A 230,686-nucleotide genomic window follows, 5' to 3' on the forward strand; every position below is an offset into this window, starting at 1 on the left:
GATGAAACCCATGTCGAGCATACGGTCAGCTTCGTCAAGCACCAGGATCTCGACCGTGGACAGGTCGAGGAAGCCTTGTTGCTGCAGATCGAGCAGACGGCCGGGCGTGGCGACCAGCACATCTACACCCTTTTTGATGCGGTCGATCTGCGGGTTCATGCCGACACCGCCAAAAATGACGGTGGATTTGATGTCGAGGTGGGTGGCGTAGAGACGCACGTTCTCTTCGACCTGGGCCGCCAGCTCCCGGGTGGGCGCCATGATCAAAGCGCGAATGGCCTTGTTGCCCCATTTGTTGCGGCTGCCTTCGGATTCGGTCAGGCGCTGCAGCATGGGCAGCGTGAAAGCGGCCGTTTTACCGGTTCCCGTCTGTGCGCCTGCCAGCAAATCGTTGCCTTGTAGCACGAGTGGAATAGCCTGGGCTTGGATGGGGGTAGGCGTGTCGTAGCCTTGCTCGCGCACAGCCTGCAGAATGGCTGGTGCCAGATTCAGTTCTTCAAAGTTCATTGGATCAGATGCGTCCAACCTGGACGCTGGGTATCGGCCATGTCTAAGCAATTTTTTGGAATAATTGCCGCCAGTCAGATAGGCAGATGGGTTCAAAGAGGGAGCCCGGAACTGTGTCCATCGTCCCCAGCATTAGCGCTGAAGTCCTAGGCAACTGGAGCCTTTGACTGCGGGTATTGTCGCATGCACCGATAATCCCCGGGTAGCCGCGATCAAAAATCGCATATTTTTTTACTGATTTACCAAAAGAACACATGGCTCAATACGTTTTTTCGATGAACAACGTCACCAAGACGGTTCCTCCGAAGCGACAGATTCTGAAGGGCATTTCTCTGAGCTTTTTCCCGGGCGCCAAGATTGGTGTGCTGGGTCTGAATGGCTCGGGAAAGTCCAGCTTGCTCAAGATCATGGCGGGCGTCGACAAGGAGTACGAAGGCGAAGCCATTCCAATGGCGGGTCTGTCGATCGGCTACCTGCCGCAAGAGCCCCAGCTCAACCCTGAGCACACGGTGCGCCAGGCGGTGGAAGAGGCGATGGCCGAGGTGAACAACGCCAAGGCACGCCTGGAAGAGGTGTACGCCGCCTATGCGGAAGAGGATGCCGACTTCGATGCGCTGGCTGCCGAACAAGGCCAGCTCGAAGCGGTCATCGCTGCAGCGGGCACCGACTCCGAGCACCAACTGGAGATTGCCGCTGACGCCTTGCGCCTGCCCGCCTGGGATGCCATCGTCGGCCAGCTCTCCGGTGGTGAAAAGCGGCGCGTGGCGCTGTGCAAGCTGCTGCTGTCCAAGCCCGACATGCTGCTGCTTGACGAGCCCACCAACCACTTGGACGCCGAATCGGTGGACTGGCTCGAGCAGTTCCTGCACCGCTTCACCGGCACCGTGGTGGCGATCACCCACGATCGCTACTTCCTGGACAACGCGGCCGAGTGGATTCTGGAACTCGACCGTGGCCATGGCATTCCCTACAAGGGCAACTACTCCGACTGGCTGCTGCAAAAGGGCAACCGCCTGGAGGCCGAGCAGAAGGGCGAAGAAGCCCGTGCCAAGGCCCTGAAGAAGGAACTGGAATGGGTGCGCCAGAACTCCAAGGGTCGCCAGGCCAAGTCCAAGGCGCGTATTGCCCGCTTTGAGGAACTGAGCGACTTCGAATACCAGCAACGCAACGAAACCCAGGAAATCTTCATTCCTGTGGCCGAGCGTCTGGGTAGCCGCGTGATCGAGTTCAAGAATGTCTCCAAGGCTTTTGGCGATCGTCTGTTGATCGACAACCTGAACATGAACATTCCGGCGGGCGCCATTGTCGGCATCATCGGCCCCAACGGCGCGGGTAAATCCACGCTGTTCAAGCTGATTGCCGGCAAGGAACAACCTGATTCGGGCGAGGTCGAGATCGGCCAGACCGTGAAGATGGCCTTTGTGGACCAGCACCGCGATGCGCTGGCCAACGACAAGACCGTGTGGGAAGACATCTCCGGCGGTCTGGACATCATCAACGTGGGCAAGTTCCAGATGGCCTCGCGTGCCTATGCGGGCCGCTTCAACTTCAACGGCCAGGACCAGCAAAAGAAGGTCGGCAACCTCTCCGGTGGTGAGCGTGGCCGTCTGCACTTGGCCAAGACCTTGATCCTGGGCGGCAACGTGCTGCTGCTCGATGAGCCATCGAACGATCTGGACGTGGAAACCCTGCGTGCACTGGAAGACGCATTGCTCGAATATGCGGGTACAGTGATGGTCATTTCCCACGATCGCTGGTTCCTGGACCGCATTGCGACCCACATCCTGGCGGCAGAAGGGGATAGCCAATGGGTATTTTTTGATGGAAACTATCAGGAATACGAGGCAGATAAGAAGAAGCGGTTGGGAGAAGAAGGGGCAGCGCCCAAGCGGATGCGCTACAAAGCCCTGAAGTAACCCACACCGTACGCCCGTCGCTTTATTGAAGCGGCGGGCGTTTTAACTGGGAGAGGTGAGACGTGGAGCAACGGGCTGTAACAGTTTTTGATACCTGTCTGGAGCAGGCATTGCAGGAGGCGGAGCCTTTGATGGCCGCCATGGGCAATGCGGCTTTGGCGTCTTTGAGCGCGCAATTGTCGTCTTGCAGCAACGCTGAAGATCAACAATTGTTGCTGCATGCGCAATTCCAACTGGCCAGCAAAAAAGCGCAGTTGCCGCTGGCCTATGCGCTGCGCTTGCGGCAGGCGGTGTTTGCCATTGCCAACGGCAAGCGTGAGGACTACCACGCGCTGATGAGCAGCCAGGCCCAGGCCGATGAACTGCTGGACGAACGCTACGCAATGCGCGCCCAGATTGAATGGGGCCGCATGCAAATCAACCTGCTGCAGCAGACCGAGCAAAGCCTGACAGGCCTGGAGCGCGTCTACCGCCCCTTGCGCAAGATCACCCGCTATTGGCGCAACGGCAACCCTTTGCACCACACCGTCTACCTGGACAGCCTGCAGGCCACCCTCAGCGATGTGGAAATAGCCGCTAATGCGACCGCGCTGTTTCTGCCCGACATGGTGGGTGTCATGGCCGACCACCTGCAGACCAGCTACCAGCGCATCATGACCTTGGCGATGAACAGCTATGCCGAGCTGTTGGCCAAGGCAGAGCTCAAGCGCCGCGTCGCCAAAGACAACACCCGCAGCTTTGTGCAGCGGACCAAGACCCTGTTCGACATCCCGGCGCATTGCCCGGTTGGTGCCGTCCGAGCCTACAAAACCTTGATTCCGGTGATGGAGCGCATGGCAGCCGAGGATGCCTCGTTCTGGACCGATGACGCCCACCCAGCGCGGGTGCTGGTGCAGACCATCGTCGACAAGGCGACGGTGCTCAAGGAAGAGGGGCGAGCATTGTCGGATCCCCAGTTCCCCCAACTGGTCACCGAATCCGTCGAGACCCTGTCTGCCTTGCCCCAGCCCCGCGCTGAGGATTTTGCCCAGGCCCTGAGCCGCTTTGGTGTCCACCTCAAGCCCCGGCTGTCATCAGCGCTGCAGGATGTCGATGATTCCGGTTACTCCAGCTCCATGCTCTTGGAGAGCCAATGGGGTGCTTCCGGCCTGATCAGCATCAGCCCCGAATCCGATTGGGGCCAGCTCGCACAGATGCAGGCCGCTGCCGAGCGCGAGCCCGTCGCAGAAGCCGTGCCGCAGCCCCAGCACAAGCAGCCCTTGATCGCTCCGGTATCTGCGCCGCAGACCCCTGGCGAAAGCACAGTAGCTGCGCCCAGCCTGGAGCAAATGGAGGCCGATGTCATGCTGCTGCTGGCCACCAGCCTGCACAGCTTTGACGTCGATCCCGCGCTGCTCGCGGCGCTGACGGGTGGCTGGCCCAAGGTCTTGCTGCGCGCGGCCGAGCGCTCGGGCATGGATTCATCGCATTTCCGCGCCTACCAGGAAGCCGTCGGCGACGTGCTGGCGCTCGCCGGGGCCCATGCCAACGCGGGCACGCACAACGATGCGGACATGCTGATCCCTTCGCTGCTGACGCGGCTGAAGTCGGGCCTGACCAGCATCGGTTGGATGCCTGAACGCATAGCGCCCGTGCTGACCGCTGTGGCCCAGATGGCGCCCAGTGCGTTGGTGGAGCTGCAGCTGGTGCAGGAAGAGGGGCGCCATGCGGTGCCAGCGGTGGCAGGTACCGCGCCCGCGTCGTCTGGCGCTGCCTTGGGCCTGTTGTCCGCAGCAGCGCCGTCTGCCTGGGGTGTCTTGCCGGAGGCGTCCGACGCAATGGGGGATGACGAACCCGCGATCATCGTCACTGGCTCCATGCTCGATGCCCCCAAGCCCGACAGCGTGGGGCTCTGGATTGGCGGCAAGCGCTTGGAGGCTGGCGTTTGGTTGGAGTTTTTGGGCCAGGGCGGTTGGGTGCCCAAGCAGCTGAGCTGGACCAATGCCCGCTCGACCATGTTCCTGTTTGTGGCCAGTGGCGGGGCGAGCCAATCGATCACGCGTCGCATGCTGGAGAAGCTGGCACAGGACCGCGCCGTGCGCCCGGTTTAGGGCGCCGCTTCAGAGGGGATTGGCACCTGGAGCCGCGGTGCCGTGGCACAATCCGGCGCTTGGCAGGCCACAAAGGCCCGCCGGGGCTGCAGCCGCACCAGGCTGCAGCCACCATAAGCCAACCGCCTGGATGTGCTCAGCGTCCAGGTGCCAAGGAGACACCATGAGCCCATCTACGCGCAGCCGCATCGCGGCCGCATGCCTGCCCACGCGCCGCAACGTTTTGGCCGCCAGCCTGCTGGGTGCTGCCGCATTGCTGCCATTCGCCTCCCAGGCCGCCGATCCCAAAAAATACCCCGAGCGCGCTGTGCGTGTGGTCGTCGGCTTTTCCGCAGGCGGCACCACCGATGTGGTGGCACGCATCATGGCCAAGGAGCTGACGGCCGAGCTGGGCCAGTCTTTTGTCGTGGACAACAAGCCAGGTGCTGGCAGCAATATCGCCACCGAGCAGGTCGCCCGGGCCGATAACGACGGCTACACCTTGCTGTTTGTGGCCGTCACCAGCGCCATCAACCAGACCCTGTACCCCAAGGTGCGCTTTGACCTGGAAAAGGACTTTGCGCCCGTCGCGCTGGGCGCCAAGGTGCCCAATGTGCTGGTGGTCAACCCCAATGTGCCGGTCAACAGCGTGCAAGAGCTGATTGCCTACGCCAAGGCCAACCCGGACAAGGTGTCCTACGCGTCCTCGGGCAGTGGCACCTCGATCCACATGGCCGGTGAGCTGTTCAAGATGCGCACGGGCTTGAAGACCCAGCACATCCCCTACAAGGGCAGCTCGCCTGCACTCACCGACCTGATGGGCGGCCAGGTGCAGTTCATGTTCGACAACATGCCCTCTGCCTGGCCGCATGCCAAGGCGGGCAAGCTCAAGGCGCTGGCGGTGACCACCACCAAGCGCTCGCCCACCGCGCCCGATCTGCCGACGATGGAAGAAAGCGGCATCAAACCCTTTGATGTCTCGTCCTGGTTTGGTCTGATCGCGCCGGCCGGCACGCCGCCCGAAGTGGTGCAAAAGCTCAATGCCGCGATGAACCGCGCCTTTGACAAGCCCCAGGTCAAGGAAGCCTACGAAAAGCTGGGCGCCGTGGCCGAGAAGAACACCCCCGAGCAGTTTGGCGCCTTCATCAAGTCCGAAGTCGCTGGCTGGGCGCCGGTGGTCAAGTCTTCAGGCGCCACGGTGGATTGAGGCCGGCCGCTTTTTGCACCGCACAGGCAGCTTCGGCTGCCTTTTTCTTGCCTGCTCTCGCCCTGGCGGCCCCCGTGGGCCGTGGGCTGCGTTACAGTCAAACGCTGGCATGACCCGCGCATTTCTCTCCTCCTGATGCAATCCTCCTCCTCCCACGCGATGACCCCCGGCCTGATGGTGATCCACAGCAACCATCCGGAGGCGCTGCGCGACCTGGTGGTGGCCTGGATGCAGCGCTACCCGCTGAGGCCGTTGGAGAGCGAAACCATTCTGGTGCAGAGCAATGGCATTGCGCAGTGGCTCAAGCTGTCGATGGCGCAGCCGGTGGCCGAGGGTGGTTGCGGCATAACGGCGGCGGTCGATGTGCAGCTGCCGGCGCAGTTTTTGTGGCAGGCCTACCGAGCCGTGCTCGGCAAGCAGGATGTGCCCGAGATATCGCCGCTGGACAAGCAGCCGCTGACCTGGCGGCTGATGCGCCTGCTGCCCGACCTGCTGACCCAGCCCGCCTTTGCCGCGCTGCAGCGTTTTTTGGCTGAGGACCATGACCAGCGCCGGCGCTATCAGCTGGCCGAGCGCATTGCCGATTTGTTTGACCAGTACCAGGTTTACCGAGCCGACTGGCTGCAGGACTGGGCCCAGGGTCGCGACCTGCTGCGCAGCGCGCGGGGCGATGCCCAACCGCTGGATGCGGAGCAGCAGTGGCAGGCGATGCTCTGGCGTGCATTGCTGGGTGATGTGGGCGCCACTGGCATGGACACCAGCCGCGCAGCAGTCCACCAGCGCTTTGTGCAGTTCTGGCAGCAGCCCCAGCCCCGGACCGAGCCTCACCTACCCAGCCAGGGCCTGCCACGCCGCATTGTGGTGTTTGGCATCTCATCGATGCCTGCGCAGACCTTGCAGGCGCTGGCCGCCATGTCGCGTAGCGCGCAGGTGCTGCTCTGTGTACACAACCCCTGCCGCCACCATTGGTCGGACATCGTCGCCGACAAGGATTTGCTGCGCCACCAGTACCGCCGCCAGCAGCGCAAGGGCAGCATGCAGGGCTTGGTCCACGACGACGACCTGCACCAGCATGCCCACCCGCTGCTGGCCGCCTGGGGCAAGCAGGGGCGCGACTATATCCACCTGATTGATGAATTCGACCAGCCAGACCGCTACGCCGCGTTGCTCAGCCCGGTCAATGGCGGGCGGATTGACCTGTTTGGCGAGGCCGAGCCTACGCACATGCTCGCCCAACTGCAGGACGACATTCTGGATTTGCGGCCGCTGGCCGAAAGCCGTGCCCTGTGGCCAGCGGTAGACCCGGCCGGCGATGGTTCCATCCGCTTCCACACCGCCCACAGCCCGCAGCGTGAGGTAGAAGTGCTGCACGACCAACTGCTGGCGCGGCTGGGTGCAGACCCCAGTCTGAGGCCCCGCGACATCATCGTGATGGTGCCCGACATCCAGGTCTACGCCCCGCACATCGATGCGGTGTTTGGCCGCACGGCACGTGCGGACCCGCGCTTTATTCCTTACACCCTGGCCGACCAGAGCCAGCGCGGCCGCGAACCCATGCTGGTGGCGCTGGAGCTGGTCCTGGCTCTGCCCGACAGCCGCTTTGCGGTGAGCGAGGTGCTGGACCTGCTGGCCGTCGATGCCGTGCGGCAGCGTTTTGGCATTGAACAGGAGGACCTCTCCCTGCTGCACCGCTGGATTGAAGGCGCAGGCGTGCGCTGGGGGCTGGATGCGGCGCAGCGTGGCCGCATTGGCCTGGCGCAGGCGGGCGAGACCAACAGCTGGCGCTTTGGCCTGCGACGCATGTTGCTGGGCTTTGCAGTGGGCCGGGGCGAGGCGCTGGACGATATCCAGCCCTATGACGAGATAGGTGGCCTGGATGCCGCCGCGCTGGGCGGCCTGGCGGCCTTGCTGCGTGCATTGGAACAGGCATGTGCACTGCTGGCCGAGGAGGCCGCACCATCTGCCTGGGTGGAACGCGCCCGCCAGGTGCTGGACCTGCTGTTTGACCCGCAAGAAGAACGCGAGAAGCTGCTGCAGATGCAGCTGCTGCAAGGGCTGGAGCGCTGGCTGGGCCAGTGCCAGGCGGCAGCATTTGATGCGCCGGTGCCGCTGTCGGTGGCACGTGAGGCCTGGTTGGCGGGCATGGATGCCAGCAGCCTGAACCAGCGCTTCATGGCTGGTGCCGTCAGCTTTTGCAGCCTGATGCCTATGCGGGCGATTCCGTTTCGAGTGGTCTGCCTCTTGGGCATGAACGACGGCGCCTACCCGCGCCCGGTGTCGGTGCTGGATTTTGACCTGATGCGCCAGCAGTACCGGCCCGGTGACCGCTCGCGCCGCGATGACGACCGCTATTTGCTGCTGGAGGCCGTGCTGTCGGCCCGCGAGCAGCTCTACATCAGCTGGGTGGGGCGCAGCATCCGCGACAGCACGGCGCGCCCGCCATCGGTGTTGATCGGCCAGCTGCGCGACCATCTGGCCCAGGGCTGGCGCCTGGCGGGCCACGATGCGGATTCGGGTGCTGATGCCCTGCTGCAGGCGCTGACGCAGGAGCACCCGCTGCAGCCTTTCAGCCCGCGCTATTTTGCGCAGGCGCCTTCGCAGGGTGACAGCGATGGCCTCTACACCTATGCGCAGGAATGGCATGGTGTGCATGGGGATGGCATCGGCGCGCAGGCAGGCGTGCTGGAGGACAGTTTGGAGCCCTTGCCGGAGATGGCGCTGGATGCAGCACTGAGCCTGCGCCAACTGCAGGACTTTGCGCAAAAGCCGGTGGCGGCGTTCTTTCGCCAGCGGCTGCGGGTGTTTTTTGCAGACGAGGACCTGACCGGCCAAGACGAGGAAATGTTTGCCCCCGATGGCCTGCAGGCCTGGGCGCTGCAGGCGAGCTTGCTCGAAGCGATGGAGCCCTGGGTGCGCGACAACCCCGCAGGCGCTGCCGATGCGCCTGCGCTGCGCAGGCAACTGGATACTGTGGCCCAGCGCCTGCGCCTGGAAGGCCGGCTGCCGCTGCGCGCCTTTGCCGATTGCGCGCTGGAGCCCGCCTGTGATGCGGTGCAGCGCACGCTGCAGGTCTATGCGGCGGCACTGCGCTACTGGCCGGTGGCGACCAGCGATGCGCTGGAGCTGCGCTACAGCGATGCGCAGGGCATGACAGTCACCGACTGGCTGCGCGGCCTGCGCTGGACCGACAGCACCAACCTACCGCGTGCCGCCAAAATCAGCCTGTCCGCCGGGCGCCTGCATGCGGGCGACCAGCTGCGCCAGGACCGGCTGGTGCGGGCCTGGGTGGAGCACCTGGCCTGGCACAGCGCCGGTCAGGCGATCAGCACCGTGGTATGTACCGAGTCGGGCATTGCCGTCTTTGCGCCTTTGCCCGCAAGCGAGGCCACTGCCGCTTGGCGCCAGTTGCTGGCGCTGTGGCAGCAGGGCATGCGTGCACCCTTGCCCGCCGCCGTGCGCACCTCCATCGCCAGCCTGGCGCCCAAGAGCAGCGCCGGCCAGTTGGCCATGCTGTATGACGACAGCTACCGGGGCCATGGTGAGCTGCAGCGCTCGGCCGAGCTGGCCCGCACATTCCCCGATTTTGAACAGCTGCTGGCCGCAGGCCTGCTGGACGTGGCGCAACAACTGTATGGCGACATGCTGGCGCATGTACAGCTGGTCAACGCCCAGCACCCGCAAGGCCTGGCGCGTTTTGCCCAGGGTGACGAGGAGGGCCAGTGATGAGCGCCATGCCGCCCGGCCAGTCGCCCGCATCTTCTGCCACCCTGCCGCTGGAGCCCCTGCGTTTTCCGCTCTGGGGCAGCCGCCTCATCGAGGCCAGCGCCGGTACCGGCAAAACCTATACGATTGCGGCGCTGTACCTGCGGCTGGTGCTGCAGCACGGCGGCGAGCAGGCCTTTGGCCGGCCGCTGGCACCGCCCGATATTCTGGTGGTCACCTTTACCGATGCGGCCACACAGGAGCTGCGCGACCGCATTCGCCATCGACTGTCGGAAGCGGCCCAGCTGTTTGCCCGCGACGCGGACGATCTTCAGAGCCAAGCGGGCACTGATCCGCTGCTGCTGGCGCTGCGCGCCGACTACCCGGCCAGCCGGTGGCCGGGCTGCGCTCGCTTGCTGCATGAGGCCGCCAACTGGATGGACGAGGCGGCAGTCTCCACCATCCACAGCTGGTGCTACCGCATGCTGCGCGAGCACGCTTTTGACAGCGGCAGCCTGTTCCAGCAAACCTTGATCACCGACCAGAGTGAGCTGCTGACCCAGGTGGTGCAGGACTACTGGCGCCGCCAGTTCTACGATCTGCCTGCGCCATCGCTGCGCAGCCTGCTGCAGATCGTGGCCAGCCCCCAGGCCTTGCAAGCGGCCATTGCGCCGATGCTGAGCCGCCAGGATGCCGACTGGCACTACGAGGGCGAGGCCTTGGCCGATGCGGAGCAGGTGGACCCTGAGGCCTTGCTGGCCCAGGCCAGCGAAGCCGCGCTGCGCCACCAGGCGCTGGAGGACACTGCGCGCACGCTGTGGCAGCAAAACCGGCCCGAGCTGGAGCAGCTGCTGAACGCGCTGCTGCCTGGATTGAATGGCGTGGTCTACCCTAAGAAAGACGAGCCCGGCGTATTCGCAGCCTGGCTGGAGGCCTTGGCCGCCTGGAGCACGGGCGCAGCAGCCCCCGCCAAGATCCGGGCCTTCAGCCAATCAGGCATCAAGGCCAAAAAAGGCGTAGCCGTGCCCGCGCATGCGGCCTTTGCCGCCATCGATGCCTGGCTGGAGGCGGTCGCGCAAGATGCGCAGCTGTCCACGCCGCACAAGCCCTTGCTGCTGCGCCACGCCAGCGCCCATGTACAGCGGGCGCTGGCAGACGAAAAACAGCGACGCGCCGAGCTGGGCTTTGATGACCTGCTCCAGCGGCTGGATGCGGCCCTGCATGCGCCGGGCGGTGAGGCCTTGGCACAGCGCATTCGCAGCCAGTTTCCGGTCGCGATGATCGATGAGTTCCAGGACACCGATCCTCTGCAGTACCGCATTTTTGACCGCATCTACCGCATCGCAGACAACGACTCCGCGCAGGGCCTGTTCATGATTGGCGACCCCAAGCAGGCAATTTATGCGTTTCGCGGTGCTGACATCTACACCTACCTGCAGGCCCGTGGGGCGACCGAGGGGCGGCATTATTCGCTAGGCACCAACTACCGCTCGACCCAGGCGGTGGTGCAGGCCATCAACCACTGTTTTGGGCAGGCCGAGCGCCATCCCCGGGCGGCTTTCCGGTTCCGGCAGGACGAAGCACGCAACCCCGTGCCCTTTGTGGCGGTCGATGCCAATGGCCGCAAAGATGCGCTGTTCGTCGATGGCAGTGCCAGCGCCGCGATGACCTTGTGGACGCTGCAGGCTGGCGCGGATGACGCGGCGGGTTCTGAAGCTGGGGACGCGGCAGCCGCCGCCAAATCCGCCCGAACCGGTGTGCCCGAGTCCGCTTACCGCCAGCGCATGGCCCAGGCAGCCGCCAGCCAGATAACGCACTGGCTCAACGCCGCCCGCAGCGGGCAAGCGGGCTTTGGCAGCGCTGCCGATGCGCTGGACCGCCCACTGCGACCGGCCGATATCGCCATCCTGGTGCGGGGCCGTGCCGAGGCCGAGCTGGTGCGCAATGCGCTCAAGGACCGGGGCCTGGCCAGTGTCTACCTCTCGGACCGCGACTCTGTCTTTCAGGCCGCAGAGGCAGCTGACATGCTGCGCTGGTTGCGGGCCGTGAATGCGCCGGGCAACGATGGTCTGCTGCGCGTGGCACTGGCCACTGGTGCGATGGACTGGTCCTGGCAGGAGCTGGAGCGGCTCAACCATGACGAGCAGCATTGGGAGCAACTGGCGCTGCGCACGCGCGCGCTCCAGCAGCTGTGGCAGAAAAAAGGTGTTCTGCCGATGCTGCGCCAGTGGCTGGTGGATTTTGACCTGCCCGCACGCTGGCTGGCCCAGCCCGGTGGCGAACGGCGCCTGACCAATGTGCTGCACCTGGCTGAATGGCTGCAGCGTGCCTCGACCGAGGTGGAGGGCGCGCAGGCGCTGATCCGGCGTTTGGCCGAGCAGATGGCGCAACCCGAGGGCGAGGAAGAGATCTTGCGGCTGGAGAGCGATGCCGACCTGATCAAAGTGGTCACCATCCACAAATCCAAGGGCCTGGAATACCCGCTGGTGTTGCTGCCCTTCATCAGCAGCTGGCGCGATTTTGACGGCAAGAGCCGGGGCTATGCGCAGTACCACGATGCCGTCTCGGGCCGTTTGGTGGTGGAACTGAGCAACCAGGATGCCGATGCCATCAGCGCCCACAACGACGAGCGGCTGAGCGAGGACATGCGCCTGCTCTACGTGGCACTGACCCGTGCCCAGTACGCGCTGTGGTTGGGGGTGGCGCCGCTGGCCAAGGGCATGAGCCGGGCGGGCAGTCTGGAGAAAAGCGCGGTGGGCTATCTGTTGGCAGGCGGGCAAAAGCTGCCTGACCTGGCGCTGCATGGCTATCTGCAAGACTTTGCCCAGGGCTGCGCGCATATCGCGGTGCAGCCGGTGCCCGAGGCCGACTTGCAGCGCTACCAGCCCGAGCGCCCGCCGCTGGTCTACCCCGCGCGCTTCCCCCGGCGCCAGGCCGACGAGCACTGGTGGATTGCCAGCTTCTCGGCGCTGACCGAACGGCTGGGCCATTCCACACCAAATCCGAGCCTGTGGACGGAAGAGCCGTTGGTGGCTGCAGAACCGGAAACCGCCCAGCAGGACCAGTACCTGGAGCCACAGCAGCGTCTGCCCGATACGGCAGCGCCCGGGCAGCCGCAGCCCGGCAGCCTGCATGCCTTCCCCAAAGGCCCCGATGCCGGTAACTTTTTGCACGGCCTGTTGGAGTGGTGCGCGCAAGAGGGCTTTGCCACCGTGCTCAGCAAGCCGGCGGCATTGGATGGCATCATCGCCTACCGCTGCCAGCTGCGGGGCTGGGCCGACTGGGCCGGGCCCTTGCAAGGCTTTGTGCGGCAATGGCTGCAGACACCGCTGGTGCTGCAGGGCAAGGCGGACGGACCCGTCGAGGCAGCGGCAGCACTGCAGTCGCTGGGCGATTACCAGGTCGAGATGGAGTTCTGGCTGTCGATCAGCCGGGCCTCCACCGCTCAGCTCGATGCGCTGGTGCAGCAGCATGTGCTGCCTGGCCAGGCCAGGCCTGCGCTGCTGGGCAACCAGCTCCATGGCATGCTCAAGGGCTATATGGATCTGGTGTTTGAGCAGGGCGGCCGCTACTACGTGATGGACTACAAATCCAACTGGCTGGGGACCGACAGCGCGGCCTACACCCCAGAGACCATGGCCGATGCCGTGCTGCAGCACCGTTATGACCTGCAATATGTGCTGTACAGCTATGCGCTGCACCGTTTGCTGCAGCAGCGCTTGCCGGGCTATGACTACGAGCGCGATGTGGGCGGCGTGCAGTATTGGTTCCTGCGGGGCGTGGATGCGGAGCACCATGGCCTCTATACCGACAAACCTCCGCGCGCACTGATGGATGCGCTCGATGCGCTGTTTGCGCAATGATGATGAATGCAATGACGACAGAACCCCAGGACGGCATGCCCCTACAGCCATCTGCAGCCACCGTGCCCGCAGTGACGGACAGTGCGACGGCCAGCCTCTTGCATACGGTGGAGCGCTGGACGGCCCATGGCTGGCTGCGCAGCCTGGACCAGGCGCTGGTGCTTTTTTTGCATGGTCTCGATCCCTCGGCCCCGCCGCTGGTGTTGCTGGCTGCCGCGCTGGCCAGCCACCAATTGGGCCGCGGCCATGTCTGCCTGGATCTGCAGGCCACCTTGGACAACAGCCGCTTTGCACTGTCGCTGCCGCCAGATACTGCCCCCCAAGGCAGTGGCGCGACAGAGGCCACGCCCTTGCCATTGCCCAGCGAGATGCTGGCCCAGGTCAGTCTGCTGCAGTGGCAATCGCTGCTGCAGACCAGTGCCTTGGTGGCGGCACCAGGCACGCTCAGCAAAGGCGGTACGCCGCTGGTTTTGCAGGGCGATCGCCTCTATCTGCGCCGCTACTGGCAGTATGAGCAGGATGTGGCGCAGGCCATCGGCCAGCGCATTGCCGCCAGCCAGCATCTTCGCCAGGGGCGCAGTGCTGCGCAAGATACGCAGTTGCGCCAGGCACTCGATCGGCTGTTTCCCGCAGCCAGCAGCGCTGACCACGGCCCGGATTGGCAAAAAATGGCCTGTGCGATGGCGGCATCCAGCGCCTTTTCCATCATCACCGGCGGCCCGGGCACCGGCAAGACCACGACGGTGGTCAAGCTGTTGGCCTTGTTGCAGAGCATGGCCTTGCAGCAGCAGGGGCGGCCGCTGCGGATCTGCCTGGCTGCGCCCACAGGCAAGGCGGCAGCCCGCCTGTCTGAATCGATTGTGCAGGCCTTGCAGCGCCTCGATGATGCGCAGCTGCCAGCGGTGCCGCTGGAAACGGGCAGTGGCGAAGCGCGCAGTCTGAAACCGCTGATCCCTGCCGAGGCCCAGACCCTGCACCGGCTACTGGGCAGCCGGCCCGACAGCCGGCATTTTCGCCATGATGCCCAGCACCCGCTGGCGCTGGATGTGCTGGTGGTCGATGAGGCCTCGATGGTCGATCTGGAGATGATGGCAGCACTGCTGTCGGCTTTGCCGCCGCAGGCCAGGCTGGTGCTGCTGGGCGACAAGGACCAGCTCGCTTCGGTCGAGGCCGGGGCGGTGCTGGGTGAGCTGTGCGCCCAGTCCGAGCGGGGCCTGTACTGGCATGAAACGGCGCAGTGGCTGCAGCAGGTGACGGGCGAGCAGGTGCCGGCCGAGCTGCAGGATATCGCCGGCAAACCGCTGGACCAGGCGGTGGCCATGCTGCGGGTCAGCCACCGCTTCCATGCCGACAGCGGCATTGGCCAGCTCGCAGCGGTGGTGAACGCCGGGCGGCGCAAGGCCATCAAACCGCTGCTGAAGGCGGGCTATCCGGATCTGGCTGCCTATCCCGTGCCTGATCTAACGCATTCCTCTTTGGCGCAACTGGTGCTGGAGGGCGGAGGCAAACGCTTTGTAGACAGCGCTGCCAAGCGCGAGGCCGGGCCCCAGGGCTATGGCTACTATCTGCAGGTCTTGCGCGAGATGCCGCCCAACCCCAGCCCCGAAGCCTTGAACCAGTGGGCGCAGCGTTTGCTGCGCGCCCATGGCGCGTTTCAGGTGCTGTGCGCGCTGCGCAGCGGCCCCTGGGGCGTGGAGGGGCTCAATGAGCGCATTGCCCAGCTGCTGGCCCACCGCGAGCTGATCGCGCAAAGCAGTGGCTGGTATGCCGGACGTCCGGTGCTGGTCACGCGCAATGACTACAGCCTCAAGCTGATGAATGGCGATATTGGTATCACCGTGCAAATGCCGGCAAGCCAAGCGCCTGAGGCCGGAGGGATGGGCATGGCCCAGGGTGCTCTGCGGGTGGTGTTTGCCACCAGCGAAGGCCTGCGCTGGGTGCTGCCCAGCCGCCTGCAATCGGTAGAGACTGTGTATGCGATGACCATCCACAAATCCCAGGGTTCGGAGTTCAGCCATGCGGCCGTCGTGTTGCCGCCCAACCTGTCGCCCATCATGACGCGGGAACTGGTCTACACCGGCCTGACCCGCGCCAAGCACTGGTTGACCGTCGTGGCAGGTGGCAGCAGCAATTTCCTGGTGCTGGAAGAAGCGACCGAACGCCAGGTTCGGCGATCCAGCGGTTTGCGCCAGGGTGAGCTTTGAAATCCGGAGGTAAGGGGGTACGAGCGCAGGCAGGGTTTGCCGAAGCAGGGCCAGGCTGCAGATGCGGCCGCTGGGCTTGAGATAGGGCCATGCAGCGCTGAGGTGGCCGCAAGCGTTTCATCGAAAATATGCGTGGCTGTGCGAAAAGATCGTTGGCTGGCCAAAACGACCCTGGAGCTGAACGGGCCCCAAGAGTCGCCCCACGATGAAACAATCGCTTTTGCGCGGGCGATTGGCGTATTTGGATGCGCAATGGCCCTGGCAGCGGCGATGGGCGGATCATAGCATTGAATGAGAATAATTATCAATATCAATTTTGAATAAAACTGCTTGCTTTGCCGTTTTATGTAAGTTTTTGTTTTTAGTTGATTTTTCTTGACCTTTCAGCGGAAAACCAGGGTGCACTGTTGAAAGAAATTTGGTAACTTCGCAGGATCGATAAAAAAGATTGTGGGAGTTCCAGCCATGACAGGTACCAGTTACAGCTTCAAATCCAGTGCACTGGCCGTGCTGGCGCTCACGGCATCGGCCTGGGCGCAGGCGGTGTGCTACACCGTGTATGACGCCAAGAACGAAGTCATTTACCGCAGTGCAGAGCCGCCTGTCGACATGTCCAAGCCACTGCACCAAACTGCCGGCGAGCTTCCCAGCGGCAGCCGCGTTGTATTCACCCCCAACAACACGGTCTGTGTCACCGAGGTGCACAGCCTGCCGGGTGCCAAGAAGCTGACGTCCAGCAGCGCCAACATGGTCACCGACCAACTGAAGCTGGGCAGCATGATCTTCGCGCAGTAAGCACCTGATCCATACGCCAAAGGGCAGCTTTTTTGCTGCCCTTTGCGTTGGTGTTTGTATTTTGGAATGAACCGTATGCCAACGGCTTGACGCCAGTAGCGCACCTTTATGTCTTCGACCCCCAGCGAGTGGCTGGACGGTTAACCCCAGAAAGCGTCTTCCGCGCCCTGGTCTTCGGAGAAAAGCCAGACTTCCCGGATGCGACCGTTTTCGATGCGCAGCACATCGATGCCCGACATCGCCATCGCGGCACCCGCTTTTTCGGCGCAGAAGTGCAGCGGCGTAGAAACCAGATCACCTTGGGCCATTAATGGGCCAACGGCATCGATGCGAAAACTGCCCCCGCTGCGTTGCATGAACTGGCCCAGCAGTGCGAAGACAGCGGCCTTGCCCTGGTGCAGCCCCGACAGCGTTCCCTTCCCTGGCTGGTGCCATTCGATATCGTCACTGAAAGCGGCGCCGACGGCTTCCAGATCGCCCCGTGCGGCCGCATCGAAATAAGCGCGTACGATTTCCATGTTGTGAGCTGTGTTCATCATCTTCCTTGTTGATTGTCTGCAAACTGGCCAGAAAGCTGTTTATGTGCAGATGCATAAAAATGATGAGCTTAAAAGCAATGATTAATTGATGCAATAAGGCACTTGAATGTGATATAGGAACCAAAAAGTGACCAACGACAACCGCCACCCTGCCTGGAATCCCTATTTGGCGACTTGCCCCACGCGGCAGGTGCTGGACTGCGTAACCGACAAATGGACGGTGCTGGTGCTGGGCCTGCTGCGCTCAGGGCCGTGGCGGTTTGGGCAATTGCGCCAGGGCATTGAGGGCGTATCCCAAAAGATGCTGACCCAAACCCTCAGGGCACTGGAGCGTGACGGTATCGTGAGCCGCGAAGTATTTGCCAGCTCACCTCCCAAGGTGGAGTACAGCCTGACACCGCTGGGCCAGTCGCTGGCAGCAACGCTGGACGAACTGCGGCTGTGGGCCGAACAGCACATGGATGCGGTGTTGCGCCATCGCAGCAGCTATGACGCGGCAGCTATGCGGCACGAGCCGGTACCGGTGAACCGGGCCGGTGCCGCACGCTAGCCGGAACCCGTTCCCACCCGCGCTAAGCCTGGGCATGCGTATTTTTTGAGGCCAAGTGCGCCAAATTGCCGTAGGTTGGTCGCAGGCCATTGCCCAGCCTGCGAAAATGCCGGGATGAGCGAAGCGCAGACCCCACAGAATATCCCCGAATCCCCCGAATCCCCCGACGCCGCCGAGGCGGCCCAGTTCCCCGCAGATGCCCTGAAGATCGTGTCCATGGACATGGACGCGCAAGGCGTGGCGCGCCGTGCCGATGGCAAGGTGGTCTTTGTCGATGGCGCCTTGCCCACCGAATGGGTGAGCGCCAAGACCCGGCGCAAGAAAAACAACTGGGAGCAGGCTGACCTGCTGCAGATCCACCGCGAGTCCTCGCAGCGGGTGCAGCCGGGTTGCCCCAACTTCGGCTTGCATGCCGGTGCCTGCGGTGGCTGCAAGATGCAGCATTTGCATGTGGGTGCGCAAATTGCCACCAAGCAGCGCGTGCTGGAGGACAACCTCTGGCACCTGGGCAAGGTGGTGCCCGAGACGGTGATGCGCCCCATTGAGGGCCCCAGCTGGGGCTACCGCTTCCGCTCGCGGCTGTCGGTGCGCTATGTCGCCAAGAAGGGCAAGGTGCTGGTCGGCTTCCATGAACGCAAGAGCCGCTACATCGCCGATATGGAAACCTGCAAGATCTTGCCGCCCCATGTCGATGCCTTGCTGATGCCGATGCGCGCGCTGATCGGCAGCCTGGACGCCCGCGAGACCTGCCCGCAGATCGAAGTGGCCTGTGGCGACCATGTCACCGCCCTGGTGCTGCGCCATCTGGAGCCTTTGAGCGACGCCGATCTGCAGCGCCTGCGCGATTTTGCTGCCGCCCACCAGGTGCAATGGTGGCTGCAGCCCAAGGGGCCGGACACCGTGCACCTGATGGATGGCATCGGCGAGCAGCTGTCCTATGCGCTGCCGGATTTCGGCATCACCATGCCGTTCAAGCCCACCGACTTCACCCAGGTCAACCCGCACATCAACCAGGTGCTGGTGACGCGCTCGCTGCGCTTGCTGGATGCCAAGAAGACCGAGCGCGTGATCGACTGGTTCTGCGGCCTGGGCAACTTCACCTTGCCGATTGGCACGATGGCCGGTGAGGTGCTGGGCATCGAGGGTTCGGAGACCCTGGTGCAGCGCTCGCACGAGAACTATGCCGCCAACAATGCCATCCGCCCCGAAGGCAGTGCGCTGGCGCCTACCCGCTTTGTGGCCCGCAACCTGTTCGAAATGACGCCCGAGATGCTGATCGCCGATGGCCAGGCCGACAAATGGCTGGTCGATCCACCGCGCGAAGGTGCTTTTGCGCTGTCCACGGCGCTGGCCGACATCCACAAGGCCCGCCACCAGATCCCTGATACGGCGCCACTGCCTGACAGCGCTAAAGATTGGACTCCGCCCAAGCGCATTGTCTATGTGAGTTGCAATCCGGCAACCCTGGCGCGCGACGCCAGCCTGCTGGTTCACCAGGCGGGCTACCGCTGTGTGGCTGCGGGCGTCGTCAACATGTTCCCGCATACGGCCCACGTCGAGAGCATGGCGGTGTTTGAATGGGATGGCCATGCGCCCTTGGTCAGGGCCGAGGCAGTGGTGGCAGATGTGGCGTCCGAAGACGCGGCAGCCTGAAGTGCGCCGTGGATTACCGCGATTTTTGGCATAAATGCTGTGATGTCAGCGATGAATTAGCGTGCTGGAATGCCGTTATGCTGGCAGGCTGAACAACCGGGTTTCCCGAAATTTTCCAAGGAGTCACCATGAAAACCAAAGCAGTGCTGGAGTTGGCCGACGTCAAGGCGGTGTTGAATGCGGCAGAGGCCGAAGCGGTCAAGAACCAGTGGGTCGTAAGCATTGCCGTGGTCGATGACGGCGGTAATCTGCTGGGCATGATCCGCCGCGACGGCGCGGCCCCCGTGTCGGCCCACATCTGCGTGTCCAAGGCACGTACCTCGGCGCTGGGCCGCCGCGAGAGCAAGGGCTTTGAGGACATGATCAATGGTGGCCGCACCGCATTCCTCAGCGCGCCGCTGATCGACGGCATGCTCGAAGGTGGCGTGCCGATCATGAAGGACGGTGAATGCCTGGGCGCCGTGGGTGTCAGCGGTGTCAAGGCACCAGAAGATGCACAGATCGCCAAGGCGGGCATTGCAGCCCTGGGCCTGTAAGCGCAGCCCAGATTATGGGCAGAGGGCGTGAAGCCACAAATGACGAAGCGGCCATGGGCCGCTTTTTTACGCGCCAATGAATGGCTTGGGCGTCAGACCAGCGCTGGCGTAGGTGCCTGCATAAAGCCTGTTGTTGGCTCCGCGCTGCCATCGTCAAGCACCAGCACCCGCTCGGGCCAGCGCAGCGCTGCCAGTTTGAAGTCTTGTTCAGGCGGTTGACCGGCGAGCCGGGCCGTCCAGCGCGCACCCACGGAAAAGTCCACGCAAAACACATTGCCCCGCTGGCCGTGCCAGGCATGCGGGTGGATATCGGCGAACAGATCCTGGTCGCCTTTGCCCAGTACCGAGCGGTCAAGCTCATGGATGCGGCGCCAGTAGTGGCCGACGATGACGGGCGTACTGTCCGCATAGGCATCCCACCAGGCAACGCGCTCGACAAAGCGCCATTTGCCGCCGGCATAAAAGGGCTCGGTGCCACGGCGCTCCACACCGCAGCTCAGCACCTTCAGGGGGTTGTACTGGGATTTGTTCAGCTCGCTGTCGGCGTGTGCGGGCATGAAGGGCGGGCAATGGGCGCCATCTTCCAGATGGAAGGGCCAGGCCTGGTTTTCGGCGTTCAGCCGGGCGGGAATGCCCAAGGTCTTGGCATGCAGATAGGCTTCTTGCTCCAGCCGGTCATAGTCTTCGGCGACATGGCCGGGCCGCAGCGCGCGGGCCTGGTTGATCTTGTCGTCGATCCAGGCGGCATGGACGATGCGCAGGTCCGGGCGCTCCAGCGCCAGAGGTAGCTGGCGCAAAAAGGGCAGCATCTCGTCGTCAAAGGCCTGGTCGGCGCGCGCATAGGGGGCATATTTGGGGTTGTCGGCCTCAATGCGTTCGTCGAAGTACCAGCCGGAGCCGTCCTTGGCATCTTCGCGCAGCAGATTGATTTCATGGTTGCCGATCACTGCGTAGGCATTGCCGGCTTCCACCCAGCGGCGCACCAAGGCCAGCACGCCGGGGCTGTCGGGACCCCGATCACAGAAATCGCCGACAAACACCAGTTTGCGGCCTGTCGGGTGGTCGCCAAGGTCGTCATAGCCCAGATGCCGCACCAGCGCTTGCAGTGCCTGGCGCTCGCCGTGCACATCGCCGATGACATCCAACGGGCCGGCGGGCAAAGCTTGTACCAGGCTCATCGTCACAGTATTCCGTCTTGTTGCGGTAACCGGTGCTTGGTCCGGCGCGCCGCAGATTGCTATTGGATGAAATCCATTTTGCATCAATTTGCTGCGCTGCACCAGCGTGGTGCCTTGGGTGCGGAGCCTGTCCTACTTCGTGCTTTTAGCCTTCCCTACGCCGGTAGCAGACAAACGCAAAGGGCAGGCCGTTGCTGCTGGTGTGGGTCTCACGCGAGACTTCCTGCCACTGGCCATCCAGAACCGGCGCATGGGCATCGCCGTCAAAATCCTGGTCGATCTCGGTGACCCAGACCTCGTCTGCCAGGTCCAGCGATTGGGCATAGATCTGCGCGCCACCAATCACCCAGACCGGCTGGCCCAATGCCTGGGCCGTGGCCAGCGCCTGCGGCAGATCGGCCGCGACATGGACCTTTTCACTGGCGGGACTAGGCTGCCAGCCGCTCTGGCGGGTGACGACCACATTGTCGCGGCCTGGCAGCGGGCGAAAGCGCGGTGGCAGCGAATCCCAGGTCTTGCGGCCCATGACGACCGTGCCTCCGGCGGTCTTTTGCTTGAAGAAGGCCATGTCTTCGGGCAGGTGCCAGGGCAGTTGGTTGTCTCGGCCAATCACGCCGTTACGGGCACGGGCAAAGATCAGATGGATAGGGGCTTGGGTCATGGCTTGGGGGCTGCCCAGCGCGCAATGCCGCGCCGGCAGGCTTGGTAGATGGGGTGTTCGATGGCGTGGAAGTACAGGGCCGACAGGGCGACCAGGACCGCCAACACCAGCAGCAGGCTGACTGAGCGGTGGGGAATCTCGACCGCCATCGAGTTGATGAAACGCTGCACGAGCTGGAACACCAGCAGGTGCAGCAGATAAATGGCGAAGGAGTAATCGCCCAGTTTGGCGAGCAGCCGCCAGGCCGGATGTTGGGGTTGCGGCATCAGCAAGGCCGCAGCGACGAGCGCGGTGGTTGCCGCGCCCACCAGCAGGGCGCGTTCCGGCCAGTGGTAGAAACCGACAATGCCGGGGGCATACAAGGTGGCACTGACGCTGTAGTACACCGCAGCAGCGCAGAGCAGAGCGCTGGCCAGCAGCCAGGCATACCAGCGCTGTTGCGGGCGGCGTTGCAGCCAGCGGTACATAAAGTAGCCGGCAAAGAACTCCAGCACCAGCGGCGCCGCATAGAACCAGATCAGCGGCGTGGTCTGCGCGAACATGTCTGGTCGGTAGCGGCCGGTGGCGGCGTAGTACAGCACCAGCACCACCATGGTGGCGCCCCATGCCGCCAGTGCCCGGTCGCGCCAGGGCTTGGGCAAGAGCAGGCTGGCGCCGATCAGCAGGTAGAAATACAGCTCAAATACCAGCGTCCAGGTCACCGCATTGATGTGGAGGCTGAAATTGGCCGGGTAAAGCAAAGCGGACGACAGCAGGTTTACATCGGGAGGCATGGCGCCCAGCGCCTGCAAACCGACGACGTACAGCAGCATCGCCGGCCACCAGCCGGTGTAGATGCGGGAAAAGCGGGTGGCAACAAACTGGGCGGAGGGGCGAAAGCCGCTGGGGGTATTCGTCGTGGCGAGCGCCATGATGACGCCGCTGATGACAAAGAAGATGTCGACACCGACAAAGCCGCCCTCGGCAATGGCGCGCAGCGGGGCGGGGAGTTCGGGGAAGAAGCTATAGGTCCGCGCATGGTAAAGCGCCACCCACAGGGCGGCAGCAAAACGCAGGATCTGGATGGACTGGATCATGGCACGGTAGTGGGCGCAGGCGGTCAATGCCGGGCAAGCGCTGCAGCGGGCGCAGCGATGTGCATCCGCTGGCAGTGCCTGTCACTCGCGTGCCGGGTGGGCGGTGTCCGCTCAGCGGAACAGCACGCCCGCTTCGTCCGGGTGCCAGGCAGGGTATTTTTCCATCACCTGCTCGAACAGTGCCGAGTCGGTCAGACGCAGCAGCCAGGCTTGCAGGTGGGGCCAGGGGTGATTCTGCCATGCGGCTTCGTCGATGCCGGCGAACTGGCGCACAAAGGGGCGGATGGCCATGTCGGCCAGGCTCGGGTCGCGGCCGTACAGATAGCCGGACGTCGACAGCTGCCGGTTCAGCGCGGCCAGAAAGGCCTGGGCCGTGGCTGCTGCGGCAACGGCGTCTTCTTGCGGATAGCGGCTGGGGTATTTGCAGCGGTCCAAAGCGGGTTTGAATTCGCTGTCATGGCGGGCAATCAGCGCCTGCATCTCGTCCAGGCTGCCGGCCGTGGGCCTCAGCCACTGGTCCGGGTCATTCTGGCGCAGTGCCCAAAGCATGATCTCCAGGCTCTCTTCCAGCACGGTGCCATCGGCCAACACCAGCACCGGCACGCTGGCCTTGGGCGATGCATCCAGCAGCGCCTGGGGCTTGTCTTTGAGGACGACCTCGCGCAACTGGCAGGCAATGCCGGCATAGGCCAGCGCCAGGCGGGCGCGCATCGCGTAGGGGCAGCGGCGGAAGGAGTACAGCACCGGCAGGCCCTGCAAGGCCTCTTGCTGCGCAGCCACTTTTTGCTGGCGCGATTGCTGCGAGCTTGCCTGGGTATGGCCCAGGTGGGTGTCGCCGCGCTCTTGCGCCAGATCCATCTGGCGCTGGCGTTCTGCCAGCGATTGCAGTTGCTCTGGCGTGCGGCTGCCATGGCAGTAGGGGCAGGCGACGCCGCGCACATAGTGGGCATGGGCCAGCTCGTCCGCGCCCAGCGGCATGCGGCAGCTGCGGCAGAGCTGGTGCGGGCCGCGCACCAGGCCATGGCCGACCGAGACACGCTCGTCAAACACAAAGCAGTCGCCCCACCACATCGATTCGTCCGCATCCACTGTTTCCAGGTACTTGAGGATGCCGCCTTCGAGGTGGTACACATCCTCAAAGCCCTGGGTCTTCATGTAGGCGGTGGATTTTTCGCAGCGGATGCCACCGGTGCAGAACATGGCCACTTTTTGCTTGCCATGCAGCGCGCCGCCGGGCTGGGATTGCTCGGCCACCCATTGCGGAAACTCGGTAAAGCTCTTGGTGTGCGGGTTGACCGCGCCTTCAAAGCTGCCAATGCCCACCTCGTAGTCATTGCGGGTGTCGACCAGCACGACATCGGGCTGGCTGATCAGCGCATTCCAGTCCTCGGGCTTCACATACTGGCCGGCGTTGAGCGCCGGGTTCAGTGCCGGCACGCCCAAGGTCACGATCTCTTGCTTGAGCCGCACACGCATGCGGTAGAAAGGGTTGTGGTCGGCATGGGCCTCTTTATGTACGAGGTTGGCCAGGCGCGGATCGCGCTTCAGCCAGTCCAGAACCGCCTGCACATCGCCGGGCGGTCCAGCAATCGTGCCGTTGATACCTTCATGGGCCAGCAGCAGCAAGCCCTTGACCTGGTGCTGGTCACACAGCGCCTGCAGTGGCTGCTGCCACTGGGCAAACTCCGGCAGGTCGATGAACTGGTAAAGCGCGGCGGTGAGGTAGGGCTGGGACATGGAGGAGATCTGCGGAAAATGCCAGGCACAGCGGCCGCATTTTTCGGGTGTTGGATAGGAAAAGCGGTGTGGAATAGGGCTGGGCCTTGCCATCCCGCATCCAGGGATGGTGGCATGTGCTGGCTGGCAAGGAGCCAGCGGCTGCATGACAAGGGCGGGCGGCAGTCCAACGGCTGAGCATCGTACTGTATCTGAATCGCCCATTACTAGACTTGGATCAGCAAAATGGCCGAGCGTGGAAGCGTAAAAAAGCCCGGCAGTGCCGGGCTGGCTGGTGAGCAGCACTTGCGTGCTTACTTGGGGCTCAGGCCCGTGATGTCGTAGAAGTTGATTTTGCCGCCGCCTTCAAAGACACGGTCGCCGGGGTTGATGCCTGCAGGGCAGGCGCCTAGGTACTCGCCCTTGATGTTGCGGGTGGTCTCCACTGTGCTGCCGTTGGGCATCTGCTGCTTGGTCACCGACAGCACATGGAAGTTGTGCTGGAAGTCACCGCTGATCTTGCGGCTGCTCTCAATGCGCTGCTCGGTTTGGCCGACCTTGCAGTTGGAGCTGAACTGCCAGCCATTGCTGTCCTTCAAGCTGCTGGTCTTGCACTGCTGCACATCGTATTTGGCTTTTTGCAGTTCGCGCGTCTTGTAGAAGGTGTCCTTGTCCATGCAATCCTGGAACTGCACCGTCTGGCCATTCTGGTCGGTAGAGCTGACTTGCCAGTGGCCCGACTTGGGGCGGGGCAGGTCTTCGATATCGCCGGTGGTGGCGCAGCCTGCTGCCAGCAAGGCGGCAGCGACAGCGGACAGGGAGGCGAGGTAGCGGGATGAAAGCATGGATGTCCTCTCGGTGGTTGTCATTCTGCGCAGCGGCAGAGTGTTGTTTTACAAGAACGCGTTGTTACTTTACATCCTAGGCGGGGCGCTGCTTACAAATTGTCTGACAAGGGCCGGGCCGCGTGTAGGAGAGAACCCAGCTGGCGCTTTTTACAGCGATGCCGCGCTAGCCACCGTGCGGTGCTTGCCCGCATTGCTCCAGCAGCCAGTGCTCGAAGGTCTGCATCGCCAACGTGGGGCTGCGTGATTTCAGCTGGGTGAGCCAATAGCTGCCGGTGTCCAAGGTTTGCGTCAACGGCGCCACCAGGCGGCCCGCTTGCAGGTCGCGAGAGAACAGGCGCAAAGGCAACAGCGCCACGCCCAGGCCCTGGGCCGCTGCCTCCGCCAAGGTCAACGATGAATCAAAAACAGTGCCGCGCAGGCTGGGGCAGGCTTGCTGGGTATGGGCAAACCACTGCTCCCATTCGCCGGTGCGGTAGGAGCGCAGCAAGGTTTCATGCGCCAGGTCGGCGGGTTGCTGGATTCGGGCGGCGATGGCTGGCGCGCACATCGGTGTTAGCGGCGCCTGCAGCAGCTGCCGGGCCGCCGTGCCATGCCAGGCGCCATCGCCAAAGCGGATCGCGCAATCCCAGCCCTCGCCCGCCAGGTCCACCCGGTTGTTGTGGGTGAACAGGCGCAGATCGACAAAGGCATGGGCCTCCTGGAAGGCGCGCAGCCGGGGCAGCAGCCAGCCCACCGCAAAGGTGCCTACTACCCCGACGGACAGCACCTCATGCGGCCGCTTGTCTTGCACTTGCGCCAAGGCCCGCGACAGGTTGCCAAAGGCCTGGGCCACCACCGGCACCAGCGCCTGGCCTTCGTCGGTCAGGGCCAGGCCGCGGGGTAAACGGCGAAACAGCGGCTTTCCCAGTTGCTCTTCCAGCTGCCGAATGTGCTGGCTGATGGCGGCCTGGGTCACATGCAGTTCAAGCGCCGCTCGGGTCAGGTTGAGGTGGCGTGCGGCGGCATCAAAAGCGCGCAGGGCGTTCAAAGGCAGGTGCATAAGCTATAAGTTTTTCTTTTGTTTTTTCCAGGATTTCATCGTTGGTCAAAGCCCGAGGATCTGGGTAAATTTACGCCTGTTCTTTGCATATCCACGAATTTTAAGGAATGAAAGCCATGTACAGAAGAAAGTTTTTCTTGACTATGGGTGCGGCCAGCATGATCGCCACCTCATCGCGCGCCTGGGCCGCTGCGCCATCGGCAGACCCCCAGGCCGAGCGCCAGTTTGCCAAGGCGATGAAGACGCTGGAGCGATCGGTGGGCGGTCGCTTGGGGGTGTCGCTGCTCAATATCATGACGGGCCAGGCGCTGGGCTGGCGACAGGAGGAGCGCTTTCCGATGTGCAGCACCTTCAAGATGCTGCTGGCGGGCCAGGTGCTGTCCCGGGTGGATGCGGGCCAGGAACGGTTGGATGCGTCGGTGACGTTCGGCCGTTCCGCTTTGGTGGAGTACTCGCCGGTGACCGAGAAGTTTGCCGGCAAGGCCCCCATGACGGTCGATGCACTCTGCGACGCGATCGTCACGATCAGCGACAACGGTGCCGCTAACCTGCTGCTGGAAAGGGTGGGTGGCCCGGCAGGATTCAGCGCCTATATGCGCAGCCTGGGCGATGCAGTCACACGCCTGGACCGCATCGAGCCAGCGATGAGCGAATCCAAGCCCGGCGATGTACGCGATACGACCAGCCCATTGGCGATGCTGACCAGCATGCGTGCGCTGACCCTGGGCAAGGCGCTGAGCCCCGCCAGCCGGGAGAAGTTGCTGGGCTGGATGCTGGCCAATACCACCGGTGATAACTGCTTGCGCGCAGGCGCCAAAGGCTGGAAGGTGGCTGACAAGACCGGCTCGGGCCCCGGCACGCGCAATGATGTGGGTCTGCTCTGGGCGCCAGGTGCTGCGACGCCGATCTTGGTGACCAGCTATCTGACTGAATGCAAGCCCGAGCCCAAGGCGCGTGATGCGGCGCTGGCCCAGGTGGCCGCCGAGGTGGTCAAGCTCTGGGGCTAAAAGGCCCGTCCCAAGTTGAACTGCCCCTTGTCAGGGGCAGTTTTGCGTGGGGCTTCAAGGCCGAACGATCACAGGTACTTGACCAGCACCTGGCTCTTGCGGCTCCAGTTGTACTTGGCCTTGCGCTGCTCGGGCAGCCATTCCGGGTCCACCGGCTGAAAGCCACGTTTGAGGAACCAGTGCATGGTGCGGGTGGTCAGCACAAAAATGCTCTTCAGCCCGGTGGCCCTGGCCCGCTGCTCGATGCGCTTGAGCAGTTTTTCGCCATCGCCCGTGCCCTGGCTTTGCGGCGATACGGTGACGGCGGCCATCTCGGCCGTGCCTGCCTCCGGGTAGGGGTAGAGCGCGGCGCAGCCAAAGATCACGCCATCGTGCTCGATGATAGTGTAGGCGGAGATATCGCGCTCGATCTCGGTACGGCTGCGTTTGACCAGGGTGCCGTCTTTCTCAAACGGCTCGATCAGCTGCAAAATGCCGCCGACATCATCGGGCTTGGCCTCGCGCAGCTCTTCCAGGCGCTCATCGATCACCATGGTGCCGATGCCGTCGTGGACATAGACTTCGAGCAGCAGCGCGCCATCGGTGGCAAACGGCAGAATGTGGCTGCGCTCCACGCCTTCCTTGCAGGCCTTCACACAGTGCTGCAGGTAGAAGCCGACGTCCGTCGGCAAGGTGGCGGGCGGCAACTGGGCCAGCAGTTTTTGCGCCACGTCCAGCGGCAGCTCGGTGTCCACCGGGTTGTCTTCGCCTTCGGCTTCGAGCGGGTTCAGGCGGATGCCGGCCACTTCGGTCAAAAACATCAGCTTGTCGGCCTTCAGCTCAATCGCGACGCGCGTGGCCACTTCTTCCATGCTCAGGTTGAAGGCCTCGCCGGTGGGCGAGAAGCCAAATGGCGAGACCAGCACCATCGCGCCCATGTCCAAGGTGCGGTGGATACCGCCCACATCGACCTTGCGCACCAGGCCCGAGTGCATGAAATCCACGCCGTCGACAATGCCAACAGGGCGGGCGGTGACGAAGTTGCCGGAGATCACGCGCACGGTGGCGCCGGCCATCGGGGTGTTGGGCAGGCCCTGGCTAAAAGCGGCCTCAATCTCAAAGCGCAGCTGGCCGGCGGCCTCTTGCGCGCAATCCAGCGCGACCGAATCGGTCACCCGGATGCCATGCGAGTAGCGCGGTGCATGGCCTTTGGCGGCCAACTGCTCATTCACCTGGGGTCGGAAACCATGGACCAGCACGATCTTCACGCCCAGCGCCTGGATCAAGGCCAGATCCTGGGCAATCGATTGCAGCTTGCCTGCGGCAATCGCCTCACCTGTCACGCCCACTACAAAGGTCTGGTTGCGAAACTTATGGATATAAGGTGCCACCGAACGGAACCAGGGCACAAAGGTGAAATTGAATACAGCGGACATGGGGGGTGGGGGTGGGGTATTTCCTAGAAGCACGCCAGATCGGCGGTTTGCGGCTGCCGCTATTGTTATACAAACATGGCGCCGCTGCATGCAGTTGGCTGCAGATTTGCCCTTGTAGCCATGGGAAAAATCCATCAGTGGCCGCCTGGCCATTTTTGCTGGCACAAAGTGGTGGTTTCGCAATCACAAACGGCGCAGGTGTGGGCAAACGGCGGCGCGGGGCCGATGATGGCGGTTTTGCCAAATAAGAGCCAGGAGACAAGCATGACCACCATCAACCGCCGCCAGATGCTGGCACTGGGCGCCGCGCCGCTGGCCGCCGGGCTGCCGCTGCTGCATTCGGGAGCTGCGCACGCGGCTGACTATCCCAACAAGCAGGTGAAGTTCATCGTTCCCTTCCCGCCCGGCGGGCCGGTCGATACCACGGCGCGCGCGTTTGCGCAGCCGCTGGGCCAGCTCTGGGGCCAGGCCACCTTTATCGACAACCGCGCGGGCGGTGGCGGCATCATTGGCGCCGAGATGGCGTCGCGCCAACCGGCCGATGGCTACAGCCTGTTTGTCGGCGCGATCCACCATTCGGTCAACCCCTCGCTCCACCCCAAGCTGAGTTATGACATCCAGAAGGACTTTGTGCCGGTCAGCTTTGCAGCGATGTTCCCGGTGTTCCTGGTGGTCAACCCCAGCGTGCCGGCCAAGAATGTCCAGGAGCTGATTGCGCTCGCCAAAAAGCCGGGCAGCAACCTGGCCTTTGCCTCGTCGGGCAATGGCGGCGGCACCCACCTGGCGGGCGAGCTGTTCAATATGCATGCGGGCACCAAGCTGCTGCACATTCCCTACAAGGGCAGCGCCCCGGCCATGACCGATGTGCTGGGCGGCCAGGTGGCGATGATGTTCAGCGATGCGCCTACTGCCATTGGCCATATCAAGAGCGGCAAGGTGCGGGTGCTGGGCGTTGCCAGCCCCAAGCGCTCGGCCTTGATGCCCGAGGTGCCGACCATTGCCGAGCAGGGCCTGGCCGGCTACGAGGCCTATTCCTGGGCGGCCTTGTTTGCGCCTGCTGGCACGCCCAAGGAGATTGTTGCCAAGGTCAATGCCGATTTCAACCAGGTAATGCGCGCGCAGGAAGTGCGTCAGCGCTTGTATGTCGCCGGCGCTGAGGCCGACCCCGGCACGCCCGAAGAGATGGCACAGCGCCTGCAGGCCGAGATCGACAAATGGGCACGGGTGGTGAAGGCCGCGCAGATCCGCATCGATTAAGCGAAACGGCCGCGTCCTGCCAGGCCGTGCACAATGGGGGCATTTTGTATTTGCAGACCGCCCCTATGGACCTGATTTCTGGCAGCACCGACTCCCATTTCCAACCCGTGGCGCTGGAAAAAGCCTACCGCCTGCTCAACCACGGGCCTACGGTGCTGGTGTCCGCCGCGCATGCCGGCGAGCGCAATGTGATGGCCGCCGCTTGGGCCTGCGCGCTGGACTTTACGCCGCCCAAGGTGACGGTGGTGCTGGACAAGGCCACCCGCACCCGCGCGCTGGTGGAGGCCAGCGGCCGCTTTGCGCTGCAGCTGCCCACTGTACCCATCGCCGCCTTGACGGTGGAGCTGGGCAGCATCAGCGCGCTGCAGCAGCCGGGAAAGCTGGCCGAATCCGGTGTGCAGCTGTTTGATGCACCGGGTCAACAAACACCTCTGGTAGCTGGCTGCGCCGCCTGGCTGGAATGCCGGCTGGTGCCCGAGCCCCACAACCAGCAAAGCTATGACCTGTTCATTGGCGAGGTCACCGGGGCCTGGGCCGACGACCGGGTGTTCCGCGACGGCCACTGGCATTTTGAAACCGCCCCGCAGGCGCTGCGCACCTTGCACTATGTGGCAGGCGGCCATTTCTATGCGATTGGGGAGGCCATAGATGTACCCACACCCAAGGCTTGATGGCGTTCCTGCCGCCTATGGCGCCCACCTTGGCGCTGGGTGGCAATGATGTTTCCGATCCTTCTCGCCATCATTGCGCTCGGCCTGGCCCTGCTGGGCTGGCGCGTGCTGCGCAAACGCCGGCAACTGCGTTTTTTGCAGCAGTACCGCTTTGATACGCCCTACCGCAAGGCGCTGTGGCGAGATTACCCGCAGCTGAACAACGCCAGCCTGGCGCAAGCCGAAGAGGCGCTGCGCCAGTTTTTCATCATGCACTGGCTGGCGCCGGGTGCGCAGCTGCAGATGCCATCGCGCCTGGCCGATGCGCTCTGGCACGCCTTTATTCTGGATACCCGGCGCTACCAGCAGTTTTGCCAGCAGGCCTTTGGGCATATGTTCCACCACCTGCCTGCGCAAGCATCCAGCGGTGAAGGTTCGCAGAACCAGGCCGCACATATGCAGCCGAGCTGGAATGCGGCGATGCACACCCGGCGTTATATGGTGGGGGCGCTGTTGGGCGGCATCCCGCTGCTGTTTGCGCTGGATGCGGCTGCCGAGATCGACGGCGGTTGGCTCTACCCGCCCGAGTTGCTGGGCCAATGGGCTGCGGCATTTGCGCAGGCCAGCGCCGGGGCCAGCACCAGCGGCGACAGTACGTCCAGCGGTACCAGCAGCAGCGACAACAGCAGCCACCGAGACGACAGCGGCAGCCATGGCCATAGCCATGATGCGGATGGCGCAAGCAGCAGTGCGGACAGCGGCAGTGGCGCATCCAGTTGCAGCGGCAGCAGTTGCAGTGGTAGCAGCTGCGGGGGCGGCGGCAGCAGCGATTGAGGGCCAAAGCCTGCGCGGGGCCAAGGCGTTGTTGCAGCCTCACAACCGCTGGCTGCCCGCTGCGGGGATAATGCTGCCCCTATGTCGCTCAAGATTACGTTTCCCGAATCCCTGCCAGTTTCCGCCCGCCGTGATGAAATCATGGAGGCCATGGACCGCCACCAGGTCATCATCGTCTGCGGCGAGACCGGATCGGGCAAAACCACCCAGCTGCCCAAGATTGCGTTGGCCCTGGGCCGGGGCAAGGCCAATGCCACCCCGAATGAAAAAGGCGAGGTGCGCGGCCACCTGATCGGCCACACGCAGCCCCGCCGGATTGCAGCCAGCAGCGTAGCCAAACGCATTGCCGAAGAGCTGCAGACGCCGCTGGGCGATGTAGTGGGCTACAAGGTGCGTTTTCAGGATCGGCTGTCCAAGGACGCCTCCGTCAAGCTGATGACCGACGGTATCTTGCTGGCCGAGACGCAGACCGACCCGCTGCTCAAGCAGTACGACACGCTGATCATTGACGAGGCCCATGAGCGCAGCCTCAATATCGACTTTTTGCTGGGCTACCTGCGCCAGCTGCTGCCCAAGCGGCCGGATCTGAAGGTGGTGGTCACCTCGGCCACCATTGATGCCGACCGCTTTGCCAGGCACTTTGCCGGCCCCGAAGGCCCGGCCCCGGTGATCATGGTTTCGGGCCGCACTTTCCCGGTGGAGATGCGCTACCGCCCGTTTGAAGACGCCAAGGACTACGACCTCAACGATGCGATTGCCGATGGCGTTGATGAGCTGTGGTCGGGCGCCGCTGGCGGCGACATTCTGATTTTTCTGCCGGGCGAGCGTGAGATCCGCGAGGCGGCCGACCATCTGCGCAAGCACCTGCAGCATTCGCCGGTGCTGCGCAATGCCGAGGTGCTGCCCTTGTTCTCGCGCCTGTCGCAGGCCGAGCAGGACCGCATCTTTGAAGGCCATACCGGCCGGCGCATTGTGCTGGCCACCAATGTGGCCGAGACCTCGCTCACGGTGCCGGGCATCCGCTATGTGATCGATACCGGCACGGCCCGGGTCAAGCGCTATTCCTTCCGCAGCAAGGTCGAGCAGTTGCTGGTCGAGCCGGTCAGCCAGGCAGCGGCCAACCAGCGTGCTGGCCGCTGCGGCCGCGTGGCCAACGGCATCTGCATTCGCCTCTATGACGAGGCCGATTTCCAGTCGCGCAGCCCCTTTACCGATCCAGAAATCCTGCGCTCGTCCTTGGCCGGCGTCATCCTGCGCATGAAGTCGCTGCACCTGGGCGATGTGGTGAACTTCCCGTTTCTGGAAGCGCCCTCTGGCCGCGCCATTGCCGATGGCTACCAGCTCTTGGCGGAGCTGGGTGCGGTGGATGAGCAGGGCGTTTTGTTGCCAATGGGCCAGGCCTTGTCACGCCTGCCGCTCGATCCGCGTGTGGCGCGCATGATTGTTGAGGCCCGCGAGCGCGGCGCACTGGCCGAGGTGCTGGTGATTGCCTCGGCGCTGAGCGTGCAGAATGTGCGCGACCGGCCGCTGGAAGCCCAGCAGCAGGCCGACCAGCAGCATGCCAAGTTTGACGACGAGAAGAGCGAGTTCAGCGGCTACCTGCGGTTGTGGAAATGGCTGCAGGATGCGCGCGGTGGCAAGGTGGTGGCGAAGACCCGCAAGGACATGGCCTTGCAGTCGGCGCCCGCCAAGGGCTTGGCGACCGGCCGCAATGCCTCCTTTTTGCCGGTGGCCCAGCGCAGCACCGGTGCCACCGCGGCCATTGATACCGCCGCGCCGCTGGCCGCCTTTACGCCGCAGGACAGCGTGGTGGACGATGCCAGCCACAAGCTGAGCAACCGCCAGTGGGAGCAGCTGCTGCGCCAGAACTTTATCAATATCCGCCGGGTGCGCGAGTGGCGCGATATCCATTCGCAGCTGCTGACGGTGGTGAAGGAGCAGCGCTGGCCAATGAATGTGGAGCCCGCCGGCTATGAGGCGGTACACCTGTCCATGCTCTCGGGCCTGCTGGGCAATATCGGCTTCAAGACCGAGGAGGGCGAGGGCTACCTGGGTGCGCGCGGCATCCGTTTCCATCCGCACCCCGGCGCGCATTTGTCCAAAAAACCCGGCCGCTGGATTGTGGCGGCCGAGCTGGTCGAGACCTCACGCCTTTACGGCCGGGGCATTGCCGCCATTGAGCCGCAGTGGCTGGAGCAAGTGGGCGCGCATCTGCTGCGCAAGCAATTGCTCGATCCGCACTGGGAGAAAAAGCAGGGCGAGGTAGCGGCTTACGAGCGCGCCACCTTGTATGGCCTGGTGGTCTACAGCCAGCGCCGCATCAGCTACGGCAAGATCGACCCGCAGGGCGCGCGCGATATCTTTATCCGCCAGGCGCTGGTCGAGGGCGACTGGGAGACGCGTCTGCCATTTTTGCAGGCCAACCAGAAGCTGATTGCCAAGGTCGAGGAGCTGGAGCACAAAAGCCGCCGCCAGGACGTGCTGGTGGACGATGCGCTGATCTATGCGTTCTACGACCAGCAGATTCCGCAAGACATTTGCACCGGCCGGGCGCTGGAGCGCTGGGTCAAGGACGAGAGCGCGCACAACCCCGATCTGCTGCGCCTGTCGCGCGACGAGTTGATGCGCCATGAGGCGGCTGGCATCACCACGGCGGCGTTCCCCAAAATCATCAAGATGGGCGGCGTGGATTGCACGGCCACCTATTTGCACCAGCCCGGTGACCCGCGCGATGGCGTGACCGTGAATGTGCCGCTGTTTGTGCTCAACCAGGTGAGCGAGGAGCGCGCCGAATGGCTGGTGCCGGGCATGCTCAAGGACAAGATCCAGGCCTTGCTCAAAAGCCTGCCCCAGCGCCCGCGCAGCCGCTTTGTGCCGCTGGCCGAGAATGCCCAGCGCCTGACCGAGCTGCTGGGCAGTGCCGAGCGCTTTGGCGCCGGCAGCCTGGTGGAGGCGCTGCTCAAGCAGACGCGCGATGAGACCTCGCTGGACATCAAGCGGGCCGACTTCAAGCTCGACATGCTCAGCCCGCACCTGTTCATGAACTTCCGCATCACCGACGAGCATGGCCGCCAGCTGGGCCAGGGCCGCAACCTGGGTGCCTTGAAGGCCCAGTGGGGCGCGAAGGCGCGGGGCGCCTTCCAGGCGCTGGCGGGGCTGAAACTGGCGCCGGAGTTAGAGGCCTTTGAGACGCCAGCACCGCAGGCCACCGCGCCCAGCAAGGCCAGCGGCAAGGCAGCAGCAGCCGGCAGCCCTGCAGCCCCGAGCAAAAGCAAAACCCCCGCCCATGCGGCCGACCAGCGCTGGACCGATTGGGGCTTTGGCGCCTTGCCCGAGCTGATGGAGATCAAGCAAGGCAACCAGACCTTGATCGGTTTTCCGGCGTTGATCGACCATGGCACGGGGGTGGGGATCGAGGTGTTTGACGAGCCCGAGGTGGCAGCGAGCCGCCACGCGCTGGGCCTGCGGCGCCTGTTTGCGCTGCAGATCCGCGATGCGCTCAAGTACCTGGAAAAGAACATTCCCGATCTGCAGAAGATGGCGGTGGGCTATATGCCGCTGGGCACACAGGAAGAGCTGCGCGAGCAGATCATCAATGTGGCGATTGACCGGGCTTTTCTGCAAGACCCGCTGCCCGCCGATGCTGAGCAGTTCAAGCAGCGGGTGCAGGACGGGCGCGGGCGCCTGACCTTGATCGCCAACGAGGTTGCGCGCATGGCCAGCAGCGTGCTGCAGGAGTACATGGCGGCCGTGCGCAAGATCAAGGACACCAAGAATGCGCCGGAGGCAACGGCCGATGCCCAGCAGCAGCTGCAAAAACTGGTGCCCAAGAACTTTATCGCCATCGCGCCCTGGGCCCAGCTGGGCCACTATGCGCGCTATTTGAAGGCGATCACCGCGCGCCTCGACAAGTACCGGGCCGACCCCGCGCGCGATGCCACCAAGCTCAAAGAGCTGCAGCCGCTGGAGCAGCGCTACTGGCGCCTGGTCGCAGAGCGCAAAGGCCAGGTCGATGCGCGCATGCAGGAGTACCGCTGGATGCTGGAAGAGCTAAGGGTGAGCTTTTTCGCGCAGGAACTGCGCACGCCTTACCCGGTCAGCAGCAAGCGGCTGGATAAGGTTTGGCAGCAGCTTCAACAGTAAGGACTACGTAACGACCGGCCATGCTGCCTTGCGCAACATGGCCGGTTTTTCGTCGTCAGACCAGACGCTCCACCACCTCGTCCACCGTCAGCACATCGCCAAAGAACAGCATCCAGTTGTTCAAGCTGTGTACATGCTCATAGGGCGTGACGGCGGCGAGCGCGTCGTCCACCATGATGGTGGCGTAGTCCAGCATCATCGCGTCGCGCGCGGTCGATTCGCAGCAGACATTGGTGACGGTGCCGCCGATCAGCACGGTGAGCAGGCCATGGGCCTTGAGGACGGCATCCAGGTCCGAAGCGCCGGGGGCCAACGCGCTGTAGCAGCGCTTGACGACCGTGAGATCGCCCGACTGCACATCAAGCGCTGGCGGCATCGCAAAGCCGGCGTGGCCGCTGCCCAGCTCCAGCAACCGGCGCGCACTGCGCTCGGGGGTCAGCATATGGCGGTGGTGGTGGGACCAGAACTGGTCGGCGCCATCGGCGCTGGTCTTGATCCATATGACCTTGCCGCCTTTGGCACGCATCGCGGCGGCCAGCTGGTTGACCTTGTCAAAGATGGCGCGGGCGGGCGCGCATTCGCCTTGGTAGCCCGGCTGGGTGTAGTAGTTCTGCAGGTCCACGATGACAAAGGCAGTCGTGGCGGCGTCGAGCGTGTCATAGGGGTGCAGCACGCCTTGGCGGGCCAGCACGCGTTCTTCAATCCAGGGTTCAAACTGCATGGGGGTGTCGTTTCTTGTAATGGGGGCGTGAACAGGGCTCAGGCGTAGCGGTGCTGCACGCTTCTCTCCAGGCGGGTAACGGCCATGTACATGACCGCGGACAGCAGGGCCAGCACGACGATGGAGGCCATCACCACATTGAGCTTGAACACCTGGCTGCCATTGACAATCAAAAAGCCCAGACCGGCGCTGGAGGACTGGAACTCCCCGACGATCACGCCGATCAGCGACAGGCCGATGTTCATCTTGATCGCGGCAATCACCGCTGGCACGCTGCCCGGAAACACCACGTACTTCATCACCTGGAACTTGCTGGCGCCCAGGGTGGTGGCCAGCTTGATCTTGTTGGGGTCAATCGCCTGAAAGCCCTCGTAGACCACCATGATGGTGATGAACAGCGAGATGGCGACGGCCATGCCGTAAACCGAGTTTTCCGAGCCCAGCCAGATGTAGAAGATGGGCACAAAGGCGATCTTGGGCATGGCATTGGCGATCACGAGGAAGGGATCGAGCACCTTCTTCAAAAAGCTGCTCCACCACAGCATGGCGGCCATGCCAATGCCCAGCAGCATGCTGATGACAAAGCCGATCACCGTGGCTTTGAAGGTGACCCAGGTATGGCCCAGCAGGTCGCCTGTCCGTGCTAGATCAACCAAGGTGGGCAGCACGGCAGAGGGGTAGCTGGTGAGCATGGGGTTGAGAATGTGGCTGCGGGCCAGCAGTTCCCAGACCAGCAGGAACGCCAGCAAAAGGCCTGCCCGGCTCAGCGCCACCAGGCGTTTGCGGCGCTGGATTTGGGCCAGCCATTGGCGGTATTCCGGGCTGCGGGTATCGGGGGTGGCCGGGGCGGCCGTGGTTGAGGAGTTCATCACGCTGCTCATGCTTAGCCTTCCACGTGGGCATCGATCTCATCCCACAGCACGTTGAAATAGTCGTTGAATTCGGGGCAGCCTCGCGCCTCAAAAGGCGTGGGCCGCTTGCCGCCTTGCGACGGAAAGGCCATGTGGTGCACCGATTTGATGCGGCCTGGGCGGCGCGAGAGCACGATGACGCGGTCGGTCATCGCAATCGCCTCGCCAATGTCATGGGTGACCAGGATCACCGATTTGCCCTCATCGCGCAGCACATCGACCACCTCATCGGCAATCGACAAGCGGGTTTGCGAATCGAGCGCGGAGAAGGGCTCATCCAGCAGCACCACATCCGGGTTGGTGACCAGGGTGCGGGCCAGCGCCACACGCTGGCGCATGCCGCCCGACAATTGGCGCGGGTAGTGGTGCAGGTAGTCGCCCATGCCGCATTTGTGCAAAAGCTGGGTGGCGCGCTTTTCAGCGGCGGCCAGGTCCTTGTTCTGGATCTGCGCGCCCAGCAAGGTGTTCTCAAGGATGGTGCGCCACTCAAACAGGTAGTCCTGCTGCAGCATGTAGCCAATGCGCGGGTTGGGGCCGACGATGGTTTGGCCATCGACCAGCACCGTGCCGCTGGAGGGTGGCAAGATGCCCGCCAGAATCGACAGCAGGGTGCTTTTGCCGCAGCCCGACTGGCCGATCAGGCTGATAAACTCGCCGGCCTTGACCGAGAGGTTGATGTTTTGCAGCGCCTGGGTTTCGCCCTGGGGCGTGAAGTAGCGCAGCGAGACATTGTCGACATGGACGCGGTAGGGGTGGTTCATGTGGCGCTCCTTATTTCTGCGCCAGGTTCTGCACCAGGCCCATATCAACAAAGCGGGCGTAGTCGACTTTCTTGCCCGCCTCCAGCACGCCGCCTTGCACCAGCATGTCCTGGAGCTGGTCCATCGCTTGCTTTTCCACCATCGGCGTTTTCTTCCACAGCTGCAGTTGCTGGTAGCGCTCAATGGCGCTGACGAGCTCGGCCTTGCTCAGGCCCGTGAAATAGCTGCCCACCAGATCGGCCAGCTCAGCCGCCGGTGCAGCGGCGGTGTACTGTTGGGCCTTGGCTACCGCCTGGGTCCAGGCTTGCACAGCGGCGCGGTTTTTTTTCAGGTAGGCGTCTGTCGTGGTGAACACGGTGTAGTCGACCATGCCCACTTCTTTGCCTACGGCGCCCAAGGTGAAGGCCTTGCCTTGTTTCTCCAGGCTGCTGGCCTCGGGCTCCAGAAAGGTGGCGTAGTCGTTCTGACCCGCCAGCCAGGCGCCGGTGCGCGCTGCTGGGCCGATGTTGCTGACCAGGGTCACGTCTTTTTTCGGGTCCAGGCCCTTTTTGCGCAGGGCCGCTTCCAGAAAGATGTCGGGGTTGGAGCCGGGGCGGAAGGACATGATCTTGCTGCCCTTGAGCTGCTTCCAGTCAAAGTTGGGCTCGGGCTTGCGGCCCATTAGCAAGAAGCCATCGGTGGCGGTGAGCCCGGCAAACACCACGGGCTTTATCGGCGATTCGCTGTTGGCGACATAGATAGAGGCCTCGGGTCCAATCAGCACAATATCGGCGCTGCCCGAGAGCAGGGCGGCCATGCCTTTGTCGGTGCCCTGCGAGGTTTTCATGCTCATCTCTATGCCGGCGTCCTTGAACATCCCTTTCTGGATGCCCACATACATGGGAACATAGAGCACGGAACGCACCACCTCCTCATAACGTACCTTGTGCGGGGTCTGCGCCTGGGCTTGGGACACCGGCATCCAGGCCAGCACCAAGGCGGCGGTGAGGGCAGCACGGCGGCGAAACATGAACTTCATAAACCCACTCCTTGTATACAGAAAATACCAATACACGTATAAAAATAGACTTACGCTACAAAAATCCCCATATTTTTAATCAATCTAGCGATACAAAACTGGAATATGTATTCAGTATCCAATTTATTGCCGATGCATTGGATCGGTGTTAACCATCAGCCTGGAGCAAGGGGAATGGGTGTATGGCTCGGGGCGATGGCTGCCAGTGCCAGTGGGTACCCTTGGACATGTTGAGGGCGCTATGGCGCCGCTCCGCTCTGCGAGCAGCCTTCTGGTCCCGGCCTTTGACGCCAGAGGAATGGGCGATGCTGACGCGCTACTTTGCGGAAGTGCCGCACCCTGCCTGGAGGCGCATGCGGCTGCATTTGCGCCGGCTGGGCGATACGCGGCGGGCCCTGTCGTTCAATGGCGGGTTTTTGTCGATGCCGGCTCGCTGCTTTTCAGGCGCGGACCCCCGGCAGTGTTTGCGCCTGGATGAGCCGCTGATTGCAGGATGGTTGGCGCATGAGGCTTTTCACCATTGGCAGCGGCTGCAAGGCCGGGCGGTGACCCGCGAGGCGCTGCTACTGCAGTGGCGCTTTTGGCGCCATGGCATCAATCCCTATGCCTATACGCTCGCCGCATCGCCAGCGGCCTTGCTGGCCCAGTTCCGGCAGGCCCAGGTGGAGCAGCAGGCGCAGATGTGGCAGGACGCGGTAATGGCCGATATCGCCTGGCGCCAGGCAGCGCCGGGTGCTGAGCAGGCGCAGCTTGCAGCGGCCGCCCAGCGCTGGCACGTGGTGCTGCACCGGGTGCAGATGCAAGGCAGGGCACAGCCGGGCTCGCCGGTCCCCTAAGCGACGGGGCTGAGCCCGGGCCGCTGGGCATACTGGCCTGGACCTCGCTTTGAATGTCCGGGACCCGCTATGAATCCTGCTGCAGACCTGCCTGCATCCGCCGCTCTTTTCGCCACATCACCCCAATGGCCAGGCCGCGTGCCCCGGCGCCTGACCTTGCCGGCCACCTCGGTCTGGGACAACCTGGCCATCAACGCCCGGCGCTATCCGGACCATGCGGCGCTGGTGTTTTTTGACCAGACCATCAGCTATAGCCAGATGTGTGCACAGACCGAGCGCCTGGCCGCGCACTTGTACCAGCAGGGCGTGCGCAAGGGCGACCGTGTCATCTTGCTGATGCAGAACTGCCCGCAGCTGGTGCTGGCGCATTACGCCATCCTGCGTGCGAATGCGGTGGTGGTGCCCGTCAACCCGATGAACACTGCCGCCGAGCTGGCCCACTACATCAGCGATGCCGATGCGCGCCTGGCTATCACCACGGCCGATTTGGCGGCTGCGCTGTGCGAGGCCAGTGCCAGCCTGCCGGCAGCCCAGCAACTGGCGCACCTGGTCATCAGCCTCCTGTCGGATACCATGCCCGCCGATGCGGCGGCGCAGCCGGATTTTCCGCCTGCCTGGGCGCCGTGGCTGCTGGGTGCCCAGCCCTTGCCGGGCGCTGCGCTGCTGGGCACCACCACCGTCAGCCGCTGGCTGGATGCCGTCGCCTGCGCAGCCGAGCCACCCGCGTTGGATGTCTCCGCTAGCGATATGGCCATCCTGCCGTACACCAGCGGCACCACCGGCCTGCCCAAGGGCTGCATCCATGCGCACAGCCATGTGCAGCATGCGGCGATGGCGGGCGTACTCTGGGGCCGTCAAAGCACGGAGAGCGTGAATCTGGTCGTGGCGCCGATGTTCCATATCACCGGCATGGTGTCGATCATGCATGTGCTGGTTTGCGCCGGCGCTACCTTGGTGATCATGCCGCGCTGGGACCGGCAACTGGCGGCTGCGCTGATGGCGCGCTGGCGGGTAACGCACTGGGCCAATATTCCGACCATGGTGGTGGATCTGTTGGCGAGCCCGAAGCTGGCGCAGATGGACACCCGCAGCCTCGTCTACATGGGCGGTGGGGGCGCGGCCATGCCGCAGTCGGTGGCGCAAAGGGTCAAGGAGGTCTGGGGGCTGGACTATATCGAAGGCTATGGCATGACGGAGACCTGTGGCGCCTCCCATGCCAACCCCTATGAGCACCCCAAGCAGCAATGCCTGGGCCTGCCGCATATTGGCATGCAGTCACTGGTGATCGATACCGAGACTTGGCTGCCGGTACCCGATGGCGAGGTCGGCGAGATTGTGGTGCAGGGCCCGCAGGTGCTGCAAGGCTACTGGAAGCAGCCTGCCGCCACCGCTGCCAGCTTTGTCGAAGTGGCCGGTCAGCGATTTTTCCGCACCGGGGATTTGGGCTACCGCGATGCCTATGGCTATTTCTTTTTGACCGACCGCTTGAAGCGCATGATCAATGCCAGCGGCTACAAGGTCTGGCCGGCCGAGGTCGAGAGCCTTATGTACCGCCACCCCGCGATTCTGGAGGCCTGCGTGATTGCCGCCAAGGATGACTACCGGGGCGAAACCGTCAAGGCGGTGGTGGTGCTGCGCCAGGGCCAGCAGGGCCTCGTCAGCGCGCAGGACATCATCGACTGGTGCCGCGAGCACATGGCGGTGTACAAGGCGCCGCGTGTGGTGCAGCTGGTGGAACAGTTGCCCAAAAGCGGCAGCGGCAAGGTGATGTGGCGCTTGCTGCAGGAGAAGGAACAGTAGGCAGTTTGTTGAGAGCGATCAGGCAGCGCTACAGACTGCCTGCTTTTTCAACCACCAGAATCCGCGCCTCGCCCTGCGGGTGGGCCACATGCTCGCAGCCCACGCCGGCGTAGAAGATATCGCCAGCGTTGAGTTGGGCCTGCTTCTCCTCGCCTGCTTCTCGCCAGTGCATCACGACGGTGCCCTGCATCACCGCAAACACTTCTTCGCCGTCGTTGACATGCCAGATGTAGGGCTGGTCCGTCCAGTGCAGGCGGACGCTGGTGCCATTCATCTGGGCAATGTCCTGGGCGCCCCAAGGGCGCTCAGCGGTAAAGTCTTGGCTGCGGATGATGCGTTGCATGGGTCTCAGCACAGGCCGTTTAAGCGGTGGCGTTCAGCTCCTGGCTGATCGCCTCGATCTGCTCAGACAGCTCCAGCCAGCGCTCTTCGAGCTGCTCGATCTCGCCATTGGCGGCGCTCAGCTGCTTGCCGGCTTCGACAATGTCGGTGCTGGACAGGCCCGCGGTGGCGAGCTTGGCTTCCAGCGCATCGCGCTGCGCGTTGAGCTGGGGCAGCTTCTTGTCGATTTGCTCCAGCTCTTTCTTGAAGGGCTTGGTCTTGTCGGCCAGTTGCTGGCGGGCCAGTGCTGCAAGGCGTCGCGCTTCCTTGGGGTCACCCAGCGGTTCTGTCTTGGCGGGGGCAGGCGCTGGCACGGGTGCTGCAACCGGGGCGGCCACCGGCGCGGCAACGGGTGCTGGTGCGGGCGCCGCATCCTTGCTGCGCGATTGCAGATCGGCTTGGCGCGCTTCTTCGCGCAGGCGCTTGGATTCGTCCAGCAGGTAGCGCTGGTAGTCGTCCAGGTCGCCATCGAAGGGGCCGACCTGGCCCCGGCCGACCATCCAGAAGTCCTCGCAGACGGCGCGCAGCAGATGGCGGTCATGGCTGACCAGCATGACGGTGCCGTCAAAGTCGTTCAAGGCCATGGCCAGCGCTTCACGGGTCGCCAGATCCAAGTGGTTGGTAGGCTCATCGAGCAGCAGCAGGTTGGGGCGCTGCCAGACGATCATGGCCAGCACCAGGCGGGCTTTTTCTCCACCGCTCATGCTGCCCACGGCCTGCTTGACCATGTCGCCGCTGAAGTTGAAGGTGCCCAGGAAGCTGCGCAAGTCCTGCTCGCGCCCGCTATTGCCTTCGCTGCCCATTTCGCGGGCCAGGCGGATCATGTGCTCCAGCGGGTTCTCGCTGGGGCGAAGCACGTCCAGCTCCTGCTGCGCAAAGTAGCCGATGTTGAGGCCCTTGCCCTCCGTCACGGTACCGGCCAGCGCCTTCATTTCGCGGGCAATGGTCTTCACCAGGGTCGATTTGCCCTGGCCGTTGGCACCCAGAATGCCGATGCGCTGGCCTGCCAGCACCGAGCGGTTGACCGCTTGCAAGATGGTGGTCTGTTCGCCGTCCTCGTTCTGGTAGCCAAAAGCGGCATCGCTGATGGCCAGCATCGGGTTGGGCAGGTTGGCCGGTTCCTTGAACTCGAAGGTGAAATCAGCTTCGGCCAGTACGGGTGCAATCTTTTCCATGCGGTCCAGCTGCTTGACCCGGCTTTGTGCCTGCTTGGCCTTGCTGGCCTTGGCCTTGAAGCGGTCAATGAACTTCTGCAGGTGGGCCATCTTCTCTTGCTGCTTGGCAAAGCTGGCCTGTTGCAGTTCCAGCTGCTGGGCGCGCAGTTCTTCAAAGCGGCTGTAGTTGCCGCCGTAGCGCGTCAGCTGGCCGGTCTGGATTTGCAGGGTGACATTGGTCACCGCATCGAGAAATTCGCGGTCGTGGCTGATGGTGATCAGCGTGCCGGGGTAGCGCTTGAGCCAGGCTTCGAGCCAGACCAGGGCGTCCAAGTCCAAGTGGTTGGTCGGTTCGTCGAGCAGCAGCAGGTCGCTCGGGCACATCAGTGCGCGGGCCAGCTGCAGGCGCATGCGCCAACCGCCCGAGAAGCTGTTGACCGGATGCTCCAGCTCTTGCACCTTGAAGCCCAGGCCCAAAATCAGCGCCTGCGCGCGAGGCACGGCATCGTGGGCACCTGCATCGGCCAGATCGGCATAGGCCTGGGCGAGGGCCATGCCATCGCCCGACAGCTCAGCCGCTTCCAGCTGGGCCTGCACCTCGACCAGGCGGGTATCGCCTTCCAGCACAAACTGGGTGGCCGATTCATCGGTTTCGGGCATGTGCTGGGACACCTGGCCCATGCGCCACTGGGTGGGGATGTGGAAATCGCCACCGTCTTCCATCAGCGAGCCGTTCAGCAGCGCAAACAAGGTCGACTTGCCCGCGCCGTTGCGGCCGACCAGGCCCACGGATTCGCCCGGATTGATGGTGGTGGTGACGCCGTCAAGCAGCACTTTGGTGCCGCGGCGCAGGGTAATGTTTTTCAGCGTAATCATGAATGGGCTCGATTATCGCCGCCTTGGGCTTGGCCCAGGGCCCTGGGGGGCATAGCGGGCTGTGCCAGACGAGCGCAAACGGGCGCGCTGGCCGACCGTGTTGGCAGTCAAAGGGTGCTTGAGGCTAGGTAGGTCAAGGCCTTGTGCGGTTGTAGGCGGGACTTGTCGTTGAAATCAGTCACATGCTAAGCCTATCCAAGCGGCCAGTGCAGGGCCATACTGCAAGGCGTGGCAAGCGGGTTTTCTGCCATGGCCATCACAAGGACCGTGCGATGACAACAGCCTCAGCAATGCAAGGGCGGCCTGCGGCAGACGAGGGCGCCGATGCCGTCAAGCCAGCCAAGGGTCACTGGCAGCTGGACGATATTGCCTATGCGCAGATCGACCATGCGGCGATCGCGGACGACGAGGACATGTTCTACCTGCTGATGAGCGCGTCCTTTGTCGAGACGGGATCAGATACCTATGCCACCAACCTGGGCGCGCACTATGCGCAGTACCCGGACATCCAGCAGTGGCTGGAAGACCGCTGGGAGCATGAGGAACTTCAACACGGTGCATCGCTGCGCCGCTATGTAGAGACGGTATGGCCCCGCTTTGAATGGCAAAAAGCCTATGACGGCTTTTTTGCCGAGTACGCGCTGCTGTGTACCCAAGAAGCGCTGCTGCCCGATCCGCGCCTAGAGATGGTGGCGCGCTGTGTGGTGGAGACGGGGACCACCGCTTACTACCACACCTTGCGAGAACTCAGCAAAGAGCCGGTGCTCACCGGGCTGCTGGGCAACATCCGCAATGACGAGGTGGGCCATTTCAAGCATTTTTTGGGCTATTTCAAAGGCCTACAGGCGCAAGACCCAGTTGGGCGGCTGCGCATTGCCAGCGCGCTCTACAGCCGCTTGAAGGAGCTGCGCGAGAGTGATTCGGATGTCGCGCTGCGCCATGTGTTTGCGCACAAGGGCGATCTGTTCAGCGACCGGCAGCGCAGCTTTGACGATGTGGCCCAGCGCATCTACCACCTGATCAGCTCGGGCCTGCCAGCCCAGCTAGCCGTGCAGATGCTGCTCAAACCGCTCTTGCTACCGCCCCGTATCGAATCCTGCCTGCACCGGCCCATCAGCCGGCTGGCCTGCCGAATGCTGGCTTATTGAGGCTGGCGGAGCGCCGACTCAGAGCTGCGTGGGTTGCTCTTGCGACCAGTGCATCAGCGCTTCACGGGTCAGCAGCAGCACCTGCTCATCGCCCGCGCTGGTGTCCATCCAGAACACCGGCAAGCCAGGGAAGGCGGCTTCAAAGTATTCGCGCTCGTTGCCGATCTCCAACACCAGCACGCCGTCTTCGTTCAAGCGCTGGGGCAGCGCCAGAATCAGCCCACGCACAAAATCCATGCCATCCTGGCCGCCGGCCAGAGCCAATGCGGGCTCGGCCTGGTATTCGGGCGGCAGGCTGGCCATGCTCTGGGCATTCACATACGGGGGGTTGCAGAGGATTAAATCCCAGGGGCCGCGCGCCTGCGCCATGCCATCGGATTCGACCAGCTGCACGCGGTCCTGCAAGCCGTGCTGGTCCACATTGATGCGGGCGACAGCCAGCGCATCGGCCGACAGATCGGCTCCGGTCACTTGCACATCCGGGTAGGCCATCGCTGCCAGGCAGGCCAGGCTGCCGTTGCCCGTGCACAGGTCCAGCACTTGGCGGGTCTTGTCGCTCAGCCAATCGTCGATACTGCCGTCGGCCAGCAGCTCGGCAATCAGGCTGCGCGGCACGATGGAGCGCTCGTCGATGTAGAAGGGCACGCCTTGCAGCCAGGCCTGTTGCGTCAGGTAGGCAGCAGGCTTGCGGCTGCGGATGCGCTCGGCAATCAGCTGCTCCAGCTTGCTGCGCTGCTCGTCGCTGACCGCTTGGCTGGCGACGGAGTCCGCGCTGTCGGGGCTGGTGTCGCTGTCTACCGGCAGGCCCAGCGACCACAGCACCAGCCAGCTGGCTTCGTCCTGGGCATTGGTCGTTCCATGGCCAAAATGCACGCCAGCAGCGCTCAGGGCAGCTGCGCTGTCATCAATCAGGGTGCGGATGGTGGTCATGGCTCAACTCAGGCAAAAATCAAAGACCGCCATTGTAGGCCTTCCAAGGCATTCAACCGATGCTGCTTACGGGTGCGCCAGCCAAGGGCGGCATATGGCGCAGTCAGCGCGCCAGGTTTTCAAGCACGCGGCGGTAGATGTTCTTCAGCGGCTCGATATCGGCCACGGCCACGCATTCGTCGATCTTGTGGATGGTGGCGTTCGACGGGCCGATCTCGATGACTTCCGGGCAGATGTCGGCCACAAAGCGGCCGTCGCTGGTGCCGCCGGTGGTCGACAAGGTGGTTTCCAGGCCCACTTCGTCGCGGATGGCCTGCTGCACGGCAGTGACCAGCACGCCAGGTGTGGTCAGGAAGGGCTTGCCGCCCAGGGTCCATTTCAGGTCGTATTCGAGCGCGTGGCGCTCCAGGGTGGACTTGACGCGGACCTTGAGGTTCTCGGCGGTTGATTCGGTGCTGAAGCGGAAGTTGAAATCCACCACCATCTGGCCGGGAATCACATTGCCGGCACCGGTGCCCGCATGGATATTGCTCATCTGGAAGCTGGTGGGTGGGAAGAACGCATTGCCCTCGTCCCACACGGTGTTGGCCAGGTCGCCCAGGGCGCCCAGGGCCTGGTGAATCGGGTTGCGGGCCAGCTGGGGGTAGGCGATATGGCCTTGCACGCCATGGATGGTGAGCTTGCCAGTCAGGCTGCCGCGCCGGCCGTTCTTGACCATGTCGCCCAATTTCTGCACAGCCGTGGGCTCGCCCACCAGGCAGTAGTCCAGCACCTGGCCGCGCTGGCGCAGCGCTTCGACGACGACGGCGGTGCCATCGACGCTCGGGCCTTCTTCATCGCTGGTGAGCAAGAGGGCAATATCCAAGGGCGCTGCGGCGTTCTGGGCCACAAACTCTTCGGCCGCCACCACAAAGGCGGCGATGGAGGTCTTCATGTCGCTGGCACCCCGGCCATAGAGCTTGCCATCGCGGTGCGAGGGGGTGAAGGGGTGGGAGTTCCACTGCTCCATCGGGCCGGTGGGCACCACATCGGTGTGGCCGACAAAAACGACCGTCTTCGCACCGGCCACACCGCTGCGGCGCAAGGCCCAGAGGTTGCTGACGCGGAAGCTCTCGGGGCCGCTGTCCATGCGTTCACAGGCAAAACCCAGGGGCTGCAGCAGGTCGGACACCATGTCCAGACAACCTTCGTCGTTGGGCGTCACGGAGGGGCGGGCGATGAGTTGCTCGGTCAGTTGCAGGGTGCGGGACATATCGGCGGTACGGTAGGGCGGGGGGATAAGCAAGCATGCGGCCCGCAGGCCGCATTCAGCGCAAAGAATCAGGGAGCGGGGGTATTGCCCAAGGGGCAACGGCCGCTATCTTACTCTTGGTTCACATCGAGCACGATTTCCGTGAACGAGGCCGCATCGTCCAGCTCAGGCTTGGCAGCGACCTGGGCCTTGGCGGCATTGGCGGCGAGCTGGAAGTCATTTTGCAGGCGCCACATCAGGTTGGTTGGCGAGTCGGCATTGGCCAGCCCTTCCTCGCGGCTGATCTTGCCCGTGTGGATCAACTCGGCCAGCGCACCTTCAAAGGTGACCGAGCCTTCAGCCATGGATTTTTCCATCGCCTCGCGCACGGCGGAGAAGTTGCCTTGCTCGATCATCTCGCCGACCAGCTTGGTGTTGAGCATGACCTCGGTGGCGGCCGTGCGTTTGCCCGACACGGTTTTGACCAGGCGCTGCGAGATGACGGCGCGCATGGCGGAGGCCAGGTCGCCCAGCATGGTGGGGCGTACTTCGACGGGGTAGAAGCTCAGGATCCGGTTGAGCGCATGGTAGCTGTTGTTGCCGTGCAGGGTGGCCAGGCAGAGGTGGCCAGACTGCGCATAGGCAATGGCGGCCGACATGGTCTCGCGGTCGCGGATTTCGCCGATCATGATCACATCGGGCGCCTGGCGCAAGGCGTTCTTCAGGGCTGTTTGCAAGGAGGTGGTATCGCTGCCCACCTCGCGCTGGTTGACGATGGAGCGGCGGTTCGTGAACTGGTATTCGATCGGGTCTTCCACTGTCAGGATGTGGCCGCTTTGCTGGGCGTTGCGGTGGTCGATCATCGCCGCCAGCGAGGTGCTCTTGCCCGAGCCGGTGGCGCCCACAAACAGCACCAGGCCGCGCCGGGCCATGATCAGATCCTTAAAAATCTCGGGCAGACCCAGCTGTTCCAGGCTGGGAATCTCCTGGGGCACAAAACGGATCACCACCGCGCAGCTGCCACGCTGGTGCATGGCACTGACCCGGAAGCGACCCACCCCTTCAAGCGGCACACCGATGTTCAGCTCACCGGTTTCATCGAGCTCTTCGATGCGCTCGGGCGGCACAATCTCGGCTAGCAGGCTGCGGGGCGCATCGGGCGTCAGGGTCTGGTTGTTCAGAGGGATACACTCGCCCTGAATCTTGACAAGTGCCGGCGCATTGGCGGACAGATAGACATCCGAGGCTTTGTTGTCCGCCATCAGGCGCAAGATTCGCTCCATGGTTCCCATGTCGTTTCCCTCCAGTAATTTGTGCTGAGATTGTAGGCTTAGCGAGGCGCTGAATAATAGATGTTGTGCAAGTGCCGCAACCAAACCGCATGGGAGCGTGGCCACAAAAAAGCCCTGCAGCGCAAAGCTTGCAGGGCCTGTGGATCGCCTAGGCGGCGGATCAGTCGCGCAGCAGGTCGTTGATGCTGGTCTTGGCGCGGGTCTCGGGCGTCACTTGCTTGACGATCACGGCGCAGTACAGGCTGTGGCTGCCGTCCTTGGCAGGCATGGAGCCGCTCACCACCACCGAGCCCGAAGGCACGCGGCCGTAGCTGATCTCGCCGGTCATGCGGTTGTAGATCTTGGTGGACTGGCTGATGTACACGCCCATCGAGATGACCGAGTTTTCTTCAACGATCACGCCTTCGACGATTTCGGAGCGGGCGCCGATGAAGCAGTTGTCTTCAATGATCGTGGGGTTGGCTTGCAGCGGCTCGAGCACGCCGCCCAGGCCCACGCCGCCGGAGAGGTGGACGTTCTTGCCCACTTGCGCGCAGGAGCCCACGGTGGCCCAGGTGTCGACCATGGTGCCTTCGCCCACATAGGCGCCGATGTTGACGTAAGAAGGCATCAGGATGGCGCCCTTGGCCACATAGCTGCCGCGGCGTGCCACGGCAGGCGGCACCACGCGCACGCCTGTGGCGGCGATATCGGCTTCGGACATGCCGGCGTACTTGGTCGGCACCTTGTCGTAGAAGTTCAGGTCACCGGCTTGCACCAGCGCGTTGTCCTTCAGGCGGAACGACAGCAGCACGGCCTTCTTGATCCACTGGTGGACGGTCCACTGGCCCACGCTTTCACGGGTGGCCACGCGCAGCTCGCCCTGGTCCAGGGCATTGATCACATGGTCGACTGCATCGACGATTTCTTTGGGGGCAGTGGCGGACGACAAGGTCGTGCGGGCTTCCCAGGCGGATTCGATGATGGTTTGCAGTTGTTGCGTCATGGTTTAGGCTTTTTTCCAGGATTGAATAAATTGGGCGATGCGCTGTGCGGCTTCCAGGCATTCGGCGGTTTGTGCCACCAAGGCCATGCGGATGCGGCCAGCGCCGGGATTGCTGCCATTGAAGTCACGGGCCAGATAGCTGCCTGGCAGAACCGTGACATTGTATTGGGCATAGAGTTCGCGTGCGAACTCGGTGTCGGACAAGCCCATGTGCGCGGGCACGCCGGCCCAGAGGTAGAAGCTGGCGTCGGGCAGCTGCACATCCATCACCGCCGACAGCACCGGCGTGACTTCGGCAAACTTGCGGCGGTACTGCTCGCGGTTGTCTTCGACATGGCGCTCATCGCCCCAGGCGGCAATGCTGGCCGCCTGCACCGGCGGGCTCATCGCGCCGCCCTGGTAGGTGCGGTAGAGCGTAAAGGCTTTGATCAGCTCGGCATCACCGGCGACAAAACCGCTGCGCAGGCCGGGCACATTGCTGCGCTTGGACAGGCTGGTGAAGGACACCAGGCGGCGGAAATCGCTGCGGCCCAGCTGCGCGGCTGCCTGCATGCCGCCCAGCGGTGGCTCGTCGCGGAAGTAGATTTCGCTGTAGCACTCGTCGGATGCAATGACAAAGCTATAGCGGTCGGACAGCTCGAACAGTTTCTTCCACTCATCCAGCGGCATCACCGCGCCGGTGGGATTGCCGGGCGAGCAGACAAAGATCAGCTGCGTGCGCTGCCAGATGTCCTCGGGCACGCTGGCCCAGTCCACCGCAAAGTTCTTGCTGGCGATGCTGGGCACGTAGTAAGGCGTGGCGCCTGCCAGCAGGGCCGCGCCTTCGTAGATTTGGTAGAAGGGGTTGGGGCAGAGTACGACGGGGTCGGGTCGGCTGCTGTCCACCACCGTTTGGGTGAAGGCAAACAGCGCCTCACGGCTGCCGTTGACGGGCAAGGTGTGCTTATGGCCATCCACCTGCAGACCGTAGCGGGTCGATAGCCATTTGGCAAAGGCCTCGCGCAGCGCGGGCGTGCCCGCCGTGGCCGGGTAGACCGCCAAGCCGGCCAGGCTGCCCGAGAGCGCTTGCTCGATAAAGGCGGGGGTGGGGTGGCGGGGCTCACCAATACCCAGGCTGATCGGCGTCTGGTCTGCGGGCGGCGTGACACCGGCAAACAACTGGCGCAGGCGCTCAAACGGGTAGGGCTGCAGTTTCTGAAGCAAGGGGTTCATAAGCCAGCCATTATGGTGCAGCGGCGCCGGATTTTTTGCACGGCGCTGTCATGCCCGGTAGGGGCTTGGCGGCCTTTGCGGGCCGACAGCCGCAGCCCCGCCATTAAGACGAGCGATTGCCGCCTTGTTGCTGCTGGGCTTTGGCCAAAATGGCGGCCAGAATTGCCTTTTTGTCGGTGGCGGCCGGGGCTGCCAGCTGGACCTTGCTGGCGGCGGTATTTTGCAATGCGGCTGCGCTGACGGCGGCGGCCTGGGCTGTTTGTGCCGTGGTGGCTGCCGTGGCCGCGCTCGCATCCGCCGCGGTGTCTGCCGGGCTGAGGTCCAGCGGGCCGTGGGCACGCTCCAGCCGCTGCTGGTGCTTGCGATAGCGCAAGCGGGCGTCATCAGCCTGCGCGGGGCTCCATGCGGCCCAGCCAGTGGCATCGCCGCTGGCATTGTCCAGCTCAATGCAATCGACCGGACAGACCGGCAGGCACAGCTCGCAGCCGGTACAGGCCTCGGCAATGATGCTGTGCATGCGCTTGTTGGCGCCCAAAATCGCGTCGGTGGGACAGGCCTTGATGCACAGGGTGCAGCCGATGCACCAGTTCTCATCGATACGGGCGACGACGCGCACGGCTTCGAGGCCGTTGTCGGGGTTCAGCGGCAACGCGGGCAGGCCGGTGATGGCTGCCAGCCGCGCTACACCTTCCTGGCCGCCGGGCGGGCATTGGTTGATCGCTGCCTCGCGCCGGGCAATGGCCTGGGCATAGTGGCGGCAGTCGGGGTAGCCGCAGCGCGTGCACTGGGTCTGCGGCAAGGCCGCATCAATGGCGCCAATGAAAACAGCCAGCGCTGAGGCTGGCTGGTTGCTGGTTGGGAGGTTATCGGTCACACCGTGTGCAAAGTATTCTGCTTGGAAGTGGCCGATTTTACGCTGCCTGGACGTTCTTCCACCCGGTTGTTGGCAAGGATGAAATCCTTGAGCATCGGGTAGACCATGGTGCGCCAGCGCTTGCCGCTGAAGATGCCATAGTGGCCGGCACCCTTGACTTCGAAGTGGCGGGTATCCACTTGTTTGAGGCCGGTACACAGGTCGTGGGCCGCCTGGGTTTGGCCGGAGCCGGAAATGTCATCGAGCTCGCCTTCCACCGTCAGCAGCGCGCTGTGGCGGATGTCCTGCGGTTTGACCAGCTCCAGATTGCCTTCAGGAGAGCGCACTTCCCAGGTGCCCTTGACCAGTGCAAAGTCCTGGAACACGGTCTTGATGGTTTCCAGGTAATAAGCGGCATCCATGTCGAGCACGGCGTTGTACTCGTCGTAGAACTTGCGGTGGTGCTCGGCGCTGTCTTCATTGCCCTTGAGCAGGTCCTTGAAGTAGTCGTAGTGGCTCGTCGCATGGCGGTCCGGGTTCATGCTGACAAAACCCATGTGCTGCAAAAAGCCCGGGTACACCAAGCGGCCGGCACCAGGGAAGTTGCCGGGTACCGGGTGAATCACATTCGATTCGAACCACTGGAGATCGTGGGTGGTGGCGAGGTTGTTGACCGCAGTGGGCGACTTGCTGGCGTCGATCGGGCCGCCCATCATCGTCATCGACAAGGGGGTCTTCTCACCCCGGCTGGCCATCAGCGACACGGCTGCGAGCACCGGCACCGTGGGCTGGCAGACGCTCACCACATGGCAGTTGCCATAAATACCCTGGATGTGGCGGATGAACTCCTGCACATAGTTGACGTAGTCGTCCAGGTGGAAGATGCCCTCGCTTTGCGGCACCAGGCGCGCATTGGTCCAGTCGGTGATGTAGACCTTGTGGTCCGTCAGCATGGTGCGAACGGTCTCGCGCAGCAAGGTGGCGTAGTGGCCCGACAGGGGGGCCACCACCAGCACCACGGGCTGCTGCTTCATGGAGGCGAGGCTGGTCTGGTCATCCGAGAAGCGCTTGAAGCGGCGCAGCTCGCAAAAGGGCTTGGTCAGCTCGATGCGCTCATGGATGGCGATCTCATGGCCGTTGGCCTCGACAGAGTTGATGTCGAAGGCCGGCTTTTCATAGTCCTTGCCCAGGCGGTAGAACAGGTCAAAGCCCGCAGAGGCGCGCTGCGCCGTGCTGGTCTGGCTGACAGGCCAGAGTGGGTTGCTCAACATCTTCGATGTGGCGTGGGCATATTCTGCAAAGGGCTCCATCAGGGCCCGCTGGGTTTCATACAGTTGGTACAGCATCAAAACTCCGTGAATGTTGCGTTGCAATATAGCAGCAGCCTGTGTCAAAAAGCATGGTCGTGCATGCTCGTAAACACGGGGAGAGGTCCGAAAACCGTGTTCTGCGCCTTCGTCTGCGCTGTGCTAACCCCGCCTGGCAGCCGCATGGCCGCTGCAATGCGGCAGTTGGCCGGACGTTTTTACAAAGATTGACTTTAGCTAATGGCCGAGGGCCTTGCTAGAGTATTTTTCTGGCGACCTGCATGGATGCCATCGGCGAGACCCAAGGGGCTGATCCGCGCATGGCAGCGCTGTGTTGCTCAATCTTCGCTGGTGCTGTTGGCCGGCTGACGCTGCAGCCATTCTTCAAAGGCCTCACGGGCGGAGTTGCGCAGTGTTTTGCGAAAGCGCTGCTTGTCCTCCAGATAGAGGCAGTGGCGCATCACCGTGAAAGGGTTGAAGCTACTCGACGGGTAGCGGTGCTGGAAATCGGCTTTGTAATGGCGCACTGTGGTGACGTGCTTTTGCACCACGGCAAACAGCCAGCCTGCGTGGCGCACCGCAAAGTCATGCAGCAGCTCATCGAGGAAGAACTCCACCTTTTGCGGATCGAACTCGTAGCCGGGAAAGTGCTTGTGGCCAAAGGCAACAAAGCTGAAGGCATCGAGCGGCTCATTGTCTGCCTCTCCCAATGCGCCCTCAGCCTCGTCTTCGGCGCGCGAGAGCGCCAGTGCCTGGCTGGTTTCATTGCGGATCTGCAAAAATTCGCGGTCGGCCAACTCGAACAGCGCCGACAGAATATTGATGCGGCGCTTGAGGTTGGTCGGGATGGACTTCTTGTACTTGATCTTGTGGTCCAGCTCGCTCCAGGAGTCCTGGATGATGGTGCGGATCTGCAGCTCGAAGGCCTGGTCGGCATAGGCATGGTGCTCGGTCAGCTGCGATTGCTGCTGGTTGAGCCGCAGATCCATGTGGATGCCCTTGTAGCCGAACTCGGACTCGGAGTCCTCCATCGGCGAGGTCTTGTCCGTGATGTCGATCACATCGAAGTACTCGCGCACCCGGGACATGATGGCCGGTGGCTCATCCTCATACAGGCAGACCACGCGCACGCCGATCAGGTCGGTGATGTAATCCTGGATGGCATAGTCTTCCGAATGGTCCTCGACAAAGTTGCGGTACTTGCGCTTGAATTTGCGCACGCATTCGTCGGCCGTTTTCACCCGGCATTCGAACTTGGCGATGTTGACGCCTTCGAGGTTGCTCAAGATCGCATGGATCAGCGCGTTATAAGAAGCCGCCGCTGCCTTGAGGGTGGGCAACTGGGCGGCATAGAAATCCAGGAACTCCTGTTTGCGGGATTCAAAATCGCGAGAGGGCATGGCGTAGGGCAGCAGGGTAGAGGGGCGGGCGCAACGCCCGCCAATGACAAGAAATTACTTGGCGCTATTGTCCACCTCGGCGGAGTCGCTGATGTGGGCTTGGGGCGCAAAAAGATCCCAAACGGCGATGAACAGCGCCGCAATCAGTGGACCGATGACAAAACCCGTCAAACCAAACAGGGACAGGCCGCCCAGGGTCGATATCAAGATCAGGTAGTCGGGCATCTTGGTGTCCTTGCCCACCAGCAGCGGGCGCAGCACGTTGTCGACCATGCCCATGATGCCTGCACCGTAGCCCGTCAGAATGAGGCCTTCGGTGGTGGAGCCGGTGGCAAAGTAATAAATGGCAACCGGACCCCAGACGATGGCGGCGCCCACGGCGGGCAGCAGCGACAGAAAAGCCATCACCACGCCCCAGAGCAGCGACGCCTCGATGCCCAAAATCCAGAAGATGATGCCGCCCAAGGCGCCCTGGGTGGCAGCGACCGCCAGATTGCCTTTGACGGTGGCGCGCACCACGGTGATGAACTTGGCGCCCAGCTTGCGTTTGTGGGAATCGTCGAGCGGGGTGGCGGCCAAAATCTTGCGGATCAAGGTCTTGCCATCGCGCAGGAAGAAGAACAACAGGTAGAGCATGATGCAGAAGCTCACCAGAAAGCCCATGGTGTTCTGGCCAATGGCCAATACCTTGGTCGCCACATACTGGCTGGCCTGCACGGAGATACCGGAAATCTTTTCCTGGATCACCCGGGGATCGTTCAGGTTGAAGCGGGTGAGCAGGTCCAACACCCACTGCGGCATGGCGTTGTAGATCTGCTGGAAGTACTGGCCAAAGTTCATCTCACCCGAGTGCACGCTCTCGTAGATGGTGGCGGCTTCCTTGGCCAGCGAAATCGACAGCAGGATCAGCGGCAGGATGACCAGCACCAGGCAAAGCATCAGCGTAATCAGGGCCGCAATAGTCGGGTATTTGGGGAGGCGGACCAGGATTTTTTTGTGTAGAGGCGTAAACACAACAGCGAAGATCACCGCCCAGAAAACGGCCCCCTGGAAGGGGAAAAGCACGGCAAAAAAGGCAATGCTGACGCCTATTAGCAGCAAGATGAATGCTTTGTCGTGGAGGGGATGGTTGTTGAACATCGAGCGCTAGGGTGTAAATGGATAGCGCAAATGTATCTGAGTCCTGCGCAAAGCCACGTAAGCGCGATCCGACGTCTGCAGGCTCAGGGCCATCCAAGGACAACCCTAGGCGGAAGTGGCACAATGCTGGTTGTACGGCCCTTCCCAGCCACAGTCGCATCCGCCAATCGGTTCAGCCGTGTCGCGGAAGGTTGTTTATATGCACCAGCTAATGCTTTCCAGAGGAAAGCGGAGGTCAGCGGAGAAAATGAGCGATACGAATTCTGTGTATCAAGCCTATCAAGGCAACACGTATCTTTTCGGCGGCAATGCCCCCTATGTCGAAGAGATGTATGAAAACTATCTGGATAACCCAGGCAGCGTACCAGACACCTGGCGCGCTTACTTTGATGCACTGCAAAACGTCCCCGCATTGGACGGCAGCAATTCCAAGGATGTCCCTCATCTCCCGGTTGTCAATGCGTTCGCCGAACGTGCCAAGCAAGGTGGCACCAAGGTCGTTGTCGCGTCTGGCGCTGACTCCGAGCTGGGCCGCAAGCGCACCGCCGTTCAGCAGCTGATTGCTGCTTACCGCAATGTGGGCGCACGCTGGGCTGATCTCGATCCCTTGAAGCGCCAAGAGCGCCCAGAGATTCCAGAACTGGATCCGGCTTTCTACGGCTTCGCTGATGCCGACCAGGAAACCGTGTTCAACACCAGCAACACGTTCTTCGGCAAGGAATCGATGCCGTTGCGTGAGCTGCTCAATGCACTGCGCGAAACCTACTGCGGCACCCTGGGTGCCGAGTACATGTACGCCTCCGAGCAGAACCAAAAGCGCTGGTGGCAGCAAAAGCTGGAAACCATCCGCAGCAAGCCTGCCTTCAATGCCGATCAGAAAAAGCGCATCCTCGATCGCCTGACCGCAGCCGAAGGCCTGGAGCGTTTCCTGCATACCAAGTATGTGGGCCAAAAGCGCTTCTCGCTGGAAGGTGGCGAGTCCTTCATCGTGGCGATGGACCAGTTGATCAATGCCGCTGGCGTGACCGGCGTGCAGGAAATCGTCATCGGCATGGCCCACCGTGGCCGTCTGAACGTGCTGGTCAACACCCTGGGCAAGATGCCCAAGGACCTGTTTGCCGAGTTCGACCACACCGCCCCTGAAGAGCTGACCGCTGGTGACGTGAAGTACCACCAGGGCTTCAGCTCCGATGTGTCGACTGTTGGCGGCCCGGTGCACCTGTCGCTGGCCTTCAATCCCTCGCACTTGGAGATCGTCAATCCCGTGGTCGAAGGCTCGGTGCGCTCGCGCATGGACCGCCGCAACGACCCGCAAGGCAAGCAAGTGCTGCCCGTGCTGGTACACGGTGACGCAGCCTTCGCCGGCCAGGGTGTGAACCAGGAAACGCTGGCACTGTCCGAAACCCGTGGCTACACCACCGGCGGCACCGTGCACATCATCATCAACAACCAGATTGGTTTCACGACCTCGGATCCGCGCGATCTGCGTTCGACCACGTATTGCACCGACATCGTCAAGATGATCGATTCGCCGGTGCTGCACGTCAATGGCGATGATCCTGAAGCAGTGGCCCTGGCCATGCAGATGGCACTGGACTTCCGCATGGAGTTCGCCAAAGACATCGTGGTGGACATCATCTGCTACCGCAAGTTGGGCCACAACGAGCAGGACACCCCTGCGCTGACCCAGCCGCTGATGTACAAGAAGATTGCCCAGCACCCTGGCACTCGCAAGCTCTACGCCGACAAGCTGGCCACGCAAGGCCTGGGCGAGACCCTGGGTGATGACATGGCCAAGGCCTACCGCGCTGCGATGGATGCGGGCAAGCACACGGTTGATCCGGTGCTGACCAACTTCAAGAGCCAGTACGCGGTCGATTGGAGCCCCTTCTTGAACAAGAAGTGGACCGACGTGGCGGACACGGCGATCCCTGTTGCCGAGTGGAAGCGTCTGGCCGAGCGCGTGACGACCCTGCCGGAATCGGTCAACCCGCACCAGCTGGTCAAGAAGGTGTATGACGACCGCGCAGCGATGGGCCGTGGCGACATCAACGTGGACTGGGGCATGGGTGAAACCATGGCCTACGCTTCGCTGGTGGCCTCCGGTTACCCGATCCGCCTGTCTGGTGAAGACAGCGGCCGCGGCACCTTCACCCACCGCCACTCGGTCGTGCACGACCAAAAGCGTGAGAAGTGGGACGAGGGCACCTACATCCCTCTGCAGAACGTGGCCGACAACCAGGCTCCGTTCACCGTGATCGACTCCATCCTGTCCGAAGAGGCAGTGCTGGGCTTTGAATACGGCTACGCCTCCAACGATCCCAACACCCTGGTGATCTGGGAAGCGCAGTTCGGCGACTTCGCCAACGGCGCGCAGGTGGTGATCGACCAGTTCATCGCCTCCGGCGAAGTGAAGTGGGGCCGTGTCAATGGCCTGACCTTGATGCTGCCACACGGCTACGAAGGCCAAGGCCCTGAGCACAGCTCGGCACGCCTGGAACGTTTCATGCAGCTGTCGGCTGACCAGAACATGCAAGTGACCCAGCCGACCACGGCTGCGCAGATCTTCCATTTGCTGCGTCGCCAGATGGTGCGTCCGCTGCGCAAGCCGCTGATCATCATGACGCCCAAGTCGCTGCTGCGTAACAAGGACGCCACCTCGCCGGTGTCGGAATTCACCTCCGGTGGCTTCCAGACCGTGATTGGCGAGCGCGATGAGGCGATTGTTGCCAATGCCGACAAGGTCAAGCGCGTGATCGCTTGCTCGGGCAAGGTCTATTACGACTTGGTCAAGAAGCGCACCGAAGAAGGCAGCACCGACGTGGCCATCATCCGTGTCGAGCAGCTCTATCCGTTCCCGCACAAGGTGTTCGCTGCTGAACTGAAGAAGTACAGCAACGCCAAGGACATCGTGTGGTGCCAGGACGAGCCGCAAAACCAGGGTGCCTGGTTCTTTGTGCAGCACTACATCCACGAGAACATGATCGACGGTCAGAAGCTGGGCTACTCCGGCCGCGCACCATCGGCATCGCCTGCAGTGGGTTATTCGCACCTGCACCAAGAGCAGCAAAAGGCGCTGGTCGAAGGCGCATTCGCCAAGCTCAAGGGCTTTGTGCTGACCAAGTAAGCACGACCTCAGCATTTAACGAATACAGAAAGAATTGATATGGCCATCGTAGAAGTCAAAGTCCCCCAGCTGTCCGAGTCGATCGCTGAAGCCACCATGCTGACCTGGAAGAAGAAGGCCGGCGAAGCTGTTGCTGTCGACGAAATCCTGATCGAGATCGAAACCGACAAGGTCGTGCTCGAAGTGCCAGCCCCCGCTGCTGGCGTGCTGACCGAGATCGTGCAAGGCGACGGCGCCACTGTGATCGCTGAGCAGCTGATCGCCAAGATCGATACCGAAGCCGTGGCTGGTGCCGCTGCAGCCCCCGCTGCCGCAGCACCTGCACCCGCCGCTGCCGCTCCAGCCCCTGCTGCTGCACCCGCAGCCGCTGGTGGCAACAAGGGCGATGTGGCCATGCCTGCTGCTGCCAAGCTGCTGGCTGACAACAACCTAGCAGTCGGCGCTGTGGCCGGATCCGGCAAGGACGGCCGCGTCACCAAGGGTGATGTGCTGGCCGCTGTGGCTGGTGGCGTCAAGTCCACCGCTGCGGCGATCCCCACCGGCGCACCTACCAAGTCGCTGCCGCAAGTGGCATCGCCTGCCGCTGCCCAAGATCTGGGCGAGCGCCCAGAGCAACGCGTGCCGATGAGCCGTCTGCGTGCCCGTATCGCCGAGCGTCTGCTGCAATCGCAGTCGACCAACGCGATCCTGACCACGTTCAACGAAGTGAACATGGCGCCCGTGATGGCCCTGCGCAAGAAGTTCCAGGACGACTTCACCAAGGAACACGGCGTGAAGCTGGGCTTCATGTCCTTCTTCGTAAAGGCGGCTGTGCACGCCTTGAAGAAGTACCCCGTGCTGAACGCTTCGGTCGATGGCAGCGACATCATCTACCACGGCTACTTCGACATCGGTATCGCCGTGGGCTCGCCACGCGGTCTGGTGGTGCCCATCCTGCGCAATGCAGACCAGATGAGCTTCGCCGACATCGAGAAGAAAATTGCTGAATTCGGCAAGAAGGCGGCAGACGGCAAGCTGGGCATCGAAGACATGACCGGCGGCACCTTCTCCATCTCCAACGGTGGTACCTTCGGCTCGATGATGTCTACCCCCATCATCAACCCACCCCAATCGGCCATCCTGGGCGTTCACGCCACCAAGGACCGCGCCGTGGTTGAAAACGGCCAAGTCGTGGTGCGTCCGATGAACTACTTCGCGATGTCCTACGACCACCGCATCATCGACGGCCGCGAAGCCGTGCTGGGCCTGGTGGCGATGAAGGATGCGCTGGAAGATCCATCGCGTCTGCTGTTCGACCTGTAATCAGGTAGCCGGGCAGTGATGCTACGCGCCTTGGTTGCTGCGGCCTCTGCGTTGGTGCTGGGTGCCTGCGGCACCATGCCCCGTCCTGCTGCGCAGGATGTGGCAGCCCAGAGCTGGAGCGGTGATTACCGCTTCCAGTGGGCGGCGGGCACGCAGGCCGCACGACGCGGAATCCCCGCACCGGCACAGGTTCGCATTCGCCCCATCACCTCTGCCAAGGAGGTGCCAGGCGCAAAGGCGGACGGAAATGGCCCGCAATGGGCCATTTCCTTTGTTGGCGAGCCCGGTGCGCCGCTGCCGCTCATCCCTTTCAAGGCCAAGGGCTATGAAGAGATGGGCTGGGCGGCGATGCGTGCGGGCGGCAAGATCGCATGTCTGGAGTCCGGCTCCTTCATGTTTGTCTGCCGCACGCATCCTGGCACGACCTTGTCGTTCGGTCGGCAGAACGACGAACAACTGACCTCCAAAACGGGCCTCTTCGGTGTGGCATTGCACCAGGGCAGTTTTGAACTAACACCATTGGATTAATCATGAGCAAGCAATTTGATGTCGTCGTGATCGGCGGCGGCCCCGGCGGCTATGTGGCTGCCATCCGTGCAGCCCAGCTGGGCATGCAAGTGGCATGTATCGACGAGTGGAAGAACGCCGCTGGCGGCCCGGCACTGGGCGGCACCTGCACCAACGTGGGTTGCATCCCCTCGAAGGCGCTGCTGCAGTCGTCCGAGCATTTCGAGCATGCCAACCTGCACTTTGCAGACCACGGCATCTCCACCGGCAAGGTGAGCATGGATGTGGCCAAGATGATTGCCCGCAAGGACACTGTCGTCAAGCAGAACAACGACGGTATCCAGTACCTGTTCAAGAAGAACAAGATCACTTTCTTCCACGGCCGTGGCTCCTTCGTGAAGGCCGTTGATGGCGGTTACGAAATCAAGGTCGCTGGCAAGGAAGAAGAGTCCATCACCGGCAAGCAGATCATTGTGGCCACCGGCTCCAATGCCCGCGCACTGCCTGGCACGCCATTCGATGAAGAGCGCATTCTGTCGAACGACGGCGCCCTGCGCCTGGGCGCTGCGCCCAAGAAGCTGGCCCTCATCGGCGCTGGCGTGATCGGCCTGGAAATGGGTTCGGTCTGGCGCCGTCTGGGCACCGAAGTGACGGTGCTCGAAGGCATGGACAAGTTCCTGTCCGCTGTGGACGACCAAATCGCCAAGGAAGCCAAGAAGTCTTTCGACAAGCAAGGTCTGAAGATCGAGCTGGGCGTGAAGGTTGGCGAGATCAAGGCCGACAAGAAGGGCGTGCAGATCAGCTACACCAATGCCAAGGGTGAAGCCCAGCAGCTGGATGTGGACCGCCTGATCGTGTCCATCGGCCGCGTGGCCAACACCATCGGCCTGGCTGCCGAAGCCGTGGGCCTGGCCCTGGACGAGCGCGGTGCCATCGTCGTGGACGAAAACTGCAAGACCAACCTGCCCGGCGTCTGGGCGGTGGGCGATGTGGTGCGTGGCCCGATGCTGGCCCACAAGGCCGAGGAAGAGGGCGTTGCCGTCGCTGAGCGCATTGCCGGTCAACACGGCCATGTGAACTTTGCGACCATCCCTTGGGTGATTTACACCAGCCCCGAGATCGCATGGGTGGGCCGCACCGAGCAGCAGCTCAAGGCTGACGGCGTGGCTTACAAGGCGGGCACTTTCCCGTTCCTGGCCAACGGCCGCGCACGTGCGCTGGGCGACACGACCGGTATGGTCAAGTTCCTGGCCGATGCCAAGACCGACGAAATCCTGGGCGTTCACATGGTCGGCCCGATGGTCTCGGAGCTGATCTCGGAAGCCGTGGTGGCCATGGAGTTCAAGGCTTCGAGCGAAGACATCGCCCGTATCTGCCACGCCCACCCATCCTTGTCGGAAGCGACCAAGGAAGCGGCCCTGGCCGTGGACAAGCGCACCTTGAATTTCTGATCCTGAAGTTTTAGGCGAAAATAGCCTCTGGTGCAGATCGGTTCTGCGCCAGAGGCTATGTCATTTAGAAGGCCGTAAACAGGTTCTTATAGCAACAAGAGATTGAGACACCCATGGGTACAGCGGTAAGAGATGCATACGAGGCCGAACTCAAGGCCAAGGGTTTTCAAAGTGATCCGGCACAGATGCGTGCGGTGGACGCCTTGCAGCGCTGTGCCGACGAGTGGGAGGTGTACAAGAACAAGCGTTCCAACCCGCTCAAGAAGCTGATCAACCACCCCGATATCCCCAAAGGCGTGTACATGTACGGCGGGGTGGGGCGCGGCAAGAGCTTCATCATGGATTGCTTTTTCAATGCCGTGCCACTGCGCCGCAAGGTGCGCCTGCATTTCCATGAGTTCATGCGCGAGGTGCAGCGCGAGCTGACCTTGCTCAAAGGCACGCAGGACCCGCTCGATGTGCTGGGCGCCAAGATCGCCAAAAAATACAAGCTGATCTGCTTTGATGAGTTCCATGTGGCGGACATCACCGATGCGATGATCCTCTACCGCCTGCTGCTGGCCCTGTTCAACAACGGCGTGGGCTTTGTCACCACCTCCAATTTCACACCCGATGGCCTCTACCCCGATGGCCTGCACCGCGACCGCATCCTGCCGGCGATTGACCTGCTCAACGAACGCATGGATGTGATCAACGTCGACAACGGTACCGACTACCGCCGCCGTGCGCTGGAGCTGGCCCAGCTCTACCACACGCCGCTGGGGCCCGAGGCCGATGCGGCGATGGAGCAGACCTTTGCGACACTCGCCGAGGTGCCCGATGAAAAGCCGGTGTTCAAGATCGAATCGCGTGAGCTCAAGCCGCGCCGCCGTGCTGGCGGTGTGATCTGGTTTGATTTCCATGAGCTTTGCGTCAACCCGCGCTCGCAAAACGACTACCTGGAGCTGGCCACCCAGTTCCACACCGTACTGCTGTCCAATGTGCCGCAGATGTTTGTCAACATGGCCTCGCCTGCGCGCCGCTTCACCTGGCTGATCGATGTGCTCTACGACCGCCGGGTCAAGCTGATCTTGTCGGCCGCCGTGCCTCCCGAGCAGCTCTACACCGAGGGGCCGCTGTCCCATGAGTTTCCGCGCACCGTCTCGCGCCTCAACGAGATGCAGTCGCAGGAGTATTTGTCGCTGGAGCGACGCGTGGTTGATACCGCGCTGACTTGAGAGAAGAGAGGGTTTTATGCCTCGTTTGAACACCCTGACCCTGGCGCTGCTGCTGGCCGCTGGTGGCCTGGCCCAGGCCGCCACCAGCAAGGCCACGACCGCGCAAGATCGCACACAGGCCCGCGCACACATCGCCTCCGAGCGCAAGGACAGCGAAGCGCGCCTGGCCAACAACGAAAAGATCTGCTACCAGCACTTTGCGGTTACCGACTGCCTGCAGAAAGTGCGCCGCCAGTACAACACCGAAGAGCGCGCACTGCGCCAGCGCGAGCTGGCCATCAACGCGCAAGAGCGGGACGAGAAAACTGCCAACCAGCGTGATTCCCGTGCCTCCAAGCAAAATGATTTTGAGCGCAAGCACCCGCCGCTTGATGGCGGTGCCTTGAGCCAGCCTGATCTGGAGCAGCGCCAAAAAGAGCACGATGAACAGGCCGCCCAGCGCAGCAGCCATGGCCCCAAGCGCAATGCCGAGGGCATGGCCGAGCAGCAGCAGCGCCGCGAGCAGGATGCCGCGCACCGTGCTACCAGCCAGGCTGGCAAGGTTGACAGCAAGCAGCGCACGCAGCAGCGGCACAACGAAGAGCGCGCCGACAACATCAGCGCGGCACAAGAGGAATTTGACGCCAAGCAAGAGGCGGCGCAGCGCCGCCTGGAAGCCCATGACAAGCGCATGAAGGAGCAAGAGGGCAAGCGCAAGGCTGCGCCTTTGCCCGTTCCCCAATAAACAGCGGCTAGCTGCGGGTAGCTGTGCTGTGCCATGCGCCCTTGGTGCTAGGCAATGCGGCCCCCTCTGGATAACACCAAACCCTATAATGGAAGATTCGCGCCCGCACCGCTTCAGGGGAAGCCGGGCAGGCGCCACCACTGCCTGACACCATGAGTACACCCACTTTTTCCGTCGCTGAGATCCGCAAGACCTTCCTGGACTTTTTTGCGTCCAAGGGGCACACCATTGTTCCGTCCAGCCCGCTGGTTCCCGGCAACGACCCGACGCTGATGTTCACCAACTCCGGCATGGTGCAGTTCAAGGATGTGTTCCTGGGCACCGACAAGCGCCCCTACACCCGGGCGACGAGCGTGCAGACCTGCCTGCGCGCGGGCGGCAAGCACAACGACTTGGAAAACGTGGGCTACACCGCGCGCCACCATACCTTCTTCGAAATGCTGGGCAACTGGTCCTTTGGCGACTACTTCAAGCGCGAATCGCTGAAGTGGGCCTGGGAGTTGCTGACCGAGGTCTACAAGCTGCCGGCAGAGAAGCTGCTGGCGACCGTCTACGAAGAAGACGACGAAGCCTACGACATCTGGACCAAGGAAATCGGTCTGCCCCCGGAGCGCGTGATCCGCATCGGCGACAACAAGGGTGGCCGCTATAAGAGCGACAACTTCTGGATGATGGCCGACACCGGCCCTTGCGGCCCCTGCTCCGAGATCTTCTACGACCACGGCCCGCACATTGCCGGTGGCCCTCCAGGCTCGCCCGATGAAGATGGTGACCGTTTCATCGAGATCTGGAACAACGTGTTCATGCAGTTCGACATGGCCGAAGACGGCTCGGTCAAGCCGCTGCCAGCCCCTTGCGTGGATACCGGCATGGGCCTGGAGCGCCTGGCCGCCATCTTGCAGCATGTGCACAGCAACTACGAAATCGACCTGTTCCAGGCCCTCATCAAGGGCGCTGGACGCGAGACGCATATCGAAGATCTGGAAACCCCTTCGCTGAAGGTGATCGCCGACCACATCCGCGCCACCGCCTTCCTGGTGGCCGATGGCGTGATCCCGTCGAACGAAGGTCGCGGCTATGTGCAGCGCCGCATCATCCGCCGCGCGATTCGCCACGGCTACAAGCTCGGCCAGAAGACCCCCTTCTTCCACAAGCTGGTCAAGGATCTGGTTGCCGTGATGGGCGATGCCTACCCCAAGATCCGCGAGCAAGAGGCGCGTATCACCGAGGTGCTGAAGGTCGAGGAGGAGCGCTTCTTCGAGACCCTCGCCAATGGCATGGAGATTCTGGACAGCGCGCTGGCCGGTGGTGCCCAGGGGCTGCCCGGTGATGTGGCCTTCAAGCTGCACGACACCTATGGCTTCCCGCTCGACCTGTCCAACGACGTGGCGCGCGAGCGCGGCCTGAGCGTGGACGAGGCCGGCTTCCATGCCGCGATGGAGCAGCAAAAGAGCCAGGCCCGTGCAGCGGGCAAGTTCAAGATGGACCGCGCGCTGGAATACACCGGCGCGGCCAGTGCATTCACCGGCTACGAGAACCTGGAAGACACGGGCGCCGTGGTGGCTTTGTACGTCAATGGCGAGTCTCGTCAGGAGATTAAAGCGGGCGAGCAGGCTATCGTGGTTCTGGACATCACACCTTTCTACGCGGAAAGCGGTGGTCAGGTGGGCGACCAAGGTGTGTTCAAGCTTGCCAATCGCGCGGGTGAAGCTTATTTCATGGTGGAGGACACGCAGAAGATCAAGTCTGACGTGTTCGGTCACCACGGTAAGTTGAAGGAAGGCAGCCTGTCGGTAGGCGACGATGTGATCGCTATTGTGGACCAGAGCGCACGCGCCGCCACCATGCGCAACCACTCCGTCACCCACATCATGCACAAGGCGCTGCGTGAAGTGCTTGGCGACCATGTGCAGCAAAAGGGCAGCCTGGTCAATGCCGACCGCACCCGTTTTGACTTTGCGCACAACAGCCCCGTGACCGATGCGCAAAAGCGCGAGATCGAAAAGCGCGTGAATGCCGAGATCCTGGCGAACACGCCAACGGGTGCGCGCGTGATGGACATCGAGAGCGCACAGAAGACCGGCGCGATGATGCTGTTTGGCGAAAAGTACGGCGAAACCGTTCGCGTGCTGGACATCGGTACCAGCCGCGAACTCTGCGGCGGCACCCATGTGCAACGCACGGGTGATATCGGCCTGTTCAAGGTCGTGGCCGAAGGCGGCGTGGCCGCTGGCGTGCGACGTATTGAAGCGGTGACCGGCGAGAACGCGCTGGCCTACCTGCAGACCCTGGAGTCGACGGTGGACGAAGCCGCCGCGACCTTGAAGGCCCCCGTGGCCGAGCTGAACCACCGCATTGGTGGCGCGCTCGACCAGATCAAGGCGCTGGAGAAGGAACTGGCCCAGCTCAAGGGCAAGCTCGCATCCAACCAGGGCGACGAGCTGGCTGGCCAGGCCGTGGACGTCAAGGGCATCAAGGTGCTGGCTGCCACCCTGGATGGCGCCGATGCCAAGGCGCTGCGCGACACCATGGACAAGCTCAAGGACAAGCTGGGCACCGCTGCCATCGTGTTGGCGGCTATCGACGGCGACAAGGTGCAACTGGCCGCAGGCGTGACCAAGGACAGCATTGGCAAGCTGAAAGCCGGTGACCTGGTGAACTTTGTCGCCCAGCAAGTGGGCGGCAAGGGCGGCGGCAAGCCCGACATGGCCATGGCTGGCGGCACCAACCCAGCCGGCCTGGCGCAAGCGCTGGCGGGCGTTCAGGCCTGGGTGGCCGAGCGGGTCTGACAGCGGTTTAAGCCGCTTCGCACTCCCCAACGAGCCTCCTGCCATGCAGGGGGCTTTTTTGCGTCCGCATGGCAGCTGTCGCATCGCCATTCTGACCATTTCGCATGGCGGTACGTAGTCGCACGTAACGAAATTGACCTGGGCGCATGAGATGATCGCCGCGCTTTTGATTTACAAAGATTGAGACGGAAAGGCGACTATGTCGGTGCAATTGGAAGAGAGCCGCTCCGCGCGGTTTGCGATGCGGTGTGCGGCCTGGGCGGAGAAGTGGTTTCCTGACTCCTGGGTTTTTGCGGTTGTGGGGATTGCGATTGTGGTGCTGGCTGCGCTGGCGATTGGCGTGCCGGTGCAAGACACCAGCAAGGCCTTTGGCAAGGGCTTTTGGAGCCTGATCCCGTTCACGATGCAAATGGCCTTTGTGGTGATTGGTGGTTATGTGGTGGCCAGCTCCAAGCCGGCATCGCGGCTGATTGAGGCATTGGCCAAGGTGCCAGGCAATGGCCGCAGCGCGGTGGCCTGGGTGGCGCTGATCTCGATGGTCGCATCCTTGCTGAACTGGGGCCTGAGCCTGGTGTTTGGTGGCCTGCTGGTGAAGGCACTGGCCCGCCGTACAGATCTGAAAATGGACTACCGCGCCGCCGGTGCTGCAGCCTACCTGGGTCTGGGCGCTGTCTGGGCGCTGGGCATTTCTTCGTCGGCCGCGCAGCTGCAGGCCAACCCGGCCAGCTTGCCGCCGTCCATTCTGGCGATCACCGGTGTGATTCCTTTTACCGAGACGATTTTTCTGTGGCAATCGGGCGTGATGCTGCTGGTCCTCGTGCTGATCTCGCTGCTGATCGCTTACCTGACTGCGCCCGGCGCATCCAGCGCCAAAGACGCTGCCGCCTGCCAGGTGGACATCAGCGCCGAGGCGCAACCGGTGAGCAAGCCCACCCGCCCCGGTGAATGGCTGGAGCACAGCCCCTTGCTGATCATCTTTCTGGTGCTGCTGGCGGTGGGCTGGATGGTGGAGGAGTTCTCTAGCAAGCCGGCGATCCAGGCGATCTCGGGCCTCAACACCTACAACCTGATTTTCCTGATGGTCGGTGCCTTGCTGCACTGGCGCCCGCGTAGCTTTCTGGATGCGGTCGCCCGTGCCGTGCCCACTACCACCGGCGTGCTGATCCAGTTCCCGCTGTATGGCTCGATTGCTGCGATCATGACCGAGGTCAGGGGCGTCGATGGCCACACCATTGCGCACTACATCTCGACCTTCTTCACGCAGATCGCCACGCATGACACCTATGCGCTGCTGATGGGCGTGTACTCGGCCATCCTGGGCTTCTTCATCCCGTCAGGCGGCGGCAAGTGGATCATCGAGGCGCCGTATGTGATGCAGGTGGCCAACGACCTGCAGTACCACCTGGGCTGGGCCGTGCAGATTTATAACGCTGCCGAGGCCCTGCCAAATCTGATCAACCCGTTCTACATGCTGCCGCTGTTGGGTGTGTTGGGCTTGAAGGCGCGGGATCTCATCGGCTTCACCTTTCTGCAGCTGCTGGTGCATATCCCCGTGGTGCTGTTCCTGCTGTGGTTCCTGGGGCAGACCTTGGCGTACACGCCGCCTGTGATGCCATAAGCAGAGACATATTGCTATCCGCCTGGGCGAGCTGCGGCTCGCCTTTTTTGCTGAATTTGCTTACAAAATCAGCGCTGATTTCAGGTTAACCTTGGCCCCCATTCAGGACCATAACGAGGAGAGAGCACATGCTGAATAAACCATGGAGCGGCGCAGCAATGGGCGCCATCGCGCTGGCACTGGCGGCCATCGCCCCGGCGGCCCAGGCCCAGTACGGAAGCAATACCGAGGTGCTGTGCGAGAGCAATGACGGCCGCACGCAGGAGTGCCGCACACCCTTCCGCGATCCAGTGATCAGCCAAACCTTGTCCAGCGCTGCCTGCGTGGAGGGCCGCAGCTGGGGCCGCCGTGGCGGCGGTGTGGTCTGGGTGACGGACGGCTGCCGCGCCCGTTTTACCGATAGCCGTGGTGGTGGCGGTTGGGGCGGCGGCGGTGGTGGCAGCAACAACCAGCTGGTGCGCTGCGAAAGCAATGATGAACGTATGCGTGAATGCGCCATTCCGCGTGGCGCCCGGGTCGAGGTCGCCCGCCAGCTCTCCGACTCTCGCTGCGACGAGGGCCGCACCTGGGGCCAGCGCGGCGATATGGTCTGGGTGAGCCGTGGCTGCCGTGCCGATTTTGCCATCAGCAGCGGGTATGGCGGTGGCCGTCCCAGCCCTGGCTATGGCCAAGGCCGCGAGCTGACCTGCAGCAGCGATGACCGCCGCGACAACAGCTGCGACTGGAATGCGCGCTGGGGCCGTCCGGTGCTGCTGGAGCAACTCTCCAGCGATAGCTGCCGTGAGGGCTATACCTGGGGCTATGACGATCGTGCACGCCGCATCTGGGTCACGCGCGGTTGCCGTGGGCGGTTTGGCAGCCGCTGATTTAGCGGCCCGGCGATCCGACAAAGACAGTGCAAAGCGGCCAGTTCAAGCTGGCCGCTTTTTCATGACCGACTGAATAAGCTAAAGAATGAGCAGGGCCCTGAAGTCGTTCACATTGGTATGCGTGGGCCCCGTCACTACCAGATCACCCAGCGGCCCAAAAAAGCCATAGCTGTCATTGCGGTCCTGGTAGGCCGCTGGCTTGTACTGCAGGGCGGCGGCACGTGCCAAAGTGTCTGGCGTGACGACGGCACCGGCGTTGTCCTCTACGCCATCAATGCCGTCGGTATCGGCCGCCAGCGCCCATACACCTGGCACGGCTTGTAGTGCCTGTGCCAAACCCAGGCAGAACTCACCGGCGCGCCCACCCCGGCCCCGTTCGATGCCCTCGGCCAGCTTGCGCACCGTTACGGTGGTCTCGCCACCCGACAAAATCACACAGGGCCGGGCAAATGGCTGGCCATGCAGGGCCACAGCGCGGGCCAAGGCAGCGTGCACCTTGGCCACTTCGCGCGATTCGCCCTCCATCTCATCGCTGAGTACATGGCAGGCAATGCCGGCATCGCGCGCGGCAGCGGCAGCCGCTTGCAGTGACTGCTGCGGGGTGGCGATCAGCTGCACCTGGTGGCCGGCAAAGCGCGGGTCACCGGGCTTGGGCGTCTCCAGCGCGCCGCTGTGCAGCGCTGCACGCACGGAGTCTGGCACCGCAATGCCGTAGCGCTCCAAAATCGCCAGCGCATCGGCGCAGGTGCTGGGGTCCGGCACCGTCGGGCCGCTGGCGATGACGGCTGGCGAATCACCCGGCACATCGCTGATCAGCAGGCTCACGACCTGCGCTGGGTGGCAGGCGGCCCCGAGGCGCCCACCCTTGATGCGCGAGAGGTGCTTGCGTACGCAGTTCATCTCGCCAATATGGGCGCCGCTCTCCAGCAATTCGCGGTTGATGCGCTGCTTGTCGGCCAAGCTGAGGCCCTCGGCCGGAAGGGTCAGCAAGGCGGAGCCGCCGCCTGAGATCAGGCAAATGACCAGGTCGTCGGCCGTCAGCCCTGCGGTCAGGGCCAGCATGCGCTCCGCCGCTTGCAGGCCGGCGGCGTCCGGTACGGGGTGAGCGGCTTCCACCACCTCAATGCGCTGGGCCAGGCCCGGCGGGCGGGGTGGAATATGCCCATAGCGGGTAACCACCAGACCGGATATCGGCGCTTGCAGGGGCCAAAGCTGCTCCAGCGCTTGCGCCATCGCCGCGCCGGCTTTGCCAGCGCCTACCACCAAGGTGCGGCCCTTGGGAACCGCCGGCAAATGCTTGCGCAGGCCTTCCAGCGGCAGCGCATCGCGCACTGCTACCCGGTACAGGTGCTGCAAAAACAGCAGGGGCTGCAAATGAGGCTCAGGTACGGGCGGCGCATCGTCGCTGCCATGCACATCGATCAGGTGGGCCGCAAAGGCCGCGGAAGCGGTAGAGGTCATGGGCAATGAGCGTCGCAAATATAAAAAGGTTTTCCAAGGCGCGGCTTTCGCCCTTGCGGTCGATTGTCGCTGCGCCCCCGGGGTATGGGCAAGCAGCGATAATGCTGCCCTATGTCATCCCCCAAAGTGTTGTTCGGCTTTCATGCCGTTGGTGTGCGCATGAAGACTGCGCCCAAATCGATTATCGAAGTCTATTTCGAGACCACGCGCCGCGACGCGCGTATGCGTCAGTTCCTGGAGCGCGCCCAAGAGGCGGGTGTGCGCCTGATTGAGGCGGATGCCCCGCGCATCGCCAAGCTGGCGGGCTCGCATGGCCACCAAGGTGTGGCGGCCCGTGTCGAAGAGATCAGGGATACCCGTACCCTGGATGAGCTGCTCGACGACCTGGAAGAAGCCGGTGTCGCATCGCCGCTGCTGCTGGTGCTCGACGGCGTGACCGACCCGCACAACCTCGGTGCCTGCCTGCGTGTGGCCGATGGCGCCGGTGTCCATGCGGTGATCGCTCCGAAGGACCATGCCGTGGGCATCAATGCCACGGTGGCCAAGGTGGCCAGTGGTGCGGCCGAGACGGTGCCGTACTTTATGGTGACCAACCTGGCACGCACCTTGAAGGAGCTCAAGGCGCGCAACATCTGGGTCATCGGCACCAGCGACGATGCCCCCAACACCGTGTACGAGGTCGACCTGAAGGGCCCCGTGGCCTTGGTGCTGGGCGCTGAGGGCGATGGCATGCGCCAGCTCACCCGCAAAACCTGCGACGAGCTGATCGGCATCCCGATGATGGGGGCGGTTTCGAGCCTCAACGTGTCAGTGGCCAGCGGCGTGTGTTTGTATGAAGCGCTGCGCCAGCGCACGCCGCCCAAAGTGGCTTAAACCTTCCCGCTAGACCCCCAAGCTCAACCCCGTTGGGTTTGGCGCCCATGCAAAAAAGGCTGAACCCCACCGGGCTCAGCCTTATGCTTTTAATCAGGCCGCCGTGGCGAACCGGGTGGCCGACTTAGTCGTCCAGCTTTTCACGCAGCACCGCGCCGGTTTCGGGGTGGATCTTCAGGTCCACGCGGAAACCCTGGGCATTGATCGCATCGGCTTCCCAGATGCCGTCATCCAGCTCCAGGTCATGGATATGGGTGTAGCCTGCTTGGGTCAGCAGCTGGTGGATTTGCACTGCGCTCAAGATCGCGTTGCCTGCACCGGCGCCTGGGGTGGGGGCGGGTTGGCCGGGCTGGGACAGCAGCTCCAGGCTCACCGGGTGCAGCACCAGCTTTTGCTTGATGCCGTTGGCACCGCGCACCTTGGCTTCCCAAAAGCCGTCGTCAAATTCCACTTCCTTGATCTGGCCATAGCCCATGGCCTGCAGCTTGGCAGTGACCTGGCTGGCGCCAGGGTGGGTGGTACCCAGCTCGGCCTTGCGCAGCGCAACCAGGCTGCCGTCAGCGTCGTTGACCAGAACATAGGCGCGGCTGCCGTCTTGCTGGGTGGCCTTGGCCGTCCAGTAGCCGTATTGCTTTTCCAGATCTTGCGCGGCAACCAGGCCACTGGCGTGGATGCTGTTGAGCACTTCCTGGGCGTTGTAGGCCTGGGCGGCAAATGGCAGGCTGGCAGCGACGCTGGCGGCACCCAGGATCCAGGCGATGGTGGTCTTCTTCATGGTTCAATCCCTTCAATGTTGTGGCATGCAAACCAGCCGGTGCTGATTCGTCATGGACTGAAGTATTGAAAAACCGGCCTAAACGTACTGTGAAGCGACCGTTCATGGTCTGTTTAATGACGCTTGTCATAATGCCTGCCATGGCGCAAATTCAACCCCGCTTTTCTCGCATTGCTGCATGGTCCCTGGTCGGCGCCTTGCTGCTGGTCGGCACCGGCCAGGCGGCCGAGCATGATGCCGTGCGGGCGGCGGTGGCCACCGGCCAGTACAAGCCGCTGTCGGCCATTCTGAGCGAGATCGCCGCAACCCAGTCCGGACGCGTAGTCGATGTCGAGACCAAACGCGGCCCCAAGGGTGAGCTGCGCTACGAGGTCAAACTGGTGGACAACCAGGGCCTCAAGCAAGAGCTGCTGATTGACGCGGCGACGGGCCAGACGGTGCAGCGCGTGGCCAAGGACCGCTCGCAGGCGCTGGGCATGGCCGAGCTGGCCCAGTACCTGGCCAAACTGGCGCAGCAACACGCCAGCCGCATCACCGATGTGGAGTTTGAACGCGACAACCAGGGCCGGGGCGTGTATGAAATCAAACTGAGCGCAGACCAGCAGGGCTACCGCAAGCTGGTGATGGATGCCGCCACCGGCCAGGTGCTGCCGTCTGCCCCAATCAAGGGCCGCAACCCGGCACCGCTCAAGCGGGTGGACGAGGTGTTGCAGGCACTGGCGCCGCGTTTTCCGGGCCAGGTGCTGGAGGTGGAGCTGGAACACGACGAGAGCCAGGCGTCTTATTACGAAATCGAGTTGTTGCAAAGCAATGGCAGCACCTTGGAGCTGAAGGTGGATGCCCGCAGCCTGCAGGTGCTTAAACAAAAAGTCGAGGATTAAGGGCCGATGCGAATTCTGGTGGTTGAAGACGATGCCGAGCTGGCCGCGCAAATGGAGCAGGCGCTGGTGCGTGCCGGTTTTTCGGTCGATGTGGAGGCCGATGGCGATGCGGCATCGTTTGCGGGCAGCACCGAGCAGTACGATGCCGCCGTGCTGGACTTGGGCTTGCCCCAGCGCGACGGGCTGACGGTGCTGCGCGACTGGCGCGAGGCCGGCTGCCAGTGGCCGGTGCTGATCCTGACCGCGCGCAACCGCTGGAGCGACAAGGTCGCCGGCTTTGGCGCCGGTGCCGACGACTACCTGACCAAGCCCTTTATGCTGGACGAGGTGGTGCTGCGCCTGCGCGCCATGCTGCGCCGCACCGCCGGCAGTGCCGCCACCGTGCTGCGCGCTGGCTGCCTGGAATACGATGTGACCGCAGGCCGCTTTTCGCAGGATGGGCAGGGGCTGCAGCTGACGGCGCAGGAGCACAAGATTCTGGCCTACCTGATGCACCACCCCAACCGTGTGCTCTCGCGCACCGAGATCAGCGAACATGTCTATGCCCGCGATCTGGACCCGGACTCCAACACCCTCGATGTGCTGATTGGCCGCATACGGCGCAAGCTGCAGCAGTCGGATCTGTTGGTGACCGAGCGGGGCCAGGGCTTCCGCCTCAACGCGCCCGGCTAGCGCCGCTATTAACCCAGCGCCATGGCCTTACTCCTCAGCCCTGCCTCTGCGCGGATGCCCACGCGGCGCTGGTCGCTGGCCGCGCGCATCGCTGCCTTGGTGATCGGGCCCAGCTTGCTGGTGATGGTGCTGGGCGGTTGGTGGCTGCGCTATGAGGTGCATGCCAGCTTGCTGGGCAGCATGTCTCGCACCTTGGAGGAAAAGTCCGAGCGCATCAACGCCAGGCTGGCGCTGCTACCCGATGGCCGGGTGCAGGAGACCGCTGGCGGGAGTGACGAGTTCAGCGCGATTTTCTCGGGCTGGTACTGGCAGCTCCAGGGCCAGGCCGCTGCGCAACTGCGCACCGCTGCCACCCCGCTGGTGCTGGCCCGCTCACGCTCGCTGTGGGACCAGCCGGATCTGGTTATCAGCCCCGGCACCCTGTGGGGCAGCGAACGGCTACAGCAGGCGGTGGGCCCGCAAAAGGAGCCGCTCTTGGTGCAGCATTTTGCGGTGCAGCTGAGTGCAGGTGCGGCACCGATGTACCTGCAGGTCTATGGGCCGGCGCAACCGCTGATGGCCAGCTTGCGCAGAATCGACCAGATTCTCGCCATCACCTGCGCCATGCTGCTGCTGGTCATGGGGGCCTTGGTATGGCTGCAACTGCGGGTAGGGCTGGCGCCGCTCAAGCGCTTGGTGGATGTGATCGCTAGCCTGGGCAAGCCGGTGCCAGGGGCGGCGCCCGCCACCGAACAGATTGCGCAACTGCCACTGGGCGCAGACTTGCAGCCCTTGCAGCAGGAATTGGCTGCCTTGTTGGCGCGCAATACCCAGGTGGTGGAGCGCTCACGCTCGCACGCGGCCGACCTGAACCATGCGCTGAAAAAACCCTTGTCGCTGCTGATGGCCCATGCGGGCAGTGGCGATGCGCTGCCGGCTGCCATGGTGCTGCAGCAAACCACGGCCATGGCGCGGCTGATTGACCGCTACCAGGCCCGTACCTTCAGCGACGCGACCCTGGTGCATGGCACAAGTGCTGGCCTCCCAGTCGATGTGCTGGCCTGCGCACAGCAGATGCTGGCGATGCTGCGACAGCTGCACCAGGCCAGCGACCTGGACTGGCAACTGGTGGACGCGGGCAGCCCGCTGTGGTGGCGGGGCGAGCGGGCCGATCTGGAAGAGTTGCTGGGCAATCTTTTGGACAACGCCGGCAAATGGGCGGCGTCCCAGGTGCGCTTGACGGTGCGGGGCAACGCAGCCCAAGGCCTGATGCTGCTGGTGGAAGACGATGGCCCGGGCATGACCGACGCGCAAATGCAGGCGGCCGGCGAACGGGGCAAACGCTTTGATGAATCGGTCGCTGGCACCGGCTTGGGCCTGTCGATTGCGCAGCACATTGTGCAGGGTTACGACGGCCAACTGCAGCTGCGCAAAAGCGAGGCCTTGAAAGGCTTGATGGTGCGCGTCGACATGGCCGGGGTGCTGGCCTGATCGTAGGACTGTTGGGATGCTCAGCCGCCCAGCCGCACCACCGGCGTAAAGCCACCAAAAATCATGCGTTTGCCATCAAAAGGCATATTGGCCGGCTGCATATCTGCCAGCCGTGGATCCGCCATGACCGCGGCATTGATACGGTCGCGCTCGGCGCGCGAGGTGTAGACAATCCAGGAAAAGCAGGCGACCTCATCGGACTGCAGCTTGACGGCCATCGGGAAGGACGTGTGTTCACCGTCCGGCACATCGTCGCCCACACATTCCCAGTACTGCAGCGCGCCATACTCCATCCAGACCTTGCCGGCGGCCTCGGCCATGGTTCGGTAGGCATCCAGATTGGCAAGGGGCACGGGGATTACAAATCCATCGACATAGGGCATGGCGGTCTCCTGAGCGCCAGCGGCGCTGCTCTAAACAAAGGGCTACAGCGTGGCAGCCAGGGCCTCCAGCTGGTCGGTGCTTATGCCCCAGCCAGTGTGGAAGCCCATGGCCTCATGCTGTTTGCGGGTCTCCTCGCTCCAATGCCGCACGGTGGCGGTATAGCGGGTCTGGTCCCCTTCGGGCTCAAACGCGATGATGGCCGTCATGAAGGGCTTGGCGCTGGGCACCCAGCCAGCGGTATAGGCATCGGTAAACACCAGCTTGCGGTTGGGCACCACCTCTAGGTACACCCCCGCATTGGGGTACTGGTTGCCCTGCGGGTCGCACATCACAATCTGGCTGCCGCCGCCGACGCGCACATCCACCTCGGCGCTGGCAATCGTCCAGGGCTTGGGCACAAACCACTGAGTGAGCAGGGCCGGCTCGGTCCAGCAGCGGAAGAGGGTGGCCGCTGGGGCGTTGATCAAGCGGTTGAGCACAAGATCCTGGGGATGGGGCTGTACAGACATGGTGGGCGGCTCAGAAGCTAGGTTGTAGGGTTGCGGAATAGGTCAGGCGGCAGGTTGTTGCGTTTGCGCATTCACCATCCAGGGGATACCAAAGCGGTCGGTCACCATGCCAAAGCCGGGCGACCAGAAGGTGGCTGCGAAGGGCATGCTGACCTGGCCGCCTTCGGCCAAGCCGGCAAACACCCGCTCGCCGTCGGCGGCGGAATCCACGCCGATCGATACCCACATCCCTTGGGGCTTGAGGTAGCCACCGCCACAGCTCTCGGCGCTGACGCCGGGCAGGGCAGGCAGCGTGTCGGAGGCCATGATGGCCTGGCTGCCCACTTGCAGATGGGCATGCATCAGGCGCGATTGCGCCTCGGGGGGCAGCGGCGGCATGCCTTCGCTGGGGGGCATATCGCTAAAGCGCATTTGGTGGGTGATCTGGCCGCCAAACAGCTGGGCGTAGAAGGCCATGGCTTCCGCGCATTGGCCATCAAAATTCAGATAGGGGATGAACTGCATCTGTGTCTCCTGATCGTGGGTCAGCCATTCTGGGCTTGGCCCGGTGCGGCTGTCCATCTCCAAATCGTGATGACGGTGTCTGAATGTAAACCTCATGGGCATTGCGCTGCGCAGGCATGCCGGACTGGGGTGGCAATGCTTCAGTCCTGCCGTATGCTGGGCGCCTGCCTTTCACCGCTTTATATATGCCTCTTGATTCCTTGCATGCACCCGCTGATCCCTACAGCACCGATCCAGACATCGCCAGCCTGCGCCGGCGCTTGCAGGCTGCGCGCCATGTGCTGGTGTTGACAGGGGCTGGGGCCAGTGCCGAATCTGGCGTGCCGACGTTTAGGGACGCGCAAACTGGCTACTGGGCGCAGTTTAGCCCCGAGGAGATGGCGAGCGAGGCCGGGTTTTTGGCCCATCCGCAGCGGGTATGGGACTGGTACCAGTACCGCCGCGATCTGATCCGCCAGGTGCAGCCCAATGCCGGCCATGTGGCGCTGGCGCAATGGCAGGGCCGCAACCCGGGCCGAATGACACTGGTCACCCAGAATGTGGATGGCCTGCACCAGCGCGCTGGCAGTGCGCCGGTGCTGTGCCTGCATGGCAACCTGATGGAGAACCGCTGGCTGCTGCCGCCCAAACCCTGCTGCGATGCCCGCTTTACCGAAGGCGATGCACCGCCCCAGTGCCCCGGTTGCGGCAACTACCTGCGCCCCGGCGTGGTCTGGTTTGGCGAGGCCTTGCCCCATGCGGAGCTGCAGCAGGCCCAGGATGCGGCCAAGGCCTGTGACCTGATGCTGGTGATCGGCACCTCCGGCCATGTGTATCCTGCGGCTGGCTTGGCCCATATTGCTGCCCGGGGCGGCGCGCATGTGGTGGTCATCAACCCCGAGCCGACGGTGCTGGACAGCGTGGCCGACCAGTGCTGGCGCCTGCCATCGGCGCAGATCTTGCCGGCCTTGCTGGCCTAGTTTTTTAAGTCTCAGCGCTGGCGGTGTTGAGCGTGGCCATCGCATCGGCATCCAGCTGCAACTGGCTGGCGCGGATAAGGGACTGCAGCTGCTCCAGATTGCTGGCGCTGGCAATGGGCGAGGCAATGCCAGGCTGGCGCATCACCCAGGCCACAGCCACCTCGCCCAAGGGGGCCTCCAGGCGGTTGCTAACTTGCTCCAGCGCGGCCAGAATGCGCAGGCCCCGGTCGTTCAGATAGAGCTGGGTGGTTTTGGCGCCGCGCGGGCTTTTGCGAGCATCGTCGGCAGTGCGGTATTTTCCAGTCAAAAAGCCGGCAGCCAGGCTGTAGAAGTTGATGACGCCGACGCCGCGCTCCACGCACAGCGGCTGTAGTTCTTGCTCGAACACGGCCCGGTCATACAGGTTGTAGAGCGGCTGCAGGCTCTCGTAACGGGCCAGGCCATGCTGCTCGCTTATGTTCAGCGCTTCGGCCAGGCGGGCGGCACTGTAGTTGCTGGCGCCAACTGCCCGTACCTTGCCCTCGGCAATCAGCTCGCCAAAGGTGCCCATTACATCGGCCAACGGCACTTGCGGGTCGTCGTCATGCGACTGGTAAAGGTCGATGTAGTCGGTCTGCAGGCGCTGCAACGAGGCATCAACTGCCTGGCGAATATATTCCGGCCGCAGGCCGACCTTGCCATCGCCCATGTCCTTGCCGACCTTGGTGGCCAGCACCACTTGTGCGCGTTTGCCGGAGCTGCGCAGCCATTGGCCCAACACCCGCTCAGATTCGCCACCGCTGTGGCCGGGCGCCCAACGCGAATACACATCGGCGGTATCGACAAAGTTCATGCCGGCATCCAACCAGGCATCGAGCAGGCGAAAACTCATCGCCTCGTCGGCCGTCCAGCCAAATACATTGCCGCCCAGGCACAGGGGCGAGACTTGCAGGGAGGATCGGCCAAGAGAACGCAGGGGTGTAGTCATAGTTGGTGCAAGCGTGGAGGCCCCGCAGGGCGGAGCAAACATTATGCGACCCGGCTTGCAGCTATGCCATCGTTGATGCAGCGCAAACGGCTCGCAATCGTCACATGCGGGCCAGTGGCCCAGTCCCTGGACAGTTTGCCGGGCCATGCGTTTTAGAGTAAGTTATGTAGGCAACAACAAAAAGGAGTGACGCCATGTTTAAACATATTCTGGTTCCGGTCGATGGTTCAGCCACCTCCATGCTCGCGGTCAGCAAGGCCGCAGGCCTCGCCAAGGCCTTTGGCAGCCAGGTCACCGCTGTCTATGTGATCGATCCCTATCCCTTCACCGGTGTGGGCGCCGATTTTGCCTATGGCCAGGCGCAGTACCTGTCTGCCGCCACTGCCGATGCGCACACGGCCCTAGATGCGGTGAAAACCGCGATGGAGCAGGCGGGCATCGCCGTCGATGCCGTCATGGGTGAGGGCCACTCCGTGCATGACGGCGTGATGGAGGCCGTCAAAACCACGGGTGCTGACCTGATTGTGATGGGCTCGCATGGCCGCAAAGGCTTGGAAAAGCTGGTGCTGGGCAGCGTCACGCAGCGAGTGTTGAGCGACAGCACGATCCCTGTGCTCGTCGTCCGCCAATAAAACCTGCTCGCCGCGTTTTATACGCGGCGAGTCCCCTCCCTCCACCCAGCGTGCTGCCCAATCTTGTGCAGCACGCAATGCTTTTGCAGCCGCCGTAAGCTCGCCCGCTTGACGGAGATTTTGATGCAGTCCTTTCCCCCTCCTTATTGCGATGCCGACCAAGTGGACGGCACCTTGCGTGCTTATGGCTATGCGGTGCTGAGCCCGGCAGCGGTGGCCCAGTGGGCGGGTAGCCCACCGGCAGAGATGGCAGCGCTCGGCAGCCATTGGGAGGGCATGCCGCATGATGCGTACCTCAAAGATGGCGGCCGCTACCGCAAGCGCCGCCATTCCTGTTATGTGGTGCACGATGGCCAGGTGGAGGCTGTGGCCCACCGTGCCCACTGGCAACCGGTGGAGTACAACGCCTTGCATGGCGGCATGCAGCGCTGGTTTGAGCCGGTCGAAGCCGCTTCCAAAAACCTGCCCGCCTGGAACCACATCCTGCAGGCGCTGGGGCGCACGGCACAGGCGCTGTTTGCCAGCGATAGCGCTGAGCCCTGGTACACCGAAGCCCACCAGTTCCGCATTGACACGGCCGAAGGCATTGGCCGGCCCACACCCGAGGGCGCGCACCGCGATGGTGTGGACCTGGTCGCCGTGTTCCTGGTGGCGCGCGAAGGCATCAAAGGCGGCGAAACCCGGGTGTTTGATGCCCAAGGGCCGCAAGGCCTGCGCTTTACCTTGACGGAGCCCTGGTCGCTGATGCTGCTGGACGATGCCCGCATGATCCATGAGAGCACGCCGATCCAGCCGCTGGGCGAAGCCGCAGGCCACCGCGATACCTTGGTGGTCACCTTGCGCCGGCAAGCGTTTCAGGGCGACGGCGTTTAGGCCGCGCCATACCAGCAGCCCACGATGGGGCGGTCACAAAAAAGGGCACCTCATGAGGTGCCCTTGTCGTATCCAAGCCTTGCGGCTTACTGGATGGTCGCGCCGGAGGCTTCAACAATCGCCTTGGCGTCCTGGAAGTCCTTGTGGAAGAATTTGTCAAAGTCGGACGAGGACATGGCTTGTGGCTCGGCGCCTTGGGCCAGGATGGCGTCCTGCACTTCCTTCATGCCCAGCAGCTTGTTGACTTCGGTGTTGAGCTTGCTGACGATGGGCGTGGGCAGGTTCTTGGGGCCGAACAGGCCGTACCAGGTGCTCACGTCAAAGCCCTTCATACCCAGCTCGGCGACAGTGGGAACATCCGGCAACGAGGTGCTGCGCTTGGCGGAGGTAACAGCCAGCGGGCGCAGCTTGCCGGCCTTGATCTGGCCAATGGCCGAGGGCACCGAAGACACCAGCAGATCGACATTGCCGGACAGGGTATCGAGCAGCGCGGGGTTGGAGCCCTTGTAAGGCACGTGGGTCAGCTTCACGCCTGCGGCTTTTTCAAACAGCACGCCCGCGATATGGATGCTGGTGCCGTTGCCGGGCGATCCGTAGGTGATCTTGCCGGGATCGGCTTTGGCCGCAGCAATCACATCGCTCAAGGTCTTGTACTTGCTGTTTTCTGCAGTGGCGATGATCACCGGCGAATAGGCAATATGGGCAATCGGGGTCAGGTCCTTGGCGGGGTTCCAGGGCAGGCCCTTGTACAGGTAGTAGCCCAGAACCACATTGTCCTTTTGGCCCATCACGATGTCATAACCGGTGGGCTGGGCCTTGGCCACTTCGCTGATGCCGATGGTGCCGCCAGCGCCGGCGCGGTTGTCTGCGACCACCGTCCAGTGGTTTTGCTCGTTCAGCTTTTGCGCAATGATGCGCGAAAGAATATCGGTGCCACCGCCTGGCGGGAACGGCACTACCATGCGCACCGGCTTGCTGCCGGGGTAATCGGTGGCCGGGCCTTGCGCCATGGCGCCAGAAGCCATTCCCACCGTGAGGGCCACGGCGGTGCATTGCAAAATCTGTTTCATCATTTTTTTGTCTCCTTGAGGGTCACACCTTCGCATGGCTTGTGCATGGCGGGCAGGGTGGGTAGTTGCATAAACAGCCAAAGGGGTGATGATGTATGCCATCACGCCAGGTGGCATATTCTAGAGGCTGTGGTGCGGAGTGATGTGGCGCAAGCGTGTTGCAGTATGCAAAACAGGGCTAGGCACAAATGCCCAGCCTCCAGGCGTGTGTAGATGACAACAGAAGGATCGACAATGAAAGCAAAACTCGTTGGGGCTTTGGCCTCGGTGGTCATGGGCTGTGCGGCCTTGGTAAGCATGCCCAGTCATGCGGCGCTGGCCGTTGGTGCGCAGGCGCCGCTGTTCAGCACGCAATCGGCCTTGGCCGGCAAGGTGCAGCGCTTTGACATGGCCGAGGCCCTGAAGCGCGGGCCCGTCGTGCTGTATTTCTTCCCCAAGGCCTTCAGCCAGGGCTGCACGATTGAAGCGCATGCATTTGCGGAAGCCACCCCAAGCTTTGCCGCATCTGGCGCGCAGGTGGTCGGTATCTCGCATGACGACATCGCGACGATGCAGCGCTTCTCCAGCGAAGCCTGCCGCGACCAGTTCAGTGTTGCCTCCGACCCCGATGCCAAGGCCATCAAGGCCTATGACGCTGGTTCTGCCGCGCGGCCCGGCACGGCATCGCGCATCTCGTATGTGATCGCGCCGGATGGCAAGGTGATCTATGCCCATGAAGGCAGCGATCCGATGGAGCATGTGCAGCAAACCTTGAAGGCGGTGCAGGCCTGGAAGGCGCGCCAGAAGTCCTAAACCGCTGACCCGCGTCAGGTCAGTCGGTTGGCGCCGATGACCTATGATGCGCGGATGCTGGCAAGTCTGCTCCAACCCCAATGGCCCCACCAGGCATGGCGCACCGCGCGCCGCTGGGCGGTGGCCTGGTGGCGCATTTTCTACCTGGGTGCCGTTGTGTTGGTGATGCTGATGTCGCCCAGCAGCTACGGCCCGCAAACCCGCGCGCGGCTGATGCGCCGCATGTATGTGGACACAGCGCCCATTCTGCTGGGTTTTACCGCGCTCGCTGCCTTGCTGTGCCTGGTGGTGGCGCGGATCGTTTTTGTCACTGCCACCAGCTATGGCCTGTCCCGGGTGGCTGTCGAGATGGTCATTCGCGTCTTGGTGCTGGAGCTGATCCCGCTGACGGCAGCATTGTTTGTAGCCATGCGCTGCTCCATCCCGGCTGGAGCATCGCTCACCAAGATGCGCGAGTCCGGGCATTTTGAGCGCCTGCGCCAGCATGGGTATGACCCCGTTCGCACGGAGATGCTGCCCCTGGTGGTGGCCAGCATGTATGCCTCGATCACCCTGGCCGCATTGTCTTGCGTGGTGTCCCTGGTCATGGTTTATTTCAGCGTCTATGGGCTGAGCTGGGTGGGGCTGGAGCTGTATACGCGTATGTTTGCCAGCGTGTTCACCCCCATGGTGACTTGGCTGTTTGGGCTGAAAACGCTGTTGTTTGGCTTGGCGGTTGCGCTGATACCCACGGCGTCGGCCATGTACCGCCCCTATGGCATGCGCCAGGACGAAACCCTCGGACCCACCTCGGACCTGAGTGGCCTGGCGCGCATGTTTGCAGTGCTGGTGCTGATTGAGGTGGCGTCGCTTCTGGGGAATTACTACTAGCGTGTGCACGGGAGGTGACACTGGTGGCTCAGGACGCAGGCTTTTGTGATGCCGGTTGGCGCCTTGGTTGCGCAAGATTTAAAATACCCGATTGCCTGCACGCGCTATCCCCGCCAGTGCAGGCCTCCCTTTCTCGGGCCAGCCCTTGGCCGCGCTACCACCATGACTGAATCTCACACCCACAGCCCTTGGCGCATGTCCGTTGCGCCGATGATGGATCGGACAGATGAAAGCAAAAAATCCCCATAAGTACAAAGACTTATGGGGATTCTCTTTTTGCATGTTGCTTTATTGTTGCACCCGTTCGCCATTTAGTTGCTTCGATTCCTTAACGCCGGCTGCGCGTTGAGCGTCAATGTAGGTGGCTAAATCAGTGAGATGGACCCCCTTGGCCCCCTTTTGAGAGTTGGGCTCGATGCGGGTGAGGGGGAGACGAATTTCGCCCGTTGCGATCTTGCGCAGGAACTTTTGCGTTCCCAAATGTGGGAAGTAGTCCTTGACCACCTGATCGAGCGGAATCACCGCCATGGCGTTGTACTGAGCCATGAGCAGAAATGCCGTGTTCATTTGGATGCCTCCATGCAAAAAAAGAACCCCGCTCAATGGCGGGGCTGGTATGTGGTTTGGTACAGGTTCAGGTCTTGAAGTAAGCCAAGCCTGCAGCTGTTGGTTTGTTGTCAGCGCCTTGCAGCATCCCAGCGCGATGGAGCGCCTGCACCGTGCTGCTGGCACCGTTACTGATGCTGTTGCGGGTGAGTCCGACCAGAAGGGGCCGGCCGCTGACGACGTTGTGCAGCATGGTGCGCTGTGCTTTTGAGAGCTTGGGCTTCATCATCGTGGCCTCACATCGATGGCATAAACCTGCACAGGCTCCGGGCCAAAGTGCGGGTGGCTGATGGTTTTAATGGTGAATCCTCGCCATGGTAGCACCAGGCGCCGGGCGTGGTCGTCGCGGGCAGGGTAGCCCAAGGTCAGGATGATCTGGTCATAGTTGCGTCCCTCCAGTCGCTTGGCCCAGTGGGGCGTGCACAGTCGAAACTCCGCGGGCTTGGTGCCGTCGCGGATTGCCTCGAAGTATTCACGTTTGAGCGGAAGGTGCAGGGACTTCAAGCTGCACCGCCTTGCTGGGCTGCAGCCATGGCGGCATCGATGGCTTCATCTGCACGCTCGCCACCCATGTCGGCCAGCAGTGCAACGCATCTCCACGAATGCGGGTGCCTGGAACCATCTGCCAGCATTCCCTGCTCACGGATCCAGTCGTAGCGCGCTGCTTTCTTGACCGTCTCCGCATTCAGCGCATCGGCGGGCTGGGCCTTGGGTGTCGATTCATCCGGCACCAAGCAGTGCAGCATGAGCTGGTCCGCATAGGCGTGAGCAAAATCGGCAGGAGGTAGATCGGGGGCTGAGGCTAGGCCGGTGCACAGCTGTGATCGCAGTGCTGGGATACGCTCGTCGCGCAGCTTCTGGAAGCGCAGGTACACATCGACCGGCATCGCCTTGCCCATGTATTCGAGGTGCAGCCGGTTTTTGCTGCTTTCCAGCTGCACCAGCTGCTCGATCAAATCCCACGTTGCTGGGCATGCTGCAGTCTTGAATTGAGCGGAAGGGGTGGTTTCAGACATTGGGGCTCCAGAAATGGAAATGCCCGCTCAGCGCGGGCTTGGATTGGCTAGCTCGAGCTAGATCTCGAACGCTTGCTGGATGGCAGGTGGCGCCGCCAGGCGTTGCTGGCACGATGGATTGAGCCAAAGCACTTCCGTTTTGATGGTGGTGCCGCGACCTGCAGAAATGCGGGCGCCTGTCGTGCTCATCTGCCACTCAGCTAGTTCGTTCTCGTAGAGCGAACTTGGGTAGCCGCTCAGCACCACCATCCCCTGTAGGCCTTTGAGTGTGGCCAGCAGCTCTAAATGCTGCTCGTCGTTCATCTCATGGCGATAGCACCCTTGCGTTACGTTTCTGAGCGATCTAGTTGCATACACGTACGGCGGGTCAACGAAGTGCAGCGTCTCCGGGGTGTCATGCTGCCGCATTACCTCGATCGCCGGCCGGTTTTCAATGAGTACGCCTTGAAAGCGCTCAATGACCGCGCCGAGCTGCTCCGGGTATCGTGTCCAAAGGTGCTGGGCCGTGCCATATGGGCGGGCTGTATCGATGCGGAAACCGGTTACCCCTTTGGTTGCGCCTGCAGAGCCGAACCCCATGCATGCGCGCACGGCAGTGCGTCTTGCGCGCTCCACGGGTTCGGGGCAGTCCTCGTATGCGAGGTCGAATTCAGCGCGAGCGTAGGGTGTGAGCCGCAGCAGCTGGATCAGTTGATCGGATTGGGAGCGATCGCGCATGACTCGGAAGAAATTTGCAATGTCCTCGTCAAGGTCGTTGTAGACCTCGGCATATGCCCGAGGTTTTTGCAGGAGTACGCCAGCTGCCCCGCCAAATGGTTCGACGTAGCTGCGGTGTTCAGGAAAGTGCTTGAGCACCCAAGGGGCCAGTCTGAACTTTGCGCCATGGTAGCGAAGTGCAGGGCTTGTAATCGCCATTTTTCAGGCTCCAAAAGAAAGCCCACCGTGATTGCTCAGGGCGGGCTGTGAATAGGACCCCACTGGGGGCGGTAGACTACTGGGCATGACCCTGTATGACCCAATGATTGGCGCTCTTAGAGAGCACTGGAAAGCCAACGCGAACGCTTACCCTCAGTGCTTTGAGCTGACCAAAGTGGCGCTAGATGACCTAAACGCCGACCGAGCTCTGCTCAAAAAGTCCATCGGGCTCAAACCGCTTGCAGGCGGCGACTTCATGATGTTCCATGGCGCCAAGATCGTCATCGGCGACAGCAATGCGATGGTCTCCAAGGATGGGACTCGGGTTCCGCTGGGCTAGTAGTTCAGTGCCCGCAGGGTAGGCCTTCGCCTGGTTGGGGTTCACGTTCTACGGGCGCGCCGCAGCTGCCGCAGCGCTTAGGTGGCTGGGTTTGGAGGGGCTGCGTCATTGCTGGGCTCCTAGCTCGGTGCGGCCTTCACTGCCCAGCGCGTCGATCAGATCGGGAATCAGCTTTGACAGTTCGCCGGTGGCGATGGCCACATCAGCATCGAAGCCGTTCTCGTCGGGCTTGTCTTCCAGCACCACGCCCAGCAGCTCTACCTTTTTGAGCTGCAGGCCTTCGGTCAGCACAAAGCTCACCCGGTCATCCCAGGTCAAGGCCAGCTTGGTGGGTAGCTTGCCCTGGTCGATGTGCTCGCGGACCTCGTCAATGCCCAGTGGATGGCGGCCGTAGCGCACGACCGCTTTGGCTTCGTCTGTCCCCTTGAGCTCGCACTCCTGGTCGATGCTGAAGCCTGCCGGTGCATCGTAGCTGTGCAGCCAGCCGGCCATCGCACCCTGGGGGCTGTTCTGGGTGTCGATCAGCGCCACCGCAAAGCCGGGTGAAGCCTCCACCAGCATGGTCACCACCGTGTCGGCACGGCCCTGCGCGCTGACATCGATCACCAGCAGGCGCGCTGCTGGGTCGATCCATACCCACAGGCCGGCTTGCTTGGTGAAAGCCATGGGCAGCAGATCCAGCTTGCTCTCGTCCTTCAGTTCCTGGCGTTCCTTCCGGCCGGGCTTGCGGCCCTCGGTTTGCTCGATGTGGGCCACCTTCTCATCGATCTTGCGGTTGAGCACGCTGGCGGGCAGCATCTTGCTCTCGCTCATCAGCCGCAGGATCCAGTGGCCGCCCACGGATTCCACCATGGCGCCGTGCTCTTCGCCGCGTGGCGGTACCCAGCCGGTGGACTGCTCTTGCGTGGCGCCACACACCTCAAATTGCTGCTTGGTCAGCGCCTGGTCGAGTTGCGCCTGGTCGGGCTGCCAGGATTCGGAAATGCGGTAAATGATCAGATTTTTAAACATGGGTGTTCCAGAAATGCAGCAGGCCCGCACGTTGGCGGGCCTGGGAAAGGGGAGGGAGGTTGTTAGGGTGCCAATGGCAGTTCAAGGCTCAGGCCGGCCAGGTGCTGGACCATGGCCTCGCGGATGGCTGGCAGATCGCAGGAGCGATACAGGCGCTTTGACTTGTCGGTGGCAACAGGTGGAAAACCCAGCTGCTCCATGCCGGCGGCGTCGATGCTCAGCGGCGCGATCAAGGTCTTGATCTGGCCCAGGGACACGCGCGCATCTGGATCCACCTCGGCGGCCGGTGCGGCGCCGGCGGCGGCACGCGCGGCAGGTTGCGGCATGGCGGCGGGTGCTGGCCGCGCAGCAGCGGCGGCGGCGGGCGCCGGAGCTGGTGCCGCTGCAGGCGCCGCTGCGGGTGCTGCCACTGGTGCCGCTTGCGGCGCGGGCGCCAGGGCCTCACGCTGGCGGGCCAGCTCAGCGGCCTGCTCGTCCAGCTTTCGCTGCTGCGCGGCCAGCTCGGCTGCCACGCGCTCGTTTTCCACACGCTGGGCCTCTGCCGCATCTGCAGTGCGGCGGTCGGCGGCCATCTGCTCCAGTCGGCTGATGGTCGCGGCCTTCTCGCCGGCGGCGCGCTCGGCGAACTCCTCGAACACCGCTGCGCTCACGTCGATGTTGCGCACGTAGGCAATGCCCGCCTCGATGCGCTCCACCGCCAGGCCGCGCGCCTTGTCCGAGTAGCCTGCAATCGTGGCGATGGCATCGGTGTGCTTCTGCACGCGCTCGGCCTCGGCCGCTTCCTTGGCTGCTTTTTCGTCGGCCAGCTTCTTCTCATGGGCCTTGATCTGCTTGTCGATCGCAACCTCTGCGGGCTCCACGATGGCGATCAGGCGAGTTGCCTCCGTCTCGATCAGCGCCTTGCAGTCGTTCAGGTGTCCCTTGGTGTCGTCGCGCAGGCGCTGGATGGCGAAGCGCCCGGATTCGCGCAGCTCCAGACGCGCATCGCGCGCTGCCTTGGCCCCCTTGGTGGTGGTCATGTCGTAGGCCACGTTGTGGTACTTCGCGGCCAGGGCCGTCATGCCCGCCTCCAAAGGCGTGAACAGCGCCAGGGCGGCGTCGTTGATGCTGGGGGTGCCCTGAGCGGTGGTGGTGGTCAATTCGTTGCTCATGGCGTCCTCAAGCTGCAAATGGGTCTGCGATCACGGCGTTGCCCATGGCCTGGGCGACGGCGGCCTGGGCGTGCGGGTAGGCTGCGGCCATGTCCGTGTGGTGGGAGTGGGTCTGGTCGAACTCGGTCAGCGCCTGGCGGAAATATTCCTGCGCGGCTTCGAGGCGTTGCTGGATCAGTGCTTCCTTGTCAAGGTCGCGTTTGATGGTCCAGCTGGTGACGCGGTGGTGCTCGGCGATGTGGTCCACGATGTGCATGGGCAGGGGCTCATACCTGGAGCTGATGTACCGCATGTGGAACACCGGCGAAGCGGGATCCCGTGAGCGCGCAGACGGTCGCAAGGCCGTGATGATCGCGCTGGGCACGCTGATGCTGTTCGGCGGTGGAGGTGGCCTTCCCTTCCTGGAGGATGCCGAGGATGTGGCGACCGGCTTTGGCCAGATGCTGGGTTTCAACTGGAACGCCAAGAAGGCGCGCCAGGACTTCCTGGAGCGCACCTTTGGCCGCGAGCTGGCCCAGTTCATGGACAAGGGCTTGTCCGGCGTGCCGGGCGTGCCCATCGACGTGTCCGGCCGGCTTGGCATGGGAAACCTGATCCCAGGCACCGGCCTGCTGCAGGAGAAGACCAGCTACACCCGCGATTACATGGAAATGCTTGGGCCAGCAGGCGACTTCGTCAGCCGTGTAGCCGAGGGTGGCAAGCAGGTGCTGGGCGGGGCCGTGACGGGGGACGCCTCCAAGGTGATGCGCGGCGCCATGCAGATGGCTCCCAAGGCAGTCGCTAATGTCCAAAAAGGGGTTGAAATGGGGTTCTCGGGTCAGTACAAGGACACGCGCGGCGGCAAGGTGTCCGATGTCACGACTACCGAGGCAATCATGAAGGCCATCGGTTTCCAGCCCAGCTCGGTGGCCGACATCCAGGAGGGGAACTATCTGCGTCAGCAGGCGAAGAACTTCTACAACATGAAGTCCCAGGAGATCCGGGCGCTTTGGGCCAAGGGTATCGCCGAGAAGGACCAGGACATCATCGCTCGCGCCCGCGCGGCGCTCAAGGACTGGAACACCAAGAACCCCGATCAGCCGATGGTGGCCAACCTGCCGGCCATCATCAAGAAGGCCAAGGAGCTGCAGCGCGATAAGGCTGACCGAATCGCTGCCACCGCCCCCTAGGCGATGCGCACCCAGATGAAGCGGGAGATTCTGGAAGCCAAGGGGGCGCTATTGCAGTAGGCCGCTGATTGGATGTCGTGCCAAGCCTGCCATCGTTGCCTCCTTTTAGGAGTGATCTATGGAGGCTTTGATGATCGATGTTTGTCCTTTGTGCCGACACCAGGCTAGGTTTTGGACGCGTGGACGGTTCGCCTTGTGTTCTATCCAGTGTGCCGGCTGTGGCGACTATCAAGCATCGCATGATGCGCTGAGAGCTTTGGCTCGGTTGCCCCAGTATCGCATTGACCACTGCCGTCAGTTCGTCAGGGAGGCGAAAGCGAAACAGGGTCTGATGCCACGTTTTGTGATGCAGCCAGGACTGACTCGGACCTTGGTGAAGGTTTAGATTCCCAAGTCCTCTTCAACCCATGCCTTGATAACGAGTTATCGGTTTTCTTTTGCATGTCCGGTGTACGGGCAAGAAGGCGAAATAGCCGCGCTGTGCGACCAGGTGAACATTGAGCGCCGGCTGAGCGGCGACGACAGCGACCAAGCCTGCAGCCACAAATAGAAAGAGCCTCTCCGGCGCCATGACGGCACTGGGGAGGCTCACAACGTTACCAGCTTAGATCTTGCGGCGACGAGTAGCGAAGAATCCAGCCACTCCTAAAAGGGATGTAAGAGTGAACAAGGACCACTCGCCTACAGTTGGCACTGGAGTAGGTGTTGCAGGAATAGGTGCTTCTGCACATGCCAAATCAGCAGTGGCGGGAATGTTGACCTGGCCCAGAGAGGTGCTGAATTGGCCACCGCTCGCTTCCGTTCCCGGCGTGATCGTGTTTGTAACCGAAGCGGAAGTACAGGTCGCTTCAGCCCAGCGAACAATAGCAGTAATTGAGCAGCCAGCAGCTGGAAGATTGCCTCCTGTCAAGGTCAGACTGTTGGACGAGGTGGCCAAACTGCCGCCGCAAGTGTTAGCGGTCACGCTAACCAGTGACAGAGGTGCGGGCAACTGATCTTGAACATATAGATCGCTTACTGACGCAGGGGGCTGAAGCGTGTTTGCAATGCTGATGGTGAGTGTGCTAGTTTTATTTGGATTGACGGTTGATGGGCTAAATTCTTTACTCACTTGCCCGGCAAGTCCGCATGCACCACCGCTCTTTACAGAGTTAAGAAAAGATATACCAACTTTACCTTGATTAATCGGGTAGCTATTTGCATCAAATCCGGAAGTATCAGATACACCAAAAAGGCAAGCGCCAGCACCGTTAAACGACTGAGCAATTGGAAAGAAAACTCCATATGCGCGGTTGTCGGTGCTGACTGGCACAGGAATCGCTTGGTTAGGGTCGTAGTAAAGAGTATTGTCCGCTGGTACTTGTGTCCAGTACTGGAATGCGTTGCCTTCGAAAAAAGGAAGATTTGTAAAAGAACCTTGATATGCGGAGCTAGTATTCAGCGGGGTATTTACACGTCCAGCAAGCGGCGAAAGGCCCATAGTCAATCCCGAGGCCGAATTGAGCAAATTCAGGGCAGGAGCGAGGTTTGCGGAAGGTTGGCAGCATGAGTCAGTAAAAAGAAGAAATGCGTTGGCACTTCGTCCTTGGACAGCATTTTGTATAGCAGTCCAGTTTCCCGCATCTACTGCGTTATACACCGTTGCTACTATTACCAAGTCGTAGGGTTGTGCTTGTGAATCCAGAAAGGTGGCAGGGATCACTGAACCTGATTGCCCGAGAATATCCTCACGAGTAACTGTAGCGCCTGCATTACTGAACTCATTTTGCATATTATTCAGAATGTTGATTCCGTCGACAGCCGTTTCCGTCGTAGAAAGCATCAAAACTTTCTGTGCATATGCAGGGATCATAGGTAATGCTATTAGAGAAAATAATAGCAGACTCAAAAATCGCAGCTTTGATTTCATTTTTAACCTATTTGGTTGGTAAGGCGGTACGTCATGAGGGAAAACGAAGCGGTCAATTGGAAGAAATGAGCAACGCCACGTTGTTCAACAATCATACTTCTCTATGAGGCATGCAGCATCAATCGATTGTTGCAAATTGACATCGTAGGGGACTAATAATGCCCGCAGCAATAAATATTTAACGTTTCTTGAAGATTCCACCGATGTTCCTGCAAGCACCATGTAGAGTGAACGTACTTTTCACAATTTCGGAATTGGATAGTCACAAACTGTCAATGAAATGTTTCGAGATGTCAATAGCTGAAACTGGTGATGGGGTTAACCCTTGATGCTCATCATGCAAAGGGCGACGGTGGAAATAAAAGAGCCTTCTCAGCGCCTAGTGACGCTGGGATGGCCCATGTGAATTTGTTAAGTGCAGGTCACCGCTCTTCACTGTTATTCAGCTTGCCTTTGAGCTTACCCGGAAGGGATGTTTCAGCATGGTCGGCAAAGAACAAGCTCTCAATCTCTTGAAGCTTCACAGCGCCCAAGCCTTTAATTTTCAGAAGGTCGTTGGGCGATGCTGCTATAAGCTGTTCCTCGGTAGTGATCCCGCCGCGTGCCAAGATTTGCACCGTTCCAGGAAAGAGGGCTCCATTGAGAGATGTTCCTTTGATAGTTTGTCTGGACGTGGTGCGACGTGTTGGTGTAAAAGACTTGCCAGGAAAGAGGGCGGCCTCAATTTTCCTGAGCCGAAGTATCCCGATACCCCGCATTTCAATCAGGGCTTGCGGATAGGCTCTACGCACCCCTTCGACAGTATGTATCCCGTTTCGTTCGAGTGCGGATTTCACTTGGGCCGTTAGAAGGTCACCAAGCGGTATTTCATGTGGGTCTATCACGCGAAGCATCGTAGATGCTGCCGAGTTCTGCATCATAGGGTTTTGAACTGGCTGAGAAACAAGACCCTCCCTGGCGCTGGATAGGCACAGGGGAGACGCTTTTCCATTTGTGGAATCGGCGGGTTGCGTGGTTGAAGTTCTACCGGAGAAAAAGGCTCTCTCTATTTCCCTTAGCTTGTGCACGCCAAGTCCCCTAATTTCCGTCAGCTCATTCGGATCTATCGCGATCAGCTGCTCAGCGGTGTAGATCCCGGCCCGAGAGAGGACCAAGACTGTCCCGGGCGACAGAGGGCCATTGAGCGATGAACCTTCGACGTGACGTACGGGAGAGTAGACCCGCTTCGGCGTGAACGAGTTGCCGGGAAACAGTGCTTTTTCTATCTCTCCAAAGCGGAACATCCCCATACCCCACATCTTGAGCAGCGTATGGGGATATGCCTGGCGTACTCCTTCGACTGTATGAATCCCATTCCGTTCAAGAACGGCCTTCACACGGAGCGGAAGGAGGTCTCCAAGAGGTGTTTCGGCTTGTGGATCATCTTGCATACTGATCATCATAGTCAACGCTGCTCGTTATGGCGACGCATCCGTCATGTGTTGCAAAAACCCCTCTAAGCAACTGAATAAACTTAGCTACTTGTGATTAGCTTTCCACTCTCGAATTCTTTGAGGCTTCAATATTAATGCGGGATTCAATGCGAAATCGTTTAGGTGTTTTGTACCAGTATATTTTAAACTCTTTTGAGAAATTCCCTGAATCGCTATAGCCAACTTCATTAGCAATTTCCGATATTTTCAGCGTGCTTTGCTCGAGTAATAGCGCCGCGCATTGCATTCTCTCTATGCGCATAGAAGCAAATGCCGACTTTTCTTCCCCGACTTCAAAGGCTTTGTTTAATGTAATAATCGATATATTTAGACTCGCGGCAATATCAGAAATTGTTAGTCCAGAAATATTAATATGCCGACGAATGAAGTTTGTGGCATCCTGTTTTACTTTGAAATTTATTTGAGATTTGTCTGATTGCGGTGCAGCTGCATCAGTTCCGACTTGCAGGGATTTTTGCGTGGAGGGGATGATTTTGCTTACCTGCTCAAGTATGCTCTCGGGATCAGTTTGGCTGGCCTTCTTTACTTTGACTTTGTCGTTTGGGGTAGGTGAATTAATAATCGGGATGTTTTGAGTTGAAGGGTTGGTTTTGAGTAGTGGAAAAATGCTACTGCGTATGCCATTAGAATCGCAGGCAACCAGAATAATCAAATCTGGTTTTGATGTGATAGCTCTGGCATAACCTTGATTGCTACTGTGAGCAAGGCCTACTGAATGTAATTTATTGCGAAGGTCGGCTGCCAAGATGCGTGCATCTTCTGGACTTTGACTCACAATCAAAATGTGAAATTTCGGGGCATCTTTATAGATCATGGAATTCGCTAGTCCCGCAGCTTCTCCGATTTGCTCGCGGATAAGCATATGAGGCTTCACATATGTGGGAAAGTGATGACATCAAAATTCTCCTGGAGCTTGTATCTTTGCACTAGGAGGCGTCAATGTGCAATCGATACCACAGTCCAGACGAAGGCTACATCCAGCAGTACTGGCGACTGAACCCCCGGCAGCTGGGCCTGGGTGCCCGTGACGTGTTCCCGCGCTCACCGGGCGGATTCATACGGCGCTCCGTGGATGATCTGGGGTACAGCAAAGAGTTGGCTGTGGGTCGATGGGGTTTGATCCCTTGGTTCAGCAAAACGCCCGATATCAAGTACAGCACCAACAATGCCCGCGCCGAGGAGGTGGCGGACAAGGCCAGCTTCAAAGACCCGTGGAAGAGAGGCCAGCGCTGCATCATCCCAGCGACGACCTTTGACGAGCCTAACTGGGAGAGCGGCAAAAACGTGTGGTGGAGGTTTGCGCGAATCGACGGTGACCCGTGGGGCCTGGCTGGGTTGTGGAACACCTGGCAGGATCCTGCGACTGGCGAGCTGATCGAGAGCTACACCATGCTCACGCGCAACGCAGACGAGCACCCGCTGATGAACCGCATGCACAAGCCAGACCCGAAGCTGGCACCCAACAAGCAGGACAAGCGCAGTGTGATCCCCATCGAACTGGCGGATGTTGACCAGTGGCTGGAAGGATCGATAAAGGACGCACAGACCTTGCTGAGGTTGGCCCCGGTGGAAGTGTTCGCCGCTGGGCCAGCCTAGAGGCTAAAGCGCTAACGTAGCAGTGGAAGGAAAATGGCTTCTATGAAATACTGGCCTTGTGTTCCAGTGAACGGGGGTCGGGCTAAATGAGCGACGCTGAAATCATAAAAAGTATCCTGCCATTGCGCGCCATCAATGCGTTGGCAATGCACGGAATCTGCTCGGTCGAACAGATCAAGGCGAACTATCCCCATGGCTTGCTTAGGGCCCGTGGATTCGGCATGCAATCGCTCCGCGCCGTCGAGAGCGCATTTTTTCCCGGCCAGAGCTACGATCCCAATTACAGGGTCCCATTGAGTTCGAGAGGTGCATCCCACATTAGTGAACAACTTGCTCAAGATCTTGAAGGTTTCAGCGTCACCAACTTTATGGATATGCAGTAGCGAGCGGCAAATTTGCGAGTATGTATCCGAGAGGCTTAAGCCTCCATGTCATCGAACACCCACATCTTCATGGTGTCATAAGCTGGCCCTGGCATGTCTAGCAGGTGAGGGTGATTGGCCTGCAGGTATTCGTAGAACAGATGCACCTGTTTACCCGTGTCGTAGTACGGGAACCAGCCATCGCTCAGGTCGCGCATGTTCTGGCGCCATGCCCGCCAGAGACCAATGACTACACCGCGGCGTTCAGAAAGGGACATCTGGTTCCAAGCTTTCATAGAAGGCCGCCGCCTCAGACGAGAGGGGCGAGCCATGCAAGATCATAGTGCCCAAGATCGGCATAGCCTCTGGCCGATCCAGTTTGATCCCATCCCAACGCTCATGTTCCTTGGTCTGTGACCACTCCTCATCATCCCTGATGTGCCAGCGCCAGTATCTTGATTGAAACATAGCCACCCCCAAAAGACTGTATATTTATACAGTAATTTGAGCGAACCATGGATGCAGTCAGGAATTTTGTAGGTGAAAGTTTGCCAGGGCTATACCTAGGCATGGCCACGCCTGGTACGGAGCTAGACGTTGAGGGCAAGCGCCGCGTTGGACGTGATGCATACGTCCTTCGATTGCGTTTCAATGGGGTCTACCTGCCAGCTGACTTGGTTGGGCGGAGAGCTAAGTCCAATGGAATGCTGCTCAGCACCCCGATGGCCGATGGCAGCTTCCAGACCTGCCTGGTGGATCGCAACGACCCTCTGCGGCTCATCATTCACGGGCTGGAGGGTGCCGAGGTATGGCGTCAGCGCCAGTCTGGCACGGTCCTGCTACGAGGCTTCGAGCTGGATGAGGGAGAGTTACGACTCTGGCCGCAAACTTGGCTTTGCGGCACCAATCTTCGGGAGATGCAAGAGATCCTGGGCGAGATGTCGCACTGGCTCTCAGCTAGGTACAACGAGGGAAAACAGGCTGCGTACCCTCATGTTCGACAAGCCTAAACTCTACTCATTGCTGCGAGCGCTATCCAGCCAGAAGCTTGGTCTTCCATTCCCAGCCTTCGTATTTGTCCCCGACCTTCTTGAATTGCGTGTAGCGCTGCAAGCTCTGCCAAGAACGATGCCCAGAGACTTGCGCAACATGGGGGATGTTCCAGCCCATCTCAAACAATCGGCTGATCCCGTCATGACGAAGGTCATGGAAATGCAGATCATCAATACCAAGTAGCTTGCATGTCCGAGTAAAGCTCGCGCTGACGGACTCGGCGTTGTACGGCCAGATGCGCCCCTTGGCTACCTTGCGGTTTTGAATCAACTTTAGTGCTTCAGGTGGAAGGAGAGTGGTGACATCGTTGCCTATCTTTTCACCCGGGTTTTTCATGTCGCGAACGACTACCTCAGAGTTTTCTGCGTCCACATCTTGCCCCAGGATGCGACACGTTTCTTCCTGCCGGCGCGTGGAGAATATGCTGAACAGTATGATGTAGGTCATCGGGATAGAATCCTCCCGCTTCCGCTCATAGACAGAGTAGTAGGTCATGAGCTTGTTCAGCTCCTCTAGAGTTGGACGGCGTGTGCGCTGCTTTGATCGGGCAATCAACCCAAGCTTTTCAGCCACGACGCGTGCGTCATCACAAGCCTGCTTGTCGAGGGGATAGCCCCACGCAGGCCGGGCGACCGTAAAGATCGCCGACAGGTGGGACAGGTAGTTGCCTCGGGTTTGGGGCAGGCTCGTGAGGCCTTCTAAATATCTGATGACCGTAGCACTGTTGATTTGGGAGCAATGCGTGTCACCCAGCCACGAATTGGCCATGGTGCGCAAAACCTGGTCCTTGGTCTTCCCGTGCGGTTTGAGCTTGTCCTCCAGGTATCTCTGGATGACGACAGAAAGGATTGGATCTTCAGGCTGATCTAGGGCGCCAGGTTCTGCAAGCTCTGTCTCGCGCTTCTTGATCCAGGCTTTGGCAGCAGCTTCACGGTCAAAGGTCTGGGTTTCAGCGTGTACAACCTTGCCACCCTTTTTGACCCGGACTTGTGCGGTGTAACCCACGCTTCCGTCTTTGCGCTCACGGCGAATAATGGTTCCCATAGTCTCGGTGCAACATTGAAAAATTGTTGCACCGAATGTAGCACCGAAGTGCTAAAAATGGCATGAAATTAGATCAAATGGCATTGAATCAGACAGTTGAAAAATCGTTGGTTTCCATAGAGAAAACGCCTCTTCATTGGCCAGGGCGCATGTCGGTCGCGCCGATGATGGACTGGACTGATCGACATTGCCGCTTTTTCCACCGTCTGCTGACGCGCCAGACTTTGCTGTACACCGAGATGGTGACGACCGGCGCGTTGATCCATGGCGATGTGGCGCGGCATTTGCGCTTTCATGCCGAGGAGCACCCGGTCGCGTTGCAGCTGGGCGGTAGTGAGCCGGCGGACCTGGCCCAGTGTGCCAAGCTGGCGCAGGACTGGGGCTATGACGAGGTGAACCTGAACTGCGGCTGCCCCAGCGAGCGGGTGCAGCGCGGTGCCTTTGGCGCCTGCTTGATGAATGAGAAAGAGTTGGTGGCCGAGGGTGTCAAGGCGATGCGCGATGTGGTGGACATTCCCGTCACCGTCAAGCACCGCATCGGCATTGACAAGAGCGAGAGCTACGATTTTGTGCGCGACTTTATCGGCACCGTTGCCGATGCGGGTTGCGAGGTTTTTGTGGTGCATGCCCGCAATGCCTGGCTCAAGGGCCTGTCGCCCAAAGAGAATCGCGAGATTCCGCCCCTGCGCTATGATGTGGTGGCACAGCTGAAAAAAGACTTTCCGCACCTGACCATCGCCATCAACGGCGGCATTGCCGATGATGAGACGGTGCTGGCACAGCTGGCACATGTCGACGGCGTGATGGTGGGGCGTGAGGCCTACCATAACCCCTGGTGGCTGGCGACCTGGGATGCGCAGTTCTATGGTGCGGAGCCGAACACCTTCATCAGCCGTGAATCGGTGGAAGAGGAAATGGTGCGCTACATGGAGCGCGAGGCTGCCGCGCATGGTACGCACTGGTCCTCCATTGCACGCCATATGCTGGGCCTGCGCCATGGCATGCCTGGCGCGCGCCACTGGCGGCAAGTGTGGAGCGACCACCGCATGAAGCATCTGCCGCCCCATGAGGTGATGCAGGCTGCGCGCACCAAGCCCGAACGGCACTCGGGTGCGCCCGTTTTGGTAAATATTTGATACTGCGTTGTCTATGGCAGCTGGTCAGTATCGCTCGGCATCGCGCCCTGGCTTGGTCGGCCTACGTACCTGGGCTGCCCCCGGCGCACCTCGCCTAGACGCCCAGAAAACCCTCTCCCAGCCCCTGCGGCGCCCCTGATTCAGGAGGTGCCCAGCGACAGCCTGCGCGCGCCGACAACCCAGGTGTCAGCGATAGCGATTGCTATACTTCCCGCGATATAGGCCGCCCCAGCCAGTGCCAACAAGGTGCATGGCTGGGCCGGAAAGTGCAGAAACAACAAAGCACAAGGGATGAGGGATGGGGGAAAAGAATCCGCGATGGGCCTTGGGCCTGTTGGTAGCGCTGGGGTGGATGGGCGCGCACCGCTATTATTTGGGGCGTTACGCCAGTGCCGTTGCGCAGCTGGCGTTGACAGCGCTGTGTGCGGCCGCCTGGATGTGGGGCGGCGGCGCTGCGCGCTTTGCGCCTTATCTGCTCGGCCCCATCCTCTTCTGGCTGATTCGCGATGGCTTTTGGCTGTTCGACTACTTTCGCGAAGAAGAGAGCATGGATTCGCGCTTGTCGGCCTTTGCGCAGTCGCAGCTGGACGAGCAGGAATTGGTCCCCGCAGGCAAAGCGCAGGCGGATGCCGCACCGGTGCTGGCCACCGTTGCCCAAGCTCCATTCGCCGCCGCTCCACCGGATGATCCGCCGTCCAAGCCCGCGACCGATCCGCAGACCGACAAGAAGGCACTGGCCATTCAAATGGCGCAAAAGCACATTGGCGATGCGCTGGCACGCCGAGATGTGCGGACGGCCCACGCCGAGGCGGATACCCTCATCAAGTACCTGGTCCAGCGCAGCCGCAAACCCCAAAACGACCCGCACCTGGCGATGGCCTATCTGCTGCAGGGGATGACCTTCTACCAAACCGGGCCACTGGATGCAGCCCTCAAAAAGCTGCAAATGGGTGTTCACCTCGGGGCTGCCTTTGCCGAGCTGGCGCAGCCCGTGCAACAGGCCCAGCTCATTTTGCAGCGCCTGCGTTCGCCCCAAATGGCATCCGCAGCCGCTGCTACGCCCGTGCTGCAGCCGGGCCAGTATCCGCTGCTGATTCAATCGCAGGATTGGGCCCAAGCGCTGGCTTTGTGTGAGCAGACCATTGCCTTGCGCCGAGCGGGGCAGGACGGGGATGTGCCCGATCTGGCCCGGCACCATCTGCATGCGATGGAGATCGCCCAGCACCTGGGTGATAAGGACAGTCAACGCGTGCATGGCCAGGCCTTGCTGGCGCTGGCCGCGCCTGAGGGCGCAGCGGTGTCTGAACCCATGCGGCGCCAGGCCTTGGAACGCCTCGGTGATCTCTGCCAGTCTGAAGAAGATCACCAAGCTGCCACGGCGCACTATGCGCAAGCGCTGGCGCTGGTGAATGTGCGCAGCAGCGGCGGCAACGCGGCCGCGCAGGCCTTGGCGCTGTGCGCTCTGTTGCAGCGCATGGCCAGAAGCCATGCGGCCTTGGGTGAGACGGCGCTGGCGCTGCAATGCTGGCAGCGGCTGGCGCTGTACCTGGACAGCTTTGACCGCCTGGACCAGCAAGGCCAGCGCATGCCCGATCCCGAGGCGGTGTCGGGCATGCTGGCCGACTACGCTGCCTTTGCCATCCGCCACCAGCCCGCACGGGTCAAGCCGCTGGTGCAGCAGGCCTTGCGCATACAGCAGCGCAGTTGCCGAGGCTATTCGCTGGCGGCAGCGCGAGCCTATGAGGTGTTTGCAGATTTTTTGGCGGCGCATGGCCAGACCGATGCACGCAGCAGCTATCTAAAAAAGGCGCTGTTGCTGGTGCAGATTTGTGACCCGGACAACAGCGCACATTTGCAGCAGCTAAAAACCGCAATCAGGGAGGCCGCATGAGCGTGCAAGGGCTTTTTTATGCGCTGCCGCGCCATGGTTTGCGGGCTTTGCTGGTCGAACCTTCGGGAATAGATGACTACCTGCAGCGCCATGCTGAACAAGGCGGGCCGCTCGCCATGCTGGACCAGGGCAGCTGGTGGCAGCAAGACATGCAACGCCTGTCCGAGATCGAGGCCGGTGTGGCAGTGGACGGCACCTTGGCCCAGCATTGCTGGGCCTGGCCGGCTGATCTGGTGACGGACAGCGCGCAAGGCTTGTCGGCTATCACCGCCACCCAGCTGGTACAGCGCATGCATGCCTGGCAAAAGGCGCAGGATGGCATGCCGCCTGACATCGATGCGCTGCGCTACTGGGTGCGCCGGCAGGCCGCGCTGCGCAGTTTTTGGCAGGCAGCGGCTCAGCGGCGTGATGCCGTGCTGCTCTACGTGGTGTAGCGCAGGACGGGCTTAGCCCATCAGCGCCATCAAGTCGGCGGCAGCGGCCTCTGGATCGTCCGCGTTGACAATGGCGCGTACCACGGCGATCGATCCGACACCACTCTCGCGCACCAGCGGAAACTCCGCTGCCGAAATGCCCCCAATGGCGACCTGGGGGTAGCTGCGCGTCAACGCGGCATAGCGTTCCAGGCGGGCCAAGCCTTGCGGCACGGTGGCCATTTTCTTCAGGGTCGTCGGGAAGACCGCCCCCATGGCGATATAGCTGGGTTGCGCCTGGCTGGCACGTACCATTTCGGCATAACCATGGGTGCTGACGCCCAAGCGCACGCCGCTGGCGCGCAGTTCGGCCAGCTCGGCGGCGCTGAGGGCATCCAGATCTTCCTGGCCCAGGTGCACGCCATAGCTGCCGGCAGCAATGGCATGGCGCCAGTGGTCGTTGATAAACAGCAGGGCGCTGGTCTCTTCAACGGCGGCAACGGCAGCGGCTATCTCTGCGGTAATGGCTTGGGCATCGTCTGATTTAAAGCGCAGCTGCACGGTGGGCACGCCAGCGCGGGCCATGCGGCCTACCCATTCCGCCGTGGGCAGCACGGCATACAGACCCAGCTGCTGGGGGCAGGGCACGAAGGCCTGCGGGCCGCCGCTGGGCCGCAGCCCAAAATCTGCAGCTTCTACCGGCCAGGCCTGGGCATCGAATTGGCCTGTGCGTGCGGCCTGCGCGCTCCAGGCGCTGGCTATGCATGCTGCATCGATGGCGATAAAGCCCAGCGTGCTACAGGCGGCCAGGGCGCCGGCATAGACGGCATCCTGCTGGCGGTCTGAGGGCAGGTCGGGGGCGGTTTGCGGGGGGAAGTTGGCAAAGGCAGCCTGGTGGGCGGCGGTAATGGCCTGCGCGATTTGAGTGGCGGTGGATGGGGATGGGGTATTCATCGGCATGGCCTATCAGTTGCTTTGGTGCCAGAAAGGCGTGCCCAGCACGGGGGTACTGGGTTGGGCCATGTCCTGCGCCTGCATGGTGCCGGCGCGGTAGGCGGCGTGGCCGGCGGCGGTGGCATCGGCAAAGGCGCCGGCCATTGCAATCGGGTCTGGCGACAGCGCGACAGCCGTGTTCAGAAGTACCGCGTCAAAACCCCATTCCATGACCTGGCAGGCATGGCTGGGCAGGCCCAGACCGGCATCGCAGATCAGCGGAACATCCAGGCGCTCCCGCAAGGTTTGCATCGCATAGGGGTTGACGGGGCCACGGCCGGTGCCAATCGGTGCGGCCCAGGGCATGACGGCCTGGCAGCCCACATCGACCAGACGCTGGCAGAGCACCAGGTCTTCGGTGCAGTAGGGCAGCACCTGAAAACCATCCTTGATCAGGATGGAGGCGGCCTCGACCAGGTTCAAGGTGTCGGGCTGCAAGGTGTAATCGTCGCCAATCAATTCCAGCTTGATCCAGGGCGTCTCAAACACCTCGCGGGCCATCTGGGCGGTGGTGATGGCCTCTTGCAGGCGCATGCAGCCGGCGGTGTTAGGGAGCACCGGCACGTTCAGGCGCTTGAGCAATGCCCAGAAGTCGCTGCCGGTCTCTGCGGCATTGCTGCCTTGGCGGCGCAAGGAGGCGGTCACCATAGCGGGTTTGCTGCGGGCGACAGCGGCCTCCAGCACGGCAGGCGATGGATAGCGCGAGGTGCCCAGCAGCAAGCGGCTTTGGAAACGCTGGCCGTACAGCACCAGGGCGTCGTCGGAGTGGGGAGTGGCGTTCATGGCAAGGGCCTTGGGTAAATGCGGGCCGCAGGCCCTGCCGGCTGAGGCAGGGGCAGATGCAGCCAGGGCGGATCAGCCGCCGGTGATGGGCGAGATGACTTCGAGTTTGTCGCCCGTTTTTAGATGGCAACTTTCGTACTGGCCCTTGGGCACAAAAACGGTGTTGACGGCTACCGCAAACGGAGGGCGCGGCTGCAGCTGTGCCAAGGCCACGGCCACGGTAGCGCCTTCGGGCAGGGCGGTGGCCTGGTTGTTCAAAAGAATCTGTAACGTCATCGTTTAGGGCTCATCTTAGGGCGCTGGGCCATCAGGCAGTTTCCAGCAGGCGCACATCCATCGCAAAGCGGGCGGCCAATGGGGATTCGCCGGTTTGCAGCAGTTCCAGCGCGCAGTCCACCACGGCGGGCGAGATCATGAAACCGTGGCGGTACAGGCCGTTGATCTCCAACACCCGGGGCCGCAGCTGGCGGATGGCTGGCAGATTATCGGGCAAAGTGGGGCGGCACTGGGTGTTGATCTCCAGGATGCGCGCCTCGGCAAAGCCACTGTGCACGGTGTAAGCGGCGCTCAGCAGCTCCATCGCCGAGCGCACGCTGGCCGGCGACATGTCATCGGATTCGATCTCGGTGGCGCCGATGACAAAATGGTTGTCCTGCTTGGGCGCTATGTAGATGGGATAGCGCGGGTGCATCAAACGCGTGGGGCGGCGCAGTTGCACCTCGGGCGCATGCACGCGCAGCACCTCGCCGCGCACGCCGCGCAACTGGCTCCACTGCGGCTTGGCGCCCAAACCGCGTGTGTCAATCAGCAAATCGGGCTGATCGCTCTGGCCCGGCGCAAAGTCATCCAGCTCGCGGGGCTGCTGCCAGTGCAGGCGCACGCCTCGGGCCTGTAATGCGGGCACCAGCGCGGCCAGCAGCTGGCGGTTGTCCAGCTGGCCTTCGCCGGGCAGGTAGTAGGCGGTTTGAAAATGCCCAGCCAGTGCCGGTTCCATCTCTGCGATCTGGCCGCCGCCCAGGGTTTGCAAAGGGGGCAGCTCGGGGATGGCGGCCTGGGTGCGTTGCAAGATGCCATGAAAGCGCTGTGCCTCGGCGGCATCCTGGCGGTGCCACACCACCATGGTGCCTGCCTGCTGCAAAAATACGGGCGCGCCCAGCTTGGCAATCAGTTGCGGCCAGCGCTGCAAGCCATACTGGCCCATGCGCACCACACCATGCTCGGTCACCGCCGATTCGGCCAGTGGCGCAAGCATGGCCGCAGCCACACGCGCGGCCGCATGCTCGGCCTCCGGGCCGCCGCGGTCATACAGGTCAATGGCATAGCCCCGCTCCGACAGCTCCAGCGCCATCAGCCGGCCCAACAGACCACCGCCGAGGATGGCGATGCGGGCATTTGGGGAAAGAAAGGGGTGAGAGGACATGTTTTGTGCTTGGCATTAGACAAAACAGTGCATGCAGCTGCCGAAAACTCCCCACGCCAGCATGACCTGGATCGGGTTGCGGAGCGCAGCCATGGCGGTGCGCCCCAGGGTGTAATCTCAGTCGCGCTGCAGCCAAACTGCTGCAGGGACACCCCTGTTTCGTCTCAGGCTGCATTAAAGCACAGCACTGCGCCGGGGACCCGGTGCTGTGTCAAGCCGTGGTCACAATCGTGGATAATTTTGCCCAGGCCGGGCCAGTGTTGCCCGGCATTCTTTTTGGACTGCTGCCATGGCTTCTTTGAATCAACCCACCCCCGTCACTTTGCCCCGCTATGCGCGGGTGCTGTCGATCGCCGGCTCGGACAGCGGTGGGGGTGCAGGTATACAGGCCGATCTGAAGACCATGTCAGCCTTGGGCTGCTACGGCATGACCGCTATTACCGCCCTGACCGCGCAAAACACGCAGGGCGTGCGGTCCATCCATGGGGTGCCTCCCGTCTTCCTGCAGGAGCAGCTGGATGCCGTGCTGCAGGACATTGGCTGCGATGCCGTGAAGATTGGCATGCTGCATGCGCCCGAGATTGTGGCCGTGGTAGCTGCTGCGATTGACCGCTATTCCTTGCCCCATGTAGTGCTGGACCCGGTGATGGTGGCCACCAGTGGCGATCGCCTGATTGCCGAGGCGACGGTGGGTGAGCTGGTACGCGTGCTGTTTCCGCGTGCTGCGCTCATCACCCCGAATCTGGATGAGGCCGGATTGCTGCTGGGCCGTAGCCTTGTGCATGCCGACCAGCTGGAGCAGGCCGCGCAGGATTTGCTGGCCATGGGTGCCAAGGCCGTGCTGATCAAGGGCGGCCATTTGCCGGGCGACGAAGTGGTGGACCTGCTCGCTACCGCCGACGGTGAGCGCCTGCGCCTGTCTTCCACCCGCATCCACACCCATAACGGCCATGGCACGGGTTGCACCTTGTCATCGGCCATTGCCTGCCAGTTGGCGCTCGGGCATCCGCTGGCTACTGCCGTGAGCTTGGCGCGCCAGTACATCCTGGGTGCCATTGAATCGGGTGCGGATGTACATACTGGCCAGGGCCATGGTCCGTTGAACCATGGCTGGGATCCGCAAAAGCAGGTGGTGCTGCGCTAAGCGCTTGCTCCAGGTCGTCCTGTAAGCAGCGGTGAAGTTAGCAGTTCAGTCGTTTTTTCGTCGAAATTTACGTCTAAATGACTAAATTATTAAGTAATTAAAGCTAATTGACTTATTAATTGACGATATTACGACGAAATGTGTAGTTTACTCATCAGGACTCGGTGTTGCTGTAAAATTGAGTTACTTTCTATGTTTACGATTTAAGTCATTGATATATATCAATAAAATCCTGAAAATGTAGCCGAAATTAAGCTTTTAATACATTTATCACCGTTGTTTTTCATGGGTTAAATTTCTCTAAGTAAACAGATTGTAAACATTTAAAATTGTGAGGCCTGCTGTCAACCGCCTCAGTGGCCGTGGCGTTGAACACTCATCTTTAGGAGATTGTTCAAATGACCACCGCAAATGTTTTCAGCATCTGGCCAGAAGACGAACGTGACCGCAAGCGCTAAGCACTGGCGCCAGTAACCCATTTTTCTTGCTTGCCGGCACGCTGAAGCCGGCAACCCCCAAAGTAAACGGCTCCCTGATGGAGCCGTTACTTGCGAATGGGGCATGAACCTGCACAGCCAGGTCCCGCCCACGGACTATCCCGATGGGTAGTCCAAGTAATCCTCCGCATGCACCTCGCTTCCGCAGCCAGCGTCTGGCTCTAGGAATGCGGGGTGTTTGTTTTTCTGCGTTAGATTTTGTGCGAGCTCCTGCCCAGAATGCGAGGCGCAAACGGATAGTGCCTGGTTGCAGACGCTATGGAGGAATTTAGGCTATGGGGCTGGGCGTAATGACGGTGCTCAGGCGTTTGCTATGCAGCCATGTGAAGCACAGGGGCGACGCTCTGGCTCTGTGCGGCCCGCGACACCGACAGGCGCAGCAGGCGCTCCAGCGCGCGGTCTTCAATGCCACGGCTTTTCAGCGCGGTGTAGGTGGATTCGGCATAGTCAAGGGTCGTGCCATAAATGCCGCACGATTGCGCAAAGATGCGGCGGTAGTCTTCTTCGCTCAAGGTGCCCGTGCAGCGGGGGCTGGATTTGGACAGGGTAAAGGCCAGCGCTTTGACGGTGCCATCCTCAGTCTGGCAATCGATCCACTTGGGATCATAGGAATCAGTGGCCATCTCGCGCTGCCACAGGCGGGGCATCATCTCTGCCACATGCTGGCGGGCGACACGAAATGCCATGCCCCGGCAACTGCCGCCCGAGAACATGCCAAACACCAGGCCCGGGCATTCAGGCGTGCCACGGTTGATATGGCTCCACATCTTGAGCGCGCGGTGCCAGCCAAACACCCTCGCATGGCGGCATTCCTGAAATTCAAACTCAGGGCGCCAGATCAAGGACCCGTAGGCAAAAACCCAGAGGTCCTCCGTTCCTCCCCACTCCTGCATGGTTTGCGCGAACATTTGTTGCGGGCAACGGCTGCGGGATGGAGCGACCAAATTCGTCATAGTGGTATCGACCAATAAAACTAAGAGATAAGCAATTGTTATAGCGCTGAGCTTCTGCCAATGCTAGCGTTGCAGCGCTTCTGGCGCGTTTTTTGCGCTGAAAGCAACAGTCTGGCACTGTGGGAGGTAGCCTACATAACGCAACAGCGGGCCAGTGCGATGACAGGAAATGTGTGCTCGGTGGAGGCTTGTGTGCCGTGGCTGCCGTTGGCGACATGTCGCTTGGCCTGCTGATGGCTGGCGATGTGCTCCTGCGGCGCATTGCTTGACTAAGACGCAGGATTATTCAATGCTATGATGTTCATAGCTGATGCAGTGCTCGGCTGTGCTCGGAAATCGGTTTCCCCCGGTTTTTCGCTGCCAGCGGACCTAGCATACAGGCGGCATGCGTGGGGCAGGGCCGTCTGGTTGGCGTTCGATAAATGGTCTTCCTATGAATATTGTGATCTTGGACGATTATCAGGATGCGGTGCGCAAGCTACCGTGCGCATCGGTACTCGACGCCTATTCAGCCAAGGTCTACACCAACACGGTCAAAGGCCTCGGCCAGTTGTCGGTACGCCTCAAGGATGCGGACATCATCGTACTGATCCGCGAGCGCACCCACATCAGCCGTCTGCTGCTCGACAAGCTCCCCCGCCTCAAACTCATTGCCCAGACCGGGCGCATCGGTTCCCATGTAGATTTGACAGCCTGCACCGAGCGCGGCGTAGCGGTGGCCGAGGGCGTTGGGTCACCGGTAGCACCTGCGGAGCTGACCTGGGCGCTGATCATGGCCGCAGCTCGCCGCCTGCCGCAGTACATTGCCAACCTCAAGCATGGCGCCTGGCAGCAGTCGGGCTTCAAGGCCGCCAATATGCCGCCCAATTTTGGCCTGGGTACGGTGCTGCGCGGCCGCACGCTGGGAATCTGGGGCTACGGCCGCATTGGCCAACTGATAGCTGGCTATGGCAAGGCCTTTGGCATGGAGGTGCTGGTCTGGGGCAGCGACACTTCCCGCGCTAAAGCGTTGTCGGACGGCCACAAGGTCGCGTCCAGCAAGCAGTACTTTTTTGCCAACAGCGATGTACTGTCCTTGCATTTGCGCCTGAGTGAGCAGACCAAGGGCTGCGTCAGCTTTGAAGACCTGTCGCTGATGAAACCCTCTGCCACCTTTGTCAACACCTCCCGGGCCGAGCTGCTGCAGGCCGATGCGCTGATTGCGGCCCTGAACCGGGGTCGCCCGGGTATTGCCGCCATTGATGTGTTCGAGAGCGAACCCATCTTGCAAGGCCATGCCTTGCTGCGGCTGGAGAATTGCATTTGCACCCCCCATATCGGCTATGTTGAACAAGATAGCTATGAACGCTATTTTGGTGTGGCGTTCGAGAATGTGACAAATTTCATCAAGGGCAGACCGTCGAACATCGTCAACCCCGGAGCCCTGCAGGTCCGCCGCTAAAGCGTTGGCAGAAGGCAGGATTCAGCAGCGCCACTTTCTATCGCCCCCCCCGTGGGTCCAAGTACAAAAAAGGGCCCGTCACGGGCACTTGGTGTTGCCGCAGCGCGGCCGTCACTCCAGCTGCAGCTTCTTCTTCGCAATCAGGGCGTTGTACATCTTGCGATCGCTGTTGATGCGCTGCTGCAGCGCAGCGGGAGATGCATCGTCCAAGGTCCAGGCCTGGCGCAGCAGTTGCTCGCGGATATCGGAGGTGTTCAAGATTTTCAGCAGGGCATCGCTCAGCTTGCTTCGCACCGCTGCAGACATGCCTGCCGGCGCCATCAGCGCATTCCAGACCTCGATGTTGACATCCTGCGCGCCAATCTCACGCATCGATGGCGTCTGCGGCATCAGCTGCGTGCGCTGGGCCGAGGTAACAGCCAAGGCTGCCAGCTTGCCACTTTGCACCAAAGGCAGGACCGATGAGATGGGCAGCAGCGCGCAATCGAGCTGGCCGCCCAGCAGCGCGGACACAACGCCTGGCGCGCCGGTGAAGGGGATGTGTACGGCGTCAAAATGCAGCGCGTCCTTCAGCAACTCCATGCCCAGATGACCGCCGGAGCCCAGGCCGGTAGAGCCATAGCTGGCGGCATTGCCTTTTTGGCGCAAGCTGGCCAGTGCCTTGTCGGTTTGCGCGCCTGCGCTGGCCGGTACCACCCATGCCAGGGGCGATACCCCCACCAGGGCCAGCGGTGCAAAGTCCTTGACCGGGTCGTAGGGCAGCTTGGCATACAGCGCTTGCGACGAGGTCAGCGGGCCATTGCCCACAATGCCAAAGCTGTGGTCATCGGTGGCGCGGGCCACCAGATCAGCGCCAATATTGCCGCTGGCACCAGGGCGGTTGTCGACCACCACCGGCTGGCCCAGGATCTGCGCCAGCGGTTGGGCAATCATGCGCGCTTGCATGTCGGGCGACGAGCCCGCCGGGTAGCCGACGATAAAGCGCAGCGGTTTGCTGGGCCAGTGTGCTTCTGCAGCATGGGCGCTGCTCCAACTGGCGGGCAGAATGGCTGCAGCGGTAAAACCAGTCAGGGCATACAGCAGGTGGCGACGGTCGATGGTCATGGAAAAACAGGGCAGGGTGGTAATTGGCGGCCATCCTAACCCAGACCGCAGTCCCTAGGCGGCTGGCCCTGTCTGCCACGCTGCTGTCGGGGAGCGCTAATCCAGCGCCGCTTACCCTTGCGCACAAGGCTGCGGCGTGGCCTGGCGCATAGCCAGTATGATTTATGCTTCGTCACCGGCCAGCGCACAGTTTGCTTGCGTGGGCAAAATTTCTGATCCATGAGCCGATTACGCACCCGCAGTTCCGATCCCACCCGTTCTACGCCGCCTGTCACCGGCGTTCAGCCGCCTGCAGCGCGCGCTGGGCGCCTGGCGCCCATGCCCGCCAGCATGGGGCCCGAAGCCAGCCGGCGCACCACCTGGACGCTGGTCGCCATCTGGATCGGTGTGATGTTTGCCATCTACCTGGTGACCGAGGTCTACCGCAAGCCGGCCGAAGGCAAGGTCATGGCCCATGGCGTGTTGGAGATTCCGCGCGACCGCGACGGCCATTTCCGGGTAGGGGGATCCGTCAACGGTGTGCCGGTGCAATTCATGGTGGACACGGGCGCCAGTTTGATTAGCATCACTGATGCCGTGGCTGAGCGTGCCAATCTGGGCGAGGGCGTGCCCATCAGCTTTCAAACTGCCAATGGCGTGCGCCAGGGCAGCATGAGCCGGGCCGAGCGCATTGAGGTCGGGCCCTTGGCTGTCAATGATTTGCGGGTGGGCACCGGCTACACCGGAGAGAGTGCGCGCGATGCGTTGCTGGGCCAGAACTTTTTGCGCTATTTTGATGTGAGCATCTCGGGCAACAGCATGGTGCTCAAGGCCCGCGACGGCGAGGCCTCGCGCTAAATCCAGGGGCGCCTCAGCCCATGTCCGGCTTGCAGTCAAACGCGGTCTGCAGGCCATTGTTGCCGTCGGGCAGGCGTACGGCGGGCGGTGATTCGCTGGCCTCGTACACGCCCACACAATGCTGAGCAGCCAGCGCGCGTGCCAAGGCCAGCGCGGCCTTGGCCTGGGGCAGTTGCACGGCGACAAATACAATATTGCGGCCAATGCTGTAATCGGCCAGCAGGCTTTTGTCTTCGGGTGGGAGTTCTTCGCGGTAAGGGCCGCTTTGGGGTGGAAAGCGCTGCATCATGTCCAGGCACCAGGCCTTGAGCGACAAGGTGGCGACGGCCGGGTCCTCATAGTCATGGTGCTCCGGCCATTCGGTCTGCGCCTGGAACCAGAGACCAAATGCCGCGGCCTCCTTAGGGGCAGCAGCGGGCGCAAAAACCAGCAGATGGTAGCTCATGGCGGTGCCTCCAGGCGGTGATGCTCTGGACGCCATTTAACCAAAGTAGCGGTTCGCTGTATGTGAGATTTGTCTTACGCCCAGGCACTGGCTGGCAGGCTGCGGCGTGCGGCATGCCCAGCGCGTGGTGGGCATGCCATGGGGCAGGGCTTACTTGGTGCCGAAGATGCGGTCGCCCGCATCACCCAAGCCCGGCAGGATGTAGCCGTGGTCGTTGAGCTGGCGGTCCACGGCGGCCGTGTAGATGTCCACATCGGGGTGGGCGGCTTGCATGGTCTTGATGCCTTCAGGGGCGGCCAGCAGGCACATGAACTTGATGGACTTGGGCTGGCATTTGTCCTTGAGCTGCTGCACAGCGGCAGCGGCCGAGTTGCCGGTGGCCAGCATCGGGTCCACAACGATCACATCGCGTTCACCCATGTTGTCGGGCATCTTGAAGTAGTACTCAACCGGTTGCAGCGTTTCCGGATCACGGTACAGGCCGATGTGGCCGATGCGGGCGCCGGGCACCACATTCAGCATGCCGTCGAGAAAGCCATTGCCTGCGCGCAGGATGGAGACCAGCGCCAGTTTCTTGCCATCGATGACCTTGCCGACCATCTTTTCCATCGGGGTTTCGATCTCGAGATCTTGCAGCGGAAAATCGCGCGTGATCTCGTAGGCCATCAGGGTGGACAGCTCGCCGAGCATGCGGCGGAAGCTGTTGGTGGATGCTTCCTTGCGGCGCATCAGGGTGAGTTTGTGCTGGACCAGCGGGTGGTCGATAAGGTGAACGGTGCTCATGGTAGTTGCCAATGTCATTTTTGGCCGCAATGGTAGCAGCGCAGCCCTGAGGACGTGCGCTGCCGGTGAATATATTTACCGAATGGTAGGCTTTTGTTTTGGCCTGGTCTTCTCAAACGGCGTCCAGCAACTGCGCATAGCGGCCCAGGTCCACATTGCCGCCGCTGATCAGCACGCCCACGCGAGCGCCCTGCAAGTCCACACCGCCAAAGCGCGCGCCGGCCAGACTGAGCGCGCCGGTGGGTTCGACCACCATCTTCATGCGCTCGGCATAAAAGCGCATGCAGTCCGCCAGCTGCGGGTCGCTGGCGGTGACGATGTCGGTCACATCGCGGCGGATGATGGCGTAGGTAATGTCGCCCAGCGCCTGCGTTTGCGCGCCATCGGCAATGGTTTTCGGCGTGGCGATCTTGACGATCTCGCCCTTGCGCAAGGATTGCTGAGCGTCATTGCCCGCTTCGGGCTCCACGCCATACACCTTGCAGCCGGGCGCCATGGCCTTGGCTGCCAGCAAGCAGCCCGACAGCAGGCCGCCGCCGCCCAGACAGACAAACAGGTAGTCGAGCTGGGGCACGTCCTGCAGCAGCTCCATGGCACTGGTGCCCTGGCCGGCAATCACATCGGCATGGTTGTAGGGCGGAATCAAGGTCATGCCCCGTTCCTGGGCAATGCGCTGGCTGATGGCCTCGCGGTCTTCGGTGAAGCGGTCGTAGGTGATGACCTCGGCGCCATAGCCGCGCGTCGCATCGAGCTTGGCGGCCGGGGCGTCCTCGGGCATCACGATGGCGGCCGGCATGCCCAGGATGCGGGCCGACAGCGCAATCGCCTGCGCATGGTTGCCAGAGGAGAAGGCCAGTGCGCCGCGCTGCGCCTGCGCTGGCGAGAACCGGGCCAGCGCGTTGTAGCCCCCCCGGAACTTGAACGCGCCCATGCGCTGGTAGTTCTCGCATTTGAAGAAGAACTCTGCCCCCGTCAATTTGTCGAGCGTGGACGAGCGCATCACCGGCGTGCGGTGGGCAACGCCTTGCAGTCGCTGCGCGGCCGCTTGCACATCGTCAAAAGTGGGGAGGGGGGTGGCGTGGACGGAAGCGTTCATGGTCGGTCAGATGGCAGAGGCGTCGAGGGGATTCATGGTAGTGGCATTTTGGCGATTTGGTGTCGCTCTGGTGGTCCGTCTTGCAGATGGCGCTGGGCATTGGCTTGCCCAAGACCAGCGCATGCTGGCGGACAAGCTTGTCCGCAAAGCCAATACAGCGCTGGCGGCCAGACGTTGCCAGCCTTGGTCTGTAGGCCTTTACGTATAATCGGCCGCTTGTATGGGCTTATGTAGCTAAAGGTTGGGGTATGTGGAACAAAAAATTTGCGCTGGCCATCGGTGCCGCAGCGGTCTCGGTGTTGGCAGCAGGCGCTGCACAAGCGCAAGGCCGCGATCTGGTCGTGGCCTCCAGCGCCACCTACGCCCCTTTTGCCTTTGAGAACAAAGACAAGCAGATCGTGGGTTTTGACATCGACATCGTCAATGCCATCGCCAAGCAGCAAGGCATGAAGCTGCGCATCGTCAATACGCCATTCAGCAGCATCTTTGCATCGCTCAACAATGGCGATGTGGACTTTGTGATCTCGGGCGTCACCATCAACGACAAGCGCAAGCAGAGCTTTGATTTCTCCGAGCCTTACTTTGATGCCCGCCAGCTGATCGCCGTGCCCAAGGACAGCACGGTCGCATCGCTCAAGGACCTCAAGGACAAGAAAGTGTCGGTGGTTAGCGGCTCGACCGGTGACGATGTGATGAGCCGCGAAGTGGGCAAGACCAGCGGCAATATCCGCCGCTTTGAGAGCACGCCGCTGATCATCTCCGAGCTGGCCGCCGGCGGCGTGGATGCAGCGATTGGCGACAATGGCGTGATCGCCTACCGCGTCACGCAGTACCCAACGCTCAAGACGGTAGATGACGCCAGCTTCCCCAAAGAGCATTTCGGCATCGTCGTGCGCAAGGGTGACAAGGCCCTGCAAGACAAGATTAACGCCGGCCTCGCCGCTATCCGCGCCGATGGCAGCTACAACGTGATCTACAAAAAGTGGTTCAACCAGGACTACAAGCCCCAATAAGGCAGCTGCGACTTCCGCTGCAATGACGGCCCTGTGGCCGTCTTTTTGTTTGAAAGAATTGAGTGATGGACAACAACACCCCTGTGGAGTGGTTCGGCTGGTTCCGGCCCGACATCCTGGTGGAATACAAACAAATGTTCTGGCAGGGTGCGATGATCACCGTCGGCATGACGGTGGCCTGCATCATCATGGGCTGCGCCTTGGGCCTGATGCTGGCTTTGGCGCGCCTGGCCGATACGCGCCACCAGCCCTGGAAGGCCGTGTGCAAATACCTGCTGCGCTGGCCCTCGACCGCCTATGTCAGCTTTTTCCGGGGCACGCCGCTGTTTGTGCAGATCTTGCTGATGCACTTTGCGGTGATGCCCTTGTTTGTGCACCCGGTCAACGGGTTGTTCATCAGCGGTGACCTGGCGCGTACGCTCAAGCAGGACCATGGCGCGCTGATGTCCGGCGTGGTGGCCCTCACGCTCAACTCGGCCGCCTACATCTCCGAAGTGTTCCGCGCCGGCATCCAGTCCATCGCCATTGGCCAGAAGCAGGCGGGCATGTCGCTGGGCATGACGCATGGTCAGATGATGCGCTATGTGGTGATTCCGCAGGCCTTCCGCCGCATGCTGCCCCCCCTGGGCAACAACATGATCTCGCTGCTGAAGGACACCTCGCTGGTGTCCGCCATTGGCTTGGCTGAGATGGCCTATGCAGCGCGCACCGTGGCCGGCGCTTATGGCCGCTACTGGGAGCCGTATTTGGCAGTGGCACTGGCCTATTGGCTGATGACCTTTATGCTGACCTTGGGACTGCGAGCGCTGGAGAACCATTTGGCACGCGCCGACCGCAGCTGAGCTCGCAAGATCGAGGTCGCACCGTCCACGAAAAAGCCGGCATTTGAACTGCCGGCTTTTCCTTTGTCTGGTGCAGCTAGCGAGCCGCTTACTTCTTGCCGCCCATGATGCTGCCCAAGACGCCGCGCAGAATCTGGTTGCCCAGCTTGGTGCCAAAGGAGCGGGCAGTGGACTTGGCCATCGATTGCACAATGCCGTCCTTCTTGCCACCCCGAGGGCCAGTGGTGCCAAACAACATGTCGTTGAGGCTGCCCATCAGGCCGCCGTCTTCAGGCGCTGCGGCGCCCCCGGCGGCACCTGCAGCGCCTGCAGTGGTTTTGCCGCCTGCAGCGGTGGTGGCCTGGCCGGCGCGGGCTTTCAAAATCTCGTAGGCCGATTCGCGGTCCACAGCCGTGTCATAGACGCCAGCCACCAGCGAACCCTTGAGCAAGGCCTGGCGCTGCTCCGTGGTAATGGGGCCGATCTGGCTACCGGGGGGCAGCACATAGACGCGCTCAGTCACGCTGGGGCGGCCTTTTTCGTCCAGAAAGCTCACAAGAGCCTCGCCCACGGCCAGCTCGGTGATGGCGGTCTCGATGTTCAGGCCGGGGTTGGCTCGCATCGTAGTGGCCGTGGCCTTGACGGCCTTTTGGTCACGCGGCGTGAAGGCGCGCAGCGCATGCTGCACGCGGTTGCCCAGCTGGGCGAGCACGCTGTCGGGAATGTCCAGTGGGTTCTGTGTGACGAAATACACGCCCACGCCCTTGGAGCGCACGAGGCGCACCACCAGCTCAATGCGCTCTTGCAGCACCTTTGGGGCGTCATTGAACAGCAGGTGCGCCTCGTCAAAGAAGAACACCAGCTTGGGCTTGTCCGGGTCACCAATCTCGGGGAGCTTCTCGTACAAATCGGACAGCATCCACAGCAGGAAGGTGGAGTAGAGGCGCGGCGCGTTCATCAGCTTGTCGGCGGCCAGAATATTGACTACCCCTTGCGTACCAACGGTCTGCATCATGTCATCGATGTTGAGCATGGGCTCGCCAAAGAAATTGCTGCCGCCTTGCTGCTCGATCTGCAGCAGGCCGCGCTGAATGGCGCCCACGCTGGCCGAGCTGATGTTGCCGTAGTCGGTGGTGAACTGCTTGGCGTTCTCGCCCACATAGGACAGCATCGCGCGCAGGTCCTTGAGGTCGAGCAGCAGCATGCCGTTGTCATCGGCGATCTTGAACACCAAGTTGAGTACGCCCATCTGCGTGTCGTTCAAATCCAGCATGCGGCCCAGCAGCAAGGGGCCCATGTCGGAGATGGTGGCGCGCACGGGATGGCCTTGCTCGCCAAACACATCCCACAAGGTGGTGGGGCAGGCGAGGGGCTTGGGCAGGTCAATGCCGCGCTCTTGCAAAGTGGCGGCCAGTTTGCCGCCGATCTGACCGGTTTGGCTGATGCCGGTCAAATCACCTTTGATATCGGCCATGAACACGGGCACGCCAATGCCCGAGAAACCCTCGGCCAATGTCTGAAGGGTTACAGTCTTGCCCGTGCCGGTTGCGCCGGTGATGAGCCCGTGTCGATTGGCGAGGCCAGGCAGTAAAAAACACTGCGTCGTGCCATTTTTGGCAACCAGTAGGGGTTCAGCCATCGTAGGTTTCCTCTCCAGCATCAAAGTCAAAAGTAAAATCGCAGTCTAGCTAGATAAAACAATAGCAAAGGAAATTCTGTGGCAGGACACAGCAAATGGGCGAATATTCAACACCGCAAGGGTCGTCAGGACGAAAAGCGCGGCAAGGTATGGACGCGGATCATTCGTGAAATCATGGTCGCAGCGCGGCAAGGCGGGGCAGATTTGAGCGCCAACCCCCGCCTGCGTCTGGCGATCGACAAGGCCAAGGCTGCCAATATGCCGGCCGACAACATCAAGCGCAATGTGGACAAGGCCACCGGCAACCTCGAAGGCGTGACCTACGAGGAAATCCGCTACGAAGGCTATGGCATCAATGGCGCGGCCATCATTGTCGACACCATGACAGACAACCGCGTACGTACCGTGGCCGATGTGCGCCATGCGTTCAGCAAGCACGGCGGCAACATGGGCACCGAGGGCTCGGTGTCTTTCCAGTTTCAGAACGTGGGCCAGCTGGTGTTTGCCCCGGGTGCCGATGAAGACAAGATCATGGAAGTGGCGCTGGAAGCCGGCGCCGAGGACGTGATCACCGACGAGGAAGGCGCTGTCGAAGTGCTGACCCCTCCGTCAGAATTTGAGGCGGTGCGCAATGCGCTGGAGGCTGCGGGTTTCAAGCCCGAAGTGGCCGAGGTGACGATGCGGCCGGAAAATACGGTAGATCTGGATGAGGAAGGTGCGGCCAAGATGCAAAAGCTTCTGGACGCGCTGGAAGATCTGGATGATGTGCAAGATGTTTACCATAACGCGGCGCTATGAAGGTACTTGTGATTGGTGGCGGCGGCCGTGAACACGCAATGGCCTGGAAGTTGGCGCAATCGCCCAAGGTCTCCAAGGTTTATGTAGCCCCGGGCAATGCAGGCACCGCACGCGACAAGCGTCTGGAAAACCTGCCGATCACCGATGTGGTCAAGCTGCGCGAATGGGCGCAGGACAACGGTGTGCAGCTGTCCGTGGTGGGCCCCGAGGCGCCTTTGGCTGCCGGTGTGGTCGATGAATTTCGTGCCCATGGCATGAAGATTTTTGGCCCGACCAAGGCCGCTGCGCAGCTGGAAAGCTCCAAAGCCTTCTCCAAGGATTTCATGGCCCGCCATGGCATCCCGACGGCGCAGTACGCGACCTTCAGCGACCCGGTGCAGGCCCATGCCTATATCGACAAGCTGGGCGCGCCTATTGTGGTCAAGGCCGATGGCCTGGCCGCTGGCAAGGGTGTGGTGGTAGCCACCACCGCCCAAGAAGCCCACGATGCGGTGGACTTCATGCTGGTGGACAACAAATACGGCGTGGCCCATAACGATGGTGGCGCCCGCGTGGTGATCGAGGAATTCCTCGATGGCGAGGAAGCCAGCTTTATCGTGCTGTGCGACGGCAAGAGCGTGACGGCCCTGGCAACCAGCCAAGACCACAAACGCTTGAAGGATGGCGACCAGGGCCCCAACACCGGTGGCATGGGTGCTTATTCGCCTGCACCCGTGGTGACGGCCGATGTGCATGCCCGCGCGATGCGCGAGATCATTCTGCCAACCATCCGTGGTATGGAAAAAGACGGTATTACCTATACCGGATTTTTGTATGCGGGCCTGATGATCGACAAGGCGGGCCACCTCAAGACCTTGGAGTTCAACTGCCGCATGGGCGATCCGGAAACCCAGCCGATCATGATGCGGCTTAAGAGCGATCTGGTCGATGTGATGCAGGCTGCTACCGATGGCAAGCTCGACCAGATCGAGCTGCAATGGGACCGCCGTACCGCGCTGGGTGTGGTGATGGCTGCCCATGGCTACCCTGATGCACCGCGCAAGGGTGATGTGATCAGCGGTTTGCCTGAGGACGAGGACGAAGTCATGGTCTTCCATGCCGGCACGACGGTGCAAGACGGCAAGCCCGTTACCAGCGGTGGCCGCGTACTCTGCGTCACCGCCTTGGCTGACAACGTCAAGCAGGCGCAGCAGCGGGTGTATGCCACTGCAGCGCAAGTGCATTTCGATGGCGCGCAATACCGCCACGACATCGGCTACCGCGCGGTCAAGTGATCGCCGTGTTCCTGCATTGAGGATAGACCGTGCTGCCCACTTCCGTTGACCAAGTGAGCGCCGGGCCGCAGGCCCAGGCGGTTGCCAGCTACCTGCAGGCGCTGCAATCCTCGATCACCGAGGCGGTGCTGGCATTGGAGCGCGAAGCAGGCAGCAAGGCCAGCTTTGTAGCCGACCCTTGGCAAAAACCGCCAGGAGAAAAGCTGCAAGGCCAGGGCCTGACCAAGATCCTGGAAGGTGGCGCCGTGTTTGAGCGTGCCGGCGTGGGCTTCTCGCAAGTGCGGGGCCCGCAGCTGCCACCCTCGGCCACCCAGCACCGGCCCGAGCTGGCCGGCGCGCCTTTCACCGCCATGGGCGTGTCTTTGGTCTTTCATCCGCGCAACCCCTATGTGCCAACGGTGCATATGAATGTGCGCATGATTGCCGCCGGTCATCCGGGCCAGCCTGCTACCTGCTGGTTTGGCGGCGGCATGGATTTGACGCCGTTCTACCCCTTTGCCGAGGATGCGGTGCATTTTCACCAAACCTGCCACGATGCGGTGGCACCGTTTGGTGCAGATCTGTACCCACGCTTCAAGCAGTGGTGTGATAGCTACTTCTTCCTGAAGCACCGCCAAGAGGCACGTGGCATCGGCGGCATCTTTTTTGATGATTTCTCCGAGCAGGGCTTTGACGGCGGTTTTGCCATGTTGCAGTCGGTGGGGGATGCTTTCCTCCAAGCCTATTTGCCCATCGTCCAGCGCCGCAAAGCGCTGGCCTATGGCGAGCGCGAGCGCGAGTTTCAGCTCTACCGGCGCGGGCGCTATGTGGAGTTCAACCTGGTCTGGGACCGGGGCACGCATTTTGGCTTGCAGTCGGGCGGGCGTACTGAATCGATCCTGTTGTCGATGCCACCCCTTGCCAGCTGGAGCTACCAGCGGCAGGACCCGCAGGGCTCGCCTGAAGAGCGCTTGCTGTCGGAGTTTTTGCAGCCGCGCGACTGGATATAGCCCGGCCATTCAGCGGCAAGAGGGCCATCGCTGCGGGTTTTTCACGCAGCTTGCGTATAATCGCCCCTACGCTGCAAATGCGCGCATCCCTTTCGGCTTGTAGCGCGGCAGCTTCTTTGCAAGGCGTAGCCCTTTTGTCACTGCGTGTTGACGCGATCAACAATAACTGCAACACGCGCTATAGTAGAACCACTTTCATCCATCAACAACTGATGACCACCGTCAAAAAAACCGAATCCACCGCCAAGAAATCCGTGCAATTGCTGCAGCGTGCCATCGTTGATGGTCTGGAGGATGTGAAAGCGCAAGATATCCAGGTTTTCGATACCGAGCACCTGTCGCCGCTGTTTGAGCGCGTGATCGTGGCCTCCGGCACCTCGAACCGCCAGACCAAGGCGCTGGCCGCCAGCGTCAAGGATGCCGTCAAGGAAGCTGGCTTCCCCAAGCCGCGCACCGAGGGTGAAGGCAATGGCGAGTGGATCATTGTCGATTGCGGGTCCGTCGTGGCTCACATCATGCAGCCGATGATTCGCCAGTACTACCGTCTCGAAGAGATGTGGGGCGACTTGCCCGTGCGTCTGAAGCTGGGTGCCCCCAAGCCCAAGGCGGCCAAGGCCGAGCTGGATGGCGATGCAGAGGCCAAGCCCAAGAAAAAGCCTGCTGCACGCAAGGCCGCTGACGCTTCCGCCGATGCAGATGCACCGGTGAAGAAGGCCGCGCCCAAGAAGACTGCGGTCAAGAAGATCTCTGGCACCGTGGCTAAAAAGCCTGCTGCCAAGAAGAGCTCGGCTGCCGCCACCGTGAAGACCGTGGTCGTCAACAAGCCTAAGGCCAGCAAGCCAGCAGCCAAGTCGGCAGTGGCCAAGGCACCTGCAAAGGCAGCTGCCAAAACCGCCGCTAAAAAGCCCGCCGCCAAGCGCGCGCCTAGCAAGGCCAAATAAAAGCCCGCACGCGCTGCGTGCCAGCGCGTGAAAGCGCACAGAGAGCTGTACTGCCAGGCAGGACAGCTCTTTTTTCTTTGGAGCATTCCGATGAAGATATTCATTGTCGCGGTGGGCCAGCATGTGCCCGATTGGGCGCAGACCGCCTATGACGACTACGCCAAACGTTTCCCGCCCGAGCTGAAGGTGGAGTTGAAGGCGGTGAAGACCGAGCCGCGCGGCTCCAAAACGGTGGAGACCCTGTATGCCGCCGAGCGCAAGCGCATCGAGGCGGCGATACCGCGCGGCACACGCATTGTGGCGCTCGATGAGCGCGGCACCAACCTGACCACCAAGGCGCTGGCCCAGCGGGTCAAAGGCTGGCAGTTGGAAGGCGATGATGTGGCGCTGATCATTGGCGGCCCGGATGGCCTGGACCCCGAGTTCAAGGCCGCCGCGCACGAGCGCATCCGCCTGTCTGACATGACCTTGCCGCATGCAATGGTGCGGGTGCTGCTGATCGAGCAGCTCTACCGCGCCTGGTCGGTCAATGCCGGCCACCCTTACCACCGCGAATAGCCGCGAAGCGGTGCTTGCAGGCCTGCGAGGCTGCTGCAATCCCCGCGCTTGCCAGTGGGCGGCTGGATGCGTTATGCTGCAAAAATAATAGCTGCTTGTGCTTGATAGATGGGCGCAGGCGCTTGTTTCAAATCAACGCCTCCGCTCCCACCATGCCATCCTTTGTCTACCTGGCCTCGCAATCCCCCCGCCGCCGTCAACTGCTGGAGCAGATCGGTGTAGACCACCGTTTGCTCATCGCCCAGGATGACGATCCCGAGCCCCAGGACCCTGAAGCGCTGGAGCTGGTGCTGGCCCGTGAATCGGCGACTGACTATGTGCAGCGGGTGACAGGGCTGAAGCTGGATGCCGCACTGGCCCGGCTGGAGCGGCGCGGCCTGGATGTGGCGCCGGTGTTGTGCTCCGACACCACCGTGTCTTTAGGCCGGCAGATACTGGGCAAGCCCGAGACGCCTGAGCACGCCAGGGAGATGCTGCAAGCGCTGAGCGGCAAGACCCACCGGGTGCTGACTGCCGTGGCCCTGCAAAGCGGGCGCAAGCGTCTGACGACCCTCTCCGTCTCCAGCGTGCAATTCGCCCCGATGGATGCCGCGCAAATTGATGCCTATGTGGCCAGTGGCGAGCCCATGGGCAAAGCCGGCGCTTACGGCGTGCAGGGCCGGGCGGCGGCCTACATTGCCAAGATCAGTGGCAGCTATTCGGGCATCATGGGGCTGCCAGTGTTTGAGACTGCCAACCTGCTGCGCGCAGCCGGCTTTGCTATCTAAGGCCATCTAAGAATGACTTCTATGCAAAATGATATTTTGATCAACTGGGCGCCGCAGGAGACACGCGTGGCCATCATCGAGGGCGGCTCTGTGCAGGAGCTGCACCACGAGCGCACCCTGGAGCGTGGCCTGGTCGGCAATGTCTACCTGGGCAAGGTCTCGCGCGTGCTGCCGGGCATGCAGTCCGCGTTTATTGATATTGGACTGGAACGCGCCGCTTTTCTGCATGTGGCCGATGTCTGGCAGCGGCAGGAAGGGGGCCTGGCGCCCATGTTTGCCCGCAAGGGCGAGCCCCAGGTGCCGATTGAAAAGCAGGTGTTCGAGGGCCAGTCGATCATGGTGCAGGTCATCAAGGACCCGATTGGTACCAAGGGCGCCCGCCTGTCCACGCAGATCAGCGTAGCGGGCCGCCTGCTGGTATTTTTGCCCCAGGACGACCATATCGGCGTATCGCAAAAGATTCCTCAGAACGAGCGCGACGCTCTGCGGGCGCGCTTGCAAGCGCTCGTGGGCACGGCCGACACCGGCGGTGGTGGCGGTTTTATTTTGCGCACCAATGGCGAGGACTCCAGCGACGACGAGCTGGCCGAAGACATTGGCTACCTGCGCAAGGTCTGGAAGCGCATCAAGGACAGCGCCGCCAAGCAGGCGGCCAAGACCTTGCTGCACCAGGACCTGAGCCTCATGCAGCGCGTGCTGCGCGATATGGTGACGGAGAACACGCAGTCGATCCGCATTGATTCCCGCGAGCAATTTGCGCTGTTGCAGCAGTTTGGCCAAGAATTTATGCCTGCTGCGCTGCCCAAATTGCAGCTGTACAAAGGCGAGCGCCCCATCTTCGACCTGTATTCGGTGGATGAAGAGATCGCGCGGGCCCTGGGTCGGCGGGTGGATTTAAAGTCTGGTGGCTACCTGGTGGTGGACCAGACGGAAGCCTTGACCACCGTCGATGTGAACACCGGCGGTTATGTCGGTGCACGCAATTTTGACGACACCATCTTCAAGACCAACCTGGAAGCGGCCCACGCCATTGCCCGCCAGCTGCGGCTGCGCAACCTGGGCGGCATCATCATCGTGGACTTTATCGACATGGTACGTGAGGACCACCAGGCGCAGGTGCTGAGCGAGCTGCGCAAGCAGCTGCAGCGTGACCGGGTCAAAACCATGTGCGGTGAGTTCTCGCAGCTCGGTCTGGTGGAGATGACGCGCAAGCGCACCCGCGAATCACTGGCCCATATGCTGTGTACCTCTTGCCCCGTCTGCAGCGGCGTGGGTGAGGTCAAGACGGTACGCACCGTCTGCTACGACATCCTGCGCGAGATTCTGCGCGAAGCGCGCCAGTTCAACCCCAAGGAATTCCGCGTGCTCGCCGCCCCTCCGGTGATCGAGATGCTGCTGGACGAAGAAAGCCAGCACCTGGCCGGTCTGTCCGACTTTATCGGCAAGCCCATCTCGCTGCATGCCGAGGGGCGGGATGGCTCGGACCAGTACGATATCGTGCTGCTTTGATCCGCAGCGTCGCATCAAAAGCGGATTGATCAAAAAGTGCAATTATTTTGCACTTCTTCTAGCTGTAAATTTAAAAATATTGCCTCTTTTGCCATTGGTTATAGCGTTGTGCCAGAAATAATCTGGTAGATCGGTTTATAAAGTGCTAGTATTCTTTCATCAATGGTTGAAAAATGATGAAATATTAGCGCTATGGCCAAGAAGACCGCTCCTCTTTTGCCCTCGACCACCAAGCTCCTTGTAGAGTTTGGGGAGCGGCTCAAGCTTGCGCGCCTGCGCAGAAGGCTGACGGCCAAGCAGGTGGCAGAGCGTGCCGGCATGACCCCGATGACCTTGCGCTCCTTGGAAGCCGGAGGGTCTGGCGTGACGATCGGTGCCTATTTATCAGTGATGCAGGTCCTTGGACTGGCCAACGATTTGGCCATGCTTGCCACGGAGGACCAACTGGGCCGCCAGCTCCAGGATGCACGCTTGGTCAAAAGCGAGACTGCACAGTCTGCCCCAGCCCCGCACTTGGTCAGCGAGCCGATGAAAAGCGGCTCCTCACGCAAATCGGTGAGGGCACCGGCGGCGAAGAATGACATGCCGACCACCGCTTCATCCTTGCCACCCACTGGCACTCCAGCAGATGCTTTCGGGGATACGAAAACCACAGCGACGCTGAGCGCCTTGCTGAAAAAGAGCACACGTAAGGGGGCTGCTGAATCATGAGCAAGATAGCGGTCTATGCGGACTGGGAGGGGCTGCAAAGGCCACAGCGCTTGGGTTTTCTGCACAGTCGCCGAACGCGCGCGACGGAGCTGTTTGAATTCGAGTACGACGCCAAGGCGCTGGGAGAACCGCTTCTTGGCGGTGTACTCTTGGATCCAAATCTTCAGGCGTTCAGCGGGCCACAGTATCCCCCTGCACCCAGAGACAAGTTCGGCGTCTTCGATGATTCAAGCCCGGATCGTTGGGGGCGCAAACTGATGGATCGACGATTTGAGCGTGAGAAGCGGGTAGGGTTATGGTCGGCGGATGCCCGCCTCTACGAATCCGATTACCTGTTGGGTGTGCACGACCAGTACCGCGTGGGTGCCTTGCGCTACAGGTTGGAGGACGAGGGCAGTTTCCTCGATGACCGGATCGACATGGCAGCGCCGCCTTTCACAGAGATTCGCGCTCTGGAGCAAGCCAGCCGTGGCTTGGAGCAGGACCCTGACAATATGGCGGCGCAGGGACAGGACTGGCTTCGGATGCTGATTGCACCAGGGGGCTCGCTGGGCGGCGCCAGGCCAAAGGCAAGCGTCATTGACGATGCAGGGCGCCTGCACATCGCCAAGTTTCCCAGCATTAAAGACAGCTATGACGTCGGCGGCTGGGAAATGGTGGTGAATGCGCTTGCACACGGCTGCGGCATACAGGTGGCGCCCGCACAGGCACGCAGATTTGCCAGCAGTTACCACTGCTTTATGGTGACCCGCTTTGACCGGACGGGCAGCGGGAAGCGGCTACATTTTGCTTCCGCCATGACGATGACAGGCCACAAAGACGGCGATGATGCCTCGACCGGGGTGAGCTATCTGGAGCTGGCGGAAGTCATCATGCGGCAGGGCGCACAGCCCAAGCAGGATCTGAAAGAACTCTGGTCGCGCATCGCCTTCAACCTGCTTGTCTCCAATACAGACGACCACCTTCGTAACCACGGCTTTATTCTCGTGCCGGGCAAGGGCTGGAAGCTGTCGCAGGCCTATGACATGAACCCGGTGGCCCACGCAGATGGGCTGAAGCTCAACATCACGGATGCGGACAATGCACTCGATCTTGAGCTGGCTCGGGAAGTCGCTGGATATTTCCGCATGGGCCTCCATCAGGCCGACGAGACCATTGATGCATTCCGAGACACCGTCCGTCAATGGCGCGCAGTTGCGTCGCATGTGGGTCTATCGGCGAGTGAACAGGAGCGGATGGCAGGCGCCTTCCGGCTGGCCGATGGGGATTGAGGCCGAGGTGTTCGCCTGCGGAGCGGTCGAAATTGGCGGGACAAGTCAGCCAACCTGCGGATGAGCGGTGATCCGGGTGGCTGTCTTCAATGGTTGGGGTGCTGCTGCCCCCTTTTCTCTCGCCTAACCCACATCAGCTGCGGATTTGAAACCCATTAAAGCTTGCGCAGGCGCTCCAAAGCCGCCAGCAAGGTCTCGTCCTTTTTCGCAAAGCAAAAACGCACCACCTGCTGGTCAAAGCCATCGCCATAGAAGGCCGACAGCGGGATCGCAGCCACGCCGAGGTCCTTGACCAGTTGCTGGCAGAAGTCGGACTCATTGGCGTCGGTGACGTCCGAGATGTCCACGCACTGGAAATAGGTGCCAGAGCTGGGCAGCAGTTGCAGACGTGAGCCTTCAAGACCGGCGCGGAACAGGTCGCGCTTCTTCTGGTAGAAGGCGGGCAGGTCCAGGTACGGGGCAGGATTTTTCAGGTATTCGGCCAGGCCCACTTGCATGGGGGTGTTGACGGTGAAGACATTGAACTGGTGCACCTTGCGAAATTCTGCGGTCAGGGGCGCAGGCGCGGCGACAGTAGCCACCTTCCAGCCGGTCACGTGGAAGGTCTTGCCAAAGCTGCTGACCACATAGGCGCGTGCAGCTAGGCCGGGGTAGCGCGATGCGCTCTCATGGCGCTCGCCATCGAACACCATGTGCTCATAGACCTCATCGGCCAGCAGCAGGATGTCGGTTGGGGCCAGCAGGTCTTCGAGTTGCTGCATCTCCTGCGCCGTCCAGGTGGTCCCGCTGGGGTTGTGGGGGGTGTTGATGAGCAGCAGGCGGGTTTTGGGCGTGATGGCTGCTGCTATCTTGCCAAAGTCGGGGCGGAAGGTTTTGGGCGTCAGAGGCACGCGCACTGGCACGCCGCTTGCCAGCAGAATGTTGGGCACATAGCTGTCATAGCAGGGGTCCAGCACGATGACTTCATCGCCCGGGCTGACGCAGCTGAGAATGATGGTGAGGATGGCCTGGGTCGCGCCAGCGGTGATGGTGATTTCGCTGTTGGCGTCGTAGCGCTTCCCGTAGAGGGCTTCAATTTTCTGCGCCACCACCTCGCGCAATGCCGGCACGCCTGTCATCGGTGGGTACTGGTTGTGGCCGGCCTGCATAGCGCGGCTAACACTGTCGAGCAAGGCCGGGTCACAGCCAAAATCCGGAAAACCCTGGCCCAGATTGACGGCCTTGTGCTCAGTGGCCAGCGCCGACATCACGGTAAAGATGGTGGTGCCCACATGCGGCAGGCGGCTGGGGAAGGAGGGCGTGTTAGAGAGGGCAGAGACGGACATGGCTGGCGGAGATAGACAGAGAAACGCGGCCAGCAGACAGGGCTAGGCCGCAAACCAAGAATGTTGCGAAAGGCTGGCAGATCAGAGTTCGTAGTCGGCCACATGGCCGACCATGGCACGGCCGATCAGATCACGGCTCAGGCGATCGCTGATCAGCTCAGCAAATTTGTAGACAAAATTGCGCATATAAGCGCCGCGCTTGAAGGCCACCCGGGCCACGCTCTCGCCAAACAGATGACCCATGGGGCGCACCGCCAGGTCCTTGATGGGGTCGTCGCGCATGGCCATCTCGGCGACGATGCCGATACCCAGACCCAAACGCACATAGGTCTTGATCACATCGGAATCAATCGCTTCGAGCACGATCTTGGGCGTCAACTGGCGGGCTGCCATCGCCGCATCGATCTTGCCCCGGCCGGTGAATGACGGGTGGTAGGTGATCAGCGGCTCGGCCGCAATGTCTTCCAGATTGATGCGTTCTTTTTGTGCCAGCGGATGTTGGTGCGGCATCACCAGCACATGCTGCCATTCGTAGCAGGGCAGGGTCACCAGCTCTGGGTAGTCGGCCAGCGATTCGGTCGCCATGCCTATGTCGGCCTGCTCGTCGATCACCATGCGCGCCACTTCGGCGGGCGTGGCTTGGTGCAGGCTGACCGTCACCTTGGGGTAGTGCTCGCGCAGCCGCGCCACGGGGGTGGGCAGCACATAGCGGGCCTGCGTGTGGGTGGTGGCGATGGAGAGGGTGCCGCTGTCTTGCGCGCTGTACTGGTCGCCGATGCGTTTGAGGTTGCCGACCTCGCGCATGATGATCTCGATGCTCTTGAGCACTTGCTGACCCGGCTCGGTGATGCGTTTGAGGCGCTTGCCGTGGCGCGCAAAGATATCAATGCCCAGCTCTTCTTCCAGCTCGATGATGGCTTTAGAGACGCCCGGCTGGGAGGTGTGCAGGGCCTTGGCAGCCTCGGTCAAATTGAGGTTGCGGCGTGCGGCCTCTTGCACAAAGCGGAACTGATGCAGGTTCATACAATGATTCGGAATATGAATTTACATCATTATGCTTGAATGGAATATAAAAAACAGCCCGCTGGCAGAGACCTGCTTCCCGAGACGGAATTTTTAGCATTCTCACCGGGCAGTCGCGCCTTTGGTGAACCTGTCAGCTGGCAGCTTGCAGGTACTCGCCCGCCATGCCTGCCAACAATTGGATGACCCGGGCATCCTCGCCCATCGCGGGCGCGATCTGCAGCTTCAACTGCGGGTACTGCGGCGCGAGTTCGTTCACCAAGGCCGGAATATCTTCACTGGCATGTTTGCCCACGCCAAACAGCAATGGCCAGATGGTGATGTGTTGCAGCTGCGGGTGGGCTTGCAGCAATTGTGCAACGGCAGGGCCCAGCGGCGGATCGCACCAATCCAGATAGGCACATGCAACGGCCGCTTTCGGCTGCGCCTGCTGTACTTGCGCCAACAGATGCTCTGCATTGCGGCGCCAAACCGGATCTTTGGAGCCATGGGACAACAGAATCAGACCGAAAGCAGGAGAGGAGGGGGGCATGGTAGGCAAGGCGGATGGATGATGGGTAAGTGTTTGCGGCTGTAAAGCTTGGAACCTTTGAACATTATCGCTTTCCCATACCGGGGCCTGATTTAGCGCCTGCGCAGATACCGCATGTAGCAAAATGTACAGCTTGGCCGCCTGGATGCAGAAAACCTGCCAATCCCGTGCAACGCTTTACACTGCCTACATATTTAGCTGTAAAAATAGTAGTTTGCTCTACCTCAAGACAAAACTGATGATGCCGGATGTTTCCAATTTTTCGCGCCAGACCCTGGCACCGTTTCAATCTTTGGCAACCGTCGGAAAGCGTCATCCCTCCCGCATGCTCGGCCATGCTGGCCGCGTAGCCGTATTGGCAGCGGCAGTCACTGCGCTTGCCGCGTGCTCCGACAAAGCAGCGCCCACCGCAGCCGCGCCCCCGGCGCCGGAAGTCGGCGTCATCACCGTGCAGTCCTCATCGCAGCAACTGACGGCCGAGCTGCCCGGCCGCACCAGCGCTTTCATGATGGCGGAGATCCGCCCCCAGGCCAATGGCATTGTGGAAAAGCGCTTGTTCACTGAAGGCGCTGCCGTCAAGGCCGGCCAGGCGCTCTACCAGTTGGATGCCCGCCCTGCGCAGGCGGCGGTCAACAGCGCCGAAGCGGCAGTCGCCAAGGCCAATGCATCGGCCCAGACCGCGCGCAGCAATGCGGCGCGCAACAGCGAGCTGGTCAAGATCGATGCCATCAGCCGCCAGGTGTTTGACGACAGCCAGGCGCTGGTAGCCCAGACGGCCTCCGATGTGGCCGTCGCAAAAGCCGCCTTGGACAACGCCCGCATCAACCTGCAGTACACCCGCATCAGCTCCCCGATTGCCGGCAAGGTCAGCACCTCGGCCGTGACGCCCGGTGCGCTGGTCACCGCCAACCAGGCCACGGCGCTTACCACCGTGGTGCAGCTCGATCCGATGTATGTGGACTTCACCCAGTCCAGCACCGAGATGCTGCAGTTGCAGCGCGATTTGAAGGCCGGGCGCTTTCAGCGCCTCGATGGTGACCAGATCCCGGTGCGCATCCGCCTCGATGACGGCACCGAATACAACCACGAAGCCAAGCTCAAGTTCTCTGGCGTGATCGTCAGTGCTACGACGGGTACCGTCACCCTGCGCGCCCAGGTCCCCAATCCGGATGGCGTGCTGATGCCCAATATGTATGTGCAGGCGCTGCTGCCAACGGCCGTGGCGCCGGATGCCTTGCTGGTGCCCCAGCAATCGGTGGTGCGCGACCTGACGGGCAAACCCACCGTGTTTGTGGTGACGGCCGAGGACAAGGTGCAAAAGCGCGCACTGCAGCTGGATCGCGCCGTGGGCAGCCAGTGGCTGGTGGGCAGTGGCCTCAAATCGGGAGAGCGCGTGGTGGTCGATGGCTTCCAGCGCGTGAAGGATGGTGACAAGGTCAGGATCACCGAGGTGGATCTGAAAGCCCAGGCCGAGCGCGTGCGCAGCCCTGGACGCGTGCCCGGCCAGGCCGCAGCGCCGGCCCCGGCCCCGGCTGCCGCCCAGTAAGACACCCCAGAATCCAAGGCTGCATCCATGGCACAGTTTTTTATCCAGCGCCCCATTTTTGCGTGGGTGATCGCCATCATCATCATGCTGGGCGGGGCTCTCTCCATCGCCAAGCTGCCGCTGGAGCAATACCCCGAGATTGCTCCGCCGCGCGTCACCATCGGCACCCAGTACACCGGCGCATCGGCCGAGACGGTCGAGAACTCCGTCACCCAGATCATCGAGCAGCAGCTCAAGGGCATTGACAACATGCTCTACATGAGCGCGACCAGCAATGCCTCAGGCCAGGCCCGCATCACCTTGACCTTTGCGCCCGGCACCAATGTCGATGTGGCCCAGGTGCAGGTGCAAAACAAGATCCAGGGCGCCCTCAACCGTCTGCCCGAATCGGTCAAGAGCCGGGGCGTCTTCATCAACAAGGGCGGCCAGGATTTTCTGGTCACCTACAGCTTCTACTCCAAAGACCCGTCGATGACCGAGGTGGACATTGGTGACTACATCAATGCCAGCCTGGTCGATGTGATCGGGCGCCTGGAAGGCGTGGGCGACATCAATGTGTTCGGCACCTCGTATGCGATGCGCATCTGGATGGACCCGGCCAAGATGGAGAAATTCGGCCTGATGCCGTCGGACCTCAGCAATGCGCTCAATGCGCAAAATGCCCAGGTGTCGGCCGGCCAGCTCGGCGCCTTGCCAGCGGTGAGCAACCAGCAGCTCAATGCCACCATCACGGCGCGCACCAAGCTCAAGACGGTGGACCAGTTCGAGGACATCGTCCTCAAGGCCGCCACCGATGGCTCGGTGGTCACGATGAAGGATGTCGCCCGCGTTGAATTGGGCGCCGAAAACCTGAACGTGCAGGCCAAGCTCAACGGCATGCGTGGCGCTGGTATGGGCATCATCCTGGCCGATGGCGCCAATGCGATGGCGGTGTCGGATGCCGTCGCGGCCAAGCTGGCCGAGATGAAGCCGTACTTCCCCAACCAGATCGATTACTTCGTCAGCTCGGACTCCACGCCCTTTGTTCGCGCCTCTATCCATGAGGTGGTGGCTGCGCTGGGCGAAGCCATGGTGCTGGTGGTGATCGTCATGTTTGTGTTTTTGCAAAACCTGCGCGCCACCCTGATCCCGGCCATTGCCGTGCCGGTGGTGCTGCTGGGCACCTTCGGGGTGCTGTCGATTGCCGGGTACTCCATCAACACCTTGACCATGTTCGCCATGGTGCTCGCCATCGGCTTGTTGGTGGACGATGCGATCGTCGTGGTGGAAAACGTTGAGCGGGTGATGCATGAGACCGGCATGTCGCCCAAGGAGGCGACCAAGGTATCGATGCGCGAGATCACGCCAGCACTGGTCGGTATTGGCGTCACCTTGTCGGCCGTGTTTGTGCCCATGGCCTTTTTTGGCGGCTCCACCGGGGTGATCTACCGCCAGTTCTCGATCACCATCGTGGCTGCCATGGCGCTGTCGGTGTTTGTGGCGCTGACCCTGACCCCCGCGCTCTGCGCCACCCTGTTGAAGGCGCCCGAACATGCGGGCGGCCATGAACGCGCCATTCGCAAGGGGCTGCTGGGCGTTCCGGACCGGTTCTTCCGCTGGTTCAATCGCAATTTTGACCGCACTGCGAACCGCTACCAGGGCATCGTCGCGCGCAGCCTGCGCCGCGCCAAGCGCATGATGCTGATCTTTATCGCGGTGCTGCTGGGCGTGTGGCTGCTGATGCACAAGCTGCCCACCTCCTTCCTGCCTGATGAAGACCAGGGCTTTCTGTTTGTGAACGTCAACCTGCCATCGGGCGCAGCAGATGCGCGCCTGCAGGATGTTCTCGACGAGGTGCGTGAATACCTGCTGGAGCAGCCGGACATCATCAGCTTCAACCAGGTGTCGGGCCTCAATGGTGACCAAAGCTCGGCGCGCGGCTTTATCCGCCTCAAGCCCTGGGACCAGCGCACGCTCTCGTCGCAGTCGGCTGCGGCGATTGCCAACAAGGCCACCAAGGATCTGTCGCGTATCCGTGATGCCCGTGTGCTGGTGATTCTGCCGCCGGCCGTGCGCGGCCTGGGTGCCAGCTCGGGCTTCAACTTCATGGTCAAGGACATGAACAGCATCGGCCACGACGGCCTGCTGGCCGCCAGCAACCAGGTGCTGACTGCCATGCGCGCCAACCCCAATCTGACGGCAGTGCGCACCACCAACCTGGACGACGCGGCCGAGCTGCGCATCGATGTGGACGACCGCAAGGCCGCTGCGCTGGGCCTCGCTTATGCGGACATCAACAACGTGCTGTCCAGCGCCATGGGCGGCACCTATGTGAACGATTTCCTGAACAATGGCCGCGTCAAACGCGTCTACATCATGGGCGATGCGCCACACCGCATGCTGCCCCAGGACATCGCCAAATGGACAGTGCGCAACAAGAACGGCGAGATGGTGCCTTTCGGCGCCTTCTCGGACACGCACTGGGCCTATGGCTCGCCCCAGCTGCTGCGCTACAACGGCAGCCCGGCTTACGAGTTTGAAGGCCGCGCCGCACCCGGCATCAGCTCGGGTGCCGCGATGCAGGAGGTCGAGGCCATCCTGGCCAAGCTGCCGGCCGGCATGGGCTATGAATGGACGGGTGCGTCGTTGCAAGAGCGCCAGTCGGGTGCGCAGGCGCCCATGCTGTATGCGATATCGATTCTGTTTGTGTTCCTCTGTCTGGCCGCTTTGTACGAGAGCTGGACCGTGCCGCTGTCGGTGATGCTGGCCGTGCCGCTGGGGGTGATTGGCGCGCTGCTGGCCACCTATACACGGGGTTTGACGAACGACGTCTACTTCCAGGTGGGGCTTCTCACCACGGTCGGCTTAGCGGCCAAGAACGCCATCTTGATTGTGGAGTTCGCGGTGCAGCTGCAAGAGCAGGGCAAGCGCCTGTTTGATGCCACGGTCGAGGCCGTGCGCCTGCGGCTGCGCCCCATCTTGATGACCTCGCTGGCTTTTGGCTTTGGCGTGATCCCGCTGGCCATTGGCACCGGTGCCGGCGCGGGCGGGCGCAATGCGATCGGCACGGCCGTGCTGGGCGGTATGGTGGCTTCGACCGTGCTCGGTATCTTCATGGTGCCGGTGTTCTTCCTGCTGATCCGCAGCTGGTTCAGCTCCCACAGCCGCCATGACGAGACACCAGCCCAGGCCAGCACCGCGCCGGAGAGCGCGCCATGAGCCGTATCCCAAGATTTTCCATGACCTCTGCCTACCGTTTGCCGCTGTGCCTGATGGCTGCCGGCTTGCTGTCCGCCTGTAATCTGGCGCCCACTTACCAGCGCCCCGATCCTGCCGTGCCCGCCACGATCGATGGCGTGGTGCAAACTCTGCCGGCTGATTTTGTAGTGGAGCCTGCATCAGCTGACAGCTTGCAGCTGCTGCCTTGGCAGCAATGGGTCGAGAGCGCCGGCCTGCGCCAGTTGATCGAGCTGGGCCTGCAGAACAACCGCGATCTGCGCGTAGCCATTGCCAATATCGAGAAGGCCCGTGCGCAGTACGGCGTGCAGCGCGCTGACCAGTTGCCCAGCCTGAACGCCAATGCCCAAGGCAGCCGCACCCGCACTGCCGATGATCTGCGCTCTTCTGCGGCGGCCTCATCTGTCGCCAACCAGGTCAGCGTGCAGCTGGGCCTGGCGAGCTACGAGCTGGATTTTTGGGGTCGGGTGCGCAACCTGAGCGAAGCGGCCTTGCAGCAGTACCTGCTGGTCGAGGAAAACCGCCGCAGCGTGCAGCTGGGTTTGATCACCGATATCGCCAACGCCTGGGTGGCTCTGGGCAGCGACCAGCAACGCCTGCAACTGGCGCGCGACACCCTGGCCACGCGCGAGCAGGGCTATGGCCTGGTGCAGCGCATGCACCAGCTGGGCGCCACCAATGGCTTGGTGCTGGCACAGAACCAGACCGCAGTCGAGACCGCCCGCAACGATGTGGCGGCCTTTGAGTCACAAGTCGCCCGCGACCGCAATGCCCTGCAGCTGCTGGTGGGTGGCCCCATCTCTGGCGATATGCTGCCCCCGGCGCCCACGGCATCGCTCAGCAGCAATGAGGTGCAAAGTGCAGGCTCTGGCCAGCTGCTCGACGGTGCCACGCCCCAGGTCAAGCAGCCTGGCGCAGCCACAGCGATGACGGTGGTGCCGACGGGCCTGTCCTCACAAGTGCTGCTGGCCCGGCCCGATGTGGTGGCCGCCGAGCACAGCCTGCAAGCGCAGTACGCCAGCATAGGTGCGGCGCGTGCGGCGTTTTTCCCGACCATCAGCCTGACGGCCAATGCCGGCACCGCCAGCGATGCGCTGTCGGGCCTGTTCGATGGCGGCAGCCGCGCCTGGAGCTTTGTGCCCCAGATCCGTTTGCCCATTTTTGATGGTGGCCGCAACCAGGCCAACTTGGACATTGCGCAAGCCAACCGCGATGCCGCGCTGGCCCAGTACGACAAGGCCATCCAGGTGGCTTTCCGCGAGGTGAACGATGCGCTGGCGGACCGCGCCACGATGCAACGGCGTCTGAACGCGCAAGCGGCCTTGGTGCAAGCCGCCAGCCGGGTGCTGCAGCTGTCGCAGGCGCGCTTCAAGGCCGGGGCGGATGATTTTTTGACGGTGCTTGATGCGCAGCGCAGCCTCTACGCCGCACAGCAAACCCAGATCACCTTGATGCAGGCTGAGCAGGTCAACCGCATCAGCCTGTACAAGGCATTGGGCGGAGGTGCGGACGCCAAGCAGTGATGCGGTGCGAGCCGCAAATGCGCAAGGCTGCAAGGGCGATGCACGCTGCACTACCATGGCGGCATGACTGATACCTTGCGCACGCCTGCTGACCGTAACCTCTCTCCCGTGTTTGACGAAGCCACAGCGCAAGAGGTCGATGCCTTGATCGTTGGTGCCGGGCCGGTGGGCATGTTTGCCGCGTTCCAACTGGGCTTGCAAGGGGTGCAGGCCCATCTGTGCGACAGCCTGCCGCAGATGGGTGGCCAGTGCATTGCCCTGTATGCCGACAAGCCGATCTACGACATTCCCGGCATTGCGCTGTGTACCGGTCGCGAGCTGGCGGCCAAGCTGCAAGGCCAGATCCAGCCCTTCCACCCCGTTTTTCATGGCCAAAGCCAGGTGGCGCAGATGCTGCCCCATGGCGATGGCCGCTGGCGTGTGCAACTGCAGGCCATCGATGGCGCGCCAGCGCAGTGGCTGCTGGGCCGCATCGTACTTATCACCGCCGGTGTGGGTGCTTTTGTGCCCAAGCAACTGCGGCTGGAGGGGCTGGAGGCCTGGCTGGGCAGCCAGGTGTTCTACCACCCGGTGCTGGGTGATGCCTGGCTGGACCAGGTGCTGGCCGAGCAAGCAGCGCCCCGCATCGTGGTCAACGGCGGGGATGAATCTGCCGTGGAGGCGGTGTTGGCCGCCGCTGCACATCCGGCGTTGCAGGCGGCCAGCCTGGTGCTCATGCACCGCCGCGACCAGTTCAACGCCCCCGAGGCGATGCTGCAAAACCTGGCACAGCTGCGCGCAAGCGGCAGGGTGCAGGTCGTCATTGGTATGCCCCAGACGATCGATGCCGACAGCCGCTTGCAAGGCCTTGGCTATGTGGATGCAGAGGGCAAGGACCAGCAGCTGGCCTGCGACCAGCTGTGGGTGTACCAAGGCCTGTCGCCCAAGCTTGGCCCCTTGCTGGACTGGAACCTGGCGCTGGAAAAAAAGCAGCTGCAGGTGGCGACCGATACCTTTCAGACCAGCGCAGCGGGCATCTACGCTGCGGGCGATATCGTCAGCTACCCCGGCAAGCGCAAGCTGATACTGACCGGCTTTTACGAAGCCACGATGGCGGCGATGGCGGCCATTGAATATCTGCGCGGCGAGAAGCTGCTGCTGGAGTACACGACGACCAGCAAACGCCTGCATGCGCGCCTGGGCGTCTCCCATCCTGATTGATTTCTCTTTCCCTCTCTCTCCTGCTGAAACCAGTTCATGCCAAGCTCTGCACTGTCCATTCGCCATGCCCGATTTCCTGAGGATCTGGACCAGGTGATCGCCATCTTTCGCGAATACATCGCCAGTCCCAAGGCCGATCTTGGTTTTCAGAACTCCGAGCAAGAGTTTGCGGCACTGCCCGGCAAATATGCCGCGCCCCAAGGTCGGCTGCTGCTGGCCTGGCAAGGCGACACGGTGGTTGGCTGCGCGGCGTTGCGCGCCGTGGATGCCGAATGCTGCGAGCTCAAGCGGGTGTATGTGCGGCCCGCCGCGCGGGGCCTGCAGCTGGGTCGGCACCTGGTTGAGCAGATGCTGCAAGAAGCCCGTGCTGCGGGCTACCAGCGCATGGCGCTGGATGTCTTGCCTGAGTTCGAAGCCGCGCAAGCGCTGTACCGCCAACTGGGCTTTGTCGATGCGGAGCCGGTGAGCGCCAACCCGGTGCCTGGCACGGCCTTTCTGGCCCGCCGCCTGTAGTTGACTGGATAGCGGCCGCACTGCGGCGATAATTGCCTCCGAAACGAACAACAGAAGGCGTAGCGGCAATGGCGGTGATGGTGTCTTTGATTCCCGTGGTGCTGTTCATCGCACTCGGCTACGCCGCAGGGCGCATGGGCTGGGTCAAGGCCACCTCGGTGCGCGATCTGTCCAATATCGTTTTTCTGATCCTGACGCCGGCGCTGCTGTTTCGCACGATGAGCACGGTGCGTGTGCAAGAACTCAATCTGCAAACCATTGCGGTCTACTTCAGCGCGGCGGGCCTGCTGTTTGTAAGCACCTTGCTGCTGCAGGGTTTCAGCACCTTGGGCGCCGCCCGGGCGCTGGCCAACTGCTTCAGCAACAACATCATGATCGGGGTGCCGCTGGTCGGCATGGTGTTTGGGCAAGAAGGCTTGGTGACCCTGTTCACCATTGTCTCGGTCCATGCCTTGATCCTCATGACCTCGGCCACCATTGTGTTTGAGCTGGCCGTCATGCACCAACAGCAGGCAGCGCTTGGGGGCGCGCGCAGCTACCGCGCGATGGCCATTACGGTGGGCCGGGCGCTGAAAAACGGCATCATCCACCCGATTCCCTTGCCGATCATTTGCGGCCTGCTGTTCGCGCAAACGGGTCTCAAGATGCCCGAGGTGATCGATACCTCATTGCAGCTGCTGGCCCAGGCGCTGGGCCCGATGGCGCTGATGCTTGTGGGTATCACCTTGTTCTTCAGTGCGGTAGGGCGCTATCTGGTGCCGGCCAGCCGGATTGCCTTTGTCAAGCTCATCGTGCATCCGGCGCTGCTGCTTACCATCGGCTGGTTGTGGGGGCTGCGGGGCCTGCCGCTGGTGGTGCTGGCCACCGCCGCATCGCTGCCGGTGGGGGCCAATGTGTTCCTGTTCACCCAGCGTTATGAAGTGGGGCGCGAGGAGGTAACAGCCAGCATTGCGGTATCGACCAGCCTGGCCTTGGTGACCATTCCGCTGGTTCTGCTGGGCCTGGCGCAGCTGCTGAAGACCGGTTAAGCAAATAGGTCTAGGCGTCGGGATGGAGCCGGTGCTGCATCAGCAGCTCATCATGCAGCTCGCCATCAACCAGCAAGGCTGCCGGCTCGGTGCCATAGGCTTTGAACCCTGCTTGCTCGTACAAACGAATGGCGCTGGCATTGGCGGCATTGACGCTCAAGTGAATCTGCACCGCACCGGGCACCTGGCGGGCAAACGCCACACCCGCTGCCAACAGCGACTGTGCGATGCCCTGACCGCGAAAGCCCGGTTCCACATAAACACCCCACAAGGCCATGCGGTGCCGGGTTTTCAGGGCATCCTGGCGGCGAATGCCCAGCATGCCAACCAGTTGGCCCTGTGCAAAAGCACCCAGCACGCCTTGGTCGGCGCTGGACGCCAGGCGTGCTTCGATCACCGCCAGCGCGCGGTCTTTCTCTTCTTCGTAGCTGGAGCCAAAGGCGCTGGGCGAGGCGCGCAGGCCGGCCAGACGCAGCAGCTGAAAGGCGGCGGCGTCAGCGGGTGTCAGCCAGCGGATATCAAAGGCAGGCGATGGCATCGCCATCAAGGCGCGAGGCGCTCACGGATCCAATCGGCACCGTTTTGGCGGTAGCGCAGGCGGTCATGCAGCCGGCTCTTGCGGCCTTGCCAGAACTCCCAGGTATCGGGCACCAGGCGAAAGCCACCCCAGTGCGGCGGGCGCGGGGGCTTGAGCAAAAACTGCGCGCCATACTTGGCGGCATTGGTCACCAGCACCGTGCGGCTGTCGATCACCTGGCTTTGCGGGCTGGCCCAGGCGCCAATGCGCGAATCAAGCGGGCGGCTGTTGAAGTAGGCATCGCTGTCCTCGTCCGACACCTTCTCGACCCGGCCCTCGATGCGCACCACGCGCTCCAGCTCCACCCAATGGAACATCAGCGCTGCAAACGGGTTGCCGGCAATCTCGCGGCCTTTGCGGCTGTCGTAATTGGTGAACCAGACAATGCCGCGCGCGTCATAGCCCTTGATCAGCACAATGCGGGTGCTGGGCCGGGCATCGGCGCCGACGGTAGCCACCGTCATCGCGTTGGGCTCGGGCAGCTGTGAGGCGACGGCCTCGTTCATCCAGCGGTCAAACTGGTCGATGGGGGCGGCGCAAGAGGCCGCATCGTTCAGCTCTGCGCGCTCATAGCTTTTGCGCAGATCAGCAATGGAGTGGGAGAGTTCGCTCATCGCCCGATTGTGCATCGCTTTGGTGCGGGACGGCGACAAAAAAGCCTGTGGGCCGCGAGGCGCCACAGGCGGGGCAGAGAGGGGAGGGGACGCTTACTGGATCACACCGCAGCCCAGACGCGCACCGGAGTTGCCGGTGGGCTGGGTGGTGTAGTCGTCTTTGTCCTTGTGGACCACCACGGCGCGGCCCTTGATGTCGCTGGGCTTGCCGGTGCCGATCGACAGGTCCTTGGTCTCCCAGACCAGGAAGGCAGTACCGGCGGAATCGGCCATCAGGCTGGGCAGGTCACCCACATGCGATTGCGTGCCTGCCTTGCCATGCTGGTGGCCGTTGGGGTTGTAGTGGCCGCCAGCGCTCATCGCGTCGGGCGATGCGCAGTTGCCGTTTTCATGCACATGGAAGCCGTGCTCGCTGCCGGGGGCCAGGCCTTTGATCTGGGCCATCACACGCACGGTGTCGGGGTTGACCTGGTAGACGCGGAAATAGCCGCTGATGTTGTTGCCTTCGGTCGGGTTGATCGTCGCCTCGGCCACGGGGGTGGCGCGGTCGGTGGTAGCGCAAGCGCTCAGCATGGCAGCGACGGCTGCAGCGGCAGCGATTTTGGCGATAGATGGAATGCGTTGGATCATGCGAACTCTCCTGGTCCCTGGGAAAAAAGGGTTTATGACAAGCCCCTGTTTTTAGCAGCTTGGTGCTGCGCACCGTGTAGTCTGAATGCCAGAAATGGCGGCGTTGTGGCTAGTTGGGCGGAGCATCGGAGAGCAGGGCCGCCGCCAAATCCCAGACCGCTTGCGCCGCAGCGGGCAGGCTGCGCTGGCGGCGCCGCACCAGCATGATGGCCCTTTGCACCTGGGGTGCCAGCTGGCAGACCTGCAGCGCGCTGAAGCCCTGCGCCGGAATGGCCAAGCCCGGCATGATGCTGATGCCAATGCCCGCCTCGACCATGCGAAACGCGGTGGTGACATGGCCTACCTCTTGGACCACCGGGCAGTGCTCGGGCCCGCAGCCGCTTGCCAGCAGTGCGGCATCCATCAGCCGGCGGCTGCCCGATGCATGGTCAAGCAGCACCAGCGGCTCACCGCGCAGCTGGTCCCAGCGCAAGATGGCGCCGGGCCCGGCTTGTTGCAGTAGAGGGTGGGCAGGAGGCAGTACGGCGACAAAGGGGTCGTGCTGCAGGCTGATGTAGTCCAGGTCGCCCAGCTCAGGCGGCTCCACCACCACACCAAAATGCACATCGCCGCTGCGCACCTGGGCCAGCACCTCTTGCTGCAGGCGGTCCACCAGTTGCACTTGGATCTGGGGCAACTGTTGGCCGCAGGCCGCAATGCAGGCGGGCATCAGCGCGGCAGACAAGGTAGGGCTGCTGGCAATGCGCACCTGGCCGCGTGCGGCGTGGCCCACGTCGGCCACCTCGGCCAGGGTATCGGCCAGCTCCTGCAGCAAGGGCGCGGCCTTTTGGGCCAGCAGCTGGCCGGCGTCGGTCAGCAGCACCTCGCGCGTGGTGCGGTCCAGCAGCCGCACATGCAACTGGCCTTCCAGCTCGACCATCGCACGGCTCACGGCCGACTGCGTCAGTCCCAGGGTTTGGCCGGTCTGGCTGAAGCTGCGGCATTGGGCGACGCAGAGAAACACCTGGAGCTGGCGGAAGCTGACGTGCATAGTAAAAGCGAAAAACGGAGATATATGACTTTAAATCATTAATCAATCTTATAAATTAATTTTACTTTCGCACTCGAACGGCGTCCAATGGCGCTCATGAAATTCCGTCCCGACAACTTCACCCTGATGCTGGTCGCCACCGTGCTGCTGGCCAGTTTTCTGCCTGCCACTGGCCAGGTGGCCAGCAGCTTTGAGGTGTTGACCACCGCCGCCGTCGCGCTGCTGTTCTTTTTGCATGGCGCCAAGCTCTCGCGCCAGGCCATATTGGCCGGCATCATGCACTGGCGGCTGCACCTGTTTATTGTTGGTAGCACCTTTGTGGTGTTTCCGCTGCTGGGCTGGGCGCTCAAGCCGCTGCTGACGCCGCTGGTGTCGCCCGAGCTGTATGTGGGCGTCATGTTCCTCTGCGTGCTGCCGTCCACCGTGCAGTCGTCGATTGCCTTTGTATCGATGGCGCGGGGCAATATACCGGCCGCCATCTGCAGCGCATCTGCATCGACCTTGCTGGGCGTCTTCATCACCCCGCTGCTGGTGAGCGTGTTTGTTACCGCCCATGGTGCCAGCGGCTCTTTTGTCGATGCCGTCGGCAAGATCTTGCTGCAGCTTATGCTGCCCTTTGCGCTGGGCCATTTGCTGCAGCGCTGGGTGGGCCCGTTTATCAAAAAGCATGGCAAGCTCACCAAGGTGGTGGACCAGGGTTCCATCTTGCTGGTGGTCTATACGGCATTTAGCGCTGCGGTGGTCCAAGGCATCTGGCGCCAGGTGTCCGTCCAAACGCTGGTGGGCCTCTTGGTGATCAGCGCCATCATCCTGGCACTGGCCTTGCTGCTCACCACCTTCCTGTCGCGCCGCCTGGGCTTTAGCAAGGAAGACGAGATCACCGCCGTGTTCTGCGGCAGCAAAAAGAGCCTGGTGAGCGGCGTGCCCATGGCCAAGGTGCTGTTTGCCAGCAGCACGGTGGGGATGATGGTATTGCCGCTGATGCTGTTCCATCAAATGCAGCTAATGGTTTGTGGCGTGTTGGCGGCCAAGTACGCCAAGCGTGCGCAGCTGGCAGAGAAAGAGCAGCTGGCATCGGCCGCAGCCGGCAAGTAGCCAACACGTCTGGCACGGCGCCCGCGCGGGTTTACTTCAACGCGGGCGTAAAGACGATGCTGTATTTCTCCAGCGCCGGGCCCACTTCCAGCTGCAACTGGCGGCGCTTGGCCGCTGGCTTGCCACCCGCCACATTGGCGCTGATCTGGATGGCCTTGCCTTTCGCAGTGCAGCGCAGGTTGCTCAGGCTGAGGCCTGTATTGTCGTCATTGATTTCAGCAAAGCCTTGCGTATGGGCGGCCACGCCGCGCCAATGGGGCGTGTCCTCTGGCTGGTTCATCCACTGTACAAACAGGTAGGGCTGGCCGTTTTGCTCGCCTTGCACCACGCGGTAAGGCTGGGCCGCCTTTTTGCTGCCCTGGTTGCGGTTGCCGCAGAGCTGCACGCTGGTGACGCTGTCGCTGACCGTGAATCGGTTGGCGCGGGCCTCAGCAGCCTGGGCGTGATACGGAGAGAACAGCCCGGCGCACAAGGCGCTGAGGCTGGCAAGTTGGCACAAGGTGCGGTAACGCATGAAGTCAATCGCTAAGAGGTGATGGGTGGCGGCAGCCAAGCATGGCGTTGCGCTGCAAAGCCGAGCCAAACATCATAGGCCTGGGGCAAGTCGCAGCAGCGAAGATGCTGGGGCGGCAGCGGCAAATATTCGCAAAACATCGCAAGCGATTGCAATCAGGCTGGGCCTGCATGGTCAGGTTTTTTCAGGTCCGCAATCGCTTGGGCCAGCCGCACAATGCTGAGCGGGCCACAGCCCTCGGCCTCGTTGCTGACGGTCACATACGCCGGCTGCCCCTTGCCGCAGACGGCGGCCAAGGTGCTGGCCAGCAAGGCTAACGTGGGCGGATCGGGCTGCTGGATGCGGTCAAACGGCGCCAACTGCTTTTCAGCATCGGCGTAGCCATAGGGGCCGAAGATGGGGTTCACGTTCCAGCGGCAAACCAGCGGGCCCGGCCACAGCGCGCGCAGCAGCGGCAGTTGCTCGGGCATGCGCGGCATCTTGGCATGCAGGCCCAAGCAGTAGGTAGCACCGGCCTGGCGCAGAATCTGGGCCAGCTGCGGCGCTACATCGGGTCGCAGCCAGTCCGGGTCGCGCACTTCAAAGGCCACAATCGGCCGCCGCTCTGCCGGCAAGTGGGCCAGCTCGGTCTGCACGGCCAAGGCCAGTTGCTCCAGTTCTGCCAAGGTCTGCTGCAGGTTCAAAACCCGGCTCAAGGGCAGGGGGCTGAGCTGGAACAGCAGCACGCCCAGCTTGTCCAGCAGGCCTTCGCAGGCGGGGCGCACATAGCTGCTGAGGGCCAGCTCCACATTCAGAAAGGCCGGGTTGGGCTCGCGGCCACGTCCTTCTTCGCTGCGCACCTGGGCATCGCAGACCAGCGCCGGCGCCTTGACGACAAAGCGAAAGTCCGCCGGCACCTGGGCGGCATACAGCGCATATTCAGACGGGGCCAGCGGGCGGTAAAAGCTGCGGTCAATGCTGACGGTGCGCAGCAGCGGGTGCTCGGCATAGGCGCTGAGGCCCCGCTGGGCGAGGATGCGCTCGCTGTAAGCCTTGTCCCAAACCATGCCTTGCCAGCCAGGGTAGGACCAAGACGAGCCCCCCATGCGCAGCAGCGCGGGCATCGCCGGTGCTAGGTCTTCGCCGAGCAACGGATAAGCAGCGCCTACGGCCTGCGCACGGCTACGCCCTTTGGCGGCAGCGGGCGTAGGGGGCGTAGGTGATGGCGCTGCAAGGTCTTGGCTGCCGCCGGCCGGCGCAGCTGGCGTGGGCGCCAGCGCAGGCGGCGCGGGCTCGGCGCCAAACAGATCCAAATTCAGGTCGGGGGCTGGGGGCATCGCGGCCCAGTATGCCACTGACGGTGCCTGCCAGCGGGATTCGCATTGTTTGACGATTGGATCTGCAGCCGCCCCAACGCTGCGCTGTCTGCCGCATCCTTGCTACGAAAATTACATATTTCAAAACTGGCAACTGTTCAAATACTCAGTGGCCTCTGGCAGCTATGGCACACTGGCTCTTTTGCCAGAGAAGCATTGGAGCGAGCGGAGAGCATGCAAAAAATCATTGCGCAGATTGCGGCCGAGCTGAAGGTTGCGGAATCCCAGGTGACATCGGCGGTGGAATTGCTGGACAGCGGTGCGACGGTGCCCTTTATTGCCCGTTACCGCAAGGAAGCGACCGGCGGCCTGGATGACATCCAATTGCGAGACTTGGCCGAGCGCCTGACGTATTTGCGCGAGCTGCAAGACCGGCGTGAGACGGTGCTCAAAGCCATTGACGAACAAGGCAAGCTCACCGATGCGCTGCGCCTGGCCATTGCCCGCGCGCCGACAAAGCAAGAGCTGGAAGATATTTACCTGCCCTTCAAGCAAAAGCGCCGCACCAAGGGCCAGATTGCCAAGGAGTTTGGCATTGAGCCGCTGGCCGACAAACTGTTTGCCGACCCGAGCCTGGACCCGCAGCAAGAAGCCCAGGCCTTTTGCAAGCCCGCGACGGTGCTGGACGACGGCAAGCCGGGCCCAGATTTCTCGACCCCGCTGGCCGTGCTTGACGGCGTGCGCGATATTTTGTCCGAACGCTGGGCCGAAGACCCGGCCCTAGTGCAGAAGCTGCGTGAGTGGCTTTGGGCCGAAGGCCTGCTGCGCTCCAAAAAGGTAGAAGCGAAGAACGAAGCCGATCCCGAAGTCGCCAAGTTCCGCGATTACTTTGAGTACGACGAGCCAATTGGCCGCGTGCCATCGCACCGGGCATTGGCGGTGTTCCGGGGCCGCGCACTGGAAGTGCTGGAAGCCAAGCTGGTGCAGCCCGAGCTGCAACCCGGCGTGGCGCCCGAGCCGGGCCAGCCCAGCCTGGCCGAAGGCAAGATTGCCCTGCACCTGGGCTGGAGCCATACCAAACGGGCCAGCGATGACCTGATCCGCAAATGCGTGGCCTGGACTTGGAGGGTCAAACTCAGCCTGTCTACCGAGCGCGATCTCTTCTCGCGCCTGCGCGAAGATGCAGAAAAAGTGGCGATCAAGGTGTTTGGCGACAACCTGCGCGATTTGCTGCTGGCAGCGCCTGCCGGCCAGCGTGTGGTCCTGGGGCTCGATCCAGGCATCCGCACCGGTGTGAAAGTCGCCGTGGTGGACCATACTGGCAAGCTGGTGGACACCACCACCGTCTACCCACATGAGCCGCGACGCGACTGGGATGGATCGCTGGCCGTGCTGGCCCGCCTGGTGGAAAAGCACCAGATCAACCTGATTGCGATTGGCAACGGTACCGCCAGCCGCGAGACCGATAAGCTGGCCGCCGACCTGATCCGCATCGCCGAAAAGGCGGACAAGAAGATCGAGAAGGTGGTGGTCAGCGAGGCGGGTGCCTCGGTGTATTCGGCCAGCGAATTCGCGTCGCAAGAGATGCCCGATGTCGATGTCAGCCTGCGCGGTGCGGCGTCGATTGCCCGCCGTCTACAGGATCCGCTGGCCGAGCTGGTCAAGATCGACCCCAAGAGCATTGGCGTGGGCCAGTACCAGCACGATGTGAACCAAAGCGAACTGGCCCGCCAGCTCGATGCCGTGGTGGAAGACTGCGTGAACTCGGTGGGGGTGGATTTGAACACCGCGTCGGCCCCGCTGCTCAGCCGCGTGTCGGGCCTGTCGGGCACCGTTGCCAAATCGGTGGTGCGCTGGCGGGATGCCAACGGCTCCTTCAAAAACCGCAAGCAGCTGATGGATGTGGCCGGCCTCGGCGCCAAGACCTTTGAGCAAGCAGCGGGGTTTTTGCGTATCCGTGGCGGCGACAATCCGCTGGACATGACTGGCGTGCACCCGGAAACCTATGCGGTGGTCGAGCAGATCATTGCCACCACCGGCAAGCCCGTGGACCAGCTGATGGGCCGCAGCGAGGTGCTCAAGGGCTTGAAGGCTGAGCGCTTTGCCAGTGAGAAGTTTGGCGCCATCACCATCTCGGACATTCTGGGCGAGCTGGAAAAACCAGGCCGCGATCCGCGCCCCGACTTTGTCGTGGCCCGTTTCAACGAAGGCGTGGAAGACATCAAGGACCTGCGCGAAGGCATGACCTTGGAAGGCACCGTCAGCAACGTGGCCCAGTTTGGCGCCTTTGTCGATCTGGGTGTGCACCAGGATGGCCTGGTCCACGTCAGCCAGATGAGCTACAAGTTCATCGAAGACGCCCGCGAAGTCGTCAAGACCGGCCAGATCGTCAAGGTCAAGGTGCTGGAGGTGGACCCGGAGCGCAAGCGTATCAGCCTGACGATGAAGCTCGATGCCGTCGCACCCCGCCGCGATGGCCCGCGCGACAACCGTTTTGAATCGGCCGGCCGGGGCAACCAGGCTGGCGGCGGGAGGGGTGGTTACACCCAACCGGCACGCGCCAACCAACCCGCACAGCAAAACGCGATGGCGTCGGCCTTTGCCAAGCTGCAAGGCCTGAAGAAATAAGCGCCGGGCTTGTCGCCTGTGCTGACCGCAAGTGCTACCCGGCCTTGCGGTTTTTTTATGCGTGCATCGCAAAGCCTCAAAAATCAGCCAAAGATGACAGCCGCTGCGCCGAATATTGGATGTAATAGCAGCTTGCGTTTCGCCCACCCTCCGAGCTCCCCCACCCCATGCCACCCGACCAGCCCGTGCCCGACGATGTGCCCCCGGCCCAGCCCGTTCCCGGGCCAAACCGACCGCCACGTGCAGAACCGCAAGACGGGAGCCGCACCGGGAGGCGCCGCCGTATAGGCAGCTCGACCCAAGATACGCTGGCCCCGTTGCTGGCGATCGTGCCAGGTCTGCGGCTGATGGTGGGCATGGTCATTGCCGCCGTCGTCATCTTGGGGCTGTATGTGGGCCGAGATGTGCTGCTGCCGGTGGCGTTGGCGGCCCTGCTGGGATTTTTCCTGGATCCGGCGGTGAGCCGGCTCAAGCGTTGGGGCTTGCCGCGCGTGGTGTCGGTCGCCTTGGTGATGGTGCTGGCCTTGGGCGCGCTGGGCGCAGGCGCCATTTACGTGGGCGGCCAGGTGACCGGTTTGAGTGCCGAGTTGCCGACCTACCAAAACACCATTCGCCAAAAGCTGCGCAACATCAAGCCGTACTTCAATGGCCCTAGCGTCTGGGATGGCGCCGTCAAGGTGCTCAACACGGTGGAGACAGAAATTGCGCAAGGCGATGCGCGCGCACGCCGGGTGCAAAAGGTGGAAGTGCAGGAGCCGGCCGTCAAGCCGATTCAAAAGGCGCTGGAGCTGCTGGGCAAGGTGGCTGAGCCGCTGGCCACTACCGGTATCGTTTTCTTGTTTGTGGTGTTGATCTTGCTGGACCGCAGCGGCCTGCAGGACCGGTTGCTGCGGCTGATGGGGCCCAACACCCATATGGCGTCTGATGCGCTCGATGATGCTGCCACGCGCATCGGCCAGTATTTGCGCATGCAGCTTTTCGTCAACCTCAGCTACGGCGTGCCTATGGCGCTGGGCCTGTGGTGGATTGGGGTGCCCGGCGCAATTCTGTGGGGCATTTTGGCGGCGGTGCTGCGCTTTGTGCCCTATATCGGGCCCATGGCGTCTGCCGTTTTCCCGCTGACCTTGGCGTTTGCGGTGGACCCGGGCTGGAGCCTGCTGCTGTGGACCTTGGCGCTGATTTTATTGCTGGAGCTGCTGAGCAACAACGTGGTTGAGCCCTGGCTGTATGGCGCGAGCACGGGTCTGTCCACCTTGTCGATCATTCTGGCGGCAACCTTTTGGACGGCGTTGTGGGGCCCCATTGGCCTGATTTTGTCGACGCCGCTGACAGTGTGCCTGCTGGTGCTCGGGCGCTATATCCCAGGAATGGGATTTTTAGAGATTTTGCTGGGCAGCCAGGCGGTGTTTGACCCGCCGGAGAAACTGCTGCAGCGCCTGTGGCGCGGTGATGTGGACCAGGCCATCGACGTGGCTTCGGAAAATATCGACCAGGCGCTACCGCCCAAGCCCAGCCAGCAAGAACAGGCGATAGCAGTCACCCATTTCTATGACGAGGTCGCCGTGCCGGCACTGACCATTGCCGCGCAGCAGTACCGCAACGCCGCTAGCCCGCCGCAACGCCAGCGCCTGTCGGAGGCGGTGGCCATGCTGCTCAGCGGTTTGCAGCGCCACTACCGGCCCGCAGCACTTGCGCCGGTGGCAGAAGGCCAGCCGCCGACACCCACCATGGTCTGTGTCGGTATGCAATGGGATATTGACCGGCATGCCGCCACCATGGCCGCCCATGCCTTGCAGCTGAACGGTGTCGACAGCAGCACGCGTGCGGTGTCGATCGACACGGTGCTGCGCCAGGGCGATCTCTCGCTCTACGACGGCGTGCGGCATCTCTGTATTTGCAGCTTCCACCCCAATCCGCTGGGACGGCTGGGCCAAATGTGCGAGAGCCTGCGCCGGCGCTGTCCGCAGCTCAGCATCACCGTTCTGCTATTGGGCGCGCAGGGCAGGGGGCCCATGCGGGCAGAGACCTTGGGCAGCATGCGCGCACACCATGCCGTCTACCAGATCAGCGAGTTGACGCGCTTGGTAGTGGGGGAGCCAACCACCACCATGAATGCAGACAAGCCGCTTTCGCTGTGACAGCGCCGGTGGATGGAAGCCTGAGGAGGGCGGTTGCAGGGCGGCCCGGCATGGTCAATCGAAAGGCCGCTCGCGCAGCGTGTCGACCACATGATCGACAAAGCAGGTGATGCGGGCGGCTAAGGCCGTATTGCGGTAGTACACCGCGTGTATGGACTGACGCACATCCAGCAACTGGTCTTGTAGCAGTGGCAGCAAAGCGCCGCTTTCGCGGTCCGTGCGGGTCATAAAATCCGACAGGCAGACAATGCCCAAGCCGACCAAGGCCATATGGCGCAAGGTCTCGCCGCTTGATGAAGAAATCGCCGGCTGGATACGCAATAACTCCGCACTGCTATCACGTAGCGGCCAATCGTTCAGAGATTCGGGCTGGGTAAAGCCCAGCAACACATGCTGGGCCAACTGCTGGGTATCGGTAGGCGTGCCATGGCGGGCCAGATAGCCGGGGCTGGCGAGCACCCGGATGCGGCTGCTGCCCACCGGCCGCGCATGCAGGCTGGAATCCTTGAGCGCGCCAATGCGAAACGCCACATCGCTGCGCTTTTCGATCAGATCGACAATGCCTTCATGCGAGTGCAGCTCCAGCTCCACCTCGGGGTATTTCGCGCGAAAACTCTCAACCAGCGGCACCAGCACATGCAGCATAAAGGGCGTGGCAGCATCGACCCGCAGGCGCCCGGCGGGCCGCACGCGCCGGGCCGCCATCAGCTCCTCGGCCTCATCCACAGACACCAGAATGGCGCGCGCCCGCTGCAAAAAGGCGGCACCTTCCTCGGTCAGCTCCAGGCGGCGGGTGGTGCGGCGCAGCAGGGTGGTTTGCAGCTTTTCCTCCAGCCGGCCCAAAGTGCGGCTGGTGGCAGAGACGGTCTGGTCCAGCAACTCCGAGGCGGCTGTGATCGAGCCGGTATCGACCACGGCTACAAAGGCCTGCAGTTCATCGAGCGTGGTCTTCATGGTTGCGCTGGCGTCAAAGGATTTTGGTGGCGATGGTACCGAAGGATCCTCTGCAAAAGCTCCCTGCCGTGGTCTGAATGCGGACTCGGGCGATCCGCTGCGTTGTCTTCCTTGTCAATAGCTCGCTATTGACTGCAAAAGACGCCTTGCGTCTCATCCCGATCCGCATCCATCCCATTCGGCGAGGGCTTTGCAGAGGATCCTTAGTCTGCAAATATTAGCAGGGCACACTAGAGGCTATGAAGTCTTCCGCTGTTCTGTTTGCCCTGGCCATTGGCGCTTTCGCCATTGGCACCACCGAGTTTGCCCCCATGGGGCTGTTGCCCGTCATCGCCCAGGGCGTGGATGTGAGCATCCCCACCGCCGGCATGCTGGTGTCTGCCTACGCCGTGGGCGTGATGCTGGGCGCGCCGGTGATGACCTTGCTGTTCAGCCGCTTTGGCCGGCGGGCCGCGCTGGTCAGCCTGATGCTGATTTTTACCGTGGGCAATCTGCTCTCGGCACTGGCCCCCGGCTATACGACCTTGCTGCTGTCACGCTTGGTGACCAGCCTCAACCATGGCGCTTTCTTTGGCATTGGCGCCGTGGTGGCGGCCAGCGTGGTGCCCAAGGACAAGCAGGCCAGCGCCATTGCAGCCATGTTCATGGGACTGACGGTGGCCAATATCGGCGGCGTGCCCGCTGCCACCTGGATCGGCCAGCAAGTGGGCTGGCGGCTGGCCTTTGCCGGCACGGCCGCGCTGGGCCTGGTCACGATCGCTGCGCTGTGGATGGTGCTGCCTAAAGGCGCGCCTGGCACACGGCCCGATGTGCGCCGCGAACTGAAGGTGCTCACGCGCCCCGAGGTGCTGCTGGCCATGGGCACCACCGTGCTGGGCGCCGGCTCCATGTTTACGCTTTACACCTATGTGGCCCCGGTGCTGACCGAGATCACCCATGCCAGCCCCAGCTTTATCGCCTTCGCACTGGTGCTGATTGGCGTCGGCTTCACCATCGGCAACAGCCTGGGCGGTCGCCTGGCTGACTGGTCACTCGATGGCGCCACCCGACTGATTCTGCTGGCCCTGGCCCTCATCATGCTGGTGCTGCCTTGGGCGCTAACCAGCCATGTGGGCGCAGGCATCGGTCTGGTGGTGTGGGGCGCTGCTGCTTTTGGCATGGTGCCGCCCGTGCAGATGCGGGTGATGCAGGCGGCGGCCGAGGCGCCAGGCCTGGCTTCGTCCGTCAATGTGGGCGCCTTCAACCTGGGCAATGCCGTGGGCGCTGCGTTGGGGGGCGCCGTGATTAGCCAAGGGCTGGGTTATGAGGCCGTGCCCTGGGCAGGTGCTGCACTGGCGGCGGCTGGCCTCGGTCTTGTGTTTCTCCAGGGCCGTATGCGCCGAGGGCAAGCTTTGTCGGTGACGGCTGCCAAGCTTTAAACCGCGTGGGCTGAAAGGCTCCTGGTGCAGACATCTGGCTGCACCAGGAGCTTTTTGCGTTCTAGCGGTGATGCTGCGTCGACGGGATGGCAGCGTGCGCTAATCATTGATATTTATTCAAAAGAATATTGCGGATACAGGGCTTTATCCGCAAGGATGAAAAGCGCACACTGGATGCCAATGCGATGAGGGCTTGGCTAAATTACTGCCGATGCAGGCCCGCCGCTCATCGTTCTCTGTATTTTTCTCAAGGAGTTTTTCATGGCTATTCCTCGATTTGGCGTTGGTACTTTCCGTCTGCAAGGCCAAGTGGTCGTCGATTCGGTGCGCAACGCACTGGAGCTGGGCTACCGGGCAGTCGATACCGCGCAGATCTACGGCAACGAAGCCGAAGTGGGCCAAGCCATTGCCGACAGCGGCGTGGCGCGCGAAGAGCTGTTTGTCACCACCAAGATATGGACCGACAACTACAGCCAGTCCAAGCTGATTCCCAGCCTGAAAGACAGCCTTAAAAAGCTGCGCAGCGACTATGTGGATCTGACCCTGATCCACTGGCCTGCACCCGGCAATGGCGTGGCGCTTCAAGAGTTCATGACGGCGTTGGCAGAAGCCAAAGCCCAGGGCCTGACCCGCCAGATTGGCATCTCCAACTTCAACATCGACCTGACCCGCCAGGCCATCGCCGCCCTGGGAGCAGGGGAGATCGCCACCAACCAGATCGAGCTGAGCCCTTACCTGCAGAGCCACCAACTGACGGCCTTTCTCCAGGAGCAGGGCATTGCCGTGACCTCGTACATGACGCTGGCCTACGGCAAGGTGCTGAAGGACCCGGTGCTGGCCGAGATCGCCAGCAAGCACCAGGCCACCGTCGCCCAAGTCGCGCTGGCCTGGGCCTTGCAACTGGGCTACGCCGTCATCCCGTCTTCGACCAAGCGCGAGAACCTGGCCAGCAACCTGCTGGCCCAGCAACTGGTGCTGGATACCAATGACATGGCGCGTATCGCCCAATTGGAGCGCAATGGCCGTGAGGTGAATCCTGAGGGACTGGCGCCTATCTGGGATTGAGCGGGGAAGGGCGTTGGTATGAATGGCCTGCCGCAGTGCAGGCCTTTTTATGCAAAGGAGCCGGCTGAGCCGCTAGGATGCGCGCAAACAATACGTAAGGAAATGTATGCGCATCCTGATAGCGCTGGGTTTGCTGCTGACAGGCGCTGCCCAGGCCCAAGAGGTGTACCGCTGCGGCAATAGCTATAGCTCCGAGCCCTGCAAAAATGCCAAGACCATTGATGTCACGCCTGCAGTCAGCAACCCGCATGGACCGCTGACCCGACTGATCTACCTCTGTAAACGACCGGATAATACCGAGCTGTGGTGGATTGACCGACCATGTTCACAGGAGCGGTGGGACCTGATCGAGGGCGTCAGGGTGCCCAGCAATGTGGACTGGAAAACCCAAATGGCCATTGCCCAACGAAAACGGGCGGACGATGCGCGGCGAGCCAGGCATGCGCGTCATCATTACCATTCGGCTGCGCCTGGCAGTGGACGATCCAACGAGGCGCGTTGCGAGGAATTTAGGCAAAGGGTGGAATATTTGGATTCCGCCGCCAGGGCTGGCGGTACCGCACGCAAGATGGAATGGATCCGTGAAGAACGGCAACGGGCGCGGGACGAGCAATTCCGGGCCGGGTGCTGAGGTTCCTGTTACAGCCCTTGCATGCGCTGAAGGGTTGACGACCGGCAGGCAGCTACACTGCGCAGCAGGAGGAACGGCACGATGGATTGGGCAAGATGGCAGATGGAAATTGACCGGCAAGTCGCTTGGATGCTTTTTTGGTCGTTGGTGGGAACGGTGATTTCGTTCTGGGTCGGCTATGAAATCTTGAAGTCCGCGATCAAGAATGGCATCAACGCGTCGAAATTGGGTGACCGCCAGAAGTTGTTGCAGCCAGCGCCGCCACCGGTTGCGCCTGCAGGCTACCGCTGGGTGCTGGTCAAAGACGACAAGTCAGGGCCCGACATACGGCCTGAGCGCTGAGCGCGAGAAGCTGAAGGATCCAGGTCACGTTGAAAGTTGTGCAGCTACCAAGGCTGAAGCTTGCTACTTAGGTAATTGATACGATGTATATTATGTTAAGTCGAATTTCTACCTAGCTGCGCACTACCACTTCTCCGACAACATCAAACCTGCCCCGCCGCTGGGAACCGAAGTTACTTTGTTGCCAAACCGAGGGTTAACCACGGCGGATGCAGCCTTTCGATCTATCGTTTTACTAAGACAATTTCGTGTCAATTGATACGAGGAAAAGTTATATGAAAAACGAACGATCGCTGGGTGCCGTGCCCGCACGCTACAGCATGGCTGCCCTGGCAGCCATTGTTGCGCTGACGATGACGGCCTGTGGTGGCTCCAGCCACAACGACAAAGAAGATCTGGTGAGCACGGCCTGCGAGGCTGGCACGTCGGATGGTTCGGTGGTGGTGGGTTCCGGCTTGCCGGGCGATCCTTCGTTCCCTGAGCTAGCTTCGGGCTACCGCACTGGCAAGAAGGTCGTCGAAGGCCATCAATACATGGTGGTCACTGCCAATCCTCTGGCCTCCAAGGCGGGTTGCGAGGTGCTGAAGTCTGGCGGCTCTGCGGTCGATGCGGCGGTTGCCGTGCAAATGGTGCTGGGTCTGGTGGAGCCCCAATCCAGCGGTATTGGCGGTGGCGCCTTTATGCTGTACTACGATGCAGCGACCAAAAAAGTCACGGCCTATGACGGCCGCGAAACGGCACCTGCTGCCGCGACGCCTGATTACCTGCGCTATATCGACAGCGGTACGCAAACGACGCCGCTGCCCAGCGCCCGTGCCAGCGGCCGCTCCATCGGCACGCCTGGCGCCGTGCGCATGCTGGACCTGGCCCACAAGGAACACGGCGCCAAGCCCTGGAAGGACCTGATCCAGCCGGGTATCGACCTGGCTACCAATGGTTTCAAGATCAGCGGCCGTATGTCGGATGCACTGGCCGGTGCCAAGACGGCATTGCAGGCGGATGCCGACGCCCTCGCCTTGTACTTCAATGCCGATGGCTCCACCAAGGGCCTGGGTGAGACTTTCAAGAACCCTGCCTATGCAGCCACTCTGACCAAGATGGCGACTGGTGGTGCCGATGCGTTCTACACCGGAGCTGTGGCACAAGGCATCGTCGACAAGATCGCCGTAGCCCAGAACGTGACCACCGGCGCGCCCATCACGCCCGGCGTGACGACGATGAGCGATTTGGCTGGCTACCAGGCCAAAAAGCGCGACGCTGTTTGCACGACCTACCGCGCCAAGTATGTGATCTGCGGCATGCCACCACCCTCGTCCGGCGGTATTGCTGTGGCCCAAGCCATGGGCGTGCTGGAGAACTTTGACCTGGCTCCCCACAAGCCCACTGCACTGGATCTGGAAGGCGGCAAGCCCACTGCCATGGGCGTTCACCTGGTGAGCGAAGCCGAGCGCATGGCCTATTCCGACCGCGACATGTATGTGGCCGACACCGACTTCACCCCCCTGCCCGGCCCGCTGAACAGCACCTTGCTGGACAAGAGCTACCTGAAGTCGCGTGCTGCGCTGATCTCGCCGACCCAAAGCATGGGCACCGCCACAGCCGGCCAGTTTGGCAACACCCGTATGGGCGTGGGCAAGGTGGCGGAAGCTGGCACCACGCACATGACCATTGTCGATGGCAAGGGCAATGTGGTGAGCATGACCACCACGGTGGAAGCGGGCATGGGTTCGTACCACATGACCCAGGGCTTTATCCTGAACAACCAGCTGACCGACTTCTCGGCCGCGCCGACCACCGCCGATGGCCTGCCGATCGCCAACAAGCTGGAAGCCGGCAAGCGCCCACGCAGCTCGATGGCCCCTACCATCGTGTTTGATGCGACCGCTGATGGCCAGCCTGGTGCCTTCAAGATGGCTACCGGCTCGCCCGGCGGTGCCACCATCATCCAGTTTGTGACCAAGACTTTGGTTGGCGCGCTGGACTGGGGCCTGGATGCCCAGCAAGCCACCAACTTGGTGAACTTTGGCGCCTCCAACAGCCGCACCACCAACCTAGGCGGCGAGCACCCCAATATCAATGCCACCAACAGCGGTGACAACGATCCTTTGGTGCTGGCACTGCGCGCTATGGGCCATACCGTGTCGGTCAATGCGCAATCCAGCGGTGTAGGCACCGTTATCCGCACCGCCAATGCGGCTGGTGAGGCACGCCTGAGCGGTGGCGCCGATCCACGCCGTGAAGGTGTGGTGCTGGGCGATACCTACAAGGCCAAGTAAGCCTCGGGTTTCAGCAACGTCAAAAAGCCGCTGCGGGTTACTGCCCGCAGCGGCTTTTTTGTTTTTGGCGTCCGAAATTACGCAGCCACTTGCGCCGGCAGCTCTTGGCGCTGCAAGTGCTGGTTGATCTGCTCGATCACCGGCAGCAGGTCGGCCACGCTATCAATCACAAAATGCGCGCCGGCGCTCCGCAATTGCTCGTTGGCGCTGCTGCGGATGTCGGCTTGCTTGTCGGAGCTGAGCGCCTGCCATTCCGGCAAGGACAGGCCATTGGCATTGCCGCTGATGGCCACGCCGACGGTCCAGCACCCAGCATTCAAGCCTTCGGCAATTCCTACGCCGGTGTCGTCCACCTTCACCACGGTCGATGCCGGCCAGATACCCAGGTCGGCAAAGCAGCGGTACATCATCAAGGGGCTGGGACGGCCTGCCGCCAGGTCGCCTGCGCAGACGATATTGTCCGGCGCATAGCCGGCGCGGGCGGCGATGGGTTCGAGCACATCCATGATCGGGCGGTTGTAGCCGGTGGTGCTGCCGATCTTGATGCCATCCAAGCGCAGGCGGTTGACGACCTCCAACGCGCCGGGGATAAAGTCTGCAAAGTCGCCGACCACGCGGGCGTTCATCGGCGTGAACACTTCGTAGAGGTGGTCGATATCGCTGTTGGCCACCGGCTTGCCATAACGGCTCTCCCACTGGGCTGCCACCTCGGGCAGTTGGCAAAGCGCCGCAATATGGTCCCATTTTGCTGAACCCATCGGGCCACGTGCCTGGGGAATGCTGATGTCGATGCCGAAATCTTTGAACAGCTGCACAAAGGCACCCATGGGGGCGCGTGAGCCAAAGTCGAGAATCGTGCCGGCCCAGTCAAAAACAACGGCTTGCACTCGGTGCGGGTTGTGAAAATTCGTCATGCATGTCCTCTGCCCCATGGCCTGGCCACTGGCCAGGGTCTTGTCGGGGTATGTCTATATAAGAGATCTGTCGTTCAGCGAGCCCTGCCCGCGCTTACCAGTTGGCAAAGGTGTCGTGCGCGACGCCAAAGCCGGTGCTGGCTCCCGTGCCGCTGGTCACGATGGCCACGCGGGTGGCTGCATCCGGTGCTTCAATAAAGCAGTCCGTCTGCGGTGCCGAGGGGTAGATACCCACCCAGCGCTCGGTCACACGGTAGTCCTCAATGTGCAGCGCCTCCTGCATATGTCGCAGCATCAAGGTATCGACGTGGTCCTGCGCAAAAGGCTGGACGGCGGCGCCGTAGTGGTGCGAATCGCCGACCACCAGGCTGCCATCGGCACTCTGGACGACGATCAGGTGGATGCCATGGGCAAGGCTCTCGCCCTCTTCCTGCTGTAGTTGCTGCAGCAAGGCCTGCGCTTGGGGCAGCTTGCTGTAGCCGTGGTAGCGCACGAGGCTCAGGTCGCCCATCACCGATGCATTCAGCCTAAAAGCGGCCGCCGGCTGTACCCGCAGCATTTGCAGCTGGCACAGCTGTACCTGGTGCTTGGCAAACAGATCGCTGTAGAGGCCGTGAATATCCGCATTGGTGCAGACGACCACCCGCTCGGCATGCAACTGGCCTTTGGCGGTCACCACCTTGGGCGTGGCTACTTCCAGCACCGCCTCGCCAAAGCGGAAAGTGACTTGCATCTGCTCGGCCAGCCAGCGGGTGAGCTGGGCAATGGCATCGCGTGATTCCACCCGCAGGTCAATGGGGCTGTGCAAGACGGCCTTGGCCTGGTCCAGCCGCAGCTCGGGCGCATGGCGGGCGGCCTCTTCGGCAGTCCACAGTGCGCAGTTCACGCTCTGGGCCATATCGGTTTGCATAAAGGCCTGCAGCACCTCTAGCGCCTTGCCGCGTGTTGCGACCAGGTTCAGGCCCTGGTGCTGCACAGCAATGCCGGCTTTGGGCGCAATCTCGGCCCACACGTCGCGCGCATGGCGGGCGCGGCGCCAGGTGTCCCCTGCCCCTTGGCCGGTCACCGTCACAAAGCCAAAGTTGCGGATCGAGGCGCTCACACAGGCGGCATCGCGGTCCACCACGCAGACCTTCAAACCCCGGCGTGCGGCCTCATAGGCATGGGCCAGGCCCACAATGCCTGCGCCCACCACAATCACATCGAAACTGGTACTTCCCACCGTCATTCCTGTCTTTCCTTGTGCTATGTCTGTCGTATCTGTCATCGCGGTCAGCGTTGCCGCCAGGCTTGGGTGCGCTTGCTTAGCCACCAGCCCAATACCTGGTAGAGCACGGTCACCACGCAGCTGATGGCGGCGATCATCACGGCCATCGCAGCGGCGGCAGCCATGTCACCGGCTTCGTCCAGGTTCAAGATGGCGACGGCGCCCAGGCGGGTTTCTGGCGAGTAGAGAAAGACCACCGCCGAGATGGTGGTCATCGCGGCCACAAAGAAGTAGCGCGACACCTCCAGCAAAGCCGGCAGGCACATGGGCAAGGTGACGGTCCACAAGGTACGGTAGAACGGCACCTTGAGCGAGGCGCTCACGGCTTCAAACTCGCCATCAATGGCCTTCAAGGCGGTTACCAAGGTCATATGGCCCGTGGTGTAGTAGTGCATCACCGTACACAGCACCATCAAAGGCATGGTCTGGTAGAGAAAGTTCAGCGGGTTGCCGGGGGCGTTGAAAAAGAAGATGTAGCCCAGGCCCAGCACCAGGCCGGGTACGGCCATGGGCAGCATCGCCAGCATGCGCAGCACAGGGCGCAAGGCGGGTAGGCCCTTGGTTTTTTCCAACAGATAAGCGCCCATGAAGACCACCACCGGCCCCACTACGGCGGCACAGGCGGCCATGGTCAGGCTGTTGAAGACGGCGGTATCGACACCCGCATCCACCAGCCCGCTGGTGTAGTGCGCCAGGGTCAGCCCCAGCTGGTAAGGCCAGAACTGCACCAGCGAGGCAAAGATGGCCATGCCGAACATGGCCAGCATCATCGCGGCCAGCACCCAGCACAGCAAGCTGCAAAAGCGGTCGGTGGCTGCATGGCGGCTGGGTTGCAGCACCACGGCGCGGGTGGTCAGCACAGCGGTTTGTTTTTTCTGCACCTGGCGGTCAATCGCGTAGGTGATGACGGCCGGCAGCAGCAGCAGCAAGGCCACCACGGCACCACGCTGGAAATCTTGCTGCCCAATCACCAGCTTGAACACATCGGTGGCCAGCATATTGAAGTTGCCGCCAATCACCTTGGGGATACCGAAATCGGTGATCACCAAAGTAAAGACCACCAACGCGGCAGACACCACGCCGTAGCGCGCTGCCGGCAAGGTCACCGTCAAAAACTGGCGCGTGCGGCTGGCCCCCAGCGCAGTGGCGGCCTCGTACAGGCGCTGGTCGCCCAGGCTTAGCGCGGTGATCAGAATCATCAGCGCATGCGGAAAGGTGGCAAAGCACTGGGCCAGCACAATGCCGGGCGCGCCGTAGATGCTGTCGAAACCCAAGGCAGTGAGAGCGGACTTGAGCACGCCCTGGTTGCCAAACCAGTAGATCAGCGAGATGGCAGACAACAGCGACGGCGCCAACAATGGCAGCAGGCTGATGCTGCGCAGCAGGCCCTTGGCGCGCATGCCGGAGCGGGTGATGGCATAGGCAAAGCCAAAGGCCAAGGGGATGACGAATACCGTCACCATCAGCGATACCCAAAGGCTGTTCCAGAGGCTGTTCAGCAGCGCGGGAGATTGGAAGTAGCGGACAAAGCGCATGAAGGCCGAACCGCCCTCGCCCGAAGTGGGCGCAAAGGCCTGGCCCAGCAAGGCGGCCAACGGTGCCAGCAAGCCGATGACGAGCAGCGCGGTGATGACGACCAGCGCCAGTTGCGCGATGCGGTCGCTGGGTGCTGCGCGTATGCCGGTATGGCGGGTGGGCGCGGTGGGCGCCGATACGGATGAGGTCATAGTATGGTCGTAAAGCCCCATGGCCTGGGGCATGGCCGCGAGCGGCCCCGGCCCCGGCGCTTGCCGGGGCAGTGTTCGGGCTCAGGCAGTCTGGGCAAAAATCTTCAGCTGTTGCGCATGGATGGAGAACTGCAGCCAACGGCCGGGCTGGATATCCAGCTGCACGCACTGCGCGGGGCTGAGCTGCAGCTGCACATGGCGCTCTGCCAGGCGCTGCACATCGACATGGACGATGCAGACGGGCCCCAGAAACTCCAGCTGCTCCACCACGCCCGTCAGCACGGGCGAGCCATTGGGTGCCGGCGCACTGCCAATAGGTGGCAGGGCGGTGCAGTCATGCACGCTGCAGTCTTCGGGCCGCAAGTACACATCCAGGCCTTGGCCTGGCAACAGGCGTGGGGCTTGCGGGCAGTACAGCTTGTGGCCGGCCAAGGTGATGCCGCCGTTGCCGGTGGCCAGTGCCTGCAGCTTGTTGGCCTTGCCAATAAAGTTCGCCACAAAAGGGGTGGCGGGGCGTTGGTAAATATCGCGGGGGGTGCCGACCTGCTCAACCACGCCGTGGTTCATGACAACCACGCGGTCGGCCATGGCCATGGCTTCTTCTTGGTCGTGCGTGACCATGATGGTGGTGACATACAGGCGCTGCTGCAGTGCGCGGATTTCGTTGCGCAGGTGCACGCGCACCGTGGCGTCCAGGGCCGACAGCGGCTCATCAAGCAGCAGCAGGCCGGGCGACATGGCCAGCGCACGGGCCAGCGCCACGCGCTGCTGCTGGCCGCCGGAGAGTTGCGCGGGGTACTTGCCGCCGCTGACGGACAGGCCCACGGTGTCCAGCAGGCTTTGCACCTTCTGTGCCACCAGGGCCTTGGGTTGGCGCTGGCTGACGAGGCCGTAGGCCACGTTGTCAGCCACCGTCAGATTGGGAAACAACGCATACGACTGGAACACGATCCCGTAGTCCCGCTGGGATGCGGGCAGGTTGGAGATGTTCTTGCCGTCTTGCCAGATCTCGCCTGCCGTCTGGGCTTCCAGCCCCGCAATCGCACGCAACAAGGTGGTTTTGCCGCAGCCCGAGGGCCCCAGAAAACATACCAGCTCGCCCCTGCGGATTTGCAGGTTGATGGACTGCAAGGCGGTAAAGCTGCCAAAGGACTTGTGCAGATGGCGTATCTCCAAAAAGGGCGTGCAGCCCTCTTCGCTGCCACTGCGCTGGCCCTGGCTACTGGGCTCAAAGGCATACGAGGTATCGCGCACGGATGCGGTCAGCTCTGTCTGGCTTTGTTCAACTGGCAAACGCGTTGTCTCCCTGTCGCTCACTTCTTGGCCTCGCTCTTGGCGTCGTAACGCTTGGTCCATTCAGCCAGCACGCGATCGCGGCTATCGGCCATTTTGGAGAAGTCCAGCGGGATCAGGCGTGACTCGTAGTCGGCAGGGATATTGGCCAGCTTGGGGGCGACACCAGGCATGGCGGTCACGGCAAAGTTCTTGCCGTACAGCTCCATGGCATCCTTGCTCACCGCCCAGTCCACCAGCTTTTGTGCGGCATCTGCATGCTTGGTGCCCTTGTAGATGCTCACGCCTTCCAGATCCCAGCCCAGGCCTTCCTTGGGAAACACCAGCTCGATCGGTGCGCCCTTGGCCTTGTTGGCGTGTGCGCGGTATTCAAACGAGATACCGGCAACGTACTCGCCCTGCGCGGCCATGTTGCAGGGCTTGGAGCCCGAGTGGGTGTACTGCGCGATGTTTTCGTGCAGCGCATCCATGTACTTCCAGCCGCCGCCCTTGCCGTTGTCGTCGCCAAACAGCTGCAGCCAGGCTGCCACGTCGAAGTAGCCGGTGCCGCTGGATGCGGGGTTGGGCATCACCACCTGGCCCTTGAACTCAGGCTTGGTCAGGTCTTGCCAGCTGGTGGGCATGGGGATGTTGCGCTTCTTGGCTTCCACGGTGTTGAAGCAAACGGTGGCGCCAAACACATCCATACCGACCCAGCTGGGTGGGTTCTTACTGTCGCGGTACTTGGCGGTGATCGCCTCCAGGCCCTTGGGCGCATAGGCCTGGAGCATGTCGTTCTTGTCAAAAATAGCCAGGCTGGAGGCGGCAACGCCCATGATCACGTCAGCCTTGGGGTTGGCTTTTTCTGCCAGCAGCTTGGCCGTTATGACGCCGGTGGAGTCACGCACCCACTTGAGCGCGATCTCTGGGTGGCTCTTGTTGAATGCCGTTTCATAGGCCTTGAGCTGGTCCATTTCGAGGGCGGTGTAGACCGTCAGTTCGGTCTTTTGGGCATACACCAGGCCGGTGGCGGCCATGGCGGCAGCCGCGGCTACCAGCTTTTTCCAGTTCTTCATTGCGTACTCTCTCGCCTGGGTTAATAGGATCGATGGAGTATCTGAGGCGGTTATGACATCTGCATGGCAGATTGGCGAACTTTGGATGACAAACGGACGCCAGCACAATGAGCGGCAATCAGCATTTTTTCAAATCTCTACAAAAACTATGAATGCTCGGGTGATCGATAGCTTTTCGCCGTGCGCTCGCGGCGTATTCCAATTCCGGCACTGAGGCATTGGCCAACCTTTATGCTGCCTGCATGTCATCAGCCACCTGGATCGCCTATATCGACGGCAGCGCCCTGCCCAACCCCGGGCGCATGCGCATTGGCGGCATTGCCTATGCGCCGGATGGGGCCAGCTACCCGTTCAGCCAAGCGTTGGCCCACACCGGCTGCAATAACGAGGCTGAGGCGGTTGCTGCGATCCACGCCCTTACCTGGCTACAAAGCATGGGCGCCCGCGAAGTGCTGCTGCATACCGACAGCAGCATTTTGGCGGCGCAGATGGCAGAGCCTGCCGCCAAACCTATTGCCCGCCTTGCCGCGCTTTACGACCAGGCCCGCGCGCTGCGTGCAGGCTTTGCCCAGCTGGAAGTGCGCTGGGTGCCCCGCCACAAAAACACGGTGGCAGATGCCCTGGCAAGGGGTGATGCTGAGCCAAGCACAGATACGGCAGACAGGGTCGCCGCAACCCACATCGCCTGAAACGCAATATCGCTTAGCTAGAAAGTCCTCCCCCGCTCGGTTGCAGCTGCTTTAGATCTTGCCCCTACGGCGGGAGCCCGGCAGCATACGCACAGGCCTAGCCGTTGGCGCCGAGCTGCGCATAGGCCGGCGCCCATTGGCTGCCACAGCATCAGCAGTCGGTGTGGCATTCCCTCCCCTACCTGCGTTTTGGGCGACAGCGCTTTGCGCCATTTCGAGCCTGAGCTGGGCCAATGCGTTTTCATGCTGGTGGCTTTGTAGTGCAAGCGCCTGGGTATGGGTGGCTTCTGCCGTTTGCAGGCGGTGCAGCAGCTGCTGCACCTCTGCCTGTGCATGCTGCAGTTGCCCCGCCTGCAGTTCGCTCTGCGCTTGCAGCCCCTGTCGTTCCTGCTGCCATTGCGCATCCAGCTTGGCATGTGTTTCTTGCTCGGCGCGCTGCGCTGCCATGGCTTGCTTGGTTTCCTGGCGCGCACGGTCCAGATCTTGCAGTACCCGGTGCTGTTGCTGCTGCGCGCTGTGCTGCAGCTCGCGCAGCTGCTCGGCATGGGCCAGGTCGGCTTCATCGCGGGCTTTTCGGTTGGCAAACAGCTCTTGCTCCAGGGACTGCAGCCGTTGCTGCTGGGTGGCTGCCAACTGGTCCTTTTGGCGGCCCGCTTGCTCCAGGTCGCTCAGCCGGGCGCCTTGCATCTTAATTTGTGCATGCGCCACAGCCAGGGCTTGCTCGGTGGTCGCGCGCTGCTGGGCCAAGTGGTTGCGCTCTTGTTCCAGCGCTTGCTGGGCGTCGTCCAGCGCCTGTTGTTGCGCTTGCAGATCTTGTCGCACAGGCTCCAGTTCTGCATCCGCAGCTTGTGCCGCTTGGGCCTGCACCTGCTCCCAAACTTGTTGCATGGCCTGCACCAGCGCGGCAGGCAAACCGCTGCCGATGGAGAGATCTACAGCGCCTGACTGGGTTTGCCCCCCTACCCCACCCAGGCGTGGCCCCAAGGTGGCGAACCAGCCTTCCAGCATAGGGCTGACCGTATTGGGCGAGCCCCGGCCAATTTTTTGGCGTACCCGCTCAATGGTGGGGCGTTTGCCCTCCAGCAGCAGGGCATCGGCCGCTTGCCAGACATCTTCTTTTTGCACGCTGCGCGTGGCACGCGAAATGTCCATTTTCTGAGTCCTTTTCCAATTACTATCGATAAGAGATTGTTATCGCAAGTAATATGCTTGTTGTATGTAATATATCATACATAGCATGTAATATTTAATCAATATGAAGTCATACATTCCACTCCCTGCACCTCTGGATACGGATTTGCTGCCTGCTGCGCCTCCCGGAGCCGCCCCACTGCAGCCAGAGCTGTTGTCCGCGTCGGCCGAGGATGCTTTGCGCGCACTGCGGCTGGAGGCCGCTTCTGAAAACACCACCAGCAGCTACCAAAGTGCGCTGCGCTATTGGGCCGCCTGGTACTGGTTGCGCTATGGCCAGCCCATCGCCCTGCCCTTGCCGGCCAATGTGGTGCTGCAGTTTGTGACGGACCATGGCGAGCACCTGACCGCGCAGGGTGCGCAGTCCGGCTTGCCCGCCGAGATGGATGCGCAACTGGTGCAGCAAGGCTTTAAGGGAAAACTGGGGACTTTGGCACATTCGACCCTGGTGCACCGGATTGCGGTGCTCTCCAAAGCACACAGCCACCAGGCCTTGCCCAACCCCTGCCACAGCACGGAGGTGCGCGAGGCGATGTCGCACCTGCGCAAGGCCTATGCGCGCCGGGGCAAGCTGGAGCAAAAAAAGGCCGCCCTCACCCGCCCCTTGTTGGAGCAGCTGCTGGCGACCTGCGATGACAGCCTCAAAGGCCAGCGCGACCGCGCCCTGCTGTTGTTTGCCTGGGCCAGCGGGGGGCGACGGAGATCAGAGGTGGCAGACGCCCGCATGGAATGGCTGCAAACCATGGGCCCGGGCCAGTATCTCTATGACTTGCGCCTGTCCAAGACCAACCAGTCTGGGTCAGCGCGGCCGGAGAACTTCAAGCCCGTTGTCGGCGTGGCCGGTGCTGCGTTGGCCCAATGGCTTGATGCGGCGGGTATCAGCGAAGGCGCGCTGTTCAGGCGCATTTTCAAAAATGGGAAAGTCGGCGATGCCGCCTTGAGCGCCCTGTCGGTCAACAACATCGTCAAGGAGCGCTGTGCGCTGGCGGGGGTCGAGGGGGATTTTTCTGCGCATTCGCTGCGCTCGGGCTTTGTGACCGAGGCCGGCCGGCAGAACATGGCCTTGGCCGACACAATGGCGATGACCGGCCACCAGAGTGCGGCAACGGTGCTGGGTTACTTCCGCGCCGAGGCACCACTGGCCAACAAGGCTGCGCGCCTGCTGGATGATCCGCAGACTGACTAAGCCAGCTGCGCAGAGCTTGTTTGGATCAATCCAGCGCCGTGGGCAGCAGCAACACCAACAGCATCAGCCCGCCCATCAGCACCAGCTGGTGCAGCATGTAATAAGGCAGACTGTGGCGTCCCAACCAAGCGAGGCCGCGACTGAGTGGATTTTGCGCAGGCCGGGCCAGATACGCTGGCAGCCACGCATCGGCCTTTGCGATTTGCTGGCGGCCGACCTGGAAGCCCAGCAGCATGGTGCCCAACCAAGGCAGAAGAGGCACAAAATCCTCAGTAGCAGGCTTGCGCGTTACCAAGCCCAAGGGGCTGAGGGGCTTGGTATTCAGCAGTTCGACCAGGGAGGCGGGCAAGCCGCTGGCCGCAAAGCGGTAGAGACCTGGCGCGAGCAGACAGAGCATCGCCACTGACAACAGCACGCGATCGCTGCAGCGCTGCATCAGCCGCAATAGCAGTAGCATCACCGCCATCCCATGCAGCACACCAAAGTAGATATAGCTGCTGGGAAACACCAAGTAAGAGCCGGCGCTGACCAGCAGTGAGCAGCCCGCTACCAGCAGCCAGCGGCGGTAAAACCGTGAGGCGTTAGTCTGCTTGCTGTGTGCGGCGGCTTGCGCCAGGCCAGCACATAGCAAAAACAGGCTGACGATGGCGCTGCGCTGCCAGGTCCAAAAGGGATCCCGGTAAAAATCCTGCCGCCACAGCTGCAGGTAGTTGAGGTCAAAACAGAAATGAAAAGCCGTCATCCAGACCATGGCCAGGCCCCGCAGCACATCCAGGCGATCCCAGCGATCACGCGGCGCGCGGGGCTCTGAATCAGCGAAAGTGACGGGGTGGAACTGGGTGGGCATAGATCAAACACTTGGGCTGCGCTATCGTGCCACAGCTGCATCGTTGCCGCAGCCTGGCGTTGTTGGCAAGCAGCAATCCAGCGACCTCTTTTTTGGACGCTGGATATGAAAAAGCCTGTCGCACTTGCATGCGACAGGCTTTTAAATAATGGTCGGAGCGGTGGGATTCGAACTCACGACCCTCTGCTCCCAAAGCAGATGCGCTACCAGGCTGCGCTACGCTCCGACTAAGCCGCTATTCTAACCTGTTTTTCTGCAGTCTTGCAAAAAGAAAATTCTATGTATTAGGTCTTTTGGCTACTCGCCAGCAATGCCGAGCTTGGCCTGGGCTAGCCGAAACACTGGATCCCAAAGCGGATGACCTTGTTCGGCACTGGACAGCTCGAACGCCGCGTCGAGCTTGAGGATGTCCTCAAAACTCTTTTGGCACTGCGGGGCCTTACCGGTAACGCAGTAGCTGAAGGCCATGTATTTCATCGAACGTACCCGCAGCTCCGGCCAGGCACGCGTGAAGACGGGCTCTCTGAAAACCTTGATTGCATTTTCATAGCGCCCATCGTTGTACAGGGCCAGGCCTTCGCTAAAGCGCCGTTCTACGGCGGTGAGGCTGGTGTTGGAGGCATCGACCTGGTCAGAAACCTGTGCGGCGCGAGATGCGGGTGGTGGGGGCGTCACCTCCACGGCTTGCTGCGTGGGGATGGCCTCTGTTTCGGTGTCACGGCCCTGGTCGCTGCTGGCGCAGCCCATCAGTGCGATGGCCATGGCTGCCATCAAGGACTTTTTCAAAGATTTCTCATGCATCGTCATCGGTACTGCTTTCTCAAAGGGATTTCAGGCTCAAAATTTGTGCGATAGCACGGCGTCTTGCTGGTGGGTGATGTGTATGGATGCCGAATGCTTTTGAAGATCGCCGTTCTCGATGACGATCTGGTGCCGCCCTTCTGGCAGCCAGATACGCGTCATCGGTGGCGAGATGCCTTTTTCCTGGCCGTCGATCAAGACTCGCCCCCAGGGCTGAATCGAAAACCGCAGGTAGGCACCTGGTTCTTTTTGATCGGCGCCACTGAGCTCTTCTGCAGCCGGCAATACCGGAGGGGAAATTACCCTGGCAGCCACTGGAGCCGTGGGCGTCGGCGCCAGTGGTCTGCTGTCCTGGCCGCTACCCAGATCCTCGGCTCGGGCAGGCGGGGATGGGGACTGCCATCCAGGGTCTGCAACGGCGATGGAGCTGTGAGCATCGGACGACGCAGCGATGGGGAATGGGGTTAAAAACGTGGCGGGCGTGCCGGGCGCGGTGAGTGGGCTACCGTCCAACGCCGCTGGTGCCGAGTCGCTGGGTGCGGCGTCAGACCAGATAGGTGGCTCATCGCGCGTCCCATCTACCTGCTCCGAGCTGGTCTGCCATGCATGGCTTGTGCTGTCATTGGGCTCCACGGAAGTGAGAGATTCCGAACTGGTGCTTGCAACTTGCACAGATGCAGATGGCGCACTACCGATCCACCAGAACAGCATGGCGCCCAGCGCTACTAGCAGGGCCACGACGCCGGCGATCAGAGGCATAGGCAAGCGTTGACGGGGGCTGTCCACCGGTGGGTGGCGTGCTTCGCTTCGCTCGCTCGCTGCCGCATTGGGCGGGGCATGCGCCGTTTGGGCTTGCGGCGGAACGGGGCTGGCCGTTGTCGGCATGGCTGGCAGAGAGTCAATGGACGCCTGCGTTGGTAGCGGCGATCGCTGGGCCGCTGGGGCTGTCAATGCCGTTGCCGGGCTAACGCCCGTCTTTGCGTCTGGGCCTGCGGTAGGCACCTGCGCACCAGCGCGTACTGCCGGTGCTGCGCGGGGGCCAGAGTCGGCAGCGCCGCTGTGCTCCAGCAAAGCGCGCCGCAATTCCTCGATGGACTGCGGCCTGTCATTGGGGAAGACGGCCAGCGCATGGTCAATAGTGTGGGCAAACGCTGCCGATATGGAAATGGACTCAGTCTGGCTCAGTTTTTTCAGCGGATCTTTGACCAGGCGGGCCACCGAGGCGACTGGGGCTTTGCCGGTGACCGCAAAGTACATGACGGCACCAACACCGTAAATATCGGTCCATGGCCCTTGGCGCATGGATTCATCGTCGGCGTACTGCTCTATCGGCGCGAATCCGGGCTTCAAGATGACGGTCAGTGCCTGGGTCATATCCCCGATCACCTGGCGGGCAGCACCAAAATCCAGCAGCATGGGCATGCCGGAATCCAGCACGATGATGTTGTCGGGTGATAAATCCCGGTGGTAGTAGTGCCTGGAATGCAAAAGCTGCAAAGCATCCAGCACCGGGTCCATGACCTGAACCTTGAGCCAGTGTTCATCGCTATGGCGCTGGGGCTCGTCGAGAAGCAGCTTTCGCAGCGTTTTGCCGGCGCAATACTGCATGACCATATACGCGGTGCCGTTCTGCTCCCAAAAACGGTGGATGCGAATCAGCGCTGGGTGCTCGAACTGCGCCAGAATGCGCGCCTCGTTCAAAAAGCTGTGCCGCCCTGTATTGAAGGTGGCCTCGTACTTTTCAAAGCGGGGGCGGATAAGGCCCTCCCCATCTCTGAAGGCGATGGTGCCGGGCAGGTATTCTTTAATGGCAACGGTGCGCTGCAAAGAATGGTCATAGGCCAAATAGACGATGGAGAAACCGCCTTCGCCAATGACGCTGAGCAACTCAAATTCGTGCAGGCGCGTGCCGATCGCCAGCCCCATGGCAGTGCCCGTGGAGGGGGCGTTGTTCTGATTGTCTTGTTCCATATCGCGTCTATCCAATGTGGGAGGGTTGGCGCTGCGTCAATGCGCGCGGCGGCCAAAAAGCCAGGTCATCAAGGTGCCGTCCAGCCCGGATTCATAACAAAAGGCCTTGAGCCTTGCGCCCCCTGCAGGGTGGGTCCACCAGTAAGAAGCGCAGGTTTGCGCCTCCAGTGCCTTGCCCATATCTGGCCAGGGGAAGGAGGCGCCACGCACCACCGGCCGCGTGGCTTGCTCATCGGGCACGGGCTTGGGTGCCATGCCCAGCGCTTCTAAAATGCCTGCGCTTTGAGGGGCCGACGGCAGCGCATACACAACGGAAGAGCTACCGCTACTGGGATGCTTAAAGTCGGCGCTCCACGCGTTAAAAACCGCTTCCCACAGCCCATCCATCATGCTTTTTGAGGCGCCGCGTTGGAGTGCCAAGTGCAGCTGCTGACCGGCGCGGTGCACCAGAACGGGCAGCTCCATCAGCACGGCGGTGGATGCCATCACCGAGGCTGCGGGAAACACATAGGCCACCACAAACGGATACCGCCTTCCTACGCGGTCCACGCTGGGAGCCAGGCAGCCGACCACCAGGTTGTCCGTGCCGGAGACCTTGCTGAGCCAAAGCATGTTCCAGATGGGGCCTTGGGTCAGATGCCCATCCCAGGCATTGCCGTATTGCGAACGGCCTTGCAGCATCCCCGTTTGGAGCCATTCCTCCAGCAGGTTGCGGTGGGGCCCCCGCTGGTGGCTCCAGAGGAAGTCGCCGTGGCTGGGGAGTTTTCCTCCCCACACTACGTCGATGGGCACGGTGTCCATAAAGTGCATGTCGGCGCTCCTGGTCAAAACTGGTTAGGGCAGCCAAAGCTCTGCATTTGCGTCAGCCTGAAAGGGTTGTAGACACCGCTGGTCCGTACCTCCAGCACTACTTTTTTGCCATCCACCATGGCGGAGGCGGTGAACGACTCCGGCCGGGCGGTGGCAGACACGGTCAAACGGTCGAAGAAGCGGTGCAGCGCCCAGCTTCCGTGGGCATTGATGGCGCTTTGCCCGCCGAACTTATCGGAGACCTGCAGCGACACCTGCTGCCTGCCGCCAGGCCCGGGCCACACCATGGTCTGGCTGATTTGCGGGCCGTGGGCGTAGCGAATGACGGTGCCGTCCACATCAAGGGCCATGCTGGAAATGTTGGGATCCATCTCCAGCACCCGCATCTCCATGCGCAAACGTGGCAGCGAATCACCCTGGCTAAAAAATACCTGGCGGATGATGCTGGCCCGCTGAAACGCACTGAGGGAGCCATGGCCTCCTGTTTGGCTGCCGTCGATATTTCTTTTGAAGGTCCAGGTGGTGGTGTCAACAATGGACGCGAGGTTGCGGTTGAAAAAATCGTCCATCAACCCGGCCGGGCCAAACAGCCGCGCAAAATCCTGGGGCGTCACATCATCTGCCGCTCTGGGGTTGAGCGGATAGCGGCCACTGACCGCCTTGCGACAAAAATCGCCGACGGTGGCATTCAGGTTGGCGCCAATTTGGCTGCGCACCAAGCTGGTGGTTTGTTGGCTGCTGGTGGTGGCGATGCTGCCAATCATGGCGCCCAAAGGTGCCGGCAGGCGCGAGGCCTCGGTTTTCAGGCGCACGGCAGCATCGTGCGGCGGCGGGGCATTGCCAGAGCGCACGGCTGCATCGGTCGCCACCAAGGTGCCGTAATACTCGTCCAGGGTTTTGAGCAAGGCATCCAAGGGCATGGCGCCCTGGGTTTGTGCGCCCGGAGCGCCTACCAAGCGCCGCAGTGGCTCAAAGTAGTGGTCCACAATCTGCTCGTCTTTGTCTTCCTTGCGCGTATGGGCTATCGCCACCGGGCCAATCACCCGTTCGATGTCATCACGGGTGTTCTTGATGCCCCTGCTCACCCGGTCCACCACGGTTTGCGAGCCTCTCTCCGCTTCGCGCAGCAAGGTGGTCTCTCGCACCACGCCCCGCAAGAACAACGGCAATGGCGAATCAGGTGCCGACAAAACACTCAGCCGCTGGATCGAGCTTTGCAGGGAGTTGCTTGGGATCAGCTGCACATCCTGGATGTATTGCGCCCAGGTCTGCTGGTACTCGCGCAAGTACAGCAAGCGCACCTCCCGGACGAGCTTGCCCTGGGCGGCTGCGGCCAACTGGGTCTTGATGTTTTGCGCAGGCAGGCCCAGCACCCAACCCTCGTCATCCGAGACCTCCGTCACCACGCTGCCGACGGATTTGTCCAGCAGGTCCCAATAGCCTTGGTAGGTGAAAAGCCCGGGCACGCCCCGGTTGAGGGGCTGGCCGCTTTTGCGGATAAACACATTGGCCGCCTGTGGGCCGGAGACATCGAGCAAGCTGAACTCTCGCAAGTCATTTTGCTGCAGGCGGCTGCGCAGGCGGTAGTAGGCGCGCTGGGCGGTAGACAAGGTTGAGAGCTTGGCGCGCACCTGGCCCACCAAGGGCTCGTTGACCGGAAATGGTGACACCGCTAGTTTGCCGGCGCTGAACAATGCGGCAACGTGCCGGTCTATACGCGCCGCTACGCGCGGGTCGGCATCAGGCAGCACAAAGCGCTTGAAATCCGCAGTCACCCACTGGCGCAGAAAATCTGCGGAGTAGCGACCGTTTTGCTGCAGCATCAGATAGGCTTTGAGCGCTTCGTACAGGTACTCCAAATTGTCGACAGGTGGTTGCTGCAATTGTGCCTCCAGCCGCTTGGCCACAAAGGGCAGCAGTCCGTTGTCCAGCATGCGCTCGTAGGTCAGGTCGGAGGCCGCCTGTACCTTGGCGCCTTGGAACAGACCATAGCGGTAGTCCAGCGGCGGTGCAGTGATAGGGAACTCTGGGAGGTCACCGACTTGATCGACCTGGCTCAGTACGGTCATCAGGCTCGCCAGGTCGCCGGCATCGCTGTTGTAGCGATCGACCGATTCCGAGACCGTGTCTGCATTGGCGCTGACCTGGTCCAGGTAGCTGTTGTTGTTGCTCCAGCTGATGATCCATGCTGCGATGCTGCCCAACAGCAGCAGCACCGACAGCGAGTAGCCCAGGAAGGTCAGAAAGCGGCTTCGCCGTTCCCACACTCGGTTGCGCCCCGCCAGGTGCGACTCGTTGAATATGACTTTGACCAGCAACGCATGCAAGAAGTAGCTCTTGCCGCCGTCTTGTGCAGGACGGGATCGAACGACCTTCCCCGCGCCTTCAAGCGCTTTGCGCAGGCCGCCCAGCACCCGGTCGAAGACGGTTCCTTCTTGCGTTCCGCTGCAGAAGTACACGCCGCGCAACAAGGGCTGGTGGCTGATGCGGGATGGTGCAAAGACAAACTCCACCGCTTTTGCGACGCGGGCGTGCAGGCCCGAGAATTGCTGGGGAAAGGCATAGAGGTAGTTGCGCCGCCGTTGATCGAGCTCTTGCGCGAGGTGGGCGTTTTGTACGCTGTAGAGGGACTTTTCCAGCGCGGCCCATTCTTCTTCAAACATCGCACCGCTGGGCCGGTTGTCCGCTGCAACGTCGGAATAGGGAAAAGTAAATCCCCATACCTGGCTGCGCTGCTCCTTACTGAAGCCGCCAAAAAATTCATGAAAGCCTGCCAGCAAATCTACTTTGGTGACCCACAGGTAGACCGGCAGCTCAATGGCCAGCACCTTTTGAAGCTCGCCCAGCCGCTCGCGCAGGGTGGACAGATGCCTCACCAGGTCTTCGTCGGAATAGGTCAGCAAATCCGAGGCGCTCAAGGTCAGCATCACACCGTTGATGGGTTGCCGTGGCCGGTACTTTTTCAGCAGACCCAAGAATCCTTCCCATGCTTGCTTGTCGCCCTTTTCATCGCTGTCCTGGGTGGTGTAGCGGCCAGCGGTGTCGATGATGACGGCCTGGTCGGAGAACCACCAGTCGCAGTTGCGGGTACCGCCGACCCCTGGCAAGGCGGCCTTGCCATACTGTTTGGCCAGTGGGAAGTCCAGCCCCGAGTTCACCAGCGCCGTGGTTTTGCCTGATCCTGGCGCGCCCACGATCACATACCAAGGCAGCTCGTACATGAACTTGCTGCCCAGGCTACCGCTTGCGTCGCCCTTTATCTGCATAGATTTCAGGGTTTTGGCGGCCTCGGAGAAGCGGCCTTGCAGCTCGCGCACTTCCGCGTTGACCTCTTCGGGCCCGCGCTGCCTGTCCGCAGCGTCAAAGGCCTGGCTCATGCGCTCAAATAAAAAGCTGCTGATGCGCTTGCGGCGCCAGAAAGACACAAACTGCCACAAGAGGTACAGCGCCACCAGCGTGCCGATACACCACCAGCGCACCCGCTCTGGGGCAAGTGGCCGGTATTCTGCAAACGCAAACAAGGGCCCCGCGAACCAGATGAACAAAGACAGGGCCAGCAGCCCCACCAATACCCAGAACGTGCGGCTGGCAAAGAATTTAAAGAAACGTCGAATCCAGTACATCATGGCGCTCCCCCGGTGGGCACCGCAGAGGGTGTGGCAAACAGAACCACTTCCACCCGTCGGTTGCGAGCCCGGCCTTCTGCTGTCGTGTTAATGGCTACAGGCTGGGCCTCTCCCAAGCCTTGTGCGCGGATGCGCTGCGGATGCACGCCGCGGTTTCGCAGAAGACGAGCGACCTGCTCTGCCCGATCTTTGGAGAGCTCGAAGTTGGAGGGGTAGCGCGCTGTACGGATGGGCTGGTTGTCGGTGTAGCCACTGACCATCACAGAGCCGGGCTCGGCGGCCAGCGCATCTGCCACCCGCTGCAGTACCGGCAAATACGCCGGAAGCACCGTGCTGGACCCCGAGGCGAACAGCCCATCGCCGCGCAGCACGATGGTGCTGCGATCAGCTTCGTCATGCACGCTGACAAGGCCTTCCAAGATTTCTGGCTCCAAGAATCGCTTGAAGCGCAAAGGCGCAGGTTTGGCCGCGGCAGCCACAGGCCGGTTCAACTGCAGACCAGCGATTTTGTTGAACAGCGCATCCGAGCGCCCCGCCAACGAGAAAGAGAACCACAGATAGCAAGCAAACGCGATCAGCGCTGCCAAGCAGGTGACCACCCAGACTGGTAGCAAGGTCCAGACACGCCTTCTGCGACCGTTCACGCCCTCCCAGTGCGGGGACAGATGCGCATCGTTGCCAGCGCCCAAATCGCGCAGAATCGTCCACAGGCGTTGGCGCAGGGTTTCGAGTTGGGCCCTGCCGTTGTCCACCACCCTAAAGCGCCCCTCCAGGCCCAAGCAAATGCAGTAATACATCAGCTCCAATAGATCGCGATGCTGCTGCGGGTTTTGGGCCAGTTTGGAGAGCAGCTGGAAAAACTTTTCGCCACCCCAGGTTTCGTTGTGAAAAGTCACGAGCAGGCTATGGGGCGACCAGATGCCTGACCCACCCCAAGGCATTTGGCCAGCGGATTCGTCCAGCAGCGTACACAGGCAGTAGCGCGCGCCGACAATGCTCTCCAAAGGAACGCCCAGCTCGCGTGCCTTGCGCTCAAATTCTTGTATCTTGCCGATCAGGAATTCGCGCAATTTGGCCGTATTGGGTACTGCGATCGTGTTGCGGATCTGCGGCGCCATGTTCAGCACCGGATTGGCAGCCATCACCAAGGGGTTGGAGCCGCTGACCACATCGGGCAAATCCAGCACCTTGGGCTCGTTCGGGTCCTCTTGCTTGGCGGCAGCAGTTTGGGCGTCAGCCTTCGCCTTTGCCGCTGCTTCCTCTTCGGAAAACATGCCTGAGAGAGACTGGTCAGTAGGAGTGGACACGGTGTTCTTTTTCAGTGCTTGTGTGCCCGGCCACTACAGCGAGCAGCAGGCAGACAGAGGGTGATCAGGACGTGGGCTATGGGCCGCACGCTTGCGAATCGGCTCCCTGGGTGATGCAAGGCCATAGCCCTCATCGATTGGCCAGGCGCGGACCACGCAAGACAGGCACGTTCGAGCTGCGGCATCTATCGACGCTCAGGGCTTGATCGCCCAAAACTCCATGCGCAGGCCAGGAAAATCTCCCGCCACGTGCATAGCCACGCCGCCGGATCGCTCCAGCTGGCCCCACAGCTCATGCGTGGTGTCGAGCTGGAAGTAGTTGTAGTTCGCGTGGTAGGGAAGCTCGCGTGGTGCGATGGGCATGGGTTGCAGACGTACGCCCGGCAGATGCAGATTGACCAGATCGCGGATCTTTTCGACCGGGCCGATCTTGACCTGCGTTGGAAAGCGCGTGCGCACCACATCGGTGGGCAAATCGGCAAATACCGCCAACACAAAGCTGGCCTGCTTGACCAGGCTTGGGTCCGGGATCATGCCCACGCGCACGCCATACTGGCGCTCATGCAGCTCGATCGGGATGGCGTTTTGCTCCAGCACCATCGACAACGAGCGCCGGATGTCATTCACCACCACCTCAAATGGCTGGCTGGGCGCATCATGGTCATACACCGGGTAGTCGATGGGGCGGCGCTGCTCGCGCGTGAACGTTGAAAGCTCGCCCGCAAGCTCTAACAGATGGCCGTAGATGCGCTCTGGATGCAGGATCTGATGGTCCCGCAAATGCGTGATCTTGGGCTGCCAGCGATTGATGATGTTGAGCATCATGAAGTCACCCACCTCGGCAATCCCGCCCCGCCCGGGCTGCTGTACACGCAAGGCCAGGGCCTCGCCCCGTTGCAGCAGCAAGCCGGCGATGTCATCCACCATGGCGTGCAGCAGCTGGCTTTGCCCATAGGCGATCGACGGAGGGATAAACCGCGCATCCAGCACCACCGTGCCGTCATTGCGCCGCTCCACCACCCGCACCACCCCCAAACGCAACCAGCTATCGCTCAGGTCTGAGGCGGCAATCAGTTGCGCGCGCATGTGCGCCACCTGCGCTAGCGCGGGCTCCCCTGCCCCTTCATTGGTATCCAGCAGCTCGGCATCCTCTGCCGAGTACCGGGCCAGCGCCTGGGCATTGGTAAAGCCCAGTTCGGTGGCAGAAGCCCGACGCATCGGCAGCGCCAGGTAAATGCATTCGTCCTTGCAGGCCTTGTCGACCTCAATGGGCTCAATGCCCAGATCCTGCCCCGGAAAGCTGAACGGCGTGCCATCCGGAAAAACGCCCACCGCGCTGAGCACCGCAATCTTGCCCAGTGCAAGCGCTTCGACATCGAGGACCAGTTGTCGGAAGCCCCAAAAATACGGCTCTGCTGCCAAAGCCCTGGCGTGCGAGAAAAACTCTAGATAGCGCTCTTGTTGCTGAAAGTGCTGTGGGCGCAGAAACATGCCCTCAGACCATACGACTTTGCGATTGAACATCGTGCAGATACCTCCCTGCGCTTTAGAAAGGCAGCCGGATGCCGCCCGGCGCGCTGGGCAGGCTAGGCGCGCTGCCAGTAGGCACCGGCACTTGAACCACGTTGGAGCTGACCGCCAGCTTGTTGGGACCTACGTCCACCTTGATGTAAGAGGATTCAAAGGTGGGGTTGAAGACGGAAAAGCGCCCTACTTCCTTGGGCGCTGGCAGGGGTGCAACGCCGCGCCAAACCGCCATGTCCAAATCCCTGTACGCGACAAACACGCCCAGCGCCCGCTCCTCGTTTGACGCCTTGCCGGTGAGCACTTTGGCCTCCCCGGGCTGCAGCATGAATGCCTCTTTGGACACCAGCTCAGACGCCAGAAGTTGGGCGTCCTTGTCGTAGAGCCCAAAAAAATCACTGTTGTTGAAAGCAGTGATGCCCTTGAGACGGTAGATGCGTATTTCCACAGGCGTAGGCTTGCCGTTGCGGTCTAGGTTGAGCTGGTTGTCTGCTGTGATCACCACCGTGTACGGCGCTGACACCGTCGGCGCTGGCGCCGCGCAACCGGCGATCAGGAACATCGTGGCAGGCAGTAAAAAGGAATTTTTCATTTGTTTAACATCTTCTATGGATTAAATTTTATCGATAGATGATGATTATTCTGCCAGAGCTATGCCTTCCTGTGGTGGCGACTGTCTCAATACAGCCTAATTTTGCAAAATTGGTCAGATTTCCTAGGGATCGGGATGGTGTTGCTGTCCACTCCGACACCACGGTAGCAACCGCCTGCGCATCGACGGATGGCAACACCAAAGGTGTCTCGCCTTGTACTTCCACCAGCGCTATCTGCGCTTGCGCAAGTGCGGCCATGGCCGCTGCGCGTTCTTCCTCAGAAAGCGGCTCGGCAGACGTTGCGCCTTGCAAGGCACTGGGAAGCGGGCCCTCCGCTGAGATGGGGTCGTTGCCGGCTTCTTGCTGCGACGGCAGTGGTGACAGGGCGCCTTGGGTGACTTGCGGGTTGAGCTGTTGGCGTAGCGCAAATATCCTGGCGACCAGGGCATGCTCTTTTTCCCAGCGCTCGTGGTGGAGCGCCAATGCGGCATCAAGCGCCTCCAAACGGCTACCAATACTTTGGATACGCTCGCCGTGGCCGATACCAATGGAGGACTCCCGCTCCAGCATCGCGCGCTCGGTACGCAGCAGAGTCGCCTCCCGCTCCAAGGCCTCCAGCTGGACGGGGGTTGCATGTTGTGTCAGCGAAACGCGGGCACAGGCGGTGTCCAGCAGGCTGACTGCTTTGTCGGGCAACTGGCGCGCGGGGATGTAGCGGTGTGACAGCTGCACTGCCGCTTCGATGGCTTTGTCCAGGACCAACACCCGGTGGTGCGCCTCCATTTGGCCAGTGATGCCCCGCAGCATCGCCACCGCCTTGTCTTCGCTAGGCTCGTCAATCTGGACGACCTGGAAGCGGCGGGTCAGTGCAGGGTCTTTTTCGATGTATTTTTTGTACTCCGTCCAAGTCGTCGCTCCGATGGTGCGCAGATTGCCGCGCGCAAGCGCAGGCTTGAGCAAATTGGCGGCGTCGCCCGTGCCCTGGGCGCCTCCAGCGCCAACGAGGGTATGCACTTCATCGATGAACAAGATGATCTTGTTGGCGCTGTTTTGCACTTCATCCACGACTTGGCGCAGGCGCTGTTCAAACTCACCCTTCATGCTGGCACCCGCTTGCAGCAGCCCAACATCGAGCGTGTAGACTGAGACGTCTCGCAGCGCGGGCGGCACATCCCCGCTGGCGATTCGGGCCGCGAAGCCTTCGACCACGGCGGTTTTGCCAACGCCGGCCTCTCCAGTCAGCAGCGGATTGTTCTGGCGCCGGCGCAGCAAGACATCGATGATCTGGCGAATCTCGTCGTCTCGACCGGTGACAGGATCGAGCTGACCCTCTCGCGCTTTGGCGGTCAGGTCTTGCGCAAACTTTTGCAACGCGCTGCCCTTGGCTTTGTCAGAGGCCAGCGCCTGGCTTGCCTCACCGGGCTGCGCCGCGCTGCTGCTGGAGCCGTCATGGGCCCGTTGCCCGTCTTCGGGAGACCCCCGTACCACCTGCACCAGACTTTCCACGACCAGATCAGGCTGGAGCTTGCGAAACTCCGGTGACATGCGATGAAGCACGGAGCGCAAGTTATCGGTTTTGAGGATTCCCACCAGCAGGTAGCCACTGCGGATCACATCATCACCAAACAGCAAGCTGGTGTAGATCCAAGAGCGCTCGATGGCCAGGTCGATGTGCTCGGAGAAATCAACAATGGCAGTGGCGCCACGGGCAAGCCGGTCCAGCTCGGCTGTCATGCCTTTTTCCAGCTCCGCCGCGTCGAGCTTGAAATGCTTGGCGACGCGGCGAAAGTCCGAATCCTGGTCCTGCTGTATCTGGTGCAGCCAGTGCACCAGCTCCACATAAGGATTTCCGCGAAGTTTGCAAGCGACCGTTGCAGCTTCTGCTGCACGAAAGACTTGGGGGTTCAACTTGCCAAACAGATGGCTGCGACTGATCTCCGACATGGGGTCTCCAAGATATGTGACGGCAAAAAGGGACGCTGCATGGCGACGTAGCCAACCTCTGCCAAGGCTTGGCTCAGCATGTGTTGCCAGTACAGCATTTTTCAATAAATAACAGCTATTGAGTTTAATGCTTTAATGGCCATTAAGCTATCATGGGCCCGGCGGAATGAATTACTGCAATGGGCGGGTAAACGGTCCATACAAACGCATGTTGTGGGAGCTACAAGTGGAAGATTTCAACATTGGCGTGGACTGGACCCAGCCTGTCTCCGATGCACTGCCGGCCGGCAAGAACACGGAATTCGACACCCTGTACGCGGAGCTGGAAACTGCAGCGATCTACAGCCCAGAGCAACAGTACGGGGACACGGTGATTGCATCGAAGGAGCCCGATTGGCCCCAGGTGCTGGCCTTGGCCAGCGCGCTGTGCGCACAGACCAAAGATGTGCGAATACTGCTTTTGCTCACGCGGGCGCTTACCCGCATGCACGGGCTGCCCGGGCTGCACTACGGTTTGCAAAGCGTCGACACGGTGTGCCAATTATTTTGGACTCAGCTGCATCCGCTGCTGGAGGTGGAAGGCGAAGCCGACCCCCACATGCGCTACAGCGTTTTTTGTGATTTTGGTGACACCAGCAGTTTGGTTGCAGACATGCGACAGAGCGTGGTACTTCCCAGCCACATTGGCGCATTGACCGTCAAAGACCTGGAGCGCTTGTTCGACAGTGGCTCCATCGAGATCAATGGCATCTCCGTCACCACCAGCCAGATTGCGCAGATTTTGGAAGAGCAGCAACACGCTGGCGCTGCGCCGTTGCAGGAGCAATTGGCGCAGATTCTCGCCTTGGTTTCCAGCATCCAGGCACGCTGCCGCGCGCATCTGGGCAGCGACTTTGAACCCGACCTGCAAGCCTTGCGCCGGCCTCTCGAAAAAGTCAGCAAACTGATCCAGCCCGGCGACACGGCAGCAGCGCAAACGGCGCCACTGCAGTCCCAAGAAGAGCACGTTGGCGGGGGCATGGTTGCAACGGCTGGCGACATCCGCTCGCGCAAGGATGCCATTCGCCAGTTGGAGCTGGTTTGCCGCTATCTGGAGCAGCATGAGCCCACCAATCCGGCCCCTTTGTTGATCCGGCGCGCCATCAAAGTCATGGAGATGCGCTTTATGGACATCGTGCGCCATATGGCTCCGGATGGCCTGAACCAGGCGATGTTCATCGCCGATGCAGAGCCTTCTGACAGCTAAACCCCTATTGCACGACGCAAGGATTCGACATGCTTTTGCAGCTCAGCGCCCGCTTGGCGTATGCCAATGGCGCGACCCAGGTGGTGGAACACGTATTTGATCGGCAAGGTGGAACGCTGGGCCGTGACCCGCGCTGCCAGATGGTGCTGCCCGACCCCTTCCGCAGAATCTCCCGCATCCAGGCCCAGGTCATTGTCGAAGATGGGCGCTTTATCTTGCTCAATGCCAGTACCACCAACGCTATCTATGTGGACGACAGGGAGTTGCGGCCCGGGGAGATCTGCCCTGTCGAGACAGGGGCCACTTGGGTGACTGGCAACCACACCATAGTGGTGGAAGGCCTGTCGTATGAGGCCCAAGGGCCAAGCGCGGATGCGGAGGTGATAGTTGCGGCAGCCGCAGGCCCTGCGGCGCCAGAGCTTGAGCAAGTTCAGCCTTCCCCAGCTTGCACTGTAGCCCCCGCAACGCCACCGCAGCCTGCGCTGGCGGCCGCCACCGAGCAGCGCGATGCACCCGGGGCTCAAGTCGCGACAACGGCACCATCGACTCCATCGGTACCTGCGGGGCCATTTGAAGATCTTCTGTCGACCCCTCTGCCTGAGGGCGCATACCAAGCAGCCGCTGGGGCGATCCCCGAAGCTTTGCCAGATGCGCCGCCGCAGGCTTCATCGCCCGGTTTGCCTCTCCCCATTTCTCCAATGGCATTGGCGTCGGAGACGCCTGTACCAGCAGCTGCTGTCGTCGGGTTTATCGGGGCTGATCCGTTTGCAGACTTGCTCGCAACACCTGTCAGCGAACCCGATGCGCTGGCTGTCCAGGGAATGACATTCCAAAGCGCCACAGTGATCCCAGAGGACTTCAATGTATTGGCGCCCAATGGTGCGCCGGAGCGCAACACTGACGACCCTTTGGCGCAGATAGAGAGCGCAGAAGATCTTCCGCAGATGTTCCCCGGGCAATCGATGGACGCCATCTACCAGCCCGGTGACGCTGACATCGCTGTGATGGTGCAAGATCCGTTGGCGTCCAAGCAACACCAACGCCTGATGGATGCCAGCACCCCCGTCGATCCCCTGAAGATGTTTGCAGCATCGCCGCAAAGCGGCATCCTGGAGGTGGATGCCACCGCACCCGGCCAGGCCCTAGATGCTGACCAGGCGATCGGGGACCACCGGGTAGAGGTCGGATCGTATTTCAGGGCGCCTCGGGCTTTTGTAGAAAACGCAGACCGCCGCATACCCAGCGCTGAATCTGCATCTCCAGTTCCTCCCAACGCAGAGGCCTCGGCGGCCCCAAGCGACCAGCTTCCGCTGGACGAAACGAGCGCCGACCATCAGCAACTGATAAGCAGCGAGATCCTCCCCGGTGAGCCAGATGGCGGTGCCGCTCTACCACCAGCGCCCTATTCAGCGGACGTTGGCGATTACCGTGATGGCGGTAGGGCCGAGCCACATGCGCCTGCGGTGGTGCCAGCACCCGCCGAGCCGATTCCGCCAGCGCAGGCAGTCACGGCCAGCATTAATCCACCAAAAATTCAGCCAGAAGCAGCGCAGCACGCGCCCCCGACCAGCGCTGAAGCCAGCACACAGGCACTGTTGGATAGCTTCAAGCGCGGAGCTGGTCTCACCGATTGCCGCTACCCCGAGCAGCTCACGCCTGAGCTGATGTTCATGCTGGGCAAGATGTTGTCGGAATCTGTGCAGGGCTGTATGGACCTGCTGGGCGCCAGAGCGGCAGCCAAGCAAGAAGTCAGAGTGTCAGTCACGTTGATCAACGCCGAGGCCAACAATCCCTTGAAATTTCTGCCCACCGGCTCGTCGGTGCTCGCACAAGTGTTTGGCCCCCGCATGCCGGGGTTTCTGGACGGTCCCAGAGCGATTGCCGATGCCTTCCAGGATCTGCGCAGCCATGAAGTCGCCATGATGGCCGGCACGCAAGCAGCAGTACGCGGTTTGTTCGAGCGTTTTGACCCACGCTATCTGGAGGAGCAGCTACAGGGCCAGGGTCGGGCCAAGGCGTTTTTCAGCAGCCAGCGCGATGCGCGCTTGTGGGCGCTGTACCGCAGCCGTTATGACTGGCTCAAAGACGAGATCAAGAGCCAAAGCCCTGCTGCCTGGGGGGCTGAGTTCCTCAGCGCCTACCAGGCGGAAGTTCAGCACAGCAGCGAAAGCAAGAGCATCTGATGACGCAAAACGCACAAGCGGCCGAGCCCGCACTGGCCTTGATCCACCATTCACAGACCGACCAAGGCGACCGCAGCTACAACGAAGATGCGTTCTGCCATGTGCGAGACCAGCATGTGGTGTCATTCGCGGTGGCCGACGGCATGGGCGGCGCGGCGGGGGGGCTGCGCGCATCCAACTTGGCCATGCAAGCCATACGCAATGCTCCGCTGTCCATGGATCCGGCCGCCTTCCATGCGCAGTTGCTAGCCATATCCAGCCACATACAAGCGCAGCAGCAAGAACACCCCGAATTCAGCAGCATGAGCACTACCCTGGTAGAGCTGCGTATCGACACCCACCGACAACGCGCTATTTGGGCCCATTGGGGCGATTCACGTATTTATTGGTTCCGAGCCAAAGAGCTGATGGCCATGACCAGCGACCACAGCGTCGTGCAGTGTCTGGTGAATGCGGGGCTTCTGTCATCCAATGACGTGGCCACCTACCCCAAGAAAAACGTGCTGCTAGGGGCGGTCGGCACCCAAAGCGAGGTGGGACCCGAGGTTTTGGAGCAGGCCATCGACATCTCCACCGGAGATGCTTTTCTGCTCTGTACCGACGGCATCTGGAATGGCCTCAGCCCTGCGGACATCGAAGCTTCACTCCAGCGGTCAGGCTGTGTGCAGGACTGGATCAGCGACTTGATGGCCACGGTACGGCAGCAGGGGCATGGCGACAATGACAATTTCACTGCCACCGGTGTCTGGATCAACAACGATGGTGAAAACACCTTGCTGCTGCGCAGCGGGTAACGCATCCGGTGCGCCAGGTACAAAAAAAGCAGGCCTCCCGCGAGAGGCCTGCTTTTATGGGCAGCGGGCGTTTAACCAGCCGCCACCGGCGCACTATCCCAGCTGCCGCCCAACGCGCGGATCAGCGCAATGGTGGCGGTGTACTGGGCCGTTCGCACTTGCAGCGCCTGGCGGCGGTTGCGCAGTTCGTTGCGGCGGGCGTCCAGCAGCTCCAGCTGGCTGACCAGGCCGTTGCGGTAGCGCACATCAGAGAGGTGCGTGGCCCGCTCGGCCGACTGCACGGCCTGGCCCAGCACGGTGGCCTGGCCTTGCAGCAGGCGCAGGCTGCTCAGCTGGTCTTCCACCTCGCGAAAGGCGCCCAGCACCTGGCCGCGTTGGGCGGCCACTGCCGCTTCCAGCCGGGCTTTTGCGCCCTCTTCCTGCGCTTCGCGCTGGCCGCCATCAAACAGCGGCAGCGACAGCAGCGCGCCCAGGCCCCAGGAGCGGGCCGACCATTTGAACAGGTCGCCCAGGTCCGGCGATGCAAAACCTCCATTGCCGGTTAAGGTGATCGCCGGGAACCAGGCCGCTTGCGCTACGCCCACGCGGGCCTGCGCAGCCAGCACACTGGCTTGCGCGGCCGACACATCGGGCCGGCGGGCCAGCACGGTGCCGGGCACGCCTGCGGGAATCACCGGCAGACGCACGTCGCCTTGCGCAGCGGGCAGCACAAAGCCGGTGGCCACCTCGCCGACCAGCACCGCCAGCGCATTGCTCAGGGTTGCTTGCTGGCGTTCCAAGCCCAGGGCCTCGGATTCGGTGGCCGACACCTCGCTTTGCATGCGCACCACCTCCAGCTCGGCAGCATCGCCAGCGTCAAAGCGACGCTGGATCAGGCGCAAAGTGTCGCAGTAGGCAGACAGGCTTTGCTGCACCAGCTGCTGCTCGGTTTGCAGCGCACGCAGCTGCAGATAGGTCTGCGCCACATCGGACTGCACCATCAGCCGCGTGCTTTGCAGCAGGGCTGCGCGCGCATCGGCATCCAGCTGTGCGGCCTGGCTGGCCTGCGAGAGGCGGCCAAACAGATCCACCTCGTAGGACAGGTTGAGGCCAGCCGTTACCAAGGTGGCCGGCTGCAAACCATTGCTGGTGTTGGCACCGGCCTGGCGCGCCACGCCGCCGCCAACGCCGACCTGCGGCATACGCTGGGCGTCGGCCGAGCGCAGCAGCGCCCGGGCCTCTGCCAGTCGGGCTGCTGCCGTCTGCACATCGGTGTTGGCATCGGCAGCGCGTTCGACCAGCTGGGTCATCTCGGCATCGGCAAAGGCCAGCCACCAGGCGCCACGGGCCTGGGCCTCGGCCGGGGCGGCCGTGGTCCAGGAGGCCTGGTCCTGCGGTGTGCTGAAAGCGGCAGGCACCGGCACACCAGCGTTTTGCACAGCAGGTGGCAGGGCCGTGGCGCAGCCGGCCAGCAGCAAGGCGGCGGCTAAGGGCGTCAGCAGTTTCCAGCGCAGGCCCCGGCCCAAGCGGGCCTGGCCGACTTTGGCGTTGAAAGAAAGAGTCATTTTTTGCATGTTGTTCTTCTCTTATTCGTCATGTCCGCGCGCAGCGGCCAAGATGGGTTGGCCCGAGCCGCCACCATGCACAGGTGCAGGCACCGGCGCCGTGATCGGGGCCACATGGGCACCGTGTTGCTTGAGCGGGCGGTTGCCTGCCAGCTTGCGCAGCAGCACATAGAACACGGGGGTCAGGAACAGGCCGAAGGCGGTGACACCAATCATCCCGGCGAACACGGCGATACCCATGGCACTGCGCATTTCTGCGCCGGCACCCTTGGACAGCACCAGGGGCAGCACACCCATGATGAAGGCCATCGAGGTCATCAGGATGGGGCGCAGACGCAGGCGGCTGGCCTCAATCGCGGCTTGCACGGGGGTGCGGCCGGCAAATTCCAGCTCACGGGCAAACTCCACAATCAAGATCGCGTTCTTCGCCGATAGCCCCACCAGCACCACCAAGCCGATCTGGGTGAAGACATTGTTGTCCCCGTTGGACAGCCAGACACCGGTCATTGCGGCGAGCAGGCCCATCGGCACGATCAGCACAATCGCCAGAGGCAGGGTCAGGCTTTCATACTGCGCAGCCAGCACCAGGAAGACCAAGAAGATCGCCAAGGGGAAGACCAGCGCGGCAGAGTTACCGGCCAGGATTTCCTGGTAGGTCAGCTCCGTCCACTCAAAGCTGATGCCTTGGGGCAAGGTCTCGGCAGCAATGCGCTCCACCGCTTCGCGGGCCTGGCCCGACGAGAAGCCAGGGGCCGGGCCGCCATTCACGTCAGCCGACAGGAAGCCGTTGTAGCGCATGGCACGCTCGGGTCCAAAGCTGGGTTCCAGCTTCATCAGTGCCGACAGCGGCACCATCTCGCCGGTGGTCGAACGTACCTTCAGAGCGCCTACATCTTCAGCACGAGCACGGAAGCCCGCATCCGCCTGCACCCGCACGCTGTAAGTGCGGCCAAACTGGTTGAAGTCATTGGCATACAGGCTGCCCAGGTAGATCTGCAGGGTCTCGAAGATGTCGGTCACCGGAACACCCAGTTGGCGCGCCTTGGTGCGGTCGATATCGGCGAACAGCTGCGGCACATTGACCTGCCAGCTCGAGAAGATTCCCGCCAGCTCAGGCGTCTGGTAGGCCTTGGCCATGAAGGCCTTGACCGCGCCGTCCATCGCTTCGTAGCCGAGCGAGGCCCGGTCTTCGATCTGCAGCTTGAAGCCGCCCGTGGTGCCCAGGCCCGACACCGGTGGTGGTGGGAACATGGCGATGAACGCGTCCTGGATCTGGCCAAACGCCTGGTTCAGCTGCCCTGCCACGGCACCACCGCTTTGGTCGGCGCGCGTGCGCTCAGCAAAGGGCTTGAGCGATACAAACACGATGCCGGAGTTCGAGCTGTTGGTGAAACCATTGATCGACAGACCGGGGAAGGCAATGGCGTCGGCCACATTGGGGTTCTCTTTGACGATCTCGCCCATGCGCTTGATGACGTCTTCGGTGCGGTCCAAGGTGGCGCCATCGGGCAGCTGGGCAAAGCCGACCAGGTACTGCTTGTCCTGCGCGGGCACAAAGCCGCCGGGCACCATGTGGAACAGGCCCCAGGTCGCGCCGACCAGCACCAGGTAGACCACAAACATGCCGGTCTTGTGGCTGATCACGCGGCGCACACCGCCGCTATAGGCTTCGGAGCCGCGGTGGAACACGCTATTGAAGCGGCGGAAAAAGCCACCCAGCACGCGGTCCATGCCCCGGGTCAGCGCATCCTTGGGCTCATGGTGGCCCTTGAGCAGCAGCGCTGCCAAAGCCGGCGACAGGGTCAGCGAGTTGATGGCCGAGATCACCGTGGAGATGGCGATCGTTACCGCAAACTGCTTGTAGAACTGGCCTGTCAGGCCGCTGATAAAGGCCAGCGGCACAAACACCGCCACCAGCACCAGCGCAATCGCAATGATGGGGCCCGAAACTTCGCGCATCGCCTGGTAGGTGGCCTCGCGCGGGCTCAACCCGGCTTCAATGTTCCGCTCTACGTTCTCGACCACCACAATCGCGTCATCGACCACGATACCGATGGCCAGCACCAGCCCGAACAGGCTGAGCGCATTGATGGAAAAGCCCAGTAGGTGCAGCACCGCAAACGTACCCACCACCGACACCGGCACAGCCAGCAGCGGAATGATGGAAGCGCGCCAGGTTTGCAGGAACAGAATCACCACTACCACCACGAGCGCAATGGCTTCAAGCAAGGTGTGGATCACCGAGTCGATGGAGGCGCGCACAAACTGGGTCGGGTCATAGGCAATGCGGAACTCCACGCCTTCGGGCATGTTCTTTTGCAGCTCGGCCATGGTGCTGCGCACATTGGCCGAGATCTCCAGCGCATTGGATCCTGGCGCTTGGAACACGCCCATGCCGACGGCTGGCTCGTTGTTCAGCAGCGAGCGCAGCGAATAATCAGCTGCACCCAGCTCCAGGCGGGCAATGTCGCGAAGGCGCGTCACCGCACCGTCCGCACCGGTCTTGACGATGATGTCGCCAAACTCTTCGGTGCTCGACAAACGGCCTTGGGCATTGATCGACAACTGGGTATCCACGCCAGGCAGACCCGGCGATGCACCCACCACGCCGGCGGCGGCTTGCACGTTCTGGCCACGGATGGCGGCCACCACATCGCTGGCCGACAGGCCGCGTTGCGCCACCTTTTGCGGGTCCAGCCAGGCGCGCATCGAGTAATCGCCACCGCCAAAGATCTGCACCTGGCCTACGCCCTGGATACGCGCGAGGCGGTCCTTGACGTTGAGCACGGCATAGTTGCGCAGGTAGTCGATGTCATAGCGGCCGTTGGGCGACACCATGTGTACCACCATGGTGATGTCCGGCGAGCTCTTGATGGTCGTCACGCCCAGACGCCGCACTTCTTCTGGCAAGCGCGGCTCTGCTTGGGAGACGCGGTTTTGCACCAGCTGCTGGGCCTTGTCCGGGTCGGTGCCCAGCTTGAAGGTCACGGTCAGGGTCATCACACCATCGGTGGTGGCCTGGCTGCCCATGTAGAGCATGCCTTCCACACCGTTGATGGATTCTTCCAGCGGAGTGGCCACCGTCTCGGCAATCACCTTGGGGTTGGCGCCAGGGTACTGGGCGCGCACCACGACGGATGGCGGCACGACCTCGGGGTATTCCGAGATCGGCAGGGTTCGCATGGCGATCAGCCCTGCCAGAAAGATCAGCACCGACAACACACCCGCAAAAATCGGGCGGTCGATGAAAAATCGGGATAAATTCATACGCTTGGCTTTTTGTTATCGGTTTAGGCGGCGGGCTTGGAGCCATCGTTGGCTGCCTGCTGCGCTTCGCCCTTGAGCTCGGATTTGTTGGTCATGGGCACATCCTGCGGTGCCACCACAGCGCCGGGGCGCACGCGCTGCAGGCCATTGACCACAATGCGCTCTCCCGCCTTGAGGCCTGAGGTCACCAGACGCAGGCCTTCAAACGGCGCACCCAGCTGCACTTCGCGGTACTCGGCCTTGTTGCCCTCGCCCACCACCAGCACAAACTTCTTGCTCTGGTCCGTGCCCACGGCCCGCTCGTTGATCAGCAGGGCCTGCTGGCTATGGGGCTGGCCCATGCGCACGCGGGCAAACTGGCCGGCCATCAGCGCGCCATCGGCGTTGTCAAACACCGCACGCACCCGCACCGTGCCGCTGCGCGCATCCACCTGGTTGTCAATCAACTGCAGGTGGCCGTTGTACGGCGTGGCGCCGCTGGTGCCCACCCCCATCTGCACGGGAATGCTCTCGATCAGCGCGCGGGCGCTCTTGCCTTGGCGCAGGCCTTGCAGGGCGTTGGTGACGATCTGCTCGTCCGCATCAAAACTGGCATACATCGGATTGACGGAGACCAAGGTGGTCAGCACCGGCGCGCCGGCGCCGGCGCTCACCAGGTTGCCCACGGTCACATCAATACGGCCCATGCGGCCTGCCACCGGTGCGCGCACCTGCGTGTAGCCCAGGTTCAACTTGGCCGTCTGCAGCGCGGCCTGGGCAGCGCGCAGGTTGGCGTCCGCTTCGCGGCGTGCATTGGTCCGCTCGTCCAGCTCCTTTTGCGCAATAGCGCGCTCTTCCCACAGGCGGGCGGCGCGTTCAGCTTCGCTTTGCGAGTAACCCATGCGGGCCTTGGCCGCCACCACCTGGGCTTCGGCGCGGTCAACTTCGACCGCAAAAGGTGCCGGATCTACCGTGAAGAGCAGATCGCCCGCCTTGACCAGCGCGCCTTCCTTGAAGTGCACCGCATGCAGCGCGCCGGCCACACGCGGGCGCACATCCACGCGCTGCACCGCTTCGAGCCGGCCAGAGAATTCATCCCAGAGCTGCACGTCTTTTTGCAGCACCTGGGCGACGGAGACGGGCATGGCCGGTGGCGCTGCGGCTTCGGCCGGCGCACTGGCGTGCGAGCTTTGCAGGCCCAGCGCCGTGCCGCCTGCGGCCACGACGGCAGCGGCCAGGCCGACGGCGGTCCACCAGCGGCGTTGAGGGGAGTAAGTCATTTTGTTGTTGCTCATGGCCAAGTCCTGATGTGTGCGTGAATAGTTTTTGAGGTTTCTTGCGGCAACGGCATGCCCCAGCGGCCCGTAAAGCCGGCCGACAGAAATACCTTGTCCATTCAGACAATGCGTTGCGAGAAAGCGTTTTTGAAGGGTGGTGAAGGCGCAGCTGCCCGCCGCCGCTCCCCGGGCTTTACCGGAGGGTGGCGCCGCTCTTGCTTTGCGCTTCGTTCAGGGGATCAGGCTTGCGCCCGACATCGGGATGTCTCGAAGAAAATTGCCAGTTGTTCCAGCACCGCCCCGGCACAGGGACAGCTCTCGGGAGGCCGAGGCTCCAGCAATGCATCGGGCCACTGTTGCGCGACCTTGAACACATGCTGCTGCACCAGATGGCCCGCTGCCTGCAGGCGGCTGGCATACGCCAGCGCCTCGTCGTGCATCGGGTCTTCATCGCCCACCATGATGAGCGTAGCCGGCAAGCCCGCCAGGCGCTGTGCCATCGCAGGCACGGCGTAGGGGTGGATGCCGTCATAGGTGCAGCCCAGGAACTTGCTCCAGCCCTCGGCCCATTTGCATTCCGTTGCGTCGCCATTGGCAGCGCGAAGCGATGCCGTGCCGGCGCAGGGATTGAGCATGGGTGAGAGCAGGATTTGCCCTGCCAGCGGTGGATGGCGTTGATCACGCGCCATCAAGCACACGCCGGCAGCCAGGTTGGCGCCCGCCTCCTCGCCAGCCACATACATCGGCGCACCTTTGCCGGCAAGGCGTGTGCGATGTTTGTAGCTCCACTGGAGCATTTCATATCCGATCTCCAATGGACGCGGAAATGGATGCTCAGGCGAGAGCGGGTACGCCACCGACACCACACGCGCACCTGCTGTTGCCAACAGACCCGCTACGGTGCAACCACTGTCCAGGTCACCATCCACAAAAGCGCCGCCATGAAAATGCAGCACCAAGGGTGAAGGCTCGCCCGACTTGCCTTTGCTACCGTACAGACGCACGGCCACCGACTCGCCCGACGCCGTCGGAGCGACGGTGTCGATGAAGTCAGGAGCCGGTGAACTGTTTTTTACGGTGGTGTTAGACATAAGCTAGCCCGGTGGTAAGTAGGCATGGGTAAATGTAGTTGCGATGCTGCAACCGATCAATCCGCAAATTATGGCCGCACTATTTCCAAAACAGGAACAATGGCGTGATCTTTGGCATGTGAGAATCCACCTACTTTTGGCGCGCGCGTGCGCGCTGGTGCAAGGAGAGCGGGATGGACCAGATACAGGCAATGCGGGTTTTCGCACGGGTGGTGGAGTCGGGCACATTTACGCTCGCCGCGACCACCTTGCAGCTGCCCAAGGCCAGCGTGACCAAGCATGTGCAGGCGCTGGAAGACCGGCTGCGGGTCAAGCTGCTCAACCGCACCACCCGCCGCGTGACCGTGACCACCGATGGCGCCGCCTACTACGACCGCGCCGTGCGGCTGCTGAGCGATTTTGATGAGCTCGAAGCCAGCATGAGCCAGGTGCGCGCCACGCCACGCGGCCGCCTGCGTGTCGATGTCGGCACCTCCATCGCACGGATGCTGATCATTCCGCAGCTGGCCTCCTTCCAGGCGCGCTACCCCGATATCCAGATCGACCTGGGCGTGACCGACCGCACCGTGGACCTGATTGCCGACAATGTGGACTGCGTGATCCGGGGCGGCGAGTTGAGCGACCAGTCGCTGGTGGCGCGCCGCGTGGGCAATCTGGAGTTCTTGACCATGGCCTCGCCCGCCTACCTGCAGCGCCATGGCACGCCCCAGCATCCGCGCGATCTGGAAAATGGCCACAACAGTGTGATTTTCTTCTCACCCGTCGCCCAGCGCCGCTATCCGCTGGAGTTCCAGCAGAACGGCGAGATCGTCGAGATTGCCAACCCCTCGACCCTGGCCGTCAACGAGGCCAATGCCTATACCAGCAGCTTGCTGGCCGGGCAGGGTGTCGGCCAGATCACCAGCTACCAGGCCCGCGAATATTTGCAGAGCGGTGAGCTGGTGCAGATCCTGCCGGAGTGGACCCAGCCTTTGCTGCCGGTCTATGTGGTCTACCCGCCCAACTCCCATTTGAGTGCCAAGGTGCGGGCCTTTGTCGATTGGGTGGTAGAGATTTTTGCGGCCGATCCGCTGCTGCAGTGCAAATAGCGCACTGCGCTTATTGGTCTGGATCGCTGCCGGGCGGAGGCACCTGGAGCGTATGCACCCGGTGGGCCGCACAGGCCTCGCTGCCTTCGATATGGCTCTTGAGCACCGGCACCAGGCTGTCTTCATCGAGCTTGCCGTACCAGACGCCTTCGGGATAAACGATCATCAGCGGCCCCTGGTTGCAGGGGTACTGACAGCTGGTCTGCAGCAGCTGCAACTGCTGCTTGAGGGGCGCACTGGCCTGCACCGCTTGGCTGAGCCGGGGCCATAGCGCTGCGGCACCCTTGGCCACGCAGCGCGGCCCCATGCACCACAGCACATGACGCTGGTGGGCGGGCACCGTGCTCCAGGCCACCGGGTCGTTTTGCCAGCCCTCTTCGCCCTCCTCGGCCACCACATCCGGCTGTGCCGTGGCGAGTGCCAGGTGGTTCAGCAAGGCAGGCACCAGGCCATCCCACTGCAGCAGCGGCTGCGCAAATACCAACTGGGGCCGGGCATGCGCAGGCTGGCTGGCCAGCCAGCGCCTGGCAACCTTTTGCAGCCAGCGACGCAGCGCGGGCTCATCGGGCACCATCGTGGGTTGGATGACGATGGTCTGCTGCGCCAGATCGGCCGGCGCAAGCGCAGCGCACAGACTGTCCAGCGCCTCGGGCAAGGCTGGCTGGTTGCGGTCCACAAAGGCCAGCTGCATCGGCAAGAGTGGGTCTGCCTGCTGGCAGGCCTGCAGCAAAGCCTGCAATTCGTTCTTGGCCGCCGACCCCAGGCCGCCCCGGCCCAGCAGCAATAAGGCATCGGGTTGGTTAGCCACGGGGTTTGTCCATCCAGTAGCTGACACGGGCCTTGTCCAGTCGCGGATGGCGGTCCACCTGTGACTCCACCTGGAACACCCGCGCAATGGTGGCGGGCGTCAGCACCTGCTCGGGCGTGCCCTCGGCCTCAATGCAGCCGTTTTGCATTACATAGATGCGGTCGCAGAACTGCGCCGCCAGGTTCAGGTCGTGCACTACGATCAGCACGGTGCAACCCGAGGCGCGCACCAGGCTCAGCAGCTCCAGCTGGAACTGGATGTCCAGGTGGTTGGTGGGCTCGTCAAGAAACAGCAGCTGCGGCTGCTGGGCCAGCGCACGGGCCAGCAGCACGCGCTGGCGCTCGCCGCCCGAGAGGGAAGACAGGGGATGGTCCACCAGGTTGCTGGCCCGCACCTGTGCCAGGCAGGCGCTGACGATGGCCTTGTCCTCGGCGCTGTCGCGCGCCCAGCGCGACTGGTGCGGCAAGCGGCCCATCATCACCAGTTCCTGCACTGTGCAGTCAAAGCCCAGGCCGGTATCCTGGCCCAGCACGGCAGCCTGCTGCGCAAACTGCCGGGAGCTCATCTGCCAGATATCGCGGCCTTGCAGTTCTATGCGGCCACCGGCCTGGGGCTGCAGCACGCGGTAGAGCATGCGCATCAGGGTCGATTTGCCGCAGCCATTGGGCCCCACCAGGCCGACACATTCGCCCTGCGCCACCTGCAGGCTGGCCTGGCGCACGATCGGTGTGGCCTGGGCGCCGTGGCCGGCCGTCCAGGACAGTTGCTTGGCCTTCAGCATCATGCGCTGCCTCCCGGCATCGCCGTGGTGCGGCGCCACAGCATCCAGATAAAGAAGGGCCCGCCTATCAGCGAGGTGATGACGCCCACCGGCAGCTCGCTCGGCGAAAACCAGGTGCGTGCGGCCAGATCGACCAATACCAAAAAGCTCGCCCCCATCAAGGCACTGACGGGCAAAACACGGCGGTGGTCACTGCCCACCAGCATGCGGGTGATATGGGGAATGACCAGGCCGACAAAACCGATGGCACCGCTGACCGCCACCATGGTGCCGGTCAACAGCGACACCACGACAAACAGCTGCAGGCGCAGGCTGGCGGTGTTCAGCCCCAGGGTGGCGGCGCCCTCGTCGCCAACCAGCAAGGCATTGAGCTGGCGGGCGCAGAGCAGCAGCCACAGCAGGCCCAGGCCCAGCACGGCAGCTGGCAGGCCCAGCGCGCTCCACTGTGTGGCTGCCAGGCTGCCCAGCGTCCAGGTCAGCAAGGCATTGGCCAGCTCGCGCTGGCCGGCAGTCAGTGTTATCAGGCTGGTGATCCCCATCAGCATGTAGCCAATGGCCACGCCGCTCAAGATCAGCCGGGTCGCATGCAGGCGCCCCTGTTGCTGTGCCAGCGCATAGACCAGGGCCGTGGCCAGCAGTGCACCGATAAAGGCGCCTGCGGTGATCGCATAAATGCCTGCCATCGCGAAGCTGCCATAGGCCAGCACCGATACCGCCCCCACCGACGCGCCGGAGGACACACCGAGCATATAGGGATCGGCCAGCGGGTTGCGCACCATCGCCTGCATCACCACGCCCACCACCGCCAAGCCCGCGCCGACAAGGGCTGCCAGCAGCACCCGGGGCATGCGCACCATCCAGACAATCTGGTAGTGCTGCTGGCTGATGCCGCCCTGCCCCGCATCGGCTTGCCAGCCGCCGCCCAGCAACTGCTGGCTGACGACGGACCATACGGTGGAGGCATGCAGCGATGCCGAGCCCCAGGTGATGGCGGCCAGACCGCTGGCGAGCAGCAGCGCCAAAAGCAGCAACAGGCATAGCGCCAAAGACCAGGGCTTGCGCCGCTGGCGATCATGCTGGCCGTCGCAGCCAGGCGCATGGCTCACTGCTTGGACTCCACAGCCGGCAGCCAGGGAACCGGGTCCACGGTGATGCCGCGATCAGCATGCAAGGCGGCAGCGAGGCGCTGCGCCACATTCACATTGCGCGGCCCGGGCGTTGCCTCGGCATAGCTCATCACAAAAAAGCGCTGGTCGCGGATGGCAGACACGCCTGCCAGCTCAGGCTTGGCCCGCAGAAAATCGATCTTGCCCTGGGCGCTGGGCCGGCCGTAGTCGATGATGATGATCCACTCGGGGTCGCGGGTGATTACATCCTCCCAATTGCCCTTGGGCCAGTTCGTGGGGATGTCGCCAAAAATATTGCTGCCGCCGGCAGCATCCAGCATGGCCTGGGGCATGCCAAAGCCGCCTACCGTGGTGGGGATCTTCTCGCCACTGTCAAACACAAACACCCGCGGCTTCTCGGTATTGCCCTGCATCTGCGCGGCCAGCTGGTCGATGGAGGCTTGGAGCTTGGCAATTTGCTGCTGCGCCTGGGGCTCGATGTCAAAAATACGCGCCACATTGCGCAGGTCCGCCAAGGTGTCGGCCAGCGCCACACGCTCGCGCTTTTGCACGTGGATGCAGGACTCGGACAGCACATAGCTGGCCACGCCATGCTTGGCCAGCAGCTCCGGCGTCACCCCAGCGGGGCGAAAGCCATAGCTCCAGCCACCAAACACAAAGTCGGCGCGGGCGTCCAGCATATTTTCCAGATTCATATCCTGCGACGACAGCTTGGGCACCTGCGCGAACTGGTCCTTCAGCGCCGGGCTGATTTCCTTTTGCGACGGTATCCCCGAGTAGCCCACCAGCTTGGGTCCCAGGCCCAGGAAGAGGAACATCTCGGTGATGTTCACATCGTGGGTGATGGCGCGCTGCGGCACCCGGTCATAGCGCTGGGGCTGGCCGCAGACATCGATCACCAGAGGGGTGGCCAGCAGGCCTGGGTCGGCCGCAGGCGCAGCAGCCACAGCAGCCGGTGCTGTGCTGCTGGCTGCGCCCTGCCCTGCGGGCGGGTCACAACCCAGCAGTGCGACAGCGGCCGCCGCCGCCAACGCATGTTGAAAGTGCCTAATCGCGCGTCGTGTCATGCCAGGGCCTTGCTCAGAAACGCAGATGTGCCATCAGCTCAAAGCTGCGGCCGTTACCCATCAGCCATTGCGAGCCGTAGGACGAGGCAGCATAGCGCTTGTTGGCGAGGTTGCGGCCCACGAGGTTCAAGGTGGTGCTGCGGTTCAGGTTCCAGCCCAGGACCGCATCGGCCACCGTGTAGGCCGGCAGCTGCGCGGTATTGGCATTGTTGGTGTAGCGGCTGGCGACATGGCGCAGGCCCAGCGAAGCACGCCAATCGCCCGTTTGGTAATGCGCCCAGGCATTGGCGGTGTAGCGCGGTACGTTGGCCGGCTGGTTGCCAGCGCGGTCAATGGCGGTGGCGCCTTCCAGCAGCTCATCAAACTGCGCATCCACATAGGCCAGATTGCCCTCAAAGCGCCAAGACTTGGTCGCCCGCCAGCTGCCCGCCAGCTCAATGCCCGTGGACGACTGCTTGCCGCCCTGGATCGACAGCGCCGGCCGGTCCGGATCGCGGGTGATGATGTCTTTCTTGCGGATGTCGAAGACCGCCAGGGTCCACTCGCCCTGGTCGTTGGGCAGTTGTTGCTTGATTCCCACTTCCACCTGGCGGCCCTTGCTCAGGGTAAAGCCGGTTTGCGACTGCGTCAGCGACAACAGGCTGTTGACGGGGTCATGGCCGGTGCTGACCTGGGCGTAGACGCTGGTGTTCTGGTCCAGCTTGTGGGTCAGGCCCAGGCGCCAGGATGTGCCTCCCAAGGTCTTGTCAAAACGCGCCTGGCTGAGTAGATCCATGCGGTCAAAGTCATACAGGTCACGGCGCACACCGCCCATCAGCAGCCACTGCTCGCCCAGCTTCCAGGCGTCTTCCAGGTAGAAGGCGTTCTGGCGGATGCGCGAGGTCATGCGCGGCTTGTAAGGGTCCGGGCTGTCCCAGTAGCCACTGGTGCCACCGTTCAGCGGCACATCGGATTCGCCGGTATAGGGCGAGCTGTTGAGCGCGGTGAACTTGGCCTGCGACACATCCCAGCCCATCGCAATCTCATGCTGGCCGGGCTTGAATACGGCGCCCAGGCGGTTGCCGCTTTGCTCCAGGTCGTGGCCGATCTCCAGGTAGTCGTAGCGGTGAACCGTGCGCGTGCTGGCATCGTAGTCATAGCCTTCGATGTTCTTCCAATGGCGGTCGGCCTTCATATGGTAGGTCTCGTTGCGCAGCACCAGCGCGTCGCTCACATTCCACTCGGCCTTCAGCTTGTAGCGCTGGTCCTTGTAGTGGATGTCGCTGTCAAGAAAGTTGAAATTGCGGTCGCGCAGCGCCGCCACCGGCTTGCCATCCACCACCGGGGTGCCAAAGTAGCGCTCGGGCCGTTGGTCGCTGACGTCGGCCGTCAGGTCCAGGCGCAGATCGCTGTTGGCCTGCCAGCGGATGGCGCTCATCAGCTTCTTGCTGTCGCTATTGCCCAGTTGGCGTTCGCCATCCGTGCGATCACCGTAGACATCCAGGCGGTAGCTCAGGCTGTCACTCAGTGCGCCGGTGGTGCCCAGGCCCGCACGGGCCGTGCCATGGGAGCCAGCGCCCAGCAAGACTTCGGACGAGGTAGTGCGACTGGGCTCCTTGCGCACCGCGTTCACGGTGGCGCCCATGGTGCCGCTGCCATACATCAGCGATGCCGGGCCGCGCAGCACATCAAAGCGCTCATAGCCCCAGCTGGAGTTGGGATAGGCGACAGTGCCCGCCGCCACGCCCAGGGTCAGACCGTCTTCGGCCACGCCCACCGAGTTGACGCCGGTAAAACCCCGACTGGAGAACGACAGCCCGCCATTGCCGGGCGTGCCGTTGGCACTCAGGCCCACGCTGCGGCCCACGGCATCGACCACCTCATAGTCGGCACGTTCCTGGATCTGCACGGCCGAGACCGAGCTCACGCTGGCAGGCAGGTCCTGCAGCGGTACGGCAAGCTTGCTGGCGGAGGTGGAAGGAAGCTTGAGCGCATTGGGCTCGCTGCGCTTGTCGGTCACCACCACTTCGGGCAGCGAGGCCTCTTGCGCATGGGCCACCGCCATGCCCAAAGCAGGCAAGCACAAGACACAGGAGCCGCCGATGCGGCGGAGAGCGGAAGAAAGCCGTACGGCTGCCAAGAGCCGGTTTTTCGGAAAAGGAACTGCAGTCATGTCAACAAAAGGCGCTAACTGCCTGATGCGGTGGCTGCACTGCACGCAACTGCCCCCGGGACGGGGACGCGCGAAGAACCGCCGTCCACACCCCGCAGACAGTTGAAAGAGCACGCCCCGGGCAAGGCCAAGGCGCACTGCGACTAGGAACAGGCCGGTCTCCGGGCTTACAGGCGGTGCGGCGCTGGCGCGCTGACCCGGTAACCGGTCTTCCCAGGGTATGGGCGTCCTGTTGCCTGGCAGGCAGGGACGCATTCTCAACCCCAGTGACTGGGCCCGCGTGGGAGCGGGCCGCATCGGCTACTTTTCCTGTCTACCGTTGCGGGGGCAGCCAAGGCTTGGGGGAGCGCACTCCCGACCTTGTTCCCGTTTCACTCGCGGCATGCGAGCACCTGTAGATAGGCTTTTTTCAAAGCGCAGCCAGTGTACCAGCCGCCAGCGCTTGCAGCGTGATTCAGTAACGGCCTGTGTCAGCTGGGCGATACAGCGCTGGCTTGGAGCGGGGATTCGCTCTGGACCAGACGCGTTTCGTAGCCAATAAAGTCGCTGCTGCGCAGCTTGCCCAGCAACCACTGCCGAAAGCTGGCCTGGATGGCTCCCTCACCGCCGCCACGGCGTGTATAGAGGTGGAACTTGGGCGTTTGTGCCATTGGCAGTTGGCGCAGTAGCTCCGCCCCAAAGGGTGCCAGCAGCTTGCCGCTGTGGATGTAGCTGAGCGCATCGACATAGGACAGCAGGCCCACGCCCTGCCCGCTGAGAACGGCTTGTAGCATTGCATCATGCGTGTGCAGCAGCATGGGGCTGACATGCTTGTCGCCGGGCTGCAGGCCCAGCATCTCGTAGATGTCCTGCCACAGGCTGTTGTGGCTGAGCGGGGAGATCAGCCGGTGGTGGTGCAGGTCCTGCGCGTTCAGCACCGGGTGCTCGGCCAGCAACTGCGGCGTGGCCACGATCACCTTGAGGTCTTCAAGCAGCGGGGTTTCGTCGAGGTCATCGACACCGCCATAACCCCAGACGATGGCCGCGTCCAGGTCGCTGGCATCAAAGGATGGCATCTCGACACCAATGGAGATGCGCAGGTCCAGCGCCGGATAGTCCTTGGTGAAGGACGGCAGCGAGCGGATCAGGTACTGGGTCGCAAAGTAGGGACTGACCTGGATATGGAACTTGGCCTCGCGCTGGTTGGCGCGCACCGCTTCCAGCCCCTGGCTCAGCGCGTCCAGACCTTGCTCCACATAGTGGTACAGCGTTTGGGCATCGGCACTGGCCAGCAGGCCCCGGGTTCCCCGCTCGAACAGTTGCATCTCCAACACGCTCTCCAACTGCTTGAGTTGCTGGCTGGCGGCCTGCGGGGTCAAACACAGTTCATCAGCGGCCTTGCGGATCGATCCATGGCGGTAGATGGATTCGAACACGCGCAGCGGCTGCAGGGGCGGGAGCTTGTACTTCATGGAGGGGCGCCGGGCAAAGACAGACAGGGCCCGAGCTGGCGCTGATTATAGGTGGCAGCCTGGTGCTGACCGCCTTTGGCGCCCTGCCCTGTGCGCCCATGAAAAACGCATCCCACTACGGATGCGTTGTGCTTTGGCTGTTGCCCAGGCCTCTTTACTGCACCGGATCCCCACGCATGGGCAAGCCGGTGCGGTCCTTGCTGCTCAGCAGCGCAATCAGCCCGACGACCGCCGCCCCAATCAGGTAGTAGGCCGGAACAATGGGGTTGCCCGTCCTGGCAATCAACCAGGAGTTGATCATCGGCGCCGTTCCGGCAAACATCGCCACGGCCACGTTGTAGCTCAGTGCCATGCCTTTGAAGCGCACCTGGGTATGGAACATCGACGGGATGATCGAGTAGATGCTGCCCAGCAGCATGGCCAAGCAGAAGTTCAGCACCATCAAGGACGAGATCTTGGCGGCGGTGCTGCCCTCCAGCAGCAGCTGAAAGCACGGCACGGCCAGCACGGCAATGGCCAGGCTGGCGGCGGTCATCATGGTCTTGCGGCTGAACTTGTCGGCCAGCATGCCCATGAGGGGGATCATCACCACCAGAAACAGCTGCGGGCCCAGCGACAGCTTGAGGCCGGTGGCCACATCCACATGCAGTGCGCTGACAAAGTAGGTCGGGATGTAGGTGACGACGGTGAACAAGGTCACATTGGTTACGATGATGATGCCGGCGGACTGGAACAGCTCCTTCTTGTGGGTGGCGAACAGCACCTTCCAGCTGGCTTGGGCCAGTGCATCATGCTGCTGCTTCATCGCGACAAAGGTGGGGGTCTCTTCCAGGTACTTGCGGATATAGAGGCCAATGGCGCCCAGCGGCAGTGCGATCAGAAACGGAATGCGCCAGGCCCAGTCCAGGATCTGGTCGGCGCTGAAAAATACCGTCAGGATGGCCGAGACCGAGGCACCAAAGAAGAAACCGGCCATGCAACCCACCTCGACCCAGCTGGTGAGCAAGGTGCGGTTGCGGTCCCGGCAGTACTCGGCCACAAAGATGGCAGCGCCGCTGGCCTCGCCCCCGGCGGACAGGCCCTGCATCAGGCGCAGCACGATCAGCAGCAAGGGCGCGGCAATGCCGATGCTGGCATAGCCCGGCAGCACACCAATCAGGAAGGTGGAGATCGCCATCATGATGATGGTGATGGTCAGCACGCGCTTTCGGCCGTACTTGTCACCCAGCGAGCCAAAGAAGATGCCGCCAATGGGCCGGGCAAAAAAGGCAATCGCAAAGGCCGCCCAGGAGGCGGTTACCTGCATCGTCGGCGAGCTGGTGGCAAAGAAGACCTTGCCGAGCACCGCGGCCAGGTAGCCATAGACGGAAAACTCGAACCACTCGACAAAGCTGCCAACCACCGAGGCCAGCACCACGCGGTTGAGCTCTTTGGACTGCACCGCGCGCGGCGCCGCTGTCGGGGATGGGGACGACCCGTTCGAAGGGATTGCACTGGGGGCGGCAAAGCCATCTGCCATGGGAGTGTGGGTGTGCATCGAGAGTCCTTGGTGTCCTGCAGGGGGGGGAAGAAAAGTGGGTGCGGACCAGCGGCCCTTGCCGCTGGCCATGGTCAGGCGATCAGGCCGGGTTCAGCGGCTTGGCCTGGGCGTATTGGGCATTGGCTTGCTCGGCGCTGATATAGCCATAAGCCACATCGCGCTGCACCAGCGCGGCGGGGCGCAGTGCCGCATCGCCGTTGCCGCCGCCGCCGGGCAAGTCCAAAATCAGACGGCGCCCGGCCGGGATCTGCTGCTTGCCCTTGCCGCGCAAGGCGGTACCGTCGTCCAGCGACACCTTGCCCAACGCGCCGCTTTGGCCGCCGTTGTGGCCCCGGGCCGCAAAATGCACGCGGTCAAACATGGCGTTCAAGTCAAACTCAAAGCCCTCGGCCGAGCCCACCTCGATGCGTTGGCCCAGGCCGCCCCGCCAGCGGCCGGCGCCGCCCGAGTTGGGTCGCAGCTCTTTGCGCCAGATGATGATGGGGCCAATGCTCTCGGTCACCTCGACCGACATGGCCTGCACGCCGCTGGGGAAGGCCGTGGCGCTCAGGCCATCGCTGGAGCGGCGCGCACCGGTGCCACCGGTGTTGAACATCAGGATCTCGTGCTGCTGGTTGCGTGTGGCCTGGCTGATACCCTTGAAGCGCATCTGCAGGTTCCACAGGGAGCTGGCCCCTTCGGCCGGGATCTCGCCCTGGCAAATGGGCTGCAGCGCGCCCAGCACCACATCGGGGATCAGGTGGCCGATGACATGGCGCACGGACACCGGGCGCGGGCGGTGGGCATTGAGGATGCAGTCCTCGGGCGCACTGATCTCAAAGGGCTCCAGCGAGCCCCAGTTGTTGGGGATTTCCGGCGCAATCGCGCACTTGAGCGCATAGGAGGCATAGGCCTTGGTGTAGGTCAGCGGCACATTGATGCCGTAGCGGCTCGGGTCCGAGGTGCCGGCAAAGTCGGCGCGCAGCTTGTCGGCCGCAATCTCCACGGCCACGACCAGTTCGATGGGCTTTTCATAACCGTCCACGGTCATCGCATAGCGCTGGGTGCCATCGGGCAAGGCGGCGATGCGCTCGCGGGTGGCGCGCTGGCTGTTCTCGAAGATGAAGCCGGCCAGGTCTTCCAGGTCACGCAGCTCAAACTCGGCCAGCATGCCCTTGAGGCGGCGCATGCCGGTGGCATTGCAGACGGCCAGCGAATGGAAGTCACCAATCACCTGGTCGCGCTCGCGCACGTTGTTGCGCAGGATTTCGATCAGGTCCTCATTCAGTGCACCGGCGCGGAAGAACTTCATCGGCGGTATGCACAGGCCCTCTTCATAGACATCGCTGCCATCCGGCCCAAAGCCGCGCCCGCCGATGTCCACCACGTGGGCGGTGGCGGCAAAGTAGCCGATGTGCTCGCTGTGGCCGTCGCGGCCATAAAACACCGGGGTGACGACGGTGATGTCGTGCAGGTGGCCGGTGCCCAGCCAGGGGTCGTTGGTGACCAGCACATCGCCATCTTGCAAGGTGCTGCGCTCAAAGCGCTTGGCAAAATGCGCGACCGACTCGGCCATCGAGTTCACATGGCCGGGGGTGCCGGTCACGGCCTGGGCCATCATGCGGCCCTGCTTGTCGAACACGCCGGCCGACAAGTCGCCCGCCTCCCGCACGCTGGTGCAAAAGGCGGTGCGGATCAAGGTGACCGCCTGCTCTTCCACCACCGAGATAAGGCGGTTCCACATGATTTGGTAATGAACGTCTGTATTGTTTGCCATGATCACACTCCGCTTTCGATGCGTTCTACGAGCATGCAGTCGTCCGACTGCAGCACGACCTTGAAGCCCGGGCTCACATAGGTCGAGGTTTCCTTTTCCACAATCACCACGGGGCCGGGCACCGCCTGGCCCCGGGGCAGGCCCAGGCGCTCATAGATATCGCAGGCATAAAACTGTCCGAGCTTGCCGTCGAAGACTTCGCGGCGGTCCAGCACCGTGCCGGCGCCCTTTTGCGGCGTGCCGCCCTGCTGCAACTCCGCTCTGGCCGGCGGCAAGGTCTTGGAACGCAAGGACAGTGCCCAACTCACCACCTCGATGTCGAGGCCGTCGATGGCGTGGCCGAACAAGGCCACATAGTTCTGCACAAAGGCTTCGTTGAGCGCGGGCACGCTGTCCGGCCCAAACTGCTGCACGGGCACCGAGACGGGAATCTCCCAGCCCTGGCCGCAGTAGCGCATAAAGGCGCGCAGCTCCTTGACGGTCTCGCCGTCGTAACCGGTGTCGTGCAAAAAGGCGCTCACCTCGACTTCCATCTCGCGCAGCATCTGGTTGACAGCCTCGCCATCGAACTGGCTCATGCGCATCACCGAGCTGCGCAGCGACTCATAGGCAAAGGGCGCCCGCAAAAAGCCGATGGCCGAGCCCACGCCGGCGCCCGTTGGGATCAGCAGGCGATGGATGCCCAGCTTTTCACAGAGGCGCACGGCATGCAGCGGCGCCGCGCCGCCGTAGGCGATCATCGTGTAGGTCTCCAGGTCCTGGCCGGACTCCACCGCATGCATGCGCGCAGCATTGGCCATGTTCTCGTCCACCACTTCGGCCACCGCATAGGCTGCGCGTACGGCATCCAGGCCTTGGGCCTCGCCCACATGGGCGGCCATGGCTTTCTCGGCAGCGGGCATGTCGAGCCGCATGCTGCCGCCAGCAAACCTTGCGGGGTCGAGCTTGTGGAGCAGCAGATCGGCATCGGTCACCGTGGGACGGGCGCCGCCGCGGCCGTAGCTGGCTGGTCCGGGCTCGGAGCCCGCGCTTTCCGGCCCCACGCGCACCTGGCGCATATCGTCCACATGGGCAATGGAGCCGCCGCCCGCGCCGATCTCGATCATCTCGATGACCGGTATCGAGATCGGCATGCCGCTGCCCTTTTTAAAGCGGTAGCTGCGCGCCACTTCAAACACCCGCGCCGTCTTGGGCACATGCTGGTCGATGAGGCAGATCTTGGCGGTGGTGCCGCCCATGTCGAAGGAGACCACCTTGTCCTGGCCGTACTTGGCCGCAAAATCGCTGGCGTAGATAGCGCCGCCGGCCGGGCCGGATTCGAGCAGGCGCACCGGGAACTCGGCCGCATTGGCCAGCGACATCAGTCCGCCGCCCGAGTGGATCAGGTAGAGCGGGCAGTGCATGCCCTCTTCCACCAAGGCCTGGGCCAGGCGCTGCAGGTAGGACGACATCAGCGGCTTCACATAGGCATTGGCGCAGACGGTGTTGAAGCGCTCGAACTCGCGGATCTGGGGCGATACCTCGCTGGAGATAGACACCGACAGCTGGGGCAGCGCCTGGGCAATCAGCGCGCGCACCCGCTTTTCATGGACCGGGTTCTTGTAGCTGTGCATGAGGCCCACGGCCACGCTGTCGTACTCGCCCTGGCGCAGCTGGGCAATCACTTCCTGAACCTGCGCCTCATCCAGCGCCTGCAGCTCTTGCCCTTTGGCATCAAGCCGGCCTGCCACGGTAAAGCGGTGGTTGCGGGCAATCAGCGGTGCGGGCAGCTGGATGGCCAGGTCGTACTGCTCAAAACGGCCTTCGTTGCGCATCTCGATCACATCGCGAAAACCTTCGCTGGTGATGAAGGCGGTCTTGGCGCCGCGTCGCTCGATCAGCGAATTCGTCGCCAAGGTCGTGCCGTGGATCACCGTGCCAATCTGCGATGGCGCAATCCCCGCCTGGGCTGCCGCCTGTTTGAGGCCGGTGACGATGGCGCGCTCGGGTTTTTCATAGTCCGTCAGGACCTTCTCGCTGAACAGGACGCCATCGACCTCCAGTGCGATATCTGTGAATGTGCCGCCGATGTCTGCCCCGGCGCGTGTGACTTGGCTTTTTGCCATCTGGTATCTCCGAATCATGCAAGCTGTATGGATCAGAAGCTCTGATCTGGCAGCGATGATCAAGTGATCGCCCAGTCGGCGCAAACAAGAAATTCGAGGGCGGACACAAGCCTGGCTTCGCGGGTAAAAACCATTACGCGCTAACCCGGTGGCCATGCACGGCCACAGTGCATAGAAGACTGTTTTTGGCAGCCCATGCACCAGGGCTGCGCGCTACTGCACCATGTGGCGGCGGCCTGCACCAAAGCCGGGTGGACGGGTGCCGCCAAGCCGCCAGAGATGCTTGTGTAAAGCTTGGAAGGGCAACAAAAAAGTGAGGCTATAGGCGCGCCAGGCTTGAGCGATGGACTGCTTCAGGCAGCGGATGCAGTCACAAAAAAAGCCCCAAGCAAAGCTTGGGGCCTGTGTGCCGAACGGCAGCAGATTACAGATCCAGAGCGAGCTGGCTCTTGTCCTCGGCGCTGGCTTCCACTTGCCGGAGGCTGCATTCCACCTTAATGGGGGTCTTGACCACGCAGCAGCAGGGAACCACCTCATTCGGCCCGACAAAGGCCAGCGGCTCCTGGGTGTAGACGACTTCGCCTTCCAGCAAGGTGAGGCGGCAGCTGCCGCAATAGCCACCACGGCACTGGTACTCCACATCGTGGCCGGTGCGCTCCAACGCCTCCAGCAGGGTCTCCCCTGGCAGTACGCGTATGAGCCTGTCCGTGGTGCTGACGGTGGTCACAACTCGATTCCGCTCAGGTCATCCAGCGAGACTTCGGCGTTGATCTGGCCAACCAGGTAGGAGCTCAGCTCCACCTCTTGCGGGGCTACTTGCACGGTGTCGGACGACAACCAGGTGTTGATCCAGGGGATCGGGTTGCTCTTGGCATTCTCGAACGCGGGCTTGAGGCCGATCGCCGACATGCGGATATTGGTGATGTACTCCACATACTGGCTCAGGATGTCCTTATTCAGGCCGATCATCGAGCCGTCGCGGAACAGGTACTCGGCCCACTGCTTTTCCTGCAAGGCCGCGGTCTTGAACATCTCAAAGCATTCCTGCTCGGTCTCTTTGGCAATCTTGGCAAAGTCCGGGTCGTCTTGGCCCGAGCGCATGATGTTGAGCAAGTGCTGGGTACCGGTCAGGTGCAGCGCTTCATCACGGGCGATCAAGCGGATGATCTTGGCATTGCCCTCCATCAGCTTGCGCTCGGCAAATGCGAACGAGCAGGCAAAGCTCACATAAAAGCGGATGGCCTCCAGAATGTTCACATTCATCAGGCACAGGAACATCTTCTTCTTGAGCTGGTACACATCGATCTCATGCACCACACCATTGATGGTGTGGCTGCCGGCGCCCAGCTGGGCGTGCAGCATGGCATCGCGGATCAGATCGTCGTAGTAGGACGAGATATCGCCCGCGCGCAGCTTGATGTTCTCGTTGCGCATGATGTCGTCAAAGATCACCGAAGGATCATTGACGATATTGCGCAGGATGTGCGTGTACGAGCGCGAATGGATGGTCTCCGAGAACGCCCAGGTCTCAATCCAGGTCTCCAGCTCCGGCAGCGACACCAGCGGCAGGAAGGCCATGTTGGGGCTGCGCCCCTGGATGGAGTCCAGCAAGGTCTGGTACTTCAGGTTGCTGATGAAGATGTGCTTCTCGTGGTCGGGCAGCTTCTGGTAGTCGATCCGGTCCTGCGTGATGTCCACTTCTTCAGGGCGCCAGAAGAACGAGAGCTGCTTTTCAATCAGCTTCTCGAAAATCGGGTACTTCTGCTGGTCGTAGCGGGCGACATTGACCGGATTGCCAAAGAACATCGGTTCCTTGAGCTGGTCATTGTCAACCTTGGAAAAGGTGCTGTATGCCATGGCCTTCTCTGTCCTTAGATCTTGCAGGCGCCGCTGGCGCAGTCGTCTTCTGCAGCCGCGCTCTGCATGTCCTCGGCACCGTCACGGGTGTTGTGGTAGTACAGCGTCTTGACACCAAACTTGTAGGCCTGCAGCAGGTCCTTGAGCAATTGCTGCATAGGCACCTTGCCATCGGCAAAGCGCTGCGGGTCGTAGTTGGTGTTGGCCGAGATGGACTGGTCGACAAACTTCTGCATCAGGCCCACGAGCTTGAGGTAGCCATCGTTGTTAGGCATTTGCCACAGCAGTTCGTACTGGCCCTTCAAACGGTCAATCTCCGGCACCACCTGGCGCAGGATGCCGTCCTTGGACTGCTTGACCGACACAAAACCACGTGGAGGCTCGATGCCATTGGTCGCGTTGGCGATCTGGCTGGAGGTCTCCGATGGCATCAGCGCGGTCAGGGTCGAGTTGCGCAGGCCATGGGTCTTGATCTCGGTGCGCAGGGTTTCCCAATCGAGGTGCAGGGGCTCGTCGGTCAGCGCGTCGATGTCCTTCTTATAGGTATCGATGGGCAGGATGCCGGCGGCGTAGTTGGTCTCGGCAAAGGCCGTGCAAGGACCGAATTCGCGCGACAGCTGCACCGATGCCTTGAGTAGGTAGTACTGGATGGCTTCAAAGGTGCGGTGGGTCAGGCCATTGGCCGAACCGTCGGAGTAGCGCACGCCGTTCTTGGCCAGGTAGTAGGCGTAGTTGATCACGCCCACGCCTAGCGAGCGGCGCTTTTCGGTCGCGACGCGGGCAGCGGCCACCGGGTAGTCCTGGTACTCCAACAAGGCATCGAGTGCACGCACGATCAGGTCGGCCAGCTCTTCTAGCTCGTCGGTCGATTCCAGCGCGCCCAGGTTGAAGGCGGACAAGGTGCAGAGCGCGATTTCGCCATTCTCGTCCTTGATGTCTTCCAGCGGGCTGGTGGGCAGCAGGATTTCCATGCACAGGTTCGACTGGCGAACCGGCGCCACAGCCGGGTTGAAGGGGCTGTGGGTGTTGCAGTGGTCCACGTTCTGGATGTAGATACGGCCAGTGCTGGCACGCTCTTGCATCATCAGCGAGAACAGCTCCACCGCTGGCAGGGTGCGCTTGCGAATGGATTCGTCGTTCTCGTACTTGACGTACAGCTCTTCGAACTTGTTCTGATCGGCAAAAAAGGCCTCGTACATGCCAGGCACATCATGGGGCGAGAACAGGCTGATGTTCTGGCCCTTGATCAGGCGCTGGTAGAGCATGCGGTTGATCTGGATACCGTAGTCCAGGTGGCGGATACGGTTTTCTTCAACGCCACGGTTGTTCTTCAGCACCAGCAGCGACTCGGCTTCCAGGTGCCACAGCGGGTAGAACAAGGTGGCTGCACCACCGCGCACGCCCCCTTGCGAGCAGGACTTGACGGCCGACTGGAACATCTTGAAGAAAGGCAGGCAGCCGGTGTGCTGCGCTTCGCCGCCACGGATCTCGCTGCCCAGGGCGCGGATGCGGCCGCCGTTGATGCCGATACCGGCGCGCTGCGACACGTACTTGACGATGGCGCTGGTGGTGGCGTTGATGCTGTCCAGGCTGTCATCGCACTCGATCAGCACGCAGGAGCTGAACTGGCGCAAGGGCGTGCGCACGCCGGACATGATGGGCGTGGGCAGCGAAATCTTGAAACGCGAGACGGCATCGTAGAAGCGCTTGATGTACTGCAGGCGGCGGTCGGCTGGGTACTTGGCAAAAAGGCTCATTGCCACCAGCACGTACAGAATCTGCGGGCTCTCGTAGATGCGCTTGGTCACCCGGTTCTGCACCAGGTACTTGCCTTCGAGCTGCTTGACGGCTGCGTAGGAGAAATCCATATCGCGCCAGTGGTCGATAAAACCATTGATCTCGTCGTACTCTTCGCGGCTGTAGTCGGCCAGCAGGTGCGGGTCGTACTTCTTCAGCTCGGTGAGCTTTTGCACATGGTCGTAGAGGTGCGGCGGTTCGAACTGGCCAAAGGCAATCTTGCGCAGATGAAAGATGGCCAGGCGCGCTGCGACGTACTGGTAGTCGGGCGCGTCTTCAGAGATCAAATCCGCAGCGGACTTGATGATGGTTTCATGGATGGCATCGGTGCGAATGCCGTCATAAAACTGAATGTGCGACTGCAGCTCGATCTGGGAGACCGAAACATCGCGCAGGTCTTTGGCAGCCCAGTCAATCACTCGGTGGATTTTGTCCAGGTCGATAGGCTCAACGCGACCGTCACGCTTGGTGACTCTCATAGTGGTTGTCTGGTTCATTTGCGATGTTTCTAATGGGATAAAAGACGCAGAACCACCGGTGCGAGACGCAGCCGTCCCGCGCCAAAACGCGCCAGGCAATGCAGGCGCGTAAAGGCTGACGTGAGAGCTGAGAGGAAACCGGTGGGGAAAGCGGCGGACACTACATATGGTGTCTATGGGCTTGAGTGTACGCTACCTGTAGCGTTCTGTGCAGCAACCACATGGGCCAGATTTCTGCTAGGCAAGGCTGGATTCAGAGAAGAATGCAGCAAAATCAACGCGCATTGGATCGGTAAATATATGTATCCAGGACGGCACAGTCCCCGATCCTGGCAGGGGCATCGCGCTGCACTTTAGCTGGCCATCGCCATCTTGTTGTTCGTGCTCGGCAGCCACGGATTGCAGCGTATTCACTACTCGCCGTGAAGTTGGCTGAATACGGAGCACACAAATGAAAAACCTGCTGCACTTGCATGCAACAGGTTTTCAATAAGGATGGTCGGAGCGGTGGGATTCGAACTCACGACCCTCTGCTCCCAAAGCAGATGCGCTACCAGGCTGCGCTACGCTCCGACTAAGCCGCTATTGTATAACGTCTCGGACCCTGCAAAAGACAAAAATGATTACTTTGGCAACATTAAATCTGCGGGCACCATGGCGTGGCGCGAGCAAAACAAAAAACCTGCTGCACTTGCGTACAACAGGTTTTTAAATGGAATGGTCGGAGCGGCGGGATTCGAACTCGCGACCCTCTGCTCCCAAAGCAGATGCGCTACCAGGCTGCGCTACGCTCCGACTAAGCCGTTATTCTAACCAGGGTTTGGGCAGTGGTTTTTCGTATTTGACGATTTTTTTACAACTGCCCTGCTCGCACCAAGGCGCAACACTTGCTGCGCCCTAGCCATTAGCGCTGCGATGGCGCTGGGCCACGGCCAGGCAGGTGACGGAAAGTGATACGGCCCTTGCTCAAATCGTAAGGCGACATTTCCAGCGACACCTTGTCACCCGCCAGAATGCGGATGTGGTGTTTGCGCATCTTGCCGCCCGTGTAAGCAATCAGCTCATGACCGTTTTCCAGCTTCACGCGAAAACGCGAATCAGGCAACACTTCGGTCACGGAGCCTTGCATCTCAATCAGTTCTTCTTTAGCCATATAAGTCGACGAATCCTTGTCTAGTGGTGCATGCGCGAAAACAGATTCTCGCGATGCTGATCTGTGTGCCACCAGCAGCGGTGGCTTTCCTGGGCTCTGGGTATGTCCTTGCGGACCATGAACCCTGTCATCCCTTGCAATACAGATACGGCCCGAAATATTCGGTGCGTACCAGCCGCTCCAAGCCGCGCGGTGCCCGGCACCAGGCGCTCCCTGCGCTGTAAAAGCTTGCAAAGCTCTCTATTGTACTATGTACAGGGGATTTATGCGCAGCGCATTCATGCATAAACGGCGTAGCGTCTTCGCTGGTCCTTTCTTGTGCGTTAAGAGCGCATTGGCTGGTGCCGCTTGCCAGCGCCGCGGTAGCCGTTACCCGCACATCGCATCGGTTAGCATCACCCGCAAAGCGCCCTCGCCTTTCCCCTCCTCACAACCCAGCCCAAAAACCGCCCCACCATGAACGCTGCCCCCCGCTACTGGTTGATGAAGAACGAACCCGATGAATATGGGATCGACCAGGCGCTCGCCGCGCCTGATGCCACGATTGCCTGGGACGGCGTGCGCAACTACCAGGCGCGCAACTTTATGCGCGATGGCATGCAGGTGGGCGATGGGGTGCTGTACTGGCATTCCAGCTGCGCCGAGCCGGGCATTTATGGCATCGCCCGCGTTGCAGGCAACTTGCGGCCGGATGCCAGCCAGTTCGATGCCCAGTCCAAATACTTCGACCCCAAGTCCAAGCGGGAGGCGCCGCGCTGGCTGATGCTCGATGTGCAGGCACTGCGCAAGATTGAACCCATCAGCGTGGCCGCGTTGCGCCAGTACCCGGAGCTGCAAGACATGCGGGTGCTGCAAAAAGGCAATCGCCTGTCGATCACGCCGGTGGATGCCGTGCATTGGGACTTCATCATCGGCTTGATCGAGGCGCAGCGCTAAAGCAACTGCTGGAGAGCCGGCATGCGCCCTCCCCTTGGGCAGAAAGGCAGTACGGCATAATGCAAAAACACCTTAGCCACCCATGCCTTCAGCAGGGGTAGCTATTTTTTTGATACCCATTTCGCACCCAAGATCACCATGGCTTTCGCTGACAATCTCCAATCCCTGCCCGCCATCGACCATATCGCCGAGCTGCAGCTGATCGATGCCGATGGCCAGCTGGCAGCCAGCATTCCGAATGCGCCGGGCAAGGCCGGCTCGGTGCGGGTGTACAACGCCTTGGCCGCCAAGCATGGCGGCATCAATGTGGCAGCGGCTGAAGAAGGCCTGCAGATCTTTGCCGAGCATACCGACGACGCCAAGGCCCGCCCCGGCGCGCATCCCAATATCGACCGCCTGCTGGAGGTGATCGCCTCCGGCAAGGGCTATACCGTCAAACTCGTTTCGGCCTGAGCGGCTTGGGGCTCTTGCCCCGCCGATGCAACTGCCGGCTGGCGTGCATAGGCTGCAACAAAGCGCTGCAGCATCTGCTGTGGCACAGGGGTTTCGGCCAATTGGCCCAGCATGGCATCCGGGTCAAAACCTTCTGATTGCAGCACCTGCGCACGCAGTTGGATGCAGGTTGCCGCAATCGCCGGGCTGAACTCGGGATGGAATTGGGTAGACACCGCATTGGGTCCGTAACGCACAACCTGGTGCGGGTCATGCGCTGAACGGGCGAGCACCTGGGCACCCGGTGGCAGCTCCAGCACTGTCTGCATATGGGTCAGGTTGGCTTTGAAGCGCGAGCCAGCGCCTGCAAGCAAGGGCTCGGCCTCGGCGCCTGGCAGCAGATCGATATCCAGGCAGCCCATTTCGCGGCCCTGCGGGTGGTAGTCCACCTTGCCGCCCAAGGCATGGGCCATCAGCTGGTGGCCGTAGCAAACGCCAAACAGCGGAAATGCCTGCGCCATCGCATCGCGTATCCATTGGGCTGTTGCCTCGCTCCAGGGCACCAAATCCGTCACCATCGCCCAGGATCCGGTGATGATTGCGGCGCTGTGTGCGCCATGCGGCGGCAAGGGCTCACCCTCGAAAACGCGAACCACCTCAAAGGCAGGCCCTGCGGCGAGCACGGCGGAGAACCACAATGGCAGATCGCCTACCTGGGCGCGGATGTCGTCGGGCGGGGTGCCGACCTGGATAAGTAGCAGAGGTTTTGCAGACACGGGGCAATACAGAAGAAGGGATGGCTGCTGCACTGTAATACAAGCCAGCCCTTCCAGACGCCTAAATTTGCCCGCGCTCCCCGGCGTTTGGTACTTCAATAACGGAACCGCAAGGTCGACTGCCGCACCACCTCAGGCAATTGCTGGGCTTGGGCATAGGCCTCGCGCAGGCGGCTCGCGTCGTTAACGCCCTCATTGACGGTCTTGCGCAGCTGCTGCAAAGCCTCTTTGCTGTTCTCCGGCACATAGGACTGGATGCGTTGCAAGGTCAGCAAGATATGCTCGCGCAGGCCAAAGGACTCGCTGGTCGCTGGGTCCACATAGGCGCCCTCCAGGCCAAAGCGGCAGGCCTGGAAGCGGTTGTAGGTGTAGACCAGGTAGTCGTCCTCGCTGGGCTCAAAGGGCTCTTCGGCCAGAAACCAGGCCCCCAGCGCCTGCACATAGGCGGCCAATGCCACAGCGCGTTCAATGGACAGCGGAGTGTCAAACACGCGCACCTCCACGGTGCCAAACTCGGGCTTGGGGCGGATGTCCCAGTAAAAATCCTTCATGCTGTGGATCACGCCGGTGGCGGTCATCTTGTCGTAGTAGCGCTCAAAGTCCTCCCAGTGCAGCGCAAACGGCGCCCGGCCCGACAGCGGAAACGCAAACACCGAGTTCAGCCGCGCCGAATCAAAGGCGGTGTCCTGCCCCTGCACAAAAGGGCTGGAGGCCGACAGCGCAATGAAGTGCGGGATATAGCGCGAGAGCCGGTGCAGCATCATCAGCCCTGCATCGGCACTGGGGCAGCCCACATGCACGTGCTGGCCAAAGATGGTGAACTGCTTGGTGAGGTAGCCGTAGAGCGCGGTGATCTCTTTGAAGCGCGGCTTGTTGTAGATGCGCTGCTGGTGCCACTGCTGGAACGGGTGGGTGCCGCCGCCAGACAGCGCAATATTGAGCTTGTCGGCAGCCTTGACCAGCGCATCACGGGTGACGCTGAGCTGCTGGTAGGCATCCTGCGCATCGGTGCAAATGCCGGTCGATATCTCGATCATGCTGGTGGTGACCTCGGGCACGATCGAGCCCGGCACCTGCGCATTTTTCAGCAGGGCCAGCATATCGGGGGCATAGGGGGTCAGGTCATAGTGGTTGGTGTTGACCAGTTGCAGTTCCAGCTCGACGCCCAGAGTCAACGCCTCGGATTGTTGAAAAGCTTCAAGTGTCATGGCGTTTTTCCTTGCTGGTAAGGGCGGACAGGCCAATGCCCCGGTGCGCCTCGCCGCTGCGCCACAAAGCCAGCGAGGCCAGCAGCACGCCGATCACCTCGCACAAAACAATCATCGGCAGCGCGATGGAGGACACACTGATCGCCACCTCGGGGTTGACCGCTGCCCACTGTGCCACCTGGGCTGATGCAATCAGCAAAGCCAGGCCCGAGCTGGGCGATTGCGCGCAAGCCACCGGCCACTGGCGCAGCCAGCCAATGCCCGTACCGGCCCCGAGCAACAGCACACCGCCCATCTTGCCCAGCAACCGCGCCAGGCTGGCGGCGGCCACCACACTGATCAGCGCAGCGCTGGGCGCCATCTGCCCGGCCATGCTGGCCACCAGCACAAACATCAGCAGATTGAGCATCGTGTTGCCGGCCATAAAGGCCGAGGGCCAGACCATCGGCTTGGGGCTCAGATTGCGCAGCATCACCCCGGCCAGCACAAAGCCCAGCGCTGAGGAGCCGCCCAGGCGCTCGGCCAGCAAGCTGGCGGCGACCAGCACGGCCAGCATGTAAAGCGCGGTGGAGTCACTGCGGGAAGAGGTCCAGCGCAGCACCGGCCACAAAACAGCTGTGGTGAGCAAGGCCCACAACAGCGTCAGGCCCAGGTTCCACAGCAAATGGCCCATGCCCGCTGCCGTCAGCACCAGGCCCGATTGCGCATCCGTGCCCGGAACAGGCGACCACGCCACCGTGATCACCAGACCCAGCACCAGCGCATAGATGCAGCCCAGGGTGGCCATCAGCAAGCTGCGGTCGGTCACGGCACCGCTGGAGCGCAGATCGGAAGAGATACGCAACAAAACGGAGGGCGATGCCGCCATCGCCACCACGCCGACCCCGAGCGACACGGCCCAGCCCATGCCCAGCAACTGCAAGGTGCCCGTCACCAGAACCAGCGCAGCCATCGATTCCACCAGGCTTTGCAGCAGCAAAAATGGCTGTCGCAACAGCCATTTCAAGGAGATTTGGGACGCTGCAATCAGCATGCTGGTGCCCACGGCCGTGTGCAGCAGCACTTGGGTATTGCCCTGCAGCGGCCAAGGCAGATCGCCAAAACCCAGCCAGCCGGCGAACAAGCCGACTACCGTGTAGCCAAGCATGCGCGGAAAGCCGGTCAGGCGGAACACCATGTGACCGGCCAGCGCTGCGGCCGCCACCAGGATGCACCAACTCATCAAAGGGCCAACACTGTGTTCAAGCCAGCCGCCTATTTGCGGCAGCGGCATATTGGATGCTGCATGGGGTGGCATATCTGCACCCTCCTCCCAAAATGGTGTCCCGCTGGCAAGGCCGCGGGGCACGGAGCTATTAATGGATCAGCAGCGGCGCTGGAGCGCGACTGAGAGACTGAAGATGCATGGCTCCACTGCTACCTAGAGTTTGTAAGCACAATGCATCAGATCGTTAACCAATCTCAACGACTCTACTGGATGAACCGGCACTTGCTGTCACAGCATGCAAGCAAAGGGCACAAAAAGCCTGCAGTCCTACAATGAAGAAGGCTTTGCCGGAGTCTTTCACAGGGGCTCCTGCGCATGGATGCAGGCGCGCCGTGGCCCTACATACTGCTATCTAGAACGTAGCAGCTAAGGGGTACAAATCATGCCAGCCATCAATGCGTATAAGGCCGTAACAGCGCGGCTTGTTGCCCAAGGCGGGGATGCGGTGCGGCAGCCAGGTTATATCCGAGCGCTTTGCACTGCCACCTGCTCACAGGGCCAACCAGTTGCAGTCGTAACCTTATGATGGCGCCACTGATGCGGCTAGCCAAAAGCACCCAGCGCTTGCCCGCTACCACCCTGTAGCCCGCGTTCATCGCCCCTCGTTAGTCCTTGGCCACCACCCCTGGCCTGGCAGGGCAGCCGATCCGCCATATCGCATCACCCTCCTCTCGCTTGTCTGCGCCCAGCCACGCATCGGGCTTGCCCGTTTGCGCAGCGTTGGCGCCATGTTTTTGGTCTGGATATTTCCGTGCTTGCCTTGTTGACCCGTCTTTTCCCTGTCTGGGCCGCTGTGATGGCGCTGGTGGCCTACAGCCTGCCATCGGCGTTTTTGGGCTTCAAGCCCCATATCGCCCAATTGCTGATGCTGATCATGTTCGCGATGGGGGTGACCCTGCGTGTGAGCGATTTCAGCCGGGTGCTGCAGCGCCCTGCCCCTATAGCGGCTGGCCTGTTTTTGCACTACCTGATCATGCCCCTGGCCGCCTGGCTGATTGCCAAGGCGCTGAACATGCCGCCTGAGCTGACGGCTGGCATGGTGCTGGTGGGCAGTGTGGCCAGTGGAACATCGTCGAATGTGATGATTTTTCTGTCCAAGGGTGATGTGGCGCTGTCGGTCACCATCAGTGCGCTGTCTACCCTGGTGGGCATTGTGGCCACGCCGCTGCTGGCACGCCTGTATATCTCGGCATCGATCGATGTGCCGGTGAGCGCGCTCTTGATGGAGATTGCGCAGATCGTGCTGCTGCCCATTGGCCTGGGTCTGCTGCTCAACCATTTCTGGCATGCGCAGATCAAGCGCATCGAGCGCGTGCTGCCTCTGGTGTCGATGGTGGCGATTTTGCTGGTGCTCTCCACCGTCGTGGCACTCAGCCGTGACCGCATCGCCACCGTGGGCGGCGTAGTGATCGCGGGCGTGATTGCGCATAACCTGATCGGCTACCTGGGTGGCTACTGGGGCGGCCGCCTGCTGGGCTTTGACAAATCAGTCTGCCGCACCTTGGCCATTGAGGTGGGCATGCAGAACTCGGGCCTGGCTGCCAGCCTGGGCGCCAAATTCTTCAGCCCCATGGCTGCGCTGCCGGGCGCGATTTTCTCGGTATGGCACAACATCTCCGGCTCGCTGCTGGCCGGTTACTGGTCCAGCCGCCCGACGGGCACGGCCAACGACCATGTACGGCGCGAAGACGTCTCGCTGCACTGAGCCAAAGGCTTGCGCATTGGCAACCTGGCGCTCAGGCGTGCTCGCCGAGCGCATCGGCCTCCAGCATGTGGCCGGTGCGGCTGCGGGCGCCTGCCACCAGGCCGCTGATCAGTTGCGCTTCGGGCAGGTTCTTCCAGTAGCGGCGCGGCATCTCGCGCAGCATGGCCTGCTCTTTGAGGCGTGCTGGGTTGAAGGTGGATTGGTAGTAGGCCAGCCATAGCGACTCGCCGGCATCGGGCCCCGGGGCATCTTGCGCCCGGCCCCCAGCGGCAAACTGCAGCTGCTCCAGATCCCAGTGCACGCTGCACTGGGGCGTCAAAATCACCCAGCGCATGCTGGTAAAGCGCCGCATAAAAAAGCCCGCGGCCTCTCGCACGCAAAAATGGTCGGGCTCAAACCAGGCGATGTGCAGCTCCCGGCCCTGCGCATCCCGGCTGGGCCGAAAGCGCACAAAGGCATGCATTTTGTGGATGTCGCGCCCAACGGCCCGGGCCATGCGCTCAATCTCACGCCAATCGCCATCCAAGGCATCGCCCGCCAAGCCTGGCCATTGTTGCACCCGCCACAGCCAGCGGTAGCACAGTGCAAAGCGCCCCGGGTGGCTGTGGCAGCAGGCATTGCGCAACAGGCCCAGCTGCGCGGCCTTCAGGCGCAGCGGCTGGCCGGGCGGGCAAGGCAACTGGTCCAGCATGTCCGGCGTCAGCGCCTTGCCAGCCAGGCTGCCGGCGGCATCGGCTGCAAACAAATCGTCGCCAGCGCTCTGGTCGCTCAAGGCATCAGACCAGCGCCAATGCAATGCTTGCGGATCGACGTTGAGGGCCAGCAGCACGCGGGCTGCTTGGCGGAAGCCGGCAAAATCATCCGGGCCGTCCAGCGCAACCACCAGGGAATCGGTTTGTGCTTGCATGGTTTAAAACAGCGCCATTTGCGCAAGCACCGGCATCTGCATGCCGCTGTGATGCCGCTGGGTGCTGCCGTGTTGCATCTTGCCCAGCAACTGCTGGCGCAGCGAGCTGCTGTCCAGCATGCCCAGCGGCGGGTGGTAGTCATCCAGCTCTACAAAGGGCAAGACCTTGCTGGTGGCGACCCGCAGCTGCTGCAAATCAGCCAGCCTGAGCCTGCGCACCATGCGGGCGGCCAGAAGGCGCTGCACGCTGCCCACGCCCAGCCCGGGCACGCGCAGCAGCCACTGTTTGGGCGCACGGTTGAGGTCCACCGGGAAATGCTGGCGCTGCGACAGCGCCCAGGCGAGTTTGGGATCCAGCTCCAGATCCAGCATGCCGCCAGCCGCCGGCGCGGTGATCTCTGCATGGCTGAAACCGTAAAAGCGCATCAGCCAATCGGCCTGGTAGAGCCGGTGCTCACGAATCAGCGGCGGCGCCTGCAAAGGCAGATCGGCCGAGGCATCAGGAATGGGGCTGAAGGCCGAGTAGTACACCCGGCGCAGGCGCTGGCCAGTGTAGAGGCCGCTGCTGGTGCGCAAAATGGTTGCGTCGTTGGCGCTGTCTGCACCCACAATCATTTGCGTGCTTTGGCCTGCCGGCGCATAACGGGGGGCCGCTGCGCGAGCGGTTTGGCGCTGGCGCGGCATGGAGACAAGTTTTCCGTTCTGCTGGTCTTGCGTCTGCTGCCGCGCAACCTCGATATGTTCCGCCACCTGGTGCATCGCCAGCGCAATGCCGGCGGCATTTTTCTCAGGGGCTAACTGCTCCAGCCCTTGCTCGGTAGGCAGCTCGACATTGATGCTGAGGCGGTCGGCATAGCGCCCCGCCTGGGCCAGAAGCTCGGGCGAGGCATCGGGAATGGTCTTGAGGTGGATATAGCCGCGAAAATCATGGTCTTCGCGCAAGCAACGCGCGACCTCCACCAGCTGCTCCATCGTGTAGTCAGACGACTGGATGATGCCGCTGGACAGAAACAGCCCTTCGATGCAGTTGCGGCGGTAAAAATCCAGCGTGAGCGCCACGACCTCAGCAGCGCTGAACCGGGCGCGCTGCACATTGGAGCTTTTGCGGTTGATGCAGTAGCGGCAGTCGAAGATGCAGAAATTCGTCAGCAGGATCTTGAGCAAGGAGACGCAGCGGCCGTCCGGCGTGTAGCTATGGCAGATCCCCATGCCCTCCGTCGATCCCATCCCCTTGCCGCCCACCGAATCGCGGGGCTTGCTGCCGCTCGATGCACAGCTGGCATCGTATTTGGCGGCATCGGCCAGGATCTGGAGTTTGGCGAGGGTTTGCATAGGAGAACTGTATGTATTTACAGTATTCTAGCAAAATGGCATGCCTAACACCAGTACTGATCGCCGCATCTGCCACCAGATGTGTCAGCGCCCCGCCGCTGTGCAGGGTACTGGCTAAGCCAAAAAGGGCCGGTCAGAGGGCAACGGGTCAGCGAAAGTGGGCTTTTTCCAATAGCTGTATACATATACAGTTATTGGCATTCGTTGCAGCTTATCAGCCCTGCACCAAGATCAGGCCTGGGGCCCCAGCTTCGCCAACACCGCCTTTTCCTTCACCGATGACTCAGCGGCAAACTTCTTGTAGTCGGCGCTGTTCATGTAGATGGGCAGCATTTCAAAGCGCTGCAGCATGGCCTGGTAGCTTTCCATCTCCATCGCTTGCTTGAAGGCATTGTGCAAGGCGGTTTGCACATCGGCTGGCATGCCCTTGGGGCCCACCAGGCCAAAGGGCGAGTACTGCGTGGTGGGAAGGCCCAGCTCAATCAAGGTGGGGATGTTGGGCAAGGTCGGGAGGCGCTTTTCGGTCCAGACGTTCAAGGCGACCATGCGGCCCTGGTCCACATAAGGGATGACGGCGCTGGTGTCGGCTGCAACCATCACCTCGCCCGCCATCGTGGCGCGCATCAGCTCAGATGAGCCCTTGTAGGGCACATGCACAACATCCAGGCCAAGCTGCTGCGCAATGATGGCCGAGGTGACATGGGGGGAGGTGTAGGTACCCGTATTGCCCAGGGTCAGCTTGCCAGGGTTGGCCTTGGCCCAGGCGACCACATCCTGCCAGCTCTTGAGGCCGGACTGGGTGCTGGCCACCATGCAGAATGCATAGCCGGTGACATTGATGATGTAGCTCAGGTCTTCCACCGGGTTCCATTTGAGGCCGGTGGTAAACGGCAGGCGCATCACGCTCATCGGCAGCTGGGCGATGGTGTAGCCATCGGCTGCCGTGTTTTGCAGCTGACCGGCAGGCAGCGAGCCCGCAGCGCCTGGCCGGTTCTCGACCACAATCGGCTGGCCCAGTACCTTGGCCGCATTGTCGGCCAGCTGGCGCATGGTCAGATCTGTCGGCCCACCCGCAGGAAAAGCCACCACCAGCTTGATGGCCCGGCTTGGAAATGTCTTGTTGGCATGGGCCAGCGAGGCACCTACCCCCATGTAGGCACCCGCTGCCGTGGCTGCTCCTGCTTGCAACATGCTTCTGCGCGTCAACACCATCTCTTTGTCTCCGTATCGATCTATAGGCGACAAACAGTGTAGAAAAGCACCCTCTTCTACGGCGACGCCTGCGTGACATGGTCAGCGGGGTGTAAGGCTTCTGCCGACGGCGCGGTGGAGGCGCCATGGGGATGGAGCCGACGCGTTATTCCACGGTCGCGCCCGATTGCTTCACCGCCTTGCCCCATTCCTGCATCTCACTGGCCACAAAGCGATCCATTTCAGCGCCGCTGCTGGGTGCGGGCTCCGAGCCCCGGTCGCGGATGAACTTCTGCATCTCGGCGCTGTTCAGGATGGCCACGGTTTCGTGGTTCAGGCGATCAACCACCGCTTGCGGCGTGCCCTTGGGGGCCATCAGGCCAAGCCAGCCCACGGCCTCAAACCCCTTGAACTCGGCCAGGCCGGATTCCGCAATCGTTGGCACCTGGGGCAGCTGACTGGAGCGGGTGGCCGAGGTTACACCCAGCGGCACGGCCTTGCCCGCCTGGATATTGGCCAAGGCTGCAGTGACTGAGTCCACCATCAAGGGGACCTGGTTGCCCAGAAAATCCGATTGCGCCGGGCCGCTGCCCTTATAAGGAATGTGTTCGATCTGCAGCGCAGCGCGGGCCTTGACCATCTCGGCGCTCAAATGCTGGGTGCCGCCAATACCAGCGCTGGCATAGCTCAGTTTGCCGGGCTCGGCGCGGGCCTTGACCACCAGATCGTTCATGCTCTTGATGCCCGTGGCCGGGTTGGCCAAGAACACCAGCGGAACCTTGGCGATCAAGCTGATGCCAACCAGATCCACCCGAGGGTCAAAGTTGACCTTTTTGTAAAGCGTCTGGTTCACCGCCATCGCACTGCCTGCCACCAGCAAGGTGTAGCCATCGGCAGTGCTGCGCACCACTTGCTCGGTGCCGATATTGCTGCCGGCACCGGCTCTGTTCTCGACCACCAACGGTTGGCCCAACTTTTGGCCCAGTTTTTCTGCCAACGCACGGGCAAAAATATCGGTGGCCTGGCCGGGCGGGAAAGGCACGATCAGTTTGATGGGTTTGTCTGGATAGGCCGCCAACGCGGGGGCAGCGACGGCTGCCAGTGCTGCGGCTATCGCCATCGCAGGGGTGGATGCAAATGCAAAGGTTTTCATGGGTTTGTCTCCTCGGGCAGACTTTGGCGCTTGGGCTGGGCCAAGCAGGCGCCAGGGGCTGCATCGTTTTCTGTACCAGGGATCTTCGCGCATCCTGGGGCATGTCGGCAGCCATTCATGTCTCCAAGACAACTGTCGGTGTTGCAACCGGCCTCGGCTGAATCGATCAGTTCTGATCGATGGGGCTGGCAGGCGGCTATCATCAACGCTGTTTTTACCAGCGTATGCCATGTTTTTCGGAATCAGCCACCTTGTCGTCCCCTGCACCAACTTGGAAAACGCCACACGCTTTTGGCGTGATGTGATCGGCTTTGTACCGGCGCGCAGTGCGGAAGGCTATGTCGATATTGACACCGGCAGCGCCATGCTGCGGCTGCTGCAGGTGCACAAGGTGGAGTCGCAGATCACCGTACGGTTGCAGGTGGCCGATGTGGCCCACGCCTACCAAACCCTGTTGGCAGCAGGCAGCAGCCCGCGCTACGAACCCATGCGCACGCCGGAGCTGGAAGAGATGGCCTGCGTCAGCGACGCCGATGGCCATGCCATCGTGCTGTGGCGCACGCTGACGGAAGACGAATGGGGCTTTGTGCCCGAGCTGCCCAAACAAGGCGAATGGACGGCCGAGGCCGAAGAGCTGCTCCAACGCCTGCTCGCCCATGTGCCAGCATTCTTCCGCATGCTCGCCCGCCGCAAAACCACCCGCGTGATCGAGCAGCTAGCCCAAGAGGCGCACAGCCCCGTCACCCGCGAACTCGTCATCAAGGGCTATATCACAGCATCAGCCAAGGTCACGCGGTTTCGGCTGGTGGAGCCACTGCGGGCGGAAGGCATCAACCCGGATGATTACCGGGCGGAGTTTGAATACGAATAGGCCAAGAATGTAGTGTGCAGCCGCAGCTGAGCGGTAGCACCATGCAAAAAAAAGACAGCCCGTAGGCTGTCTTTTGCGGAGTGGTTCAAGACCAGCAGGTCTTACTTGCGCACTGGCGGCACATCCGTGCAAGTGCCATGGGCCACTTCTGCCGCCATGCCAATGCTCTCGCCCAAGGTGGGATGCGGGTGGATGGTCTTGCCGATGTCCACGGTGTCAGCACCCATCTCGATGGCCAGTGCGATCTCGCCGATCATGTCGCCGGCGTGTGTACCGACCATGCCGCCGCCCAGGATCTTGCCGTGGCCATGGGCCTCGGGCGAATCGTCGAACAGCAGCTTGGTGAAACCTTCGTCGCGGCCATTGGCAATGGCGCGGCCAGAGGCAGCCCAGGGGAACAGACCCTTCTTGACCTTGATGCCTTGGGCCTTGGCCTGGTCTTCGGTCAGACCCACCCATGCCACTTCGGGATCGGTGTAGGCCACCGATGGGATCACGCGGGCGTTGAAAGCGGCAGCAGCCAGCTCCTTGTTGCCTTGCAGCTCGCCAGCGATAACTTCAGCAGCCACATGCGCCTCATGCACGGCCTTGTGTGCCAGCATGGGCTGGCCCACGATGTCGCCGATCGCGAAGATGTTGGGCACATTGGTGCGCATCTGGATGTCGACATTAATAAAGCCACGGTCGGTCACGGACACGCCTGCAGCTTCTGCGCCGATCTTCTTGCCATTGGGCGTGCGGCCCACAGCTTGCAGCACCAGGTCGTAGACCTGGGGTTCGGGCACGGTCACGCCGTCCTTGGCAGCCTCGAACGAGACCTTGATGCCTTCGGGCGTTGCTTCGGCAGCCACGGTCTTGGTGTTGACCATGATGTTGTCAAAGCGCGGCGCGTTCATCTTTTGCCAGACCTTGACCAGATCGCGGTCAGCGCCTTGCATCAGGCCGTCCATCATCTCGACCACATCCAGGCGTGCGCCCAGGGTGCTGTAGACGGTGCCCATTTCCAGGCCGATGATGCCGCCGCCCAGAATCAGCATGCGCTTGGGCACAGCCTTCAGATCGAGTGCGCCGGTGGAATCGACCACGCGCTCGTCCTTGGGCATAAAGGGCAGATGCACCGCTTGTGAGCCCGCAGCGATGATGGCCTTCTTGAACTGCACAACCTTCTTGGCGCCGGTCTTGTCCTGGCCGTCGCCCGAGGTTTCCTGCACTTCGATGTGGTTGGCGCTGACGAAGTTGCCATAGCCGCGCACGATCGTGACCTTGCGCATCTTGGCCATCTGGCCCAGGCCACCGGTCAGCTTGCCGATGACCTTTTCCTTGTGGCCACGCAGCTGGTCGATATTGACCTCAGGCGCAGCGAACTTGATGCCGGCTACGTCCAGGTGCTTGACCTCGTCCATGACGGCTGCCACGTGCAGCAGTGCCTTCGATGGGATGCAACCCACGTTGAGGCAGACGCCGCCCAGGGTCTTGTAGCGCTCGATCAGCACCACTTTGAGGCCCAGATCGGCTGCGCGGAATGCCGCAGAGTAGCCGCCAGGGCCACCGCCCAGCACAACCACGTCACAGTCTTCATCGACCTGGCCGCTGTAGTTGCTGGCCACGGGTGCAGGCGCTGCCGCTTGCGCTGTGGGCGCAGACGCGGCTGGTGCCGGTGCGGGCGACGAAGCTGCAGGTGCTGCGGCAGCCGGTGCTGCGGCAGCAGGCACCGGCGCAGCGGCTGCGCCCTCTGCTGCTTCCAGCGACAGAATCACCGAGCCTTCGGCGATCTTGTCGCCGATCTTGACCTTCAGCTCTTTGACCACGCCGGCATGGCTGGCCGGGATTTCCATCGAGGCCTTGTCCGATTCGACGGTGATCAGCGACTGGTCCTTGGCGACGGTGTCGCCCGGCTTCACCAGCAGCTCGATCACGCCGACTTCAGCGAAATCACCAATGTCGGGGACTTTGATATCTACGATTGCCATAGTGTGCGTCTCCGATTACAGGATGATGCGGCGGTAGTCCGCCAGCACCTGGCCCAGATAGGCGTTGAAGCGGGCAGCCGAGGCACCGTCGATGACGCGGTGGTCGTAGGACAGGCTCAGCGGCAGCATCAGGCGCGGCACAAACTGCTTGCCATCCCAAACTGGCTTCATGGCAGATTTGGACAGGCCCAGGATCGCCACTTCAGGCGCATTCACGATAGGCGTGAAGTGCGTGCCACCAATGCCGCCCAGCGACGAGATGGAGATGCAGCCGCCTTGCATGTCAGCTGCGCCCAGCTTGCCATCGCGTGCCTTCTTGGCCAGCTCGCCCATTTCTGCGCTGATCTGGATGATGCCCTTTTTGTCGGCGTCCTTGAGCACCGGCACCATCAGGCCATTGGGCGTGTCTGCCGCAAAGCCGATGTTGAAGTACTGCTTGTAGACCAGGGTGTCGCCATCGAGGCTAGTGTTGAACTCAGGGAATTTCTTGAGTGCAGACACCAACGCCTTGATCACAAAGGCCAGCATGGTGACCTTGACGCCGCTCTTCTCGTTTTCCTTGTTGGTGGAGACGCGGAAGGCTTCGAGCTCGGTGATGTCAGCTTCGTCATTGTTGGTGACGTGGGGGATCATCACCCAGTTGCGGTGCAGGTTGGCGCCCGAGATCTTCTTGATGCGCGACAGATCCTTGCGTTCCACCGTGCCGAACTTGCTGAAATCGACCTTGGGCCATGGCAGCAGATCCAGACCTGCCCCAGAGCCACCACCGGCAGGTGCCTTGGCCGACTGGGCCTTGGTCTGCACGGCACCGGCCATCACCTGCTTGGTGAAGGCTTGCACGTCATCAGCGGTGATACGGCCCTTGTTGCCCGAACCCTTGACCTCTTCCAGCGGCACGCCCAACTCGCGCGCAAACTTGCGCACCGATGGCGATGCATAAGGCATGGCGCCCGATGGGGGTACGGTGGGGTTGTGGGCAGGCACGGCAGCGGCCGGTGCGGCGGCTACTGGCGCTGCAGCCGGGGCTGGAGCGCTTGTAGGGGCGGCCGGCGCGGCAGCAGCCGGTGCTTGCGCTGCCGGTGCTTGCGCTGCCGGTGCTTGCGCTGCCGGTGCTTGCGCTGCCGGTGCGGCGGCTGGCGCAGCAGCAGCGCTGCCTTCCAGAATCGCGACCAGGTCACCAATATTGATGGTATCGCCGATCTTGACCTTGAGCTCCTTCACCACGCCAGCGGCGGGCGATGGGATCTCCATCGAGGCCTTGTCGGATTCGACGGTGAACAGCGACTGCTCTGCGGTGACAGTATCGCCCACCTTGACCAGCAGCTCGATCACGGCCACATCCTTGAAGTCACCGATATCGGGAACTTTCACTTCGACCGGGCCCGACGCCGCAGGCGCAGCAGCAGCCTGAGGTGCAGGCGTAGGTGCAGCCGCAGGAGCGGGAGCAGCGGCAGCCGGTGCTGCGGCGGCCGTGGCCGGTGCTTGGGCAGCAGGTGCGGGGGCTGCTGCATCAGCAGCGGCTTCCAGCTTGATGACGACCGAGCCTTCAGCAATCTTGTCGCCAATCTTGACGACGATTTCCTTGACCACGCCAGCGTGGCTGGACGGGATCTCCATCGAGGCCTTGTCGGACTCGACGGTGATCAGCGACTGGTCCTTGGTGACGGTGTCACCGGGCTTGACGAGCAACTCGATCACGCCCACTTCTGCGAAGTCGCCAATATCGGGGACTTGAATGTCAATCAATGCCATTGTGGTGTCTCCTGGTGCAATTTAGGCGTACAGCGGGTTGATCTTGTCGGCGTTGATGCCGTACTTGGCAATCGCATCTGCGACCTTTTGTGCGGGCAGCTTGCCGTCTTCGGCCAGCGCCTTGAGGGCGGCAACCACGATGTAGTGGCGGTCGATCTCGAAATGCTCGCGCAGCTTGCGGCGGAAGTCCGAGCGGCCAAAGCCATCGGTGCCCAGCACCTTGTAGGTACGGCCGGCAGGGATGAAGGGGCGAATCTGCTCGGCGTAAGCCTTCATGTAATCGGTCGAAGCGACCACGGGACCGGTGCTGTTGGCCAGCTCGGCGGTCACATACGGCACCTTGGGCGTCTCCAGCGGATGCAGCAGGTTCCAGCGGTCGGCGTCCTGGCCGTCGCGGGTCAGTTCGTTGAACGATGGGCAGCTCCAGATGTCGGCGGTCACGCCCCAATCGGCAGCCAGCAGTTCTTGCGCAAAGAAGGATTCGCGCAGGATGGTGCCCGAGCCCAGCAGCTGCACGCGCAGCTCGCCGGCGCCACCGGCCTTGCACAGGTACATGCCCTTGAGGATCTTCTCTTCGGTGCCGGGCGTGAGGCCTGGCATCGGGTAGTTCTCGTTCAGCAGGGTCAGGTAGTAGAAGATGTTTTCCTGGTTCTGCACCATGCGGCGCAGGCCTTCATGCATGATCACCGCCACTTCGTGCGAGAAGGTTGGGTCGTAGCTGATGCAGTTGGGGATGGTGCCAGCCAGGATGTGGCTGTGGCCATCTTCGTGCTGCAGGCCTTCACCGTTCAGGGTGGTACGGCCGGAGGTGCCGCCCAGCAAGAAGCCGCGCGCCTGCAAATCACCCGCTGCCCAGGCCAGATCGCCAATGCGCTGGAATCCGAACATCGAGTAGTAGATGTAGAACGGAATCATGATGCGATTGCTATGGCTGTAGCTGGTTGCCGCTGCAATCCAGCTGGACATGCCGCCCGCTTCGTTGATGCCTTCCTGCAGGATCTGACCCTTGGTGTCTTCCTTGTAGTACATCACCTGGTCTTTGTCGACCGGGGTGTACTGCTGGCCATGAGGGTTGTAGATACCGATCTGGCGGAACAGGCCTTCCATACCAAAGGTACGGGCCTCGTCCACCAGGATGGGCACCACGCGGGGGCCGATTTCCTTGTCGCGCAGCAACTGGGTGAGGAAACGCACATAGGCTTGCGTGGTCGAGATCTCACGGCCTTCTGGCGTGGCTTCCAGCACGGCCTTGAAGGTGTCCAGCGGTGGCACGGTGAACTGCTCGTCGGCCTTTTCGCGGCGCTTGGGCAGGTAGCCGCCCAAGGCCTTGCGGCGCTCGTGCAGGTACTTCATCTCCGGGGTGTCGTCGGCTGGCTTGTAGAAAGGCAGGTCGGCGATCTGGCTGTCCGGGATCGGGATGTTGAAACGGTCGCGGAAGGCCTTGATGTCCTCATCGGCCAGCTTTTTGGTCTGGTGGACATTGTTCTTGCCCTCGCCGACCTTGCCCATGCCAAAGCCCTTGACGGTCTTGACCAGCAAGACGCTAGGCTGACCTTGGTGGTTTTGCGCTGCATGGAAGGCGGCGTAGACCTTTTGCGAATCATGGCCGCCGCGTTGCAGGCTCCAGATCTCGTCGTCGCTCAGGTGCTCGACCATCTTCAGGGTGCGTGGGTCGCGGCCGAAGAAGTTCTTGCGCACATAGGCACCGTCATTGGCCTTGAAGGCCTGGTAGTCGCCGTCGTTGCACTCCATCATGATCTTGCGCAGCGCGCCGTCATGGTCCTTGGCCAGCAAGGCATCCCAGCCCTTGCCCCAGATCAGCTTGATCACGTTCCAGCCGGAGCCACGGAACTCGCCTTCAAGCTCCTGGATGATCTTGCCATTGCCACGCACCGGGCCATCAAGGCGCTGGAGGTTGCAGTTGATCACGAAGACCAGGTTGTCGAGGTTTTCACGCGCGGCCAGGCCGATGGCGCCCAGCGATTCGACTTCGTCCATTTCGCCGTCGCCGCAGAACACCCAGACCTTGCGGTTCTCGGTATTGGCAATGCCACGGGCGTGCAAGTACTTCAGGAAGCGGGCCTGGTAGATGGCCATGATGGGGCCCAGGCCCATCGACACGGTAGGGAACTGCCAGAAATCGGGCATCAGCTTGGGATGCGGGTAGCTCGACAGGCCCTTGCCGTCCACTTCCTGGCGGAAGTTCAGCAGCTGCTCTTCGCTGATGCGGCCTTCCAGGTAGGCGCGGGCATAGATGCCGGGCGATACGTGGCCTTGGATGTAGAGGCAGTCGCCACCGTGGTTTTCGCTCTCTGCATGCCAGAAATGGTTGAAGCCGGCGCCAAACATGCTGGCCAGCGAGGCGAAGGAGCCAATGTGGCCGCCCAGGTCGCCACCTTCTGGTGGATGAATGCGGTTGGCCTTGACCACCATGGCCATGGCGTTCCAGCGCATGTAGGCGCGCAGGCGTTGTTCGATCTCCAGATTGCCAGGGCTGCGGGCTTCCTGCTCGGTCTCGATGGTGTTGACGTAACCGGTCTTGGCGGAGAAAGGCAGATCGACGCTGTTCTGGCGCGCGTGCTCCAGCAGTTGCTCAATCAGCGAGTGGGCGTACTCTGCGCCTTCTCGGTCGATCACAGCGGACAGCGCGTCCATCCATTCTCGGGTTTCTTGGCCGTCGGTGCGGGTGGGGCCGTTGACGGCTTTTTGTTCGGATGGTTCGGACATGCTGGCGTCTCCTTCAAGTGATCTGCTATGAATGACTGTGCCAGAGTTTCTCACATTTTTTATGAATTTCAAATAGCGGTCTTCAATTTCATAATATGGAAAATTGCTGCAAATGCACAATACATGCGCTTCTCAGGGAGGTGTGCACTTGCCACATAGCAGGATTTGTCCAGCCTCAGGCCATGGCTGCCCTGCCCTCGTCTACACTCAGCGACCATGAATTCGACCGAGCGCCCCGCCACCCCATCCAGCCCCCACCGCCCCCGCTTGGTGCAGATGTGGCAGAACTGGTGGCGCGGCCTGTCACCTTCGCGTCAGGACCGCTATGCGGCCATCGCGCCCTTGGTGGCGGTGGTGATGTTTTTTATCGCGATTGTTGCGGCCTTTTGGTACCTGCGCAGCGAAGAGCTGGAGCGCGAGCGCGAGGCCATGCGCCGCGACGTGGAATATGCGCAGCAGCGCATTCGCCTGCGCCTGTCCGAGCGCCAGGAGCAGCTGATGCGGCTGGCACGCGATGTGGGCAACCAGGACGTGGACAAGAATGGCTTTAACGACCGGGCCGATACCTTGATCAGCCAGTACGCCGAGTTGCAGGCCCTCACGTGGATTGATCCCGGGCGCCAAGTGCGCGCCACGCAATTTGGCCCCAGCGTCGCGGCCGAGAACCTGTTGACCATCGATGAAGTGATCCAGAAAAAGGAACTGCTGGAGCTGTTTGAGATGGCACGCGACCTGCAGCAGCCCGTGTTCTCGCAACCGCTGGCGACCACCGAGACCGCGCCGATGCTGCTGCTGGAGGTGCCCATCAGCCAGAAGGGCCGCTTTGGCGGTGTGCTGCTGGCGGAGTTCTCGATCGAAAACCTGCTGCGCTACGGTACGCCGACGGAGATACTGGCGCGCTACGCTGTCACTATGCAAGACGGCAAAGGCACAACCTTGGCCGGCACACCGCTTACGCCCCGCGTCGCGGCCCAGCGTTTGCTGCCCTGGCGCGCCCAGCCCAATGAGTTTGATATGCCGGTAGCGCCGGTGGGCAACAGCTTGAAGCTACGCGCCCAGGGTTACCACACCTCACTGGGCCTGGTCAGCAATGGGCTGTTCTGGCTGGTCGGCGTGCTGAGCTTTATGACCGCCTGGCTGCTGGTGGCGACCTGGCGCCACACCCGCAAGCGCATCCGCGCGCAGGAAGCCTTGCAGGGGGAGACCAACTTCCGCCGAGCGATGGAGAATAGCGTGCTCACCGGCATGCGCGCACTTGATCTGCAAGGTCGCATCTCCTATGTGAATGCCGCCTTTTGCCAGATGACCGGTTGGAGCGAGGAAGAGCTGGTGGGCAAGTTGCCCCCCTACCCGTATTGGCCTGAAGGCGACCAAAGCACCTACCACGACATGCTTATCGATGAGATGAGCGGCAAGGTGTTCCCCGGCGGCTTCCAGATGCGGGTCAAGCGCAAGAATGGATCCATGTTCGAGGCGCGCCTCTATGTGTCGCCGCTGATTGATGGCCACGGCCGCCAGACCGGCTGGATGACGTCGATGACCGATATCACCGAGCCCAACCGCATCCGCGAGCAGCTGTCGGCCTCGTATGAACGCTTCACGATCGTGCTGGAGGCGCTGGACGCATCGGTGTCGGTAGCACCACTGGGCAGCGCCGAGTTGCTGTTTGCCAACAAGCTCTACCGCCAATGGTTTGGCTCGCAGACTGTGGGCCATCTGCAGTTGGTGGCCCAGGCGGGCGTGCTGCCCAGCAACAGCAATGCCAGCACCAGCATGGACGACGAAGACGGGCTGATGGGCTTGCCCAGCGACGAGATCACCACGGCTGTCAGCGGCAATGCTGAGATCTACATCGCCGAGCTGGGCAAATGGCTGGAGGTGCGCTCACGCTACCTCAACTGGGTGGACGGGCGCTTGGCGCAGATGGTGATTGCCACCGACATCACCCCACGCCGCCACGCCGAAGAGCAATCAGCACGCCAGGCCGAAAAGGCCGCGACCGTGAGCCGCCTGGTCACCATGGGCGAGATGGCATCGAGCGTGGCCCATGAGTTGAACCAGCCGCTGTCCGCCATCAGCAACTACTGCTCAGGGATGATCACCCGCGTGAAGAATGGCAGCCTCAGCGAAGAAGCCTTGCTGGGTGCGCTGGAGAAAACCGCTCACCAGGCTCAGCGCGCCGGGCAGGTGATCCACCGCATCCGTTCCTTTGTCAAACGCAGTGAACCCAACCGGTCCCTGGCCGATGTGAGCGACATCGTCAGCGAAGCGGTCGAGCTGGGCTCGATTGAGCTGAAGCGCCACAATGTGCGGCTTTCGCACCACGTTGCCGCCCGTTTACCCAAGGTCAACGTGGACAGCATTTTGATCGAGCAGGTGCTCATCAACCTGATGAAGAACGGTGCCGAATCCATTGCCAATGCAGAGCGCCCGGCGCACCAGCGCATGGTGGAGCTGCGTGTGGTTCCTCGAAAAATCGACGCCACGGATGTGATAGAGTTTTCTGTTCAAGATACGGGGCGCGGCCTGTCACCTGAAGCACTGGAGCGCCTGTTCCAGGCCTTCTTCTCTACCAAGAGCGAAGGCATGGGAATTGGTCTCAATTTGTGTCGCAGCATTGTGGAATCTCACCATGGCCGAATGCAGGCTGAGAACCTCTACAATGGTCCGGAGGTGACAGGTTGTAATTTCAGCTTCTGGATTCCGGTGGCATCCCAGGCGGAGTCGGCTGAATAGCCAGCGCTATACCCATACTGATAGAAGGAATTGTGCATGAGCTTGATCCCCAAAAAGGGCACGGTCTACGTAGTCGATGACGATGAAGCAGTTCGTGACTCGCTTCAATGGTTGCTGGAGGGCAAGGATTACCGCGTTCGCTGCTTCGATTCGGCCGAATCCTTCTTGGCGCGCTACGACGCCCGCGAAGTGGCTTGCCTGATCGTTGACATCCGCATGGGCGGCATGAGCGGCCTGGAGCTGCAGGACCGCCTGATCGAAAACAAGTCGCCGCTCCCCATCGTCTTCATCACCGGCCACGGCGATGTGCCGATGGCGGTGGACACGATGAAAAAAGGCGCGATGGATTTCATCCAGAAGCCTTTTGATGAAGCCCAGCTCGATACCTTGGTCGAGCGCATGCTGGAGCAGGCACGCGATGCCTTCGCCGGCCACCAGCAAGCCGCCAGCCGCGATGCTCTGCTGGCCAAGCTCACCGGACGCGAGTCGCAAGTGCTTGAACGCATTGTGGCCGGCCGCCTGAACAAGCAGATCGCCGATGACCTGGGCATCAGCATCAAGACGGTGGAAGCGCACCGCGCCAACATCATGGAAAAGCTCGGCGCCAATACCGTGGCAGATCTGCTCAAGATTGCCCTGGGCTCAAATGCAGCAGCCAAGGCAACGTGATAAATTAGCGGCCTTCGCGCCCTGAGACTGACGCTTTAGCGACGCTACTCTTAGCGCAATGCGCCTGTACCGGCCCCGGTACGGCGCATTTTTCAATTCCGCGCTCCATGCTGGGGGCTCGCCCGGCTGCTGGACCACGCGCAACCTTTTTGGATGACCACATGACTGCTCAATTGATCGATGGCAAGGCCCTCTCCCAGCAACTGCGTGCCGATGTCAAGGCGCGGGCCGACCAGCTCAAGGCCAAGGGCATCGTCCCGGGCCTGGCCGTCGTTCTGGTGGGCGACAACCAGGCGAGCCAAGTGTATGTGCGCAACAAGGTCAAGTCCTGCGAAGAGTGCGGCTTCCATTCGGTGCTGGAAAAGTACGATGCCAACATGACCGAGGCCGAGCTGCTGGCCCGTGTGGAAGCGCTCAACAACGATCCGAGCATCCACGGCATCCTGGTGCAGCTGCCGCTGCCCAAGCACATCGACGACCACAAGGTCATCGAGGCCATCTCGCCCAGCAAGGATGTGGATGGTTTCCATGTGGCCAGCGCCGGTGCGCTGATGGTGGGCGAAGTGGGCTTCAAGGCCTGCACGCCCTACGGCTGCATGAAGATGCTCGAATCGATCGGCATGAAGGACCTGCGCGGCAAGCACGCGGTGGTCATCGGCCGCTCCAACATCGTCGGCAAGCCCATGGCCATGATGTTGCTGGCCGCGAACGCCACCGTCACCATCACCCACAGCGGTACCGCTGACCTGGCTGCGATGACCCGCCAGGCGGACATCATCGTGGCCGCCGTGGGAAAGCTCAATGTGCTGACCGCCGACATGGTCAAGCCCGGTGCTGTGGTGATTGATGTGGGCATGAACCGCAATGCCGAAGGCAAGCTCTGCGGCGACGTGGATTTTGACGGCGTCAAGGAAGTCGCCGGCTACATCACCCCGGTGCCCGGCGGCGTGGGCCCGATGACCATCACCATGCTGATGGTCAACACCCTGGAGTCGGCCGAGCGCGCCTGATCTCCGCAAAATCGCCTCGATGCTGCGGCCCCTTATCGCGGCAGTAAAACTATGAAAACGATAGCTGTTGGCATCCGCTTAGCCGGTGCCAGCAGCTTTTTTTATGCTTAAATGAAAGGCAAGACCCAAGTGGCAGCATGCTTTAAAAGGCTGTGCCAACATGGCATTGATTGCGGGCCACTCGACCCCATATAGACAGCACCATGACCAATCCATTGCTCGACTTCAGCGGCCTGCCCCGCTTTGACCAGGTTCAACCTGCACACATCGCCCCCGCCATCGACCAGCTGCTCAGCGAAAGCGAGACAGCCCTCAAGACGGTGACCGCGCCCGACTTTCCCGCGCAATGGAACGAGATCGCCAAGGTGCTCGATGTGACCACCGAAAAGCTCGGCCGCGCCTGGGGCATGGTCGGCCATCTCAACTCCGTCGCCGACACCCCTGAGCTGCGCGCCGCCTACAACGCCGAGATGCCCAAGGTGACGGCATTCTGGACACAGCTGGGCGCCGACGAAGCGCTGTACGCCAAATACAAGGCGATTGACCCTGCGACGTTGAACAGCGAGCAAAAACAGGCCTGGGACAACGCCATGCGCAACTTTGTGCTGGGCGGAGCCGAACTGCAAGGTGAAGCACGCGAGACCTATGCCGCGCTGCAAGAAAAGAGCGCCATCGCTTGCCAAAAGTACAGCGAAAACGCGATGGACTCCACCGACCAGTTTGCCTACTACGCAGAGCTGGACGAGCTGGCCGGCGTGCCCCAAGACGTCATCCAGGCCGCCCGCGCTGCAGCCGAGGCTGACGGCAAGCCTGGCTACAAGCTGACCTTGAAGATCCCCAGCTACCTGCCGGTGATGCAATTTGCCAAGAGCAGTGTGCTGCGCGAAAAGCTCTACCGCGCCTACACCACGCGGGCCAGCGAGTTTGGCGATACCAAGCTGGACAACACGCCGCTGATGGTCGAGATTCTGAAAATCCGCGAACAAGAGGCACATCTGCTGGGCTACCCCAGCTTTGGCGAGCTGTCGGTGGCGCCCAAGATGGCGCAATCCTCTGCCCAGGTGATGGAGTTCTTGCAAGAGCTGGCCAGCAAGGCCAAGCCCTATGGCCAAAAAGATGTGCAAGACCTGCGCGACTACGCCCGCACCGAGCTGGGCCTGGACAACCCGCAAGCCTGGGACTGGGGCTACATTGGCGAGCACCTGAAAGAAGCGCGCTATGCCTTCAGCGAGCAGGAGCTGAAGCAGTACTTTCCGGCGCCCAAGGTGCTGGCGGGCCTGTTCCGCATTGTCGAAACCTTGTTTGGCGTACAGATCAAGGGCGATCTGGCGCCCGTTTGGAACCAGGATGTAGGCTTCTACCGCATCGAGCGCGACGGCGCGCTGGTGGGCCAGTTCTACCTGGATCCCCCTGCCCGCAACGGCAAGCGTGGTGGTGCCTGGATGGACGATGTGCGCACCCGCTGGCTGCGCCCTGACAATGGCGAGCTGCAAACCCCGATCGCGCACCTGGTCTGCAATTTTGCAGCCGGCGTCGATGGCAAGCCGGCACTGCTGACGCATGACGACGTCATCACCCTCTTCCATGAGACCGGCCACGGTCTGCACCACATGCTCACCCAGGTTAATGAGCGCGATGTCTCCGGCATCGGTGGCGTGGAATGGGATGCGGTCGAGCTGCCCAGCCAGTTCATGGAAAACTTCTGCTGGGAATGGGAAGTACTGCGCCACATGACGGCCCATGTCGACACTGGCGAGCCTCTGCCGCGCGCGCTGTACGACAAGATGATTGCGGCCAAGAATTTCCAATCCGGCATGCAGACCCTGCGCCAGATCGAGTTCTCGCTGTTTGACATGCGCATCCACACCGAGCTGTCGGGTGACGGCATCAACGCAGACGCCATCTATGGCGTGATGCGCGATGTGCGCCGTCAGGTAGCCGTGCTGGACCAGCCTGACTTCAACCGCATGCCCAATACCTTCACGCATGTGTTTGCTGGTGGCTATGCAGCCGGTTACTACAGCTACAAGTGGGCCGAGGTGCTGTCGGCCGATGCCTTTGCCAGCTTTGAAGAAGCGGCCAAGAAGCGCGGCAGCAGCGATGTGGTGGACCCAGAAGTCGGTCAGCGCTACCTG

At 62.1% G+C, this 230,686-nt stretch carries 192 protein-coding genes, 3 tRNA genes, 1 pseudogene and 1 riboswitch (2 of these 197 running past the window's edge); of the genes and pseudogenes, 86 read left to right on the forward strand and 110 right to left on the reverse strand.

What is annotated here, in order from left to right:
- On the reverse strand, nucleotides 1-507 hold the start of the coding sequence (locus HS961_RS13075) for a DEAD/DEAH box helicase (protein WP_182322602.1). 1,302 nt of this gene lie to the left of the window's left edge; only the first 507 of its 1,809 coding nucleotides appear in the window; the start codon lies at nucleotides 505-507; its stop codon lies beyond the left edge, outside the window.
- A 254-nt stretch (nucleotides 508-761) separates the two neighbouring features.
- Here HS961_RS13075 and ettA point away from each other — a divergent pair, with 254 nt between their 5' ends.
- From ettA to HS961_RS13110, 7 genes are all read left to right on the forward strand, one after another.
- The gene (gene ettA / locus HS961_RS13080; protein ID WP_182322604.1) at nucleotides 762-2,423 is read left to right on the forward strand and encodes an energy-dependent translational throttle protein EttA; all 1,662 of its coding nucleotides are present in this window, start codon (nucleotides 762-764) and stop codon (nucleotides 2,421-2,423) included.
- Nucleotides 2,424-2,485: 62 nt separating this feature from the next.
- The gene (locus HS961_RS13085; RefSeq protein ID WP_182322606.1) at nucleotides 2,486-4,513 is read left to right on the forward strand and encodes a DUF1631 family protein; all 2,028 of its coding nucleotides are present in this window, start codon (nucleotides 2,486-2,488) and stop codon (nucleotides 4,511-4,513) included.
- Between the two features lie 163 nt (nucleotides 4,514-4,676).
- Nucleotides 4,677-5,699: a tripartite tricarboxylate transporter substrate binding protein gene (locus HS961_RS13090; RefSeq protein ID WP_182322608.1), complete on the forward strand. Its 1,023-nt coding sequence runs from the start codon at nucleotides 4,677-4,679 to the stop codon at nucleotides 5,697-5,699.
- Nucleotides 5,700-5,834: 135 nt separating this feature from the next.
- Entirely contained in the window at nucleotides 5,835-9,422 is a 3,588-nt protein-coding gene (gene recC / locus HS961_RS13095) for an exodeoxyribonuclease V subunit gamma (RefSeq protein ID WP_202883112.1), read from the forward strand.
- Nucleotides 9,422-13,264: an exodeoxyribonuclease V subunit beta gene (recB, locus tag HS961_RS13100; RefSeq protein WP_238347595.1), complete on the forward strand. Its 3,843-nt coding sequence runs from the start codon at nucleotides 9,422-9,424 to the stop codon at nucleotides 13,262-13,264. Before recC ends, recB begins: the two co-directional genes overlap by 1 nt.
- Nucleotides 13,265-13,275: 11 nt before the next feature.
- A complete protein-coding gene (gene recD / locus HS961_RS13105) occupies nucleotides 13,276-15,468 on the forward strand; it encodes an exodeoxyribonuclease V subunit alpha (RefSeq protein WP_182322610.1) in 2,193 nt (730 codons plus the stop codon).
- Between the two features lie 465 nt (nucleotides 15,469-15,933).
- A complete protein-coding gene (locus tag HS961_RS13110; RefSeq protein WP_182322612.1) occupies nucleotides 15,934-16,263 on the forward strand; it encodes a hypothetical protein in 330 nt (109 codons plus the stop codon).
- Nucleotides 16,264-16,403: 140 nt separating this feature from the next.
- On the opposite strand, the gene HS961_RS13115 is transcribed toward HS961_RS13110, so the two are convergent.
- Nucleotides 16,404-16,799, reverse strand: coding sequence for a nuclear transport factor 2 family protein (locus HS961_RS13115; RefSeq protein ID WP_182322614.1), 396 nt, complete (start codon nucleotides 16,797-16,799; stop codon nucleotides 16,404-16,406).
- A gap of 130 nt (nucleotides 16,800-16,929) precedes the next feature.
- On the opposite strand from HS961_RS13115, the gene HS961_RS13120 reads away from it, so the two are divergent.
- The 3 genes from HS961_RS13120 (at nucleotide 16,930) to HS961_RS13130 (ending at nucleotide 19,541) form a co-directional block, all read left to right on the forward strand.
- Nucleotides 16,930-17,352: a winged helix-turn-helix transcriptional regulator gene (locus HS961_RS13120; RefSeq protein ID WP_202883114.1), complete on the forward strand. Its 423-nt coding sequence runs from the start codon at nucleotides 16,930-16,932 to the stop codon at nucleotides 17,350-17,352.
- Nucleotides 17,353-17,466: 114 nt separating this feature from the next.
- Nucleotides 17,467-19,005, forward strand: a complete 1,539-nt coding sequence (rlmD, locus tag HS961_RS13125) for a 23S rRNA (uracil(1939)-C(5))-methyltransferase RlmD (RefSeq protein ID WP_182322616.1) — start codon at nucleotides 17,467-17,469, stop codon at nucleotides 19,003-19,005.
- A gap of 128 nt (nucleotides 19,006-19,133) precedes the next feature.
- Complete coding sequence (locus tag HS961_RS13130; RefSeq protein ID WP_182322618.1) at nucleotides 19,134-19,541, forward strand: GlcG/HbpS family heme-binding protein; 408 nt, start codon at nucleotides 19,134-19,136, stop codon at nucleotides 19,539-19,541.
- A 92-nt stretch (nucleotides 19,542-19,633) separates the two neighbouring features.
- Here HS961_RS13130 and HS961_RS13135 read toward each other — a convergent pair whose 3' ends face one another.
- The 7 genes and pseudogenes from HS961_RS13135 to HS961_RS13160 form a co-directional block, all read right to left on the reverse strand.
- The gene (locus HS961_RS13135) at nucleotides 19,634-20,719 is read right to left on the reverse strand and encodes a metallophosphoesterase (RefSeq protein WP_182322620.1); all 1,086 of its coding nucleotides are present in this window, start codon (nucleotides 20,717-20,719) and stop codon (nucleotides 19,634-19,636) included.
- 145 nt (nucleotides 20,720-20,864) lie between these two features.
- The gene (locus HS961_RS13140) at nucleotides 20,865-21,380 is read right to left on the reverse strand and encodes a dihydrofolate reductase (RefSeq protein ID WP_182322622.1); all 516 of its coding nucleotides are present in this window, start codon (nucleotides 21,378-21,380) and stop codon (nucleotides 20,865-20,867) included.
- Entirely contained in the window at nucleotides 21,377-22,456 is a 1,080-nt protein-coding gene (locus HS961_RS13145; RefSeq protein WP_182322624.1) for an acyltransferase family protein, read from the reverse strand. Before HS961_RS13145 ends, HS961_RS13140 begins: the two co-directional genes overlap by 4 nt.
- Nucleotides 22,457-22,567: 111 nt before the next feature.
- Nucleotides 22,568-23,215: a glutathione S-transferase gene (locus HS961_RS23635; protein WP_272956302.1), complete on the reverse strand. Its 648-nt coding sequence runs from the start codon at nucleotides 23,213-23,215 to the stop codon at nucleotides 22,568-22,570.
- A gap of 63 nt (nucleotides 23,216-23,278) precedes the next feature.
- Nucleotides 23,279-24,397, reverse strand: a pseudogene (locus tag HS961_RS23640) (rhodanese-related sulfurtransferase); the annotation flags it as partial.
- Nucleotides 24,398-24,486: 89 nt separating this feature from the next.
- On the reverse strand, nucleotides 24,487-25,017 hold the full coding sequence (locus HS961_RS13155) for a DUF3617 domain-containing protein (RefSeq protein ID WP_182322627.1): 531 nt from the start codon (nucleotides 25,015-25,017) through the stop codon (nucleotides 24,487-24,489).
- A 166-nt stretch (nucleotides 25,018-25,183) separates the two neighbouring features.
- On the reverse strand, nucleotides 25,184-26,059 hold the full coding sequence (locus HS961_RS13160; RefSeq protein ID WP_182322629.1) for a LysR family transcriptional regulator: 876 nt from the start codon (nucleotides 26,057-26,059) through the stop codon (nucleotides 25,184-25,186).
- Between the two features lie 116 nt (nucleotides 26,060-26,175).
- On the opposite strand from HS961_RS13160, the gene bla reads away from it, so the two are divergent.
- Entirely contained in the window at nucleotides 26,176-27,066 is an 891-nt protein-coding gene (gene bla / locus HS961_RS13165; RefSeq protein WP_182322631.1) for a class A beta-lactamase, read from the forward strand.
- A gap of 68 nt (nucleotides 27,067-27,134) precedes the next feature.
- On the opposite strand, the gene argA is transcribed toward bla, so the two are convergent.
- Nucleotides 27,135-28,481 carry an amino-acid N-acetyltransferase gene (gene argA / locus HS961_RS13170; RefSeq protein WP_182322633.1) on the reverse strand — a complete coding sequence of 449 codons (1,347 nt, stop codon included), beginning with the start codon at nucleotides 28,479-28,481 and terminating at the stop codon, nucleotides 27,135-27,137.
- A 264-nt stretch (nucleotides 28,482-28,745) separates the two neighbouring features.
- On the opposite strand from argA, the gene HS961_RS13175 reads away from it, so the two are divergent.
- The 4 genes from HS961_RS13175 (at nucleotide 28,746) to hrpA (ending at nucleotide 35,365) form a co-directional block, all read left to right on the forward strand.
- A complete protein-coding gene (locus HS961_RS13175; RefSeq protein WP_238347596.1) occupies nucleotides 28,746-29,738 on the forward strand; it encodes a tripartite tricarboxylate transporter substrate binding protein in 993 nt (330 codons plus the stop codon).
- Between the two features lie 65 nt (nucleotides 29,739-29,803).
- Nucleotides 29,804-30,409 (forward strand): flavin reductase family protein, encoded by a 606-nt coding sequence (locus HS961_RS13180; RefSeq protein WP_182322637.1) that lies wholly within the window; start codon nucleotides 29,804-29,806, stop codon nucleotides 30,407-30,409.
- A 48-nt stretch (nucleotides 30,410-30,457) separates the two neighbouring features.
- Nucleotides 30,458-31,222, forward strand: coding sequence for a glycine-rich domain-containing protein (locus tag HS961_RS13185; RefSeq protein ID WP_182322639.1), 765 nt, complete (start codon nucleotides 30,458-30,460; stop codon nucleotides 31,220-31,222).
- A gap of 81 nt (nucleotides 31,223-31,303) precedes the next feature.
- Nucleotides 31,304-35,365, forward strand: a complete 4,062-nt coding sequence (gene hrpA, locus HS961_RS13190) for an ATP-dependent RNA helicase HrpA (protein WP_182322641.1) — start codon at nucleotides 31,304-31,306, stop codon at nucleotides 35,363-35,365.
- Nucleotides 35,366-35,420: 55 nt separating this feature from the next.
- Here hrpA and HS961_RS13195 read toward each other — a convergent pair whose 3' ends face one another.
- The 4 genes from HS961_RS13195 to HS961_RS13210 are packed head-to-tail and all read right to left on the reverse strand — an operon-like array spanning nucleotide 35,421 to nucleotide 38,776.
- Nucleotides 35,421-36,086, reverse strand: coding sequence for an isochorismatase family cysteine hydrolase (locus tag HS961_RS13195; RefSeq protein ID WP_182322643.1), 666 nt, complete (start codon nucleotides 36,084-36,086; stop codon nucleotides 35,421-35,423).
- A 38-nt stretch (nucleotides 36,087-36,124) separates the two neighbouring features.
- The gene (locus HS961_RS13200; RefSeq protein WP_182322644.1) at nucleotides 36,125-36,955 is read right to left on the reverse strand and encodes an ABC transporter permease; all 831 of its coding nucleotides are present in this window, start codon (nucleotides 36,953-36,955) and stop codon (nucleotides 36,125-36,127) included.
- A 14-nt stretch (nucleotides 36,956-36,969) separates the two neighbouring features.
- On the reverse strand, nucleotides 36,970-37,758 hold the full coding sequence (locus tag HS961_RS13205; RefSeq protein ID WP_182322646.1) for an ABC transporter ATP-binding protein: 789 nt from the start codon (nucleotides 37,756-37,758) through the stop codon (nucleotides 36,970-36,972).
- A gap of 10 nt (nucleotides 37,759-37,768) precedes the next feature.
- Nucleotides 37,769-38,776, reverse strand: coding sequence for an ABC transporter substrate-binding protein (locus HS961_RS13210; protein WP_182322648.1), 1,008 nt, complete (start codon nucleotides 38,774-38,776; stop codon nucleotides 37,769-37,771).
- A gap of 305 nt (nucleotides 38,777-39,081) precedes the next feature.
- On the opposite strand from HS961_RS13210, the gene HS961_RS13215 reads away from it, so the two are divergent.
- A complete protein-coding gene (locus tag HS961_RS13215) occupies nucleotides 39,082-39,612 on the forward strand; it encodes a hypothetical protein (RefSeq protein WP_182322651.1) in 531 nt (176 codons plus the stop codon).
- Nucleotides 39,613-39,681: 69 nt separating this feature from the next.
- On the forward strand, nucleotides 39,682-41,412 hold the full coding sequence (locus tag HS961_RS13220) for a long-chain-fatty-acid--CoA ligase (RefSeq protein ID WP_182322653.1): 1,731 nt from the start codon (nucleotides 39,682-39,684) through the stop codon (nucleotides 41,410-41,412).
- A 28-nt stretch (nucleotides 41,413-41,440) separates the two neighbouring features.
- On the opposite strand, the gene HS961_RS13225 is transcribed toward HS961_RS13220, so the two are convergent.
- A complete protein-coding gene (locus HS961_RS13225) occupies nucleotides 41,441-41,755 on the reverse strand; it encodes a cupin (protein WP_182322656.1) in 315 nt (104 codons plus the stop codon).
- 19 nt (nucleotides 41,756-41,774) lie between these two features.
- Nucleotides 41,775-43,823: an ABC-F family ATP-binding cassette domain-containing protein gene (locus HS961_RS13230; protein WP_182322658.1), complete on the reverse strand. Its 2,049-nt coding sequence runs from the start codon at nucleotides 43,821-43,823 to the stop codon at nucleotides 41,775-41,777.
- A 290-nt stretch (nucleotides 43,824-44,113) separates the two neighbouring features.
- Here HS961_RS13230 and HS961_RS13235 point away from each other — a divergent pair, with 290 nt between their 5' ends.
- Nucleotides 44,114-44,971, forward strand: a complete 858-nt coding sequence (locus HS961_RS13235) for a ferritin-like domain-containing protein (RefSeq protein ID WP_182328263.1) — start codon at nucleotides 44,114-44,116, stop codon at nucleotides 44,969-44,971.
- Nucleotides 44,972-44,989: 18 nt separating this feature from the next.
- Here HS961_RS13235 and prmB read toward each other — a convergent pair whose 3' ends face one another.
- The 9 genes from prmB to HS961_RS13280 form a co-directional block, all read right to left on the reverse strand.
- Nucleotides 44,990-45,901 carry a 50S ribosomal protein L3 N(5)-glutamine methyltransferase gene (prmB, locus tag HS961_RS13240; protein ID WP_182322660.1) on the reverse strand — a complete coding sequence of 304 codons (912 nt, stop codon included), beginning with the start codon at nucleotides 45,899-45,901 and terminating at the stop codon, nucleotides 44,990-44,992.
- Nucleotides 45,902-46,004: 103 nt separating this feature from the next.
- Nucleotides 46,005-47,153, reverse strand: coding sequence for a succinyl-diaminopimelate desuccinylase (dapE, locus tag HS961_RS13245; RefSeq protein ID WP_182322662.1), 1,149 nt, complete (start codon nucleotides 47,151-47,153; stop codon nucleotides 46,005-46,007).
- Between the two features lie 110 nt (nucleotides 47,154-47,263).
- The gene (locus HS961_RS13250) at nucleotides 47,264-48,424 is read right to left on the reverse strand and encodes a PilT/PilU family type 4a pilus ATPase (protein ID WP_182322664.1); all 1,161 of its coding nucleotides are present in this window, start codon (nucleotides 48,422-48,424) and stop codon (nucleotides 47,264-47,266) included.
- Nucleotides 48,425-48,584: 160 nt separating this feature from the next.
- A complete protein-coding gene (gene dapD / locus HS961_RS13255; RefSeq protein WP_182322666.1) occupies nucleotides 48,585-49,409 on the reverse strand; it encodes a 2,3,4,5-tetrahydropyridine-2,6-dicarboxylate N-succinyltransferase in 825 nt (274 codons plus the stop codon).
- Between the two features lie 3 nt (nucleotides 49,410-49,412).
- Entirely contained in the window at nucleotides 49,413-50,621 is a 1,209-nt protein-coding gene (gene dapC, locus HS961_RS13260; RefSeq protein WP_182322668.1) for a succinyldiaminopimelate transaminase, read from the reverse strand.
- Nucleotides 50,622-50,724: 103 nt separating this feature from the next.
- Complete coding sequence (locus HS961_RS13265) at nucleotides 50,725-51,495, reverse strand: RnfABCDGE type electron transport complex subunit B (RefSeq protein ID WP_412101597.1); 771 nt, start codon at nucleotides 51,493-51,495, stop codon at nucleotides 50,725-50,727.
- Nucleotides 51,492-52,820, reverse strand: a complete 1,329-nt coding sequence (locus tag HS961_RS13270; protein WP_182322670.1) for a polyhydroxyalkanoate depolymerase — start codon at nucleotides 52,818-52,820, stop codon at nucleotides 51,492-51,494. Before HS961_RS13270 ends, HS961_RS13265 begins: the two co-directional genes overlap by 4 nt.
- A 299-nt stretch (nucleotides 52,821-53,119) precedes the next feature.
- Entirely contained in the window at nucleotides 53,120-54,181 is a 1,062-nt protein-coding gene (locus HS961_RS13275; protein ID WP_182322672.1) for a GTP pyrophosphokinase, read from the reverse strand.
- A 54-nt stretch (nucleotides 54,182-54,235) separates the two neighbouring features.
- Nucleotides 54,236-55,321, reverse strand: coding sequence for an AI-2E family transporter (locus HS961_RS13280; protein WP_182322674.1), 1,086 nt, complete (start codon nucleotides 55,319-55,321; stop codon nucleotides 54,236-54,238).
- Nucleotides 55,322-55,568: 247 nt separating this feature from the next.
- On the opposite strand from HS961_RS13280, the gene HS961_RS13285 reads away from it, so the two are divergent.
- The 9 genes from HS961_RS13285 to HS961_RS13325 all read left to right on the forward strand — a co-directional run bounded on the left by HS961_RS13285 (nucleotide 55,569) and on the right by HS961_RS13325 (nucleotide 68,922).
- Nucleotides 55,569-58,448 (forward strand): 2-oxoglutarate dehydrogenase E1 component, encoded by a 2,880-nt coding sequence (locus tag HS961_RS13285; protein WP_182322676.1) that lies wholly within the window; start codon nucleotides 55,569-55,571, stop codon nucleotides 58,446-58,448.
- A 39-nt stretch (nucleotides 58,449-58,487) separates the two neighbouring features.
- On the forward strand, nucleotides 58,488-59,750 hold the full coding sequence (odhB, locus tag HS961_RS13290) for a 2-oxoglutarate dehydrogenase complex dihydrolipoyllysine-residue succinyltransferase (protein ID WP_182322678.1): 1,263 nt from the start codon (nucleotides 58,488-58,490) through the stop codon (nucleotides 59,748-59,750).
- Nucleotides 59,751-59,768: 18 nt separating this feature from the next.
- Nucleotides 59,769-60,278: a hypothetical protein gene (locus tag HS961_RS13295; protein WP_182322680.1), complete on the forward strand. Its 510-nt coding sequence runs from the start codon at nucleotides 59,769-59,771 to the stop codon at nucleotides 60,276-60,278.
- Nucleotides 60,279-60,280: 2 nt separating this feature from the next.
- Nucleotides 60,281-61,708, forward strand: coding sequence for a dihydrolipoyl dehydrogenase (gene lpdA, locus HS961_RS13300; protein WP_182322682.1), 1,428 nt, complete (start codon nucleotides 60,281-60,283; stop codon nucleotides 61,706-61,708).
- 113 nt (nucleotides 61,709-61,821) lie between these two features.
- Nucleotides 61,822-62,925, forward strand: a complete 1,104-nt coding sequence (gene zapE, locus HS961_RS13305) for a cell division protein ZapE (RefSeq protein WP_182322684.1) — start codon at nucleotides 61,822-61,824, stop codon at nucleotides 62,923-62,925.
- 16 nt (nucleotides 62,926-62,941) lie between these two features.
- Complete coding sequence (locus HS961_RS13310) at nucleotides 62,942-63,649, forward strand: hypothetical protein (RefSeq protein WP_182322686.1); 708 nt, start codon at nucleotides 62,942-62,944, stop codon at nucleotides 63,647-63,649.
- Between the two features lie 152 nt (nucleotides 63,650-63,801).
- Nucleotides 63,802-66,438 (forward strand): alanine--tRNA ligase, encoded by a 2,637-nt coding sequence (alaS, locus tag HS961_RS13315; protein ID WP_182322689.1) that lies wholly within the window; start codon nucleotides 63,802-63,804, stop codon nucleotides 66,436-66,438.
- A 199-nt stretch (nucleotides 66,439-66,637) separates the two neighbouring features.
- Nucleotides 66,638-68,056 carry a short-chain fatty acid transporter gene (locus HS961_RS13320; protein WP_182322691.1) on the forward strand — a complete coding sequence of 473 codons (1,419 nt, stop codon included), beginning with the start codon at nucleotides 66,638-66,640 and terminating at the stop codon, nucleotides 68,054-68,056.
- A 128-nt stretch (nucleotides 68,057-68,184) separates the two neighbouring features.
- Nucleotides 68,185-68,922, forward strand: a complete 738-nt coding sequence (locus tag HS961_RS13325) for a DUF3011 domain-containing protein (protein ID WP_182322693.1) — start codon at nucleotides 68,185-68,187, stop codon at nucleotides 68,920-68,922.
- A gap of 81 nt (nucleotides 68,923-69,003) precedes the next feature.
- Here the strand turns inward: HS961_RS13325 and HS961_RS13330 are convergent, their stop codons facing one another.
- Nucleotides 69,004-70,386 (reverse strand): glycerate kinase type-2 family protein, encoded by a 1,383-nt coding sequence (locus HS961_RS13330; RefSeq protein WP_182322695.1) that lies wholly within the window; start codon nucleotides 70,384-70,386, stop codon nucleotides 69,004-69,006.
- Nucleotides 70,387-70,497: 111 nt separating this feature from the next.
- Between HS961_RS13330 and rlmB the strand changes: the two genes are divergently transcribed.
- On the forward strand, nucleotides 70,498-71,259 hold the full coding sequence (gene rlmB, locus HS961_RS13335) for a 23S rRNA (guanosine(2251)-2'-O)-methyltransferase RlmB (RefSeq protein WP_182322697.1): 762 nt from the start codon (nucleotides 70,498-70,500) through the stop codon (nucleotides 71,257-71,259).
- Nucleotides 71,260-71,383: 124 nt separating this feature from the next.
- Here rlmB and HS961_RS13340 read toward each other — a convergent pair whose 3' ends face one another.
- Entirely contained in the window at nucleotides 71,384-72,034 is a 651-nt protein-coding gene (locus HS961_RS13340; protein ID WP_182322699.1) for a PepSY domain-containing protein, read from the reverse strand.
- 140 nt (nucleotides 72,035-72,174) lie between these two features.
- Here HS961_RS13340 and HS961_RS13345 point away from each other — a divergent pair, with 140 nt between their 5' ends.
- From HS961_RS13345 to HS961_RS13355, 3 genes are read left to right on the forward strand one after another with little or no spacing between them, the layout of a single operon-like run.
- Entirely contained in the window at nucleotides 72,175-72,915 is a 741-nt protein-coding gene (locus HS961_RS13345) for a PepSY domain-containing protein (protein ID WP_182322701.1), read from the forward strand.
- 6 nt (nucleotides 72,916-72,921) lie between these two features.
- Complete coding sequence (locus HS961_RS13350; RefSeq protein WP_182322703.1) at nucleotides 72,922-73,587, forward strand: response regulator transcription factor; 666 nt, start codon at nucleotides 72,922-72,924, stop codon at nucleotides 73,585-73,587.
- 21 nt (nucleotides 73,588-73,608) lie between these two features.
- Nucleotides 73,609-75,057, forward strand: coding sequence for a sensor histidine kinase (locus HS961_RS13355; RefSeq protein ID WP_182322705.1), 1,449 nt, complete (start codon nucleotides 73,609-73,611; stop codon nucleotides 75,055-75,057).
- A gap of 20 nt (nucleotides 75,058-75,077) precedes the next feature.
- Here HS961_RS13355 and HS961_RS13360 read toward each other — a convergent pair whose 3' ends face one another.
- Genes HS961_RS13360 through HS961_RS13370 form a run of 3 tightly spaced genes read right to left on the reverse strand, consistent with a single transcriptional unit; the run spans nucleotide 75,078 to nucleotide 76,454 of the window.
- Entirely contained in the window at nucleotides 75,078-75,440 is a 363-nt protein-coding gene (locus HS961_RS13360; protein ID WP_182322708.1) for a DUF1428 domain-containing protein, read from the reverse strand.
- Nucleotides 75,441-75,482: 42 nt separating this feature from the next.
- A complete protein-coding gene (locus HS961_RS13365; RefSeq protein ID WP_182322710.1) occupies nucleotides 75,483-75,950 on the reverse strand; it encodes an SRPBCC family protein in 468 nt (155 codons plus the stop codon).
- A 42-nt stretch (nucleotides 75,951-75,992) separates the two neighbouring features.
- Nucleotides 75,993-76,454: a VOC family protein gene (locus HS961_RS13370; RefSeq protein ID WP_182322712.1), complete on the reverse strand. Its 462-nt coding sequence runs from the start codon at nucleotides 76,452-76,454 to the stop codon at nucleotides 75,993-75,995.
- Between the two features lie 185 nt (nucleotides 76,455-76,639).
- Between HS961_RS13370 and HS961_RS13375 the strand changes: the two genes are divergently transcribed.
- Nucleotides 76,640-77,413, forward strand: coding sequence for an SIR2 family NAD-dependent protein deacylase (locus HS961_RS13375; protein WP_182322714.1), 774 nt, complete (start codon nucleotides 76,640-76,642; stop codon nucleotides 77,411-77,413).
- Between the two features lie 4 nt (nucleotides 77,414-77,417).
- On the opposite strand, the gene HS961_RS13380 is transcribed toward HS961_RS13375, so the two are convergent.
- Nucleotides 77,418-78,380 (reverse strand): aldo/keto reductase, encoded by a 963-nt coding sequence (locus tag HS961_RS13380; protein WP_182322716.1) that lies wholly within the window; start codon nucleotides 78,378-78,380, stop codon nucleotides 77,418-77,420.
- A 194-nt stretch (nucleotides 78,381-78,574) separates the two neighbouring features.
- Between HS961_RS13380 and HS961_RS13385 the strand changes: the two genes are divergently transcribed.
- Together HS961_RS13385 and HS961_RS13390 are read left to right on the forward strand one after the other, a co-directional pair.
- Complete coding sequence (locus tag HS961_RS13385) at nucleotides 78,575-79,012, forward strand: universal stress protein (RefSeq protein WP_182322718.1); 438 nt, start codon at nucleotides 78,575-78,577, stop codon at nucleotides 79,010-79,012.
- Nucleotides 79,013-79,135: 123 nt separating this feature from the next.
- The gene (locus HS961_RS13390) at nucleotides 79,136-79,885 is read left to right on the forward strand and encodes a 2OG-Fe dioxygenase family protein (RefSeq protein WP_182322720.1); all 750 of its coding nucleotides are present in this window, start codon (nucleotides 79,136-79,138) and stop codon (nucleotides 79,883-79,885) included.
- A gap of 86 nt (nucleotides 79,886-79,971) precedes the next feature.
- On the opposite strand, the gene HS961_RS13395 is transcribed toward HS961_RS13390, so the two are convergent.
- Nucleotides 79,972-80,958 carry a Bug family tripartite tricarboxylate transporter substrate binding protein gene (locus tag HS961_RS13395; protein WP_182322722.1) on the reverse strand — a complete coding sequence of 329 codons (987 nt, stop codon included), beginning with the start codon at nucleotides 80,956-80,958 and terminating at the stop codon, nucleotides 79,972-79,974.
- Nucleotides 80,959-81,189: 231 nt separating this feature from the next.
- Between HS961_RS13395 and HS961_RS13400 the strand changes: the two genes are divergently transcribed.
- Together HS961_RS13400 and HS961_RS13405 are read left to right on the forward strand one after the other, a co-directional pair.
- On the forward strand, nucleotides 81,190-81,747 hold the full coding sequence (locus tag HS961_RS13400; RefSeq protein WP_182322723.1) for a peroxiredoxin: 558 nt from the start codon (nucleotides 81,190-81,192) through the stop codon (nucleotides 81,745-81,747).
- A gap of 54 nt (nucleotides 81,748-81,801) precedes the next feature.
- A complete protein-coding gene (locus HS961_RS13405) occupies nucleotides 81,802-82,617 on the forward strand; it encodes an MlaE family ABC transporter permease (RefSeq protein ID WP_182322725.1) in 816 nt (271 codons plus the stop codon).
- 288 nt (nucleotides 82,618-82,905) lie between these two features.
- On the opposite strand, the gene HS961_RS13410 is transcribed toward HS961_RS13405, so the two are convergent.
- The 5 genes from HS961_RS13410 to HS961_RS13430 form a co-directional block, all read right to left on the reverse strand.
- Nucleotides 82,906-83,184 carry a pyocin activator PrtN family protein gene (locus tag HS961_RS13410; protein ID WP_182322727.1) on the reverse strand — a complete coding sequence of 93 codons (279 nt, stop codon included), beginning with the start codon at nucleotides 83,182-83,184 and terminating at the stop codon, nucleotides 82,906-82,908.
- A gap of 67 nt (nucleotides 83,185-83,251) precedes the next feature.
- On the reverse strand, nucleotides 83,252-83,452 hold the full coding sequence (locus tag HS961_RS13415) for a hypothetical protein (protein ID WP_182322729.1): 201 nt from the start codon (nucleotides 83,450-83,452) through the stop codon (nucleotides 83,252-83,254).
- On the reverse strand, nucleotides 83,449-83,727 hold the full coding sequence (locus HS961_RS13420; protein ID WP_182322731.1) for an ASCH domain-containing protein: 279 nt from the start codon (nucleotides 83,725-83,727) through the stop codon (nucleotides 83,449-83,451). The genes HS961_RS13415 and HS961_RS13420 overlap by 4 nt, the downstream gene beginning before the upstream one ends.
- The gene (locus HS961_RS13425) at nucleotides 83,724-84,239 is read right to left on the reverse strand and encodes a hypothetical protein (protein ID WP_182322733.1); all 516 of its coding nucleotides are present in this window, start codon (nucleotides 84,237-84,239) and stop codon (nucleotides 83,724-83,726) included. The genes HS961_RS13420 and HS961_RS13425 overlap by 4 nt, the downstream gene beginning before the upstream one ends.
- 57 nt (nucleotides 84,240-84,296) lie before the next feature.
- Entirely contained in the window at nucleotides 84,297-85,154 is an 858-nt protein-coding gene (locus HS961_RS13430) for a DNA adenine methylase (protein WP_182322734.1), read from the reverse strand.
- Between the two features lie 85 nt (nucleotides 85,155-85,239).
- Here HS961_RS13430 and HS961_RS13435 point away from each other — a divergent pair, with 85 nt between their 5' ends.
- Entirely contained in the window at nucleotides 85,240-85,494 is a 255-nt protein-coding gene (locus HS961_RS13435; protein ID WP_182322735.1) for a hypothetical protein, read from the forward strand.
- Nucleotides 85,495-85,599: 105 nt separating this feature from the next.
- Here the strand turns inward: HS961_RS13435 and HS961_RS13440 are convergent, their stop codons facing one another.
- From HS961_RS13440 to HS961_RS13450, 3 genes are all read right to left on the reverse strand, one after another.
- The gene (locus HS961_RS13440; protein WP_182322736.1) at nucleotides 85,600-86,505 is read right to left on the reverse strand and encodes a recombination-associated protein RdgC; all 906 of its coding nucleotides are present in this window, start codon (nucleotides 86,503-86,505) and stop codon (nucleotides 85,600-85,602) included.
- A 62-nt stretch (nucleotides 86,506-86,567) separates the two neighbouring features.
- Nucleotides 86,568-87,656, reverse strand: coding sequence for a hypothetical protein (locus tag HS961_RS13445; RefSeq protein WP_182322737.1), 1,089 nt, complete (start codon nucleotides 87,654-87,656; stop codon nucleotides 86,568-86,570).
- Nucleotides 87,657-87,663: 7 nt separating this feature from the next.
- Entirely contained in the window at nucleotides 87,664-87,912 is a 249-nt protein-coding gene (locus tag HS961_RS13450; protein WP_182322738.1) for a hypothetical protein, read from the reverse strand.
- On the opposite strand from HS961_RS13450, the gene HS961_RS13455 reads away from it, so the two are divergent.
- The gene (locus HS961_RS13455) at nucleotides 87,911-88,825 is read left to right on the forward strand and encodes a PLxRFG domain-containing protein (protein WP_182322739.1); all 915 of its coding nucleotides are present in this window, start codon (nucleotides 87,911-87,913) and stop codon (nucleotides 88,823-88,825) included. The two genes, HS961_RS13450 and HS961_RS13455, sit on opposite strands and share 2 nt — an antisense overlap.
- A 604-nt stretch (nucleotides 88,826-89,429) precedes the next feature.
- Here the strand turns inward: HS961_RS13455 and HS961_RS13460 are convergent.
- The 3 genes from HS961_RS13460 to HS961_RS13470 all read right to left on the reverse strand — a co-directional run bounded on the left by HS961_RS13460 (nucleotide 89,430) and on the right by HS961_RS13470 (nucleotide 93,089).
- Nucleotides 89,430-90,734, reverse strand: coding sequence for an IPTL-CTERM sorting domain-containing protein (locus HS961_RS13460; protein WP_182322741.1), 1,305 nt, complete (start codon nucleotides 90,732-90,734; stop codon nucleotides 89,430-89,432).
- Between the two features lie 422 nt (nucleotides 90,735-91,156).
- Nucleotides 91,157-92,176, reverse strand: coding sequence for a helix-hairpin-helix domain-containing protein (locus HS961_RS13465; RefSeq protein WP_182322742.1), 1,020 nt, complete (start codon nucleotides 92,174-92,176; stop codon nucleotides 91,157-91,159).
- A gap of 85 nt (nucleotides 92,177-92,261) precedes the next feature.
- Entirely contained in the window at nucleotides 92,262-93,089 is an 828-nt protein-coding gene (locus HS961_RS13470; RefSeq protein WP_182322743.1) for a helix-turn-helix domain-containing protein, read from the reverse strand.
- A 77-nt stretch (nucleotides 93,090-93,166) separates the two neighbouring features.
- Here HS961_RS13470 and HS961_RS13475 point away from each other — a divergent pair, with 77 nt between their 5' ends.
- The gene (locus HS961_RS13475) at nucleotides 93,167-93,823 is read left to right on the forward strand and encodes an SOS response-associated peptidase (RefSeq protein WP_182322744.1); all 657 of its coding nucleotides are present in this window, start codon (nucleotides 93,167-93,169) and stop codon (nucleotides 93,821-93,823) included.
- A gap of 86 nt (nucleotides 93,824-93,909) precedes the next feature.
- On the forward strand, nucleotides 93,910-94,206 hold the full coding sequence (locus HS961_RS13480) for a hypothetical protein (RefSeq protein WP_182322745.1): 297 nt from the start codon (nucleotides 93,910-93,912) through the stop codon (nucleotides 94,204-94,206).
- A 35-nt stretch (nucleotides 94,207-94,241) separates the two neighbouring features.
- Here HS961_RS13480 and HS961_RS13485 read toward each other — a convergent pair whose 3' ends face one another.
- Nucleotides 94,242-94,463 carry a hypothetical protein gene (locus tag HS961_RS13485; protein ID WP_182322746.1) on the reverse strand — a complete coding sequence of 74 codons (222 nt, stop codon included), beginning with the start codon at nucleotides 94,461-94,463 and terminating at the stop codon, nucleotides 94,242-94,244.
- 426 nt (nucleotides 94,464-94,889) lie between these two features.
- Between HS961_RS13485 and HS961_RS13490 the strand changes: the two genes are divergently transcribed.
- Nucleotides 94,890-95,195 carry a hypothetical protein gene (locus HS961_RS13490; protein WP_182322747.1) on the forward strand — a complete coding sequence of 102 codons (306 nt, stop codon included), beginning with the start codon at nucleotides 94,890-94,892 and terminating at the stop codon, nucleotides 95,193-95,195.
- Between the two features lie 22 nt (nucleotides 95,196-95,217).
- On the opposite strand, the gene HS961_RS13495 is transcribed toward HS961_RS13490, so the two are convergent.
- Nucleotides 95,218-96,282 (reverse strand): tyrosine-type recombinase/integrase, encoded by a 1,065-nt coding sequence (locus HS961_RS13495; protein ID WP_182322748.1) that lies wholly within the window; start codon nucleotides 96,280-96,282, stop codon nucleotides 95,218-95,220.
- A gap of 77 nt (nucleotides 96,283-96,359) precedes the next feature.
- Here HS961_RS13495 and dusA point away from each other — a divergent pair, with 77 nt between their 5' ends.
- The 3 genes from dusA (at nucleotide 96,360) to HS961_RS13510 (ending at nucleotide 99,743) form a co-directional block, all read left to right on the forward strand.
- Nucleotides 96,360-97,418: a tRNA dihydrouridine(20/20a) synthase DusA gene (dusA, locus tag HS961_RS13500; protein ID WP_182322749.1), complete on the forward strand. Its 1,059-nt coding sequence runs from the start codon at nucleotides 96,360-96,362 to the stop codon at nucleotides 97,416-97,418.
- 298 nt (nucleotides 97,419-97,716) lie between these two features.
- A complete protein-coding gene (locus tag HS961_RS13505; protein ID WP_182322751.1) occupies nucleotides 97,717-99,309 on the forward strand; it encodes a TM2 domain-containing protein in 1,593 nt (530 codons plus the stop codon).
- Nucleotides 99,306-99,743 carry a hypothetical protein gene (locus tag HS961_RS13510; RefSeq protein WP_182322753.1) on the forward strand — a complete coding sequence of 146 codons (438 nt, stop codon included), beginning with the start codon at nucleotides 99,306-99,308 and terminating at the stop codon, nucleotides 99,741-99,743. Before HS961_RS13505 ends, HS961_RS13510 begins: the two co-directional genes overlap by 4 nt.
- 12 nt (nucleotides 99,744-99,755) lie before the next feature.
- On the opposite strand, the gene HS961_RS13515 is transcribed toward HS961_RS13510, so the two are convergent.
- The 4 genes from HS961_RS13515 to HS961_RS13530 all read right to left on the reverse strand — a co-directional run bounded on the left by HS961_RS13515 (nucleotide 99,756) and on the right by HS961_RS13530 (nucleotide 102,918).
- Nucleotides 99,756-100,676, reverse strand: coding sequence for a thiamine phosphate synthase (locus tag HS961_RS13515; RefSeq protein WP_182322755.1), 921 nt, complete (start codon nucleotides 100,674-100,676; stop codon nucleotides 99,756-99,758).
- A 12-nt stretch (nucleotides 100,677-100,688) separates the two neighbouring features.
- Complete coding sequence (locus HS961_RS13520; RefSeq protein WP_182322757.1) at nucleotides 100,689-101,498, reverse strand: thiazole synthase; 810 nt, start codon at nucleotides 101,496-101,498, stop codon at nucleotides 100,689-100,691.
- Nucleotides 101,499-101,570: 72 nt separating this feature from the next.
- On the reverse strand, nucleotides 101,571-101,774 hold the full coding sequence (thiS, locus tag HS961_RS13525) for a sulfur carrier protein ThiS (protein ID WP_182322759.1): 204 nt from the start codon (nucleotides 101,772-101,774) through the stop codon (nucleotides 101,571-101,573).
- 31 nt (nucleotides 101,775-101,805) lie between these two features.
- On the reverse strand, nucleotides 101,806-102,918 hold the full coding sequence (locus HS961_RS13530; protein ID WP_182322761.1) for an FAD-dependent oxidoreductase: 1,113 nt from the start codon (nucleotides 102,916-102,918) through the stop codon (nucleotides 101,806-101,808).
- Nucleotides 102,919-103,207: 289 nt separating this feature from the next.
- Here HS961_RS13530 and thiD point away from each other — a divergent pair, with 289 nt between their 5' ends.
- Nucleotides 103,208-104,062: a bifunctional hydroxymethylpyrimidine kinase/phosphomethylpyrimidine kinase gene (thiD, locus tag HS961_RS13535; protein WP_182322763.1), complete on the forward strand. Its 855-nt coding sequence runs from the start codon at nucleotides 103,208-103,210 to the stop codon at nucleotides 104,060-104,062.
- 808 nt (nucleotides 104,063-104,870) lie between these two features.
- On the opposite strand, the gene HS961_RS13540 is transcribed toward thiD, so the two are convergent.
- On the reverse strand, nucleotides 104,871-105,512 hold the full coding sequence (locus HS961_RS13540) for a gamma-glutamylcyclotransferase (protein ID WP_182322765.1): 642 nt from the start codon (nucleotides 105,510-105,512) through the stop codon (nucleotides 104,871-104,873).
- Between the two features lie 433 nt (nucleotides 105,513-105,945).
- Between HS961_RS13540 and HS961_RS13545 the strand changes: the two genes are divergently transcribed.
- Nucleotides 105,946-106,953 (forward strand): D-2-hydroxyacid dehydrogenase family protein, encoded by a 1,008-nt coding sequence (locus tag HS961_RS13545; RefSeq protein ID WP_182322767.1) that lies wholly within the window; start codon nucleotides 105,946-105,948, stop codon nucleotides 106,951-106,953.
- Between the two features lie 111 nt (nucleotides 106,954-107,064).
- On the opposite strand, the gene HS961_RS13550 is transcribed toward HS961_RS13545, so the two are convergent.
- A complete protein-coding gene (locus tag HS961_RS13550) occupies nucleotides 107,065-108,057 on the reverse strand; it encodes a Bug family tripartite tricarboxylate transporter substrate binding protein (protein ID WP_182322769.1) in 993 nt (330 codons plus the stop codon).
- Between the two features lie 219 nt (nucleotides 108,058-108,276).
- Here HS961_RS13550 and HS961_RS13555 point away from each other — a divergent pair, with 219 nt between their 5' ends.
- Entirely contained in the window at nucleotides 108,277-108,894 is a 618-nt protein-coding gene (locus tag HS961_RS13555; protein WP_238347599.1) for a retropepsin-like aspartic protease family protein, read from the forward strand.
- A 13-nt stretch (nucleotides 108,895-108,907) separates the two neighbouring features.
- Here HS961_RS13555 and HS961_RS13560 read toward each other — a convergent pair whose 3' ends face one another.
- The 3 genes from HS961_RS13560 to HS961_RS13570 form a co-directional block, all read right to left on the reverse strand.
- Nucleotides 108,908-109,339, reverse strand: coding sequence for a hypothetical protein (locus HS961_RS13560; RefSeq protein ID WP_182322771.1), 432 nt, complete (start codon nucleotides 109,337-109,339; stop codon nucleotides 108,908-108,910).
- A gap of 150 nt (nucleotides 109,340-109,489) precedes the next feature.
- The gene (gene upp, locus HS961_RS13565; protein WP_021028434.1) at nucleotides 109,490-110,122 is read right to left on the reverse strand and encodes a uracil phosphoribosyltransferase; all 633 of its coding nucleotides are present in this window, start codon (nucleotides 110,120-110,122) and stop codon (nucleotides 109,490-109,492) included.
- A 112-nt stretch (nucleotides 110,123-110,234) separates the two neighbouring features.
- Nucleotides 110,235-111,218, reverse strand: coding sequence for a threo-3-hydroxy-L-aspartate ammonia-lyase (locus tag HS961_RS13570; RefSeq protein ID WP_182322773.1), 984 nt, complete (start codon nucleotides 111,216-111,218; stop codon nucleotides 110,235-110,237).
- A gap of 248 nt (nucleotides 111,219-111,466) precedes the next feature.
- On the opposite strand from HS961_RS13570, the gene HS961_RS13575 reads away from it, so the two are divergent.
- Nucleotides 111,467-112,231: a basic amino acid ABC transporter substrate-binding protein gene (locus tag HS961_RS13575; RefSeq protein WP_182322775.1), complete on the forward strand. Its 765-nt coding sequence runs from the start codon at nucleotides 111,467-111,469 to the stop codon at nucleotides 112,229-112,231.
- A 65-nt stretch (nucleotides 112,232-112,296) separates the two neighbouring features.
- On the forward strand, nucleotides 112,297-113,073 hold the full coding sequence (locus HS961_RS13580; protein WP_182322777.1) for an amino acid ABC transporter permease: 777 nt from the start codon (nucleotides 112,297-112,299) through the stop codon (nucleotides 113,071-113,073).
- An 88-nt stretch (nucleotides 113,074-113,161) separates the two neighbouring features.
- Here HS961_RS13580 and HS961_RS13585 read toward each other — a convergent pair whose 3' ends face one another.
- Nucleotides 113,162-114,691, reverse strand: coding sequence for a helicase HerA-like C-terminal domain-containing protein (locus HS961_RS13585; RefSeq protein WP_182322779.1), 1,530 nt, complete (start codon nucleotides 114,689-114,691; stop codon nucleotides 113,162-113,164).
- A 78-nt stretch (nucleotides 114,692-114,769) separates the two neighbouring features.
- Between HS961_RS13585 and HS961_RS13590 the strand changes: the two genes are divergently transcribed.
- The 9 genes from HS961_RS13590 to HS961_RS13630 all read left to right on the forward strand — a co-directional run bounded on the left by HS961_RS13590 (nucleotide 114,770) and on the right by HS961_RS13630 (nucleotide 123,509).
- Nucleotides 114,770-115,489: a YebC/PmpR family DNA-binding transcriptional regulator gene (locus tag HS961_RS13590; protein ID WP_182322781.1), complete on the forward strand. Its 720-nt coding sequence runs from the start codon at nucleotides 114,770-114,772 to the stop codon at nucleotides 115,487-115,489.
- Nucleotides 115,486-116,763: a phosphoribosylamine--glycine ligase gene (gene purD / locus HS961_RS13595; RefSeq protein ID WP_182322783.1), complete on the forward strand. Its 1,278-nt coding sequence runs from the start codon at nucleotides 115,486-115,488 to the stop codon at nucleotides 116,761-116,763. Before HS961_RS13590 ends, purD begins: the two co-directional genes overlap by 4 nt.
- Before the next feature lie 29 nt (nucleotides 116,764-116,792).
- On the forward strand, nucleotides 116,793-117,752 hold the full coding sequence (gene hemF, locus HS961_RS13600; protein WP_182322785.1) for an oxygen-dependent coproporphyrinogen oxidase: 960 nt from the start codon (nucleotides 116,793-116,795) through the stop codon (nucleotides 117,750-117,752).
- A 212-nt stretch (nucleotides 117,753-117,964) separates the two neighbouring features.
- On the forward strand, nucleotides 117,965-118,693 hold the full coding sequence (rsfS, locus tag HS961_RS13605; protein ID WP_182322795.1) for a ribosome silencing factor: 729 nt from the start codon (nucleotides 117,965-117,967) through the stop codon (nucleotides 118,691-118,693).
- A gap of 90 nt (nucleotides 118,694-118,783) precedes the next feature.
- On the forward strand, nucleotides 118,784-119,251 hold the full coding sequence (gene rlmH / locus HS961_RS13610; RefSeq protein ID WP_182322797.1) for a 23S rRNA (pseudouridine(1915)-N(3))-methyltransferase RlmH: 468 nt from the start codon (nucleotides 118,784-118,786) through the stop codon (nucleotides 119,249-119,251).
- 152 nt (nucleotides 119,252-119,403) lie between these two features.
- Nucleotides 119,404-120,018: a Maf family protein gene (locus tag HS961_RS13615; protein ID WP_182322799.1), complete on the forward strand. Its 615-nt coding sequence runs from the start codon at nucleotides 119,404-119,406 to the stop codon at nucleotides 120,016-120,018.
- 21 nt (nucleotides 120,019-120,039) lie between these two features.
- Nucleotides 120,040-121,527 carry a ribonuclease G gene (gene rng / locus HS961_RS13620; protein ID WP_182322801.1) on the forward strand — a complete coding sequence of 496 codons (1,488 nt, stop codon included), beginning with the start codon at nucleotides 120,040-120,042 and terminating at the stop codon, nucleotides 121,525-121,527.
- Nucleotides 121,528-121,719: 192 nt separating this feature from the next.
- Nucleotides 121,720-122,238 (forward strand): helix-turn-helix domain-containing protein, encoded by a 519-nt coding sequence (locus tag HS961_RS13625; protein ID WP_182322803.1) that lies wholly within the window; start codon nucleotides 121,720-121,722, stop codon nucleotides 122,236-122,238.
- Nucleotides 122,235-123,509: a type II toxin-antitoxin system HipA family toxin gene (locus tag HS961_RS13630; RefSeq protein ID WP_182322805.1), complete on the forward strand. Its 1,275-nt coding sequence runs from the start codon at nucleotides 122,235-122,237 to the stop codon at nucleotides 123,507-123,509. The genes HS961_RS13625 and HS961_RS13630 overlap by 4 nt, the downstream gene beginning before the upstream one ends.
- Before the next feature lie 155 nt (nucleotides 123,510-123,664).
- Here the strand turns inward: HS961_RS13630 and HS961_RS13635 are convergent, their stop codons facing one another.
- From HS961_RS13635 to HS961_RS13645, 3 genes are all read right to left on the reverse strand, one after another.
- Nucleotides 123,665-124,834, reverse strand: coding sequence for a pyridoxal phosphate-dependent aminotransferase (locus tag HS961_RS13635; protein WP_182322807.1), 1,170 nt, complete (start codon nucleotides 124,832-124,834; stop codon nucleotides 123,665-123,667).
- A gap of 81 nt (nucleotides 124,835-124,915) precedes the next feature.
- Nucleotides 124,916-125,857: a CysB family HTH-type transcriptional regulator gene (locus HS961_RS13640; RefSeq protein ID WP_182322809.1), complete on the reverse strand. Its 942-nt coding sequence runs from the start codon at nucleotides 125,855-125,857 to the stop codon at nucleotides 124,916-124,918.
- Nucleotides 125,858-125,990: 133 nt separating this feature from the next.
- A complete protein-coding gene (locus HS961_RS13645; protein WP_182322811.1) occupies nucleotides 125,991-126,389 on the reverse strand; it encodes a sirohydrochlorin chelatase in 399 nt (132 codons plus the stop codon).
- Nucleotides 126,390-126,714: 325 nt separating this feature from the next.
- On the opposite strand from HS961_RS13645, the gene HS961_RS13650 reads away from it, so the two are divergent.
- The 6 genes from HS961_RS13650 to HS961_RS13675 all read left to right on the forward strand — a co-directional run bounded on the left by HS961_RS13650 (nucleotide 126,715) and on the right by HS961_RS13675 (nucleotide 135,415).
- Nucleotides 126,715-127,935 (forward strand): efflux RND transporter periplasmic adaptor subunit, encoded by a 1,221-nt coding sequence (locus HS961_RS13650; protein WP_238347600.1) that lies wholly within the window; start codon nucleotides 126,715-126,717, stop codon nucleotides 127,933-127,935.
- Nucleotides 127,936-127,962: 27 nt separating this feature from the next.
- Nucleotides 127,963-131,133 (forward strand): efflux RND transporter permease subunit, encoded by a 3,171-nt coding sequence (locus HS961_RS13655; protein ID WP_182322815.1) that lies wholly within the window; start codon nucleotides 127,963-127,965, stop codon nucleotides 131,131-131,133.
- Between the two features lie 20 nt (nucleotides 131,134-131,153).
- Complete coding sequence (locus HS961_RS13660) at nucleotides 131,154-132,674, forward strand: efflux transporter outer membrane subunit (protein WP_238347601.1); 1,521 nt, start codon at nucleotides 131,154-131,156, stop codon at nucleotides 132,672-132,674.
- A 63-nt stretch (nucleotides 132,675-132,737) separates the two neighbouring features.
- The gene (locus HS961_RS13665; protein ID WP_182322819.1) at nucleotides 132,738-133,874 is read left to right on the forward strand and encodes an NAD(P)/FAD-dependent oxidoreductase; all 1,137 of its coding nucleotides are present in this window, start codon (nucleotides 132,738-132,740) and stop codon (nucleotides 133,872-133,874) included.
- Between the two features lie 36 nt (nucleotides 133,875-133,910).
- Entirely contained in the window at nucleotides 133,911-134,387 is a 477-nt protein-coding gene (locus HS961_RS13670; RefSeq protein ID WP_182322821.1) for a GNAT family N-acetyltransferase, read from the forward strand.
- A gap of 77 nt (nucleotides 134,388-134,464) precedes the next feature.
- Entirely contained in the window at nucleotides 134,465-135,415 is a 951-nt protein-coding gene (locus HS961_RS13675; protein WP_412101598.1) for an AEC family transporter, read from the forward strand.
- A 10-nt stretch (nucleotides 135,416-135,425) separates the two neighbouring features.
- Here HS961_RS13675 and HS961_RS13680 read toward each other — a convergent pair whose 3' ends face one another.
- The 4 genes from HS961_RS13680 to HS961_RS13695 form a co-directional block, all read right to left on the reverse strand.
- A complete protein-coding gene (locus HS961_RS13680) occupies nucleotides 135,426-135,953 on the reverse strand; it encodes a GNAT family N-acetyltransferase (protein ID WP_182322824.1) in 528 nt (175 codons plus the stop codon).
- A 5-nt stretch (nucleotides 135,954-135,958) separates the two neighbouring features.
- A complete protein-coding gene (gene pdxH, locus HS961_RS13685) occupies nucleotides 135,959-136,606 on the reverse strand; it encodes a pyridoxamine 5'-phosphate oxidase (RefSeq protein ID WP_182322826.1) in 648 nt (215 codons plus the stop codon).
- A gap of 93 nt (nucleotides 136,607-136,699) precedes the next feature.
- Nucleotides 136,700-137,236: a superoxide dismutase family protein gene (locus HS961_RS13690; protein ID WP_182322828.1), complete on the reverse strand. Its 537-nt coding sequence runs from the start codon at nucleotides 137,234-137,236 to the stop codon at nucleotides 136,700-136,702.
- 109 nt (nucleotides 137,237-137,345) lie between these two features.
- Nucleotides 137,346-138,266, reverse strand: a complete 921-nt coding sequence (locus HS961_RS13695; RefSeq protein ID WP_182322830.1) for a LysR family transcriptional regulator — start codon at nucleotides 138,264-138,266, stop codon at nucleotides 137,346-137,348.
- 87 nt (nucleotides 138,267-138,353) lie between these two features.
- Here HS961_RS13695 and HS961_RS13700 point away from each other — a divergent pair, with 87 nt between their 5' ends.
- Entirely contained in the window at nucleotides 138,354-139,361 is a 1,008-nt protein-coding gene (locus HS961_RS13700; RefSeq protein ID WP_182322832.1) for a bile acid:sodium symporter family protein, read from the forward strand.
- 31 nt (nucleotides 139,362-139,392) lie between these two features.
- Here the strand turns inward: HS961_RS13700 and HS961_RS13705 are convergent, their stop codons facing one another.
- Nucleotides 139,393-139,875, reverse strand: a complete 483-nt coding sequence (locus tag HS961_RS13705; RefSeq protein ID WP_182322834.1) for a hypothetical protein — start codon at nucleotides 139,873-139,875, stop codon at nucleotides 139,393-139,395.
- A gap of 155 nt (nucleotides 139,876-140,030) precedes the next feature.
- The gene (locus HS961_RS13710; RefSeq protein ID WP_182322836.1) at nucleotides 140,031-141,191 is read right to left on the reverse strand and encodes a DUF72 domain-containing protein; all 1,161 of its coding nucleotides are present in this window, start codon (nucleotides 141,189-141,191) and stop codon (nucleotides 140,031-140,033) included.
- Nucleotides 141,192-141,404: 213 nt separating this feature from the next.
- On the opposite strand from HS961_RS13710, the gene HS961_RS13715 reads away from it, so the two are divergent.
- Together HS961_RS13715 and HS961_RS13720 are read left to right on the forward strand one after the other, a co-directional pair.
- A complete protein-coding gene (locus HS961_RS13715; RefSeq protein WP_182322838.1) occupies nucleotides 141,405-143,798 on the forward strand; it encodes a Tex family protein in 2,394 nt (797 codons plus the stop codon).
- 167 nt (nucleotides 143,799-143,965) lie between these two features.
- On the forward strand, nucleotides 143,966-145,936 hold the full coding sequence (locus HS961_RS13720; protein WP_182322840.1) for an AI-2E family transporter: 1,971 nt from the start codon (nucleotides 143,966-143,968) through the stop codon (nucleotides 145,934-145,936).
- A 54-nt stretch (nucleotides 145,937-145,990) separates the two neighbouring features.
- Here the strand turns inward: HS961_RS13720 and HS961_RS13725 are convergent, their stop codons facing one another.
- On the reverse strand, nucleotides 145,991-146,890 hold the full coding sequence (locus tag HS961_RS13725; RefSeq protein ID WP_182322842.1) for a LysR family transcriptional regulator: 900 nt from the start codon (nucleotides 146,888-146,890) through the stop codon (nucleotides 145,991-145,993).
- A 239-nt stretch (nucleotides 146,891-147,129) separates the two neighbouring features.
- Here HS961_RS13725 and HS961_RS13730 point away from each other — a divergent pair, with 239 nt between their 5' ends.
- The 5 genes from HS961_RS13730 (at nucleotide 147,130) to ggt (ending at nucleotide 152,622) form a co-directional block, all read left to right on the forward strand.
- On the forward strand, nucleotides 147,130-148,308 hold the full coding sequence (locus HS961_RS13730) for an MFS transporter (protein WP_182322844.1): 1,179 nt from the start codon (nucleotides 147,130-147,132) through the stop codon (nucleotides 148,306-148,308).
- 261 nt (nucleotides 148,309-148,569) lie between these two features.
- The gene (gene dkgB / locus HS961_RS13735; protein ID WP_182322846.1) at nucleotides 148,570-149,373 is read left to right on the forward strand and encodes a 2,5-didehydrogluconate reductase DkgB; all 804 of its coding nucleotides are present in this window, start codon (nucleotides 148,570-148,572) and stop codon (nucleotides 149,371-149,373) included.
- A gap of 106 nt (nucleotides 149,374-149,479) precedes the next feature.
- Nucleotides 149,480-150,004, forward strand: a complete 525-nt coding sequence (locus tag HS961_RS13740) for a DUF4124 domain-containing protein (RefSeq protein WP_182322849.1) — start codon at nucleotides 149,480-149,482, stop codon at nucleotides 150,002-150,004.
- Between the two features lie 102 nt (nucleotides 150,005-150,106).
- Nucleotides 150,107-150,346 carry a hypothetical protein gene (locus tag HS961_RS13745; protein WP_182322851.1) on the forward strand — a complete coding sequence of 80 codons (240 nt, stop codon included), beginning with the start codon at nucleotides 150,107-150,109 and terminating at the stop codon, nucleotides 150,344-150,346.
- A 275-nt stretch (nucleotides 150,347-150,621) separates the two neighbouring features.
- Nucleotides 150,622-152,622 carry a gamma-glutamyltransferase gene (gene ggt / locus HS961_RS13750; protein WP_182322853.1) on the forward strand — a complete coding sequence of 667 codons (2,001 nt, stop codon included), beginning with the start codon at nucleotides 150,622-150,624 and terminating at the stop codon, nucleotides 152,620-152,622.
- A 77-nt stretch (nucleotides 152,623-152,699) separates the two neighbouring features.
- Here ggt and phnX read toward each other — a convergent pair whose 3' ends face one another.
- From phnX to HS961_RS13775, 5 genes are all read right to left on the reverse strand, one after another.
- Nucleotides 152,700-153,536, reverse strand: coding sequence for a phosphonoacetaldehyde hydrolase (phnX, locus tag HS961_RS13755; protein ID WP_182322855.1), 837 nt, complete (start codon nucleotides 153,534-153,536; stop codon nucleotides 152,700-152,702).
- 94 nt (nucleotides 153,537-153,630) lie between these two features.
- A complete protein-coding gene (locus tag HS961_RS13760; RefSeq protein WP_182322857.1) occupies nucleotides 153,631-154,764 on the reverse strand; it encodes a TIGR03364 family FAD-dependent oxidoreductase in 1,134 nt (377 codons plus the stop codon).
- Nucleotides 154,765-154,808: 44 nt separating this feature from the next.
- Complete coding sequence (locus HS961_RS13765) at nucleotides 154,809-156,530, reverse strand: putative 2-aminoethylphosphonate ABC transporter permease subunit (RefSeq protein ID WP_182322859.1); 1,722 nt, start codon at nucleotides 156,528-156,530, stop codon at nucleotides 154,809-154,811.
- An 81-nt stretch (nucleotides 156,531-156,611) separates the two neighbouring features.
- Entirely contained in the window at nucleotides 156,612-157,706 is a 1,095-nt protein-coding gene (locus tag HS961_RS13770) for a putative 2-aminoethylphosphonate ABC transporter ATP-binding protein (RefSeq protein ID WP_238347945.1), read from the reverse strand.
- A gap of 137 nt (nucleotides 157,707-157,843) precedes the next feature.
- The gene (locus tag HS961_RS13775) at nucleotides 157,844-158,878 is read right to left on the reverse strand and encodes a putative 2-aminoethylphosphonate ABC transporter substrate-binding protein (RefSeq protein WP_182322863.1); all 1,035 of its coding nucleotides are present in this window, start codon (nucleotides 158,876-158,878) and stop codon (nucleotides 157,844-157,846) included.
- Between the two features lie 242 nt (nucleotides 158,879-159,120).
- Here HS961_RS13775 and HS961_RS13780 point away from each other — a divergent pair, with 242 nt between their 5' ends.
- Entirely contained in the window at nucleotides 159,121-159,567 is a 447-nt protein-coding gene (locus tag HS961_RS13780) for a ribonuclease HI family protein (RefSeq protein ID WP_182322865.1), read from the forward strand.
- A 51-nt stretch (nucleotides 159,568-159,618) separates the two neighbouring features.
- Here HS961_RS13780 and HS961_RS13785 read toward each other — a convergent pair whose 3' ends face one another.
- Nucleotides 159,619-160,719 carry a DNA-binding protein gene (locus tag HS961_RS13785; RefSeq protein WP_182322867.1) on the reverse strand — a complete coding sequence of 367 codons (1,101 nt, stop codon included), beginning with the start codon at nucleotides 160,717-160,719 and terminating at the stop codon, nucleotides 159,619-159,621.
- Between the two features lie 103 nt (nucleotides 160,720-160,822).
- Between HS961_RS13785 and HS961_RS13790 the strand changes: the two genes are divergently transcribed.
- Nucleotides 160,823-161,944: a site-specific integrase gene (locus tag HS961_RS13790; protein WP_182322869.1), complete on the forward strand. Its 1,122-nt coding sequence runs from the start codon at nucleotides 160,823-160,825 to the stop codon at nucleotides 161,942-161,944.
- Nucleotides 161,945-161,969: 25 nt separating this feature from the next.
- Here HS961_RS13790 and HS961_RS13795 read toward each other — a convergent pair whose 3' ends face one another.
- From HS961_RS13795 to HS961_RS13840, 10 genes are all read right to left on the reverse strand, one after another.
- Complete coding sequence (locus tag HS961_RS13795; RefSeq protein WP_182322871.1) at nucleotides 161,970-162,791, reverse strand: heparan-alpha-glucosaminide N-acetyltransferase; 822 nt, start codon at nucleotides 162,789-162,791, stop codon at nucleotides 161,970-161,972.
- 149 nt (nucleotides 162,792-162,940) lie between these two features.
- A tRNA-Pro gene (locus HS961_RS13800) sits at nucleotides 162,941-163,017 on the reverse strand.
- 71 nt (nucleotides 163,018-163,088) lie between these two features.
- The gene (locus tag HS961_RS13805) at nucleotides 163,089-163,592 is read right to left on the reverse strand and encodes a TssQ family T6SS-associated lipoprotein (RefSeq protein WP_182322873.1); all 504 of its coding nucleotides are present in this window, start codon (nucleotides 163,590-163,592) and stop codon (nucleotides 163,089-163,091) included.
- 36 nt (nucleotides 163,593-163,628) lie between these two features.
- On the reverse strand, nucleotides 163,629-165,563 hold the full coding sequence (locus HS961_RS13810; RefSeq protein WP_182322875.1) for a serine/threonine protein kinase: 1,935 nt from the start codon (nucleotides 165,561-165,563) through the stop codon (nucleotides 163,629-163,631).
- A gap of 36 nt (nucleotides 165,564-165,599) precedes the next feature.
- On the reverse strand, nucleotides 165,600-166,373 hold the full coding sequence (gene tagF / locus HS961_RS13815) for a type VI secretion system-associated protein TagF (protein ID WP_182322877.1): 774 nt from the start codon (nucleotides 166,371-166,373) through the stop codon (nucleotides 165,600-165,602).
- Nucleotides 166,374-166,387: 14 nt separating this feature from the next.
- Nucleotides 166,388-169,999: a type VI secretion system membrane subunit TssM gene (gene tssM / locus HS961_RS13820; RefSeq protein ID WP_182322879.1), complete on the reverse strand. Its 3,612-nt coding sequence runs from the start codon at nucleotides 169,997-169,999 to the stop codon at nucleotides 166,388-166,390.
- Entirely contained in the window at nucleotides 169,996-171,306 is a 1,311-nt protein-coding gene (locus HS961_RS13825; RefSeq protein WP_182322881.1) for a DotU family type VI secretion system protein, read from the reverse strand. The genes tssM and HS961_RS13825 overlap by 4 nt, the downstream gene beginning before the upstream one ends.
- Before the next feature lie 195 nt (nucleotides 171,307-171,501).
- Nucleotides 171,502-172,830 (reverse strand): type VI secretion system baseplate subunit TssK, encoded by a 1,329-nt coding sequence (gene tssK / locus HS961_RS13830; protein WP_182322884.1) that lies wholly within the window; start codon nucleotides 172,828-172,830, stop codon nucleotides 171,502-171,504.
- 22 nt (nucleotides 172,831-172,852) lie between these two features.
- Entirely contained in the window at nucleotides 172,853-173,422 is a 570-nt protein-coding gene (gene tssJ, locus HS961_RS13835) for a type VI secretion system lipoprotein TssJ (protein WP_182322886.1), read from the reverse strand.
- 28 nt (nucleotides 173,423-173,450) lie between these two features.
- The gene (locus HS961_RS13840) at nucleotides 173,451-175,472 is read right to left on the reverse strand and encodes an AAA family ATPase (RefSeq protein WP_238347603.1); all 2,022 of its coding nucleotides are present in this window, start codon (nucleotides 175,470-175,472) and stop codon (nucleotides 173,451-173,453) included.
- A gap of 121 nt (nucleotides 175,473-175,593) precedes the next feature.
- Here HS961_RS13840 and tssA point away from each other — a divergent pair, with 121 nt between their 5' ends.
- From tssA to HS961_RS13855, 3 genes are read left to right on the forward strand one after another with little or no spacing between them, the layout of a single operon-like run.
- Complete coding sequence (gene tssA, locus HS961_RS13845) at nucleotides 175,594-176,613, forward strand: type VI secretion system protein TssA (RefSeq protein ID WP_182322888.1); 1,020 nt, start codon at nucleotides 175,594-175,596, stop codon at nucleotides 176,611-176,613.
- Between the two features lie 29 nt (nucleotides 176,614-176,642).
- The gene (gene tagH, locus HS961_RS13850) at nucleotides 176,643-178,796 is read left to right on the forward strand and encodes a type VI secretion system-associated FHA domain protein TagH (RefSeq protein ID WP_182322890.1); all 2,154 of its coding nucleotides are present in this window, start codon (nucleotides 176,643-176,645) and stop codon (nucleotides 178,794-178,796) included.
- Nucleotides 178,796-179,590 (forward strand): PP2C family protein-serine/threonine phosphatase, encoded by a 795-nt coding sequence (locus HS961_RS13855; RefSeq protein WP_182322892.1) that lies wholly within the window; start codon nucleotides 178,796-178,798, stop codon nucleotides 179,588-179,590. The genes tagH and HS961_RS13855 overlap by 1 nt, the downstream gene beginning before the upstream one ends.
- A gap of 71 nt (nucleotides 179,591-179,661) precedes the next feature.
- Here HS961_RS13855 and HS961_RS13860 read toward each other — a convergent pair whose 3' ends face one another.
- From HS961_RS13860 to HS961_RS13875, 4 genes are all read right to left on the reverse strand, one after another.
- Nucleotides 179,662-181,134, reverse strand: coding sequence for an efflux transporter outer membrane subunit (locus tag HS961_RS13860; RefSeq protein WP_182322894.1), 1,473 nt, complete (start codon nucleotides 181,132-181,134; stop codon nucleotides 179,662-179,664).
- A 21-nt stretch (nucleotides 181,135-181,155) separates the two neighbouring features.
- Entirely contained in the window at nucleotides 181,156-184,401 is a 3,246-nt protein-coding gene (locus tag HS961_RS13865) for an efflux RND transporter permease subunit (RefSeq protein ID WP_182322896.1), read from the reverse strand.
- Between the two features lie 23 nt (nucleotides 184,402-184,424).
- A complete protein-coding gene (locus HS961_RS13870; protein WP_182322898.1) occupies nucleotides 184,425-185,675 on the reverse strand; it encodes an efflux RND transporter periplasmic adaptor subunit in 1,251 nt (416 codons plus the stop codon).
- A gap of 221 nt (nucleotides 185,676-185,896) precedes the next feature.
- Complete coding sequence (locus tag HS961_RS13875; protein WP_182322900.1) at nucleotides 185,897-186,748, reverse strand: alpha/beta hydrolase; 852 nt, start codon at nucleotides 186,746-186,748, stop codon at nucleotides 185,897-185,899.
- A gap of 173 nt (nucleotides 186,749-186,921) precedes the next feature.
- Here HS961_RS13875 and HS961_RS13880 point away from each other — a divergent pair, with 173 nt between their 5' ends.
- Entirely contained in the window at nucleotides 186,922-187,836 is a 915-nt protein-coding gene (locus HS961_RS13880) for a LysR family transcriptional regulator (RefSeq protein WP_182322902.1), read from the forward strand.
- A 10-nt stretch (nucleotides 187,837-187,846) separates the two neighbouring features.
- Here the strand turns inward: HS961_RS13880 and HS961_RS13885 are convergent, their stop codons facing one another.
- The 15 genes from HS961_RS13885 to infA all read right to left on the reverse strand — a co-directional run bounded on the left by HS961_RS13885 (nucleotide 187,847) and on the right by infA (nucleotide 205,909).
- Entirely contained in the window at nucleotides 187,847-188,644 is a 798-nt protein-coding gene (locus tag HS961_RS13885) for a (2Fe-2S) ferredoxin domain-containing protein (protein WP_182322904.1), read from the reverse strand.
- On the reverse strand, nucleotides 188,637-189,428 hold the full coding sequence (locus HS961_RS13890) for an ABC transporter ATP-binding protein (RefSeq protein ID WP_182322906.1): 792 nt from the start codon (nucleotides 189,426-189,428) through the stop codon (nucleotides 188,637-188,639). Before HS961_RS13890 ends, HS961_RS13885 begins: the two co-directional genes overlap by 8 nt.
- A complete protein-coding gene (locus HS961_RS13895) occupies nucleotides 189,425-190,471 on the reverse strand; it encodes a FecCD family ABC transporter permease (protein WP_412101659.1) in 1,047 nt (348 codons plus the stop codon). Before HS961_RS13895 ends, HS961_RS13890 begins: the two co-directional genes overlap by 4 nt.
- A 56-nt stretch (nucleotides 190,472-190,527) precedes the next feature.
- Nucleotides 190,528-191,619 (reverse strand): ABC transporter substrate-binding protein, encoded by a 1,092-nt coding sequence (locus tag HS961_RS13900; RefSeq protein ID WP_182322911.1) that lies wholly within the window; start codon nucleotides 191,617-191,619, stop codon nucleotides 190,528-190,530.
- Nucleotides 191,620-191,632: 13 nt separating this feature from the next.
- Nucleotides 191,633-193,663, reverse strand: coding sequence for a TonB-dependent receptor (locus HS961_RS13905; protein ID WP_238347604.1), 2,031 nt, complete (start codon nucleotides 193,661-193,663; stop codon nucleotides 191,633-191,635).
- Nucleotides 193,664-193,905: 242 nt separating this feature from the next.
- Nucleotides 193,906-194,182: riboswitch (cobalamin riboswitch) on the reverse strand.
- A 59-nt stretch (nucleotides 194,183-194,241) separates the two neighbouring features.
- Nucleotides 194,242-195,222, reverse strand: coding sequence for a LysR substrate-binding domain-containing protein (locus HS961_RS13910; protein ID WP_182322915.1), 981 nt, complete (start codon nucleotides 195,220-195,222; stop codon nucleotides 194,242-194,244).
- Nucleotides 195,223-195,376: 154 nt separating this feature from the next.
- Nucleotides 195,377-196,759 (reverse strand): MFS transporter, encoded by a 1,383-nt coding sequence (locus HS961_RS13915; protein WP_182322917.1) that lies wholly within the window; start codon nucleotides 196,757-196,759, stop codon nucleotides 195,377-195,379.
- 82 nt (nucleotides 196,760-196,841) lie between these two features.
- A complete protein-coding gene (locus HS961_RS13920) occupies nucleotides 196,842-198,518 on the reverse strand; it encodes a hydantoinase B/oxoprolinase family protein (RefSeq protein ID WP_182322919.1) in 1,677 nt (558 codons plus the stop codon).
- 2 nt (nucleotides 198,519-198,520) lie between these two features.
- On the reverse strand, nucleotides 198,521-200,623 hold the full coding sequence (locus HS961_RS13925; protein WP_182322921.1) for a hydantoinase/oxoprolinase family protein: 2,103 nt from the start codon (nucleotides 200,621-200,623) through the stop codon (nucleotides 198,521-198,523).
- Nucleotides 200,624-201,047: 424 nt separating this feature from the next.
- The gene (gene yfaE, locus HS961_RS13930) at nucleotides 201,048-201,350 is read right to left on the reverse strand and encodes a class I ribonucleotide reductase maintenance protein YfaE (protein WP_182322923.1); all 303 of its coding nucleotides are present in this window, start codon (nucleotides 201,348-201,350) and stop codon (nucleotides 201,048-201,050) included.
- A complete protein-coding gene (gene nrdB, locus HS961_RS13935; RefSeq protein WP_182322925.1) occupies nucleotides 201,347-202,480 on the reverse strand; it encodes a class Ia ribonucleoside-diphosphate reductase subunit beta in 1,134 nt (377 codons plus the stop codon). The genes yfaE and nrdB overlap by 4 nt, the downstream gene beginning before the upstream one ends.
- Nucleotides 202,481-202,494: 14 nt before the next feature.
- Nucleotides 202,495-204,756, reverse strand: coding sequence for a class 1a ribonucleoside-diphosphate reductase subunit alpha (nrdA, locus tag HS961_RS13940; RefSeq protein WP_412101599.1), 2,262 nt, complete (start codon nucleotides 204,754-204,756; stop codon nucleotides 202,495-202,497).
- Nucleotides 204,757-205,252: 496 nt separating this feature from the next.
- Nucleotides 205,253-205,329, reverse strand: a tRNA-Pro gene (locus HS961_RS13945).
- 145 nt (nucleotides 205,330-205,474) lie between these two features.
- Nucleotides 205,475-205,551, reverse strand: a tRNA-Pro gene (locus tag HS961_RS13950).
- 109 nt (nucleotides 205,552-205,660) lie between these two features.
- A complete protein-coding gene (infA, locus tag HS961_RS13955) occupies nucleotides 205,661-205,909 on the reverse strand; it encodes a translation initiation factor IF-1 (RefSeq protein WP_182322929.1) in 249 nt (82 codons plus the stop codon).
- Nucleotides 205,910-206,365: 456 nt separating this feature from the next.
- On the opposite strand from infA, the gene HS961_RS13960 reads away from it, so the two are divergent.
- Complete coding sequence (locus tag HS961_RS13960) at nucleotides 206,366-206,845, forward strand: EVE domain-containing protein (RefSeq protein WP_182322931.1); 480 nt, start codon at nucleotides 206,366-206,368, stop codon at nucleotides 206,843-206,845.
- A 138-nt stretch (nucleotides 206,846-206,983) separates the two neighbouring features.
- Nucleotides 206,984-207,298: a DUF2322 family protein gene (locus HS961_RS13965; protein ID WP_182322933.1), complete on the forward strand. Its 315-nt coding sequence runs from the start codon at nucleotides 206,984-206,986 to the stop codon at nucleotides 207,296-207,298.
- Here the strand turns inward: HS961_RS13965 and HS961_RS13970 are convergent.
- The 3 genes from HS961_RS13970 to HS961_RS13980 form a co-directional block, all read right to left on the reverse strand.
- Complete coding sequence (locus tag HS961_RS13970) at nucleotides 207,271-208,053, reverse strand: glutamine amidotransferase (protein ID WP_182322935.1); 783 nt, start codon at nucleotides 208,051-208,053, stop codon at nucleotides 207,271-207,273. The genes HS961_RS13965 and HS961_RS13970 overlap by 28 nt on opposite strands.
- A 95-nt stretch (nucleotides 208,054-208,148) precedes the next feature.
- Nucleotides 208,149-209,261, reverse strand: coding sequence for a YbdK family carboxylate-amine ligase (locus HS961_RS13975; RefSeq protein WP_182322937.1), 1,113 nt, complete (start codon nucleotides 209,259-209,261; stop codon nucleotides 208,149-208,151).
- Nucleotides 209,251-210,483: a cation:proton antiporter gene (locus tag HS961_RS13980; protein ID WP_238347605.1), complete on the reverse strand. Its 1,233-nt coding sequence runs from the start codon at nucleotides 210,481-210,483 to the stop codon at nucleotides 209,251-209,253. Before HS961_RS13980 ends, HS961_RS13975 begins: the two co-directional genes overlap by 11 nt.
- A 796-nt stretch (nucleotides 210,484-211,279) precedes the next feature.
- On the opposite strand from HS961_RS13980, the gene panS reads away from it, so the two are divergent.
- Nucleotides 211,280-212,233: a ketopantoate/pantoate/pantothenate transporter PanS gene (gene panS, locus HS961_RS13985; protein WP_182322939.1), complete on the forward strand. Its 954-nt coding sequence runs from the start codon at nucleotides 211,280-211,282 to the stop codon at nucleotides 212,231-212,233.
- A gap of 31 nt (nucleotides 212,234-212,264) precedes the next feature.
- Here the strand turns inward: panS and HS961_RS13990 are convergent, their stop codons facing one another.
- The 4 genes from HS961_RS13990 to HS961_RS14005 form a co-directional block, all read right to left on the reverse strand.
- On the reverse strand, nucleotides 212,265-213,140 hold the full coding sequence (locus HS961_RS13990; protein ID WP_182322940.1) for a TIGR03915 family putative DNA repair protein: 876 nt from the start codon (nucleotides 213,138-213,140) through the stop codon (nucleotides 212,265-212,267).
- A 3-nt stretch (nucleotides 213,141-213,143) separates the two neighbouring features.
- Complete coding sequence (locus HS961_RS13995) at nucleotides 213,144-214,472, reverse strand: putative DNA modification/repair radical SAM protein (protein ID WP_182322942.1); 1,329 nt, start codon at nucleotides 214,470-214,472, stop codon at nucleotides 213,144-213,146.
- Nucleotides 214,473-214,703: 231 nt separating this feature from the next.
- Nucleotides 214,704-215,663, reverse strand: a complete 960-nt coding sequence (locus HS961_RS14000) for a tripartite tricarboxylate transporter substrate binding protein (protein ID WP_238347606.1) — start codon at nucleotides 215,661-215,663, stop codon at nucleotides 214,704-214,706.
- A gap of 166 nt (nucleotides 215,664-215,829) precedes the next feature.
- Nucleotides 215,830-216,783: a tripartite tricarboxylate transporter substrate binding protein gene (locus HS961_RS14005; RefSeq protein ID WP_238347946.1), complete on the reverse strand. Its 954-nt coding sequence runs from the start codon at nucleotides 216,781-216,783 to the stop codon at nucleotides 215,830-215,832.
- Nucleotides 216,784-217,045: 262 nt separating this feature from the next.
- Between HS961_RS14005 and HS961_RS14010 the strand changes: the two genes are divergently transcribed.
- Entirely contained in the window at nucleotides 217,046-217,687 is a 642-nt protein-coding gene (locus tag HS961_RS14010) for a DUF2621 family protein (protein ID WP_182322946.1), read from the forward strand.
- A gap of 101 nt (nucleotides 217,688-217,788) precedes the next feature.
- Here the strand turns inward: HS961_RS14010 and lpdA (HS961_RS14015) are convergent, their stop codons facing one another.
- The 3 genes from lpdA (HS961_RS14015) to aceE are packed head-to-tail and all read right to left on the reverse strand — an operon-like array spanning nucleotide 217,789 to nucleotide 224,136.
- On the reverse strand, nucleotides 217,789-219,657 hold the full coding sequence (gene lpdA / locus HS961_RS14015; protein ID WP_182322948.1) for a dihydrolipoyl dehydrogenase: 1,869 nt from the start codon (nucleotides 219,655-219,657) through the stop codon (nucleotides 217,789-217,791).
- Nucleotides 219,658-219,672: 15 nt separating this feature from the next.
- Complete coding sequence (gene aceF / locus HS961_RS14020) at nucleotides 219,673-221,409, reverse strand: dihydrolipoyllysine-residue acetyltransferase (RefSeq protein ID WP_182322950.1); 1,737 nt, start codon at nucleotides 221,407-221,409, stop codon at nucleotides 219,673-219,675.
- 21 nt (nucleotides 221,410-221,430) lie between these two features.
- Nucleotides 221,431-224,136 (reverse strand): pyruvate dehydrogenase (acetyl-transferring), homodimeric type, encoded by a 2,706-nt coding sequence (aceE, locus tag HS961_RS14025; protein ID WP_182322952.1) that lies wholly within the window; start codon nucleotides 224,134-224,136, stop codon nucleotides 221,431-221,433.
- Nucleotides 224,137-224,352: 216 nt separating this feature from the next.
- On the opposite strand from aceE, the gene HS961_RS14030 reads away from it, so the two are divergent.
- The 4 genes from HS961_RS14030 to HS961_RS14045 all read left to right on the forward strand — a co-directional run.
- The gene (locus tag HS961_RS14030; RefSeq protein ID WP_182322954.1) at nucleotides 224,353-226,872 is read left to right on the forward strand and encodes a PAS domain-containing sensor histidine kinase; all 2,520 of its coding nucleotides are present in this window, start codon (nucleotides 224,353-224,355) and stop codon (nucleotides 226,870-226,872) included.
- Nucleotides 226,873-226,908: 36 nt separating this feature from the next.
- A complete protein-coding gene (locus tag HS961_RS14035; protein ID WP_182322956.1) occupies nucleotides 226,909-227,541 on the forward strand; it encodes a response regulator transcription factor in 633 nt (210 codons plus the stop codon).
- Nucleotides 227,542-227,702: 161 nt separating this feature from the next.
- A complete protein-coding gene (folD, locus tag HS961_RS14040; RefSeq protein ID WP_182322958.1) occupies nucleotides 227,703-228,551 on the forward strand; it encodes a bifunctional methylenetetrahydrofolate dehydrogenase/methenyltetrahydrofolate cyclohydrolase FolD in 849 nt (282 codons plus the stop codon).
- Nucleotides 228,552-228,754: 203 nt separating this feature from the next.
- Nucleotides 228,755-230,686: the 5' portion of a M3 family metallopeptidase gene (locus tag HS961_RS14045; RefSeq protein ID WP_182322960.1), read on the forward strand. 126 nt of this gene lie beyond the right edge of the window; only the first 1,932 of its 2,058 coding nucleotides appear in the window; its start codon is at nucleotides 228,755-228,757; its stop codon lies beyond the right edge, outside the window.

The organism is Comamonas piscis, from assembly GCF_014109725.1.
GTDB lineage: Bacteria > Pseudomonadota > Gammaproteobacteria > Burkholderiales > Burkholderiaceae_C > Comamonas > Comamonas piscis.

Coding starts and splice junctions, on each gene's coding strand:
- ettA (WP_182322604.1), top strand. CDS start 762: ATGGCTCAATACGTTTTTTCGATGAACAACGTCACCAAGACGGTTCCT.
- HS961_RS13090 (WP_182322608.1), top strand. CDS start 4,677: ATGAGCCCATCTACGCGCAGCCGCATCGCGGCCGCATGCCTGCCCACG.
- recC (WP_202883112.1), top strand. CDS start 5,835: ATGCAATCCTCCTCCTCCCACGCGATGACCCCCGGCCTGATGGTGATC.
- recB (WP_238347595.1), top strand. CDS start 9,422: ATGAGCGCCATGCCGCCCGGCCAGTCGCCCGCATCTTCTGCCACCCTG.
- recD (WP_182322610.1), top strand. CDS start 13,276: ATGACGACAGAACCCCAGGACGGCATGCCCCTACAGCCATCTGCAGCC.
- HS961_RS13110 (WP_182322612.1), top strand. CDS start 15,934: ATGACAGGTACCAGTTACAGCTTCAAATCCAGTGCACTGGCCGTGCTG.
- HS961_RS13115 (WP_182322614.1), bottom strand. CDS start 16,799: ATGAACACAGCTCACAACATGGAAATCGTACGCGCTTATTTCGATGCG.
- rlmD (WP_182322616.1), top strand. CDS start 17,467: ATGAGCGAAGCGCAGACCCCACAGAATATCCCCGAATCCCCCGAATCC.
- HS961_RS13130 (WP_182322618.1), top strand. CDS start 19,134: ATGAAAACCAAAGCAGTGCTGGAGTTGGCCGACGTCAAGGCGGTGTTG.
- HS961_RS13135 (WP_182322620.1), bottom strand. CDS start 20,719: ATGAGCCTGGTACAAGCTTTGCCCGCCGGCCCGTTGGATGTCATCGGC.
- HS961_RS13140 (WP_182322622.1), bottom strand. CDS start 21,380: ATGACCCAAGCCCCTATCCATCTGATCTTTGCCCGTGCCCGTAACGGC.
- HS961_RS13145 (WP_182322624.1), bottom strand. CDS start 22,456: ATGATCCAGTCCATCCAGATCCTGCGTTTTGCTGCCGCCCTGTGGGTG.
- HS961_RS13155 (WP_182322627.1), bottom strand. CDS start 25,017: ATGCTTTCATCCCGCTACCTCGCCTCCCTGTCCGCTGTCGCTGCCGCC.
- HS961_RS13160 (WP_182322629.1), bottom strand. CDS start 26,059: ATGCACCTGCCTTTGAACGCCCTGCGCGCTTTTGATGCCGCCGCACGC.
- bla (WP_182322631.1), top strand. CDS start 26,176: ATGTACAGAAGAAAGTTTTTCTTGACTATGGGTGCGGCCAGCATGATC.
- argA (WP_182322633.1), bottom strand. CDS start 28,481: ATGTCCGCTGTATTCAATTTCACCTTTGTGCCCTGGTTCCGTTCGGTG.
- HS961_RS13175 (WP_238347596.1), top strand. CDS start 28,746: ATGACCACCATCAACCGCCGCCAGATGCTGGCACTGGGCGCCGCGCCG.
- HS961_RS13180 (WP_182322637.1), top strand. CDS start 29,804: ATGGACCTGATTTCTGGCAGCACCGACTCCCATTTCCAACCCGTGGCG.
- HS961_RS13185 (WP_182322639.1), top strand. CDS start 30,458: ATGTTTCCGATCCTTCTCGCCATCATTGCGCTCGGCCTGGCCCTGCTG.
- hrpA (WP_182322641.1), top strand. CDS start 31,304: ATGTCGCTCAAGATTACGTTTCCCGAATCCCTGCCAGTTTCCGCCCGC.
- HS961_RS13195 (WP_182322643.1), bottom strand. CDS start 36,086: ATGCAGTTTGAACCCTGGATTGAAGAACGCGTGCTGGCCCGCCAAGGC.
- HS961_RS13200 (WP_182322644.1), bottom strand. CDS start 36,955: ATGAACTCCTCAACCACGGCCGCCCCGGCCACCCCCGATACCCGCAGC.
- HS961_RS13205 (WP_182322646.1), bottom strand. CDS start 37,758: ATGAACCACCCCTACCGCGTCCATGTCGACAATGTCTCGCTGCGCTAC.
- HS961_RS13210 (WP_182322648.1), bottom strand. CDS start 38,776: ATGAAGTTCATGTTTCGCCGCCGTGCTGCCCTCACCGCCGCCTTGGTG.
- HS961_RS13215 (WP_182322651.1), top strand. CDS start 39,082: ATGCTGACGCGCTACTTTGCGGAAGTGCCGCACCCTGCCTGGAGGCGC.
- HS961_RS13220 (WP_182322653.1), top strand. CDS start 39,682: ATGAATCCTGCTGCAGACCTGCCTGCATCCGCCGCTCTTTTCGCCACA.
- HS961_RS13225 (WP_182322656.1), bottom strand. CDS start 41,755: ATGCAACGCATCATCCGCAGCCAAGACTTTACCGCTGAGCGCCCTTGG.
- HS961_RS13230 (WP_182322658.1), bottom strand. CDS start 43,823: ATGATTACGCTGAAAAACATTACCCTGCGCCGCGGCACCAAAGTGCTG.
- HS961_RS13235 (WP_182328263.1), top strand. CDS start 44,114: ATGCAAGGGCGGCCTGCGGCAGACGAGGGCGCCGATGCCGTCAAGCCA.
- prmB (WP_182322660.1), bottom strand. CDS start 45,901: ATGACCACCATCCGCACCCTGATTGATGACAGCGCAGCTGCCCTGAGC.
- dapE (WP_182322662.1), bottom strand. CDS start 47,153: ATGTCCCGCACCCTGCAACTGACCGAGCAACTCATCGCCCGCCCCTCC.
- HS961_RS13250 (WP_182322664.1), bottom strand. CDS start 48,424: ATGGGAACCATGGAGCGAATCTTGCGCCTGATGGCGGACAACAAAGCC.
- dapD (WP_182322666.1), bottom strand. CDS start 49,409: ATGACGCAACAACTGCAAACCATCATCGAATCCGCCTGGGAAGCCCGC.
- dapC (WP_182322668.1), bottom strand. CDS start 50,621: ATGAACCCCTTGCTTCAGAAACTGCAGCCCTACCCGTTTGAGCGCCTG.
- HS961_RS13270 (WP_182322670.1), bottom strand. CDS start 52,820: ATGCTGTACCAACTGTATGAAACCCAGCGGGCCCTGATGGAGCCCTTT.
- HS961_RS13275 (WP_182322672.1), bottom strand. CDS start 54,181: ATGCCCTCTCGCGATTTTGAATCCCGCAAACAGGAGTTCCTGGATTTC.
- HS961_RS13280 (WP_182322674.1), bottom strand. CDS start 55,321: ATGTTCAACAACCATCCCCTCCACGACAAAGCATTCATCTTGCTGCTA.
- HS961_RS13285 (WP_182322676.1), top strand. CDS start 55,569: ATGAGCGATACGAATTCTGTGTATCAAGCCTATCAAGGCAACACGTAT.
- odhB (WP_182322678.1), top strand. CDS start 58,488: ATGGCCATCGTAGAAGTCAAAGTCCCCCAGCTGTCCGAGTCGATCGCT.
- HS961_RS13295 (WP_182322680.1), top strand. CDS start 59,769: ATGCTACGCGCCTTGGTTGCTGCGGCCTCTGCGTTGGTGCTGGGTGCC.
- lpdA (WP_182322682.1), top strand. CDS start 60,281: ATGAGCAAGCAATTTGATGTCGTCGTGATCGGCGGCGGCCCCGGCGGC.
- zapE (WP_182322684.1), top strand. CDS start 61,822: ATGGGTACAGCGGTAAGAGATGCATACGAGGCCGAACTCAAGGCCAAG.
- HS961_RS13310 (WP_182322686.1), top strand. CDS start 62,942: ATGCCTCGTTTGAACACCCTGACCCTGGCGCTGCTGCTGGCCGCTGGT.
- alaS (WP_182322689.1), top strand. CDS start 63,802: ATGAGTACACCCACTTTTTCCGTCGCTGAGATCCGCAAGACCTTCCTG.
- HS961_RS13320 (WP_182322691.1), top strand. CDS start 66,638: ATGTCGGTGCAATTGGAAGAGAGCCGCTCCGCGCGGTTTGCGATGCGG.
- HS961_RS13325 (WP_182322693.1), top strand. CDS start 68,185: ATGCTGAATAAACCATGGAGCGGCGCAGCAATGGGCGCCATCGCGCTG.
- HS961_RS13330 (WP_182322695.1), bottom strand. CDS start 70,386: ATGACCTCTACCGCTTCCGCGGCCTTTGCGGCCCACCTGATCGATGTG.
- rlmB (WP_182322697.1), top strand. CDS start 70,498: ATGTCATCCCCCAAAGTGTTGTTCGGCTTTCATGCCGTTGGTGTGCGC.
- HS961_RS13340 (WP_182322699.1), bottom strand. CDS start 72,034: ATGAAGAAGACCACCATCGCCTGGATCCTGGGTGCCGCCAGCGTCGCT.
- HS961_RS13345 (WP_182322701.1), top strand. CDS start 72,175: ATGGCGCAAATTCAACCCCGCTTTTCTCGCATTGCTGCATGGTCCCTG.
- HS961_RS13350 (WP_182322703.1), top strand. CDS start 72,922: ATGCGAATTCTGGTGGTTGAAGACGATGCCGAGCTGGCCGCGCAAATG.
- HS961_RS13355 (WP_182322705.1), top strand. CDS start 73,609: ATGGCCTTACTCCTCAGCCCTGCCTCTGCGCGGATGCCCACGCGGCGC.
- HS961_RS13360 (WP_182322708.1), bottom strand. CDS start 75,440: ATGCCCTATGTCGATGGATTTGTAATCCCCGTGCCCCTTGCCAATCTG.
- HS961_RS13365 (WP_182322710.1), bottom strand. CDS start 75,950: ATGTCTGTACAGCCCCATCCCCAGGATCTTGTGCTCAACCGCTTGATC.
- HS961_RS13370 (WP_182322712.1), bottom strand. CDS start 76,454: ATGCAGTTCATCCCCTATCTGAATTTTGATGGCCAATGCGCGGAAGCC.
- HS961_RS13375 (WP_182322714.1), top strand. CDS start 76,640: ATGCCTCTTGATTCCTTGCATGCACCCGCTGATCCCTACAGCACCGAT.
- HS961_RS13380 (WP_182322716.1), bottom strand. CDS start 78,380: ATGACTACACCCCTGCGTTCTCTTGGCCGATCCTCCCTGCAAGTCTCG.
- HS961_RS13385 (WP_182322718.1), top strand. CDS start 78,575: ATGTTTAAACATATTCTGGTTCCGGTCGATGGTTCAGCCACCTCCATG.
- HS961_RS13390 (WP_182322720.1), top strand. CDS start 79,136: ATGCAGTCCTTTCCCCCTCCTTATTGCGATGCCGACCAAGTGGACGGC.
- HS961_RS13395 (WP_182322722.1), bottom strand. CDS start 80,958: ATGATGAAACAGATTTTGCAATGCACCGCCGTGGCCCTCACGGTGGGA.
- HS961_RS13400 (WP_182322723.1), top strand. CDS start 81,190: ATGAAAGCAAAACTCGTTGGGGCTTTGGCCTCGGTGGTCATGGGCTGT.
- HS961_RS13405 (WP_182322725.1), top strand. CDS start 81,802: ATGCTGGCAAGTCTGCTCCAACCCCAATGGCCCCACCAGGCATGGCGC.
- HS961_RS13410 (WP_182322727.1), bottom strand. CDS start 83,184: ATGAACACGGCATTTCTGCTCATGGCTCAGTACAACGCCATGGCGGTG.
- HS961_RS13415 (WP_182322729.1), bottom strand. CDS start 83,452: ATGATGAAGCCCAAGCTCTCAAAAGCACAGCGCACCATGCTGCACAAC.
- HS961_RS13425 (WP_182322733.1), bottom strand. CDS start 84,239: ATGTCTGAAACCACCCCTTCCGCTCAATTCAAGACTGCAGCATGCCCA.
- HS961_RS13430 (WP_182322734.1), bottom strand. CDS start 85,154: ATGGCGATTACAAGCCCTGCACTTCGCTACCATGGCGCAAAGTTCAGA.
- HS961_RS13435 (WP_182322735.1), top strand. CDS start 85,240: ATGACCCTGTATGACCCAATGATTGGCGCTCTTAGAGAGCACTGGAAA.
- HS961_RS13440 (WP_182322736.1), bottom strand. CDS start 86,505: ATGTTTAAAAATCTGATCATTTACCGCATTTCCGAATCCTGGCAGCCC.
- HS961_RS13445 (WP_182322737.1), bottom strand. CDS start 87,656: ATGAGCAACGAATTGACCACCACCACCGCTCAGGGCACCCCCAGCATC.
- HS961_RS13455 (WP_182322739.1), top strand. CDS start 87,911: ATGGGCAGGGGCTCATACCTGGAGCTGATGTACCGCATGTGGAACACC.
- HS961_RS13450 (WP_182322738.1), bottom strand. CDS start 87,912: ATGCACATCGTGGACCACATCGCCGAGCACCACCGCGTCACCAGCTGG.
- HS961_RS13460 (WP_182322741.1), bottom strand. CDS start 90,734: ATGAAATCAAAGCTGCGATTTTTGAGTCTGCTATTATTTTCTCTAATA.
- HS961_RS13465 (WP_182322742.1), bottom strand. CDS start 92,176: ATGATGATCAGTATGCAAGATGATCCACAAGCCGAAACACCTCTTGGA.
- HS961_RS13470 (WP_182322743.1), bottom strand. CDS start 93,089: ATGCTTATCCGCGAGCAAATCGGAGAAGCTGCGGGACTAGCGAATTCC.
- HS961_RS13475 (WP_182322744.1), top strand. CDS start 93,167: ATGTGCAATCGATACCACAGTCCAGACGAAGGCTACATCCAGCAGTAC.
- HS961_RS13480 (WP_182322745.1), top strand. CDS start 93,910: ATGAGCGACGCTGAAATCATAAAAAGTATCCTGCCATTGCGCGCCATC.
- HS961_RS13485 (WP_182322746.1), bottom strand. CDS start 94,463: ATGTCCCTTTCTGAACGCCGCGGTGTAGTCATTGGTCTCTGGCGGGCA.
- HS961_RS13490 (WP_182322747.1), top strand. CDS start 94,890: ATGCTGCTCAGCACCCCGATGGCCGATGGCAGCTTCCAGACCTGCCTG.
- HS961_RS13495 (WP_182322748.1), bottom strand. CDS start 96,282: ATGGGAACCATTATTCGCCGTGAGCGCAAAGACGGAAGCGTGGGTTAC.
- dusA (WP_182322749.1), top strand. CDS start 96,360: ATGGCATTGAATCAGACAGTTGAAAAATCGTTGGTTTCCATAGAGAAA.
- HS961_RS13505 (WP_182322751.1), top strand. CDS start 97,717: ATGGGGGAAAAGAATCCGCGATGGGCCTTGGGCCTGTTGGTAGCGCTG.
- HS961_RS13510 (WP_182322753.1), top strand. CDS start 99,306: ATGAGCGTGCAAGGGCTTTTTTATGCGCTGCCGCGCCATGGTTTGCGG.
- HS961_RS13515 (WP_182322755.1), bottom strand. CDS start 100,676: ATGAATACCCCATCCCCATCCACCGCCACTCAAATCGCGCAGGCCATT.
- HS961_RS13520 (WP_182322757.1), bottom strand. CDS start 101,498: ATGAACGCCACTCCCCACTCCGACGACGCCCTGGTGCTGTACGGCCAG.
- thiS (WP_182322759.1), bottom strand. CDS start 101,774: ATGACGTTACAGATTCTTTTGAACAACCAGGCCACCGCCCTGCCCGAA.
- HS961_RS13530 (WP_182322761.1), bottom strand. CDS start 102,918: ATGTCCTCTCACCCCTTTCTTTCCCCAAATGCCCGCATCGCCATCCTC.
- thiD (WP_182322763.1), top strand. CDS start 103,208: ATGGCTTCTTTGAATCAACCCACCCCCGTCACTTTGCCCCGCTATGCG.
- HS961_RS13540 (WP_182322765.1), bottom strand. CDS start 105,512: ATGACGAATTTGGTCGCTCCATCCCGCAGCCGTTGCCCGCAACAAATG.
- HS961_RS13545 (WP_182322767.1), top strand. CDS start 105,946: ATGAATATTGTGATCTTGGACGATTATCAGGATGCGGTGCGCAAGCTA.
- HS961_RS13550 (WP_182322769.1), bottom strand. CDS start 108,057: ATGACCATCGACCGTCGCCACCTGCTGTATGCCCTGACTGGTTTTACC.
- HS961_RS13555 (WP_238347599.1), top strand. CDS start 108,277: ATGAGCCGATTACGCACCCGCAGTTCCGATCCCACCCGTTCTACGCCG.
- HS961_RS13560 (WP_182322771.1), bottom strand. CDS start 109,339: ATGAGCTACCATCTGCTGGTTTTTGCGCCCGCTGCTGCCCCTAAGGAG.
- upp (WP_021028434.1), bottom strand. CDS start 110,122: ATGAGCACCGTTCACCTTATCGACCACCCGCTGGTCCAGCACAAACTC.
- HS961_RS13570 (WP_182322773.1), bottom strand. CDS start 111,218: ATGAACGCTTCCGTCCACGCCACCCCCCTCCCCACTTTTGACGATGTG.
- HS961_RS13575 (WP_182322775.1), top strand. CDS start 111,467: ATGTGGAACAAAAAATTTGCGCTGGCCATCGGTGCCGCAGCGGTCTCG.
- HS961_RS13580 (WP_182322777.1), top strand. CDS start 112,297: ATGGACAACAACACCCCTGTGGAGTGGTTCGGCTGGTTCCGGCCCGAC.
- HS961_RS13585 (WP_182322779.1), bottom strand. CDS start 114,691: ATGGCTGAACCCCTACTGGTTGCCAAAAATGGCACGACGCAGTGTTTT.
- purD (WP_182322783.1), top strand. CDS start 115,486: ATGAAGGTACTTGTGATTGGTGGCGGCGGCCGTGAACACGCAATGGCC.
- rsfS (WP_182322795.1), top strand. CDS start 117,965: ATGACCACCGTCAAAAAAACCGAATCCACCGCCAAGAAATCCGTGCAA.
- rlmH (WP_182322797.1), top strand. CDS start 118,784: ATGAAGATATTCATTGTCGCGGTGGGCCAGCATGTGCCCGATTGGGCG.
- HS961_RS13615 (WP_182322799.1), top strand. CDS start 119,404: ATGCCATCCTTTGTCTACCTGGCCTCGCAATCCCCCCGCCGCCGTCAA.
- rng (WP_182322801.1), top strand. CDS start 120,040: ATGCAAAATGATATTTTGATCAACTGGGCGCCGCAGGAGACACGCGTG.
- HS961_RS13625 (WP_182322803.1), top strand. CDS start 121,720: ATGGCCAAGAAGACCGCTCCTCTTTTGCCCTCGACCACCAAGCTCCTT.
- HS961_RS13630 (WP_182322805.1), top strand. CDS start 122,235: ATGAGCAAGATAGCGGTCTATGCGGACTGGGAGGGGCTGCAAAGGCCA.
- HS961_RS13635 (WP_182322807.1), bottom strand. CDS start 124,834: ATGTCCGTCTCTGCCCTCTCTAACACGCCCTCCTTCCCCAGCCGCCTG.
- HS961_RS13640 (WP_182322809.1), bottom strand. CDS start 125,857: ATGAACCTGCATCAGTTCCGCTTTGTGCAAGAGGCCGCACGCCGCAAC.
- HS961_RS13645 (WP_182322811.1), bottom strand. CDS start 126,389: ATGCCCCCCTCCTCTCCTGCTTTCGGTCTGATTCTGTTGTCCCATGGC.
- HS961_RS13650 (WP_238347600.1), top strand. CDS start 126,715: ATGCTCGGCCATGCTGGCCGCGTAGCCGTATTGGCAGCGGCAGTCACT.
- HS961_RS13655 (WP_182322815.1), top strand. CDS start 127,963: ATGGCACAGTTTTTTATCCAGCGCCCCATTTTTGCGTGGGTGATCGCC.
- HS961_RS13660 (WP_238347601.1), top strand. CDS start 131,154: ATGACCTCTGCCTACCGTTTGCCGCTGTGCCTGATGGCTGCCGGCTTG.
- HS961_RS13665 (WP_182322819.1), top strand. CDS start 132,738: ATGACTGATACCTTGCGCACGCCTGCTGACCGTAACCTCTCTCCCGTG.
- HS961_RS13670 (WP_182322821.1), top strand. CDS start 133,911: ATGCCAAGCTCTGCACTGTCCATTCGCCATGCCCGATTTCCTGAGGAT.
- HS961_RS13675 (WP_412101598.1), top strand. CDS start 134,465: ATGGTGTCTTTGATTCCCGTGGTGCTGTTCATCGCACTCGGCTACGCC.
- HS961_RS13680 (WP_182322824.1), bottom strand. CDS start 135,953: ATGCCATCGCCTGCCTTTGATATCCGCTGGCTGACACCCGCTGACGCC.
- pdxH (WP_182322826.1), bottom strand. CDS start 136,606: ATGAGCGAACTCTCCCACTCCATTGCTGATCTGCGCAAAAGCTATGAG.
- HS961_RS13690 (WP_182322828.1), bottom strand. CDS start 137,236: ATGATCCAACGCATTCCATCTATCGCCAAAATCGCTGCCGCTGCAGCC.
- HS961_RS13695 (WP_182322830.1), bottom strand. CDS start 138,266: ATGCACGTCAGCTTCCGCCAGCTCCAGGTGTTTCTCTGCGTCGCCCAA.
- HS961_RS13700 (WP_182322832.1), top strand. CDS start 138,354: ATGGCGCTCATGAAATTCCGTCCCGACAACTTCACCCTGATGCTGGTC.
- HS961_RS13705 (WP_182322834.1), bottom strand. CDS start 139,875: ATGCGTTACCGCACCTTGTGCCAACTTGCCAGCCTCAGCGCCTTGTGC.
- HS961_RS13710 (WP_182322836.1), bottom strand. CDS start 141,191: ATGCCCCCAGCCCCCGACCTGAATTTGGATCTGTTTGGCGCCGAGCCC.
- HS961_RS13715 (WP_182322838.1), top strand. CDS start 141,405: ATGCAAAAAATCATTGCGCAGATTGCGGCCGAGCTGAAGGTTGCGGAA.
- HS961_RS13720 (WP_182322840.1), top strand. CDS start 143,966: ATGCCACCCGACCAGCCCGTGCCCGACGATGTGCCCCCGGCCCAGCCC.
- HS961_RS13725 (WP_182322842.1), bottom strand. CDS start 146,890: ATGAAGACCACGCTCGATGAACTGCAGGCCTTTGTAGCCGTGGTCGAT.
- HS961_RS13730 (WP_182322844.1), top strand. CDS start 147,130: ATGAAGTCTTCCGCTGTTCTGTTTGCCCTGGCCATTGGCGCTTTCGCC.
- dkgB (WP_182322846.1), top strand. CDS start 148,570: ATGGCTATTCCTCGATTTGGCGTTGGTACTTTCCGTCTGCAAGGCCAA.
- HS961_RS13740 (WP_182322849.1), top strand. CDS start 149,480: ATGCGCATCCTGATAGCGCTGGGTTTGCTGCTGACAGGCGCTGCCCAG.
- HS961_RS13745 (WP_182322851.1), top strand. CDS start 150,107: ATGGAAATTGACCGGCAAGTCGCTTGGATGCTTTTTTGGTCGTTGGTG.
- ggt (WP_182322853.1), top strand. CDS start 150,622: ATGAAAAACGAACGATCGCTGGGTGCCGTGCCCGCACGCTACAGCATG.
- phnX (WP_182322855.1), bottom strand. CDS start 153,536: ATGACGAATTTTCACAACCCGCACCGAGTGCAAGCCGTTGTTTTTGAC.
- HS961_RS13760 (WP_182322857.1), bottom strand. CDS start 154,764: ATGACGGTGGGAAGTACCAGTTTCGATGTGATTGTGGTGGGCGCAGGC.
- HS961_RS13765 (WP_182322859.1), bottom strand. CDS start 156,530: ATGACCTCATCCGTATCGGCGCCCACCGCGCCCACCCGCCATACCGGC.
- HS961_RS13775 (WP_182322863.1), bottom strand. CDS start 158,878: ATGAAGAACTGGAAAAAGCTGGTAGCCGCGGCTGCCGCCATGGCCGCC.
- HS961_RS13780 (WP_182322865.1), top strand. CDS start 159,121: ATGTCATCAGCCACCTGGATCGCCTATATCGACGGCAGCGCCCTGCCC.
- HS961_RS13785 (WP_182322867.1), bottom strand. CDS start 160,719: ATGGACATTTCGCGTGCCACGCGCAGCGTGCAAAAAGAAGATGTCTGG.
- HS961_RS13790 (WP_182322869.1), top strand. CDS start 160,823: ATGAAGTCATACATTCCACTCCCTGCACCTCTGGATACGGATTTGCTG.
- HS961_RS13795 (WP_182322871.1), bottom strand. CDS start 162,791: ATGCCCACCCAGTTCCACCCCGTCACTTTCGCTGATTCAGAGCCCCGC.
- HS961_RS13805 (WP_182322873.1), bottom strand. CDS start 163,592: ATGCATGAGAAATCTTTGAAAAAGTCCTTGATGGCAGCCATGGCCATC.
- HS961_RS13810 (WP_182322875.1), bottom strand. CDS start 165,563: ATGGAACAAGACAATCAGAACAACGCCCCCTCCACGGGCACTGCCATG.
- tagF (WP_182322877.1), bottom strand. CDS start 166,373: ATGCACTTTATGGACACCGTGCCCATCGACGTAGTGTGGGGAGGAAAA.
- tssM (WP_182322879.1), bottom strand. CDS start 169,999: ATGATGTACTGGATTCGACGTTTCTTTAAATTCTTTGCCAGCCGCACG.
- tssK (WP_182322884.1), bottom strand. CDS start 172,830: ATGTTCAATCGCAAAGTCGTATGGTCTGAGGGCATGTTTCTGCGCCCA.
- tssJ (WP_182322886.1), bottom strand. CDS start 173,422: ATGAAAAATTCCTTTTTACTGCCTGCCACGATGTTCCTGATCGCCGGT.
- tagH (WP_182322890.1), top strand. CDS start 176,643: ATGCTTTTGCAGCTCAGCGCCCGCTTGGCGTATGCCAATGGCGCGACC.
- HS961_RS13855 (WP_182322892.1), top strand. CDS start 178,796: ATGACGCAAAACGCACAAGCGGCCGAGCCCGCACTGGCCTTGATCCAC.
- HS961_RS13860 (WP_182322894.1), bottom strand. CDS start 181,134: ATGACTCTTTCTTTCAACGCCAAAGTCGGCCAGGCCCGCTTGGGCCGG.
- HS961_RS13865 (WP_182322896.1), bottom strand. CDS start 184,401: ATGAATTTATCCCGATTTTTCATCGACCGCCCGATTTTTGCGGGTGTG.
- HS961_RS13870 (WP_182322898.1), bottom strand. CDS start 185,675: ATGAGCAACAACAAAATGACTTACTCCCCTCAACGCCGCTGGTGGACC.
- HS961_RS13875 (WP_182322900.1), bottom strand. CDS start 186,748: ATGTCTAACACCACCGTAAAAAACAGTTCACCGGCTCCTGACTTCATC.
- HS961_RS13880 (WP_182322902.1), top strand. CDS start 186,922: ATGGACCAGATACAGGCAATGCGGGTTTTCGCACGGGTGGTGGAGTCG.
- HS961_RS13890 (WP_182322906.1), bottom strand. CDS start 189,428: ATGATGCTGAAGGCCAAGCAACTGTCCTGGACGGCCGGCCACGGCGCC.
- HS961_RS13900 (WP_182322911.1), bottom strand. CDS start 191,619: ATGACACGACGCGCGATTAGGCACTTTCAACATGCGTTGGCGGCGGCG.
- HS961_RS13905 (WP_238347604.1), bottom strand. CDS start 193,663: ATGGCGGTGGCCCATGCGCAAGAGGCCTCGCTGCCCGAAGTGGTGGTG.
- HS961_RS13910 (WP_182322915.1), bottom strand. CDS start 195,222: ATGAAGTACAAGCTCCCGCCCCTGCAGCCGCTGCGCGTGTTCGAATCC.
- HS961_RS13915 (WP_182322917.1), bottom strand. CDS start 196,759: ATGCACACCCACACTCCCATGGCAGATGGCTTTGCCGCCCCCAGTGCA.
- HS961_RS13920 (WP_182322919.1), bottom strand. CDS start 198,518: ATGGCAAACAATACAGACGTTCATTACCAAATCATGTGGAACCGCCTT.
- HS961_RS13925 (WP_182322921.1), bottom strand. CDS start 200,623: ATGGCAAAAAGCCAAGTCACACGCGCCGGGGCAGACATCGGCGGCACA.
- nrdB (WP_182322925.1), bottom strand. CDS start 202,480: ATGGCATACAGCACCTTTTCCAAGGTTGACAATGACCAGCTCAAGGAA.
- nrdA (WP_412101599.1), bottom strand. CDS start 204,756: ATGAGAGTCACCAAGCGTGACGGTCGCGTTGAGCCTATCGACCTGGAC.
- infA (WP_182322929.1), bottom strand. CDS start 205,909: ATGGCTAAAGAAGAACTGATTGAGATGCAAGGCTCCGTGACCGAAGTG.
- HS961_RS13960 (WP_182322931.1), top strand. CDS start 206,366: ATGAACGCTGCCCCCCGCTACTGGTTGATGAAGAACGAACCCGATGAA.
- HS961_RS13965 (WP_182322933.1), top strand. CDS start 206,984: ATGGCTTTCGCTGACAATCTCCAATCCCTGCCCGCCATCGACCATATC.
- HS961_RS13975 (WP_182322937.1), bottom strand. CDS start 209,261: ATGACACTTGAAGCTTTTCAACAATCCGAGGCGTTGACTCTGGGCGTC.
- HS961_RS13980 (WP_238347605.1), bottom strand. CDS start 210,483: ATGAGTTGGTGCATCCTGGTGGCGGCCGCAGCGCTGGCCGGTCACATG.
- HS961_RS13990 (WP_182322940.1), bottom strand. CDS start 213,140: ATGCAAGCACAAACCGATTCCCTGGTGGTTGCGCTGGACGGCCCGGAT.
- HS961_RS13995 (WP_182322942.1), bottom strand. CDS start 214,472: ATGCAAACCCTCGCCAAACTCCAGATCCTGGCCGATGCCGCCAAATAC.
- HS961_RS14000 (WP_238347606.1), bottom strand. CDS start 215,663: ATGTTGCAAGCAGGAGCAGCCACGGCAGCGGGTGCCTACATGGGGGTA.
- HS961_RS14005 (WP_238347946.1), bottom strand. CDS start 216,783: ATGGCGATAGCCGCAGCACTGGCAGCCGTCGCTGCCCCCGCGTTGGCG.
- HS961_RS14010 (WP_182322946.1), top strand. CDS start 217,046: ATGTTTTTCGGAATCAGCCACCTTGTCGTCCCCTGCACCAACTTGGAA.
- lpdA (WP_182322948.1), bottom strand. CDS start 219,657: ATGGCAATCGTAGATATCAAAGTCCCCGACATTGGTGATTTCGCTGAA.
- aceF (WP_182322950.1), bottom strand. CDS start 221,409: ATGGCATTGATTGACATTCAAGTCCCCGATATTGGCGACTTCGCAGAA.
- aceE (WP_182322952.1), bottom strand. CDS start 224,136: ATGTCCGAACCATCCGAACAAAAAGCCGTCAACGGCCCCACCCGCACC.
- HS961_RS14030 (WP_182322954.1), top strand. CDS start 224,353: ATGAATTCGACCGAGCGCCCCGCCACCCCATCCAGCCCCCACCGCCCC.
- HS961_RS14035 (WP_182322956.1), top strand. CDS start 226,909: ATGAGCTTGATCCCCAAAAAGGGCACGGTCTACGTAGTCGATGACGAT.
- folD (WP_182322958.1), top strand. CDS start 227,703: ATGACTGCTCAATTGATCGATGGCAAGGCCCTCTCCCAGCAACTGCGT.